Source organism: Streptosporangium sp. NPDC000095, assembly GCF_042899335.1.
In the GTDB taxonomy this organism is placed as follows: domain Bacteria; phylum Actinomycetota; class Actinomycetes; order Streptosporangiales; family Streptosporangiaceae; genus Streptosporangium.
The window spans coordinates 227,552-458,237 of the sequence record NZ_JBIAZS010000001.1 but is presented as its reverse complement, the minus strand read 5'-3'; the positions used below and the strand labels follow the sequence as shown (position 1 = coordinate 458,237).

Genomic DNA, 230,686 nt, shown 5'->3' with positions numbered 1-230,686 from the left:
GATCGCGCGGTCCCTCGCCTCGGCGCGGCTCGCGCCGGTGTGCTTGCGGTAGACCTCGGAGATCTGCCTGCCGATGGTGTGGTACGGGGAGAGCGAGGTCAGCGGGTCCTGGAAGATCATCGCGACCTTGTTGCCGCGCAGCTTCTCCATGGTGGAGTTGGAGGCGCCGATCAGCTCCTCGCCGTCCAGCCGGATCTCTCCACTGATCTTGGTGGTCTCCGGGTTGTGCAGGCCGAGCACGGTCAGGTTGGTCACCGACTTGCCGGACCCGGACTCGCCGACGACACCCAGGGTGGTGCCCTTCTCGACGTCGAACGAGAGCCCGTCCACCGCGTGGACGACGCCGTCCTCGGTGTGGAAGTCGACGGTCAGGTCACGGACCGAGAGGAAGGGAGTTGACACTTTTTTCAGAACTCCTAGCTCAGCCGGACGCGAGGGTCGATGAAGGCGTACAGGACGTCGACGACGATGTTGAAGAAGACGATCGCGGCGGCCGCCACGAGCACCGTCCCCATCAGCATGGGCAGGTCGGAGCTGTCGACGGCCTTGATGGAGAGCCGCCCGAGCCCCTGTAACCCGAAGGTGGTCTCGGTGATGATCGCGCCGCCGATCAGCGTGCCGAGGTCCACGCCGAAGATCGTGATGATGGGGGTGAGGGTGCCGCGCAGGGCGAATCTCAGCACCACGCTCCGCCCTGACATGCCCTTGGCCCGCGCGGTGCGGACGTAGTCCTCACTGAGCTGTTCCACCATCGTCGAGCGCGTCATACGGGTGTAGTTGGCGGTGAAGATGATCGCCAGCACCACCCAGGGCAGCGCGAGCCCGCTCGCCCAGGCGACGGGGTTCTCGGTGAACGACAGGTACTGGGGCCGCTGGAGGATCTGGTTCTTGTAGACGAGGAAGTAGAGCGCGAGCGTGCCGATGAAGTAGATCTGCACGGAGGCGCCGATGAGGGACGCCACGCTGGCGATCTTGTCCAGCGGCTTGCCCTGGCGCAGGGCCGCGACGATGCCGGTCGCCATGCCGAAGAGCAGGAAGACGATCGCCGCGCCGATGGTGAGGGAGACGGTGACCGGCAGCCGGTCCAGGATCGTCTCGAACACCGGCTCGCGGTTGACGAACGAGTAGCCGAGGCAGGGGGCCGGGCAGTGGCCCAGGCTTTCGTAGTCGCGGCCGACGAAGATGCCGGCCAGCCAGGCCACGAACTGGGCGAACAGGGGCTGGTCCAGTCCCAGGTTGTGCCGCGCCTGCTCCAGGAGCTCGGGCGGGCAGACCTTGCCGCAGGCGAGCCTCGCCGGGTCGGCGGGCACGGCGAAGAAGAGGAAGAACGTGACCGCGGAGATGATCAGAAGCGTGACCGCGGCGCCGAGCGTGCGGCGAGTGATGAATGGAAGCATTGCCTGTTTCCCGAGGTGGCTGGGACCGCTGCTGGGGCCGACGGCCCCTTGGCCGTGGCCTCGCGGGAGGAGGTGTCGCCCTCCCGCGAGGCCACGGCCGCCGGTGTCTCCTAAGGCTTCGTGGGTGTTACTGCTTCACGAAGATTCTGTTCGGCTGGACGACCCACGACTGCGGGTCGATCTCCGCGCCGCCGATCTTGGAGCCGTGCAGGGTGTTGGCGATCCGGTTCTCGGCGACCACGAGCGGGGTGATCGTCTCCTGGATCTTCTTGTCCAGGTCCATCCACGCCTTGTTCTGGGCGTCGATGTCGGTCATCGCGGTGATCTCGTCCATCTCCTTGGTGAGCGCCTCGTCCTTCAGGTGCGAGTAGTTCGGCGCACCGTCGGCGATCGGGCCGAAGATGACGGGCATGACCGTCGAGCCGGACGGCCAGTCGGCGCCCCAGCCACCCCAGTACATGTCGAACTCGTTCTTCACCAGGCCGATGGAGTCGTAGTAGGTCTTGCGGTCCAGCGGCTTGGCGACGACCTTGATACCGGTCTTCTCCAGGGCACTCTTGATCACGACCATGATCTGTTCCTGGAGCGGCGTCTGGTTGTGGGCGAAGACGATGGTCGGCGTCGGGTTGCTCGACTCGGCCAGCAGCTGCTTGGCCTTCTCGATGTCACCCTCGGGCTTGGCCTCCTTGCCGAACAGGTCGTAGGGCTGGTAGCCGACCGTGGTGTTCTCGTTGAGGATGGTGGTCGGCAGCGCGGCCGCCTGCGGGCCACCGTAGACCTGCTGGATCTGCTTGGACGGCCACGCGTAGTTGATGGCCTGGCGGATCTTCTGGTCCTTCACCCGGTCAAGGTTGAAGTAGTAGTAGTTCCCGTACGGGGAGGGGCTCTTCATCAGGCGCGGGGCCAGGCTGGCGTCGCCGAGCACCTGCTGCAGACGCTCCGGCGGGACCGTCGCGTAGAAGGTGAAGGCGGTCTGGTCCGGGCCCGCGTCCGCGATCAGGCGGTCGGTGATCTGCAGGTTCTCCTGGCCGAACTCCAGGCGCCACTTGTCGGGGTAGGCGCCGCGGATCGGGTCGGTGGCCGGGTCCCAGTTCGGGTTGCGCTCAAGGTCGATGGACTTGTCGACCACGTGGTTCTTGATGATGTACGGGCCGCTGGAGACGGGGGCCTTGTCGTACTTCTCCTTGGTGTCCTTCTCCTTGGGGACGATGCCGTAGCCGCCCATGGCGAAGGCGTAGTTGGCGTCGGCGTGCGGCGTCTTGAACTTGTAGACGATCGTCTTGTCGTCCGGCGTCTCGATGCTGTCGAGGCGCTTGCCGTCGTAGGGCCCCTGGTAGGCCTTCTTGTGGTCGACCTCGGTGAGCCACTGCTGGATGTAGGTCGGGCCCTGGGTGACGAAGGGGGCGAACGTCCGCTCCATGCTCCACTTCACGTCCTCGGACGTGATGGGCGTGCCGTCCTCCCACTTCACCCCGTCCTTGAGGGTGAAGGTCCAGGTCTTGCCGCCGTCGGAGGGGGTGCCGGTGTCGGTGGCGAGGTCGCCGACCAGCTTGTACTCGCTCTTGTCGGTGCGCTTGTAGCCGGTGAGGGTACGCGCGATCAGGAGGGAGAAGTTCGTCTCGGTGTTGACGTACAGCTGGGCAGGGTCCAGGTGGGAGAAGTCGTCCCGGTCGATCATCGTGACGGTGCCGCCCTTGACGACACCCTCCGGCTCGATGGCGGGACCCTTGGAGTCCTCCGCGGTGCCGACCGTGATCGTCGGCGGCTTGAAGGGCTCCGCGGCGGGGGCGGACGCGCCGGCGGAACCGCTGGGAGCGGCGGGGGCGCCCTGGTTGCCCTCGGCGCACGCGCTGGTGAGTGCGAGCGCGCCTATGGCGAGTACGGCCATCGCTGACCGCGTACGGACTTTCATCTCTCTCCTATCGGGTCTAACGCTTGAGCTTTGGATCGAAGGCGTCGCGGACCGAGTCACCGAGAAGGTTGAAGGCGATCACGAAGATGAGCAGAGCCGCGCCGGGGAAGATGAGGTAGGTGATGTCGTTCTGGTAGACCTCGGTGCCCCGCAGGAACATCCGGCCCCAGTCGGGGATGGGCTCGATCATGCCGACGCCCAGGAAGGACAGGGCCGCCTCGGCGGTCACCATCGCGGGCAGCAGCAGGGTCGACTGGATCAGGATCGGTGTCCACAGGTTGGGCAGCAGCTCCTTGAAGATGATCCGCGCGGGGGAGGCGCCGGTCACCTTGGCGGCCTCGACGAACTCCCGCTCGCGCATGGAGAGCACCTGGCCGCGCAGCAGTCGGGCGATGCCGGCCCAGCCGAAGGCCGTCAGCAGGGTGATGAGCGTCACCGCGCGCAGCCAGACCGGCGTCTCCTCCGAGGGGTCGACGAAGAGGTTCTCCACCACCGGCATGAACGCGATGATGAACAGGGTCGAGGGGAACGAGAGGACGATGTCGATCAGGCGGCCGATGAAGTAGTCGGTTCTGCCCCCGATGTACCCGGCGACGATGCCCATCACGATGCCGATCATCGAGATGAGCAGCGTCGCGGCCATCGCGATCATCAGTGAGGTCCTGATGCCGTAGACGAGCTGCATGAACACGTCACGGCCCAGGCCGGGCTCGACGCCGAACCAGAAGTCCGAGCTCATGCCGCCGTTGGGCAGCACCGGGTAGCCGAAGTCGTTCAGCAGCCCGGGGGTGTCCTGGCCGTAGAGGGTGTAGGGGTCCTTTCCGTAGAGCCAGGAGATGACCGGCGCGAGGATCGCGACGAGGAAGAAGAAGATCACCACGAGGGCCGAGGCGATTCCGGTGGGGTCGCGACGGAAGCGCAGCCACATCAACTGGCCGGGGGAACGGCCCACCGTCTCCGTTGCCTTCACCGAGAGGGGGTCCTCGGTGGTGGACGCGGCTGGTGCAGGGATGGTCATCGTGCGGGCGCTCCCAACGAGCATGGTTGAGCCTGATCCTTGGAACCATCGCAAAGCAGTGAAGGTCAAATCAATGGTCTGCTCCTTACTCATTTTATCGTTGTGTAATTTCCATCTGTTCGTAGCGTCAATTCCGTTGACGTGATGGGGGGGCGGAGTGAAAGAATCGGCGCACATAAATGGTGGTTTTCACGGATCTGTGACACTTTGATGACCTGGTCGTGACACCCCTGCCTGGATCTCGTCTCGCTTGTGTCGCAGATTCGGGACATATGGGTTTAGACCCCTCCTGTAACGTCGTCAGTACGTGTGAGGGAGGCGACGCATGGATCACGGCCTGTTCGGACCGGAGTCGGTGACCTGGAAGGTGATGGGCGAGCGGATCCTGCTCGTCGCCGGTTTCCGCGCGTTACTCATGCAAGGGCTGCACCCCCGGGCGATGCGCGGGGTCGCGCAGAACTCCGCGCTCATGGACCCGGCCGAGGCGTGGTCCCGCTTCGTGCGCACCACCGAGTTCGTCCGGGTCCGCGTTTACGGCACGACCGCCGAGGTCGCCCGGGCGGGAGCCAGGGTTCGGAAGATCCACGCCGGCCTCACCGCCCTCGACCTCGACACCGGCGAGCGGTTCCGCCTCGACGACCCCGACGCGCTGCTCTGGGTCCACGTCGGCGAGGTCGACTCCTACCTCTCGGTCGCCCGGCGCGCGGGAGTGCGCCTGACCGACGAGGAGGCCGACAGGTTCGTCGCCGAGTGGCGGCGGGTGGCCGAGGTGGTCGGACTTCGTCCCGAGGACGTGCCCGGCTCGGTCGGCGAGATGGACGACTACATCCGGGCCAGCCGCCCCGGCCTCTACTTCGTCCCCGAGGTGGCCCACCCGCTCCTGCGGTCGCTCAACGCGCCGCTCCCGGCGCGCCTGACCGCTCTCAAGCCGATGTTCCCCCTCATCACCGGGCTCGCCTTCGCGACCCTGCCGCGCTGGGCCCGCAGGCTGTACGGCCTGCCCGCCACCCCGCTGGGCGACCTGTGGGCGACGGCCTCCCTGCGGGCCCTGCACGCCGGTATCGGCCTGGTGCCCGAGCAGGTGCGCTACTCCCCGGACGCGCTGAAGGCGCGGAAGGCGGTCGCCGAGCGCGTGGCGTAACCCGACCAAGTGCTCGCTTGTTCCACATGATGGAAGAGCGTGTCGTCCGGTTTTCCGGACATGGCACACTGGTGGAGGAGGGTGAGCCGTCCGCGGCGTGCCCTTCGATCGAACAGGAAAAGCAGAGCAGCGTGCTCCGGGGTCGGTGAAATTCCGAGCCGGCGGTTACAGTCCGCGACCCGGTCGAAGCCATCGACCGGTTGACCTGGTGAAACTCCAGGACCGACGGTTAAAGTCCGGATGGGAGGAAGCGCGCGGGTGAAGGAGTGTCTTCGGGCACCCTTCACCGATCGGGTGTACGCATCCGTTGATCCCCCGGGGCCCGCCGTGGCGAAAAGCTACTGGCGAGTAGGAGACCTCGGGTGACTGATCCGGCGCGGACGCGCCAGGCGGTCGGACGTGCCCCTCACGGGCACGGCGCCGTCGGCCCCCACCATTCCCCGCATTCCCCGCATTTCCCGTATTCCCCGCCCGGCCGTTCACGGTCCGGGCACATCGGCATTTCCCCCTTCCTGAGCTTCCCGAGCGCGCCCCGCCTTCCTGGGACACGCTCTGTCGGTCTTCCGCCCCCCGGCCCGCGTCCTTGGGCGTCCCGGACGCCTCTCCCGAGCCCGGCCGTCCGGGCGGTCCCCCGCAAGGAGTTGTGAATGTTCACCGGAATCATCGAAGAACTGGGAGAGATCGCCGGAATCGAGCCGCTGACCGACGCGGCCAGGCTCTCGATCCGCGGTAAAACGGTCACCTCGGACGCCGGGCACGGTGACTCGATCGCCGTCAACGGCGTCTGCCTGACCGTGGTGGACGTGGAGGGCGAGGTGTTCACCGCCGACGTGATGAAGGAGACCCTCGACCGCAGCTCCCTCGGCGCGCTGAGACCCGGCTCCCCGGTCAACCTGGAGCGCGCCGTCCGCGCCGACCAGCGACTGGGCGGCCACATCGTCCAGGGCCACGTGGACGGGACGGGCGTCCTGCTGTCGCGGGAGCCCGCCGAGCACTGGGAGGTCGTCCACATCTCCCTGCCGCCCGAGCTCGACCGCTACGTGGTCGAGAAGGGCTCGATCGCCGTCGACGGCGTCAGCCTCACCGTGATGGGCGTCGGCTCCGGAGGCTTCGCCGTCAGCCTGATCCCCACCACCCTGAGCCTCACCACCCTGGGCGCGAAGCGGCCGGGAGACCCGGTGAACCTCGAGGTCGATGTGATCGCCAAGCACGTGGAGAAGCTCGTCGGGGCGTACGTCCCGGCCGGTGAATCCGTCCGGAGCGCCGTGCCCGCCCCCGAGGAGGCCCCGTGATCAAGCTGGATCCGATCGAGCGCGCGATCGCCGACATCCGCGAGGGCAAGGCCGTCGTGGTCGTCGACGACGAGAACCGCGAGAACGAGGGCGACATCATCTTCGCCGCCTCCAGGGCCACCCCGGCGCTGCTCGCCTTCACCATCCGGCACAGCAGCGGCGTGGTCTGCGTGCCGATGCGCGGCGAGGACCTCGACAGGCTCGGCCTGCCGCTGATGGTCTACGACAACAAGGAGCGCCTGCGCACCGCGTACACGATCAGCGTGGACGCCAGGGACGGGGTGAGCACCGGCATCTCCGCCGCCGACAGGGCTCGCACGATCCGCGCGCTGGCCGACTCGGCGACCGAGCCGGCCGAGCTGGTGCGGCCCGGACACGTCTTCCCGCTCCGCTACCGGGAGGGCGGCGTCCTGGCCAGGCGCGGCCACACCGAGGCGTCGGTGGACCTGGCCAGGCTCGCAGGGCTGAGCGAGGCGGGCGTGCTCGCCGAGGTCGTCAACGACGACGGCACCATGATGCGGCTGCCGCAGCTGCGCGACTTCTGCGACGAGCACGATCTGGCGCTCGTCTCGATCGAGCAGCTGGTGGAGTTCAGACGCCGCACCGAGCGGATGGTGACCAGGGTCGCCGAGACGCGGCTGCCGAACAGGTACGGCGAGTGGCGGGCCTACGGCTTCGCGAGCTCGCTGGACGGCGGAGAGCACCTCGCCCTCGTTCTCGGCGACATCGAGGACGGCGAGAACGTCATGGTCAGGGCGCACTCCGAATGCCTGACCGGCGACGTGCTCGGGTCGCTGCGGTGCGACTGCGGGGTGCAGCTCGACCACGCCATGTCGCGGATCGCCGCCGAGGGCAGAGGGGTGGTCGTCTACCTGCGCGGGCACGAGGGGCGCGGCATCGGACTGCTGGCCAAGCTCAGGGCGTACGGCCTCCAGGACGCCGGCAGCGACACCGTCGACGCCAACCTGGAGCTCGGTCTGCCCGTGGACGCGCGGGAGTTCTCCAACGCCGGGCAGATCCTCGCCGATCTCGGGGTGAAGTCGATCCGGCTGCTGACCAACAACCCGGCCAAGCTGCGCGGCATGGACGGCTACGGCATCAAGGTGCTCGGCCGCGAGCCCATGCCGGTGGCGATGAACCCGCACAACGAGAAATACCTGTCGGCCAAGCGCGACCGCCTCGGCCACGAGATTCCCAGGGAGGGCGCATGAGTGAGCGAGTGCACCGGGCGGAGCGGGGCAGCGGGCACGGAGTGATCGCGTGAGCGGGGTCGGACGGCCGGCGGCCGAGGCCGTGCGGGCGAAGGGGCTGACCGTCGGCGTCGTCGCCGCCCGGTGGCACGAGAAGATCACCGATCAGCTCGTGGCGCGGGCCGAGCAGGCGGGCAGGGACAGCGGCGCGGAGATGACCGTGGTGCGGGTGACCGGATCGCTGGAGATCCCGGTCGTGGCGCAGGTCCTGGCCAGGAAGTACGACGCGGTCGTCGCCCTCGGGGTCGTGATCCGCGGTGAGACCCCCCACTTCGACTACGTGTGCGACTCCGTCACCTCGGGCCTGACGCGGATCTCCCTGGACGAGGAGGTCCCGGTCGGCAACGGCGTGCTGACCTGCGAGTCCCTCGACCAGGCCCTCGACAGGTCGGGCCTGCCCGGCAGCCACGAGGACAAGGGCTACGAGGCCACTGTCGCCGCGCTGGAGACGGCGCTGCTGCTGCGGGAACTCCGTTCCTAGAGATCGCTCGCGGCCCCGCTCCACCGTGCCTCGTGGTCGGTGCGGCGGGGCCGTGCGGTAGGTTGCCAACGGCGTCGTGACCAGCTGTCACAGCCGTTCCGGCCGGTGGTTTTCCGAAGGATCGTGATCTGAGAGTGAGCCAGGAGAGCGTCTCCCCGCCCCCGCTGCCCGTCGTGTGGCGGCCCAAGAGGGGACGGATCGCCGCCTACGGCTTCGCCGGTCTGATCATGCTCGGCGCGGCGCTGATGGCGATCTTCCTGTCCGAGCAGTTCACCCTGGCCGACAGGATCGCGATGATCGCGCTGGGCGGGGTGGTCGCCGGGGTCCTGCACCTGCTGGGACGGGTCCGGGTGGAGGCCGACGAGCAGGGGATCACCGTCGTCAACCCGCTGCGGGTGCACCGCTACGAGTGGCCCGAGGTGCTCGGGGTCACCCTGATCGAGCACGAGCCCTGGGCGAAGATCGATTTCACCGACGGGGCCACGGTCGGCGCGATGGGCCTGCAGGGCTCGGAGAAGGACCGTGCCGTCCGCCAGGTCCGCGAGCTCGCCGCCCTCATCAGGGAGCGCGGAGAGGCGTCCGAGACCGGCTGAGCCGCCCTACGGGGGCTCAGGGGGCCCATTGCCCGCCGAGCCTGCCGGGCCTTCCCGGGGGTCCCGGAGCCGGTCGGCTTGGTGATGTGCGCGAGCGTGACCTCCCGGCGGGGACGCGGGGAGATGTGTGCGGGCCGTGGGAAAAGCGGTCACGTCGCGGTTCCGTGAATCGCTGGAACCCCATGAAAGTTACACGGTCATTCGCCGGAAACATCGCTGTGAGCTGCGTGAAGCGTTCTCTTCGATGGCGGTGACTGTCTTTTCCCGGTCTGAGGGTTCCAAGATGCGAAGCCCACGCAGTACAGGCCGAGAGGACTCCACGTGAACACGTCAGGCCGGATTCGGCTGTCGGCGGCGGCGCTGGCCGTAGCCCTGGCCGCGGCATCGATCACCGCGGCCGTCACCACAGGAACCGCCCATGCCGTCGTCCGACCGGCGCTCGGCCAGAACATCAAGGTCAACCAGGTCGCCTACGCGCCCGGCGCGGCCAAGCAGGCGACCGTGATCAGTAACTCGGGATCACCGCTGACCTGGAGCCTGCTGAACGGTTCCGACCAGGTGGTGTCCAGTGGCACCACGACCGTCTTCGGCGCCGACTCACCCTCCGGCGACTCCGTCCACAAGATCGACTTCTCGTCCTACACCGGGACCGGCACCAACTACGTGCTCACGGTGAACAACGAGTCCAGCCACCCCTTCGACATCGGCACCGCCGCCTGGAAGAAGCTGCCCTACGACGCGCTGGCGTTCTTCTACCACCAGCGCAGCGGCATCGCGATCACCTCCCAGTACGCCGGGGGAAGCCAGTACGCCCGCGCCGCCGGCCACCTGAACGTCTCTCCCAACCAGGGTGACAACAACGTGCCGTGCCGCAGCGACTGCGGCTACCGGCTGGACGTGCGCGGCGGCTGGTACGACGCCGGCGACCACGGCAAGTACGTGATCAACGGCGGCATGTCCGCCTGGCAGCTGGTCAACACCTACGAGCGGGCCAAGAACATCCCCGGCGCCGACACCGGCGCCTTCGCCGACGGCACCATGTCCATCCCCGAGCGCGGCAACGGCGTGCCCGACATCCTGGACGAGGCCCGCTGGGAGATCGACTTCCTGCTGAAGATGCAGGTCCCCGACGGCCGCCCGCTGGCGGGCATGGCCCACCACAAGATCCACGATGCCAACTGGACCGGGCTGCCGCTGCTGCCCGCCCAGGACCCCGAGGCCCGGGTGCTGTCGGCGCCCAGCACCGCCGCCACCCTGAACCTGGCCGCCGCGGCCGCCCAGTGCGCCCGGGTGTGGGCGTCCATCGACTCCGCCTTCTCCGCCCGCTGCCTGACCGCGGCGGAGAAGGCCTACGCCGCGGCCAAGGCCAACCCCTCGCGGTTCGCCCCGGCCTCCGACGGCACCGGCGGCGGCTCCTACGCCGACGGCAAGGTGACCGACGAGTTCTACTGGGCCGCCGCCGAGCTGTACACCACCACCGGCAAGCAGGCCTACCGCACCGACCTGACCTCCTCCTCGCTGTACTACGGACGCAGTTTCACGAACGAGGGCGCCCTGTGGGCGGAGGTCGGCAGCCTGGGCGACATCACCCTGGCGCTGGTGCCCAACGGCCTGACCTCCTCCATCGGCCAGCAGCTGCGGGCCTCCTTCGTCTCGGCCGCCGACGGCCTGCTGAACGTGATGCGCGGCCAGGGTTACCCGGTGCCCTTCCAGCCGTCCGGCGGCGGTTACATCTGGGGGTCCAACAACCTGATCCTCAACAACACCGTCGTGCTGGCCCTGGCCCACGACTTCTCCGGCGCCGAGCGGTTCCGCACCGGGGTGTTCGAGACGATGGCGTACCAGCTCGGCCGCAACCCGACGGGCTACTCCTACGTCACCGGCTACGGTGACAAGCCCTCCCGTAACGTCCACCACCGGTTCTGGGCCAACCAGATCAACTCCTCCCTGCCCATCGCGCCGCCCGGCGCCCTGGCCGGCGGTCCCAACAGCGGCCTGGAGGACCCGGTCGCCCAGCAGCGCCTCAGCGGCTGCCGGCCGCAGAAGTGCTACCTGGACGACATCGACGCCTGGTCGGTGAACGAGGTCGCCATCAACTGGAACGCGGTCCTGGCCTGGGTCGGCGCCTGGACGGCCGAAAAGGCCGGCACCAGCGGCCCGACGCCGACGCCGACACCGACGCCCACTCCGACCCCGACCCCGACCCCAACGCCCACCCCGACGCCCACCCCGACGCCCACCCCGACGCCCACCCCGACGCCCACTCCGACCCCGACGCCGACACCGGCCGGAAAGGCCTGTGCCGCGACCTACACCGTCACCAACCAGTGGAACGGCGGCTTCGGAGCCAACGTCGAGGTGAAGAACACCGGCACCGCCGCGCTCACCGGCTGGACCGTCGCGTGGACCTTCCCCAGCGGCCAGACCATCACCCAGCTGTGGAACGGCTCGCACACCGCGAGCGGCTCGGCCGTCACCGTGGTCAACCTGTCCTGGAACGGCGCGCTGTCTTCGGGCGGCACCACCTCCTTCGGGTTCAACGGCGCCTGGTCCGGGGCCAACACCGCCCCCACCGGGATGACCTGCACCGCCCGGTAGGCGGCGCGGTGGGAACCCGCCGGTGCGCGACGGGGCCGAGTTCCGGTCCGCACCGGCGCGTTCCCGCGCTCAGGTCTCCTCGGCGAACCGCTCGGCCTTGTCGGTGTCGCCCGCCACGAGCAGGGTGTCGCCGTTGTGGATCACCGTGTCGGAGGTGGCGTAGGTGAACTTGCCGCCGGGTTTCTTGATCCCGACCACGGTGACCCCGTACTCGCTGCGGATGCCCAGGCTGCTCAGACTCTTGCCGTCGGCCCACCGGGGCGCGAGGGTCTTGATCATGGCGTAGTCCTCGTCGACCTCGACGTAGTCGAGCATGCGCCCGGTGACGAGGTGCGCGACCCGCTCGCCCATGTCGTGCTCCGGCTGCACCACGTGGTGCGCGCCGACCCGCCGCAGGATCCGGCTGTGCTGCAGGCTGATCGACTTCGCCCAGATGTCGGACACTCCCAGGTCGGTGAGGATCGAGGTGGTCAGGATGCTCGCCTCGATGTCGGTGCCGATGCCGACCACGGCCCTGCCGAACTCCCTGATGCCCAGCTGTTCGAGGGCGTCGGGGTCGGTGGAGTCGGCGCACACCACGTGGGTGAGCCGCCCGGAGAAGTGCTGCACGTTCTTGGGGTCGCTGTCGACGCCGAGCACCTCGACGTCGCGGCTCACGAGTTCCGCCGCCAGCGCGCCGCCGAACCGGCCGAGGCCGATCACCACGACCGCGTCGCTGCGGCCCTTCCTGTCAACCAACGAGGGGACGCTCCTCCGGGTATCGGAACCGCCGGGTCTGTACGTGCAGTGCCAGTGCGGCGCCCAGGGTCACCGGACCGAGCCGCCCGACGAACATCAGGATGGTCAGGATGAGGTGTCCCACGGTGCCGACGTCGGCGGTGATCCCGGTCGAGAGCCCGACCGTGCCGAAGGCGGAGACCACCTCGAACAGTACGCGGTCGAGCTTGAACGGTGTCACCGTCATCAGGGCGAACGTGCCCATCGCGACCGACGCCACACTCAGCAGGGCGATCGTGAGCGCCTGCCGCTGCAACTGCTCGGGAACGCGGCGGCGGCCCGCCGACACGTCGGGCTCGCCGCGCAACTCGGCGAGGATCACGAATCCGAGCAGCGCGAACGTCGTCACCTTGATGCCGCCCCCGGTGCTCGCGCTGCCCGCCCCGATGAACATCAGCACGTCGCTGATGAGCCAGGAGCTCTCGCTCATCTGGGAGGTGTCCACGGAGTTCAGGCCGCCGCTGCGGGTCATCGTGCTGTGGAACAACCCGGCCATGATCCGCAGGCCGGGGGAGAGGGGACCCAGCGTTCCCGGGTTGTTCCACTCGGTGGCGGTGATGGCCACCGCCCCGCCGAACAGCAGGACGGCGGTCATCCCCAGTGTGATCTTGGCGTGCAGTGTCCAGCGCGCCGGGCGGCGCCAGTTCTGCCGCAGCACGGCGTAGACGGGGAAGCCGAGACCTCCGGCGACCACCGCGGTGATGAGCGGGAGGCAGATCCACGGGTCGGTGACGAACCTCATCATGCTGTCCGGCCAGAGCGCGAATCCGGCGTTGGTAAACGCTGAGATCGCATGAAAAATCCCGTAATAGGCGGCGCGGCCGAACGGCTCCCCGTACCCGATCATGAAGCGGGCGGCGAGCACCGCGGCGGTGAGCGCCTCGGCGACCAGGGTGACCTTGGCGACCCCCACGATCACCTTTCGCACGTCGCCGGGACCGAGGGTCTTGGTCTCGGCCTGGGTGTTGAGACGGGCGCGCAGACCGAGCTTTCCCGAGACGATCACCGCGAGGATCGAGGAGAGCGTCATGATCCCGAAGCCGCCGATCTGCATCAGCACCATGAGCACGATCTCGCCGAAGAACGACCAGTGCGTCGCGGTGTCGTGCACGGCGAGCCCGGTCACGCACACCGCGGAGGTGGCGGTGAACAGGGCCGACGTCCACGAGACGCTCTCACCCGCCGCGACCGCGACCGGTAGCGAGAGGAGCCCCGTACCGGTGAGGACCACCGCGAGGAACGCCAGCACGACGGCCCTGGACGGGGTGTTGATCCGGTCGAGCAGGTTCTTCACTCAACACCTGCAGCGTGAAGGCCCGGTCCTTCTGGGCCGGGAGGAAACGCGGAACGGTCCTGCACGATGCGATCCTTCCACGACTACCGGGCGATATCGCCAATGAGGCGTTGGTGACGGAAATGTTGAAGCTCGTCCCGAGCACCGAGCACCGAGCAGGCCGGGGGCCCGCCGGCGACGATGCGGGCCTGCGGCGCCGCCGCCGGGCGGGCAGACGCGGGAGCCGGGGCGCGGTGTGGTGCGGTGTGGTCACGCTGGGACCCCGCCGACGGGCGTAGCCTGAGGTGGTGGTGAGGCGGACAATCGAGACATCCAATGTGGAGTCGCCCGCGCAGTTGGCGGAGCTGCTCGACGAGCGGTCATACCTGGCAGACGAAGGGCTCGTCACGGCGACCTTCCTCGCGCTGCGGATGGGCCGCCCGCTGTTGCTCGAAGGCGAGGCGGGAGTCGGCAAGACCGAGCTGGCCAGGACCCTCGCCGAGGTGTTCGACGCGCCACTGATCCGCCTGCAGTGCTACGAAGGGCTCGACGCGTCCCAGGCGCTCTACGACTGGGACTTCGCCCGCCAGCTCCTGCACCTGAAGGCGGCCGAGGCGGCCAACGCAGGGGGCGTCACCGACGCAGCCCGGCTGGAGGGCGAGGTCTACGACCGAAGATTCCTGATCGCCAGGCCGCTGCTGAGGGCGATCGAGACCCAGCCCGCGGTGCTGCTCATCGACGAGGTCGACCGGGCCGACGTGGAGTTCGAGGCGATCCTGCTGGAGGTGCTCTCGGACTTCGCGATCTCCGTCCCCGAACTCGGTACGATCCGCGCCGCGCGGCCGCCGGTGGTCGTGCTCACCTCCAACCGCACCCGCGAGGTGCACGACGCGCTGAAACGACGCTGTCTCTACCACTGGCTGGACCACCCCTCCTTTGACAGGGAGGTGGCGATCCTGCGCAGGAGGCTTCCCGAGTGCTCGGAGATCCTGGCCGAGCAGGTGGCCACGGCGACGGGGCGGCTCCGCGAGGCCGATCTGATCAAGCCGCCGGGGATCGCCGAGACCCTGGACTGGACCGAGGCACTCCTCGCCCTCGGCGCCCGCGAGCTCGACCCCGACCTGGCGGCCGCCTCGCTGGGCGCCCTGCTCAAGCACAGGGAGGACCACGAGACGGTGCTCGGGAAGGGATTCCTCGGTGCGTCCCGGCGCTGACGGCGTTCCCCCGACCGGGTCTCCCACAACCGGGTCTCCCACAACCGGTGTTCCCCCGACCGGGTCTCCCGCAACCGGTGTTCCCCCGACCGGCTCCCCCTCGGTGGGAATCCCGCCGACCGGGGCTGCCTCGACCGGACTCCCCTCGACCGGCGTTCTTCCCGTCACCCGGGCCGCTCCGGACGGCGGGGCCCCTCTCGCGGCGCTCCCCTCCGGACTCGGCGCGGGGGAGGACCTGGTCGCGGTCATGACCGGTTTCGCCAGGACGCTGCGCGCCGCGGGGGTGTCCGCCGACCACGAGCGGACCCAGGGCCTGCTGCGTGCCCTGTCCCACCTGGACGCCTCCAGGCCCGGCGACGTCTACTGGGCGGGCAGGGTCACGCTGTGCGCCTCGGCCGAGGACCTGCCCCGTTACGACCGGGTCTTCCGCGCCTACTTCGCAGGGCTGCGGGCGGGCCGTGCGAGAGCGGAGGCGGTCACCGTCACCCGGCACACCGCGGCGAGGCCCGAGGTACGCCCCGAGCACCGCCAGGGCGGCGAGCCTCCCGCCCTGGCGTCGACCGCGAGCGCGACGGAGGTGTTGCGCACCCGGGACGTGGCCCGGATGACGGCGGCGGAGCTCGCCGAGGCGCACCGGCTGCTCGCCCTGCTGCGGGTCGGCAGGGAGCGGCGCGCGTCACGGCGTTTCCGGCCCTCGCGCCGAGGGCGGCTGGACGGCCCGGCGACCGTCCGGGAGACCCTGCGCAGAGGAGGGGAGATCGCCGGGCTCCGCTACCGTGCGCACCGGACCAGGCCGCGCAGGGTCGTGCTGCTGGTCGACGTGAGCGGCTCCATGACCCCGTACGCGGACACGCTGCTCCGCCTCGCCCACGCGCTGGTCAGGTCGGAGCCGGGTGCCACCGAGGTGTTCAGCGCGGGCACCCGGCTGACCAGGCTCACCGCCGAGCTTCGCCACCGCGACCCGGAGACCGCGATGAACGCCGTCTCCCGCGCCGTTCCCGACTGGAGCGGCGGAACCCGCCTGGGCGAGGAACTGCGGCGTCTCCTGGCGCTGAACGACGCGGCGGGGGCGGTGGTGGTGATCGCCTCCGACGGCTGGGAGCGCGGCGACGTCTCGCTGCTGGGAGCGGAGATGGCCAGGCTGTCCCGTACGGCCCACCGGGTGATCTGGGTGAACCCGCACAAGGGCAGGGAGGGCTACCGGCCGCTCACCGCCGGGATGCGGGCCGCGCTTCCCCACATCGACGACTTCGTGGCCGGGCACAGCCTGGCCGCGTTCGAGGAACTGGCGACGCTGCTTGGAGGTACGCATGCGTGACGTTCTGTCACAGATCCTGCGATGGTGGGAGGCGGGAGAGACGTTCGGCCTGGCCACCGTGGTCAACACCTTCCGCAGCGCGCCCCGGCCACCGGGGGCGTCCATGGCGGTGCTCGGCGACGAGGCCGAGGGCAGCGTCTCCGGCGGCTGTGTCGAGGGCGCCGTCTACGAGCTGTCCAGGGAGGTGGTCTCCTCGGGCGCGCCCGTCCTGCAGCGGTACGGAGTGAGCGACGACGACGCCTTCTCCGTCGGCCTGACCTGCGGCGGCATCCTGGACATCTTCGTCGAGCCCGTCTCCAGGGAGACCTTCCCCGAGCTGGGGGAGGTCGCCGCCTCGGTACTGCGGCGTGAGCCGGTGGCGGTGGCGACCGTTCTGTCGGGGCCGGGCGCGATCGGCACCCGCCGGGTCATCTGGCCTGACCGCTCCTCAGGCTCCCTGGGGGTGACCCGGCTGGACGACGCGGTGGACGACGACGTCAGGGGGATGCTCGCGCAGGGACTGACGGGCATCCGCAGGTACGGGGCGAAGGGAGAGCGACGGCTCGACGAGCTGTCGGTCTTCGTCCAGTCCTTCGCGCCGCCGCCCAGGATGCTGGTCTTCGGCGCGATCGACTTCGCCGCCGCGGTCGCGAGGGTCGGCAAGTTCCTCGGCTACCACGTGGTCGTGTGCGACGCCCGGCCGGTGTTCGCCACGGCCAAGCGCTTCCCCGAGGCGGACGAGGTGGTCGTGAAGTGGCCGCACGACTATCTCACCTCGACCGTCGTGGACGAGCGGACCGCGATTTGCGTGCTCACCCACGATCCCAAGTTCGACGTTCCCCTGCTCGAGGTCGCGCTGCGCACCCCGGCGGGCTACGTCGGCGCGATGGGGTCGCGCCGCACGCACGAGGACCGGCTGGCCCGGCTGGCGCAGGCGGGGATGGGAGAGGCCGAGCTGAAGAGGCTCCGCTCTCCGATCGGGCTGGACCTGGGCGCGCGCACGCCGGAGGAGACGGCGATCTCGATCGCCGCGGAGCTGATCCAGCTGCGCTGGGGCGGCTCTGGCCGGCCGCTGACCGACGGTTCCGGCAGGATCCACGGCGAGGGACCCGGCGGGTGAGCGCAGCGAAGATCGGTGGGCGTGCGGCGAGCGCGGGACTGCTGCTCGCCGCCGGATCCGGCTCGCGGCTCGGCACTCCCAAGGCGCTGGTGGACTTCCACGGGGAGCGGCTGGTGGATCGCGGGGTGAGGGCGCTCCACGACGGCGGCTGCCGTCCCGTGGTCGTGGTGCTCGGCGCGGCCACCGTGCGGATAGGGGGAGCGGTGACCGTCCACAACCCGGAGTGGAGCTCGGGGATGGGCTCATCGCTCAGGGCCGGACTGAACGCGATCCCGGACGTCGCCGAGCACGTGGTGATCGCCCTGGTGGACCAGCCGTTCGTCGGCCCGCGGGCGGTGGAGCGGCTCGTCGAGGCCGCGCGGCGGGGCGCCTCGGTCGCCGTCGCCACCTACGGCGGCGCGCGGAGGAACCCGGTGTTGATCGCGAGGGAGCACTTCGAGGAGGTCGCCAGGCTCGCGACCGGGGACGCGGGCGCCCGCCCGTTCCTGAGGGCCCATCCGGAACTGGTCGTCGCGGTCCCCTGCGACGACGTCGCCGACCCCGCCGACATCGACACCCCGGCCGACCTGTCCGCCCTCCGTGCCCGCCCGGGAGCGCCGGGTCTCTAGGGCGCCGGTTTCCCGGGGCCTTCCTAGGCGGCCAGGCGCAGGGAGGCGACGGCGGCGCGGTGGTCGCTGCCCGCGGCCCGCTCGACGCCGGCGCTGGTGGCGATCATGCCGCGGTACAGGATGTGGTCGGGGCGGGTGACGGGGAAGGACGCGGGCCAGGTGAAGCCGAATCCGGTACCGGCCTCCTGCTGGGCGTCCGACAGCGGCGGCACCAGGCCGGAACGCTTGCGGTCGGTGGTGGCGGTGTTGAGGTCGCCGAGCAGCAGCAGGTGCTCGCTGTCGTCCCTGTCGACCATCCTGCGGGCGTGGGCGAGGGTCTCGTCGCGCTGGGCGGTCTGTCCCGGGCGGGCGGAGGCGAGGTGCATGACGTACACGGTCACCCTGCCCTTGGGAGTGACGACCACCGCGCGCAGTGCCCGCGCCCAGTCGAGGCCGATGTCGGCCTTGCGTGCCTCGGCGATCGGGAACCGGCTCCACAGGCCGACCGTGGCGATCCGGTAGCGGTGGGGGAAGTGGTCGTTGAGGAACTTCGCCGCGGGGCCGCCGGCGGTCAGTTCCTGCACCGCGACCAGGTCGCGGCCCTTGGAGACGGACCGCATGGCCTCGGCGGAGGCGGCGTTGGTCGCGCCGACGTTGAGGGTGGCGACCGAGAGGTCGCTGGGTCCGCCGGGCGGGCTGCGCAGCAGCGCCGGGCCGAACATGAGGCCCCACACGGTCGCCGGGACCAGCGCGGCGACGATCACCTGCCACGAACGGGTGGCCAGCGCGCAGATCAGCAGGATCGGCACGGCCACCCCGAGCCATGGGAGCAGGCTCTCCAGCACGGGCGTGAAACCGCCCAGCTCCGGCAGGAGCCGGTGCCCTCCGAGCGTGAGGGCGAGCGCTGCCGCCGCCACGACGATCGACTGCCTCAGCACACCGCTCCTCGTCCGCCCTGTGGTGGTGACCCGCCCCTCCGGGGTCCCCTACCCCGGAATGCGTAGGCTACCGGCCCGATGGCGGCGGCGCGGGGCTTGGTGCTTCGGCGGTGAGTCGATAGCCTTTGCCGACGAGGCGACGGAATAACATTCGGTTTTGTCGGCACCGCGGAAGGACGATCTCACGATGCGCATCGGTATGGCCCTGAACTACTCGGGGGGCTTCAAGGAGACGGTGGCCGAGCTGGCCGACTACGAGAAGGCCGGGCTCGACATCGTCTTCGTCGCCGAGGCGTACAGCTTCGACGCGGTCAGTCAGCTGGGCTACATCGCGGCCAGGACCGAGAGGCTGCAGATCGCCTCCGGCATCCTGCCCGTCTACTCCCGCACCCCCGCCCTGCTGGCCATGACCGCCGCGGGCCTGGACTACGTCTCCGACGGACGCTTCACCCTCGGCCTGGGAGCCTCGGGCCCCCAGGTCGTCGAGGGTTTCCACGGCGTTCCCTACACCGCGCCGCTCGGCCGTACCCGCGAGGTCGTCGAGATCTGCCGTCAGGTCTGGCGGCGCGAGCGCCTGACCTACGAGGGCAGGCACTACACCGTCCCGCTCCCCGCGGACCAGGGAACGGGGCTGGGCAAGCCGCTGAAGCTCATCAACCACCCGGTCCGCGAGCGCATCCCCGTCGTGATCGCCGCCATCGGTCCCAAGAACGTCGAGCTCGCCGCCGAGCTCGCCGAGGGCTGGGAGCCGATCTTCTACGTGCCGGAGAAGGCCGCCGACGTGTGGGGTGCCTCCCTGGCGGCGGGCGGGGCGAGGCGGGATCCGGCGCTGGGCGAGCTGGACGTGATCGCCCAGGCCCCGCTCGCCATCGGCGACGACGTCTCCGGCTGGCTGGAGCTGGGCCGCCCGATGGCCGCGCTCTACATCGGCGGTATGGGCGCCAAGGGCAGGAACTTCTACAACGACCTCGCCCGCAGGTACGGCTACGAGAAGGAGGCCGAGCAGATCCAGAACCTCTACCTGGAGGGCAGGAAGGACGAGGCCGCCGCGCTCGTACCGCACGAGCTGCTGGAGAGGACGTCCCTGATCGGCTCGGAGGGGCACGTCCGCGAGCGCCTGCAGGCGATGCGCGAGTCGGGTGTCACGACCGTCAACGTCGCCCCGCTGGCGGGCACCCACGAGGAGCGCGTCCGGCTCATCGAGAGGGTGAGGGAGCTCGCCTCCTGACGCCGGCCCGGTGAGCGCAGGGTCGCAGGATTAAGGTGACGGCATCGGTTAAAATTGGTCAAATCGGTTAATAACATGCCTACTATGACCGCCACCCACGCCCGGCGCCGCGCGAGCCTCGCGGCCCTGCTGCCCGCTCACCGGGCGGACGCGATCCTGGTCACCAGCGTCGTGAACGTGCGCTACCTGACCGGCCTGGCCAGCTCCAACGCGGCCGTCCTGGTCGGGGCCGACGCCGGCGCCACCCTGGCCACCGACTCCCGCTACATCGAGGCCGCCCGGCGCGTCTGCGCCGACGTGGAGGTGATCGAGGCGCCCGACGTCGCCGGGGCCCTGCTGCCGGAGAACGGCCGGACCGGCATCGAGGCCGAGCACATGTCCGTCGCCGACTACTTCCGGCTGGGCGGAGGACTGCCGCGCCTGTCCGGGCTCGTGGAGTCGGTGCGCACGGTCAAGGACGACGCCGAGATCGACCTCATCCGCACCGCGTGTGAGCTCACCGGCCGGGCCTTCGACGAGGTCGTGCCCGGCTTGCGTCCCGGACTGACCGAGAAGGAGGTCGCCAGGGCACTGGAGCGCCGGATGGTGGAACTGGGCGCGGACGGGCTCGCCTTCGACTCGATCGTCGCGAGCGGGCCCAACGGCGCGATCCCGCACCACTCGCCCTCTGACCGGCCGCTGGAGCGCGGCGACCTGGTCACCATGGACTTCGGGGCGCTGTACCGGGGCTACCACGCGGACATGACCAGGACCGTGGCGATCGGCGAGCCCGCGGGATGGCAGCGCGAGCTGTACGACCTGGTCCGCGCCGCCCAGCGGGCCGGAAGCCTGGCCGCGCGGGTCGGCGCGGCGCTCCACGAGGTGGACGCCGCGGCCCGCGACCTGATCGGGGAGGCGGGCTACGGGGAGTTCTTCAAGCACGGCCTCGGCCACGGCGTCGGGCTGCAGATCCACGAGGCGCCGTTCCTGTCACCGGCGAGACCCGAGAACCCGCAGGACTCCCGGGGAGAGCGGGAAGGTTCTCCGAAGCCGGAACGATCTTCGAGAGAGCCGGAGCGCGACCATGAGCACGCTAGACTAGAGGATCGAGTTCCGGTGACCGTCGAGCCAGGGGTTTACCTTCCCGGCAGGGGTGGTGTCCGCATCGAGGACACGCTCGTGGTGCGCGATGGCGGACCGGAACTTCTCACACGGACGACCAAAGAGCTGCTCGTCCTTTAAGAGCGGCCGTACGCAGGAGAGACTAGTGGCGACGACGAACGACCTCAAGAACGGCCTGGTGCTCAAGCTCGACGGCGGTGAGCTCTGGGCCGTCGTGGAGTTCCAGCACGTCAAGCCCGGCAAGGGCGGCGCGTTCGTCCGCACCAAGCTCAAGAACGTGCTATCCGGCAAGGTCGTCGACAAGACCTTCAACGCGGGCGTGAAGGTCGAGGTGGCCAACGTCGACAAGCGCGAGATGCAGTTCTCCTACATGGACGGCGACGACTACGTCTTCATGGACACCGAGACCTACGACATGCTCAACGTCTCCAGGACGGCGGTCGGCGACTCGGCCAACTACCTGCTGGAGAACATGCTGGCCACCGTGGCGATCAACGAGGGCAACGTCCTCTACGTCGACCTGCCCGCGGCCGTCGAGCTGCTCGTCGCCGAGACCGAGCCCGGCCTCCAGGGCGACCGCTCCACCGGCGGCACCAAGCCCGCCACGCTGGAGACCGGCGCCGAGATCAAGGTGCCGCTCTTCATCACCACCGGTGAGAAGGTCAAGGTCGACACCCGCACCGGCGATTATCTCGGCCGCGCCTGATGTCGGCACGAGGTAAGGCGCGCAGGCGCGCGCTCGACATCCTCTTCGAGGCCGAGGCGCGTGGCCAGGACCCGCTGAGCGTCCTCGCCGAGCGCCTCGAGCGGGCCGAGCCGCCCGTGAACGAATACACCACGACGATCGTCGAGGGCGTGTGCAGGCACCGGTCGCGCATCGACGAGCTGATCACCACCTACTCCGAGGGCTGGACGCTCGACCGCATGCCCGCGGTCGACCGCAACCTCCTGCGCGGCGGCACCTACGAGCTGCTGTGGATGCCCGACGTCCCCGAGGGCGTCGTCATCAGCGAGTGGGTCAGCCTGGCCTCCGAGCTGTCGACCGACGAGTCGCCGCAGTTCGTCAACGGGCTGATGGCCCGTTTCAAGCAGCTCAAGCCGTCCCTGGCGCTCTAGCGGTCCTGCGCCGGACGTCGACCGGGAAAACCTCGGCGGGGAACGACCGTCCCGGCCGGGGGAAACCCGGTCAGGGGCAGGAGAGGCCTCGCCGGTCGCCCTGCGGGGGCCCGGATCTCCGGGTCTCCCCGCCCTGGCGTACCCCTGTCCGGGGTGTCCCCTTTTCTCCCGGCTTGCCCATGGGATCCGTCCGAGCCGGGAAAAAGACTCGATCAAGTACGAGTATGGATACTCCTTGGGCCGCACCGGGGGGCGCGCCGCGTAGGCTGGGCTCGTCACCGAACGAGGAGGCGATCTGAAGTTGCACGCCGTAGGCATCTCACGGCAGGCGGGCACCCCCGCGGTCCGCACAGCGGTCGTGTGGGACGTCCTGAGTGCCGTGCTGGCCGAGCGGGTGGCCGCGACAGGCCGTGAGCGGCTCGACATCGTCGACGCCGGGGGCGGAACGGGTGGTTTCGCCGTTCCCCTGGCCGACCTGGGGCACGCCGTGACGGTCGTCGATCCCAGCCCCGACTCGCTCGCCGCGCTGGAGCGCCGCGCGGCGGAGGCGGGGGTGGAGGTGCGCGCCCTGCAGGGTGACGCCGCGGACCTGGGGGAGTTGCTCCCGGGTGGCGGGGCCGACCTGGTGCTCTGCCACAGCGTGCTGGAGTACGTGGAGGACCCGAACGGCGCGGTGCGGGCGATGGCCGGCCTGCTGCGCGAGAGCGGCGTGATCAGCGTGCTCGCCGCCAACCCGCTCGCCGCCGCGCTCCACCGCTCCATCGCCGGCAGGTTCGACGAGGCACTCCAGGTCCTGGACGACCCCCAAGGTCGCTGGGGCGACCGCGACCCCACGCCCAGGCGCTTCACCCGAGAGGCGCTGGAGCGGCTTCTCGCCGCGGCGGGTTTCACGCCCGGCGAGGTGCACGGTGTGCGGGTCTTCGCCGACCTGGTGCCCAGCAGGCTGCTCGACGGCGAGCCCGGAGCCGCCCGCGCCCTGGTCGCCCTGGAGCAGGCGGCGGCGGCGCATCCGGTGCTCCGCGACATCGCCACCCAACTGCACATGCTTGGCCACCGGTGAACGCCACATCGAACGCGTGTTCCCGTAGGATGGCGGGGTGTCGAGAAAGCAGCAGATGCCGCGTCCGGGTGCCGATCTGGGGACGGACGACAGCGGCTGCCCGATCCTCCACGTCGACATGGACGCCTTCTACGCGGGCGTCGAGCTGCGTGACCGTCCCGAGCTCCGGGGTTCTCCCGTCATCATCGGCGCGCCCGGGGCGCGCGGGGTGGTGCTCAGCGCCACCTACGAGGCCCGGAGATTCGGGGTGCACTCGGCCATGCCCATGACCCGGGCCCGACGGCTCTGCCCCCAAGCGGTGATCATCCCGCCGAGCCGGGGCAAATACGCGGAGGTCTCCCGGCGCGTCATGGAGATCTTCCACACCTACACCCCCGAGGTCGAGCCGATCGCCTCCGACGAGGCGTTCCTCGACGTCGGCGGGGCCCGCAAGCGTCTCGGCCCACCGGCGGCGATCGCCAAGATGATCCGTGAGCAGGTCGTGCGAGAGCAGGGCGTCACCTGTTCCGTCGGGGTCGCCGGCAGCAAGTTCGTGGCGAAGCTCGCCTCGCGGCACTGCAAGCCCGACGGCCTGTTCGTGGTGCCCGCCGACAGGGTGGTCGACTTCCTGCACCCGCTGCCCGTGGCGGCGCTGTGGGGCGTCGGAGAGCGCACCGAGCGGTCACTGGCACGCCTCGGCATCAAGACCGTCGGCGACCTCGCCAGGGTCCCTGTGGAGACGCTCCAGCGGGATCTGGGCCAGGCGGCCGGCGCGCACCTGGCGGCGCTCGCCTGGGGGCGCGACGAACGCCCGGTGACCCCGTACGTCCCCGACAAGAGCATCGGCGCGGAAGAGACCTTCGCCACAGACATCGCCGATCCCGTGGAGATCCGCAGGGAGCTGCTCCGGCTCTCCGAGCGGGTCGCCGCGAGGCTCAGGGAGGGCGGCAGCGTCGGCCGCACGATCAGCGTCAAGCTCCGCCGCGCCGACTTCACCACCCTTTCCCGGTCCAGGAGCCTGCGAGAGCCCACCGACGTCGCCAAGGTCCTGTACGAGGTCGCCTGCGCCCTCTACGCCGCCTCAGGCCTGGAGAACACCAGGCTGAGACTGGTCGGCGTGCGGGTGGAGAACCTCGGCCCGGCCGCCGGGGCGACCCGGCAGCTCGGGCTCGGAGAGCGTGAGACGGGCTGGCGGGAGGCCGAGCGGGCGATGGACAGGGCGGCCCGCAGATTCGGTCGCGATGCCGTCCTCCCGGCCTCCCTTGTTCGCCCGCCGTTTGATGGAATAGACCCATGACGCGGCCTCCGGTTTGGACTACGTTGGACGTTTTCTTTCGTCTACGTCTACAGCCTCGTATTCTGGGGATAACCGACCGCGAGGTTCGGACACCCCGTGTCGTCCGTCACCGTCTTCCCCGTCCTGGGGCTGTCCTTGGGAGGCGCCGTGCCGCTCTCTGAGCACGAGCAGCGCTTGCTCGACCAGATCGAGCAGGCCCTCTACGCCGAGGACCCGAAGTGGGCCAATACCGTCAGGATCAGTGATCCCCGCAGCCATTACAGGCGCCGCCTGGTGAAGGCCTCCATCGGCTTCATCCTGGGTGTCGTCCTGCTGATGGTCGGCGTTGTGATCATCAACATCCCGCTCGGCGTCGGCGGTTTCGTGGTCATGCTCGCCGCGTGTCTGTGGGGTCTGTCCAGCTGGAAGCGGATGAACGGGTTCGGTGAGGCCAACGCGGCCACGTCGCCCGATCAGCCGCGAGGCAAGGGGGGGCGCCGTCCCGGCGGCTCCCGCCAGAGCTTCATGGAACGTATGGAGGAGCGCTGGCGCCGTCGCAACGACGAGCGCTAGCCCGGCGGGGGGCGTCACCTTCCCCGGAGGATCCCCCCGACGATCTCTCCACGCCGACGAGGGTCACTCCCGCATGGGAGCGGCCCGCGTCACCCCTTGTGTCGTTCAGCGCGTCGTCCATCGCCTCGTCCGCTGTGTCGCACGGTGTCGTCCCCCGGGTCCCTCTCGCGTGCCCCGGCGGCTCCTGCCTCGCCGTCAGCGACGAGGATCCCCGGGTAGCCCGGAGCGCCGATGATGAACGCCGGTCGGCCGACCGGCTCGACGATCACCGCGGCCGGGACCGTGAACAGCGCCTGCAGCGGCGGCCCGGTGATCGGGGCGCGATGTCGCGTCCCGATCACCGGAGGGCTCAGGCGCCCTTCCTGGCCGGTCGGCGCAGCCGGATGTTCTCCAGCCGGTCGAAACCGTCCAGCACCCGCCCGCCCATCGCCCGCGCCCGCAGCAGCGTGGAGGGCGGTAGCAGCACCGCCCTGATCCGTCTGCCACGGGTCACGGTGGCCGCCAGCGCCCGCCGCACGGTGCGCATGTCCTCGCGCAGGGTGCCGATCTCGCCCGGCGTTCTGGCGTAGAGCATCCGCTCCACCGCCGCGGCGATCCTCGCCAGCGCGGCGGCGGCCTCCGGCTCGAACACGTACTGCTCGGCCAGCCGCCTGGCCAGCGCGCGCGGACTCTCGCTCACCTGCCGCGACATCCCGTAGTCGCACAGGGCGTCGTCGAGTTCGGCCCACGCGGCCGTCACCGCAGGCTCCCAGCGGATCTCCCTGACCGCGGCGGGCGCGACGGCGGTGGGATCGGGGACGGCCGAACCCTCGCCCCCGGGACCCCTCACCGGCCGTGAGTAGGACCTGCCTCGGCGGGCCCGCAGCTGCCAGCGGATCAGCGCGGGGATCAGCGCGACCAGAAGCGCGATCGCGACCCCGATGCCGATCTTCGCAGCGGGCGGCATTCCCTCGTCCACCGGGATCAGCGCGCCACCGGAGTCCCGGTCGAGTTGCTCGCGGCGGCGGTCGTCCGCCGCGCCGGTGGGCGAGTCGGAGTCGTCGGGGGCCGACGACGGTGCCGCGCTCGGCTCGTCGGAGGTGGCCGGCGCCACCTCGGGGCGGGTGTAGGACGGCACCGTCGCGCTGCCCTGACCCGCTCCGCCAGCCGGGGTGGGCTCGAAGCGGAGCCACCCGACGCCCTCGAAGTACAGCTCGGGCCAGGCGTGCGAGTCATGGGTGCGCACCTGCCAGCCCTCGGAGGTGACGCTGCCCCCGGTGTAACCGATGGCGACCCTGGAGGGGATGCCCAGGACGCGCGCCAGCACCGCCATGGAGGCGGCGAACTGCTCGCAGTAGCCGGTCCTGTTGCGGATCAGGAAGTCCGTCAGCGCCGGGCCGTCGTGCCCCTGGGTGGCCAGACTGTAGGTGAACCCGCCGGTCTTGGTGAAGAACTCCTGCAGCTGGATCGCCTGCTCGTACGGGCCGGCATCCTGCTTGGTCTCCCTGAGGGCGAGCTGCCTGATCTCCTCGGGCAGGGTTTCCGGCAGCGTCAGGTATCGGTCCCTGATCGCCGTGGCGGGCGAGGGCGCCGCCTTGAGCCTGTCCGCCGTGGCCTCGGGCTCGGCGGTGAGGGCCTGGTAGGTGAGGCCCCCCGCGGTGTTCCGCGTGGAGAAGACCATGAGCGTGTCGCGATCGGGACGCCAGTCGCCCGCCACCGTGACCTTGGACACCGGGTAGGGCAGGGGGAGGAAGCTCAGTCTCCTGACCTGCGGGCTCACCGTGACGGTGACGGTCGCGGGCGTGACGGGCACGTTCGCGCCCTGGCCGGGAGGCGGCGGCATCGGCGCCTCGGAGGTCCGGTCCTCGGGACGGCCCCTGGGCTCCGACATCGTCCACTGCTCGCCGTCGAAGACGTCGAGCGAGTACATCCTCAGGTAGCGCGGCGTGCTGTCGCTGGCCTGGTAGGTCAGGACGGTGGAGTTCTCCGGAAGCGACAGCTGGCCGCGCAGGTTGACCATGGGGTTCGGGATGCTGATCGAGTTGCCGCCGCCGCCTCTGCCGTTGCCCACGCCGAAATTGAACAGCGGGTCGGGCTCAAGGGTGGGCAGCAGCGCTGGCAGCAGGACGGCGAGCGCGATCGCGGTGAAGCCGATGCGTCTGCCGGAGAGCCGCAGCGGCCCGGTGTCGGCGGGGTTCGGCCGGGTGGCGGTGAAGGACGACGTGCGGCGCACCAGCACCGCGCGGCCCCATTGACCGACCCGTTCCCGTCCGTCGGCGACGAGGATCCCCAGGTAGCCCAGGGCGCCGATGATGAACGCCGGCCAGCTGATCGGCTCGACGATCACCGCGGCCGGGACCGTGAACAGCGCCAGCAGCGGCAGCCCGGTGAGCGCCGCCCTGCGCAGCCGCGCGGCGAGCAGATCCACCAGGACGGCGATCAGGCCGACACCGCCGCAGGTGAGCAGGACGATGCCGGCGTTGTCGGGCACGGGGGCGGCGAACCGCTGGATGTCGGCGAAGCCCGTCGTCAGCAACTCGTCCAGCCTGTCGAGCGAGTCCCAGGTGGGAAACACCCTCGCCCACGCCTCGTCCCCGGCGAACACCGCCGTGAGATAGAGGAACACCGCGAGCACCTGCACGGGCGGCGCCAGCCAGCCGGGCAGCGTGTAGTGACCGGCCAGCATGCCGACCCCGGTCACGACCAGGATGGCGCCCAGGCTCGACCAGAACCAGGAACCGCCCTGGAAGAGCGGGTAGAGCCCGAGCGCGACCGCTCCCGTGGCCACGCCCGACGCGATGGAAAGTCTCATGAGCCACTCCTGCCGGCCGCGAATCGTCCGCGTTGCGCGACGTCCTGCCAGACGCTCGCGACGGAGGTGCCGGCGGGCAGCCCCACCACGCGCCAGCCCGTTCCCGTGAGCACCGAGCGCACCGCCCGGAACTCCTCGTCCTCGCCCAGTTCGGGATTCTCCCAGCCCTCGACGTCCAGCAGCACGGCCACGCCGGTCATGTTGCCGTGCCTGGCCCTGGCCAGCTCCTGGGCCTGGTCGAGGTCCATCTTGCCGAGCACGGCGACGATCAGGCCGTCGCCGCCCCCCTGCCGCAGCGCGCCGACGCCGTACTCCAGTGACCGTGCCGTGCTGGTCCGCACGACGGCCAGGGTGTCCAGCAGCGACAGGCTCAGCCCGCTGTCGGTGAGCTGCTCGGCCCCCTGGTCGGTGACCAGGCGCAGGCCGAGACCCTCGTGGGCGAGGTGCACGCCGATGGAGGCCGCGACCGAGACCGCCGCCTCGAACGACGAGCGCGGCCCCTCGCCCCGGTGGGCGTAGCGCCGGGTGTCCAGCAGCAGCGCCCCCCTGCTCTGCCACTGCTGCTCCTCGCGCCGCACCATCAGCTCGCCGTGCCTGGCGGTCGAGCGCCAGTGGACGCGACGCAGGTCGTCGCCCTGACGGTACTCACGTGGCGCGACATCGTCGTCTCCCGCGGCCGCGACGCTTCTCGTACGGCTGTCGCCCCCGCCCGTCCACTCACCGGACAGGCGCACATGGGGCAACGCCACCACCTGGGGCGTCACCATGAGCGTGTCGGTGATGGTGAACGACCTGGTCAGCTCGACCAGGCCGAAGGGGTCGCTGATCCGGATGGAGAGCGGCCCGATGGTGAAGCGTCCGCGCAGGTCGGAGCGGACCCGGTAGTCGATCTCCCGGATGCCCTGCGCCTCCACCCGGTCCAGCACGAACCTGGGCCGGGCGCCGAGGGCGTAGGGAACGGTGTCCTCGATCATCAGCAGCCCGGTCGGCAGCCGGGTGATGTTCTCCAGCCGCAGCGTCACGGTGGCCTCGCTGCCCACCTCGGTCCTGGGCGGGTCCAGGCGCCGGGCGCAGCTCAGCCGGTAACGGGTGCGGGCGACCACCAGGGCCGCGAGCAGCGGCAGCGAGACGATCAGCACGCCGATCCTGAGCAGGTCGTGCTCGCCGAGGATGAAGGCGCACAACAGCGCCGCGACGCCGGACGCGAGGAAGGACCGGCCGCGGGCGGTGAGTGCCTTGAGGCCAGAGGTCACCGGGCCTGGGCCTCGGGCACGGGCACCCGGCGGACCAGGTCGGCGATCACCTGCTCGGGCGGGCGGCGCTGCCCCTGGGCCTCGATGCTGGGCAGCAGCCGGTGCGCGAGCACGGGGGCGCACAAATCCTGAAGGTCGTCGGGGATGACGTAGTCGCGGCCCGCGAGTGCGGCGTGCGCCCGCGCCGCCCTGACCAGTTGCAGGGTCGAGCGGGGGGAGGCGCCCAGCCTCAGGTCGGGGGACTGACGGGTGGCGGTCACCAGGTCGATCGCGTATTTCTTGATCGGCTGGGAGACGTAGACCCCGCGCACCGCCTCGATCAGGGCCTTCACCTGCTCGGTGGTGGCCACCGGCTCCAGCTTGTCCAGCGGGGAGGCCGCGCCGTGCACGTCGAGCATCTCCAGCTCCGCGGAGGGGGCGGGGTAGCCCATCGCGATCCGGGCGGTGAACCGGTCGCGCTGTGCCTCGGGAAGGGGGTAGGTGCCCTCCATCTCGATCGGGTTCTGTGTCGCGATCACCATGAAGGGGGAGTCCAGGCGGTAGGTCGCGCCGTCGACGGTGACCTGGTGCTCCTCCATGCACTCCAGCAGCGCCGACTGGGTCTTCGGCGAGGCCCGGTTGATCTCGTCACCGACCACGATGTTGGCGAAGACCGGGCCGGGCTTGAACTCGAACTCCCTGGTCTGCTGGTTGTAGGCGCTCACCCCGGTGATGTCGCTCGGTAGCAGGTCGGGGGTGAACTGCACGCGGCGCACCGGGCAGTCGATGGACCGCGCCAGCGCCTTGGCGAGCATGGTCTTGCCGACTCCGGGCACGTCCTCGATGAGGAGGTGTCCCTCGGCGAGTAGTACGGTCAAGGTCAGGCGGACGACGTCGCTCTTGCCCTCGATCACCGATTCGATCGACTCACGAATCCGGTGCGCGGTGACCACAAGATCATCGAGCTGTGGTGAGACGTCATGTGTTACTGCCACCAGGCCTCCATGAGGGTGCGGCGGTTGTGCGCCGAGGGGTTACCGTTGCGGAATCTTTGCGATCCCGTAACTCATTCTGCCTTCCGACACTACGGCGCCATACGTTCCCACGGCGACTTTATGCGGTCATCAGGGCTGATTCCGGGTAAACGGTCATAGCGGGCGACGCGGTGGTCGCGACCACGTGCCGGGGTGCGCCGATTCCGGAACGGTGCGGGGATCCTCGCCTTCCATCATTCTTCACCGCGACCCGACTTATTTCATGATCCATAGCCTATTCGGCGGCCTTACCCGACACGCCCGTGGCGTACGAGGGGCCGCTTACCCCCTCCACTCCGCACCACCCCATTTGAACTGGGGAAATGTCGGCGAAACCCGTCGTGAAGAGGCGTGGAATCAGTTGACGGTGGAGAGAAGTGGAGTATGGTGGTGCGCAGTGGAGGGCAGGGCGGCGACGCCTGGCGCTCCGCTGGGCACGGGAGGTGAGGCCGGTGTTCCTCGGCACTCACCACCCACGTCTTGATGACAAGGGACGGCTGTTCCTGCCGGCGAAGTACCGCGAGGAGCTGGCGGAGGGTCTGGTGATCACCAAAGGCCAGGAGCGCTGCCTCTACGTCTTTCCCGTAGAGGAGTTTCAGCGCATAACCGAGGCTCTGCGCACCGCGCCGGTGACCGCCAAGGCGGTCCGCGACTACAGCCGCGTCCTCTTCGCCAGCGCATCCGACGAGGTCGCCGACAAGCAGGGCCGGATCACCGTTCCGCAACCTCTGCGCGAGTACGCCAGCCTGCGCCGCGACTGCGTGGTCATCGGAGCCAACACCCGGTTGGAGATCTGGGCCGCGGACGCCTGGAGCGCCTATCTGGCCGACCAAGAGCAGGCTTTCGCCGATCTGTCGGAGGAGGTGCTGCCAGGGATTCTGTGATTCCACGGTCGACTCATCGGTAAAACGTCGTTCGGCGAGGTCTCCACCCGCAACCACCTGTCCGTCAGCTGATGCACCTTCCCCGGTGTCAGGTGACGGGTGGACACGCGGGTGCGGATGGGGACCTGGCCGGACGGCCCCGGGGGTGGGGGCCTGTTTTCAAGACACCGGTGAGCGTCCGCCGCGCGTCCACGGGACGAGGCGGGAAAGAGGGGGGTTGCGCTTCATGCGCGCCGAGAACCACAACCATGATCTCCAGACGGCCGGGGGTCACGTCCCCGTCATGCTCGACCGGGTGCTGGAGTTGCTCGCTCCGGCGCTGGCCCGCCCCGCCCCCGTGCTCGTGGACGCCAACCTCGGCCTCGGCGGTCACGCCGAGGCCCTGCTGGCCGCGCATCCCTCGCTCCACCTGATCGGGATCGACCGCGACCCCACCGCCATCGAGCGCTCCACCACCAGGCTCGCCCCGTACGCCGAGCGGATCACGCTGGTCCGCGCGGTCTCCGACGAGCTTCCCGAGGTACTGGCCGAGCTGGGCCGTCCCCGCGTCGACGCCGCGCTGTTCGACCTGGGCGTCTCCTCCCCACAGCTGGACGAGGCCGAACGCGGTTTCGCCTACTCCTACGACGCGCCGCTGGACATGCGGATGGACCGCGACGAGGAGCTGACGGCCGAGGTCGTGGTCAACACCTACCCGGCCGCCGAGCTGATCCGGATCCTGCGGGATTACGGAGAAGAACGATTCGCCCCGCGTGTCGCGCACTTAATCATCAAGGAAAGGGCCAGAGAGGCCATAACGTCTACCAAGCGGCTTGCGGAGATCGTCAGAACGGCGATCCCGGCCGCTACCCGCAGGACCGGGGGCAACCCCGCCAAAAGGACTTTCCAGGCGTTGCGGATCGAGGTGAACGCGGAGTTGACAGCACTGGAACGCGCGCTCCCGGCCGCGCTCGACGCATTGACGCTGGGCGGGCGCGTCGTCGTGCTCGCGTACCACTCCCTTGAGGACCGGCTGACGAAGCAGGTCATCACCGCGCGGACCAGGGACACCGGCCCTGTCGGCCTCCCCGTCCCGCTGCCGGCTCACCAGCCGCGGTTCGCGCTCCTGACAAGGGGAGCCGAGCTTCCGAGCGAAGAGGAGGTGGCCCGCAACCCGCGGGCGGCCTCCGCCCGGTGTCGGGCGGCAGAGAGGATCCGTGAGGCAGTTGACGAGGAGTGAGACAGACGTCCGACGCGCCGCGCCCAGCCGCGGCGCACGCCCCGTGCGCGTCCCCCGCGCGGTGCCGCAGGGGTACGGGACCAAGCCGGCCAGGCCTGCGCCCGCCACCGCTCCGGCCGCGCAGGGTAAGCAGGTCAAGGCTGTGGCTCTCGGGGCTCCAGGTGCCTCAGGGCCCCCGGCGGCCCGTCGCGCCAGGCCGCCGAGAACTCCTTTCCTGCTGCTCGTGGTCGGCCTGCTCTGCGGCGGGCTGATCAGCCTGCTGCTGCTGAACGCCGTGCTCGCCCAGGACTCCTTCAGGGCCAACGGGCTGCGCAAGGAGATCAGTGACCTGCGCATCGCGAAGGAGAGCAAGCAGAGCGCGATCATGCGGCAGGAGATGCCGGAAGCGGTGGCGAGGAACAACGAACTCCAGGGTCTGGGTCCCGACTGGGACACCGCGCGCGTCATCGACCCCGACAAGCCCGCCGTCGGGGGCGCCGACGACGCCACCAAGCCCGCGGGGCAGGAGCGAGTGCCGGGCACGGGCCGGTGAGGGAGACCGGGGGGCCCGGTTCCGGGCAGGGCCGCGGGGGCTCCGGGGGAGGACCGGCGGGAGGGGCGGGCCGCCGTTCTCCCGGCGGTCCCGGCCGCGCGGCCAGACCGGGCGGTTCCCCGGACGCCTCCGGTAAGCCGCGCAGGCCCGGTTCCGGCGACGCCGGGCCGTCCGGCGCTCCCGGCGTTCCCGACAGCCCCCGGGAGCCGGCCCCCCCGCGCAGGCCTCCGGCCTCGGGTAGGCAGGGGGCAGGCGGTTCGGGCCGTACGGGTTCCTCCGGAAGTTCCGGCCGTGCGGGCTCCCCTTCGGGCCGTGCGGGTTCCTCCGGTGGCTCGGGGCGCGGGGGCTCCGCCGGGAGCTCCGGTCGTGCGGGCTCCTCCGGTGCCTCTGGCAGGGCAGGCTCGTCCGGCGGGTCACCGGCACCGGAAGGTTCCGGCAAATCAGGTAAACCGGCGAGGGGCGGCAGGCCGGGCTCCCCGGCGAGGCCGTCGGCCGCCGGCGCGTCCGGCAGGCCGGGAGCCCCGGGCAGGCCCGCTCCCACCGGCAGGACCGGTTCCGGCGCACGGCCGCCCGCTTCCGACGGCTCGGGTCGGCAAAGACGACCGGACGGCAAGGGCGGTGCCCCCGGTGCCCCCGGTGCCCCCGGCATCCGTGGTGTCCCCGGCGTTCCCGGTGTCTCCGGAGCCCCGAGGGCTTCCGGTGGATCCGGCCGGCCCGAGGCGCCGGGCAGGACCTCCGCCCCCCGCCCCGGCAGGCCGCCGGGGCCCGCCCCGCGTAGGTCCTCGGGGCCCGAGGCGCCGCGCAGGTCTCCGGGAGCCGAGGCCCCGCGTGGGCCGGTGCGGTCCTCACGGGCGGAAGGACCGCCGGACCCGCTGGGCTGGGTGCGGTCCGCGCCGAGGCGCGGAGGCGAGCGACCGGGGGATCACGAGCACACCCGCATGACCACACGCGGCGGCGGTGGCAGGCCGCCGCGGCCGCCGGCGCGCCCGTCGGCGGTGCTGCGCCTGGGCAACCCCCGCAGGCGCATCGGTATCGGCCTGATGGCGATGACCTTCGTGCTGTCCATCTTCGCGGGGCGGCTCATCCAGCTCCAGGGCCTCGACTCGAAGGTCTACACCGCGGAGGCGGCCAAGCAGCGCGTCCAGGGCGAGAAGCTGCCCGCGAGGCGAGGGTCGATCACCGACGTGAACGGTCACGAGCTCGCGCTCACCCTGGAGGCTCGCGAGATCTTCGTGGACCCCTCCCAGGTCTCCGCCGGCCAGCGTGACCGGGTGGCCACGATTCTGGCCAAGGAGCTGGGCACGCCCAAGGAGTCGATCGCCGCCAAGCTGGCCCAGAGCACCAGCCACTACCAGCAGCTCGCCGCAGCCGTCGACCCGCCGCTCGCCCAGCGGATCATGGCGCAAGACCTCAAGGGCGTCGGCAGCAAGCACCGCTACCGGCGTGACTACCCCGGCGGCGACCTGGCGGGCACCCTGCTGGGCTTCGTCGGCACCGACGGCACCGGGCTGGCCGGGCTGGAGAGCACCTACGACAAGCTGCTCGCGGGCCGCGACGGCGAGCAGATCATCGAGACGGGTGCCAGGGGGCAGCGCATCCCGATGACCCGCAGCACCGTCCGGGCGCCCGTCGAGGGCAGGGACGTGCGTCTGACCATCGACCGCGACGTCCAGTGGGCCGCGCAGAAGGCGATCGCCGAGCAGGTCAAGGCGACCGGGGCGCGCACCGGCAGCGCGATCGTGCTGGACACGCGGACCGGCAAGGTGATCGCCATGGCCAACGCGCCCGAGCTCGACCTGAAGAACTGGATGAACTCTCCCGGCGCCGACCGGGTCAACCGGTCGGTCACCGACGTGTTCGAGCCGGGCAGCACCAACAAGGTCATCACCGCGGCGGCGGCCCTGGAGTCGGGTGCCGTGCGGCCGGAGACCCTGTTCACGGTCGCCGACCGGATCAGGTGCGCCGACCAGGTGCTGAAGGATTCCCACCCGCACCCCACCGAGCGCCTGACCTTCTCGGGCATCGTGGCGACCTCCAGCAACGTGGGTACGATCCTCGCCACCCAGAAGATCGGCGACGAGAAGCTCCACTCGATGCTCCAGCGCTTCGGGTTCGGCACGAAGCCGGGCTCGGAGTTGCCGGGGGAGGAGGCCGGGCTCCTGCCCGACTGGAAGAGCTGGTCGGGTAGCCAGCGCTGCACGATCGCGTACGGCCAGGGGGTCTCGGTGACGGCGCTGCAGACGGCGAGCGTGTACCAGACCATCGCCAACGGCGGGGTGCGTGTCACCCCGCGGATCGTGGCCGGCACCACCGGGGAGAACGGCGTGTTCACGCCGTCGCCGCCGGGCAAGCAGACCCGGGTGGTCGGCGAGCGTACGGCGCGGGAGATCGCGACCATGCTGGAGGCCGCCGTGAGCGAGGAGGGCACCGGCAACCTCGCCGCGATCGACGGTTACCGGGTGGCGGGCAAGACGGGGACCGCGATGCGCTACGACACCAGATGTCAGGGTTATTGCGGTTATACCGCGACTTTTGTTGGTTTCGCTCCCGCGGACAAGCCCCGCCTCGTCGTCCTGGCGGTCCTCCAGGACCCCAAGGAGGGCCATTACGGCGGGGAGATCGCCGCGCCGGTCTTCAAGAAGGTGATGACGTTCGCGTTGAAGAGCGGGAAGATCCCGCCGACCGGAACCAAGCCGTCCCCGGTGCGGATACGCGCCGGAGAGTGACGAGTGAAGGTACGCTCTCGCCGTGCGTCCCCCGTCGTCAATGCGACCCTCAACCAGTTCACCCCGTCCGCTCTCGGGGCTGGCGAGCCTCATCGGCGCGCCCTCGGGCACGTCGCGAGCTCCGCTTGCCGCGGTGTCCGGGATCACCATCGACTCGCGCCAGGTGTGCCGGGGAGATCTCTACGTCGCGCTCCCGGGGGCCTCGGTCCACGGGGCCGACTTCTCCGCCCAGGCCCTCGCCGCGGGTGCCAGCGCGATCCTGACCGACGAGGCGGGAAGGGAGGCCGCGGTCGCGACCGGCCTCCCGGTCCTCGTCGTGCCCGATCCGCGGGCCCTGCTCGGGCAGGTCTCCGCCTGGGTGTACGGCAATCCCGTGGCGGACGTCATGGTCGTCGGGGTCACCGGCACCAGCGGCAAGTCCACGGTCACCTTCATGCTGGAGGCCGGGCTGCGGGCCGCCGGGCACAGCCCCGGGCTCATCGGGGGGGTGGAGATCCACGCCGGTGAGCTGCGCTTCGCGCCGAAGCTCACCACGCCCGAGGCGAGCGACCTGCAGAGCCTGTTCGCCCTGATGCGCGAGCGGGGCGTCACCGCCGCGGCGATGGAGGTCTCCAGCCACGCGCTGGCGCTCGGCCGGGTCGACGGGGTGTTCTACGACGTGGCGCTGTTCACCAACCTGTCCCAGGACCACCTCGACTTCCACCGTGACCTCGACGACTACTTCGCGGCGAAGGCCAGGTTGTTCACCCCCGAGATGAGCCGCGTGGGGGTCGTCAACCTCGACGATCCGCACGGGCGTGAGCTCGCGGGCTTCGCGAAGATCCCGATGACCACCTTCTCCGCCGAGGGCGCCCTGGAGGCCGACTGGCGGGCCACCGGTGTGCGGCTGGGCCCCGAGGGCAGCACCTTCACGGTCGTGGGGCCGGGAGGCGTCGAGGAGGCCGCCTCGGTCGCCCTGCCGGGGCCCTTCAACGTGTCCAACGCCCTGGGCGCGATCGTCGCGCTGGTGGAGGCGGGTGTGCCGCTGCGGGCCGCGGTGGCGGGTGTCGGTACGCTGACGGGGGTTCCCGGCCGGATGGAGCGGGTTCCCGGCGGCGAGGACTTCCAGGCCATCGTCGACTACTCGCACAAGCCCGGCGCGGTCGAGTCGGTCCTGCGCTCGCTGCGCGAGGTCACCGAGGGCGAACTCATCGTCGTGCTCGGCTGCGGGGGTGACCGTGACCGCAGTAAACGCCCAATGATGGGAGAAGCCGCCGCAAGGTTGGCAGATGTGGCTATTCTCACCAGCGACAACCCCCGCTCCGAGGATCCCCTGCGGATCCTCGCGGAGATGATGGACGGAGTTCTCGGTGTGCCCCAGGACGGGCGCGCGCATGTGATCATTGAGCCGGACCGCGCCGCGGCCATCGACCTGGCCATCGGCCGGGCGGGTCTCGGTGACGTCGTCGTCGTGGCCGGCAAGGGCCACGAGCAGGGCCAGTACGTCGGCGACCAGGTGCTTCCTTTCGACGACAGGCAGGTCGTGGCCGACGCGATCGTCAGGCGCAGGAACCGCACCGGGCGCCGAAGCACGTATGGAGAGTAGGGAAGACGCATCATGATCCCGTTGCCGCTGGCCAGGATCGCCGAGATCACCTCGGGGGCCCTCGCGGGCATGGCCGACCCACGCGCGGTGGTGCGCGGCCCGGTCGTCACCGACTCCCGCGCCGTCGAACCGGGGTCGCTGTTCGTCGCGATCAAGGGCGAACGGGTCGACGGGCACGACTTCGCGGCCCAGGCCGTCGCGGCCGGGGCGGTCGCCGTGCTCGCCGCCCGGCCGGTCGACGCCCCCGCCGTCATCGTCGGTGACACCGTGGCCGCCATGACGGGCCTGGCCACCGCCGTCTGCGCGGCACTGCCGGCGACCACGGTCATCGGCATCACCGGCTCCGCGGGCAAGACCACCACCAAGGACCTGCTCGCCAGGCTCACCGCGAGGATCGGCCCGACGGTCGCCACGGCCGGCTCGTTCAACAACGAGATCGGCCACCCGCTGACCGTGCTGAAGTCCAGCGAGGACACCCGCTACCTGGTGCTGGAACTCGGCGCGAGGAACGCGGGGCACATCGCCCACCTGACCCGCGTCGCCCCGCCGAGGATCGGCGTGGTCCTCAACGTCGGCACCGCCCACCTGGGCGTCTTCGGCGGCAAGGAGGAGATCGCGAGGGCGAAGGGCGAGCTGGTCGAGGCGCTGCCCGCCGACGGGGTGGCCGTGCTCAACGCCGACGACCCGCTGGTGGCCGCGATGGCCGGGCGCACCGGTGCCCGCGTCACCTGGTACGGCCGGGGCGAGGACGCGACCGTACGGGCCGAGAACGTGACCGTCGACGAGCGCGGCCGCGCCTCCTTCACGCTGCGCACCCCCTCGGGTGCCGCCCCCGTCGGCCTGCGCCTGTACGGCGAGCACGCGGTGGAGAACGCGCTCGCCGCCGCGGCGGCCGCCTACGAGCTGGGCCTGCCGGTCGCCACCATCGCCGAGGAGCTGTCCGAGGCCGAGCCCCGCAGCCGCTGGCGGATGGAGGTCACCGACCGCGCGGACGGCGTCACCGTGATCAACGACGCCTACAACGCCAACCCCGACTCCATGCGGGCCGCCTTCGGCACCCTGGACGTGCTCGCGGGCGGCCGCCGCCGCTTCGCGGTCATCGCCGCCCTGCGCGAACTCGGTGACGAGAGCGCCGCGCTCAACGAGGGGCTGGGACGCCTGGCCGGGGGCGCGGGCCTGGCGGGCCTGTTCGTCGTCGGCCCCGACGCGGATCCGGTCCTGGCAGGGGCGGAGGCCGCCGTACGGGCCGCGCGGGAGAGCGGCGTCGTCGCGCACGCGGGAGCGGCGCCGCACGGGGCGGGAGGACCACCGGGCGACGGCGCGCTCTCGCCTCTCTCCGCGTTCGGCGAGACCGCCGAGCCCGATGCCGCCGCCGGCGCCATCCGGATCTCGCACGCCGCCGACGCGGCCCAGGCGGGCGCGGAGCTGTCGGCACTGCTCGCCCCGGGCGACGTCGTACTGATCAAGGGACCGCGCGCCGCGGGCCTCGAACGCGTGGCCACGGCGCTGCTCGGGGGTGACCGCCGATGAGGGAGATCCTCGTCGCGGCGGCGGTCAGCCTGCTGCTGTCCATGCTGGGCACGCCGCTGGCGATCCGCCTGTTCTCCCGGCGCGGCTACGGGCAGAGCATCCGGGAGGAGGGACCCTCCGGCCACCACGACAAGCGCGGCACCCCCACCATGGGCGGCACCGTGATCGTGATCGCCGCGCTGGTCGGCTTCGCCTGCGCCCACCTGTACAGCTTCACACCCCCCACGGTCTCCGCCGTCCTCGTGCTGTTCCTGATGACGGGACTGGGCGCGGTCGGCTTCCTCGACGACTTCATCAAGATCTACAAGCAGCGCAGCCTCGGTCTGCGAAGCGGCGCCAAGGCGCTGGGCCAGCTCATCGTGGGCGCGGTCTTCGCGGTCCTGGTGACCCGTTTCCCCAACTCCTACCAGATCACCCCGGCCGAGACGCGCCTGTCGTTCCTGAGGGACTTCGGCCCCTCCATCGGCCTCATCGGCTTCACCATCTGGGTGCTGATCATGATCGTCGGCTTCTCCAACGCAGTGAACCTCACCGACGGTCTCGACGGCCTCGCCAGCGGCGCCACCGGCGTGGTGCTCGCCTCGTACGTGCTGATCGGCAACTGGCAGCTGCGCAACAGCTGCACCAGCCAGCTCGGACCCAACTGCTACTGGGTCCGCGACCCGCTGGACCTGGCGGTGGTCGCCGCCGCTGTGCTCGGCGCGCTGGTCGGGTTCCTGTGGTGGAACGCGCCGCCCGCGAAGATCTTCATGGGCGACACCGGTTCGCTCGCCCTGGGCGGCGTGATCGCCGGTCTGGCCATCACCACCAGGACCCAGCTGCTGCTGATCATCCTCGCCGGGATGTGCGTGCTCATCACCATGTCGGTGATCATCCAGGTCGGCTTCTTCAAGATGACCGGAAAACGGGTCTTCAGGATGGCGCCGCTCCAGCACCACTTCGAGTTGAAGGGCTGGGCCGAGACGACCATCGTGGTCCGCTTCTGGCTGATCGCCGCCCTGTGCTCCGCCGCCGGGCTGGGGATCTTCTACGTGGAATGGATGCCCAGGCTGTGAGCGTACGGACGAACGTGGCCGGGGAGGACGTGTGATCTGCGTCGCGGGGCTGGGGGTCTCCGGCACCGCCGTGGCCCGCGCGATGGCCGGTCGCGGCGAGAAGGTGGTCGTCCTGGAGGGCAGGGACGGCGAGCGGGCCAGGGCGGTCGCGGGGGAGCTGACCGCGCTCGGCGTCGAGGTGCGCTTCGGCGAACCCGCCGAGCCTCCCGAGGGCACCTCCCTCATCGTCACCACCGGCTGGCCGCCGCACCACCCGCTGCTCGCCGCCGCCGCGGCGGCCGGTATCGAGGTGATCGGCGAGGTCGAGCTGGCCTGGCGGCTCCGAGGCGAGGGCGCCGCCCCCTGGCTGGCGCTGACCGGCACCAACGGCAAGACCACCGCGGTGCGCATGCTCACCGCGATGCTCCTCGCCGCGGGCCACCGGGCGCTCGCCGTCGGCAACGTCGGCACCCCGGTGGTGGAGGCCGTCGCCGGTCCCGGCGACGTGCTGGCGGTGGAACTGTCCAGCTTCCAGCTGCACCGCTCGCCCAGCATCGCCCCGTACGCGGCCGCGGTGCTCAACGTGGCGCCCGACCACCTCGACTGGCACGGCTCCATGGAGGAGTACGCCCGCGTCAAGGGGGAGATCTTCGCCAGGGCCGGGACGGTCGTGTACAACGCCGACGACGAGTGGGCGGCCCGTCTCGCCGCGCCGTACGAGAGCGAGGCCGGGCACGGCGCCACGGCGCGGAGCGTGGGCTTCACCCTCAAGGTGCCCCGGCCCGGCCAGCTCGGCGTGGTCGAGGACCTGCTGGTGGACCGGGCGTTCGTGGCCGACCCGGCGAGCAGCGCCGAGGAGCTCGCCTCGTTCGCCGACATCCGCCCGTTCGCGCCGCACAACGTGGCGAACGCGCTCGCCGCCGCGGCCCTCGCCAGGGCCTACGGGGTGCCCGCCGCCGCCGTCCGCGAGGGACTGCTCGCCTTCGTTCCCGACCCCCACAGGATCGCGCACGTGGCCAGGGTCGCCGAGGTCGACTACGTGGACGACTCCAAGGCCACCAACCCACACGCCGCCGCCGCCTCGCTGGCCGCCTACCCGTCGATCGTCTGGGTCGCCGGAGGGCAGCTGAAGGGCGCCGACGTCGGCGAGCTGGTACGCCGGGCCGCGCCCAGGCTGCGCGGCGCGGTGCTCCTGGGCGCCGACCGCGAGCGAATTCGCGAGGCTCTGGCGCGACACGCCGGGAATGTTCCCGTGGTGGAGGTGGCGGGGCAAGACACTGGGGTCATGGACCGTGTCGTCACCGAAGCCGCCAGGCTCGCCGCCCCCGGAGACACCGTGCTGCTGGCCCCGGCCGGCGCGTCTCTGGACATGTTCGCCGGTTACCCCGCCCGAGGGGAGGCGTTCGCCCGGGCCGTGCACCGTCTCGCCGAGGGGCACGACGGGGGAGCGGCGTGAGCGCGACCACCCAGGAGGGCGCGCCCGCCCGCCAGGGCGCCCCAGGGCGCCCCGAGGGGTTCCGCGAGCACCTGACCGCCTTCCGTGAGTTGCTCAACCGGCCGCTGACCTCGTACTACCTGATCCTGGGGTGCAGCGGCCTGCTGCTCGTCCTCGGCCTGATGATGGTGCTCTCGGCCTCCAGCATCGAGGCGCTGCAGAAGACGGGCGATCCCTTCTACTGGTTCTTCAAGCAGTCGATCTCGGTCGGGCTCGGCCTCCCGCTGATGTGGATCTGCGCGCAGCTGCCGCCGAGGTTCTTCAGGCTCGCCGGATACCCGCTGATGGCGCTGGCGATCCTCGGGCTGGTGCTGGTGCTGTTCGTCGGCACCTCCCAGCTCGGCGCCCAGCGCTGGATCGACCTCGGCCCCGTCTACCTGCAGCCGTCCGAGCCCGCCAAGCTCGGGCTGATGCTCTGGGGGGCCGACCTGCTGGCCCGCAAGGCGCGCAACGGCATGATCGAGTGGCGCAGCCTGTTCATCCCGCTGATGCCGGGCACCGCCATCCTGGCCGTCCTGGTCATGCTGGGCAGTGACCTCGGCACCACGCTGGTGCTGATGCTCATCTTCCTGTCGCTGCTGTGGGTGGTGGGGGCGCCGCTGAAGCTGTTCGGCGGGATCCTCGGGGTGACGGCGCTCGCGACCATCGTCATGATCAGCACCGAGGGATACCGCTCGGCGCGGATCGCCGGGTGGCTCGACCCGTGGGGCAACGCCCAGGGGGCGGGCTTCCAGGCCGTACAGGGACAGATCGCGATCGGCAGCGGCGGCTGGTTCGGGCTGGGGCTGGGGTCCAGCAGGCAGAAGTGGAGCTGGATCCCGCACGCCGAGAGCGACTTCATCTTCTCCATCCTCGGCGAGGAGCTCGGCCTGATGGGCACGCTCGTCGCGGTGGCCCTGTTCGGGCTGCTGGGCTACGCGGGGCTGCGGGTCGCCACCCGGGTCAAGGACCCGTTCGTCAGGCTCGCCTCCTCCGCCGCGGTCGCCTGGATCGTGGGTCAGGCGCTCGTCAACATCGGCGCGGTCATCGGCGTGCTGCCCATCACCGGCATCCCGTTGCCGCTGGTCTCCTACGGTGGATCGGCCCTGCTGCCCACCCTCGCCGCCCTGGGCATGCTCCTGTCGTTCGCCAAGCAGGAACCCGGCGCCCGCGAGGCGCTGGCGGCCCATGGCCCCGGACCGGTGGCGCGGGGCCTAAGCTGGCTTGGCCTGGGTGGTCCGGCCAGGAAACGACGGCCGGGCCGCGGAAGACGATAAGCGAAAGGACCGAAATGAGGGTGGTCCTCGCCGGCGGCGGGACGGCCGGTCATATCGAACCGGCGCTCGCCCTGGCCGACGCGTTGCGCCGGCTCGACCCGAACATCGGGATCACCTGCCTCGGCACCGAGCGCGGCCTGGAGACCAGGCTGGTGCCCGCCCGGGGATACGAGCTGCAACTGGTGCCCGCGGTGCCGCTGCCCCGGTCCCTGACGCCCCAGCTGCTGAGCGTGCCGGGCCGCCTGGCGGGCGCCGTCAACGCGGCCGCCGGCATCATGGACCGCGTCCAGGCCGACGTCCTGGTCGGCTTCGGCGGTTACGTGGCGACCCCCGCCTACCTGGCGGCGCGGCGGCGCAACGTGCCGATCGTGGTCCACGAGGCCAACCCGCGCCCCGGCCTGGCCAACCGGCTGGGCGCGCGCCTCACCGAGCACGTGTTCACCGGCCATCCGGACACCCCTCTGGGCCGCGCCGAGCACATCGGGATCCCGCTCCGCCGCGAGATCGTCAACCTGGACCGGCTGTCCATGGGCGACAAGGCCCGGTCCTGGTTCGGCCTGGAGGCCGACCTGCCCACGCTGCTGGTCACCGGGGGTTCCCAGGGGGCACGCTCGCTCAACCGGGCGGCCCTGGCGGCCGCCCCGGCGCTGCGCAGGGCCGGGGTGCAGGTGCTGCACGTCATCGGCCCGAAGAACACGCTGGAGGAGGAGCCGCCGCCGGGCGACCCCCAGTACGTCGTGCTGCAGTACGTCGACCGGATGGACCTCGCCTACGCGGCGGCCGACTTCGCCCTGTGCCGCAGCGGCGCGATGACCTGCGCCGAACTGACGGCCGTGGGCCTGCCGGCCGCGTACATCCCGCTGCCGCACGGCAACGGCGAGCAGCGGCTCAACGCCACCCCGATCGTGCGGGGCGGCGGCGGTGTGATGATCGACGACGCCGAGCTGTCGGCGGAGTGGATCGTCCACAGCGTGCTGCCCATCCTGTCCGACCCCGAGCGCGTGGTCACCATGTCCGAGGCGGCCGCCAGGATGGGCAGGAAGGACGCCGACGTGACGCTGGCACGCAAGGTGCTGGGGATCGCGGCGCAGGGGAGAGGCTGAATGGGCGCGCAGGGGAGCCGGGGCGGCGGGCGCGGGACCGCCGGAGACGAACGACGGCCGGAGGGGCGCGGACGCGCCCGCGCGGCGAACGAGGAGGGGTGAGCGGCCGATGAGCCTGGTCAAGCTGGTGGATCCGGTCGCGGCCGGCGATCTGGGACGGGTCCACTTCATCGGGATCGGCGGTTCCGGGATGTCCGGGATCGCGCGCATCCTGCTCAAGCGGGGAGTGCCGGTCTCCGGCAGTGACGCGCGGGGCTCGGACCTGGTGACGGAGCTGCGCGATCTGGGGGCGAGGGTCCACATCGGCCACGCCGCCTCCCACATCAAGAACGTCGACACCGTCGTGGTCTCCACCGCGATCCGCGACTCCAACCCCGAGCTGGGCGAGGCGCTCCGCCAGGGCCTGCGGGTCATCCCCAGGGCCGCGGCGCTCGCCTCCGTGATGGCGGGCAAGACCGGTGTCGCGCTGGCCGGCACCCACGGCAAGACCACCACGACCTCGATGCTCACCGTGGCGCTGCAGAAGTGCGGCGCCGACCCCTCGTACTGCGTGGGCGGGCAGCTGGTGACGACGGGCCTGGGCGCCGACGAGGGTTCGGGCGGTACGTTCGTCGCCGAGGCCGACGAGAGCGACGGCTCCTTCCTGATGCTCGCCCCCGACATCGCCGTGGTGACCAACGTCGAGCCCGACCACCTGGACAACTACGGAGACCCGCGCGCGGTCCACGACAGCTTCGCCCGGTTCGTCGAGCGCGTCACCGCCACCATGGTCGTGTGCGCCGACGATCCCGGTTCCGCCGCGCTCATCCCGATCGCCCGCGCCCGCGGCCTGAAGGTGATCACCTACGGCGAGAGCGAGGACGCCGACCTGCGGGTGGACGGGATCGTCCCCGAAGGGCTGGGCATCACCTTCACGATCGTGGGGCACGGGGAGGTCAGGCTCGCGGTGCCGGGCCGCCACAACGCGCTCAACGCCGCCTCCGCGATCGCGGTGGCGAGGGAGCTGGGCGTCTCCTTCGACGAGATCCGTGACGGCCTGGCGGCCTTCACCGGCGCCAAGCGCCGTTTCGAGGCCAAGGGGGAGGCGGGCGGGGTGGCGGTCTTCGACAGCTACGCCCACCACCCGACCGAGCTCGCCGCCGACCTGCGCGCGGCGCGGGACGTGGTGGCGTCCTTCTCCGGCGACGGCAGGGTCATCGCGGTCTTCCAGCCGCACCTGTACTCGCGGACGAGATTCTTCGCCGACGATTTCGGTACCGCGCTCGGGCTGGCCGACGAGGCCATCGTCCTGGACGTCTACGGGGCCCGCGAGGACCCCGAGCCGGGCGTGTCGGGGGCGCTGGTGGCGGGGAAGGTGCCGCTGCCCGCCGAGCGGGTGGCCTACGCCCCCCGCCGCGACAGCGTGCCCGCCCTGGTGGCGGAGCGGGCCAGGCCCGGTGACATCGTCCTGACCATGGGAGCGGGCGACGTCACCGAGCTCGGTCCCAGGATCGTGGCGGAGCTGGCCGCGCGGTGACCCACGCCAGCGGGCGCGGGTCGCCGGAGGGGGAGTGGCGATGAACGGGGTGTGGAGGTCGGCCTTCCTGGCCCTGCTCACCGTGGGGGTGGTGGGCATCGCCGCCTGGCTGGTGTTCTTCTCCCCGGTGCTCGGGGTGAGGGAGATCCAGGTGGTGGGCAACGCGGGCCTGTCCGCCGAGCAGATCCGCCAGGCGGCGCAGGTGGCCGAGGACATGCCACTCGCCACCGTCGACGTGGCCGAGGTCGAGGGCAGGATCGGCAGGATCCCGCAGGTGGAGTCGGTGACGGTGAGTCGTGGCTGGCCGGGCACCCTGCGCGTCGAGGTCGTGGAGCGCGAGCCGGTGGCGGTGGTGCCGGTCGGTGACAGGTCCGCGCTGATGGACCGCCACGGGATCGTCACCGAGCTCAGGAACGTCGCGCCCCCGGCACTGCCCGTGCTGAGGGTGTCTCGGCCGGGCCCGGCGGATCCCGCGACCGCGGCGGCGCTCAAGGTCATCACCGCGCTGCCGCAGAATCTCGCCCGCCGGGTCGCGGAGGTTCTCGCGCCGTCGGCGGAGACGGTATCGCTGCGTCTCAAGGACGGCCGCGCGATCGTGTGGGGTGGCGGTGACCGCCCCGCAGACAAGGCGCGGATCCTTGTTACGCTGCTCAAGCGTCCCGCTGACACCTATGACGTCAGTTCGCCTGACGTGGTGACGGTTAAGTGATCTCATCGGATGGCGGGCGTTCCCGGAAAAGGACGGCCCGCGACACGCTGGACACGCTTGCGGCGCGGTTAGTTGACCCGCCAGGAGCGTAACTCCTACTGTCCGTATCACTCCTCAGGTTGACATAAAGCTAAATCTCAACTTGAGGGTGAGGGTTTTGGAAACGACGGCACGGGCCCCGTGCCGCATGAAATTGCAAGTCAACGAGCGGAAAGGCCCCTCGTCGTGGCAGCACCGCAGAACTACCTCGCGGTCATCAAGGTTGTAGGAATCGGCGGAGGCGGAGTCAACGCCGTCAACCGGATGATCGAGGAGGGACTCAAGGGCGTCGAGTTCATCGCCATCAATACCGACGCCCAGGCGCTGCTGATGAGTGACGCCGACGTCAAACTCGACGTCGGGCGCGAGCTCACCCGCGGCCTCGGCGCGGGGGCCAACCCCGAAGTCGGGCGCAAGGCGGCCGAGGACCACCGCGAGGAGATCGAGGAGGTCCTCAAGGGGGCCGACATGGTTTTCGTCACGGCGGGCGAGGGCGGTGGCACGGGCACCGGCGGCGCCCCGGTGGTGGCCAACATCGCCCGTACGCTGGGCGCGCTCACCATCGGTGTCGTGACCCGGCCGTTCAGCTTCGAGGGACGGCGCAGGGCGATGCAGGCCGACGCCGGCATCGAGACCCTCCGCGAGGAGGTCGACACCCTCATCGTGATCCCGAACGACAGGTTGCTGTCGATCTCCGACCGGCAGGTGAGCGTGCTCGACGCCTTCAAGGCGGCCGACCAGGTGCTGCTCTCCGGTGTCCAGGGCATCACCGACCTGATCACCACGCCCGGCCTGATCAACCTCGACTTCGCCGACGTGAAGTCGGTCATGTCCGGAGCCGGTTCGGCCCTGATGGGCATCGGCCACGCCCGCGGCGACGACCGCTCGGTCGCGGCGGCCGAGATGGCCGTCTCCAGTCCGCTGCTGGAGGCCAGCATCGACGGCGCGCACGGCGTGCTGCTCTCGATCGCCGGAGGCTCCGACCTCGGTCTTTTCGAGATCAACGAGGCGGCCCAGCTCGTCTCCACCGCCGCCGCGCCGGATGCCAACATCATCTTCGGTACGGTCATCGACGACGCCCTCGGCGACGAGGTGCGCGTCACGGTGATCGCGGCCGGTTTCGACGAGCCCGCTCCCGAGCCCAAGCAGGCCGCGCAGCCGGCCGCGCGCCCGCAGGCCGTCTCCCGCTCCGCCCCGCCCGCCGCGACGGCGCCGGTCCGCCCGCTGGCGCCCACGGTCAAGGCCGAGCCCCGCCCCGAGCCGAGGGTGGAGCACGCGCCGCCCCCTCCGGTGCGGCCGGTCGCCACCCCGCAGCCGGCGCCGGCGGAGCCCACGCCCCAGCAGCAGATCTACCCGGTCCAGCAGGCGCAGCCCTCGGCGGAGCACGCCGAGCCGCACCGCGCGGAGGAGCCGCACTCCCCGCCGTTGTCGATCCCCCGCCCGGCTCCCGAACCCTCGCAGCCGACGCCGATCTCCGCCAGGGCCACCGACCCGGCCCGGCGCCGACCGGTGATCTTCGAGGAGCAGGAAGAGGAGCTGGACGTCCCCGACTTCCTGAAGTGAGATCTCTCACTGTGGGGGTGGCGACGACCTGCCCGGCCGTGCCGGGAAGAATGGGCTCCGCCGGTTTGCCGACGTCCGAGCGGCGGAGATGTGACGGAAACAACACGACGTGATGAGATCGCGGCCGGGCTGGCCCGGGTGGAGGCGGAGATCGCCCAAGCCTGCCGGGCCGCCGGCCGTCACCGCGAGGAGCTGACGCTCATCGCGGTGAGCAAGACCTATCCCGCCTCCGACGTGCGGATCCTGGCCGAGCTCGGGATCACCGACGTGGGGGAGAACCGCGACCAGGAGGCGTCCGCCAAGGCGCGCGAATGCGCCGGCCTCGATCTCCGCTGGCACTTCGTCGGCCAGTTGCAGACCAACAAGGTCCGCTCGGTGGTCGGGTACGCGGACGTCGTCCACTCGGTCGACCGTCCGCGCCTGGTGGCCGCGCTCAGCCGGGAGGCGCTCGCGGCGGGACGCCCGGTCACCTGCCTGGTGCAGGTCGCGCTCGACGGCGACCCCGCGCGGGGCGGTGCGCGGCCCGAGGAGGTGGAGGCCCTGGCCGACGCCGTCGCCGGAGCCGAGGGGCTTGAGCTGGGCGGGGTGATGGCGGTCGCGCCACTGGGCGAGGAGCCGGGCAGGGCGTTCGCGAGGCTGAGGGAGATCGCGAGGTCCGTCCAGCGGGCTCACCCCGGCGCCGATGTCGTCTCGGCGGGGATGAGTGGGGACATATCCCAGGCTATCGCCAACGGCGCGACACACCTGCGTGTTGGTACGGCGTTGCTCGGTCGCAGGAAGCCCTTCGTCAGGTAATGTCCCTTCAAGTGGACCTTGGCGTCCACGTGTCCGGACAGCGGTCGAACGGTGGTGAGCTCAGGGCGGTCGGGCTGTCCCCCTGGGGCACATCTGAAGTAAGACGGAGGAAGAAGTAGCGATGGCCGGCGCGATGCGCAAGATGGCGGTCTACCTCGGTCTTGTTGAGGACGACCGCTACGAGAGATACGACAGCTACCCCGACGACGAGTACGAGGAGTTCGACGACGCGCGCCGCGAGGGCGACGAGCGGTCTGGCACGGTCCACGACCTCCAGGACGACACCGACTCCGGCGTCCCCGCCCCGAGGCCCGCGACGGCCCTTCTGGAGCGCCGTACGACCGATCTGGCGCGCATCACCACCCTGCATCCCCGCACGTACAACGAGGCGCGGACCATCGGCGAGCACTTCCGTGACGGCACCCCGGTCATCATGAATCTGACCGAGATGGTTGACAGTGACGCCAAGCGGCTCGTTGATTTCGCGGCAGGTCTCGTCTTTGGCCTACACGGCAGCATCGAACGTGTTACGAACAAGGTGTTCCTGTTGTCCCCAGCCAATGTCGAGGTGACCGCCGAGGACAAGGCTCGAATCGCGGAACGCGGATTCTTCAACCAGAGCTAGAGTTCCATCATGAACAGTGACCGGCCTAACAGGTCCCGACGGGCCAGAGGACGGCAGAGCGAAGTGGAGGCGGGCACGGACCGTGGGGATCGTTAGCGGGATCTTGGTCTTCGTCCTGTCCATCTACCTCGTCCTGCTGATCGGCAGAATGATCTTGGAGACGGTGCAGGCGTTCGCGCGCCAGTGGCGCCCCACCGGCATCGTCCTGGTGCTGGCGGAAGCCGTATACACGGTGACCGACCCACCTCTCAAGTTCCTCCGCCGTTTCATTCCACCACTCCGGTTGGGTACGGTGGCCTTTGACCTAAGCTTCACAGTGCTGTTCATTGTGGTCTTGGTCTTGATCCAACTCGTGTCCGCGCTTCGTTGATCGGGTACCGTCCCCCCGGACAGACTCCAAGCGCGCCAAGGAGACCGAAATGCCGCTGACACCCGCCGATGTGCGGAACAAGCAATTCAGTACGACCCGCCTTCGGCCGGGTTACGACGAGGAAGAGGTAGACGCCTTCCTCGATGAGGTCGAGTCCGAGTTGGACCGTCTCATTCAGGAGAACGAGGAGCTCCGCGCCAAGCTGGCGGAGTGCCTGCGGGGCAAGGTCCCCGGCGGTATGGGCATGGCCATGGCGCCGGCCCCCATCGCCGAGCCCAAGCCCGAGATGATGATGCAGCAGCAGCCGGAGCCCATGCGCGCTCCCGAGCCGGTGCAGCATCAGCAGCCTGTTCCCGTCGCGATGGGAATGCCTCCGGCCGAGGACAACATGGACACCGCGGCCCGCGTTCTCGCCCTCGCCCAGCAGACCGCCGACCAGGCCATCGCCGACGCCCGCCGTGAGGCGGACGAGACGGTGACCCGGGCGCGCCGCGAGGCCGACGACATCCTCGGCAAGGCACGTCGCCAGGCCGAGCAGGTCATCGGTGACGCGCGTGCCCGAGCCGAGACGCTGGAACGTGACGCGCAGGAGCGGCACCGCCAGGCCATGGGCTCCCTGGTGCAGACCCGCGACGAGCTTGAGCGCAAGGTCGAGGAGCTCCGCAGCTTCGAGCGCGAGTATCGCAGTCGCCTGAAGCTGTACCTGGAGAACCAGCTCGCAGAGCTTAACGTGGCTGCCGAGGGCAGCGGCGGGTTCCCGATCGTGAGCGGGCCTCCGGCGATGTCCCACGCGGTGGCTCAGGGCGGTCAGCCGACCCTCCAGAGCGCACCCAACCCGTTCGGCGGCGACCCCTCGCAGCACTCCGGTGCCTTCCAGGGCGTTGACGGTCCTCACAACGACCGCCGCTAAGGTGTCGGGTCATCCCCTTGACCCGCACCCGGGAGTCTCTCTGTGATCCTTATCAGCGCCGGTTTGGTACTCACGGCCATCGTCCTGCTCATCGCGGGGTTCGTGCTGGCCAAGCCATTTCTGGTCATGTGGTCGATCGCGGTCAGCGTGCTGTCGGCGGTCTTCCTGGTGATCGGGGCGTTGCTGCGCCGCCACGAGTTGTTCCCCGGCGGGGACGCCGGGGCATCTCAGCCCCTTCCCCAGAAGGGACCGATGCCGGCCGGGCCGCTGCCCGCGCCGCACGGGGTGCCGAACCACCCTTCGGCGCCACAGCAGATGATGGTGCGGCACGGGATGCAGCAGGCGCCCGTGGCCCCGGCCCAGCCGCGACGCGGCCCGGTGGCCGGACCCGCCACCGCCGCGGCGAGGCGGGGCGCCCTGGCCCCCGAGGCCATCGTGCTGGTCATCCCCGGCCGTAAGCGCTATCACGTCGCGGGGTGCCGCCAGCTGGCCGGCAGGGATCATGAGGAGCTCACCCACGAGGAGGCGCTGGAGGAGGGCTTCACGCCCTGCACCACGTGCCTGCCCGCAGACTCCGCCTCCGGGCCCCAGCCGCGGGAGACCTCGCCCGAGGCGCGGAAGCCCGACGAGCCTCTGACCGCCTCTCGGGAGTCCGGCCCCGTCGCCGGTGCTCGCGAGCCAGGTGTTCATGAGGCCACCGCCCGCTTCACCTCCCCGTACCGGCCCGTGCAGCCCACCGCTCCGTCCGGTGGGGTCTCGTCCGGCGGGCAGCAGACTCCCGGAGCGCGGCCCGAACCTCAGCGGCCCGAGTCCCAGCGGCCCGGCGAACAGCAGGGGTCCGAGACTCAGGGGTCCGAATCGCAGCGGCCCGAGACAGCGGCATCGCAGGGCCGTTTCGAGGCTTCGCAGACCAGGGCTGAATCTCCGGTGTCTCCGGCGTTTCCGGTCGCGAGCCGCGACGCCGCGCCCGCCAGGCCGGAGAGCTCCGCAGGCGGTCGCGAGAGCACCGCGTCCCGCCAGGAGACCAGGCGTCCGGAAGCCGAGCCCTCACAGCAGGACCCCGTCGTCCCGGTCGCCCGGCCCTACGTGCGGTCCTCCGAGCCCCAGCCTCGGGCCTCCGAGCCCCGGCCCCAGCCTCAGAAGCCCGCGAGCCCTCCGGCCCGCCCGGCGGAGCAGCCCACCCGACCGGCGATCCAGTTGCCGAAGATCCCCGAGATCCCGCACGCCGCGTCCGAGGCCACCAGCTGGTTCAGCCGTGATGTGGCCGCGCAGGCGGCAGGGGAGAGCCGGGAGGCCTCCGCCGGCTCCGTGGGCGCCTCGGCCAAGCCTGGTTCGCCGAAGCCGGAGCCTGACTCCGCGAAGGCCGGACCCGAGCCCGCCGCCTCCTCCGGTACGTCGGCCACGGACGCCTCGGCGAGCCGGGCCGGGGCGTCCGACCCCGATGAGCCGGACGTCGGCGAGGGCGCGCCCGCGAAGTCCGGGTCAGCCGGGCCCGAGCAGGCCGAGGTCGAGCCCACCAGGCTCGCTTGGACCAAGCCCGCGAAGGACGAGCAGACCAGGAGCCGACCGGCCGAGGCCACGTCCGCCGACTCCGCGAAGGGCGGGTCCGGCGGCGGGGAGGCCCGCGCCGAGGCCGTCTCCGGCGAGAACGCCTCCTCCGCGGAGGCGGAAACCACGACCGCCGGTCGGGAGACCTCTCCGGAGCCCTCGGGTTCCTCCGGGCGAGAAGACTCCGCCACGGTCGGCACCCCCGAGCCGGTGGAGCCGGCCGAGACCGCACCCGGGCGCGCCGGGCGGCAGGTAGCGGCCGACTCCACCTCAGCCGAACCCGACCCGGCACCCGAGAACGCCTCGGCCGATGTGAGGTCCGAAGCCGGCACGGGGACCTCCTCCCGCGACGGCCGCGACGACGGCGACGCCTCCGATGATCGAGACGACGACACCTCTCCCGGCGGTATTCCCGCCATCAAGGACCGGCCGCGCCCCGCGACCGAGGAGCGGGAGACGGACGGCGAGACGGTCACGGTCATCGCCGGTACCCGCCGTTTCCACGATTCCGACTGCCCTCTCGTCAAGGGGGCCAGCGTGGGCGGCAGCGGCGTCGAGACCACGACCCGAGCCGAGGCCGAGCGGGCCGGTCTGAGCAACTGCCCGATCTGCCGGATCGACCGCCGGACGTGAGCTGACCGGGCAGGCCGGACACCCGGCCCTTACCGGCCCCTCCGCACATCCGTATCGCTGTGAACCATGACGGCCGGGGTTTCCTGAAGGACATCCAGAAAACCCCGGCCGCGTCCGGTCTCGCCGACCTTCCCGGGCCGGTCCGACCGGTTGAGCCGATCGGACCGGCCGGACCGGTCAGACCGTCGTCGTCGTGCGGCGGAGCTGGAAGGTCAGGCCCAGCTCCGCGTCGCCGTGGACGGGGAGGTCGTCGGCGCCGCCCTCGGTGAGGGAGACGGCGAGGACCTCGTCGGCCACCGTCTGTCCCTGGGTTCGCAGTGCCTCGGCCAGGTCGGCGTCGCCGGTGGACCACCACACGTCGATCCGGTCGGCGATCGACAGGCCGGTGGACTTGCGGGTGTCCTGGAGCAGGCGGATGACGTCGCGGATCAGGCCCGCGCGGCGCAGCTCGTCGGTGATGGTCAGGTCGAGGGCGACCGTCTCACCGGCCCCGGCCTCCACCGCCCAGCCGGACCTCGGCTGCTCGGTGACGATCACGTCGTCGGCGCCGAGCTCCACGGTGCCCAGCTCTCCCGCCTCCACCGGGACCGGTGAGCCGGTACGGAGCGCGCGGGCGAGCTCGGCGGGATCGGCGGCGGTGACGGCCGAGGCGACCAGCTTGGTCCGCGAGCCGAACCGCTTGCCCAGCGCCCTGAAGTTGGGCTTGACCGTGAAGGACACCAGGTCCGCTCCGATCCCGGACAGGTCCTCCAGGTCATTCACGTTGAGCTCGTCGGTGATCAGCTCGCGCAGTTCCGGGGGGAGCGCGGCCCAGCCGGGGGCTCCGACCAGGGCCCGGCCGAGCGGCTGGCGGGTCTTGACCCCGCTGGAGGCGCGGGCCGAGCGGCCCAGCTCCACCAGGCGGCGGACCAGCGCCATCCGCTCGGACAGCTCCGGGTCCAGCAGTTCGCCGTTGACCTCGGGCCAGGAGGCGAGGTGGACCGAGGAGGGGGCGTCGGCGTCGCGGAGCACGTCCCACACGTAGTCGGTGGTGAACGGCACCACCGGCGCCATCAGTCGGGTGACCGTCTCCAGGCACTCGTACAGCGTGGCGAACGCCGCGGGGTCACCGCCCCAGAAGCGGCGCCGGGAACGCCGTACGTACCAGTTGGACAGGTCGTCGAGGAACTCGGCGAGGCGCCGCCCGACGCGGGCGGTGTCGAAGACGTCCATCGACGCGGTGACCTCGTCCACGGTCCTGTGCAGCTCGGCGAGGGCCCAGCGGTCGATCAGCGGGCGCTCGTGGTACGCGGGCGCCGCCGACAGCTGGGACGGCGACCAGGACTCCGCGTTCGCGTACAGGGTGAAGAACGACGTGGTGTTCCAGTAGGTGAGCAGGACCTTGCGGACGATCTCCTCAAGGGCGCCGTGCCCCACCCTGCGGGCCGCCCACGGCGAGCCGGAGCAGGCCATGTACCAGCGCAGCGCGTCGGCGCCGTGCTGGTCCATCAGCGGCATCGGCTGCAGGACGTTGCCCAGGTGCTTGCTCATCTTGCGGCCGTCCTCGGCGAGGATCAGGCCGAGGCAGAGCACGTTCTCGTACGAGGACCTGCCGAAGACGAGCGTGCCCACCGCCATCAGCGAGTAGAACCAGCCGCGGGTCTGGTCGGTGGCCTCGCAGATGAACTGCGCGGGATACGCCTTGGCGAGCATCTCCTCGTTCTGGTAAGGGGCGCCCCACTGGGCGAACGGCATCGAGCCCGAGTCGTACCAGGCGTCGATCACGTCGGGGACCCGGCGCGCCTCGTCGCCGCAGGTGGGGCAGGGCAGGGTGACGTCGTCCACGTAGGGGCGGTGCGGGTCGAGCGCGGAGACGTCCTGACCGGACAGGCGGCCCAGCTCGTCCAGCGAGCCGACGCAGGTGACGTGCGAGTCGTCGGTGGTGCAGACCCACAGGGGCAGCGGGGTGCCCCAGTAGCGTGAGCGCGACAGCGACCAGTCGACGTTGTTGCGCAGCCACTCGCCGAACCGGCCCCACTTGATCGTCTCGGGGTACCAGCTGGTCTTCTCGTTCTCGGCGAGGAGCTGGTCCTTGATCGAGGTGGTGCGGATGTACCAGGCGGGGAGGGCGTAGTAGAGCAGCGCGGTGTGGCAGCGCCAGCAGTGCGGGTAGCTGTGCTCGAAGTGGCTGCCCCGGTAGAGCAGGCCGCGCGTCCGCAGGTCGGCGGTGAGCCCTTCGTCGGCGTCCTTGAAGAACGTGCCGCCGACCTGGGGAACGTTGTCGAGGAAGCGGCCGTCGGGGCCGATCGGGTTGACCACGGGCAGCCCGTAGCGCTTGCAGGTCGTCATGTCGTCGGCGCCGAAGGCGGGCGCCTGGTGGACCAGGCCGGTGCCGTTGTCGGTGGTGACGTAGTAGCCGAGCACCACGTAGTGCGCACCGGGGATGTCGACCAGCTCGAAGGGGCGCGTGTAGGTGGTGTGCTCCAGGTCGGCCCCCTGGAAGGAGGCGAGGACCTCGGCGCCCTCGCCCAGCGCGGCGGCGAGCAGCGGCTCGGCCACGACGAGGACCTCGTCGGATCCGGCGGGACGGGCCGCGACGTAGGTCACGTCCGGGTGCACGGCCACGGCGGTGTTGGAGACCAGGGTCCACGGCGTGGTGGTCCAGATCAGCAGCGAGGCGCCGAGGTCGGCGAGCGGCCCCGAGGTCGCGGGCATGCGGACGTAGACCGACGGGCTGTTCACGGTCTCGTAGCCGCCCGGCTGGCCCAGCTCGTGGTCGGACAGGCCGGTGCCGCAGCGGGGGCAGTACGGGGTGATGCGGAAGTCGCGGGTGAGGAGGTCCTTGTCGAAGATGACCTTGAGCGACCACCAGACGGACTCCACGTAGGCGGGGTCCATCGTGCGGTACGCCTGGGACAGGTCGATCCAGTAGCCCATCCGCTCGGTCATTTCCTCGAAGGCGTCCACGTGCTTCAGCACGGACTCGCGGCACCTGTCGTTGAACTCGGCGATGCCGTACGCCTCGATCTCCTTCTTGCCGGAGAGGCCGAGGGACTTCTCGACGGCGACCTCGACGGGCAGTCCGTGGCAGTCCCAGCCCGCCTTGCGGGGGACGTTGTAGCCACGCATCGACTTGTAGCGGGGGAAGACGTCCTTGAAGACACGCGCCTCGACGTGGTGGACGCCGGGCATGCCGTTGGCGGTGGGCGGACCCTCGTAGAAGACCCAGTTGGGGCCGCCGGCGTTCTGCTCGACCGAGCGCTCGAAGATCTTGCCGTCCCGCCAGCGGTCGAGCACCTCGTGCTCAAGCGCGGGAAGATCGACCTGCGCGGGAAGAGAACGGAAATAGGCGGACATGATGGGCTGGACCTCCACGCTGGAACCGGCTGTGGCGTGGAGGGACGAGGCCGTCGGGCCCCGCGGTACCACCCTCCTTGACCTCGCGTGCGAGGCCCTCTTCCTTCGGTCTGCTGCCGGGTCTACTGGGCCGCCGCGGATCTTCTCCGGGACGTCGCGGCCGTTCTTCCGGCGGCTCCGGGGTGATCGTGCCTTCGCGCCTCGCCCCGGGCTCGCACCGTCCCCGGGTCGCTCGTGCGAGGGGATGCGGAGGTTGCTGTCCCCATCAACGCCTTGCAGGCTCACACGATAACGCACCCGCCCCCCTGGAAGCTTCCCGTTATCGAGGCAGGCTGAGCGGAATCAGGGGGAAGCGACCGGATGTTACGGGAGTGGTAAACAATGCGGCGGGTCGTTTGCCGTTCTGTTATAGAAGACCTAAGCTGCCCGCACCGCTTACCACATTGGAAACGGTCATCGAGCAAGGAGGCCGCCATGGCTGCGACCGTGCGCGCACACAACAGCGCGGTGGCGCCGTCCCAGGACGGCGCCGTCGTCACCTGGTCGGCCGAGGAACTCAAGGTGGTCCGTGAGCAACTGGCCACGGAGATCCGAGAGCTCACCGAGGAGATCGCCAGGGCCGAGACGGAGATCGCGTCGAGCGACGTCACCGACGGCGCGGGAGACGATCAGGCCGACGCCGGAGCCCGGACGTATGAACGCGAGCGCGAAATCGCCCTTACCCTGAACTCGCGCGACCTGGTCGCGCAGAACGAGCGAGCGATCGCCCGGATCGACGCGGGGACCTACGGAGTGTGCGAATCGTGCCATCAGCCGATCGGAAAGGAGCGCCTTCAGGCGTTTCCGAGGGCGACGCTGTGCGTGGCCTGCAAGCAGCGGGAGGAGCGCCGCTGACCGGTGACAGCGAGGACGGGGCGGTTTCCGCCGCCCCGCTCCCGAGGCGGCGGATCGCCGTACTCGCGACGATCGTCCCCGTCATCTACGCCCTCGACCTGGCCACGAAGACCCTCGTGCTTCGGACCCTGGAGGGCAGGGAACCGCTCGTGGTCGTCCCGGATCTCCTCCAGTTCCGGGTGATCTTCAACTCGGGGGCCGCCTTCAGCCTCGGCACCGGGATGACGATCATCTTCACCTGTGTCGCGACCGCCGTCGTGGTGGCGATCCTGCGCACCGCGCGCAACCTGCGCAGCCTGCCCTGGGCGATCACGCTGAGCCTGCTGCTCGGCGGGGCACTCGGCAACCTCACCGACCGTATCTTCCGCTGGCCCTCGGGCTTCGGGCCCGGCAGGCCCTCGCCCTTCCAGGGGCACGTGGTCGACTTCATCGAGACCTTCCCCGGCCACTTCCCGGTCTGGAACGTCGCCGACTCGGCGATCGTCTGCGGGGGCATCCTGGCGGTCGTTCTCGCCTGGCGGGGTTACCAGCTCGACGGCACGCGCGACATGGGGGCCGAGAAGACCACGAAGGAAACGAAGGAGAACAGCGATGGCTGACCGGCGAAGCCTGCCCGTCCCCGACGGGCTGGAGGGCGAGCGTCTCGACGCCGCCCTGTCACGCCTGTTCGGCCTCTCCCGCACCCGCGCGGCCGAGCTGATCGTCGCCGGTGACGTGCTGGTGGACGGCGCGACCGCGATCAAGTCCGACCGGGTCCACGGCGGCGCGTGGCTGGAGGTCACCCTCCCGCCGCCGCCCACCACGCCGATGCCGGTGGCCGAGCCCGTGCCCGGAATGCACATCGTGTACGAGGACGACGACATCGTCGTCGTCAACAAGCCCATCGGCGTGGCCGCCCACCCGACCACCGGGTGGACCGGTCCCACCGTGATCGGCGGTCTGCTGGGCACCGGCCACCGGGTGGCCACCAGTGGCGCGGCCGAACGCCAGGGCATCGTGCACCGGCTGGACGCCAACACCACCGGCGCGATGGTCGTCGCCAAGAGCGAGCACGCCTACTCCCACCTGAAGAGGGCTTTCAAGGAGCGTACGGTCGACAAGCGTTACCACGCGCTGGTCCAGGGCCACCCCGACCCGCACCGAGGCACGGTGGACGCGCCGATCGACCGCCATCCCGTCGGTGACGGTCGCTGGGCGGTGGTGGCCGGGGGCAAGGACTCGGTCACCCACTACGACACGATCGAGGCGTTCCGCGCGGCGTCGCTGCTGGACATCAAGCTGGAGACGGGCCGCACCCACCAGATCAGGGTCCACATGTCGGCGCTGCGCCACCCGTGCGTCGGCGACATGCTGTACGGGGCCGACCCCACCCTGGCCGCGCGCCTGGGGGTGAGCAGGCAGTGGCTGCACGCGGTCTCTCTCGCCTTCGAGCACCCTTCCACCGGCGAGTGGGTCTCCTTCAGCACCACCTACCCCGAAGATCTGGCCCAGGCTCTCAGGATCGTCGCCGCCGAGTCCTAGCGCCGCACACCGATCAGCCGTTCCTGATCTCGCCTCCGGTGTCCGTGTCCTGGCCCGGTCCGTTGATCACTCCGGCGTTCGCGACCTTGCCCTCGGGGGCCGTCCCGGCGTTGGGGTCGACCTGGTCGGGTGAGTCGCCCTGCTGCCCCTCGCCCGGCGCGGTGTCCTGCCCCGAGCCCTCGCCGGTCCCCTCACCCTGGTCCTGCTCCTCGTTCTGCCCCTGGTCGGCGGGGTCCTCCTCAGGCCTGTCGGGTTTGTTGGGTTTGTCGGGCTTGTTTTGAGGGTCCTGTGACGGCTTGGGCGACGGCTTCTCCGACGGTTCGCCCGACGGCCTGTCCCGTGGCGCGGGGTCGTCGTTCCTCGCCCTTTCCGGGGCGGGGCGACCCGAGGTCCCGCCACCGTTGTCTCGCGCGGGTACCTTCGCCTGCTCGGGCTTGTTCGAGGGCTTCTTCTCGTCGGGCCCCACGCTCGCCGACGTCGGCTGATCCCGGGGGATCGGGGGCGAGGAGTTGACGGCGACCCATGCCGCACCTCCCGCGGTCGCGGCGATGGCGAGCGTCGCCGCGACCAGGGCGGCCATCGCCGGACGTCGCCTCCTCCGGGGAACGAAGGCCGGACCCTGCTCCGGGCCGGATCCGGCGGGCACGGGAGGTAGCGGCGGTGTGGCCTCGGCCGGCGCGGTGGGTGCGCCGTCCGGACCCGGGACCGCGGCCACCAGGGGAACCGCCATGGAAGATCCGGCCGACGGTCCGGTGGCGGCCCCGGCGGGCGGTGCGGCGGGCAGTTCGATGGGCATGGTCGGTTCCGGTGCGGTGCCGTTCACCAGGGAGGTGAGGTGGACCTGCACATCGCGGGCCGACATGCGTCGCGCGGGATCCTTGTGGAGCAGGCCGAAGATCACCGGGGCGAGCGGCCCGGCGAACCGCATCGGCGACGGCTCCTGGTGCATGACGGCGCTGAGCGTCGCGAGCGGGTGGGCCCGCTCGAAGGGGGAACGTCCCTCGACCGCCACGTAAAGCGTCACGCCGAGCGACCACAGGTCGGAGGCGAACTCGGCCGGCCCGCCGCTCGCCCGCTCCGGCGCGATGAACGCCGGGGTGCCGATGAGCGAGCCGGTCCTGGTGATCGAGGAGTCGCCCTCCAGGACGGCGATGCCGAAGTCGGTGAGCACCGCCCGTCCGTCCCTGGCGATCAGCACGTTGTCCGGCTTCACGTCGCGGTGCAGGACACCGGCGTGGTGGGCGGCGAGCAGCGCGCCCAGCACCTCCAGCCCGATCCGCGCCACCCGCATCGGCGGCAGCGGCCCGTCCTCCCTGACCACCGCTCCGAGCGTGCGGGAGTCGATGAGCTGCATGATGATCCAGGGGCGCCCGTTCTCCTCGATCACGTCGTAGACCGTCGCCACTCCCGGGTGGCCGCCGATCCGCCCGGCGGTACGGGCCTCCCTGAGGGTCCGGACGGTGAAGACCTCACGCTCGGGACCGGTGAGGTCGGGGGAGGGGACGACCTCCTTGACCGCCACCTCCCGGCCCAGGACCTCGTCCCGCGCTCGCCAGACCGTTCCCATGCCTCCTCGGCCGATGCGTTCGAGCAGGCGGTAGCGGGCTCCGATGATCCCCTGAGAATCGGTCATGGGGTGGCGAGTACCCAGGATTTACGTCGGCATTCAGGAAAGTTTACGCAGACCAGAGCATGTGCCCTTCTTCGCGCATGAACGTGTCCACGAATCCGGTGCCGTGCTCACCCGCCGCGAACCGCGGTTGCGCGAGCAGGGCGCGCAGCAACGGGATGGTGGTGGCCACCCCCGGTCCTTCCACGGCGAACTCGGCGAGCGCGCGGTCTGCCCTGGCGATCGCCTCCTTTCTGGTGGGCGCCCAGACGACCAGTTTCGCGATCATCGAGTCGTAGTCGGGGGGAATCGTGTCGCCCTGGGCGAACCCGGAGTCGACCCGCACCCCGGGGCCGCCGGGCGGACGGAAGACCGTCAGGCGGCCAGGAGTGGGACGGAACCCCGCGCCCGGGTCCTCGGCGTTCACCCGGCACTCGACGGCCGTGCCGGTGAAGCGGATCTGCTCCTGGGTGAACGGCAGGAGCTCGCCCGCCGCCACCCGGATCTGCTCCCTGACCAGGTCGACGCCGGTGAGCATCTCGGTCACCGGATGCTCGACCTGGATACGGGCGTTGATCTCCATGAAGGTCGCCTCGCCGGTCGGGCCGACCAGGAACTCCATCGTCCCCGCCCCGGTGTAGCCCACGTGCCGCGCTCCGGCCACGGCGTACTCGCCAAGCCGCCCGCGCGCCTCCTCGGACAGGGCGAGGGAGGGCGCCTCCTCGACGAGCTTCTGGTTGCGCCGCTGCAACGAGCAGTCGCGCTCCCCCAGGTGCACGACGGTCCCGGCGGAATCTCCCAGCAGCTGCACCTCCACGTGGCGGGCCACGGGCACGAACCGCTCGATGTAGACGTCGCCGTCACCGAACATCCGCCGGGCGAGCGCGGTGGTGCGCCGGTAGACGTCACGCAGCTCCGCCCGGTCGCGCGCCACCTCGATGCCCCGCCCGCCGCCGCCCGCGACGGCCTTCACGATGACCGGATAGCCGATCTCGGAGCCGATCCGCTCGGCCTCGGCCGCGGAGGAGACGGCGCCGTCGCTGCCGGGCAGGACGGGCAGCCCGGCCTCGGCCATCAGGGAGCGCGCCCGCGCCTTGTCGCCGACGTGCTCCATGACCTCGGGACGGGGACCGATGAAGGTGATCCCGCTGTCCGCGCAGATCCTCGCGAAGTCGGCGTCCTCCGACAGAAAACCGTAGCCAGGGTGGATCGCCTCCGCCCCGGTCTGCAGGGCCGCCTCGATGACGGCGGGCACCGAGAGGTAGCTGCGCCGCGCCGGGGCCGGGCCGATGTGGACGGCTCTGTCGGCGTAGGCCACGAACCGGGCGTCCCGGTCGGCCGTGGAGTACACGGCGACGGTCTCGATGCCCATCTCGCGGCAGGTCCTGGCCACGCGCAGCGCGATCTCGCCCCGGTTGGCGATGAGTATCCTTCCGAAGCTCATGGCTCGTCCGTCCGTAGCCGCACCAGGACCTGCCCGTACTCCACCGGCTCGCCGTTTCCCACGACCACCTCGACGACCTCGCCCGCCTGGCCGGCGGCCACCGGGTTCATGAGCTTCATCGCCTCGACGAGGCCGACCGTCTGCCCCGTGTCCACCCGGTCGCCGGGTCGTACGAACGGCGGGGCTCCCGGCTCGGCGGCGACGTAGAAGGTGCCCACCAGGGGAGAGGTCACCGCGTACGAGGCGGGGTCCTCTCGCTCGGGCGACCCGGCCGCCTGCTCCGTGGTCACGGCCGCAGGCTGCTGGACCGGCGCGGCGGGCTGGGAGGCGGGCCGCAGGACCGGGGGAGGGGCCTGGGGAAAGGCCCAGGTCACCTCAAGGGCGCACTCGCCCAGGCGCAGGGAGATGCCGGCCACCGGTCCCGGGACGGCCTTGACGAGGTTGGCGACCTCCTCGCGCAGCAGCCGCATCGCCGCGTGGGTCTCCTCCCCCTCACTCCGCCTCTCGGTGTCTCGGACTACCGCGTGGGTGTCCTCTCCCCGGCCCTGCCTTCCGGTGGCCCGCTCACTCATCCTCGACCACCCCCAGCACGCGGAACCTCTCGTGGCGGTGCTTGCGCAGCTCGTCGCCGTCGAGCCCGGACAGCTCGCGCAGTGATTCCAGTACGGCCGACCTGAGCGCGTCCATCGCCGCTCGCGGATCCTCCTGGGCACCGCCCGCGGGCTCCGGCACGACCCCGTCCACGACACCGAGCCGCAGCAACTCGGGCGCGGTGATCCGCAGGGAACCGGCCAGCTCGGTGGCGTGTGAGGGATCGCCGTACAGGATCGCCGAGCAGCTCTCCGGGCTGATCACCGAGTAGACGGCGTGGCGCAGCATCAGGACCCGGTTGGCCAGCGCGAGGGCCAGCGCCCCGCCGCTGCCTCCCTCACCGACCACGGTGGCGACCACCGGCACGGACAGCTCCGACATGCCGGCGAGGCACTCGGCGATCGCCCAGGACTGCCCGCGATCCTCGGCTCCGACACCCGGGGCCGCGCCCTGGGTGTCGACGAGCGTCACCACCGGCAGGCCGAGCCGGTCGGCGAGCCGCATCAGCCGCAGTGCCTTGCGGTAGCCCTCGGGATGGGCGAGACCGAAGTTTCTGGCGACGAGTTCCCCGGTGTCGTGCCCCTTCTGATGACCAATGATCATCACGGGTGTCCCGTCGAGCAGGCCGGTGCCGCCGACGATCGCCGGGTCGTCGCGATGCGTGCGGTCTCCGTGAAGCTCCACGAAGTCCGAGCACAGATGCCAGATGTAGTCGAGAGTGGTCGGACGCCGGGTGTCGCGGGCCAGCCGCAGGGTCTCCCGGGCGGTCGGCTCGCCGGACAGCTCGCCCGGATCGCGGATCACCGCCGCGGACCGAGCGGGGAGCGGCGTCCCCTGCGCGGACCCGTTCCCGTTTCGCGCGTCTCGGTGTGGTGCGTTCCCGGTCTGTTCGTTTCCGGGGCGGCCGGTCGTGGACAGCAGCCGGGCGAGCAGGGGACGCAGCCCTTCGCGGGGCTCGACCCGGTCGAGCATGCCGCGTTCGGCGAGGTATTCGGCGCTCTGGAACCCGGGCGGGAGCTTCTCGCGGGTGGCGGAGGCGATGACGCGCGGCCCCGCGAAGCCGACGAGCGCACCGCGCTCGGCGATCAGCACGTCCCCGAGAGTGGCGAAGGAGGCGGTCACCCCGCCGAAGGTGGGATCGGTCAGCACGCAGACGCTGAGCACGCCCGCCCGCCGCAGTCGTCGCATCGCCTGGGCGGTCTTGCCCATCTGCATCAGTGACAGGCAGCCCTCCTGCATGCGGGCGCCTCCCGAGGCGACGGCCAGGACCAGCGGCACGCGCTCGCTCAGCGCCCGCTCGCAGGAGCGGGTGACGGCCTCGCCGACCGCCGAGCCCATGCTGCCGCCGAGGAAGGAGAAATCCATGACGGCGACGACCACGCGGTGGCCGCCGATCGTGGCGGTGCCGTGCAGGGCGGCGTCGTCCAGGCCGGTGCGCTCGCGTGCCCGCGCCAGACGCTCGCCGTAGGGCAGGGAGTCGGTGAATCCCAGCGGGTCGCCACCGCGGACCCGGGGGGCGGCGACGAAGGAACCGTCGTCCACCAGTGTGCGCAGCCGCTCATCGGCGCACAGCCGGTGGTGGTGGTCGCACTCGGGGCAGACGCCCCGCGTACGGGCCAGGCGGGGGACGTACACGATGGACGCGCAGCCGGGGCAGCGAGACCACAGGGCGGGGGCGGTGGCCGGTGCGGCGGGGGAGATCGTCACAGGGCACGCTCCTGGGGGGTCCAGTGGTAGAACCGCTGTGCCATCGCGTCGGCGGGGCCGCGCCAGGTGTCCGGGTCGTACGGTCTGACGTGCGGGGCGAGCTCCCGGCTCAGCCGCAGGAAGTCCTCGCGTCCGCCGGCCGTGGCCATCGCCTCGGCGGCGGATCCCTCGAACTCGACATGGTGGAAGTAGAGGTCTCGGTAGCGGAACAGGTCGCGGCGCGTCACCCCGAGCGCGCGGGGCAGCTCGCCGGCGTCGGACTCGCCGAAGAGGCGGGAGACCTCGCCGGAGCCGCCGGGGGTGAGGCGGGCGACGATCAGAATCCGGTCGGGCACGGGAACTCCTCGGTGTCCGGTCGATCGGGTCCGTCCCACCGTAGGAACCGGGCCGGGCCGCTGTCGCCCGCCGCCGGCGTGAACCCGGGACTCCTCCGGGGAGGGGACCCTCTCCTTCCCCGAGGGGAGCCGTGCCCTTTTCCGGGCCCCCTTCGGGACCTTCCTTCCGGTCCTCTTCCTGGCGCCTTTTCGGGTTGCCGGTGCTTTTGCGGGATCGGGCGGAAGGTGGTCTCGCGGTATGGGCGGACGCGAATGGGCCGCCCCCCGTGGGGGAGACGGCCGCCGTCGCGTGCCTGAGCCGTGTCAGCCCCGAGGGGTGGCCGCCACCAGGCCGTTCTCGTACGCGAAGATCACTATCTGGACCCGGTCGCGGACCCCGAGCTTCTGGTAGAGGTGCTGGACATGCGACTTGATCGTGCTGTCGCCGAGCACGAGCGCGCGTGCGATCTCGTCGTTGCCGTAGCCACGTACGAGCAGGCGGAACACCTCCCGCTCCCGCTCGGTGAGCTGGTCGAGCACGGCGGTCGGCGCGGCCGAGAGCACCGGGCGCCTGGCGAACTCGTCGATGAGCTTTCGCGTCACCGAGGGCGAGAGCAGGGCGTCGCCCTCGGCGACCTCGCGCACGGCCTCCACCAGCCGGTCGGTGGGCGTGTGCTTGAGGATGAAGCCGCTGGCCCCGCTGCGCAGCGCCTCGAAGACGTGCTCGTCCTGGTCGTAGATGGTGAGGATCACGACCTTCGCGGGGTAGGCGGCACCCAGCTTGCAGATCTCCCTGGTGGCGGTGATGCCGTCCATGCGCGGCATGTTGATGTCCATCAGCACCACGTCCGGGCGGAGTGACTTGACCGACTGCACCGCCTGTAGCCCGTGCGGTGCCTCTCCGACCACGACGATGTCGGGCACCCCGTCGAAGACGGCGTGCAGGCCGCTGCGGATCAGCGGCTGGTCGTCGGCGATCAGGACGCGGATCTTCCGCATGGCTCGTCCTCTCTGGAGATGGCGGAGGTGACGGGGATGACGGCCCGGGTGGCGAACCCGCCCCCGGGCAGTGGCCCCGACTCCAGGTGCCCCCCCTGCTCCGCGACCCGCTCGGACAGACCGGACAGTCCTGTGCCGCCCCGTTCGCCGGGAACCCGCCTGCCGGGAAAGGGCACGGGAGCGGCCACGGTCATCACACCGGGGCGCGTCTCGTTGACCACCGAGACGCTCAGCTCGTCACCGAAGCAGACATCCAGATGGACCGGGCCGGCGTTGTGCTTGAGCGCGTTCGTCAGTGCCTCCTGGGCGACACGGAACGCGGTCTTGGCGACCTCGGGTGGCACGTGGCGTTCGTCGGCGATGTTGCGCAGCCGTACGGCCAGGTCGGGGAGAGGAAAGCGCCCGGCGAGCTCGGTCAGCCTGGTCGAGAGCGGCACCCCGTCGTCGCCGCGTCGAGGCTCCTGCCGGATGAGCCCGCCTGAAGGCTCCTCCAGGGGGAGGCCACGCGCCGGTCGCCTCCGGGAGAGACGGCGTGGCGGCTCCCTTCGAGACGGACCACGCGGAGGCCGCTCCCATGCGGGGTCGCCCAACGGGTCCTTCCAGGGTGCCAGGTCGAGCCTCCCCCGTGGGAGAGACGGCTCGTGCCGCAGGGCGGCCAGTGTTTCCCGCAGGTCCTCCAGGGTCGCCTGGGCCGTCTCCTCGATGATCCGGGCCACCTGGTGTCCCGTCGTCGAGGAGCCGGACAGCCGTCTGGCCTGGAGCGCGATGACGGTCAGGCCGTGACCCACGCCGTCGTGCAGGTTGCGGGCGATCCAGCGCCGCTCGCGGAGCATCGCGCTGGTCTCGCTCCCGGTCGGGATGGTCTGGGCCGAGGTGGTCTGGGTCGGTGTGATCCGGGCCTGGCGGGGATCGGTCGTCGCCGACACGGTGGCCAGGATCACGGCCGCCGTGGAGCACAACAGGTCGGTCCAGCTCAGCTCGGAGAGGAGATAGCCGAAGAAGTCGCTCACCGGACCCACCCCGTTGGGGTCCGTTGAGATCTCCGCTGGGATCGGCTGATCAGTGGATGTGAGAGGTGCTTGCATTTCTGGGTTGTTTTGCCCCGTCGTTCCCCCATGAAAGGTGAGCGTAGTCAGAAAAGGGAGCTATATCAAGCAAATTATATGGGCCGTCACAGGCTTCGTTAAGATTCTGTTCTCCGGGTAAGTGAAACGCCGATCGCGCGTCTGTAAATGTTCTCTGGCGGGCCGTCGGGGAATTCGAGGCGATCCTGTCGGCGGATACCATCGACGGGCTCCGCATTCAAGTGATCTATGGGTTCTCACAGGGAGGTCTCGGAGGTTCTTAAGGTGCGCGGACCGAATCGCATTATGTGCGGTGACTTGATATGCGGGTAAAGTGGCGTGAATCGTGACAACGAGGCATTGTGGTGATGATGTTTTGAATTAAAAGGCGAGGCGGTTTAAGTGCTGGGCGCAATGGCACCATCGCCTCCGCGCCTCTCGCCTCCGCGCCCCTCACCCCTCGATCCCCACGCCCGTGTCCTGGACCTCGGTGTCTCCGTCTCCTCGCTCCGACCTCTGTCGATGCCCTGGCCCTCCCGGTCTCCCGCGCCTTCATACTCCCGTGCCCCGGCCCTGTGCCCTCGGCCCCGTGTCCCCGATTCCGTAGCCAGGGTGCCCGTCCCGTGCTCCCGGGCTCGCACCGGAGGCCGGGAGACACCGCGGTGAGGGGACGCCTGCTCCCACCCATGGCGGAGAGGACCCCACCGAGGGGGGACCGACGGGTTCGGTCACGTGGTGGAAGACAGTCGGGCCCGCCGCGAACAGGCTGGTTCCAGAAGGCGGCGGACGGCTGCCACCGGCCAAGGGAGACCGATGCGGCGCTACGCGATCACTTTCCAGATCAGGCCCGGCACGGAGGCGGCGGTGCGGAAACTCCTGTCGGAGTACGCTCCCCCGGATTGGGAGACCTCCGACGGGACGCGTCTGCTCAGTACGTCGATCTTCATGCACGGCACCACGGTCGTCCGTGTCATCGAGATCGACGGCGATCTGCCGAGTGTGATGGCCCACCTGTCCAGGCAGCCGGGCATTCAGCGACTGGAACGCGAGCTGGACGCCTACCTCGTGGTCCCGCGCGACATGAGCGACCCGCGGGGAGTGCGCGCCTTCTTCGCGTCGGCGCTCATGGACCACGTGACCACCCGCGTCGCCGGGCCGGCCAGGAGCGAGCCTGTCCAGGCAGAGCCCGTACAGGCAGAGGCCGTCCAGGTTGAGGCGGTACGAGGGGAAGCGGGCAGAGCTGAGCCGGCTGAGCCCTTCCGAGCTGATCCGGTTCGAGTGGAGCCGGTTCGATGAGCGCCCCGGCCTTCCTGATCACCGGGGCGACCGGGCAGCTCGCCGAGTCCGTGATCGAGCTGCTCGGCGGCCGGGGCGACCGGCTGCTGCTCACCGGCCGCGACAAGGACCGCCTCGACGGGCTGCGGCGACGGCACGGGGTCGTCGGACGGATCGAGACGCTGGCCACGGACGTCTCCGATCCCGAAGGCGCCCGTCTCGCCGCCGAGGAGGCGATCAGGCGTTTCGGCCGCCTCGACGGGCTGGTCCACCTGGTCGGCGGCTTCCGGGCGGGACCGCTCTTCCTGACGGACATCGGGGTCTACGAGCGGATGCTGCGCGACAACTTCCTGTCGGCGGTGATCGCCACTCAGGCGGTTCTGCCGTACTTGGGCGAGGGGGCGCGGCTGGTCTACTTCAGCACCCCGCTCGCCGGTGAGCCGCTGCCCGCGCTGTCGGCCTACACCGCCGCGAAGGCTGCCCTGGTCGCCTGGGTCCGTTCCATCGCGCACGAGGTGAAGCGGAGCGGCATCCATGCCAACACGGTCGTCATGACCGTGGCGGACACACCGGACAAGCGCCGGGAACGGCCCGGGATGAACTTCGACCACACCGTCACCCCCGAGCTGGTCGCCAGGGTCGTGGGGTTCCTCACCTGCGAGGAGTCGGACGGCCTGTACGGCAGCTGCGTCCCGGTGCTGGGCCGGTTCGAGTTCACCTCCGAGCTGGGCGGACCGCCGCCCGGTGCGGGAGGTCCCCGATGAGGGCCAGGATCGTCTTCCTGATCAGGGTGCCCGACGAGCGGCGAGAGGACTTCCTGGCCGCCTACGAGAAGATCCGCTACCAGGTGTCCGCAGGTGTCCCCGGCCACCTGAGGGACCAGGTCTGCCAGTCGGCCACCGACCCCGAGCAGTGGCTCATCACCAGTGAGTGGCGCGAACTGGCCGACTTCCTCACCTGGGAGGCGACCGAGGAACACCGCGAACTCGTCGGGCCCATGCGCGAGTGCATGACCGAGGCCCGTTCCCTGCGCTTTCTGATCCGCGAGGAGACGGGGGCGGCCTTACCGTCTCCCGAGGGGATGGCGGCCGTACCGCTTCCCGAGGGGACGGCGGCGGCCGTACCGCTCTCGGAGGGGACGGAGGACGGCCATGCCGTCCCCGGAGGGGCACCGCCTGCCGGGGGGACGGCGGCGGCCGTGTCACTCCCTGAGGAGGCGGCCGTGCCGTCCGCGGGGAAGGCGGGGGCCGTCGTGGCCGCCGCCGTCGCGCGGGAGCCGTCGTGAGGGTTGCCGTCGTCGGGGGCGGCATCGGCGGGCTGAGCGCGGCGCTGGCGCTGCGGGCCGCGGGAGCCGAGGTCACCGTGTACGAACGCGTCATCGAACCGTGTGCCGCGCGGGCGGGACACGGCCTGGTGCTCTGGCACAACGCCGTACTGGCACTGCGCGCGCTCGGTGTGGGGCCCGAGGTCGAAAAGATCGGTCACGAGCTTCACCGGCATCGCTTTCGGGACGCGCGTGGCAGAAGGATCGCGGAGTGGTCGATGGCGCGCATGGCGGGGCGCCTCGGCGCCCCCGTCTACGGCGTCGGCCGCCCCCACCTGCACGCGCTCCTCGCCGACCGGGTGGGGGACGACCTCGTGACCGGCTTCCGGTTCACCGGTTTCACCGCGACCGGGGACGGCGTCGTCGTCCGGTTCGGCGAGGGCCGCGAGGAGCGGGCGGACCTGCTCGTCGGCGCGGACGGGCTGCGCTCGGCCGTACGTGCCGCACTGCTCCCCGGCGACCCTCCGCCCCGATACGCCGGGTTCACCGCCTTCCAGGGGGTGATCAGGCTGCCCGGCTCCGGGATGCCCGAGCACACCTTCCTCAGCACGTGGGGCCGAGGCCGGTGGTTCGTCTGCTACCGGCTCTCCGACGACCACGTCTACTGGGACGGGGTGCTGGGCGACCGGGTCGCGCCGCGGCTCGGCGAGAGCCCTCTCGGCCTGCTGGCCGCGGAGTTCGACGGCTGGCCCGACCCGATTCCCGGCCTGATCGCCGCCACCGGGGCCGACGACGTCACCCCGGTGCACGTCTTCGACCGTCCTCCGCTGCGGCGCTGGAGCCACGGCCGGGTGACGCTGCTGGGGGACGCGGCTCATCCGATGACGTTCAACCTCGGCCAGGGGGCCGGACAGGCGATCGAGGACGCGCTCGTCCTGGGCGAGGAGCTCGCGGGCGGCGACGTTCCGGCGGCACTCGCCGCCTACGAGGCCCGCAGGGTGGAACGCACCACCCGGATGGTCCGGCGGTCGCGGGCCAACGGCGAGCTCACCCGCTGGCGACACCCGATCGCCTGCGCGGCACGCGACGCGTTCATGCGCCTGACGTTCGACCGGCTGGTGTACCGCGAGACGTACCGGCTCACCATGGCCGTCGACTTCACCGGAGACGCGGGCGCCATCGGAGCCGGGAGGTCCGCCGGCGACGGAGACCTCACGGCGGAGGGGAGTGAGACGTGACCAGACTCGCGGGGGAGCCCGGACTGCCCACGGGCGTGAGCCGCACCGCGGTGGTGATCACCCAGGCGCGGGAGGCGGAGAGCGCGCGGCCCGACCGGCTCTTCGACGATCCGCTCGCGGGCCCGCTCGCCGACGCGGCCGGGCGGATCACCGGGATCAGCGAGGCGGGCCGGCACGCGGCCGAGCACTTCGTCCTGCGCACCCGCTTCTTCGACGACCGGCTGCGCGAGGCCGCGGAGGCGGGCCTGCGGCAGGTGGCCCTGCTCGCCGCGGGCCTGGACACCCGCGCCTTCCGGCTGAAATGGCCAGAAGGCACCCGCCTGTTCGAGGTCGACCTGCCGGACCTGATCTCCTTCAAGGAGAAGGCGCTCGCCGACCAGGGGGCCCGGCCCGCCTGCGATCGCGCGGTCGTCCCCGCCGACCTGCGCGAGGACTGGCCGTCGGCGCTGCTGTCCGCGGGCCTCGATCCGGACGCGCCGACCGCCTGGCTGATCGAGGGCGTGCTGATGTACCTCACGCCTGACGAGGCGGGGCGTGTGCTCGGCCGGGTCTCCGAGCTGTCGCCCCCCGGGAGCAGGCTCGCCGTCGAGCACGTCAACAAGGCGTACGCCGAACTGCCGCAGATGCGGCCCGCGATGGGCAGGCTCGCCTCCACCCGGGCCGCCTGGCGGTCGGCCGTCGAAGACCCGTCCGCCTGGCTGGCCCGGTACGGGTGGCGTGCCACGGTGACCCACCAGGCCGACCTCGCCCGGGCGCTGGGCCGTCCCGTCCCGGTGATGGCGGATCCCCGGACGGTCGGCTCGGCCCGGATCTGGCTGGTGGACGCCCTGCGAGACGAAGTGCGAGACGAAGAAGGACACCGACCGACGACAGGAGCCGATGACGATGCCGTTCACCGATGAGAACGTACGCGAACTGCTGCTCTGTGTGGGCCTGGACCCCGCGGCCGGGGACGAGGCCCTGGAACTCACCTTCGACGCGCTGGACCTCGACTCCCTGGCCAGGGTGGAGATCGCCACCCGCATCCAGGACCGGTTCGGCGTGGACGTGGAGGAGGAGCTGACGGCCCAGACCACACCGTCCCTGATGAGAGAACTCGTGACCGAGCGGCTGGCGGCGACCGGCGCCTGACCGGTGTCTTCTGAGGAGGCGAACGCACATCATGATCGGACACACCGACAACACGATCGAGATCGACGCTCCCATCGGATTCGTCTGGGACCTGACGAACGACGTCCGGGCCTGGCCGGAGCTCTTCTCCGAGTACGCCAAGGTGGAGGTCCTCACCGAGTCGGACGACTCGGTGACCTTCCGGCTCACCATGCACCCCGACGAGCTGGACCGCGTCTGGTCCTGGGTGTCGGAGCGCTCCTGGGACCGCGACACCTGGACGGTGAGAGCGCGCCGGGTGGAGACCGGGCCGTTCGAGTTCATGAACATCACCTGGGTCTACGAGGAGCTCGGCCCCGACCGTACCCGCATGCGCTGGGTGCAGGACTTCCACATGAGGCCCGAGGCGCCGGTCGACACCCAGGAGATGACCGGCCGGATCAACGCCGGCTCCGCGGTCCAGATGTCGTTGATCAAGGAGAAGGTGGAGAGACGCCGCCGGCGCGTCGTGGGGTTTCACGACGTGCCGTCCAACACCAGGCGCGGCGGCGACCTGCGCACCCTGGTCTCCCCGGCGACCTGCGGTTCCTCGTCGGGCTTCTGCGGGGCCGTGCGCCTGGCGCCCGGCGAGGGCGTCAGCGAGCACTACCACCCCTACTCCGAGGAGTACGTGTTCGTCGCGACCGGGACGCTCAGGGTGGACCTCGACGGCGAGCCGCTCACCGTCGGCGCCGAGCAGGCGCTGCTCATCCCCCGCGAGGTAAGGCACCGCCTCACCAACGTCGGCGACGACGACGCGCTCGTGGTCTTCCAGCTCAGCCCGCTCGCCCCGAGGCCCGAACTCGGGCACGTGGACACCGAGCCCTGTCCGGAGGCGGTGGGAAGGTGAGACGGGTCGTCGTCACCGGCATCGGGGTGATCGCCCCGGGCGGGGTGGGCCGGGAGCGGTTCTGGAACCGGATCGTGCACGGCAGGCCGGCCGTCCGCCGGGTCACCGCCTTCGACCCGTCCCCGTTCCGCTCCCAGATCGCGGCCGAGGTCGACTTCGACCCGGCCGCCCACGGTCTCACCGCGCGTGAGGTCCGGCGCATGGACCGCTTCGTCCAGTTCGCCGTCGCCTGCGCCGACGAGGCGGTGGCCGACTCCGGCCTCGACCTCGGTGCGGCCGATCCCGAGCGGGCCGGGGTGAGCCTCGGCTCGGCGGTCGGGGCCACCATCACCCTGGAGGAGGAGTACGTGGTCGCGAGCGACCGCGGCAAGGACTGGGAGGTGGATCACCGCCACCTGAAGCCGTTCGTTCACCAGGCGCTGGTGCCCTCCAGCGCGGCGGCCGAGCTGGCGGTCCGGTTCGGCCTGAACGGCCCGGCCGCCGTCGTCTCGACCGGCTGCACCTCCGGCATCGACGCCGTCGGCCGGGCGTACCGGCTCGTCCAGGACGGTGAGGCGGACATGATGCTCGCGGGGGCGTCGGACGCGCCGATCTCCCCGATCACCGTGGCGTGCTTCGACGCCATCCGCGCGACCAGCCCGGACAACGCCGAACCGGAGACGGCCTCGCGGCCCTTCGACGCCGGGCGGAAGGGCTTCGTCCTCGGTGAGGGCGCGGCGGTGCTGGTGGTGGAGGAGCTGGAGCACGCCCGGCGGCGCGGTGCCCGGGTGTACTGCGAGATCACCGGCTACGCCGCGCGGGCCAACGGCTTCCACATGACCGGGCTGCGGCCCGACGGCCTGGAACTGGGCAGGGCGATCGGCCACGCGCTCGACCAGGCGAGGCTCAACCCCGAGGACATCGGCTACGTCAATGCCCACGGGTCGGGGACCAGGCAGAACGACCGGCACGAGACGGCCGCCTACAAACGGAGTCTCGGCGAGCACGCCCGGCGGGTGCCGATCAGCTCGATCAAGTCGGTGATCGGCCACTCGCTCGGTGCGATCGGCTCGATCGAGATGGCGGCCTGCGCCCTGGTCCTGCAGCGGGGCGTGATCCCGCCCACGGCCAACCTGACCGTCCCCGACCCCGAGTGCGACCTGGACTACACGCCCCTGGTCGCGCGGGAGGTGACCGCCGGGCACGCGCTCTCCGCGGGCAGCGGCTTCGGCGGGTTCCAGTCCGCGATGATCTTCTCTGAGCCGGGGGCGGTCCGATGAGCGACCGCAGGGCGGTGATCACCGGGCTCGGCGTGGTCGCCCCGACGGGTGTCGGCGCGGCCGGGCACTGGAAGGGGTCCCTGTCCGGGCGGAGCCGGATCGGCCCGGTGACGTCGTTCGACGCCTCGGGGTCGCCGGTCAGGCTGGCGGGGGAGGTCACCGGTTTCGACGAGCGCGAGTTCGTCGACAGCAAGCTGCTGGTGCAGACCGACCGGTGGACCTGGTTCGCCCTCGCCGCCACCCGGCTCGCCCTGGCCGACGCCGCCCTCGACCCCGCCAAAGAGGATCCGTTCGACCTGTCGGTGGTGACCGCCGCCGCCTCGGGAGGAAACGCCTTCGGTCAGCGGGAGATCCAGGCGCTGTGGCGGAAGGGGCCACGAGCGGTGAGCGCCTACCAGTCCATCGGCTGGTTCTACGCCGCGAGCACCGGCCAGCTGTCCATCGCTCACCGGCTCAAGGGCGCCTGCGGGGTGCTGGTCGCGGACGCGGCGGGGGCGATCGACGCGCTCGCCGAGGCGGCACGGCTGATCCGCGCGGGTACCGAGGTCGTCGTGACCGGGGGCACCGAGGCGCCGCTGTCGCCGTACGCGCTCTCCTGCCAGGCCGGTGAGGCGACGGTGAACCGCTCGGCCGACCCCGCCGCGGCCTACCGGCCCTTCGCGCCCGACGCGGCCGGGCATGTTCCCGGCGAGGGAGGCGCGATCCTCATCGTGGAGGACCGGCACAGCGCCTTGGGCAGGGGCGCCCCGACCGTCTACGCCGAGATCGCCGGGACCGCCTCCACCCACGACGCCCACCACGTGAGCGACCCGGCCCCCGGCCACCGTCAGTACGCCAGGGCGATGCGCGAGGCGATCGCCCGCGCCGGGCTCGGCGTGGACGACGTCGGCGTGGTCTTCGCGGACGGGGCGGGAGACGTGGTCAGGGACTCCCTTGAGGTGGCGGCGCTGCGGGAGGTGTTCGGGGATCGTCGCGTGCCGGTGACGGTGCCCAAGACGATGACCGGCCGCCTGTGCTCAGGCGGTGCGGCCCTCGACCTCGCCTGGGCGGCTATGACGCTGACCGAAGGGGTGATCCCGCCGACCGTCGGCACCGTCGCTCCCGAGGGCGTGGACCTGGTCACCGAGCCCAGGGGGGTGGAAGGGCTCTCGTCCGCGCTGGTCGTGGCCCGAGGCTCCGGCGGCTTCAACTCCGCGGCGGTGCTGACCGCTGTCTGACGGCTCGGGACGAACCCTCCCCGAGGCCCGTGAAAGGGAAGCGTGGACGGCCACTGGCTTCACAGCCGGTGGCCGTTTCGTTGTCCGGTGACCCCGGCCCTGACCCCGGCCTTGGCCCTGACCCCGGCCTTGGCCCTGACCCCGGCCTTGGCCCTGACCCCGGCCTTGGCCCCGGCCCCGGCCTTGGCCCCGGCCGACCCTCGTCCGGCGCGAGTCCGGAACGGCATGCCCGGCGGCCTCGATCCGCGGCTCTCGGGACGGTGGTCCGGTGCCCCCGGCCCCGGCCGACTCTCACTCTCCCCCGGTCGACCCGCTCCCGGGCCCTCACCCCGGACCTGCGGCCCCCGGACCATCGGTCCGGGGGCCGCAGGTCCGGAGGCGGGTCCTAGACAGGCTCCGGGATTCGGGTGGGCTCGGGGTTCTCCCACCTCAACGGCGAAGGCTCCACCCGCAGGATCCGAGCGGCCCAGACGGGCAGCCACCAGTTCCACCGGCCCATCATCGCGACCACGGCCGGGACCAGGACGCCGCGGATGAGGGTGGCGTCCAGGAAGACGCCGAGGGCCAGACCGCTCGCGAACACCTTCACGTCCAGCTCGGGGGTCATGGCGAGCGCCGCGAAGGAGACGAACAGGATCAGCGCCGCCGAGGTGACCAGCCGGCCGGTGCGACCCACCCCCTCGATCACCGCCTGCTCCGTGCTGCCGGACCTGTCGTACTCCTCGCGCATCCTGGCCAGGATGAACACCTCGTAGTCCATGCTCAGGCCGTACAGGAAGGCGAAGATGACGAGCGGCACGAACTCGCCGATCGAGCCGGTCGGCTGGATGTCCAGCAGCTCCCTGGTTCCCCAGCCGAACTGCCACAGCACCACCATCGCGCCGATCACCGCGCCCAGCGAGAGCAGGTTGAGCGCGATCGCCTTCAGCGGCAGCAGCAGCGAGCGGAACGCCCGCGCCAGCATGACGAAGGTGACCAGCGCGATCAGGCCGAGCATCCAGGGGAACGCCCCGTAGGCGTGCTCCTGGAAGTCCATGCTCTGCGCCGCGTTGCCGCCGACGCGCGCGGTGACCGGCACCGCCTCGCGCACCCGGGCGATGGTCGCCTCGCCGGCCTCGGTGCCGTTCTCCGAGATCGGAAGCACGGTGATGACGGCGGTGCCCTCGCGGCGCCAGGACGGGTCGTCGGGGGCGAGCACCGTGGACACGCCCTCCACGTTCCTGATCCGTTCGGCGGCCTGGGCGGGGTCGCCGCTCACCAGGACGTCGAACGGGGTGATCGAGCCCGCGGGGACGCCCGCCTGGCGCAGCGCGGAGAGTCCTTCGGCACCGGGGCCGGTGGTCAGCAGGTTCCCGCTCGCGGGCAGGCCGAGGTTGACGCTCAACGCGGTCACCGTCAGCGCCGTCAGCAACCCGCCGGTGAGCAGGGCGGCGAGCAGGCGCATCCGCACCACGCCGCGGGCCCACGCCGACCAGGCCCGTCCGGCTCGCGCCTCGCGCTGGAAGGGAGCCCCGTCCCGGCCCGCGCGGGTGCGCCTGCGGTCGAGTCGCCGGCCGGTCAGGGCGAGCAGTACCGGCAGCACGGTGAGTGTGGTGGCCACGCTCGTCGCCGCGATGATCATCCCGGCGAGGCCGAGGCTGCGCAGGAACGGCACCGGCAGCACCACCATGGTCACCAGGCCGACCGCGACCGCCGCGCCGCTGAACAGCACCGCCCGTCCCGCGCCCGCCATGGCCCGGTGCACGGCCTCGTCGCCGCGGTGCCCGTTCGCCCGCTCCTCGCGCCAGCGGGCCACCAGCAGCAGCGAGTAGTCGATCGCGATGCCCAGGCCGAGCAGGGGCATCGTGGTGAGGGCCACGTCGTGCACGGTCGTCACCAGCGTGAGCAGCAGGATCACGACGAACGACAGGAAGATGGACAGGACCGAGATGAGGAGCGGTACGAAGGCGAGTGCCGAGCGGAACACCAGCAGCAGGACCACCACCGCGGCGAGCACTCCGACACCGATCTTGGTGGGCACGTCCACCCCGCCCGCGTCCACGCTCGGCGCGAGGGCGTCCAGGCCCGTCACGTGCACGCTCGTGCCCGCCGGCAGCACCGGGGTCATCGCCTTGACGATGACCGGGCTCTCGTCCGGTGTCTCCCCGAGGCCCCCGCCCGGAGGGCTGCCGTCGGAGTAGGTGCCGGGGAAGACGAGTCCGAACGTGGTCCGGCCGTCGGTGCCGATCAGCCGGGGATCGCCGGTGCTCGCGTAGGAGACCACGCGGGCCTTGGGCAGTTCGGCGGAGACGGCGGCGAAGGCGCGGCCGAGGATCTCCCTGTTGTCTTCGGCCCGCATTCCCTCAGGAAGCACGACAACTGGAACAAATGGCCGCTGATAGCCACCATTCCCATAGATTCTGACTATTTCCTGGTTGGCCTCGAAGGCGGGCATTCCGGGATGCGAATATTCCTCGGAGAGCCGCTGGATCGCGATCGGCGTCGCGCCCAGGCCCACCAGGAATCCCAGCACGGTCAGCAGGGCGACCAGTCCCTTGCGCCGCAGTACGAAAACCGAGATTCTCTCCATGGCCTCCAGTGCAACAAAATGATCTTCAATGGTTGTGTGCCCGCCCTTAGAGCGGCATGTGAATCACTCTTCACAGAGTTTTCTATGGTCTTTTCAAGATCTTCCGAGTGAAACTTGTCGGGTGAACCGAATACTGGTCGTAGACGACGAGCCCTACCTCGCCGACCTCGTCGCAACCGCGCTTCGCTACGAGGGGTTCGAGACGGCGATCGCGGGGACGGGGGCCGCGGCGGTGTCGCTGGCCGAGACCTTCGGTCCCGACCTGATCGTCCTGGACGTGATGCTGCCCGACGTGCTCGGCACCGAGGTCTGCCACCGGATCAGGTCGAAGGGCTCCGAGGTGCCCGTGGTCTTCCTCACCGCCCTCGACGCCACAGAGGACAAGATCGGCGGGCTCACCGTGGGAGGTGACGACTACGTCACCAAACCGTTCAGCCTGGAGGAGCTGATCGCGAGGATCCGCGCCGTGCTGCGCAGGACCAGGCGGGCCGGCGCCGAGGAGGGCAGGGTGACCTTCGCCGACCTCGTCATCGAGGAGGACGCCCACGAGGTGTGGCGCGACGGCCGGCGCGTCGACCTCACCCCGACGGAGTTCAAGCTGCTGCGCTTCCTGGCGGCCAACGCCGGCAAGGTCGTCTCCAAACGGCAGATCCTCGACTACGTGTGGGAGTACGACTTCGGCGGGAACGACGGGGTCGTGCAGACCTACATCAGCTACCTGCGCCGCAAGGTCGACGCGTCGCATCCTCCGCTCATCCACACCGTGCCCAGGGTGGGATACGTCCTGCGCCTGCCGAGGGAGGACTGATGTCGCTGCGGACCCGCCTCGTGCTCACCGTCGTGGGCCTGGTCGCGCTCGCGCTCGGGATGGCGGCGGGGGCGACGTTCGGCGCGCTGCAGGACTGGCGTGGTCACGGCGGCGCCAGGCTGCTCGTCCTGCCCACCCCCGAGGCGCTCATGGCCGCCTCCGACGAGCTGGTCAAACGCGTCGCCCTCGTCATGATCGGCTCCTCGGCGTTCGCGCTCGTCTGCCTGACCCTGCTCGCCACCCACCTGATCCGCCGGGGGCTGCGCCCGCTGGACCGCATCGTCGAGACCGCGGCGGCGATCGGCGAAGGCAACCTGGATCGCCGCATCGAGGCGGCGCCCATCACCGGGGAGGTGGGCCGCCTCGGCCACGCGCTCAACCAGATGCTCGCCCAGATCGAGGAGGCGTTCCGCGAGAGGGAGGCGTCGGAGGACCGGCTGCGCCGCTTCGTCGCCGACGCCTCCCACGAGCTGCGCACCCCGATCGCCTCCATCCGCGGTTACGCCGAGCTGTTCCGGCGCGGCGCGGACACCCGGCCGGAGGACCTGGCCAAGGCGATGCGCAGGATCGAGGCCGAGGCGACCCGGATGGGCTCCCTGGTCGACGAGATGCTGCTGCTGGCCCGTCTCGACCAGGGCCGCCCTCTGGAGCGCGTCCCGGTGGAGCTCACCGAGCTCGCCGCCGACGCGGTCGCCGACACCCTCGCCATCGAACCGCTCAGGCCGCTCTCACTGGAGTGCGAGGGCCGTGTCGAGGTGCCGGGCGACGCCGCCAGGATCCGCCAGATCGTCGGCAACCTACTGGCCAACGTGCTCAACCACACCCCCGAGGGGACGGCGGCGGTCGTCAGGATCCGGACGGACGACGAGTACGCCGTGGTCGAGGTGGCCGACGAGGGACCCGGCCTCACCGAGGAGCAGGGCGCCCTGGTCTTCGAGCGTTTCCACCGGGCCGGTCATCCCCGCGACGGCGCCCGCCAGGGGGGCGCGGGCCTCGGGCTCTCCATCGTCGCCGCCGTCGCCGCCGCGCACGGTGGCGACGCCACGGTGACCTCCCGCCCCGGCGCCGGCGCCACCTTCCGGGTACGGTTCCCGCGCGGCACGGACGACCTCGACCTCAGCTCAGGACGTGGCGCAGCGCGGCGGTGACGAGGGCGGCCGCGGCGAGGACCACCAGGAACGGGGCGCGCAGCAGCAGCGCCACGACGGCGGCGCACATCCCCGCGGTGCGCGGCCAGTCGAGATGCAGCGCCTGCCCCTCGCCGAAGGTCTGCACCGCGATCAACGCCGCCAGCAGGGCCACCGGGACGAGCGTCGCGAAACGCTGCACCCCCGGGTGGTCGAGGACGCGGCGCGGTGCCGACAGCCCGGCGAGCTTGAGCGCGTAACAGGCGGCGCAGGTGATGACGACGGCCCACCAGATGGTCACTTGGGTCTCCTCAGGATCACCGCGAGCACGGCCACGGACGAGAGCAGCACGGGCACGCCCGGCGGGGTGAAAGGGGTCGCGGCCAGCGCGACCGCCGCGCCGCCGCACGCGATCAGGCGCAGCGCGCGGGCCTCGGCGCCGCTCCCGGTGAGCCGGGGCCACAAAATGGCGAGGAAGGCCGCGGGACCGACGACGTCCAGGCCGAACGCCGAGGGGTCGGCCACCCACGAGGTGCCCAGCGCGCCGAGGAGGGTGGTGGCGTTCCAGGTCAGGTAGAGACTGACGAAGGTGACGAAGAACGCCGTCCTGGCCGACTCCTCGTCCGGCTGGGCGAGGGCGACCGCCGTCGTCTCGTCGATCACTCCCTGGGCCGTCAGCGGCCTGCGCCATCCCCGGACGCCGAGCACCCCGGCCATGCGCAGGCCGTACAGGCTGTTGCGGGCGCCGAGCAGCATCGCACCGGCCGTGCCCGCGACCAGGTTGCCGCCGCCCGCGACGACGCCGACCAGGGCGAACTGCGAGGCGCCGGTGAAGGCGAACAGGCTCAGCACGCACGCCTGCGCGACGCTGAGCCCCGCGGTGACCGCCGCGGCGCCGAAGGCCACCCCTGACAGTCCGACGGCGATCCCCACGCCCAGTCCGTCCCTGATCGCGGAGGAACGAGTGGTTGTTTCCATGGGAGGCGAGCCTAGGTTCGGGTCACGTTCCGGTCTTGTACGTTCCTGCGCGCTGGTACGCGGCCGGTGGCACGCCCACCGTCCGCTTGAAATGCCTGCTCAGGTGGGCCTGGTCGGTGAATCCCACGTCCCCGGCGACCTGGGCGGGAGGTGTGCCCGCCTGGAGCAGCCGCCGGGCCCGGATGATCCTCAGCGTGTTCAGATAGGCGTGCGGAGGCAGTCCCGTCGCGGCCTTGAAAGCCCGGATCAGGGCGAAGGGCCCGGTGCCCACCGCCCGCGCCAGGTCCTCGATCGTGGGCGGATCGACGAGCCGCTCGTGCAGGATCTCCCGGGCCCGGCGCACCGCCGGGTCGTCGTTCCAGCGCGGCGCCTCCGGAGGGCGGCGGGAGGCGTGGTGGCTGAGCAGGGCGGCGAAGGCCGTGCGGGCCAGCGTCGAGGAGGCGAGGTCGTCACCACCCTCCGCGGCGTCGTGCGCGGCCCGCAGCAGCGCGACGGTGGGCCGGTGGTAGGTGACGGTCTCGGGGAAGCAGGGGGTGCCGTGCCCGGCCATCAGCTCTGCGGCGATCCCGGAGACGAACTCGACCGAGGGATACAGCACCCGGTAGGACCAGCCGTCGGGGACGCCCGCGTGGCCGTCATGCACCTCATCGGGGTTGAGCATGCTCAGGCTGCCCGGCCCCACGCGGTGGACGGTGCCCCGGTAGGCGAACTCCTCCACCCCGGACAGCACCAGCGCGATCGCGTAGCTCTCGTGCGCGTGCGGCGGGAAGCGGTGGGTCACGTACCTGGCCTTGAGGAGGTCCACCCCGGGCAGGGCCGGGGTGCGCCAGAAGCGCGCGCTCTCCGGGCCGCTCATGGCCGGAAGGTGTTGGTGAACGCGGCGAAGAGCGATCCGGACCGCCTGGCGTCCGGGCTCTCCCAGTAGATCGCGTACGGTTTGCCGTCGCGGGTGCGAAAACCCCGGTCCAGGACGCGGGTGCGGACCCCGTTCTTGAGGTAGGTGAACTCCCAGTCGGCGGCCGGCACCCCCTGGTACGTCAGTGCGGTGATACTGACCCGCCGGTAGCCCGGCCAGACGTTCTCGGCGACCCCGGCCCGCTCCACCTTCTCCCAGTGCCTCTCCGGGTCCTTCTCCGGGTCCTCGGTCGACTCGATCCACAGGAAGCTGTCGCTCGCGCCGGGGGCACGGAACTCCACCCGGTCACGGCCGGAGAACCGCTTGACCTGCCAGCTTCCGGGCACCGCGATGGAGAAGCCCATCGGGTCGCGGTGCAGCCGCCAGCCCGAGGGGATGATCCTGGACGGACGCGGCGTCGCCGTCGGGGTCGCCTCCCGGGTGGGGGTCGCCTCGGGCGACGCGGCGGGGGTGGGGTCGGTGATCGGGGCCGTGACGCCGGCCCGGCCGCCCGTGTCGACCGGGGTACCGGGATTCCTCAGGACCAGCCACGCGCCGACCCCGACCGTCACCGCGAGCGCGGGCACCCCGGCCAGGAGGGCCAGGCGTCGCGCCCCGGTCCGCCGCGCGGGCGCGGCCCCCGTGTCGGTGGGCTGCTCCCGCCTCGTCCAGGGCTCCGAGCCGTACGCCCGCTGCTCGGGACGCGCGTGCCGAGGCTGCTCGGGGTGTGTGTATGAGGACTGGTCGGGGTGTGTGTACGGCTCGGAGGGCACGGACGAGGAGTGGCCGGGATGTGTGTAGGGCTGCGCGTACGGCGGCTGCTCGGGCCGGGTGTGGGCCACCGGAGGGCGGGACTGTTCGGGGTGAGGGCTCCCCGCCGGGTACGGGGAATGCTCGGGGTGGGTGCGGGCCACCGGGGGGAAGTGCTCGGGTGGCGGGGGCGCGGACGGGTGGCGAGGCTGCCCGGAACCGCCAGGGGAATTCCCGTACGTCGGCCGCCACGCGTCCTGAAGCGGTGACGGGCCGGTGCGCGGCGGGTCGGTCTGGAAGCCGGGCGAGCCGTACGCCCGCTGCCCGGAGTGCGGCCCGGGGGAGGCCGGGGAGCCGGGGGAGGCGGCGCGGCCGAGCAGGGCCTCGGCCTGGTCGGGGACCATCCGGGCGGCGGGATCCCTGGCCAGGAGGCCGAGGATCGCCGCCGACAGGGGGCCGGAATGGCTCATGGGACTCGGTTCGCCGTGCAGGACCGCCATCATGGTGGCGGCGGCCGTGGCCCGCTCGAAGGGTGGGCGGCCCTCCAGCGCGGCGTACAGCGTCGCCCCCAGCGACCACAGGTCCGACTCGGGGGTGGCGGGCATCCCGTGCAGCCGCTCGGGAGGCAGGAAGGCGGGGGTGCCGACCATCGCGCCCGTACGGGTGATGCCGGTCTCCTGCGTCATGGAGGCGATGCCGAAATCGGTCAGCACCACCCGGCCGTCGTCGGCGAGCAGCACGTTCTCGGGCTTGACGTCGCGGTGCAGCACCCCCGCGGCGTGCGCGGCCCGCAGCGCGCCCAGCACGTGCAGCCCGACCGAGGCGACCCGCTCCGGAGGGAGCGGGCCGCCCGAACGGACGATCTCACCCAGCGACCGGGACCGGACCAGCTGCATGACGATCCAGGGCCGCCCGTCCTCCTCGACCACGTCGTGCACGATGATCACGGAGGGGTGGTCGAGGCGCCCCGCGGTCCTCGCCTCGCGGATGGTCCGCCGGTTCAGGTCGGTGCGCGCGGCCTCGTCGACCCCCCGGTAGCGGACCTCCTTGACGGCCACCACCCGGTCGAGGAGCTCGTCGTGGGCACGCCAGACGATGCCCATGCCGCCCTCGCCGATGTGTTCGAGCAGCCTGTAGCGGCCCGCCACCCTGCTTTCCGCCATCCCCCGCCCTCCCAGAATCACTCACCGCAGGCGGTGGGGCTCCCGCTCACTTTTTGGAGGAGAAGGTCGCGGTGAACCCCTCGAAGAGGTGCATGTTCTTCTTCCAGTCCTTGGCCAGGGTATGCCAGTAAATCGCGTACCCCCGGCCGCCCTTGGTGACGAACCCCCTGTTGATCACACGAGCCTTGCCCGAGTTGGTGTTCCAGGTGAACTCCCAGTCGGCGGCCTTCACCATGTACTTGACGTTCGCGATCCGGATCCGGTCGTAGCCGGGGAAGTTGCCCCGGACGGCCCCCTCCTGGCTCTCCCAGTCCTTCTTCGGATCGGGACCCGCCTTGTCGACGTACTCGACGAAGACGAAACTCGTCCGGTCGGGGCCGCGGAACCACACCTGCCGACCGGGCCGCTTCTCCACCGCCCATCCCTTGGGCAGGCCGATCGAGAAGCCGTTGCCGTCCTTGTGCATCCGCCAGCCGGAGGGAAGGGGGGACTTCTTCTCCTTCTTGGTGGGGCTCGGGCTGGAGGAGGGGGACGTCGAAGGATCTTCGGACGGCGACGTCTCAGGACTCGGCGAGCCCTCAGGGGTCGTCTCGGCGCCGCCGCTGGGGGCCTCCGACGCGCTGGACGCGCTCGGATCGACCGGCTTGGCCTGCGGGGTCTCGTCGCCGTCGCCACTGCGCAGACCGAGCCAGCCGGCGATCCCGCCGACGATCAGCAGCGCGGGCACGAGCACGAGCAGCCCTCGCTTCACCGGGGAGACGCCGGAACTGCGGGAGATGAGTGTGTCGCCCCCGTCGCCATGGCCCCCGTAGGCAGCGGGCTCCTCTCGCGGAGCGGGCTCGGCCTTGGAGGCGGAGGCGGGCATCTGTTCGGTGCCGGGCCCGCGCCCCACGGGCGGGAAGGGGTTGGGGCGCGAGACGGGTTTGCGGCCCTCGGCTCCCGGCTCCGCGACCGGCGGGGCGCCCTCGCGGCTCACCTCGGGGCCGGTGGACCTGCTCCCGGCGGGGAGGTCGGGCTCGGAGGGGGCCGTGCCCGGTTTCGTCTCGCGTACCCGCGTGACATCGGCCCCGGGCTTGGGGGTGGGTTCGGGTTTCTGGCCGATGGTGGGTCTCGGCTTGGGAGCGAACCTGGCCAGGATCGGAGGCGCGGCCTCGTCGGCCGCCGCGGACGCCGGGGCGGGTTCGGTCTTCTGCGTCGGTTCGGGCCCGGGAGTGGGTTCGGTCTTCGCGCCGACGGCGGGCTTCGGCTTGGGAGCGAACCTGGCCAGGATCGGGGGCGCGGCCTCGTCGGCGGGTGTGGCCCCGGTGACAGGCGCGGAGGGCGGGGCGGGTTCGGGCCCGGGGGTGGGTTCGGTCTTCGCGCCGACGGGGGGCTTCGGTTTCGGGGCGAACCTGGCCAGGATCGGGGGCGCACCCTCGGACGCGGCCTCGGCGGCGGAGGACACCGGGGGAGCGGGGATGGCCTTGCCGGTGGGACGCTTCGCCTTCGAGTCCGCTCCCGCCTCGGGAGCCCGCGCACCCGCTCCGGCGTCCGGGCCGGGGGAGTCCGCAGCGGCCTCGGCGGCCTGCCCGCCCCGCGCGGTCTTCTTCGGCGCCGCCTTCGCCTTCTCCGCGGAACCGGCCGCCGGAGCGGACGGGGGAACATCGGGGGCGGGGGTGGGCGTCGGCCGTACGGCTTCTGCGGGCGTCCCGGCGGGGGTCTCGGGGTTCTTGGCCGGGTTCTTGGACGGAGGCTTCCGCGGCTCCTCGCCGCGCGCGGGCGGGGCGGACGCCTCCTCCTTGGCACCCGAGGGCTCCGAGGGTACGGAGTCCAGCTTGGCGCCCGTCTCGGGGACGGCACCCGGCTGGAAGCGGGCCCCGGGATCGGTGTCGTCCCCCGCGTTCACGGCCGGCATGACGGCGGTCCTGGGAGGCCGGACCCGGTCGCCCTCGGCCACCCGGCGCAGCAGCCGCTCGGCCTCCTTGTAGGGCATGCGCAGCGCCGGATCCTTGCGGAGCAGCCCTTCCAGGACGGGGGCGAGCGGCCCGGCGTGCACCGGAGGCTCGGGCTCGTCGTTCAGGATCGCGTGCATGGTCGGCAGCGCCCCGCCCCTGTCGTGCGGCGGCTTGCCCTCGACGGCGGCGTACAGGGTCGCGCCGAGCGACCACAGGTCGGACTCGCGCTGCGCGGCGCCGCCCTTGATGCGCTCCGGCGGGATGAACGCGGGCGTGCCCGCGATGCCGGTCATGGTGAGGGCGGTCTCGGCCTCGAGCGTGGCGATGCCGAAGTCGGTCAGCACCACCCGGCCGTCGTCGGCGAGCAGCACGTTCTCCGGCTTGACGTCGCGGTGCAGCACTCCCTGGGCGTGGGCGGCGCGCAACGCCTCGAGCAGCTTGAGACCGATCTCCGCGACCCGTCGAGGCGGCAGCGGCCCGTCCTGGCGCATCACCTTGCCGAGGGAACGAGACTCCACCAGCTGCATGACGATCCAGGGACGCCCGTCCTCCTCGACGACGTCGTGGACGACGACCACGTTCGGGTGCGTCAGACGCCCTGCGGCGCGAGCCTCGCGCTTGGTGCGCCGGTTGAAGTCCTCCTGGTTGTCCTCGCCGAGCATGTCGGCGTAGCGGACCTCCTTGATCGCGACCTCACGGTCGAGGAGCTCGTCGTGGGCCCGCCACACGATGCCCATGCCACCTCGGCCGATGGCTTCGAGCAGCTGGTATCGGGAGGCGACTCGCCGTCCCGCGGGCTGTGCTTCGGCCATCAACCGGCTACCTCCTTCTGAACCCCCGAATACTCTCATAGCCCAGTAAAGTGATCGACTCACACGCCGCAGAAAAGTCCACGCCTTGAGATGCGCTGTCCAGTACGTGGCGGATGCCGGGAAGATGACCTAAGGTTGAGGCCATGACCTGCCACTTCGCGTTCATCGCGTCGGCTCAGGAGAGCCGGCCGTGACAGTCGGGAACTAGCGGCCGGCCGGAGCCGGCACGAGGCGGGGACATGAGGTCTCTGCCTCTTTCTCTTTCAGAAGTCCCTTCTCGAACGGCCGCCGGCTCGCGGGACGCGCGTCGGCCGAACCAGGGGAGCCTCATGTCGTCCACCGCACAGCGCGCCGCGCACACGGAACGCGCAACGGTACGGCTGGGCACGCTCACGGTGGGCGCGGGGCCGGCCGTGGTGATCGGCGGACCGGGCGCGGACGCCCGCTGGATCAGCCTGCGGGACCACCGCGGGGGAGTCTCCGCCCACGGGGCGGAGGAGTCCGTGGCCCGCGCCCAGGGGGCGGGGCCCGTCCTGGTGGAGCCCTCCTGCGAGGGAGATCTTCCGCTGATCGCCGAGAGGGCCGACGGCACGGTGGTCGGCGCGGCCTGGATGCGGGACTCCGGGCTGGTGCGCGCCACCGCCGGGCTCGGCCTGCCGATGCTTCTCCAGCGCGACCCCTCCGCGACGCTGGAGGAGTGGCTGGAGGTCGCCGGTCACTGCGCGGCCGAGGGCAACGAAGGGATCGTGCTCTGCGAGGGCGGCCGTGGCCCCCTGGGCGTCGCCGCTCCCGACCTGGCCCTGATGCGCACCGCGCGTGAGAGGTCGGGGCGTCCCGTCCTGGCCGGTCTCGGCACCGACCCCGTGCTGGCCGCCGCCGCGATCGCCGCGGGTGCCGACGGACTCCTTCTGGACCCCTCCGCGAGCGATCGGGACGCGCTGGCGGCGCACGAGGCCGTGAAGATCGTCGGAGCCCTCATCCGCAGGGAGAGCCCCGACTCGGTGCCCGCCGCCCGCGAGGCCATCGACCGTGTCGACGCCGCCCTCGCCGTCCTCCTGGAGCGCCGCGCCGAACTGGCCGGGACCATCCAGCGCCTCAAGCCCGTCGGAGGTTTCGCCGGTCGCGACCCCGACCGCGAGCGCCGCCTGGTCGCCGAGATGGCCCGCCGTGCCCCCGTACTGGGCGAGACCAGGCTCGCCCCCATCATGAACGCCGTGATCGAGGCGGGCCTCCACCTCGCCGAGGAGCGCCGGGCCGCGCCTCGCGACCGAAGGTGAGAAGAACGCCGACGACCCGGGTGCCTCGGCCGCTCCGAGGCGCGGTGAAAGACTGAGGCGCGGTGAAAGACTGAGGCGCGGTGAAGGACTGAGTCGCCGCGAAAGACCGGGGCGCCGCGAAGGATCGGGGTGCCCCGGGAGGGCCGGGGCGTCGGGAGGAGAGACGACTCAAAGCGCATGAGTCACTTCCGGAACTCGGATTTGGATACGCTTTCCCCGCCGACGGTGCGACTAGGGGGAGGACGGGGCCGCATGTCAGACTCGTTTGTGCATCTGCACGTTCACACGGAATACTCCATGCTGGATGGGGCCGCCCGTTTGAAGCAGATGTTCAAACAGGTCGGCGATCTGGGCATGCCCGCCATCGCGATCACCGACCACGGCAACATGCACGGGGCCTACGACTTCTACAAGCAGGCGACCGGGGCCGGGATCAAGCCGATCATCGGCATCGAGGCCTACGTCGCCCCCGCCTCCCGGCACCAGAAGAAGCCGGTGCTGTGGGGCGAGCCGCACCAGAAGCGCGACGACGTCTCCGCGGGTGGTTACTACACCCACATGACCATCTGGGCGAAGAACGCCAGGGGCCTGAGCAACCTGATGAAGCTCTCCTCGCGCGCCTACACCGAGGGATTCGTCCGTAAGTGGGCCCGGATGGACGCCGAGATCCTCGCCGAGCACGCCGAGGGCCTGATGGCCACCACCGGCTGCCCGTCGGGCGAGGTGCAGACCCGCCTGCGCCTGGGCCAGTACGACGAGGCGGTCGCGGCGGCGGCGAGGTTCCAGGACCTGTTCGGCAAGGACAACTACTACCTGGAGATCATGGACCACGGGCTCGACATCGAGCGCCGGGTCCGCGACGGCCTGACCCGCATCTCGCGTGAGCTGGACATCCCGCCGCTGGTCACCAACGACTCCCACTACACCTACGAGTCCGACGCGACCTCGCACGACGCGCTCCTGTGCATCCAGACCGGCAAGCAGCTGTCCGACCCCGACCGCTTCCGCTTCGACGGCAGCGGTTACTACATCAAGAACGCCGACGAGATGCGCGCCGTCGACTCCTCGGACCTGTGGGCCGAGGGCTGCCGCAACACCCTGCTGGTCGCCGAGAAGGTCGACCCGAGCGGCATGTTCGGTTTCAAGAACCTGATGCCCACCTTCCCGCTGCCCGAGGGGGAGACCGAGGAGAGCTGGTTCCGCAAGGAGATCTGGTCGGGCATGGAGCGGCGCTTCCCCGAGGGCGTCGACGAGGAGCACCGCGCGCAGATCGAGTTCGAGATGAACGTCATCCTGCAGATGGGGTTCCCCTCCTACTTCCTCGTGGTCGCCGACTTCATCATGTGGGCCAAGAACAACGGCATCCGCGTCGGCCCCGGGCGAGGCTCGGCCGCGGGTTCGCTGGCCGCGTACGCGCTGGGCATCACCGACCTCGACCCGCTGCCGCACGGGCTGATCTTCGAGCGGTTTCTCAACCCCGACCGTGTCTCCATGCCCGATGTCGACATCGACTTCGACGAGCGCAGGCGCGGCGACGTGATCCGCTACGTGACGGAGAAGTACGGTGCCGACAAGGTCGCCATGATCGCCACCTTCGGCACCATCAAGGCGAAGGCCGCCATCAAGGACGCGGCCCGCGTCCTCGGGCATCCGTACGCGCTGGGCGACAAGGTCTCCAAGGCGTTCCCGCCCGCGGTGATGGGCAAGGACATCCCGCTGTCTGGCATCTTCGACTCCAGCCACCCGCGCTACAACGAGGCCGGTGAGCTGCGCAGGCTGTACGAGGAGGACGTCGACGTCAAGTCGGCGATGGACCTGGGCAGGGGCCTGGAGGGCCTGATCCGGCAGACCGGCGTGCACGCCGCCGGGGTCATCATGTCGGCGGAGGTGCTGACCGACTACATCCCGATCATGCGCCGCGACTCCGACGGTGTGATCATCACGCAGTTCGACTACCCGACCTGCGAGACGCTCGGCCTGCTGAAGATGGACTTCCTGGGCCTGCGCAACCTCACGATCATCGACGACTGCCTGAAGATGATCGAGGCCAACACCGGCGAGGCCATCGACCTGCTCAAGCTGCCGCTGGACGACCGCAAGACGTACGAGCTGCTCGGCAGGGGCGACACCCTGGGGGTGTTCCAGCTGGACGGCGGCGGCATGCGGTCGCTGCTGCGGCTGATGAAGCCCGACAACTTCGAGGACATCTCCGCCGTCGGCGCCCTGTACCGGCCGGGTCCGATGGGCGCCAACTCCCACACCAACTACGCGCTGCGCAAGAACGGCCAGCAGGACATCGTCCCGATCCACCCGGAGTTCGAGGAGTCGCTGCAGGAGATCCTCGGCACGACGTACGGCCTGATCGTCTACCAGGAGCAGGTCATGGCCATCGCGCAGAAGGTCGCCGGGTTCTCACTCGGCAAGGCCGACCTGCTGCGCCGGGCGATGGGCAAGAAGAAGAAGGCCGAGCTGGACAAGCAGTTCGAGTCGTTCGAACAGGGCATGAAGGACAACGGCTACTCCGCGGCCGCGATCAAGACGCTCTGGGACATCCTGCTGCCCTTCTCCGACTACGCCTTCAACAAGGCGCACAGCGCCGCCTACGGCCTGGTCTCCTACTGGACCGCCTACCTCAAGGCCAACTACCCGGCCGAGTACATGGCGGGGCTGCTCACCTCGGTCAAGGACGACAAGGACAAGTCGGCCCTCTACCTCAACGAGTGCCGTCGCATGGGCATCAAGGTGCTGCCGCCGGACGTCAACGACTCCGACTTCGACTTCACCCCGCGTGGCACCGACGTCCGGTTCGGCCTGTCGGCGATCCGTAACGTCGGAGGCAACGTGGTCGACGGGATCATCGCCGCACGCCGGGAGAAGAGCCGTTTCGCCGACTTCAAGGACTTTCTGCGCAAGGTCCCCATGGTGGTCTGCAACAAGCGGGTCATCGAGTCGCTGATCAAGGCCGGCGCCTTCGACTCCTTCGGGCACGTGCGCAAGGGCCTGGTGATGGTCCACGAGCAGGCCGTCGACAGCATCATCGGGATCAAGAAGAACGAGGCCCAGGGGCAGGACTCCCTGTTCGGCGCCATCGAGGGCGCCGAGGACCAGACCTTCGACGTACAGATCCCGCTGGGGGAGTGGGACAAGAACACCCTGCTGCAGTTCGAACGGGAGATGCTCGGCCTGTACGTCTCCGACCACCCGCTCTTCGGCGTGGAGCACATCCTCGCCTCCGGGGCCGACTGCTCGATCGCCTCGCTGCAGGACGAGCACCGGCCGGACGGTCAGGTCGTCACCGTCGGCGGCATCCTGAGCGGCCTGCAGCGCAAGGTCACCAAGAAGGGCGACACCTGGGTCCTCACCCAGCTGGAGGACCTGGAGGGCGCCATCGAGGTGATGATCTTCCCCTCGGCGTACCAGCTCTGCGCGACGGTGCTCGCCGAGGACGCGATCGTGTTCGTCAAGGGGCGCCTGGACAAGCGTGAGGACGTCGGGAAGATCATCGCCATGGAGGTGACGGCTCCCGACCTGACCCGCGAGGCCGGTGGCCCGCTGGCCGTCAGTCTCGCCCTGGCCCGCTGCACCCCGCCGGTGGTCGGCCGCCTCAAGGAGGTGCTGACCGCGCACCCCGGCACCACCGAGGTGCATCTGCAGGTCCACAACGGCCCGAAGACCACCATCGTGCGCCTCGACGACCGCCTGCGGGTGTCGCCGTCCCCGGCCCTGATGGGCGACCTGAAGCAACTGCTCGGCCCCGCCTGCCTGGGGGCCTGAAAGGCGTCGGGCCGTTTGCGGGGGCGGTCACGGCGACCGGCGATGGGCAGGGTGCCGTCGATCAGGACGATGGTCCCGCTCGAGGAGGGCGTCCCGAACGACGAGCCGAGCGACGCATGTCCGGATCTGTGGGATAGCTGTCCTTGTGGACCTTTCGGCGAGGCCGCCAGAATCGACGCCGTGAAAGACCTGGTGGTTGCCCTCTACGACGGTGTGGTGTTGCTGGACGTGGCGGGGCCGGTGCAGATCTTGCACGGGTCCCGCGGTTACCGCATCCGGCACGCGTCCGTCGACGGGCGGCCGGTGCGCACGGATGTCGGTGTGCCGCTGGGGGCCGACCTGGCTCTGGGCGAGATCGACGGGCCGATCGACACGCTGCTGGTGCCGGGGTACGCGCCGCTGGACGGCGATCGCTCCGGCGAGGTGTTCCTGGACCTGCTGCGTGACATCGGCACTCGCGCGCGCCGGGTGGCGTCGGTGTGCACGGGTGCGCTCCTGCTGGCCGAGGCCGGCCTGCTTGACGGGCGGCGGGCCACCACGCACTGGGCCGTCTGCGCCGAGCTGGGGTCTCGGTTCCCGGGGGTGAGCGTGGAGCCGGACGCCATCTTCGTGCGTGACGGACCGGTCGTGACCTCGGCGGGCGTCACCGCCGGCATCGATCTGGCGCTGGCCCTCGTCGAAGAGGATCATGGACCGGATCTCGCGCGCGTGGTGGCCAAGTACATGGTCGTGTTTTTGCAGCGGCCGGGCGGCCAGTCGCAGTTCAGCGTGCGCGGGGCCCTCCCCACGACCCGTCACACGGCGCTGCGCCGCCTCCTGGACGCGATCGCCGCTGAACCGGCGGCAGAGCACACCCTTGCCTCGATGGCGGCCCAGGTCAGGGTCAGCGAGCGCCATCTGACCCGGTTGTTCCGCCGCGAAATCGGGCTCACCCCCGGCCAGTACGTCGAGCGGATCCGGGTGGAGGCCGCGCAGGCCCTGCTGGAGACCACGGCCGACGGTGTGGCGTCGATCGCCCGAAGGTGCGGTCTGGGATCCGACGAAACGATGCGCAGGACGTTCCTGAAGGTCCTGGGCACCACGCCGACCGCCTACCGCCGGGGCTTTCGCGCCACCCATACGCCGATAACCCCGAAGGAGACCACATGAGCCCATCCCCTGACCGCCGTACCGTGCTGGGAGCCGGCCTGGCCGGCGCGGCGGCCCTCGCGATCGGCACGCCTGCCGCGGCCGAAAGCGGGCACGCCGACCTGTCCTTTCCCGCCACCCGCGTCGCCAAGGCGGCCAGGCAGCTGGTGACGGACGCCCAGCAGCCGTACCTGCGCAACCACAGCCTGCGCAGCTTCCTGTTCGGCCGGGCGGCCGCTGCCCGGGCCGGCCGCCTGCCGGGCCGCGACTACGACGCCGAGGTGATGTTCCTCATCTGCGTGCTGCACGACATGGGCCTGACCACACACGCCGACACCGGCCGGCGCTTCGAAGTCGACGGCGCCGACTTCGCCGCCCGATTCCTGGAGCAGCACGGCATCACCGACGCCCGCGTCGACACCGTCTGGGACGGCATCGCCCTGCACACCTCCAAAGGTCTCCACGACTCGCCGGTGTTCGCCCGCCGCCGCCCGCCGGAGATCGCGATCGCGCAGAACGGCATCGGCATCGACCTGCTCCGCGGCCCCGGCGATCTGCCCGCCGGATACGCCGACCGCGTGCACGCCGTCTACCCTCGCCACGGCGGCGCCCGTGCCCTGACCGACGCCATCATCGCGCAGGGCCTCGCCGATCCGCGAAAGGCGCCGCCCATGACCCTGCCCGGCGAGATCCTGCACCAGCGGCATCCCGAGGTCCCCTACACCACCTGGCAGGACATCCTCGACGCCGGCGGCTGGCACGACTGACGGTGCCGCAACCGCTCGGCCCCGCCTGCCCGGGGGCCTGAGGGCGGGATCCAGCCGGTGTGACCGTGTGAACGTTTCATCACAGAGCCGATCTCGCGCGGTGCGATCGGATGCCCGTAAGGGCAGATGAAGGCCCACGGGGGCGGGAGTATCGGGGGAACGGGCGAGGGGCAGTGTCTTGACGCGGATCGGCCGCATCGTATTGGCTCCGCGCACCACCCCACTCTCACCGGAGAAACGAGCAGTCCGCCAGCGGACGTCTTGTTAACGCTAACAAAAACCGTGGCCCCGTATACGTCCGGGCCGAACCCCCCGGGTGCATCCACACCAGTCCCTGACAGCGGCTGGACGAGAAGATGAGGAGCACGCACATGCGCCTGCCCTGGCGAACGCGGACACCGCGCCGCTCCGCCGTCACACCGACGGCACCGTCCCGATCGGCCATGCGCCGAGGCCTGGCGATCGTCACGATCCCGATCCTGATGGCGGCCGCCGGTCTAATTGCCACGCAGCCCGCGCAGGCGGCCGTCGCCTGCCGGGTCGACTACACCGTCAGCTCGTCGTGGCCGGGGGGCTTCGGCGCCAACGTCACCATCAACAACCTGGGCGACCCGGTCAACGGGTGGCGGCTGACCTGGTCCTTCGGGGGCGGCCAGCAGGTCACCCAGATGTGGAACGCCACGTCCGCCCAGTCCGGTTCCGCGGTGACCGCGACCAACGCCGCCTACAACGCCGCCATCCCCACGGGAGGCAGCACCTCCTTCGGGTTCAACGGCTCGTACAGCGGCAGCAACCCGTCGCCCACCTCGTTCTCCCTGAACGGCGTGGCCTGCACCGGGAACCCCGGAAACCCCGATCCCACCCCCACGCCCACCCCCACGGTCACGCCGACTCCCACGCCGACGCCGACTCCGACGCCCGGTAACTGCACCCTTCCCTCGACGTACCGCTGGACCTCCTCGGGCGTGCTCGCCACCCCGAAGGCGGGCTGGGTCTCGCTGAAGGACTTCACCGTCGCCCCCTACAACGGCAAGCAGCTCGTCTACGCCACCACCCACAACACCGGCACCAGCTGGGGTTCGATGAACTTCAGCCTGTTCACCAACTACTCGGAGATGGCCTCGGCCAGCCAGAACACGATGAACAACGCCACCGTGGCGCCGTCGCTGTTCTACTTCGCGCCGAAGAACATCTGGGTGCTCGCCTACCAGTGGGGCGGCCCGGCGTTCTCCTACCGCACCTCGACCGACCCCACCAACCCCAACGGCTGGTCGGCGGCGCAGACGCTCTTCACCGGCAGCATCTCCAACTCCGGCACCGGCCCGATCGACCAGGCGCTCATCGGTGACGGCCAGAACATGTACCTGTTCTTCGCCGGCGACAACGGCAGGATCTACCGGGCCAGCATGCCCATCGGCAACTTCCCCGGCAGCTTCGGCTCGAACTACACGACCATCATGACCGACACCACGAACAACCTGTTCGAGGCCGTCCAGGTCTACAAGATCCAGAACGAGAACCGGTACCTCATGATCGTCGAGGCGATCGGCTCGCAGGGCCGCTACTTCCGGTCCTTCACCGCCACCAGCCTCGGCGGCAACTGGACCCCGCAGGCCGCGACCGAGAGCAACCCCTTCGCCGGCAAGGCCAACAGCGGCGCCACCTGGACCAACGACATCAGCCACGGTGAGCTGCTGCGCACCAACGCCGACCAGACCATGACCATCGACCCCTGCAACCTGCAGCTGCTGTACCAGGGCCGCAGCCCCAGCTCCGGCGGCGACTACGGCCTGCTGCCCTACCGCCCCGGCCTGCTCACCCTGCGGCGCTGACGGACATGACACCGATCCGGACCGGGTGTACCTGACACTCACGGGGAAGGCGCACACCCTCGTCGGGTGAGCGTGATCAGGACCGGCCGGCGACGGAGGGGCGGGCTCGGCGTTACGCCGAGCCCGCCCCGTGTCATGTGGAGAGGCCAGATCATCCCGCTGTCCGAGCGGGCGGTTCACCTCCGGGGGCGCCGATACGCCAAGCACTCGAAATGAGTCCGCACCGGTCGGCATGTCCGCGGCCCGAAGCCGAGGCGGTCGGCTTCGGGCACGCCATGACGTCCCGCCGGTCAGGAGCGGCCGATGTCGGCGGCCCAGGGATAGGTGAGCTGGACCGAAGAGGTGGGCGCCCCGGTAAGGCCCTTGCCCAGGTAGAGCGGGTTGAACGGCGCGTACAGCGGGATCCAGATCAGCTGTTCCGCGGCGATCTTCTGCGCTTCGGCCACGAGTCCGGCCCGCTCGGCCGGGTCGGCCGCCGAGGTGGCCTCGCCGATCAGCCGGTCGAACTCCGGGTCGGCCCACCCGGCGTAGTTGAACGTGTTGCCGCCCTGAAGGTACTGGTAGATCTGCGTCGGATCCGGGTAGTCCGTCTGCCAGAGCGAGAAGATCATGTCGATCCCCTCCCGAGCCTTGGCGTCGCTGTACAGCGCGTTGTAGTTGTCGGCGGGCAGCGTCCTGAGCTCCACCTTGAGGCCGACGGACTCGCCCGCCCGCTTGACCTCCGCGCCGATGACCGGCATCTCGGCCTGCGAGCCGGTGACCGCGATCGTGATCGGGGTCGCGGGCACGCCCGCCTCGGTCACCAGCCTCCGCGCCTCGTCGGCCGGGCCGCTGGGCTCGGGCAGCGCGTCGTACGCCGCCTTCAGCGTGTCCTGCCCATAGCCCCAGGTGCCCGGGGAGGCGGGGGCCTTGAGCGGCTCGGCCGCCCCCGACATCGCGGCCTTGATGATGCCCGGCCGGTCGATGGCGAGCGAGAGTGCCCTGCGGATCCGCACGTCGGCCAGCGGGCCCTTCAGGCTGGTCACCATGCCGACGTAGCTGCCGGAGGTACGACCGAAGTAGAGCTTCCCGGTGTCGGTGGCCTGGAGCCGGGTGAAGCCGGAGGAGGGCACGTACCAGGATCCGTCCAGCTCTCCCGCCAGCATGGCGGTGACCCGGGCCGCGGGGTCCCGGATGAAGTCGAAGCGGATACCGGGGGACTTGGCCCGGTGCGCGGTGTCCCAGTAGCCGTCGAAGCGGGCCAGCTCGATGGACTGTCCCGCCGTCCAGGTGGCCAGCCTGAACGGGCCTGTGCAGTCCACGCCCCCCTGAGGCGTGCCGAGCCTCTTGCCGGCCGCCTCGGACGCGGCTCTGCCCAGGACGCGGCCCGCCGGGGTCGCCATCGACTGGTTGAACAACGCGTCCGGCTTCTTCAGCCGGACGGTGACCTCACCGTCGCCGGTGGCTTTGATGTCCTTGACGTTCTGGTAGACGGCGTCGTTGTAGGAACCCAGGTCCTTGTCGAGGTTGCGGTTGAGGCTGTATGCGACGTCCTCGGCGGTCAGGTTGGCGCCGCTGTGCAACTTCACCCCGGGGCGTAACGTGTAGACCCAGGTCAGGGAGTCGGGTTGTTCCCACGACTCGGCCAGCGAGGGCTGGAACGAGAAGTCGGGTGCGACCTTCACCAGGCTCTCGCACACGTTGGCGAGGACCTCCATCGGCGGGAAGTCGTTGCTGTAGATCGGGTCCAGAGAGGACGGCTCGGCGTACAGCGCCCAGCGGAGCGTGTCCGCCTCGCCGGTGGCGGCGGGCAGTGACTCGGTGAGGACGGGGCCGCCCGATCCGCCGGGCGAGGAGGAGGCGCCGTCGGCTCCTCCGGCCCCGGTGGCGACGGTGCCTCCTGAGCATGAGGAGACGGTGAGGGCGGCGCAGACGGCCAGTGCGAGGAGCGGGCTGCGGCCAGGGGCGGGTCCGACGGTCATGGGATTCCTTCCGGGGTCTCTGTCACGAGGCCGGTGGTCGGTGGGGGGACGCGGAGAGAGGGGAGTGGTCGGCGGGGTCAGTACCGGGCGAGAAGATCGCGGCGGGCCTGTCCCACACGGGCCGGGTCCCAGCCGGGGCGCGGGACACTGGACAGCAGCAGCCGGGTGTAGGGGTGCTCCGGCCGCTGGAGCACCCGGGAGGTGGGACCGCGTTCGATCACGGCCCCGCGGAACATGACCACCACGTCGTCGGTGACCCAGCGCACGACCTCCAGGTCGTGGCTGACGAACACCAGCGCCACGCCCGTGTCACGGCGGATCTCCGAGAGGAGGTTGAGAATCTGCGCCTGGATGGACACGTCCAGCGCGGCCACCGCCTCGTCCAGCACCAGCATGCGCGGCCGGGCGGCCAGCGCCCTGGCGATGGCGACGCGTTGCCGCTGTCCGCCGGACAGCGCGCGGGGCAGCGCCGCCGCCTCGCGTGAGCCGAGCCCGACCTGGTCGAGCAGTTCCCGCCGGCGGCGGGCGCGGGTGGGCGGGTCCGACTCGGTGTGCAGCCGGAGTATCTCGTCGAGGGCGTCGGCGACGCTCTGCCGGGGATCCAGGCTCTGGTAGGGGTCCTGGAAGACGAGCTGTACGATCCGGGCACGCCGCATCCGGTCGCGGCGGTCGCGGCCGTGGCCGGATTCGAGGCCGTCGAAGCGGATCGTGCCGGAGTCGGGCCGCTCCAGCCCGACGATCAGCCGTGCCGTCGTGGTCTTGCCGGAGCCGGACTCGCCGACGACACCCAGCGAGCCGCCGGCCGCGACCTCGAAGGAGACGTCGTCGACCGCGACGACCCGCCCTCGGTCGTACGTCTTGCGCAACCCCTCGGCCCGCAGCAGGGGGTGCTCACCCGCTGCGGCGGTCCGGGGGGAGGTGGGACTCGCCTCTGGTGTCACGGTCGGCTCCTTTGTCGCGGCCGGGCCGGTCCGGCGGGTTCCCCGGTCTCCGCCCCGGACGTGACCGGGGCGGAGGTGTCGGTGAGGGTGAGGTCGTCGGCCCGGTGGCAGGCGACCAGGTGCCCGGCGATCGTCCGAGGGCGGGGAGCCGACTCGTGGCAGGCGTCGGCCGCGTACGCGCAGCGCGGCGCGAAGGCGCAGCCGAGCGGCGCCTCGAACAGCCCGAGCGGGCGTCCGGGCACCGCCCGCAGCGTCGTCCGGCCGGGGCCCGGCCGGGAGGCGAAGAGCGCCGCCGTGTAGGGGTGGCGCGGGCGGCGGTGCAACGCGTCCGCGTCGGCGACCTCGACGATCGAGCCCGCGTACATCACATGGATGCGGTCGCAGACGGCCGCCGCGAGGTCGAGGTCATGGGTGACCAGCACGATGGCGAGCCCGCGCTCGCGTCGAAGGCGCAGCAGGATCGCCATGATCTCCGCCTGGGTGGTGACGTCCAGCGCGGTGGTCGGCTCGTCGGCGAGCAGCAGCTCGGGCTCGCCGGCCAGTGCGGCGGCGATCATCACTCGCTGGAGCATCCCGCCGGACAGCTCGTGCGGGTACTGGCGCAGGTGGCGTCCGGGGTCGGGCAGGCCGACCTCGTCCAGCAGGCCGGCGGCCACGGCGAGCGCCTTGCCGCGCGGCAGCCCCCGGTGGACGCGTAGCCCTTCGGTGAGGAACGCGCCGATGCGCTGGAACGGGTTGATGTGCGCCCGGGGGTCCTGGAAGATCATCGCGGTGGTGCGGGACCGTATCTCGCGCAGCACCGGCGCCGGGGCGCCGAGGACGTCCCGCCCGGCCACCAGGACCCGGCCCTCCACCCGGGACCGTGGCGGGACGAGTCCGACGGCGGTGCGCAGCGTCATCGACTTGCCGGAGCCGGACTCTCCGACCAGGCCGACGATCTCACCTTTCCCGCAGGTCAGAAAGACCGTTTCGAGGATGGGGCGGCCGACGCCGCCGGTGGTCACCGCCAGGGACAGGCCCCGCACCTCAAGCATCGGATCGATCCGGGGCGCGCTCACCGGTCCGCCTTCCTGATGTGGTCGGCGATGCCCTCGCCGAGCAGGCTGAACGCGACGACGGCGATCACGATGACGGCGCCGGGGGCGAGCGCGGACAACGGCGCTCCCTGGAGCAGCGCCGACTGGCCCTCGGAGATCATGGCGCCCCAGTCCGCCTGCGGTGGCTGGACGCTGAAACCGAGGAAGGAGAGCCCGGCGAGGTCGATCATCGCGTAGCCGAAGCACAACGACGCCTGGGCCAGCACGAACGGCGCGATGTTGGGGATGAGGTGCCGCGTCGTGATGCCCCAAGCGGAGAAGCCCTGGATCTCCAGTGACCGGATGTAGGGGCGGTGCCGTTCGCTGAGCGCGACGCCGCGCGTCATCCGCGCCATGTACGGGGTGTAGGCGACGGCGAGGGCGAGCACTGTGGAGTCCAGACCCGCGCCGAGCACGGCGACCAGCAGGATCGCCAGCAGCACCCCGGGGAAGGAAAAGATCACCTCGATGACGCGGGACAGCGCCGCGTCGATCCAGCCGCCGTACCAGGCGGCCACCACGCCGACCGCGACGCCGAGGACGGTGGCTCCGGTGACGACGCCGAGCGGTCCGAGCAGCGAGGTGCGGGCGCCCCAGATCAGCCGGGACAGCACGTCGCGTCCGGCCTGGTCGGCGCCGAGCGGATGCGCGGCGGACGGCCCGGCCAGGCTGTCGGAGAGCGAGACCGCGTCCGGGTCCTGCGGGGACAGCCACGGGGCGAAAACCGCCACCACGACCAGGACCGTGAGGACCGCGACCGAGAACACGACCAGCGGGCCGCCTCCGACCGGACGGGGTATCCAGCGGCGCCGCACCAGGGGGGCGGCGTCGGCGAGGGGCCCGGCGGGATTTCCGGCGGGAATGCTCATCGGGCACCCGCCTTTCCGCGCACCCGCGGGTCGATCAGCGGGTACAGCAGGTCCACCAGCAGGTTGGACAGCGCGAACACCGCGACGATGATCAGGACGATGGCCTGGGTGACGGGGAAGTCCTTGGCGTTGACCGACTGCACGAGCAGCGACCCCATTCCGTTGAGCCCGAAGGCGGTCTCGACCAGGGTGGTGGTGACCAGCAGGCCGGAGACCACCAGTCCGGCGAGCGTGACGACCGGGGCCATCGCGTTGCGGAACACGTGCCGCCAGATGATCCGGCGCTCGGGCATGCCGCGGACCCGGGCGGTCTCGACGTACTCCTTGCCGAGTTCGGTGAGCATGGAGGACCGGGTCGCGCGGGCGACCAGCGCCACCGACGACAGCGCCAGCGCGATCGCGGGCAGGGTGAGGTGCCAGATCCGGTCCCAGAGCCCCTCACCCGCACCGAAGGCGGGAAACCAGCCGAGCGTCACGGCGAAGAGCGAGGTCAGCCCGATCGCGACCACGAAGGCGGGGGTGCCCATCGCGACCGTGGTCCCGATGATCGCGACCGCGTCCACCGTGCCGCGGCGGACCGCGGCGAGTACGCCGAGCAGGACGCCGGACAGCAGGATGAGCACCGAGGCGTACGCGACGAGCGCGAGCGTGGTGGGGATCCGGGAGGCGATCAGGCCGCCGACCGGCTGGCGGAACTGCAGGGACTGGCCGAAGTCGCCCGTCAGCAGCCCGCCGAGCCAGGAGACGAACCGCTGGGGGAAGGGATCGTCCAGGTTGTACTGGGCGCGGATGGCCCGCAGTGTGTCGGCGGTCACCGAGTTGCCGCGGGCCAGGAAGGACTCGGGGGATCCCGGCGCGAGGTACATCGCGCCGAAGATCACCACAGAGGTCGCCAGCATGACCAGGACCAGCGCGAGCAGCCGGCGACCCAGCACGGGCAGCACCGTCCCCGGCCATCCCGGTGGGCGGTCGCGTTCCGTCCCCGGTTTCCGTGCCTCCGGCGGTGGCACGACGGCCGCGCCCGGCGGGACTCCGGTCACGACGCCGCCCCGAGATCGGCCGCCCACGGGTAGTGCAGCTGGACGTAGGAGGCGGGAGTGCCGGTGAGCCTGTTGTTGAGGAAGAGGGTGTTGTACGGCGCGTACAGCGGGATCCACACCAACTCGTCGACCACGATCCGCTGCGCGTCGGCGACCAGCGCGGCACGGGCCTCCGGGTCTCCGGTCTTCCCGGCCTCGGCCACCAGCTTGTCGAACCCGGTGTCGGAGAACCCGGCGAAGTTGTAGAAGTGCCCTGTCTGGAAGTACTGGTACATCTGCAGCGGGTCGGCGAAGTCGGTGCCCCAGCCGGTCAGGTACAGGTCGATGCCCTCACGGGCCTTCTTGTCGGTGTACACGCCGCTGTACTGGTCGGCGGGGATGCTTCTGATCTCGACCTGGAGGCCGATCTGCTTGGCGGCGGCCTGGATCTCCGCGCCGATCACCGGCACCTCGGCCTCACCGTTCGTCGTTGCCAGCACGATCGGCGCGGTGGGCGCGCCCGCCTCGGCGACCAGCTTCCTCGCCTCGTCGAGACGGCGCTCGGTGACGGTGAGGGCGTCCCACGCCTTCTGGTACGTCTCGTCGGCGTAGCCCCAGGAGCCGGGCACGGCGGGAGCCTTCTGTGGTTCTCCCGCACCCTGGAGCACGGCCTTGATGATGCCGTCGCGGTCGATCGCCATCGACAGCGCGCGGCGGATGCGCACGTCGCCGAGCGGGCCACCGAAGTTCATCACGATGGCGTTGAAGCCCTGGGTGCTGCGGCCGTAGTAGACCTTCCCCTGCCCGCTGGAGGCCAGGCGCCGCAGCGAGGACGGCGGCAGGAACCAGCCGCCGTCGATCGACCCGGCCAGCATGCCGTTGACCGCGGCAGCCGGGTCGCGGACGAACTGGAACACCACCTCCTTGGCCTTGGCCCTGTGCGCCGGGTCGAAGTAGTCGTCGTCACGGGCGAGCGTCATGGATTGGCCCTTGTCCCAGGAGGCGAGCGAGAACGGGCCGACGCAGTTCACGCCGCCGTCCGGTGTCCCGTAGGACTTCCCCTTCGCCTGCACGGTCGCCTTGCTGTCGATGATCCCGGCGGGACTGCTCATGTAGGAGTTGAAGAGCGCGTCGGGCTGCTTGAGGGTGACCGTGACCTCCAGCGGGCCGGTCGCCTTGACCGTGGAGACGTTGGCGTACGCGCCGGACCAGAAGGACCCGGCGGCGGTGTCGAGGTTGCGGCTCAGGCTGAAGGCGGCGTCCTCGGCGGTCAGCGGGGTGCCGTCGTGGAAGGTGATCCCGGAGCGCAGCCGGTAGACCCAGGTCTTCGGGGACGGGTTGTCGAAGGACTCGGCCAGCGCGGGCTCCAGCGACATGTCGGGGGCGAGCCGCAGCAGACCCTCGCAGACATTGGCCATGATCTGGCCGGTCGCGAAGCTGGCGTTGTAGATCCAGTCGAAGGACGAAGGCTCGGCCGCCACGGACCAGGTGACCCGGTCGAGTTCCCCTGCTCCGGTGGGGGTCCGTTCGGTGACGGTGATCGTGTCCTTGCCCTCGGAGGCGGTGGGGGTGGTGGGAGAGGCGGATCCCGCGGGGGCGGCGCAGCCGGCCAGAGAGAGGACCCCGGCGGTGAGGGCCGCGGCGATCGACCGATGGCGGGCTGGTCTGGCAGGTCTGGCAGGTCTGGAGTCGGCGGTCAAGGGATACCTCCGGGACTGCGGATCAGGTGGCTCGGGCGGTGGGCGTACCGCGTCCGGCCACCGGTTCTGTGACTGCGGGAGCACCGGTTCCGGGGTGGGGGCCGGTGTCGAGTCGAGGTTGTGTGACTGGGTGGGGCGCCGGCTCGGATGACGGGATGAGCGTCCGGTCGCGGGTTCTGTGACTGTGGGCGGGGCGTCGGTTCCGGCGGCGAGGGCCGGTTCCGGGCCGAGGATTCGGCGAGGGGTGTTCGCCGTGGTTGGCGGCAGTTAACCCCAGCTGGTTCCGGGGGGTCAAGGGTCTAAAGAAACGTTCCTGTTAACAAAAGAAACGTTTCTTTTTTCTCTTGCATGGGTCATGATGCTGTCCGTCGGCGCTCTGGCCTCCCCGAGGGGAGGCGGGGCCGCCCCGCCCCCTGTCCTTCCATCCACCGGAAGGTGTGTGATGACCCAGCCCTGGATCCTGGTGACCGGGAACGGTGCCTTCGGCGCTTCGGCGAGCCGCGCCGAACTGCACTACCCCGAGAATCCGAGTAGCGCCGTCGCCCTCGCGCTCGACGGCGAGACGATCGCCGGGCACCGCGTGGCAGCCCGGAGCCTGGCCTGGCGCTCACACCCGGAGGAGGCGCTGGCCCCCCTGCTCGTCGGCCCGTCCGCCGGTGAGGGGCCTCCGGCGGCGGTGGTGTCGTGCGGGGTGTTCTCCGGGCGTGCCGTCGTCACCGCGGAACGGGTCGCCGTCAACGTGCAGGACTTCCAGTTCGCCGACGACCGGGGTCACCGGCCGGCCGGTGACCCCGTCTATCCGGGCGGTCCCGCCGCCTACCTGTCGACCCTGCCGATCAAGGCCATGACCATGGCGATGCGCGCGGCCGGCGTCCCCGCCCTGGTCTCCAACTCCGCCTCCACCCATGGCTGCAACTCCGTCATGTACACCGCGCTGCATCTGGCCGCCAGGCACGGGCTGCCCTCCAGGTGCGGCTTCCTGCATCTGCCGGATCCTCCGGGCCACGTGGCCAGGATCGGGCACAACGGACCGAGCATGGACCTGTCGCTACAGGTCACCGCGGTGCGTGCGGCTCTGCGCGCACTGGTCGAGAACCCGGCCGACATCAGCACGCCGGCCAACGAATGGGAGTGGTGACCGACATGCCACAGGAACTCGACCTGTTGATCCGCGCCGGGCGGGTCCACGGCCACGACGGCCTCGTGGACGTCCACATCAGGAACGGGCTGGTCGTCGCGGTGCAGCCGACCCCGCCCGTCCCCGCCGGGGACGGACACGCGGGAGACGGGCACGCGACGGCCGCCCCGGCCGAGGCGCGCGAGGTGCTGGACGCCGGTGGCGGGCTGGTCTCGCGTTCCTTCACCGAGCCGCACTATCACCCGGACAAGGCATACAGCCGCCGCCTGGCCCCCGAGGGGATGGCGGACGGGTTCGCCCGCGCCCGGGCGATCAAGGCGGGCTTCACCGTTCCCGATGTGACCGAGCGCGCCCTCCGGGCGCTGCGACTGGCGTCCGCGAACGGTGTCACGGCACTGCGCGCCAACGTGGACGTCGACTCGGTGTCCGGGCTGACCGGGCTGCACGGCGTGCTCGCCGCCCGCGAGCGGGTGGCGCACCTGCTCGACGTGCAGATCGTCGCGTTCCCGCAGGAAGGGCTGCTGCGGGACCCGCTGGCCAGGCCGCTGCTGGTCGAGGCGCTGCGCTCGGGCGCCGGGCTGGTCGGTGGCTGGCCCAACGTCGAGGAGGGGGCCGAGGCGCAGCGGGCTCACGTACGCGAGGTGTTCGACCTGGCCGAGCGGTTCGGCACAGATGTGGACATCCACCTGGACTGTGAGATCGACGCGACCCAGACCATGCTGGAGTTCACCGCCGCCGAGACCGTACGGCGCGGCTACCAGGGACGGGTCGTGGCGAGCCACTGCTGCGGCCTGGAGGTGTACGACGACGCGGACGCGGCCCGGGTGATCGCGGCGGTGGCCGAGGCCGACGTGCGAGTGGTGGTCGTCCCGCTGAACCTGGTGGACGGCGGCCCGCGCGGGCTGTCCCGGCCACGGCAACTGGCCGAGGCCGGGGTGGTCGTGGCCGCGGGCAGCGACAACCTGAACGACGGCTGGTACGCGCTGGGGACGCTGGACCCGATGGACCGGGCACGGACGGCGTTCCTCGGCGCCGGCTACCACGACGAGGGCGCGCTGGACACCGCGTGGGACCTGGTCTGCGGGCAGGCGGCGGCCGCGATCGGCGGGCGCCCCGGTGACATCGCCGTCGGGGAGGACGCGGACCTGGTGGTGTTCGACGTGCCGGACCGGGCCACCGCCCTGGCCGGGGTTCCGGGGCGCCGCGTCACGCTGCGGCGCGGCCGGGTGGTCGGTCGCAGGGACACCACCGGAACCACCGCGTACGGGCCGATCGGTCTCACCGCCGCCCTCTCCGGCACCGGGACACCCGGCGGCACGGGCCCCGGCCGTCCCGCACAGGAAAAGGCGAGCGCGTGATCGGGCGGGTGGACCTGGCGGTGGTCGGGGGCACCGTGCTGGCCCCCACCGGCGCGGCGCCCGCGACCCTGCTGGTCGACCGTGGGCGCGTGCGCGCGGTGGTCCCGCGGGAGACCCCGGTGGACGCCGCCGAGGTGCTCGACGCCACCGGCCTGCATGTGATGGCCGGGATCATCGACCTGCACGTCCACTTCGACGTCCCCGGCATCTCCTTCGAGGAGGACTTCCGCACCGGCACCCGGTGTGCCGCCGCCGGAGGTGTCACTTTCGTGATGGAACACCCCTTCTCCAACCCGCCGACCACGACCGCAGCCCGGTACGCCGCCAAGAGCGAGCGGGCCGCGGCCGGCGCGGTCGTCGACTTCGGCCTGTGGGGCGCGCTCACCCAGCCGTCGCTGGAGGAGATGGCGGGCCAGCGCGCACTGGGGGCTCCCGGCTTCAAGGCGTTCCTGCCGGAGAACACCATGGGCTTCCCGCCCGCCACCGAGACGGACCTGCTGACCGGGATGGCCACCGCGGCCCGGCTCGGCGCGCGAGTGCTGGTGCACGCCGAGGATCACGACACGCTGGTCTCCGCCGAGGCCAGGCTGCGCGCCGGCGGGCGTACCGACCTGACCGCGCTGCTGGAGGCACGCCCGCCGTCGGCCGAGATCGACGCGGTACGCCACGTGCTGCGGCTGGCCCGCAGGACCGGCTGCGCCGTTCACCTCGTGCACCTGTCCACTCCCGAGGCGGTCGACCTGGTCGCCGGAGCACGGGCGGAAGGGATGGACGCCACCTGCGAGGTCACCGCCCACCATCTGCTGCTGGACGACGGCGACCTGCGGCGGGTCGGCGGGTTCGGGGTGTGCGCCCCGCCGCTGCGCGACGCCGGGCGGGTGGAGCGGCTGTGGGATCGGGTCCGCGCCGGACTGGTACAGGCGATCGTGTCCGACCACTGTCCCTACGACCGCGCGGGCAAGCTCGTCGCCGAGACCGACGTGTTCAGCTGTCCGTTCGGGATCCAGGGCGTCCAGGAGTACGCGCCGCTGGTGCTCGGCGAGGCACTGAACCGGGGCCTCCCGCTGGACGAGGTCGCTCCGCTGCTCACCACGGGGCCGGCCGCGATCTGCGGGGTCTCCGGCTCCAAGGGCGTGCTGGCGCCGGGCATGGACGCCGATCTCGTCCTCCTCGACCTGAACTCTCCCTGGGTGGTCGACTCCGAGGCGCAGCAACTCGCGGCGGAGCGCTGGTCGCCCTACGACGGCCGCGGCTGCGACGTCCGGGTGGTGCGTACCCTGGTGCGCGGCCGGACGGTGGCCGTGGACGGCGAGGTCGTGGCCGTGCCCGGCTCGGGGCGCTTCGTCCCCCTTTCCGAGGGAGCCCCGTGTCCGATCTGACCCCCCACGCCCCCGGCCCCCCGACCCCCGGCCCCCCGGCCCCTGGGCCGTCGGACCAGCCCCTCTCAGATCAGACTCGGACTCCGACCCCCGGCGCCCCCGAACCCTCATCGCGGGCACTTCCCGGTCCGGCCTCCCCGAGGCCGGACCTCGGGAAGACCGCGCTCCCCGACGCGCGGCTACGCCGAGGGGCAGCGGAGCTGGTGGGGACCTGCCTGGCCGTGGCGAGGGAGGATCGGGTGCTGGTGCTGACCGACCGAGCCACCCGGCGGCTGGCCGGGATCGTGGCCGACGAGGCCCGAACCCTGGCACCGGACACCGTCGTCGAGGTGCTCCCGGATGTCGCGGCAGGCTACCCGGCGGCCCGGCGAGCGGTCGAGGCGGCGTTGGACGCCCACCGGCCCACCGTCACCGTGTTCGCCGCCGCCGACCCCGAGGACCTGCTCGCCTGGGACCCCTCGTTCTGGGCGCTGCTGGCTCGCGACGGCGTCCGCCACGCCCACATGCCCGCCCTGGACGACGCCTGCCTGGGCATCGGCATGGCCGTCGACTACACCGAGGTGGCCGGGTTCACCCTGGGCGTCCGCGACCTGCTCACCGGCTGCGCGTCGGTGCACGTCACCAGCGCCACCGGTACGGACCTGACGCTGACGTGCGACCCGGCCCGTCCGTGGACACCGTTCACCGGCCTGTACCGGTGCGGTGGCCAGGGCGGACGGCTGCCACAGGGTGAGGTGTTCTGCAGCCCGCGCTCGGCCGAGGGCGTCCTCGCCGCCTCGGTGCTCGGCTACCCCCTCAACTCCCGCCACGGCCTGCTCACCGAGCCGGTGCTGATCGAGGTGGCGGCCGGCGAGGCCGTGGAGGTGCGCCACCCCGACACCGCGCTGGCCTCGGAGGTGTACCGCCTCCTGGCGGAGGCACCGGGCGGCCTCCGGCTCGGCGAGCTGGCCCTGGGCACCAACCGGGCCCTGACCGGGCTCACCGGCAACCTGCTGTTCGACGAGAACGTGCCCGGCGTGCACATCGCGTTCGGGCACCCGTTCCCGCAGTACACCGGCGCCGACTGGGAGTCCCCTGTCCACCTGGACCTGGTGCTGGAGCGCCCCTCGGTCCGCGTCGACGGGCACACCGTCCTGGACTCCGGCCGGTACGCCTCCGCCGACCCACCCCTTTTCCTCTCGCCACGCCTCCACGGAAGGAAGCGACGTTGACACCCTCCCCACGGCCAAGCCGGGGCCTCCGCGCCGGAGGCATCCGATGAACGGCACCACCCGAGCCGATTACGTGAGCGCCAACCGCGGACGCGTCCGCGACTCCTACATCCTGATGTGCCCGGACAACCTCGTCGAGAACTCCCTTCCCCATCTGCGCGGCGTGGTCGCCAGGCCACTCGCCACGCCGAGGGTCCGTCCCGCGGCCTTCGGCGAGTACCTGCTGGAGTTCGAACCGGGCGGTGGAGGCACTCGCCCGCTCGGCGCCGGTTTCGAGAACTTCCTGTACGTCCTCGACGGCGACGGCCTGGACATACGAGCCGGAGGGGAGACCCACTCCCTGACACCCGGCGGATTCGCGTTCCTCCCGCAGGGCACCGAGTTCGAGATCCTGGCGCCCGGGAACGCGACCCGGGCCCTGTGGGTGAAACGCCGATACGAGGAAGTGGACGGCGTTCCCGCGCCCGAGCCGGTGACCGGGCACGTCGAGGAGGTCGAGCACATCCGCGACGAGAGCATCGGCGGCACGTACGCGCCGCTGCTGCCGCTGGACGAGCGCTACGACATGGCGATGAACGTGATGCGGTTCGACATCGGCGCCAGGTTCACCATGGTGGAGGTCCACCACCAGGAGCACGGCCTGTACATGCTCGAAGGCCAGGGGGTCTACTACCTCGGCGACGACCACCTGGAGGTCGCCGAGGGCGACTTCGTCTACATGGCGCCCTACTGCCCGCAGTACTTCTACGCCACCGGATCGACCCGCGCCGGCTACCTGCTCTACAAGGACATCAACCGTGACGGCTTCTGAACCGCCCGCCGACCTCGTCATCGAGAACGCCGTGTACGAGGACACGGCCGTGGACATCGTGATCCGCGGCGGCCTGATCGCCGCGCTCGGCGCCGGCGCCGGCGCCGGTCTGCCCGCCCGCGAACGGATCTCCGCCCGCGGCGGCCTGGTCACGCCGCCGTTCGTCGAGCCGCACAGCCACCCGGACAAGGCGTTGAGCCGCCACTCGATCCGCCGGCTCGGCCTGCCCGAGCGGCTCGTCCACCGCCCCGCGATGATGCGGCGGCAGCGCGACCTGAAGGCGTCCTTCACCGTCGAGGACGTGGCGGCTCGGGCCGGGGCGTTTCTGCGGCTGGCCGCGTCCCAGGGCACGGGGACCGTCGCCGGGCAGGTCGACATCGACACCGTCACCGGGCTGACCTCGTTCGAGGGTGTCATGCGGGCGCGCGAGGAGCACGCCGGCTTGGTGGACCTGCTGGTGACCGCCTTCCCACAGGAGGGGCTGGTACAGGATCCCGGCGCGTACGACCTGGTGGCCGAGGCGCTGGCCGCAGGCGCGCACCGGGTCGGTGGGTGGCCCAACAACGAGCGGACCGAGCAGGACCGGCTGTCCCACCTGGACCAGGTCTTCGCGCTGGCCGAACGGTTCGGCGTCGGGATCGACGTCAACATCGACTACTTCACCGACCCGAGTGAGCGGATGCTGGAACCGCTGGCCGAGCGGACCGTCGCGCACGGCATGCGAGGCCTGGTCAACGCCAACCACGTGGGCGCGCTGGAGACGTACGCCGACGACGACGCGCGGCGGGTGATCGAGAAGGTGGCCGCCGCCGGGATCACGGTGACGGTGTGCCCGTCCAACCTGGGGGGATCGCTGCCCTACCGGGGTGTCTCCCGGGCGAACGAGCTGCTCGCCGCAGGAGTGGTCGTCGCGGCCGGAACCGGCAACATGCAGGACAACTGGGAGCCGTTCGGCAACCTGGACCCGCTGGACCTGGCCAGACTGGCATGGCACGCCTTCCCGCTCGCGGACGAGTCCGACGTCGGGATCGCCGTCGCCTGGGACCTGGTCGGCGCGTACGCGGCACAGGCGGCCGGGGTCGCCTACGGGGAACTGCGGCAGGGAGCGCCGGCCGATCTCGTCGTGCTGGCGGCCGGAACGTTCACCGACGCGTTGCGCAACGAGCCGGGCCCGCGATGGCTGGTGCGCGGCGGCCAGGTGGTGGCGAGCCGGTCCGGTGAGCTGTGGACGGCGGACGAGCCTGACACCGACCCGGTGGGCCTACGGTGAGAAAACCTCAAGAAATCTCGATCCGAAACGTTTCTGCTTCGATCGCTCGCCTAGCGGGGCGGTGATATTTTGAAGGACGTGACCAGGGCCTCAGGCGGGCGGGTGACGATCCGCGACGTCGCGGCCGTCGCCGAGGTCTCGGTGACGACGGTCTCCGACGCGCTCAACAACAAGGGCAAGCTCCGTGAGGAGACGCGGGCCCGTATCCGCGAAATCGCCGAGTCTCTCGGCTACCGTCCCAGCCGGGTCGCGCAGGCGTTCCGGCTGGGACGCACCGGCACCATCGCCCTCGTCCTGCCCAACATGGGCGAGCACGCCGCCGAGCAGGAGATGATCAGCCTCGACTACTACATGTCGATCGCCTCCGGCTGCGCGCGGGCCGCGTTCAGGGAGAGATACTCGCTCACCCTCACCCCGCACATCAGCACGGCCGACGAGTGGCGGCTGATCGGCGCGGACGGGGTCGTGCTGTGCGATCCCGCCGGCCTGGACCCGCGTATCGACATGCTGGAGGGCATGGGCGTGCCGGTGGTGTCGATCGAGCGCGACCCGGCACGGCCCGAGCGCCCGTACTACACCTCGGGTGACAACGAGCGCAACATTCGCGACCTGCTGGAGCACCTGCACGAGGCGGGCGCGCGGCGCATCGCGCTGCTGTCGGCCCAGTCGTCCTGGGCGTGGTCGCTGGACGGCCTGCGCGCGTACGAGACGTGGTGCGCCGAGCGGGGCATGCGGCCGAGGGTCGCCCCCGTCTCACTGGACCGGTTGGAGGCCGACTCCTACCGGGCGACCCGCGCGTTGCTGGACGGTGACGACCCGCCCGACGCGCTGATCGCGTCGGCCGAGCAGTACAGCGAGGGAGCCACCCGGGCCTGCCGCGAGCGGGGCGTCCGCATCCCGGAGGACCTGATGCTCGCGGTCGGCATCGACAGCCGGTTCGCCCAGCAGTTCGACCCGCCGATCACCGCCATCGACCTGCGGCCGGTGGACCAGGCGTCGGCCGCGGTGGACATGCTGCTGAGGAGGCTGTCCGGCGAACGGGTGGACCGGCCAGAGGTGGTCGCCAGCAAACTGCACATCCGGGCCAGCACCCGGCGTCGGGCCTGAAGGGCCTCCTCGGGCGGGGCGGGGCGGGGCGGGGCCCGGGAGCGGGGTTCCGCGCTGCGGCGCGGGCCGCGGGCGGTTTCGCCGATGTGACCGCAGCCGTTCCGCTGGTGCCCTGTGAAGTTCCGGCGGTGCCCTGTGAAGGGGTCAGCGGTGGCGCGGGTGGTCGAGCCGGTGGGGGGCGCGGTACCGGCGGTGCGCGTCGTTCTCGCGGTACCGCCGCTCCTGACGATACCCGCGCTCCCGCCGGTAACGGCCCTCCTCGCGGAAGCGGCGTCCCCCCTCTCCCCGGGCGTCGCGGTCCCCTCTGGCGCTGCGACGGCCCTCGCCGTCAGTGCCGTCAACGCCCTCCTCCTCGCGCTCCCTGGCCATGGCCTCCTCCAGGCCAGGGGTGAACCCACCGCCGAAACGGCTCATGTCGGGACGGCGGAAGTGGGTCTCGCGCGTACCGTCGAGGGCCGCCGACATCGACGAGACCCAGATCGGCCCCGGCAGGGAGGCGCCCTGGACCGAGCCGAAGTACTCGCCGCCGATCTCGACGTCGGTGAGCGGGTAGCGGTAGGAACCCCGGATGTCGCCCACGCTGACCGCCGCGGCCAGGTCGGGGGTGTAGCCGGCGAACCAGGCCGATGTGTAGCCGTTGTTGGTGCCCGTCTTGCCCGCGGCGGGACGGCCGATGCTCTGACCGGTCATCGTCCCCTTGGTGAACACCCCGGACAGCAGATGGTTGACCGCGTCGGCCACGGCGGGCTCGATCGCCCGCGCGCAGCTGGGCGGGATCTTGAAACGCCTGCCGTCCCGCTCGGCGATCTCGACGATCGCCGTCGGGCGGCAGTAGCGGCCCCGAGCCCCGAACGCGGCGAACGCGGCGGCCACGGTCACCGGGTCCATCTCGTTCACGCCGAGGGTGAAGGTCGGCACCTCCCGCAGCGGGGCGCCGTCGGCGCGGACGATGCCCAGGGCCTTGGCCGTCGTGACGACCGGGCACAGGCCCACCCGCTGCTCCAGCATCATGTAGAAGATGTTCACCGACTTCCAGGTGCCGGTGGACAGGCTCTGCGGGCCTCCCTTGCCCTCGCCGCTCGCGTTGAAGATCTCCGCGCCGGGATCGTTGACCTCGCGTCCCCGGCAGTCGGTGAAACCGCTGTCGGGGACGAAACTGCCGGGCGTCATGAAACCCTGGTCGAACCGCCAGCCCTGGGTGAGCGCGGTCGCGAGGGTGAACACCTTGAACGTCGAGCCCGCCTGGAAGCCCTGGCCGCCGCCGTGCGCCGTGTCGGCGGGCAGGTTGTAGGTGGTGTTGGGGCCGTTCTTGGAGTTGGCGGCGTTGCCGGGGTTGCTGCCGTACCTCTTGCTCGCCGCCATGGCCCGGATCCGCCCGGTGCCCGGCTGGACCATCGCCTCGGCCGCGACCTCGGTGTCCTTCCTGTCGACCCGCGCGGTGATGGCGCGTTCCGCGGCCCGCTGCGCCTTCGGCGACAGGGTGGTGCGCAGCACGAGGCCACCCTTGGCCAGGCGGCGTTCCCGCTCGGCGCGGGTGTGGCCGAAGGCCGGGTTGGTGAGCAGTTCCCGGTGCACGTAGAGACAGAAGTAGGGATAGGCGCTCCCGTCACAGCCGCCGGGCTCGGGTTTGAGCCGGATGGCGAGCGGGCGCCTCTTGGCGGCCTCGGCCCGCGCCGGGGTGACGTACGACAGCTGGGCCATCCGGTCCAGGACGAGGTCCCTGCGCTCGCGCAGCCGCTGCCTGCGCCCGGCGTCCAGCGAGGGGTCGGTGGTGTACGGCGCGCGGACCGCCCCGGCCAGCGCCGCGGCCTGGGGCAGGGTGAGCCGGGCGGCCGGGACGGAGAAGAACCGCTGGGCGGCGGCCTCCACCCCGAAGGCGCCCGCGCCGAAGTAGGCGATGTTGAGGTAGCGCTCCAGGATCTCGGCCTTGCTGTACTTCTTCTCCATCGCCAGCGCGTACCGCAGCTCGGTGATCTTGCGCTGGATGCTGGGCGCGCGGGCACGGGCGCGTTCGGTGTCGCTCTCGGCGTTCTCGACCAGGATGTTCTTCACGAGCTGCTGGGTGAGCGAGGACCCGCCCTGCCGCACCCCGCCCGCCCTGGTGTTGGTGATCAGGGCGCGCAGGGTGCCCTTGACGTCCAGGCCCGCGTGCTCGTAGAAGCGCGCGTCCTCGATCGCCACGATCGCGTCACGCATCACGGGGGCGACCTGGGCGAGCGTCACCACCGTCCGGTTCTCCGTGTAGAACTGGGCGAACCGCTTGCCGTTCTTGTCCAGCAGCACGGTGCGCTGGGAGAGCGGGTTCTCCCGAGGGCTCGGAGGCAGGTCGGTGAGGGTCCTCGCGACGCCGTTGGCGGTGAGTCCGGCCGTGCCGACCAGTGGCAGCGCGGCCATGGCGGCGAGCAGCCCGCCGAACACCCCGCAGACCACCAGTCCGAGCAGGCACGCGCCGGGCCCGCGTCTCACCTCTGGGCGCGATGTCACGCATAGTAACGTGCGACCAGGTGATCACCTATAAACGCCCGATTGCCAATCCTTACCCGTCCTGCACCTTTTCTCGACTGATCTTCAGCCCGAGTGAGGCGAACTGCTCGAACGGCCGGTGGTAGCCCCGTTCGATATGGTGCACCCCGCGCAGGGTGGAGGTGCCCTCGGCGGCCGCGGCGGCGAGCACCGCCGAGAACCCGGCCCGGATGTCGGGCAGTGTCACGTCGGCGCCGCTCAGCCTGGAGACGCCGCGCACGACCGCCGAGTGCTTGGCGTTGGTGTCGTGGTAGCGGCAGGCGGGACCACCGAGGCAGACGTCGAACACCTCGATCTCGCAGCCCATCTTCTGCAGGGCGGGCACGTAGACCAGGCGGTTCTCGAACACCGTCTCGTGCAGCACCGACATGCCCTGGGCCTGGGTGAACAGCACCATCAGGGGCGTCTGCCAGTCGGTCATGAACCCCGGGTGCGTGTCGGTCTGCACCGCCGCGGCCCGCAGCCCGTTCGGCGCGGACGCCGACAGGTAGTCGTCGGTGATGTCGACCTCGGCGCCCATCCTGGCCAGGGTGGTGATCGCGGTGACCAGCCGGTCCTGCGGGCAGCCGTGCACCCGCACCTGCCCGCCCGTGATCAGACCGGCGGCCAGGTAGGAGAACGCCTCGATGCGGTCGCCGTTGAGCCAGGTGGAGGCGCCGTGCAGGCTCTCCACACCCTCGATCACGATGCGCCGGTCGGGACTGAGCTCGATGCGCGCGCCCATGCGCTGCAGGAACAGGGCGAGCTCCACCACCTCGGGCTCCATCGCCGCGCCCTTCAGCACGGTCTTGCCCTCGGCGAGCACCGCGGACATCAGGATCGTCTCGGTGGCTCCGACGCTGGGGTAGGGCAGTTCGATCCGGGTGCCGCGCAACCTCTTGGCCTTGGCGTAGACCCCGGTGTCGCTCACCTCGACCTCGGCGCCCATCGCCCGCAGCGCCTCGACGTGGAAGTCGACGGGCCGGCGGCCGATCGGGTCGCCGCCGACCAGCGGCACGAACGCCTCGCCCGCCAGGTGCAGCAGGGGGCCGAGCATCAGGATCGGGATCCTGTTGAGGCCGGTGAACGCCGCGGGAACGTGCGGGTTGATCTGCTTGCCGGGAGCGACGGAGATCTCGCCGGCGCTGATCTCCACGTCGATGCCGAGCGCCCTCAGCATCTGCGCGGTGATCCCCACCTCGCCCACGTCCGGGGCGTTCTGGATCGTGCTCTCACCGCTCCCCAGCATCGCGGCGACCATGTGCTTGGAGACGCCGTTCTTGGAACCGCGGACCTCGACGTCACCGCGCAGCGGCCCGGAGGGTTCGATCAGCCATACCTCTTCGTTCACTCCGCCAGAGTAACGGGATTCGGTCGAAGCCTCGGATGGCACCGGGCCGATAGGTATGTAACATCGGGCACATCTGCACAGAGGGTGAGGGAACCATGGTGCGAGGCGTGCGTGATTTCGCGATCACAGTGCTGGTGCTCGCGCTGATCGGGGTCGTCGCCGGGGTCCTGTGGTCGCTGGCCGCGCCGCGTCCTCCGTACGTCGTGACGGGCAGGGGGCCGCTGCTCGCCGATCCCTCCACGCAGGCGCTGATCGCCGCGGACGGCTGGTTCGCGGTGATCACCGGTGCGTTCGGCCTCGCCTGCGGGGCGATCGGCTACAGCGTGTCGCGCGGGGGCCGCCCGCTGCCGGTGGTGGTGGGCCTGGCGGCCGGCGGCCTGCTCGGCGCGCACCTGGCGCTGGTGGTGGGGGAGGCGGCCAACCTCGGTGCCGTGAGCGTGACCGCCTCGGGGGTGTCCGCGTCGCTGGTCGCGGGGCCGCTGAAGCTGACCGCCAGGGGGGTGCTGTTCGCGTGGCCGACGCTGGCCGCCGGTCTCTTCTTCGCGCTGGAGGGCATCGCGGGCTACCGCGACTCCCCGCTGCGCCGGCCTTTCGGCGGGGACGACCCCTACGGGCCGCTGTCGTCGTACGACATCAGCGGCCGGTAAGGCCCGGTGAGAGGCGTCAGAGCGGCGGCCGGTGCGAGCCGTGGCCGGTGGCGCGCTCGAACGCGTGGGCGAGCCGCAGCACCGCCATGTCGGCGAACGGGCGCCCGACGATCTGCACGCCCACCGGCAGCCCGCCGGAGGTGAACCCGCACGGCACCGATGCCGCGGGGGCGTGCAGCACGCTGATCCAGTAGGCCGAGCGCATCCACGCCAGATAGTCGGGCAGCGCCTCCCCGTTGATCTCCGAGACGTGGGGGGCGTCCACCGGGAACGGCGGCACCTGGCTCACCGGCGCGATCAGGAAGTCGTAGGTGTCGAAGAAGGAGTTCATCCGCCGGTAGAGCCCGCTGCGCAGCCGCTCGGCGCGGGCCAGGTCGGCGCCGGTCACCTCCCGGCCCCGCTCCACGTTCCAGCGCGTGTTCGTCCCCAGGCTCTCCTGCGGCAGGTTTCCGAAGGAGAGCGCGTAGTACCACGCCCGGTAGATCCGGAAGGCGTCCTCGGCGGCCGACAGGTTCAGATCCACCCGTTCCACCCGCGCGCCCAGCTCCGCGAGCGCGGCCGGGGCGTCCGCGGTGACCTTCGCCGTCTCCGCGTCGACCGGCAGCCCGCCCAGGTCGGGGCTCCAGGCGATGCGCACCCCTGTCAGGTCGAGGTCCAGCGGCCCGGCGAAGACGGAGCCGCTCTCGGTGATCGAGAAGGGGGAGGCGGCGTCGAACCCCGCCACCGCGCTCATCAGCAGCGCCAGGTCCTGCGCGGTGCGGGCCATCGGTCCCGGCACGCCGAGGGTGAACCAGGCCGCGACGGGTGACGGGGAGGGGACCCGCCCGGGGGTGGGCCGCAGCCCGGCCACGTTGCAGAAGGAGGCCGGGTTGCGCAGCGAACCGCCCATGTCGGAGCCGTCGGCGAGCGCCACCATGCCGGTCGCCAGCGCCGCCGCGGCCCCGCCGCTGCTGCCCCCGGCCGACCTCGACAGGTCGTACGGGTTGCGGGTGGCGCCGAAGATCTCGTTCACGGTGTGCGAGCCGGTGCCGAACTCCGGGGTGTTGGTCTTGCCGATCGTGATCGCCCCGGCCTCGCGCATCCGCCGCACGATCGGCGCGTCGGCGACGGGGACGTGGTCGGCGAAGATCGGTGAGCCGTAGGTGGTGCGGATCCCCGCGGTGTCGGCGAGGTCCTTGTGCGCGACCGGCAGGCCGTGCAGCGGCCCCCGCCACCGGCCGCGGGCCAGGTCTCTGTCGGCCTCCTCGGCCTCCCGCCTGGCACGCTCGGCCACCAGCGTGACGATCGCGTTGACCTTCGGGTTGACCTCCTCGATCCGCCGCAGGTGCGCGTCGAGCAGTTCGACCGCGCTGATCTGCCCGGTGCGCAGCAGTTCGATCATCTCGGTAGCGGTCAGGTAGTGCATCGTGCCCCCGATGTCCCCGGTCAGGTGTCTGTCTTCCCACCCGAGTCTGGCCGAACGTCGCCGCGTGTCGCGTCGGCAACCTTCGACAGGACCCGCCAGGGGGAGCGGGCCTGTCTTACGGGCTCGTCTTACAGGCCCGTCTTTTGGGCCCGTTCCGCGCGACCTCGGGAGAGCCACCAGGGCGACGGCGCCGAACCGTCTCCCGCACGCCTGTCCCGCGCGACCCCGGGAGAGCCTCAGTCGGCCTTGCCGATGGGGGCGGTGACCGCCTGGGTGAGCCGTACCAGCTCCGAGGGGTCGGTCTCGATCTGCAGTCCACGCCGCCCGGCGGAGAAGTAGATCGTCGCGAAGCCGAGCGCGGAGGCGTCGACTACCGTGGGCAGTCGTTTGCGCTGCCCGAGGGGGCTGATGCCGCCGACCACGTAGCCGGTGACCCGCTCGACCTTCGCCGCGTCGGCCATCGCGGCCCGCTTGCTTCTCATCGCCGCCGCGAACGCCTTGAGGTCGAGTTTGCCCGCCACCGGCACCACCGCGACGGCGAGCCCGCTCTCCACCTCGGCCACCAGGGTTTTGAAGATCCGCTCGTACGGCACCCCAAGGGCGTCGGCCGCCTCCTCGCCGTAGGTCTGCGCGCCGGCGTCGTGCTCGTAGGGGTGCAGGGTGAAATCGACCTTGGCCTGGGTGAGGGCCACCGTCGCGGGGGTCCCCTGGCCGCCCTTGTTCTTGCTCTTGCTCACGGGGGAAGCGTAGCGGCTGGTTAAAATCTACATAGTAAAGGCGCCGTCCGGATAATGGACAGGACGATATCGGGTGGCGGACCTCCGTAGACTGAACGGGTGATTTCGCGTACCGACCTGCGAGGCCCTCTGCCGGAGGACCTTCGCGACGTGCTGCCCCGCGCCGACCTCGACGTCGAAGCCGCCCTGGAGAAGGTGCGGCCCATCTGCGAGGACGTACGCCATCGCGGGGCGGTCGCCGTGCGCGAGCTGACCGCCAGGTTCGACGGCGTCGAGATGGAGTCCACCCGGGTGCCCGCCGAGGCGATCGCCGGGGCACTGGAAGGGCTCGACCCGAAGGTGCGGGCGGCGCTGGAGGAGTCGATCCGCCGCGCCCGCCTCGTCCACCGCGACCAGCGGCGCGCCGACGTCACCACCCAGGTCGTGCCCGGCGGCACCGTCACCGAGCGCTGGGTGCCCGTCGACCGGGTGGGGCTGTACGTCCCCGGCGGCCGGGCGGTCTATCCCTCCAGCGTGGTGATGAACGTCGTTCCCGCCCAGGAGGCGGGGGTGCCCTCCCTCGCGGTCTCCTCGCCCGCGCAGCGCGAGTTCGGCGGGCTGCCGCACCCGGCCATCCTGGCGGCGTGCGCGCTGCTCGGCGTGGACGAGGTCTACGCGGCCGGCGGCGCCTCGGCGGTGGCGATGTTCGCGTACGGCACCGAGGAGTGCCCGCCGGTCACCATGGTCACCGGCCCCGGCAACATCTGGGTGGCCGCCGCCAAACGCCTGCTCAAGGGGCGCATCGGCATCGACTCCGAGGCCGGTCCCACCGAGATCGCGATCCTCGCCGACTCCACGGCCGACCCGGTGCACGTCGCCGCCGACCTGATCAGCCAGGCCGAGCACGACACGATCGCCGCCGCCGTGCTCGTCACCGACTCGGTGGAGCTGGCCGAGGGGGTCGAGCGGGAGCTGCCCCGCCAGGTCGCCGCGACGAAGCACGCCGAGCGGATCACCGAGGCCCTGTCGGGACGTCAGTCGGGCATCCTGCTCGTCGACGACATGGAGGCCGGGCTGCGCGTCGTCGACGCCTACGCCGCCGAGCACCTGGAGATCCACGCCGCCGGGGCGCACGAGCTCGCCGCCCGGGTGCGCAACGCGGGGGCGATCTTCGTCGGCTCCTACGCGCCGGTCTCGCTCGGCGACTACATGGCCGGTTCCAACCACGTGCTGCCCACCGGGGGCTGTGCCTGCCACTCTTCGGGGTTGTCGGTGCAGACGTTCCTGCGCGGCATCCACGTCGTGGACTACAGCCGCGAGGCCCTCGCCGGTGCCGCCGCCCACGTGTGCGTGCTGGCCGACACCGAGGACCTCCCGGCGCATGGCGCGGCGATCCGCGCACGATTCGACTGGGAGATCCCGGCGTGAGGCTTGAAGACCTGCCGATCCGCGACGACCTTCGGGGGCGCACGCCGTACGGTGCCCCCCAGATCGACGTCCCGGTCAGGCTCAACACCAACGAGAACCCGTACGGGCCCTCCGCGTCCCTCGTCGCCGACCTGGCCGAGGCCGTACGCGTCCAGGCGGGCGAGCTCAACCGATACCCCGACCGCGACGCGCTCGCCCTGCGCGGGGATCTGGCCTCGTACCTGGGGCACGGCCTGGCCGTGGAGCAGGTCTGGGCGGCCAACGGCTCCAACGAGGTGCTCCAGCAGATCCTGCAGGCCTTCGGCGGTCACGGCCGGGTCGCGATGGGCTTCGAGCCCTCCTACTCGATGCACCCGATCATCACCACCGGGGCCTCCACCGAGTGGATCTCCGGGGCGCGTGAGGACGACTTCGGGATCGACCCGGGCAAGGCCGTGGCCGCGATCGAGGAGCACCGGCCGGACGTCGTCTTCCTGACCTCGCCCAACAACCCGACCGGAACCGCCCTGGACCCGGCGGTGATCGCCGCGATCGTGGCGGCGGCGCCGGGCATGGTGGTGGTGGACGAGGCCTACTTCGAGTTCGCTCGCGGCGGCACCCCGTCGGCGCTGACGCTGCTGCCGGACAATCCCCGGCTGATCGTCACGCGGACGATGTCCAAGGCGTTCGCCATGGCCGGGACCCGGCTCGGCTACCTGGCGGCCCACCCGGCGGTGATCGAGGCGTTGCTGCTGGTCCGGCTGCCGTACCACCTGTCCACGCTCACCCAGACGGCGGCGCGGGTCGCGCTCGCCCACCGCGCCGAGCTGCTCGGCGCGGTCGACGCGCTGCGGGCCGAGCGGGACGGCACGGTGGAGTGGTTGCGCGGCCGGGGGCTGACGGTCGCCGACTCGGACGCCAACTTCGTGCTGTTCGGGCTCTTCGAGGACCGGCACGCGGTGTGGCGGGGCATGCTGGAGCGCGGTGTGCTGATCCGCGAGGTGGGCCCGCCCGGATGGCTGAGAGTTTCGATCGGTACCCCTGAGGAGATGGCGGCGTTCCGCGCCGCCCTGGAGGAGATCCTGTGAGCAGCATCACTGACGGTGTCGTGGTCGCACCGCGTCGCGGTCGCGTCGAGCGCGTCACCAAGGAGACCTCGGTGCTGGTCGAGGTCGACCTCGACGGCACCGGGAATGTCGAGGTGTCCACCGGTGTCGGGTTCTTCGACCACATGCTGAACCAGCTCGGCAAGCACGGGCTGTTCGACCTGACCGTGAAGACCGAGGGCGACCTGCACATCGACGCCCACCACACGATCGAGGACACCTCGCTCGCGCTGGGGGCGGCGTTCCGCGAGGCGCTGGGCGACAAGTCGGGCCTGCGGAGGTTCGGCAACGCCTCCTGCCCGCTGGACGAGTCGCTCGCGGAGGTCACGGTCGACCTGTCGGGACGCCCCTACCTCGTGCACAGCGAGCCCGAGGGCATGGCGCCCATGATCGGTGCGGAGTACGACACGACGATGACCAGGCACATCCTGGAGTCGTTCGTCGCCCAGGCCGCGATCTGCCTGCACGTGCGCGTCCCGTACGGCCGCAACGCCCACCACATCGTGGAGGCGCAGTTCAAGGCGCTGGCCAGGGCGTTGCGGGCGGCCTCCGAGCGCGACCCGCGCGCCACCGGGGTGCCCAGTACGAAGGGTGTGCTGTGACCTTCTCTCGCGGAAGTTCTCGCGGGGTTTCTCGCGAGGGGAGGGGGAGGCGCCGGTGACCGGCAACTGGACGGCCGTCGCGATGGCCTTCGTGGCCCTCTTCCTCGTCGGCGGGATCGTCTCATTCCTCAAACAGGGTCTGAAGAAGGGCGCGGTGCTGCTCGCCGCCCTCGCGGCCCTGGCGACCACGGCGGCGGTGCTCTGGTGGTGAAGAAGAAGGTGACCGTTCTCGACTACGGCTCGGGCAACCTCCGTTCCGCGGAGCGCGCGCTGGCCAGGGTCGGGGCGGAGGTCACGGTGACGGCCGACTACGAGGCGGCGCTGGAGGCCGACGGCCTCGTCGTGCCGGGGGTGGGGGCGTTCGCCGCGTGCATGACGGGGCTGCGCGCCGTACGGGGTGAGCGGATCATCGGCCGGCGCCTGTCGGCGGGGCGGCCGGTCCTCGGCATCTGCGTCGGCATGCAGATCCTCTTCGAGACGGGCGTCGAGCACGGCGTCACCTCCGAGGGGTGCGGGGAGTGGCCGGGCACGGTGGAGCGTCTGGACGCTCCGGTCCTGCCGCACATGGGCTGGAACACGGTCAAGGCCCCCGCCGAGACCGCGCTGTTCGCCGGGCTCGACGCCCAGACGCGCTTCTACTTCGTGCACTCCTACGGCGTGCGCTCCTGGGAGCTGGAGGCGGGACCGGGTTTCCCCGATCCGCTGGTCACCTGGGCCGAGCACGGTGTGCCGTTCGTCGCGGCGGTGGAGAACGGCCCGCTCGCGGCCACCCAGTTCCACCCGGAGAAGTCGGGCGACGCCGGTGCTCAGCTGCTCACGAACTGGCTCGGGACCCTCGCGTGAGCGTCCGGTGAGTTCTCGATGAGCAAGGAGCGGGCCAGGCGCAGAGCCGAGCGGGAGGCCGAGCAGGCACGCCAGGCGGCTCTGCGCGCCGAGCGGGAGGCCCGCCTGGCGCGGCGGCGCGAGCGGGTCGGCAGGGTGGTCGCGCTGCTGCCGGGCAGGCCGGTGCGCATCGTGTCCCAGGGCGGCATCATGGCCCGCCGCCGCCGGACGCAGAACGGTGTCGCGGCGGTGCTGTTCCTGATCGTCCAGGTGATCGTCTGGTTGTTGTGGTCCTCGTGGGCGGCCCGGTTCGGGGCGCTTGTCCTCTCTTTGTTGTTGCTACCGCTTCTCATCACCCTTGTCTTCGACCGGAGGTCTTGAACAGATGACGCTTGAGCTGCTCCCCGCCGTGGACGTCGCCGACGGTCAGGCGGTCCGCCTGGTCCAGGGCGCGGCCGGCACCGAGACGTCGTACGGCGATCCCCTGTCCGCGGCGCTCGCCTGGCAGGAGGCCGGTGCCGAGTGGATCCATCTGGTCGACCTGGACGCGGCGTTCGGCCGGGGCAGCAACCGCGAGTTGCTCGCCACCGTGGTCGGCGCGCTCGACGTGAAGGTGGAGATGTCCGGCGGTATCCGCGACGACGCCTCGCTGGAGCTCGCGCTGGCCACCGGCTGCCGCCGGGTGAACATCGGCACCGCGGCGCTGGAGAACCCCGCCTGGTGTTCCAAGATCATTTCTGAGTACGGTGACCGGGTCGCGATCGGTCTTGACGTGCGGGGGACCACGCTGGCCGCCCGGGGCTGGACCCAGGAGGGCGGCGACCTGTGGGAGGTGCTGGCCCGGCTGGAGAAGGACGGCTGCTCCCGCTACGTCGTCACCGACGTCACCAAGGACGGCACGCTGCGCGGCCCCAACCTCGACCTGCTCCGTGAGGTCTGCTCCCGCACCGACGCGCCGGTGGTCGCGAGCGGCGGCGTCTCGTCCCTGGACGACCTGCGCGCGCTGGCCTCGCTCGTCCCGATCGGCGTCGAGGGGGTCATCGTGGGCAAGGCGCTGTACGCGCAGCAGTTCACCCTCGAAGACGCCCTCGCCGCCGTCGCCGCCGCGAGTTCGTGAGAGGTCCGAAGATGATTTTCTCTCCAGACCCAAAAGCGGGGGTTTCCACGCTGAAAGGAACGCGATGACTGTCGCGGTACGAGTGATCCCCTGCCTGGACGTGGACGCCGGGCGGGTGGTCAAGGGCGTCAACTTCGAGAACCTCCGCGACGCGGGCGACCCGGTGGAGCTGGCCCGCCGCTACGACGCGGAGGGGGCCGACGAGCTGACGTTCCTGGACATCACGGCCTCCAGTTCCGACCGGTCGACGATGTACGACGTGGTCAGCCGGACGGCCGAGCAGGTGTTCATCCCGCTCACCGTGGGCGGAGGGGTGCGCGCGGTCGAGGACGTCGACAGGCTGCTGCGGGCCGGCGCCGACAAGGTGAGCCTGAACACGGCGGCCCTCGCGAGGCCCGAGCTGCTGACCGAGGCGTCGCGGCGCTACGGGGCGCAGTGCATCGTGCTGTCGGTGGACGCCCGCAGGATCGTCGACGGCCCGCCGACGCCGTCCGGTTTCGAGGTGACCACGCACGGCGGACGCCGGGGCACCGGCATCGACGCGGTGGAGTGGGCCCGGCGGGGCGAGGAGCTCGGGGTGGGGGAGATCCTGCTCAACTCCATGGACGGTGACGGCACGCGTCACGGCTACGACCTGGAGCTGATCCGGGCCGTACGGGCCGAGGTGTCGGTTCCGATCATCGCGAGCGGCGGGGCCGGTGCCGTCGAGGACTTCCCGCCCGCGGTCGAGGCGGGGGCGGACGCGGTGCTGGCGGCGTCGGTGTTCCACTTCGGGCAGCTCAAGATCGGCGATGTCAAGGAGACGCTGAGGGTGGCGGGGCATCCGGTCCGCTGACGTCGTTCCGATTCGCCGTGGCTCGCGGAAGGGAGCCGGTAGCCGAGTTCTTTGGTGTACAAAATGCCGGTGTGCGTGAATTTGACGGCATAGGGTGACTCCGGTGAACATGATCGGCGGCTACGCGCTCAGACGTGAGCTGGGCAGGGGCGGCATGGGCGTGGTGCACCTCGCCGCGACCCCGGCGGGGAGCCTGGCCGCGGTGAAGGTGATCCATCCGCACCTGGCCCGCGACCCCGCCTTCCGGCGACGCTTCGATCGGGAGGTGGCGGCGGCGCGCAGGGTGGCGAGGTTCTGCACCGCCCCGGTGCTCGACGCCGGGGTCGAGGACGGCGTCGCCTACCTCGTCACCGAGTACGTCAGGGGACCCGACCTGGCGCAGGCCGTACGCGAGCAGGGGCCGCTCACCGGCGCCAACCTGGAGGCGCTCGCGGTCGGGATCGCCACCGCCCTCCACGCGATCCACGGGGCCGGGGTGATCCATCGCGACCTGAAACCGTCGAACGTGCTGCTCTCGCCCCTCGGCCCGCGCGTGATCGACTTCGGTATCGCGCAGCTCGTCGACACCGAGAGCCTGGCCAGCCAGGCGATCCTGGGCACCCCCGCGTTCATGGCGCCCGAGCAGGTGCGCGGCGAGCCGCTCACGCCGGCGGCCGACGTGTACGCGTGGGGCGGGGTGATCGCGTTCGCCGGTACGGGACGGTTGCCGTTCGGCGGCGGCTCGCCGTCCGAGGTCCTCTACCGGATCGTCAGCGACGGGCCGAACCTCGAAGGTCTCGACGAGAGCGTGCGCGCCGTCGTCGAGAGGGCGATGGCGAAGGACCCCGCGCGGCGGCCGAGCGCCCAGCGGCTGCTGGACGAGCTGGTCGGCGGCCGGCCGACCCCGGCGACGGCGAGTCAGGTCGTCGAGCGCGCCTGGGCGGGCGGGGGGCCGGTCGCGCCCGGGGGAGCGGGTCTGCGGGAGGGCTCGGCGGTGGCCGCAGGACCGGGCGTGGCCGGGAAGCCGGGTGCAACGGGAGGATCGGGCGCGCCCGGGGAACCGGGCGTGGTCAGGAGGCCGGGTGCGTCAGGGGAACCGCCTGCGGTTGGAGGGCCGGGTGCGCCCGGGGAACCGGCCGTGGTCGGGGGGCCGGGTGCGCCGGGGGGATCGGCGCTGTCCGGGGAAGCGGCTGTGGCCGGGGCGCCCGTACGGTCCGGTGTCACGGTCGCGAGAAGACGGCGGTGGCCCTGGGCGGCGGGTGTCGCCGTGCTCGTGGCGGTCCTGGTGAGCGGGGTGACGCTGTACGCCGGTTCAGGCGCGCCCACGTCGCCGTACCGTGCCGGTTTCGCCGAGTCGTGGGCCGTCGGCGCGTCCGACGGAGGCAGCACCGAGCTGGACGGCGGGGTCTACCTGCTGACCGCCAATCCCGGATGGCGGCTGTGGAAGTCCGCCCCCTTCTCCGAGGGTTCCGCCGGGGGTGTCGTGGTCAGCTCCAGGATGCGGCTACGGGAAGGCTCGGGGGAGTTCGGCGTGTGGTGTCGCGGCGACGCCGATACCGGAGACCGCTACGAGTTCACGGTCACCGCCTCGGGCGAGGCATCGATCACCAAGCGGCACGACGGGCGGGGCGTCGTCCTGCACGGACCCGTACGGATGAGGAAATCCGCTGACAATCGGGTCGTCGCCCGATGCGCGCAGCAGGGCGAGCGGGTCGTCCTCGGCATGTGGCTCAACGAGGAGCCGGTCGGGGAGACCGAGGACGCCCAGGACCCCTACGGACCCGGAGCCGTCGGCGTCCACGCGGCACCGGACACGGCCACACCCGTCCTGGTCGGGTTCCAGTCGTTCGAGGTACGCCCGGCGGAGGGGTGAGCGTGCGGTTCGGGGTGCTGGGAGCACTGCGGGTCGTCGAGGGCGAGCGTGACCTGACGCCCGGCCCCGCCAAGCACCGCGCGCTTCTGGCCGCCCTGCTGCTGAGGCCGGGACGGACGCTGACCGTCGGGCGGCTGGTCGCCGAGGTGTGGGGAGAGGAGCCGCCCGCCTCGGCGGAACCGGTGCTGCGGGTGTACGTGAGCGCGCTGCGCAAGCTCGTCGACGGGATCCGCACCGTGCCCGGTGGCTACCTCCTCGACGTCGCCCCCGAGCAGGTGGACGCGCACAGGTTCGAGCGCCTGGTGGCCGCGGGCCGGCGGGCCAGGGACGCGGGCATGAGCGCGGAGGCGGCCCGCGAGCTGCGTGCCGCCCTGGCCCTGTGGCGGGGACCCGCGCTGGCCGACGTCGACTCGGCCGAACTGCGGCGGGCGTACGCCCTACCGCTGGAGGAACTGCGGCTCACCGCGCTCGAAGAGCGCGTCGAGCTGGACGTGGCGCTCGGCCGTGGCGCGGAGGTGACGGGGGAACTGCGCGCGCTCGTGACCTCGCACCCCCTGCGGGAGCGGGCCTGGGCACAGCTCGTCCTCGCGCTCGGCCAGGCGGGGCGCCGGTCGGAGGCGCTGAGCGCCTACCGGGAGGCGCGGCGGCTGCTCGTCGAAGAGCTCGGCCTTGAGCCGGGTCCCGAGCTGAACCGGGCACACGAGCGCGTGCTGAGGGGGGACGCCCTCGCACGGATCGTGCCTGGTGAGTCGGCGGGGGGTGTTCCTGTGCGGGTCGTGCCGAACGAGATCGTGCCTGATGAGACGGCGGGGGGTGTTCCTGTGCGGGTCGTGCCGAACGAGATCGTGCCTGACAAGGCGGCGGGGGGTGTCCCTGCGCGGGTCGTGCCCAACGAGACGCCGCCGGACATCGCCGACTTCACCGGGCGCCAGCGCGTCCTGGACCGGATCCGCCGGTCCGTGCCCGCCGCGGGGAGCGCGCCCGTCCACCTGGTGCTGCACGGGCCCGCGGGGGCGGGCAAGTCCGCGGTGGCGGTCCGCGCGGCCGGCGGGCTCGACTTCCCCGGCGGACGGTTGTACGTCTCGCTCGGGGCCAGGACGCCGGGCGCGGTGCTGGAGGACCTGCTGCGCTCACTCGGCTGCCCCGAGGGTGCGGTTCCCGCTCACCTGGCCGAGCGGACGCGCCTGTACCGCAGCCTGGTGAGCGGGCGGCGGCTGCTGGTGGTGCTGGACGACGCGGCCGACGCCGCTCAGGTGCGCCCGCTGCTGCCCTCGGGGCCCGGTTGCCTGACGCTGGTGACCAGCCGCTCGCCGCTGTCCGGCCTGGAGGCGGCGCGCGCCTTCGAACTCGGCGTGTTCGACACCGACGAGTCCGTGGAGATGCTCGCGCGGGTGGTGGGGGAGCGGCGGGTGCGGGCCGAGCCACGGGCGGCCGCGCGGATCGCGGTGTTGTGCGGCGGACTGCCGCTGGCGCTCAGGATCGCCGGGGCCAGGCTCGCACGGCGGCCCAGCTGGACGCTGGAGCACCTGGCCGGACGCCTTGAGGACGAGCGTGGCCGCCTCGACGAACTCAGCGCGGGAGATCTGGCCGTACGCGGCAGTCTGGCGTTCGGCTACCGCGCGCTCTCGGATCGCGAACGCCTGCTGCTGCGCCGCCTCGGCGCACTGTCCGCGCCCCACGTCGCCCCGTGGGCGGCCACCGCCGTTCTCGGGGCGCCCGCCGAGCGGTTGCTGGAGGCACTGGCCGAGGCGGGCCTGCTGCGCTCGCGCGGGCTCGACGCGAGCGGTCAGGAGAGGTACGACTGCCACGACCTGACCAGGCTTTATGCCGCCGAGCGCCTGGAGGCAGAGGAGGGAGCGCCCGCCCGGGTCCTCGCCGCCGCCACCGGGGAGATACTCGACCGCGCCCGGCGGGCGAGGACGCTGCTGCTGCCCGCCGAGCCGGGGTCCGGCCAGACCGTCGCCCGTACGGCGGAGCAGGCCGCGGACCTGGACACCGCGCGGCTGCGGGAGTCGGCCCGCTGGCTGGCCGCCGAGCGCGGGTTCCTGGTCGCGGCCGTCGCCGACCTCCAGCGAGCCGGCCTGGACGAGGCGACCTGGCGGCTCGCCTTCTACCTGACCCCGTTCTTCGAGCTGGGCGCGTACCGCGAGGACTGGAACACGGTCGTGGAACTCGGCCTGCGGGCCGCCCGGCGCGCGGGCCACCGCCACGGTGAGGCACTGCTGCTGCGATCCCTGGCCGACCTTCGCCGTACGGAGGGCCGTCTGGAGGAGGCGGCCGACGCCCTCGGACGGGCGCTTCCGCTCACCGAGGCGCACGAGGTGGCCCGCACCCGCCACCGGCTCGGCCTGGTGCGCCTCGCCCAGGGGCGGCGTCCGGAGGCGGAGGCCTGCTTCGTCGCCTGCCTGGCCGCGTTCTCGGCGGCGGGGGATCGGCGCGGCAGGGCCGATGCGCTGCGTGCCCTCGGTGGGGCGCGGCAGGCAGGCGGCAGGGCGCGGCAGGTCCTCGGTGGGGCGCGGCAGGCCGAGGACCTGCTGCGCGAGAGTCTCGCCGTCTACCGGGAACTGGGCGATCCACGCGGCGAGGCGGCCGTCTCGCTCGACCTCGCGGGGCTTCACCTGGAGCGGCGGCGCCTGGCTGAGGCGCGCGAGCGGGCCGAACGCGGCCTCGGCCTGGTCAGGCGTCTGGGGGACCGGCTCCCCGAGGCCGCGGGGCTGGTGCTCCTGGCGAGGGTGGCCCTGGCGGAGGGGCGGCCCGACATCGCCCGCGGGGGTGTGGAGGAGGCGCTGGGGACGTTCCGCGAGTACGGGGACCGCCGGGGTGCCGGGCAGGCGCTGCTCACTCTGGCAGCGGCCCTTTTGGATCTTGATGAGGTGGATGGGGCGGTTGGTGCTGTATCGGATGCTGTGGGAGAGTTTGACGCTCTCGGCGACAAGGACGGCCTCGCCGAGGCCGAAGAGCTCGCCCGTGAGGTGTCGCGGCGCCGTGGCCTGCGCGTATAGCGCGCTATACGGTTTCTGAAGGCGGATCTCCTACGGTCGGGCTCGATGTGATCCACAACGGGCGGAGGCGGTACGGGATGCGAAGAGGGACCACGCCGGTGGCGGTCGTGGCGGTGGTGGCCGCGATGCTGAGCGGCTGCGGGATGCTTCCTGGGCAGCAGGGGGGCGGCGGCGAGGAGAGGCAGCCGGTCTCGCAGAAATCGCAGGAATCGCAGGGCTCACCGGAGGAGCGGGCGACGAGTACGGCGGATGTCACGGAGGCCACGGCGACCGGCGATCCCGGTGAGCCCGCACCTGCGGAGCAGGAGAGGGTGATCGCCCGCAGGGAGGTCAAGGCGAGCGGCGCGGACCTGACCGTGGAGATCACCGGTCTCAAGCGCCAGGGCCGGCTTTCCACGCTGACCTGGAAGGTCACCAACAACAGCGACGACCGGTGGCAGATGAACAGCGACATGGGCGACACCCCGGGCGGCCTCGGCCTGACCGTGGCCGGGATCAGCCTCGTCGACCCGGTCAACGGCAAGCGGTACGTCGTCGCGCGCACCGGGAAGTATCCCCGGGCCAAGTGCCTGTGCTCCGATTACGACGTGTTCACCGAGGCCGGCGAGGTGCTGCCCCTGCACGCCACGTTCGCCGCCCCGCCGCCGGACGTCACGAAGATCAATGTGGACCTCAAGGTGCTGGGTGTGTTCACCGATGTCCCGATCTCCTGAGCGCCTCACGATCCTGTTCCTCGGACTCGCCCTGGTCGTCACGGGGTTCGTGCCGGCCGCGTGGGCGGATCCGGGTGGCGACGCCGTGGCCGAGGTGGAGGATGTCATCGCGGTCGTCGAGGACATCGTGGCCGAGGTGGAGTCCCTCGACGGCGCCGAGAGCGAGTCGCGACAGGGCGAGAAGGTCACCGTGGCGCTCACCAGCGACGTGCTGTTCGCGCTCGACAAGGCCGTGCTGACTTCGAAGGCTCGGCAGCGGCTGGGACAGGTCGCCGCGAAGGTCCGGGCCGACTCCGCGGGCGGGACGGTCGGGATCGAGGGGCACACCGACGACCAGGGCGACGACGCCTACAACGCCGCGCTCTCGCTTCGGCGGGCGCAGGCCGTACGGCAGGCGCTTCAGGGGACGCTCACGGGCGTGACCTTCCAGGTCGAGGGCTTCGGCGAGAGGCGGCCCCGGGTGCCCAACGTCGTCCAGGGGCGGGCACTGGAGGAGAACCGGGCGAAGAACCGGAGAGTGGAGATCGTGTTCACCGCCAGGGAGTGAAGCTCGGAGGGCTTCTGCGGTGCTTCGCGGTTGGGCGTGTGTTGCCTGTTGCGGGGTTGAGTGTGCTTCCTGGTTGAGCGTGTCCTACGGTGTGGTTTCCGCACGTCGGGGCTTCCTGTGTTCGCCGCTGTGCTGGAGTTCGACTCCGTGATCGCCAGCGCCGGTGCGGCTGGGGAAGGACCGTTTACGTCCGACCTGTGTCGGTGTTCCGGAGCGGGGTTCGCGCTGCGGCGGGCCGGTGCTCCGGGCGGCCGTCGTGGTGAGGGTCTGGTTCTTCAGGCCTCCGGCCTGCTCGGGCGCGCGGGGTTGCGCTTTTTTATAAGCCGCCCGGAACACCGGCCCGCCTCCGCGCACGGCGGCTCCGTCGCATGAGGGTGCGGGCCGTAGTCGCTCCGTTTCCGGCCGCCCAGAGTGCTTTCCCGCGCTGAAGCCTTCGTGCGGGGAGGTTTCTTGGGTGGCCGCCGTAGCTGAAGCGCCGCTGCGGAAAGGAGCGCAGGGCTGGGCTCCTTGGCGTACGGGGGGTGGGTGCGCACGGGTCTGGCGGTACGTGATCCCGGTGAGGGTGATCGGTGGCTATGTGCTCATGCCTGAGCCGGGCCGGGGCGGCATGGGTGCGAGGGTTCCGGGGTCGATCGTCAGGGGGACGGGGCCGGGCAGGGTGGCGGCGGCGCCGGGGGCGAGGGCGGCCACCTGCCTGTAGAGGTCGCCGTCGAGCTGGTAGCGCGGCGAACGCCATCGCGCACACGAGCAGCGGGAGCCCCGAGGGGACGTTCATCGTCGAGTTGACCCGCAGGACGACAGGCGTTCGGATCACCGTCTATGACTGCGGCCGGGGCGCCACCCCCCGGTTCGGCCCGCGACGTGACGCCGATCCGCTCGCCGAGGGCGGCCGGGGTCTGGCCGTGGTCGCCGCCCTGGCCTCCAGGGTCGGCTTCCGTGGCACCCAGACGAAGGGCCACGCGGTCTGGGCAGAGATCATTACGGTCTGATGGCTTCAGGTTTAAGAGCCTTCGCGGTGATGTCTTTCGCACCCGTGTCCCCTGCCGAAGATGATCCGCGCGATGCGGCGCCGCATCTCGTTCGCTGGCATCATTGGATGCGGGCGAAGCGAGGAGGAGCCGAGATGTCGGATGATTCGAGGACGTTCAGCGAGCTCCTCGCACTGGCGGCGGAGCGTGACGGTTACAAGGTCGAGTGGTATGCCGGGAAGATCGTGATGCAGGCGTCCGCATCCGCCTTCCATAATCTGATCGTCAGCGAGACGATCCGTCAGATTCCTTCTGATGCGTGGTGGGCTCTGCCCGACATGGGGGTCGGGACTCCGGGTGATCATCGGGGGCCGCAGCCCGACATTGTGATCATTCCTGCCGGAAGTCTCAGCGACGACGAGAACCCGGTTCGTAAGGAGATCGTGGCGGCGGTCATCGAGGTGGTGTCGAAGAACACCCGTTCCGAGGACTACGGCGACAAGCCGGAGGCGTACGCCTCGATGGGGATTCCCGTCTACGTGATCATCGACCGGAAGTGCGAGACCATCAGGGTGTTCAGCGAGCCCGATGTCAACCGCTACACCCGCGAGAACGTGAGCTCCTTCGGCAAGCCGTTCACGCTGCCGGAGCCGGTGCTGCTGACGATCGGCACGGAGGGTTATCCGGCCGCCCTGTAGCGGCGGTGGTGCGGCGGGCCCGGTGACCTTCCCTACCAGTCACCGGTGCCGAAGGTGTTCTCGTCGCGGTCGCCGTCCGTCACCCACCACAGGGACGGCGCCGAGCCCCATTCCGGTAGGTGATTGACGGGGGGCCAGGTCAGCAGCAGTTCGTCCCGGCCGTCGCCGTCGTAGTCGGCCGACGTTCGGGGAAACGCCGGGCGTTCGTCGGGGCGCAGCTTCCGGCCCGTCGGGTCCGTGGCCGGTCCGAGCCGGTGGATCGTCCTCCCGCCGCGTCGCAGCCCGTTTCCCCTGCCGTGGAGGAGTTCGACGCCGTCGGGGCGGCGGGCGATCGCGAGGTCGTCGGTCCCGTCGCCGTCGTAATCTCCTGCCACCATCGTCCGCGCGGCTTTGACGTTCCTGAACACCTGTGGCACGCGCCGGGCCCCGCCGAAGTAGACGGTCATCACGCCGTCGACGTGGGGCGGCTCGGTCTCGTACCCCGGCTCGTTGTTGCGGCCGCCGCTGTCGGCGACCACGACGTCGCCCCTGCCGTCCCCGTCGAAGTCCCCCAACGCGACGGCGTTGCCCTCGTTCAGCCGCCGGCTTCGGTGGGGCAGCCCGCCGGGGCCGCCCCTGAGGAGCCACGACGCCGACTGCCCGCCGTCGTTCGACTCGCGCACGAGCAGGTCGGTGGCGCGCCTTCCGCCGATCCTGCCCGCGACCAGGCCGCCGGAGTCCAGGGTGACCTCCGACGGATGGACGACGCGACGGTGGGGGACGCCCTCCCGGGTGAACGGCCCGTACAGCACGGCCAGGCTCTTCATGGTCGAGTCGTTCCCGCTCGCTCCCTCCGTTGTCGGTGTCCACAGCGCCAGATCGGCCGCGCCGTCGCCGTCGAAGTCGCCCGGCACCGTTTCCGCGCGGAAGTTGTCGGGGGGTGCCGGGGTTCGGACGGCGGTCGGTGGCGCCTCCGGATCCACCCCCTCCGGGCCGCCCCACAGGATGTGCGGGATGTCCGGGGGGCTGCCCGCCCTCGCCACGTGGCCGTGGACGAGGACGTCGGCGAAGCCGTCGCCGTCGAGGTCGGCCGTGCTCGTGGACCCGCCGAACTCAAGATGGATGCCGGGCACCACCGTTCTGGTCCGGGGGTTCAGGCCGCCCTTCGAGCCGTACACGATCACGAGGTCGGGTGACCAGGAGTCGTGGGACATGACGAGGGTCAGGTCCGCGAAGCCGTCGCCGTTGACGTCGCCGGGCTCTCGGCCGCCCTTTCCCGCGGGGGGCGGTGATGCCTGCGACCGTGGCGACGCGGGCCGGGGGGACGGCGACGGTGGCGGCGGTGGCGGCGGCGGTGGCGGTTCGGGGAGCAGCGCCGACGGTGTCACGTACGGGGCCGGAGACGCGTCCCGCCCGTCTCCGAGGCTGCATCCGCCGAGCAGGAGGACGAGTGCCAGGGCCGTTCCGGTTCTGGTTTTTATCGCGCCCTCCCACATGTATGGGGATATTAGGACCTAGAAGACCCGGAAGTGGTGGAACATCTCGTAGGCGGCGTCCTGGGCGGCGAAGGACCTCGCCTCGGAGCGTTTGACGGCGAGGTAGGCGGAGGCGCGCAGGGGGCCGAGGGCGTTCATGAGGACGTCGTCGGACTCCAGGGCGTCCAGGGCCTCGTCCAGGGAGGCGGGGAGGCGGGGGACGCGTCCGGAGGGGAGGGTCGCGGGGTCGACGTTGACGGGGTCGCCGGGGTCGAGGCCGCGGCGGATGCCGTCCAGGCCGGCGTGGATGACGGCGCCCAGCGACAGGTAGGGGTTGGCCGAGGAGTCGGAGGGTTTGAGCTCCAGGTTGGCGGACGCTGAGGTGTCGCGGCCCGTGGGGGAGCAGATCCGTACCGCCGCCTCGCGGTTGTCCATGCCGTAGCAGGCGTACGCGCTCGACCACGATCTCGGTGTCAGGCGCCGGAAGCTGTTCACCGAGCCGCAGGTGAGGGCGGTGAGTGCGGGGAGGTGGGTGATCAGGCCGCCGATGAAGTGATAGGCGGTGGCCGACATGCCGTAGCGGTCGGAGGGGTCGGCGAAGGTGTTGGCGCGCAGTGCGGTGTCCCAGAGGGAGAGGTGGAGGTGGGCGCCGTTGCCGGGCTGGCCGGCGAGGGGTTTGGGGGCGAGGGAGGCCCACATCGACATGCGGGTGGCGACGCCTCTCACCGTCTCGCGGTAGATGACGTGGTTGTCGGCGGTCTGGAGGGCGGGGGCGTGACGGATCGACAGTTCGTGCTGGCCGTGGCCGAGTTCGGGATGGTAGTGCTCGGGCCGCAGCCCTTGTCTTTCCAGGGCGTGGAGCAGGGCCATCGTGTAGTCGTGGAGCTGGTTGAAGCCGACGGTGGAGTAACACAGGCTGTCGTCGGCGGGGATGAGGCGGTCCGGGCCGCCCTCGGGGTCGGGTACGCGGCGGCCGAGGGTGAACTCGGGTTCGTAGGCGGCGACGAGGGTGTGGCCTTCGGCGGCGAGGGTGGCGACGGCCTCGCGCAGGAAGGTGCGCGGGCAGGCGGGCCAGGGGGAGCCGTCGACCTCGCGCAGGTCGGCCAGCATGGCCGCGGCGCCGGGAGCGTAGGGCAGATGGACGAACGTGGCCGGGTCGGGGACGAGGCGGACCTCCCCGACGGGGCCGAGGCCCTCGACGTCCTGGAGTTCGTCGAGCATGTTCATCGCCATCATCCCCACGGTGTGCCCGATGCCGGTGTGGAGTCGCTCGGCGAGCCGGGGGTGGGAGGTGGCCTTGCCCCTGATCACGCCGCCGTGGTCGGCGTACAGGAAGCGGATGAGTTCGACGCCCTCGGTGTCGGCGCGTTCGATGGCGCGAAGGGCCGCGGCGTCGAGTGTGTGAGGAGCGGTCATCGCCTGGTGATCTCCTATGCCTCCTGCGCGATACGTCCTCTGGGGAGGGAGAGCCTCCGGGATGCTCCGGGGAGGTCGTGGGGTTACGGTCCGCGGTTATGTGGTGAGTACGTCGGCGGTGCCGTTGTCGGAGCAGGGGGAGCTCGACGGGGGGAGGGGTGCGGGGGGTGAGTCGGCGCAGCGGCAGGTGATGGTGATCGTCACCGTGCCGGTGGTGCACCCGCTGGAGGGGACGCAGGCCTCGACCGGGACCGTCCAGGTGCCCGGTACCCGGGAGGTGCCGCCGAGCAGGCCGTCGGCGTCGAGCGTGATCCCGGCGGGAAGCAGGGTGGGGCTGGTCACCTTGAAGGAGAGCCTCTCGCCGGTCGGGTTGGCCAGCGTGATCCTTCCCGTCAGCGGCCGGTCGACGGCGGTGCCGAAGTGGCCGAGGAGGGGGTGGGCCGCGAGGGAGGAAGGGTTTTTCGTGCCCCCTGAACTCTCCGACGCCTCTATGCCTGCCGGGCTTCCCTGCGCTTCCGTGCCTCTCAGGATTTCCGGGGCTTGTGTGCCGCTCGGAGCTTCGGTGGCGGGGGCCCGGACGGTGATCTGGGGGGAGGGGGGTGCCGGCATGGGGTCCGGTGTCGGGGTCGCGAAGGCGACTCCCGGGGTCGCCAGCACGCCGCACGTGACGGCTCCCGCGATGATCGCCCCGAGCCCGGGGAACCTCTGCCTGCCGTGCATGAAACGATCCCCCGTACGAGAAACGGATTTCCCACCCAGGGTGCAGGAAAGATCATCAAGGGAGTGCCGTGATGTCTTCCGTGGTCACCCATGATCGGGTCAGGACGTTCGTCGTACGGGCACCACCCTGGTTCCGTACCACTCTGTACGGTGGGGCCGCGCGGCTTCGGGCGGCGGGGTGCGAGGGGGACCTCGTGGGGGCGGGCGGTTTCCGGCGACCGTCGCGATACGTTTCCGGGATCGGCGGGGCCGACGGCATGACTTTCGAGGCGGGGGGTGTGCGCTCCCCTGTGGATCAGACGGGAACGCGGGTGGCGCGGTTAGGGGCGGGAGGGGACCCGCCGGGTGGTTAGGTGAGCACGCGGGTGAAGAACAGAGCCAATTGGTCTGCTCCCCTGATGATCCCGTCGAAGACTCCGTTGACCGCGCTCGCCGCCTCGGCGGGCTTGGTGAACAGATAGAAGACCACGAAAGCTACCGCGAGGTAGGTGAGGATCTTCTTTACCTGCATGGGGGCCTCCTGGCAGTTCCAATCCCAGCCGTATATACCCGAATTTTATCGATCATTGGCATCTGCGGCCCGGGTGGCTCCCGGATTTTCGATGATCATACCCGTCCCGCGGAAGCAAACCGTGGTCTGGTCGGGAGTTTGGCATAGGTCACACTCGCCATCGTGGGGTCGCGAGGCGCTCCTGTCCAATCTTCACTGCCAGGTATACCGGTAGGGCTAGATCGGCGCCGCTCGTACGCCGATCCCGGGGAGCGTCTTTGCCCGCCCGGTGATCGGCTCCACGTTTCCCTCAGACGCCCAGGGAGGCGTCCATCAGCCGGGCCACGGCCTCGTCGTCACCGTTCACGGTCACCTTGGCGTGGGACTGGCGCCCGAAGCAGAACAGCAGCAGCTCCCCGGCCGTGCCCGTCACCTCGACCTGGGGACCCTCCTTGGCGCCGCCGACGGCCGTGCCGCCGCCGACGCGGTGCAGGACGACCTGGACGGGGGCGCGGCGCAGGAACAGCCGGGCGCCCCGGTGGATCTGCTTCCAGAACCGCTCCTCCAGCTCGGCGGGCAGCTCCCGCGGCTCCCAGACCCGCTGTGCCCGCCGTACGTCCTCGTGGTGGACGAAGAACTCCGTGGTGTTGGCCGCCTCGTCCAGGCCGGGCAGGCGGTAGGGCCCCCCGGGGCCGGAGCGTACGAGCTCGACGAGGCCCGCGTACCCCTTCCTGGTCTTCATGGACTCCTGCACCCTGGCGGTGTGGCTGGCCAGCGGCTTGAGGAGGATGCCTGCGGCGGCGTCGGGGCGGCGTTCGCGGACGACGAGGTGGGCGGCGAGGTCGAAGGTGGTCCAGCCCTCACAGAGGGTGGGAGCGTCCGGGCCGAGCCGGGTGAACAGGTCGCTGAGCGCGGCTCGTTCGGTGCGGGCGTAGTGCATGTGTGGTCCTGACAACGTCGTTGGGCGGGCGATCAGAGGGGTGGGCGTGACATTGCCGAAGGTGGTTCGGGAATAACCGCTTGATCCACAGTGATAGGGACTTAGGTAGCAACGTTCCCCCGTCGAAAGGACATCCCCCGCGTGGCGAGCAAGATGACCGGCGCAGTCATGCGTAAGGGACTCGGGGTCCTGGGGGTGGCGGTTCGGGCGGAGAAGCCGATCTTCTCCGCCGCGGTGCTGTCCAGTGCCCTGTACGGCGTGATGACCGTCGCCTCGGCGTGGGCGCTGGGCTGGGCCACCGACCACGTCGTGCTCCCCGCCTTCAGGGACGGGCAGATCACGACGGGCACCCTCGCCGTCGGCGCGCTCCTCATCATGGGGGCGTCCCTGATCAAGGCGCTGGGTGTGGCGGGACGGCGGTATTTTGCCGGGGTCATGCAGTATCGGATGCAGGCACGCTCCCGCCGGGACGTCACCCGCCAGTATCTGAGGCTTCCCCTGGCCTGGCACCACAGGCACCCGACCGGGCAGCTGCTGTCCAACGCCGGGTCCGATGTGGAGGCCGCCTGGGCGCCGCTCGCCCCGCTGCCGATGGCGGTCGGCGTGGTCGTGATGCTGGTCACCGCCGCCGTCGCCATGGTGATCACCGATCCGATCCTCGCCCTCGTCGGTTTCCTGGTCTTTCCCGCGATCGCCGTGCTCAACCTGGTCTACCAGCGCAGACTGAACCCGCTCGCCACCCGCGCGCAGCAGTTGCGCGCCGAGGTCAGCGAGATCGCCCACGAGAGCTTCGACGGCGCCCTGGTCGTCAAGACCCTCGGCCGCGAGGACGAGGAGACCGCGAGGTTCCTGGCCAAGGCCGAGGAGCTGCGCGACGCCAACATCGCCGTGGGCCGGGTCCGCGGCCTGTTCGACCCGCTGCTTGAGGCGCTGCCCACCCTCGGCGTGCTCGCCGTGCTGCTGATCGGCGCGATGCGGCTGGAGAGCGGCGCGATCGGCTCCGGGGTGCTCGTCCAGGTCGCCTACCTGTTCACCCTGCTGGCCTTCCCGATCCGCGCGCTGGGCTGGGTGCTCGCCGAGCTGCCCCGCGCCGTCGTCGGCTACGAGCGGATCCAGGCCGTGCTCGAGGCCACCGGTTCCATGGAGCACGGCGCCGTCGAGCTGCCCGGCAAGGAACCGGCCAGGCTGGAGGTCCGCGGCCTCGGCTACGCCTACGGCGACGGGGAGTTCCCCGTCCTGCGCGACGTGAGCCTGGAGGTCGCCTCCGGCCGCACCGTCGCTCTGGTCGGCCCCACCGGGTCCGGCAAGTCGACACTCGCCCAGACCCTCGTCCGCCTGGTCGACCCGGCGGAGGGCGTGGTGCTCGTGGACGGCACGGATCTGCGCGACGTCGCCAGGAACGGGGTGAGCGACGCGGTGGCGCTGGTGCCGCAGCAGACGTTCCTGTTCGACGACACCGTACGCGGCAACGTCACCCTCGGCCTGGAGGTCGGCGACGAGGAGGTCTGGGCGGCGCTGCGCCTGGCGCAGGCCGAGGGGTTCGTCAGCGCGCTGCCCTCGGGGCTGGACACCCGGGTCGGCGAGCGCGGCACCAGCCTGTCGGGCGGCCAGCGCCAGCGGATCGCCCTGGCCCGCGCCCTGGTGCGCCGCCCGCGGCTGCTCGTGCTCGACGACGCCACCTCCAGCGTCGACCCGCAGGTCGAGGCGAGGATCCTGTACGGGCTGCGGGACGCGGCCCAGGTCTCCACCGTGGTCGTCATCGCCTACCGGATGGCGACCATCGCCCTGGCCGACGAGGTCGTCTATCTCGACCACGGCCGGGTCGTCGACCGGGGCGGCCACGCGGAGCTGCTCGCCCGCTGCGAGGGCTACCGCAACCTGGTCACCGCCTACGAACGCCAGGGCGCCGAGCGGGAGGCGCTCGACGCCGAGCGAGAGGAAGAGGTCAGCGCGTGAGGAAGCACTACCGGCTCAGGGGGCGTCCTGCCGAGCCGACGCGGGGCCTGCTGAAAGGACGGTGCCGGTGAGCTCGTTCCAGGGGGTCGAGCGCTCGGGGCTGGCCACCGTCAGGCACGGCCTGTCGCTCACGCCGGAGTTCCGCAAGGGGCTGGCCGGGACGCTCGCGCTCGCCGTGGTCGCCACGGCCGGCAAGATCATCGTGCCGATCGCCGTCCAGCAGACCATCGACAGGGGCCTCGGGGGAGGGGCCCCGGACGTGGCCTACATCCGCACCGCCGTGCTGCTGTGCGCCGCGGCCGTGGCGTTCACCGCGCTGTGCGCGTACCTGATGAACGTCCGCCTCTACAAGGCCACCGAGTCCTCTCTCGCCACGCTCAGGGTGCGCGGTTTCCGGCACGTGCACGACCTGTCGGTGCTCACCCAGAACACCGAGCGCCGCGGCGCCCTCGTCTCGCGGGTCACCGGCGACGTCGACCAGATCAGCGTGTTCATGCAGTGGGGCGGGCTGATGATCATCATCGCCCTGGGGCAGCTCCTGGTCGCCACCGGGCTGATGTTCGTCTACTCCTGGCAGCTCGCCCTGGTGGTGTGGGCGTGCTTCCTGCCGCTCATGGTCGTCCTGCCGCGCTTCCAGCGCTGGCTCTCCGGCGCCTACACGCGGGTCCGCGAGCGCACCGGCGACATGCTCTCGGCCGTGAGCGAGTCGGTCGTGGGCGCGGCCGTGATCAGGGCACACGGCTCGGAGGCCCGTACGGCGGAGCGGCTCGACGTCGCGATCGACGCCAACAAGGCGGCGCAGGCGCGCACCCAGCGGATCGTCGCGACCGTGTTCCCGCTGACCGAGATCGTCGCCGCCGTCGCGCTGGCCGCGGTGGTGCTGGTCGGGGTGCGGCTCGGGCTGGCGGGCGACATCACCGAGGGGCGCCTGGTCGCCTTCCTGTTCCTCATCACGCTGTTCGTCTCGCCGATGCAGGTCGCCACCGAGGTGCTCAACGAGGCGCAGAACGCCGTGGCCGGATGGCGGCGCGTCCTCGGCGTGCTCGACACCCCCGCCGACGTCGCGGACCCGGGCCCGGACGGTGTCGAGCTGCCGCGTGGTCCCATCTCGGTCTCCTTCGAGGACGTGGGGTTCTCCTATCCCGGAGGGGCGCCGGTGCTGCACGGGGTCTCGGCGCGGATCCCGCCGCGCTCGCGGATCGCGGTGGTGGGGGAGACCGGCTCCGGCAAGACGACCTTCGCCAAGCTGCTCACCCGCCTGATGGACCCGGTCTCGGGGCGGATCACGATCGACGGCCACGACCTGCGCGACGTGCGCTTCTCCTCGCTGCGCAGCCGCATCGTGATGGTGCCGCAGGACGGGTTCCTGTTCGACGGCACCCTGGGGGAGAACATCGGTTTCGGCCGCCCTTCGGCGACCGAGGAGGAGATCCGGCTCGCCATGACCGAGCTGGGGCTCGCCGATTGGCTGGAGGGGTTGCCCGCAGGCATGTCGACCAGGGTCGGCCAGCGCGGCGAGTCGCTGTCGGCGGGCGAACGCCAGCTCGTCGCGCTCGCCCGCGCCTACCTGGCCGACCCCGACCTGCTGCTGCTCGACGAGGCCACCTCCGCGGTGGACCCGGCGACGGAGGTGCGGCTGGCCCGCGCCCTGGAGGGCGCCACGCGGGGCCGCACCGCCGTCTCCATCGCCCACCGGCTCTCCACCGCCGAGGCGGCGGACGAGGTGTTCGTCTTCGACAAGGGGCGGATCGTGCAACGCGGCCCGCACGCCGAGCTGGTCCGCGAGCCCGGTGTCTACGCCGACCTGCACGCCTCCTGGGTCTCCTCGGCCCGCTCCTAGCCGTTTCCGCACGTGACGCCGATCGGCCCGCGCCGGGGCGGGCGTGGTCGCTCCGGCGGCCGACGTCTCACCCCGATCCTCCGATGATCTTCTCGAAGGGGTGGGGGCCGACCGTCTCGGGGTCGGCGGCCAGGTCGTAGAGCGGGCTGTATCCGGTCGAGAGATACAGCCCGGCCGCCTCGGGCTGCCGGGGCCCCGTGGTCAGGTAGATCCGGCGGTAGCCCTGCCGTGCGGCCTCCCGCTCCAGTTCCCGTACGACGGCGACCCCCAGGCCGCGTCTGCGGTGGCCGGGGTGGGTCCAGATCCGTTTGAACTCGGCGGTCTCCTCGTCGTGACGGAAGAACGCGCCTCCGGCGACGGTCCGCCCGCGCTCGACGAGGATGAGGAACGCGCCGCCGTGTTCCGGGGTGAACCGCTCGTCGGGATAGCGGTTGATCTCGTCGTTGGGACCGTATCGGCCGGTGTACTCGGCGTGCAGGTCCTCCAGGAGCGGTCTGACCGCCGGGTCGCGGACGGCGACGTGCCGTACTTCGAAGGGGGCGATCCTGAGGTGCCCGTCGGTGGCGTGCCCGCTCGGTGCCGGTGGGGCGTGTTTCGTGTACGGGGCGGAGGGCCTCGCGGAGTCGATCGTCACTTCGGCTGCCTCGGCAGGCCGGGCGGGTTGATCTTCGAGGCGGTGAGCGCCTCGTTGTCCAGGCCCCACCGCTTGAGCACCTCGGCGTACTTGCCGTTCTCGATGAGCGTGTCGATCGCCTCGCTGACCGGCTCGACCAGGCCGTTGCCCTTCAGGGTCATCACCGCGATCAGGCCCTCGACCGATCCGCCGCCGGAGAGCGTCCCGACGATCCTGCTGTCACCGCCCACCGCGACCTGGTAGGCGATGGAGGGGTTCGGGCCGAGGTAGGCCTGGACGCGGCCGGACTTCAGCGCGAGCAGGACGTCGCCGTACTTCTGGTAGTACTGGATGTTCGCGGCCTTGAGCCCGGCCTTCTGGTTCTGCGCGTCCCACTCCAGCAGGATCTTCTCCTGGTTGGTGCCGGATCCGACGGAGACGTTCAGTCCGGCGATGTCGGCGGCCTTCTCGATCTTGGTGATCGGGCTGTCCTTGCCCACCTGCCAGGCGAGCTGGTCGACCCGGTAGGTGGCGAAGTCGTAGATGTCCTTGCGCTCCTCCGTCACCGTGACGTTGTTGAGCACCAGGTCGTACTTGCCCGACTTGACCGCGAGGAACAGGTTCTCCCATGAGGTGTTCTCCTCCTTCAGCGGCAGGCCCAGCACATCGGAGATCAGGTGGGCGAGGTCGGTCTCCACGCCGATCAGGGTGGTGTCGTCGTCGGCCAGGAACACCAGGGGCGGCGAGCCCTCGCCGTTGAACCCGGCGGTGAGTGAGCCCTTGGCGCGGATCGCCTCGGGGACCTTGGCGGCGATCTCCTCGACCTTGTCGGCGCGGACGCGGTCCTGCTCGGGAGAGGTGTTGATCTTCGCGCCACCGGTCTCCGAGGGGGCGGCGGCCGGAGCTGCCGAGGACGCCGAGGACGCCGAGGACGCCGAGGACGCCGAGGACGCCGAGGACGCCGAGGACGCCGAGGACACGGCCCTGTCCGTCGTGCCGGCCGAGGTCTCGGCACCACCGCAGGCGGTGGCGAGCAGGAGAGGCAGGGCGGCGACGACTGGGGCGAGTCTCGATATGAGCGACATGTCGGTCCTTGCTGGGATCGGGTGGTGGGGACGGGGCTGCATGAGGGGGTCAGAGGACCTTGCTGAGGAAGAGGCGGGTGCGCTCGTGCCGGGGGGCCTCCAGCACCTCGGCGGGGGTGCCCCGCTCGACGATCCGGCCCTCGTCCATGAAGACGACGGTGTCGGCGATCTCGCGGGCGAAGCCGACCTCGTGGGTGACGACGATCATGGTGGTGCCGCTCCCGGCGAGGCCCTTCACCACGTCGAGCACCTCGCCGACGAGCTCGGGGTCGAGCGCGGACGTCGGCTCGTCGAAGAGGATGACCTTGGGCTCCAGGGCGAGGGCGCGGGCGATGGCCACCCGCTGCTGCTGGCCGCCGGAGAGTTTGCGGGGGTAGGAGTGCGCCTTGTCGGAGAGCCCGACCCGCTCGAGCAGCCGGGTCGCCAGCGCGTCCACCTCCGCCTTCGGCCTGCGCTGGGCCGACAGGGGCGCCTCGGTGACGTTCTGGTGCACGGTCAGGTGCGGGAAGAGGTTGAAGTTCTGGAAGACGAAGCCAATCCGGGTCCGTTGCCGGAAGATCTCGCGCTCGGGCAGCTCGTACAGCCTGTCCCCGGACCTGCGGTAGCCGACCAGCTCGCCGTCGACGCTCACCGAACCGCTGTCCACCTTCTCCAGGTGGTTGACGGTACGCAGAAGCGTGGACTTCCCCGACCCCGAGGGCCCCAGGATCACCGTGACCTCGCCCGGCGCGACCCGCAGGTCGACGCCGCGCAGCACCTCCAGCGACCCGAAGCTCTTGCGCACCCCCCGCAGTTCGACCATCGCGGCGCTCATGCGCGGCCCCTGCCGTAGTACCGCTCGATGTAGTGCTGCGCGAGGGACATCACGGAGGTCATGGCGAGATACCAGACGGTCGCCACCAGCAGCAGGGCGATCACCCTGCCGTTGCGGTTGTAGATCACCTGGACCTGGTAGAAGAGCTCGGGCAGGGCCATGATGTAGACGACCGAGGTGCCCTTGACCAGGCCGATGACCTCGTTGCCCGCGGTCGGCACGATCGACCGCATGGCCTGCGGCAGGATGATCCGGAACAGCTGCCTGCTTCTGGGGATGCCCAGCGCGGAGGCGGCCTCCCGTTGGCCGTGGTCCACCGAGAGCAGCCCCGCCCGGACGATCTCGGCGGCGTAGGCGGCCTGGTGCAGGGCGAGGCCGAGTGCGGCGGCGGTGACCGGGCCGATCAGGTCCATCGTCCCGATGTCGAAGAAGGCCGGGCCGAACGGCACGCCGAAGGAGATCCTCGGGTACAACAGGGCGAGGTTGTACCAGAACAGCAACTGCAGGATCAGCGGCACCGATCGGAACAGGGCGATGTAGCCCCAGGCGACCGAGTTGAGCAGCGGGTTTCCCGACAGCCGCATGAGCGCCAGGACCGTGCCGAGCAGGAAACCGAAGACGATTCCCAGCGCGGTCAGCTCCAGCGTGAACACGACCGCGCGCAGCACGGAGGGCGCGAACAGGTACTCCCCGACCACCTCCCACTCCCAGGCGGGATTGGTGAGCAGCGCGCTGACGGCCATGGCGAGCAGCACCGCGACGCCCAGGGCCGCCACCCATCGCCCGGGGTGGCGGGTGGTGACCACCTTCAGGGAGGGCTCGCCGGCCTCGGCGTCCGCCCGGCCGCCCGGGGATTCGTCGGCAGGGGGAGCGGCGGATCGGATCGCGACGGACCCGCCGGGGGCGGACGCGGGGACGAGACGCGCCCGGCTCCACGCGTACCCGAGATGCATGCGCCCCCGGCCGCCCGCCGACGGTGGGGCCTTCGCGACGGCCGCGGGGGAGTCGTGCGTCTCACCGCCGTCGGCGTCTGGAAGTTCGACGGGCATGGCTGAGGCCTTTCTGGCTGGTCGTACCGGGTGGGGCGGGGGCGTGCTCCGCGCGAGGCGGGCGGTGATGTGGGCATGGGCGGGTGCGGCGGAGGCGACGCGCTCGCCTGTCGCCGACCGGAGCCATGGGCTCACGGCATCACTTCAACACACGTTCACAATCCCGTCAAGACCTACTTGTTTAGTGGGTTTTTTGTCGAAGTGGATCTCCTAGGAGAAAAAGGGGCGTTCGGGAAGGACTATCCAGCTCAGGGCGCGGTAGAAGCAGGGCGGAGGCGGGCCCCACGTCCGCCCGAGGGAAGGGACCGATGGCGGAGTTGGTTGGCGGGGAGCTGCCGGACGGCCGGTTCCCCGTGGTGAACATTCACGCGGCCCTGGAGCGCAGCGACCTGCTCGACGAGCTGGCGGACCTGCGGGTCGACGACGATGACGACGACGACCCCGTCCTGGTCCGCCAGGACGGCAGTCCGGTCGACACCTGGCGGGAGAAGTATCCCTACGACAGGCGGATGGAGCGGGCGGAGTACGACCGGATCAAGCGGCTGCTCCAGATCGAGCTGCTCAAGCTCCAGTACTGGATCAAGGACACCGGAGGGCGTCTGGTCGTCCTCTTCGAGGGGCGTGACGCCGCGGGCAAGGGCGGCACGATCAAGCGGTTCATGGAGCACCTCAACCCGCGGGGCGCGAACGTGGTGGCGCTGGAGAAGCCGAGTGAGCGCGAGAGCACCCAGTGGTACTTCCAGCGCTACATCTCCCACCTGCCCGCCGCCGGAGAGATGGTCTTCTTCGACCGTTCCTGGTACAACCGCGCCGGGGTCGAGCGGGTGATGCGCTTCTGCACCCCCGAGGAGTATCTGGAGTTCCTGGAACAGGCCCCGGAGTTCGAGCGGATGCTCGTCCGTGACGGCATCCACCTGGTGAAGTTCTGGTTCTCGGTCTCGCGCTCCGAGCAGCGCACCCGGTTCGTGATCCGCCAGGTCGACCCGGTACGGCAGTGGAAGCTGTCGCCGATGGACCTGGAGTCGCTCGACAAGTGGGAGGACTACACCGCCGCCAAGGAGGACATGTTCGTCAACACCGACACGGAGGAGGCCCCGTGGACGGTGATCAAGAGCAATGACAAGAAGCGGGCCAGGGTCGAGGCGATGCGCCACCTGCTGAGCCTGTTCGAGTACGAGAACAAGGACCACGAGGTCGTCGGCGTCCCCGACCCCAAGATCGTCGTCCATGCCGCCGACGTCCTCGACGACGACCGCGGCCACTGAGACGAGGACCGCCCCCGTTCCCATGTCGGTGCCGGCCGAGCCGCCCGGACGTCTTCGCCCACGGCTCGGCCCTCCGGCGCCGGCGGTGCCCTGCTCGGCCTGCCCGCTCACGCGGCCAGGCCGGAGGCCACCCCTCTCCCCTGTTGCGGCACAATTGCCGCATGTCCCTTGACCCCGCCATCGCGGCCCGGCTGAAGCGCACCGCCGACGGGCTGGTTCCCGCCGTCGTCCAGCAGTACGACACCGGCGAGGTGCTCATGCTCGCCTGGATGGACGACGAGGCGCTGCATCGCACGCTCACCACGGGCAGGGCCACCTACTGGTCGCGCAGCCGGGGAGCCTACTGGGTGAAGGGCGACACCTCCGGCCACGTCCAGCACGTCAAGTCCGCCGCGCTCGACTGCGACGGCGACACCGTCCTGCTCAAGGTCGACCAGGTGGGCGCCGCCTGCCACACCGGCGACCGGACCTGCTTCGACGCCGACGAGCTGACGGTGACCCGGGCGTGACGGCGAGGCGGGAGCTGTGGACCTGGCTCGCGGTGTGCGTGGCCGGTGCCGCGCTCGTGCTCCTCGCCGCGGGACGCGACTGGTTCACCGTGACGTACGGCACCCGCGAGGTCGCGGTCTCCGCCTCCGAACTGGTCCCCGCCCTCGGCCCCGGCGCCTGGGCGGCGCTCGCCGCGGTGGTCGCCGTCCTCGCGACGAAAGGCGTGTGGCGCGGGCTCGTCGGAGCGGTGATGGCGCTCGGCGGGGCCGGGATGATCGCCGGTTCCTGGTGGGGAGGCGGCGCGAGCGCCGCGCTGCGGATCTCCGCCGAGCAGGCGCCGCTCTCCGTCGGCTCCACCCCGCAGGTCGCCTCGGCCGTCGTCTGGCCGATCCTCGCCTCCGTGGGAGGGTTTCTGCTGGTCGCCGGGGGAGTGGCGGCGATCGTGCGCGGCGGGCGCTGGCCGGGCATGTCCGGCCGGTACGACCGGCAGGGGGCCGGTCCCGCGGGCGGTACTGCCGCCGCACGCGGTGGTGCCCCCAGCGAGCGGGAGTTGTGGGACGCCCTCGACGAGGGCGTCGATCCGACGACCGGTCCCGACCCCCGCGAACACTGACCTTCGCGAGCCCTTGGGCGGACGGCGGGTTCCGCGCGTTCGCACGACGTCCGCGGTTCCCGCCGTGTTCCCGGTGTTCCCGGCGCGGGGATCTTCTCATGTCGTTTCGGTGCCCTCCCACCGTCCGGGGCGGGTGTGCCCCCGGCCACGACTTGCTCACAACGCGCTCGCGAGCGTGAACGGATCGTCTCCTCCTGGGAGTGTTTTCGCTAGGATTTCGCCTGTAACTCGGATAATGGGGAGTCATTCATGAGCTACGGCGATCAGGGTGGCTATGGCCCGCCCCCGAAGAGCGGCGGCTACGGCTCCTCGGGTGGTTATGGCTCTTCGGGCGGTTACGGTTCCGGAGGGTACGGTGCGCCCGGTGGCGGTTACGGGGGGTACGGCGCGCCGCCGCCGCGGGGCAACAACGGCATGGCCATCGCCGCGCTGATCATGGGCATCGCCGGGCTGTTCATCTGCGGACTCCCCTCGATCGTGGGCGCGGTGCTGGGGCACATCTCGCTGGGGCAGATCAGGCGGACGGGCGAGGAAGGGCGGGGCATGGCCGTCGCGGGCCTGGTCCTGTCCTATTTCGGCATCCTGTCCTGGCTGGCGGCGCTGGTGTTCATCTGGGTGATCGGAGCCGGTGCCCTGATCCTCGGTGGCGCCACGGGCTACTGACGCCGACGCTCGCGCCGCCGGTGAGGGGCGCGTGAGTGGGTAAGTAGGGTGGCCGGTGGGGGTGACCAGCGGTGAAGGGTGCTGAAGGACCGTGGTGACGGGGAGGATCGCGGGTTCGCGTGCCGTGGCCGTGCTGGCGCCGCTCGGCACCGCGCTGGCCGCCGGCGCGGCGGTCGCGTTCGTGGGCGCGGTGGACCCCAACGAGCCGGGCCACTACCCGCCCTGCCCGTTCCTGCTGCTCACCGGCCTCTACTGCCCCGGTTGCGGAGGCCTGCGAACGGTGTACGCGCTCGCCCACGGGGACCCCGTGGCGGCCCTGGGGCTCAACCCGCTCGTCGTGCTCATGGTCCCGGTGCTGGTCCTGCTCTGGGGTCGGTGGGCGCTGCGTGCCTGGTCGGTGGGCGGATCGGCCGGAAAATCGGGTGGCGGGCCCGGATGGAAATCCATACGACCGGTCTACGTGTGGTTATTGCTCGCTTTGATGGTCGTGTTTTGGATAGTGCGAAATCTTCCTTTTGGGGAATTCCTGGCCCCATAGTCACCGATAGGTCTCACCCCGTGGCGGGGCGACCCCGGCCGGGCCGATAGCATCGGCGGAACAAGGGCAGTCGACCGGGAGGGGCCTTACTCGTGAGCGAGCGGAGCGAACGAACCACGGATACGGCGGCGTTCGCGAACCCGGCCCCTGAGCTTCGCGAGGAGGGCAAGTGAGCGTGCTTGAGGAAATCCTCGAAGGAGTCCGCGCCGATCTGGCCGAGCGCCAGGAAAGGGTGACGCTGGCCGAGCTCAAGGAGCGGGCCGGGCGGGCACCGGCCCCCCGTGACGCGTACGCGGCACTGGGCGGCGACCAGGTGGCGGTGATCGCCGAGGTCAAGCGTTCCAGCCCTTCCAAGGGCGCGCTGGCCGCGATCGCCGACCCCGCCGCGCTGGCCGGTGACTACGAGTCGGGTGGCGCCCACGTCATCAGCGTGCTCACCGAGCGGCACCGCTTCGGCGGCAGCCTCGACGACCTGGCCGCCGTGCGCGCCGTCGTCGACATCCCGGTGCTGCGCAAGGACTTCATCGTCACCTCGTACCAGCTCTGGGAGGCCCGCGCCTACGGCGCCGACCTGGCGCTGCTGATCGTCGCGGCGCTCGACCAGAACGCGCTGGTCTCGCTCATCGAGCGGGCCGAGTCGATCGGGCTCGCCCCGCTGGTCGAGGTGCACACCGAGGAGGAGCTCGACCGGGCGCTCGTCGCCGGAGCCAAGATCATCGGTATCAACGCGCGGAACCTCAAGACCCTTGAGGTCGACCGAGAGGTGTTCACCAAGCTGGCTCCCAAGATCCCCGAGGGCGTCATCAAGATCGCCGAGTCGGGTGTGCGCGGCCCCCACGACCTGCTCGCCTACGCCAGGGCGGGCGCCGACGCCGTCCTGGTCGGCGAGAGCCTGGTGACCGGCAAGGACCCGCGCGCCGCCGTGGTCGACCTGGTCACCGCCGGTGCCCATCCCGCATCCCGACCCGAGGGGCAGTAAGCCAGTGACAACGCACGAGGGAACCGTCATCACCACCGCCGACCTCGCCGGTAACGCCGCCCACGGGAACGACCCGGACATCCACGGCAAGTTCGGGATCTTCGGCGGGCGCTACGTGCCCGAGGCGCTCATCCCCGCGCTGGACGAGGTCGCGGCGGAGTACGACAAGGCGAAGAACGACGTGGCGTTCCTGCGGGAGTTCGACCACCTGCTGCGCACCTACGCCGGGCGGCCGACCACGCTGACCGAGGTCCCCCGCTTCGCGGAGCAGGCGGGTGGCGCCCGGATCATCCTCAAGCGCGAGGACCTGACCCACACCGGCGCCCACAAGATCAACAATGTGCTCGGCCAGGCCCTGCTGACCAAGCGCCTGGGCAAGACGCGGGTGATCGCCGAGACCGGTGCCGGACAGCACGGCGTCGCCACCGCGACCGCCGCCGCCCTGATGGGCCTGGAGTGCGTGATCTACATGGGGGCCGTCGACTGCGAGCGCCAGGCGCTCAACGTCGCCCGCATGAAGCTGCTCGGCGCCACCGTCGTCCCGGTCACCAACGGCAGCCAGACCCTCAAGGACGCCATCAACGAGGCGTTCCGCGACTGGGTCGCCAACGTCGACCGCACCCACTACCTCTTCGGCACCATCGCGGGCCCGCACCCGTTCCCGGAGATCGTCCGCGACTTCGCGCGCATCATCGGCGTCGAGGCCCGCCGCCAGATGCTGGAGCTCACCGGCAGGCTGCCCGACGCGGTCGCCGCGGCCGTCGGCGGGGGATCGAACGCCATCGGCATCTTCCACGCCTTCCTCGACGACCAGGACGTCCGGCTGCACGGTTACGAGGCGGGCGGCCGGGGCCTGGAGAGCGGCGAGCACGCCCTCACCCTCACCGCGGGCTCGGTCGGCGTGCTGCACGGCTCGCGCACCTACGTGCTGCAGGACGAGGAGGGCCAGACGGTCGAGTCGCACTCGATCTCGGCCGGGCTCGACTATCCGGGCGTCGGCCCCGAGCACGCCTGGCTCAAGGACAGCGGTCGCGCCACCTACCACGGCATCACCGACGCCGAGGCGATGGACGCCTTCTCCCTGCTCGCCCGCACCGAGGGCATCATCCCCGCCATCGAGTCCTCGCACGCGCTCGCCGGAGCGCTCAAGCTGGGGCGCGAGATGGGACCCGGGGCGACGATCCTGGTCAACCTCTCCGGCAGGGGCGACAAGGACATGAGCACCGCGATGAAGTACTTCAACCTCTGACACCCCTCTCACGGCCGACTTGCCTCCCCTCTGGCGGGCCGAAGGGGACGAACCGCAACGGAAGCAACGATGACGACTCTTCAGACGGTGTTCGCCAAGGCTAAGGCGGACGACCGCGCCGCCCTCATCGGATACCTGCCCGCCGGGTTCCCCAGCAAGGACGGTGCGATCGCCGTCGCCACCGCCATGGTGGAGGCGGGCTGCGACGTGATCGAGATCGGCCTGCCCTACTCGGACCCCCTGATGGACGGTCCGACGATCCAGGACGCCGTCCACCGGGCGCTGACCAACGGCACCCGTATCGCCGACGTGCTCCGCACGGTCGAGGGTGTGGCCGCCACCGGTGCCGCCACCCTGGTCATGACGTACTGGAACCCGATCGACCGCTACGGTGCCGACCGCTTCGCCAGGGACCTGGCGAACGCGGGCGGGGTGGGCACCATCACGCCCGACCTCACCCCCGAGGAGGCCGGCCCCTGGCGCGAGGCCAGCGCGGGGGCCGGGATCGACACGGTCTTCCTGGTCGCGCCCAGCTCCACCGAGGCCCGCATCAAGGCCGTCGTCGACAGCTGCACCGGTTTCGTCTACGCGGCGTCGCTGATGGGCGTCACCGGCGCCCGTGACTCGGTCGGTGAGGCCGCGCAGGGCCTGGTCGAGCGCACCCGCCCGCACACCTCCCTGCCGGTCTGCGTCGGCCTGGGCGTCGGCACCGGACGGCAGGCCGCGGAGGTCGCGGGCTACGCCGACGGCGTCATCGTGGGCTCGGCGTTCATCCGCCGCGTCCTGGACGCCCCCGACGAGAACTCGGCGCTCGCGTCCGTCCGCGAGCTGGGCGCCGAGCTGGCGGCGGGCGTCCGGGGCTGAGGTCTCTCCCGCAGGGTGCGGTCCCCCTTCCACCGGGACCGCGCCCTGAAGCATGCCTTTCGAACACGCTTATTCGACACTTATCCAGCTCGTGGTGAGCTTTCCTTCGGATACCTTGCGTTCGCCGGAGACATCCGTGCCTAGGGCGTGGGAGTAGGAGAATGATGCTCGTGACCTCTGAGAAGCCCGCGCCCAATAGGTCGCGTATCGTGATTTCGGCGCTACCCTGGGTAACGACCGTCTCGCGGCTGGTGCTCGCGGGTGTGCTGATCGTCGCGGGTTGGGGCAAGATCGGCACCCCGGTGCTCTCGGTTCAGGCGGTCGAGGCATACGAACTGCTCCCAAAATCGCTCGCCACGGTGGTCGGCTACGGCTTGCCGATCCTGGAGATCGTCGTGGGGGTGTTGCTGGTCGTCGGGCTGCTCACCCGGGCGGCGGGTGTCATCTCGGCACTGCTCATGTTGGCGTTCGTCATCGGGATCGCCTCGGCGTGGGCGCGCGGGCTGCGCATCGACTGCGGCTGCTTCGGCGGCGGCGGTCAGCTGGCGGCCGGGGTGGAGCCCGACTACCTCATCGACATCCTGCGCGACTTCGGTCTCTTCGGACTCGGTGTGATCGTCGCCTGGTTCCCTCCGGGCCGCTTCGCGCTGGACTCCGCCCTGGGGCTCACCCCCGGGCGGGAGCCGTACGACGACCTTGAAAGCGACGACGAGGAGGAGCACCAGGAAAAGGAGACTGACTGATGGGCAAGGCCGCGCGGGACCAGTCGGCGCGTGATCGGATCAAGGCACAGCGCCAGGAGCAGATGCTGAAGGAGAGGCGCAAGCGCATAACGACCATCACGACGGCCGCCGTGCTCGCGGTCGCCGCCGTCGGGGCGGGCTGGTGGTTCGCCGCGCAGAGCAGCAGGTCCGAGCAGGTCGGCGCCGAGCTCGCGCCGATCACCGTCGCCTCCGACGGCTCGGTGGTCATGGCCAAGGCGGGGGTGGAGTCGCCGGTCCTGGACGTCTTCGAGGACTTCCAGTGCCCCGCCTGCAGGGCGCTGGAGGAGACCAGCGGTCCCACGATCAAGAACCTGGCGGCCGAGGGCAAGGCGAAGGTGGTCTACCACCCGATCACGATCTTCCAGGAGCAGACCAACAAGGGCATCACCCGGGGTAACTCCGTGCGGGCCGGGGCGGCCTCCCGCTGCATTCCCGGAGGCGTCGCCTGGAGCAGGTTCCACGACAAGCTGTTCGACGCGCAGCCCTCGGAGACCGTGGAAGGCTTCAAGATCCCTGATCTGATCGACTGGGGCAAGGACGCCGGGGTGACCGATCCCGGCTTCGACAAGTGCGTGACCAGCCAGGAGAAGGCTCCCGAGCACCTCGCCTACAGCACCAAGGTCCTGGAGACCCAGAAGCTCACGGGCACCCCGACGCTGAAACTCAACGGCACCGAGATGGACACCGGCGTGGCTTTCAAACCGGCCGAGCTACGTCAGGCCGTTCTTGATGCCGCCAAGTAGGCCGGGACACGGTAACGTCACCTGACATGCCCCTCGCCTCGATTCCCAGCCCCTCCCAGGGGGTCTGGCATCTCTTCGGCGTGGTCCCCATCCGGGCCTACGCACTGTGCATCGTGCTCGGCGTCATCGTCGCGGTCGTCATCGGCGAGCGCCGCTGGCGCGCCCGCGGCGGTGTCCCTGGAACCATCGTGGATCTCGCCGTCTGGGCCGTGCCGTTCGGCCTGGTCGGTGGACGCCTCTACCACGTCATCACCGACTGGCAGCTCTATTTCGGGCCGGACGCGCCCAATGAGCCGATCGAGGCGCTGTACATCTGGAACGGCGGCCTGGGCATCTGGGGCGCCGTCGCGCTCGGTGGCGTGGGCGTCTGGCTGGGCTGCCGCGGCAGGGGCATCTCCCTGACCGCGGTGGCCGACACCGTCGCCCCCGGCATCGCGGTGGCCCAGGCCATCGGCCGCTGGGGCAACTACTTCAACCAGGAGCTGTTCGGCGGCCCCACCGACCTGCCGTGGGGTCTGGAGATCGACCCCGACCGGCCGGGCACGGTGCCGGGCGTGGACACCTACCACCCCGCGTTCCTGTACGAGTCGATCTGGGACCTGGGTCTCGCGCTGGTCCTCATCTGGATCGGCCGCAAGTACGTGATCCGCCACGGCCGCCTGTTCGCTCTCTACGTCGCCGGCTACACCGTGGGCCGCTTCTGGATCGAGGGCCTGCGGGTCGACGCCGCCCACCACATCCTCGGCCTGCGGCTCAACCAGTGGACCTCGATCATCCTGTTCATCGGGGCGATGGCCTACTTCTGGTACACCAGGAACAAGACCGACGAGGAGCGGGTGAGGTCGGCGACCGACCCCGACACCGACCTTGAGGGCGGCGTCGCCACGCCTGGTGAGGGCGAGAGCACCGACGGCACGGACTCGGCGAAGGCCGAGGCCGTCACCCTGGTCGCGTCGGACGCGGGGGGCGGCGCGGCGGATCCCGTCGATCCGGCTCACCCCTCCGACCAGGCCGACGAGGCCGAGAACGACCGTGCGGCCCGGCGGGACGACGAGGCGCGTCCGTCCTCGGCGACGTTGGTGGCCGAGGGCTTGAGCGAGGACGGGGGGGCGGTCGATCCGGCTCATCCGTCGGACCAGGCCGATCCCGAGGAGAGCGGCCGGGGCGGAGACGCCGAGGTCGAGGCAGAGCCGGCTTCGGCGGTTTCTGAGGTTTCCTCTGAGGCCTCGGACGCCGCCGAGGGCGTGCCCGCCTCTGACGGCACCGCTTCGGAGAGCGCGGACTCGGAGAGCGCCGTCGGCACGGCCTCGGGCGCGAGCGTTCCCGAGGAGCTCGTTTCCGGTGCGAAGAAAGGCGAGCTCCAGGAGGAGGCCGTGACGAAGGCCGCTCCCGAGGGCGAGAAAGAACGACGTTGACGCCTCTCCCACGGTCGAGGTCCCGGGATCTCGGACGCGCCGCCGGATCGTCCGGCGCACCGGCGCGTTCTGATTCCGGGACCGAGACCGGTGGCCCGCGCCCTCCCTTCGGTGCCGGGCCCTGGGGATCGCGATGAGTCCGGACGCCTCGGGGAGGCGTGCCGAGATGCACCACCGGCATCGCGACGTCAACGGCGGCTGGCTGAGGCCGTCGGTGTTCGGCGCGATGGACGGCCTTGTCTCCAACTTCGCGCTGATCGCCGGTGTCGCCGGTGGCGCCGCGGGAACCAAGGTCATCCTGCTGGCGGGCATCGCGGGGCTGGCCGCCGGCGCGTTCTCCATGGCCGGTGGCGAGTACGTCTCGGTGGCGAGCCAGCGGGAGCTCGCCCTGGCCGAGATCGCCGTCGAGCGCCGAGAGCTCGAACGCAACCCCGAGGCCGAGCTGGAGGAGCTCGCCAAGCTCTACGAGGAGCGGGGCGTCGATCCCGCCGTGGCCGCAGAGGTGGCGCGGCAGATCTCGGCGGACCCGGAAAGGGCGCTCGAGGTGCACACCGAGGCCGAACTGGGCGTCACCGTCCACGACCTTCCCTCGCCCAGGATCGCCGCGCTCTCCTCGTTCCTGTCGTTCGCGGTGGGGGCGCTCCTGCCCCTTCTGCCGTACCTGCTCGGCGTCACCAGCCTGGTGACGTCGGCGGTGGTCTCCTGCCTGGCACTGTTCGGCGCGGGCGCGCTGGTCTCCCGGGTCACCGCGCGCAGCTGGTGGTACAGCGGGCTGCGCCAGCTCTTCGTCGGCGCGGTCGCCGCCGGCCTGACCTTCGCCCTGGGCACCCTCCTGGGAGGAACCGGACTGTGACCGCCCCGACCTCGCCCCCGCCCCCCGCCCCGGGAGGGCGCAAGCGCCGCCGCACTCCCAGCAAGGCGCAGACCTGGAGCATCCCCCAGCTGGAGGAGTGGGGGCTGACCCCGACCCAGCAGCGGTTGCTGGTGGTGTTCGGATCCATCGCGGGCGTGCTGGTCGCCGCGGTCGTCCTCACCCTCGCGATCTCCGCGATCGGCAACGACTTCGAGCCCGAACGGGCCACCGCCTCGGTCATCGGGACCGAACCCCGCCCCGACGTCTACAGGGGATGGCCCTCCTCCAAAGTGTTCGCGCCGATCGCGGAGAGCAAGGCGGACCCCAAACCGCTCACGGCCAAGGACCTCTTCCCCAAGACCCTCAGCGAGGGCAGGACCACGCTGAGGCTGGCGGGCAGCCCTCGGCTGGAGAGCGCCTGCGCGGCGGCGGTCTGGGGCCAGGAGCTCACCGACCTGCTCGCCCAGGGCGGATGCACCCAGGTGGCCAGGGGCCTGTACACCAGCGCCGACAACCGCTACGTCGCCCAGTACACCCTGTTCAACCTCCGCGACACCGCCTCCTCCGACACCTTGGTGAACACGCTGACCACCCTGCACCGGGGCGGCTGGGTCCGGCCGGTCCAGGCGCCCAGGGCCGCCTTTCCCGCCGACGGCCACACCGAGGCGAGCGGCCACGCGATGGGGCACTACGCGGGCCTGGTCTGGATCGGCAGGGCCGACGGAGCGGAGCCCGGCGCGAGGGACGACTTCGTCTCGCTCTCCCTCGCGGTCCGCGCCACGGAAAAGGCGATCTTCCGCCGCATCGTCGCCGTCTCCCCGGCGCCCGCCCCGAGCAAGTAGTTTCCGGGTTCGTTTTTCGGGCGGGAATCCGGGTTCTTCGAGGGCGGGGAGGATGTCGAAGTAAGCTTTTTCCTCATGCGCAAGTGGATCATCATCGTCGTGCTGGCCGGGGTCGCCGGGGTGGGGGCCTTCCTGTGGCTGGGCGACGAGCCCGCCCCGCGCGCCGCCGTCCTGCGCGCGGAGCCGGGTACGGCCCACTACGCGCCCATCGCGACCCGCGACCTCGACCCCCAGCCGCTCACCGTCGCCGAGATGTTCCCCGCCCCCTCGGTGTCGGCGGGCACGACCAAGCTCGCCCTCAAGGCCACCGAGACCCTCGCCGACTGCGCGGAGGCGGTCTGGGGGAGCGCGCAGGACGCGCTCGGCGGGTGCACGCAGGTGCTGCGCGCCCGCTACGAGACCGAGGACGGCGCGGTCTCCGGCCAGTTCCTGATTTTCAACCTCGCCGACTCCGCCGCCGCCGACAGGCTCGTGGCGGCGCTCAAGGGCGACGGCGGCGACGGCTTCGTCAGGCCCGCTCCCGACACGCCCGACGGTTTCGACGGCTCGCGCAGCTGGGCCCAGGTCCGCGGCCTCGGGCACTACGTCACGGTGAGCTGGGTCGCCCCCGTCGCCGGCGGGAGCACCGCCCGGGCAGGCACGGGGGAGAGCGGCGAGGGCGGCGAGGGCGGCGAGGGCAGGGTGGATCTCACCTATCCGCAGGTCGCGATGGACGGCCTCGGCCTGGTCATCCAGCGTCGGCTGGTGCGCTGAGGGAGCTCTCCACCGCGGCCCTGAGCTCCAGCAGCCGGTGGGCGGGCAGTTCGAGGACGGTGACGTCGCCCGCCCACGGGGCCACGGCGGCGACGATCGCCCTCGCCTGCCTCTTCGTCAGGTCGCCCCTGACCTTGATCAGGGCCTCGCGCCAGGTGTTGGCGAGCCTGCCGTGCGCGTTGTCCAGGACGCGGCGCAGGATCCGGGCCGTGTCGTTCGCGTGCGCGTCGTTCGCGTTTGTGGCGCTCTTGCTGTCTCCGGCGGGCGGTGCCACCCGTACGGCGCGCACGGACGCTCCCTCGGCGGTGAGGTCGTAGACGGGGGCGAGAAGGTCGTGGGGGAGATCCTTCGGGGCCGTCGCCAGGGTGACCCGGACCTCCCTGGCGCGGGTGGCCAGCAGCAGCCGGGGCAGCGCGGCCTCCAGACCGGCGGGTACGGAGATCGCCACCCTGGCCGGGTCGCTGGCGTAGGGCTTGGCCAGCCAGGTCGTCAGGCGCGCCCTGGGGGCCTTGGGCAGCACGTCGCGGGGCCACTCGCCCACCAGCACCTCCGGGACGAACCCCTCACCGAAACCGGCGGCCGAGGCGGCGGGGGAGCTCGCCGACTCCACCGACTGGGGCCCCTGCGTGTAGATGGCGGTGCCGGACGTCTCGGTGCGGGCGGCCGCGGCGGGCCAGGTCTTCGTGGTGGGGCGCAGGACGTACAGGTCGGCGGCCGAACCGATGGCCTCGGCGCCGAAGTAGCGGTTGAAGTCGGGGTAGATCGCTTCGTTGACGAGGTTGAGCTGCGACAGGGCCTGCTGAACCTTGAGGGCGAGCGCGGGGGTGCGCTCGCTGGCGCCGTACGCCAGCATGATCCGGCCCTGCTCGCGGTCGCGCAGCCCTTCCGCGCAACGGGCGACGAACAGCCCGACGCCCTCGGGGGTGTAGGGAGGGTCGGTGATCGCCAGGTCGGCCCAGGACCGCGCGGAGGCGGGCAGCCCCAGGCGCAGGTCGGCCCAGCGGGTCCGTACGGCCAGACCAAGCCGGTCGGCCTCACCGGCGATGTAGGCGAGGATGCGCTCGTCGACGTCGACGACGGTCACCTCGACGCCCGGGTGCAGCATCGCCGTGGCCAGCGAGGTCAGATCGTGGTCGCCCACGCACAGCAGCCGGGCGCCGTCCAGCCAGAAGCGGGCGTCCAGCAGCAGCGCCCGCCTGACCACGGTCTCGCCGGTCGCGGCGACGTGGTCCAGCGTGTGGCGGCCCCGGGGAGCCTTGGCGATCAACTCGTCCATGCGCGCGACCAGGTCGGCGCGGTCGGGGAGCAGGTGGGCGACCGGGTCCGCCGGTGCGAGGGTGCTCGCTCGCGGCCCGGCCGGTGCGGTACCGACCGCTCGTGGTGCGGCCGGTGTGACGTTGCTTACGCGCGATCCGGTCGGTGCGGGGCCGTCCGCTCCTGATCCGGCCCGGGTGGGGCCGCTCGCCCGCGGTCCGTCCGGTGAGGGGGCGCCCTCCTCCCGTGCCGGGGCCGACCAGGCGGGAGGGGCCGGGAGCCTGAAGCGGTCGCCCGATCGCTCCAGTTCGCCGTCCACCTCGCGCAGCAGCGCCTCGATGGTCCGCCGCGACGTCGCGGTCTCCCTGACCAGATCGGCGAGTGTCCACCAGCGACCGCCGCCCAGGGCGGTCAGCGCGTTCCTCAGCCGCCTGCCGTCGACACCCGCCCGTGCGACGAAAGCCTCGACTCCACCGCCGTTCTCGTCCTCGGCCTCTCCTTCGGTGCCGGCTCCACGCCCGGCCCCGGCCCCGGTTCCGGCCCCGGCTCCCGTCCGGGACCCACGCCCGGCCCCGCTCTCGGTTCCGGCTCCCGTCCCGGCCACCGTTCGGTCGCCGGTCCCGGCGGAGGCGCCGGGGGGGCCGGAAACGCCGGAGACATCTGAAGTGCCGCTGCCTGTCAGACCGGTGGAGGCGCCCAGGCCGGTGGGATCGGTCGGTTCCATTGGGCCACCCTAGGGCCAGGACCTGGAATGTTGTGCCATCGCGGTGTGTTTAATGAACCGGGCGAACCTGCACTAATTCGGCGGGATCTCACCGGGTAGGCAGGTATCCGGCAGGGTACGGTAATCTCTACCCACCACGCAGCAGGGCCAACGTCGTCCCTTGCTTGTTCGAGAGAAGCAAGACGACGGGAGGGATTCAATGCCTGCTGCCCACCTCGGCTTTCCCGAGCCTCAGGGCCTGTACCACCCCTCGCACGAGCACGACGCCTGTGGTGTCGCCATGGTCGCGGACGTTGCCGGTCGCCGTAGCCACGGCATCGTCGCGAAGGCCTTGACCGCGCTGTGCAACCTTGATCACCGGGGGGCCCAGGGTAGCGAACCGGACACCGGCGACGGGGCCGGGATCCTGACGCAGATCCCCGACGTCTTCTTCCGCGTGGTGGCGGACTTCCCCCTGCCCACGGCCGGCTCCTACGCCGCCGGTATGGCCTTCCTGCCCGCCGAGGAGCGGGCCCGTGAGGCCGCCGTGCGACTGATCGAGGAGATCGCCGCGGAGGAGGGCCTCACGGTCCTCGGCTGGCGCGACGTTCCCACCACCCCCGACCTTCCCGGGCCGAGCGCCCGCGCGGTGATGCCGTTCTTCGGCCAGCTGTTCGTGGCGTCCCCCAATGGTGAGAGCGGTCTTGAGCTGGACCGGCTCGCCTTCTGCCTGCGCAAGCGGGCCGAGCACGAGGCGAAGGTCTACTTCCCCTCGCTGAGCTCCCGGACGATCGTCTACAAGGGCATGCTCACCCCGCTGCAGGTCGAGCAGTTCTTCCCCGACCTGAGCGACGAGCGCTACGAGACCGCGATCGCGCTGGTCCACTCGCGTTTCTCCACCAACACCTTCCCCTCCTGGCCGCTCGCGCACCCGTACCGCTACGTCGCCCACAACGGTGAGATCAACACGGTCAAGGGCAACCGCAACTGGATGCGCGCCCGCGAGGCCATGCTGGAGACGGCGAACCTGCCGGGCGACCTGTCGCGGCTCTTCCCGATCTGCGACCCGGCCGGTTCCGACACCGCCTCCTTCGACGAGACGCTGGAGCTCATCCACCTCGCGGGACGCAGCCTGCCGCACGCGGTGCTGATGATGATCCCCGAGGCGTGGGAGAGCCACACCGAGATGGACCCCGCGCGGCGGGCGTTCTACGAGTTCCACTCCACGATGATGGAGGCCTGGGACGGCCCGGCCTCGATCACCTTCTCCGACGGAACCCTGGTCGGCGCGGTACTCGACCGCAACGGCCTGCGCCCCGGACGGTTCTGGGTCACCGCGGACGGCCTGGTCGTGCTCGCCTCCGAGGCGGGCGTGCTGGACATCGCCCCCGAGGACGTGGTCCGCAAGGGCCGCCTGCAGCCCGGCAAGATGTTCCTGGTCGACACCGCGCTCGGCAAGATCATCGAAGACGACGAGATCAAGGCCGAGCTGGCGGCGGAGCTGCCTTACGCCGACTGGCTGCACGCCGGTCTGGTCCGCTTCGAGGAGCTGCCCGCCCGCTCGCCCGAGGGTCTGTCGCACGAGACGCTGATCAAGCGGCAGCAGACCTTCGGCTACACCGAGGAGGAGCTGCGGATCATCCTGGGGCCGATGGCGAGGACGGGCATCGAGCCGATCGGCTCGATGGGCACCGACACCCCGGTCGCCGTGCTCAGCGAGAAGCCCCGGCTGCTGTTCGACTACTTCAGCCAGCTGTTCGCGCAGGTCACCAACCCGCCGCTGGACGCGATCCGCGAGGAGCTCGTCACCTCCCTGGCCAGCACCATCGGCCCCGAGGGCAACCTGCTCGCCCCGGGTCCCGCCTCCTGTCGCCAGCTCGTGCTGCCGTACCCGGTGCTCGACAACGACGAGCTCGCGAAGATCATCCACATCAACGACGAGGGCGCGCTGCCGGGCTTCCACCCGCACGTGGTCTCGGGCCTGTACGAGGTCGCGGGTGGCGGCGAGGCGCTGCTGCACCGCATCGAGGAGATCCGCGCCGAGGTCTCCTCGGTAATCGAGGGCGGGGCGCGGATCATCGTGCTGTCCGACCGCGGCTCCTCCGACGTCCTGGCGCCGATCCCCTCGCTGCTGCTCACCGGTGCCGTCCACCACCACCTGATCGCCGAGAAGACCCGCACCAAGATCGGTCTGGTCATCGAGACCGGCGAGGCGCGCGAGGCGCACCACATGGCGCTGCTCGTCGGCTACGGGGCGGGCGCGGTCAACCCGTACCTCGCCATCGAGACCGTCGAGGACATGGTCGACTCCGGCGTCCTGAAGATCGACAAGCACAAGGCCGTGCGCAACCTCATCAAGGCGTACGGCAAGGGCGTGCTGAAGGTCATGTCCAAGATGGGGGTCTCCACGGTCGCCTCCTACACCGGGGCGCAGATCTTCGAGGCGCTCGGGCTGAGCCAGGAGGTCGTGGACGTCTGCTTCACCGGGACCACGTCCCGGCTGGGCGGCGTCGGCTTCGACGTCCTGGCCGAGGAGGCCGCGCAGCGTCACCTGCGCGCCTACCCCAGGGCCGAGAACGCCCACCGCCGCCTCGAGGTCGGCGGTGAGTACCAGTGGCGTCGCGAGGGCGAGCCGCACCTGTTCAACCCCGAGACCGTCTTCAAGCTGCAGCACGCCACCCGCTCGCGCCGCTACGAGATCTTCAAGGAGTACACCGGCCTGGTGGACTCCCAGGCGGAGAAGCTGATGACGCTGCGCGGCATGTTCAAGCTGCGGGAGGGCGTCCGCGAGCCGGTGCCGATCGACGAGGTCGAGCCGGTCAGCGAGATCGTCAAGCGGTTCTCCACCGGCGCGATGTCGTACGGCTCCATCTCGATGGAGGCGCACGAGACGCTCGCCATCGCGATGAACCGGCTGGGCGGCAAGTCCAACACCGGTGAGGGCGGCGAGGACCCCGAGCGGCTGCACGACCCGGTGCGCCGTTCGGCCATCAAGCAGGTGGCCTCCGGCCGGTTCGGTGTGACCTCCGAGTATCTGGTCAACGCCGACGACGTGCAGATCAAGATGGCCCAGGGCGCCAAGCCCGGTGAGGGCGGTCAGCTGCCCGGCCACAAGGTCTACCCGTGGGTCGCCAAGACCCGGCACTCCACCCCGGGCGTCGGTCTCATCTCGCCGCCTCCGCACCACGACATCTACTCGATCGAGGACCTCGCCCAGCTCATCCACGACCTGAAGAACGCGAACCCGGCCGCCCGCGTGCACGTCAAGCTCGTGGCCGAGGTCGGGGTCGGAACGGTCGCTGCGGGCGTGTCCAAGGCCCACGCGGACGTCGTGCTCATCTCCGGTCACGACGGCGGCACCGGCGCCTCCCCGCTCACCTCGCTCAAGCACGCGGGCTCCCCCTGGGAGCTGGGCCTGGCCGAGACCCAGCAGACGCTGCTGCTCAACGGCCTGCGCGACCGCATCGTCGTGCAGGTGGACGGCCAGCTCAAGACCGGCCGCGACGTGATCATCGCCATGCTGCTCGGCGCCGAGGAGTTCGGCTTCGCGACCGCGCCGCTGGTCGTCTCCGGCTGCGTGATGATGCGCGTCTGCCACCTGGACACCTGCCCGGTCGGCGTGGCCACCCAGAACCCCGAGCTGCGCAAGCGGTTCACCGGCAAGCCCGAGTTCGTGGTCAACTTCTTCGAGTTCGTCGCCGAGGAGATCCGCGAGTATCTCGCCGCGCTGGGTTTCCGCAGCATCGACGAGGCCGTCGGCCACGCCGAGCTGCTGGACACCACCCCGGCCGAGAACCACTGGAAGGCCTCGGGACTGGACCTGGCGCCGATCCTGCACCAGCCGGAGCTGCCCGAGGGCGCCTCGCTGCGCCGTACCGTGGAGCAGGACCACGGGCTCGCCAAGGCGCTGGACAACACGCTGATCCAGCTAGCCGAGGGCGCGCTCAAGGGTGGTTCCAGGGTCACGCTCGACCTGCCCATCCGCAACGTCAACCGTACGGTCGGCACCATGCTCGGCCACGAGGTGACCAAGCGGTACGGCGGAGCGGGCCTGCCCGACAACACCATCGACGTGCGTTTCACCGGCTCCGCGGGCAACTCCTTCGGCGCCTTCCTGCCCAGGGGCATCACGCTGAGGCTGACCGGCGACGCCAACGACTACGTGGGCAAGGGCCTGTCCGGCGGCCGGATCTCGGTCCAGCCGTACGACGCGGCCCCGCTCGACGGGCACATCATCGCCGGAAACGTCGGCCTGTACGGCGCGACCTCCGGCGAGGCCTTCATCCGCGGCGTCGTGGGGGAGCGGTTCTGTGTCCGCAACTCCGGTGCCACCGCGGTGGTCGAGGGTGTCGGCGACCACGGCTGCGAGTACATGACCGGCGGCAAGGTGGTCGTCCTCGGCCCGACCGGCCGCAACTTCGCGGCGGGCATGTCGGGCGGCGTCGCCTACCTGCTCGACCTCGACGCCGAACGGGTCAACCGGGAGATGGTCGAGATCGAGGAGCTGGAGGAGGCCGAGTCTGAGGCGCTGCGCGAGATCGTCGAGGCGCACCTCGCCGAGACGGGCTCCACGGTGGCGAAGGCACTCCTCGCCGACTGGGACCCGTCCCGCTTCAGCAAGATCATGCCGACGGACTACAAGCGGGTCCTGCTGGCCGCCGAGTCCGCCCGGCTGGAGGGCCGCGACATCGACGAGGCCGTCATGACCGCCGCGGTCCAGGGGTGACGCCGATGTTCGCGATCACTCATTCCGTCCGGTTTTTCCAGTCATTTCAGGCTTTTCAGGGATAAGGGAGGTACGACCGATGGCTGACCCCAAGGGTTTCCTCGCTCACGGACGCGAGCTGCCGGCGCGCCGCCCGGTGGACGTGCGCATCCGCGACTGGCGCGAGGTCTACGAGGACTTCCCCAAGCCCGCGCTGACCAGGCAGGCCGCGCGCTGCATGGACTGCGGCATCCCGTTCTGCCACAACGGCTGCCCGCTGGGCAACCTGATCCCCGAGTGGAACGACCTGGTCTACCGGGACGACTGGCAGGAGGCGATCGAGCGCCTGCACGCCACGAACAACTTCCCCGAGTTCACCGGACGCCTGTGCCCGGCTCCGTGTGAGGCGGCGTGCGTGCTCGGCATCAACTCCGACCCGGTCGCGATCAAGCGGGTCGAGGTCGAGATCATCGACCGTGCCTTCGACGAGGGCTGGGTCACCCCCCAGCCCGCCGCCACCAAGACCGGCAAGCGCGTCGCGGTCGTCGGCTCGGGCCCCGCGGGCCTGGCCGCAGCCCAGCAGCTCACCAGGGCCGGGCACGACGTGGTCGTGTTCGAGCGGGCCGACCGGATCGGGGGCCTGCTCCGCTACGGCATCCCCGAGTTCAAGATGGAGAAGCGGCACATCGACCGCCGTCTCGCCCAGATGCGGGCCGAGGGGACCGAGTTCCGTACCGGCGTCAACGTCGGCGTGGACATCACGGCGGCACAGCTGCGCGAGGAGTTCGACGCGATCGTCCTGGCCGGTGGCGCGACCCAGTGGCGGGACCTGCCCGTCGCCGGGCGCGACCTGAAGGGCGTCTACCAGGCGATGGAGTACCTGCCGCCCTCCAACAAGGTCCAGGAGGGCGACTTCCCGGTCTCGCCGATCAGCGCCGAGGGCAAGCACGTCGTCGTGATCGGCGGCGGCGACACCGGTGCCGACTGCATCGGCACCGCGATCCGGCAGGGGGCCGCCTCGGTCACCCAGCTGGAGATCATGCCCCAGCCTCCGGCGAGCCGTCCGGGCAGCCAGCCGTGGCCCACGTTCCCCATCCTGTTCAAGATGGAGAGCGCCCACGAGGAGCTGGCCGACGGTGACGGCGCCCGGGTCTACGCGGTCTCCACCACCGAGTTCGTCGGCGACGCCGAGGGCAACGTCAGGGCGCTGCGCCTGGTCGAGGTGGAGGGGCCCGCGGCCGGGTTCAAGCCGGTGCCCGGCTCCGAGCGGGAGATCCCGGCCGAGCTGGTCACGCTGTCGATGGGCTTCGTCGGCCCGGAGAAGAAGGGCCTGCTCACCGAGCTCGCCGAGGTCGCAGGCGGCGAGTTCTACGACGCCAGGGGCAACGTCGCGAGGGACAAGGGCTACATGTCCTCGGTCGACGGCGTCTTCGTCGCCGGGGACATGGGCCGCGGACAGTCGCTGATCGTGTGGGCGATCGCCGAGGGCCGCTCCGCGGCCTCGGCCGCCGACCGCTACCTCACGGGCCAGACGGCCCTTCCGGTGGCGATCCCGCCGACGGCGCGGCCGCTGGTCTGAGTGGAAGCTGGCCTGACATGTCATGACCGGTCTGGGTATGTCATGGTTGATCCATGCGTACCCGGGCCGGTTCATGCATGTCAGGGCCGGTTCATGTGCTCCATCGCTGGTTTGGTCAGGCCACGGTTGGTCTTCGGCACCCCCCGACAGTTCGGCATTCCGGATGTCTTACCGACTGCTTCAGGGAAAAATGCGCAGAGCGGGGTTTCGAATTGCTTTGGCGTACATATGCCTGAAAGATAAATTTCTTGATCGGGTCAGGTGCGGAGGATCGATGAATCGCGGGACCAGAAGCCTGACGGGCGCGGCGACGGCGCTCGCCCTGGCGGCGACCCTCACGGCGGGAGCCCTGGGCGGCGAGGCCACGACCGGCGCGGGCCAGACCCGCGAGTACCTGGCCTTCTACGCGGACGGCGCCCGCGACCGGGCGATCGACGCGATCGACGCGAGCGGCGGCACCGTCCTGTCGACCGACACCAGGATCGGCTACGTCCTCGTGGACGGTCCCGGCACGGGCTTCGTGGAAAGCCTGGCCGGCAGTGACGCCGTCGAGGGAGTCTCCTCCGACCGCAGGATCGGCTTCGCCAGTGCGATCCGCGCCGCCGCACCCGCGGCCGGGGCCTCCGCGGGCGGGTCCGCCTCAGAAGCCGGGATCTCCGGCACCGGGGCCACCTCCGGGACCTCCAGCGCCGGGACCGCTCCCGGGACGGTCTCCGGCGTGGGAACCCCGCTCGCATTCCCCTCCGCAGAAGCCCTCGGGCAGGCGGGCACCCGCCGCTCCGCCGACACACCGGAGCCGCTCGCCGGGCGGCAGTGGGACATGAAGATGATCGGCGCCACCGTGGAGGGCTCCTACGCCACCGAACCCGGTGACAAGCGGGTGCTGGTCGGCGTCATCGACACCGGCATCGACGGCAAGCACCCCGACATCGCCCCCAACTTCAACCGCGCCCTGAGCCGCAACTTCGTGACCGACCGGCCCAAGGACCCCAACGGCAACGTCCTCGACGGCCCCTGCGAGTTCAAGGACTGCAAGGACCCGGTGGACTGGGACGACGACGGCCACGGCACCCACGTGGCCAGCACCATCGCCTCACCGATCAACGGCCTGGGCATCGCCGGGGTGGCACCCCAGGTGTCCCTGGTGAACCTGCGCGCCGGTCGCGACTCGGGCCTGTTCTTCCTCAAGCCCAGCGTCGAGGCGCTCACCTACGCCGCCGACGCCGGGATCGACGTGGTCAACATGAGCTTCTACGTCGACCCGTGGCTGTTCAACTGCAAGGCCAACCCGGCCGACTCCAAGGCGGAGCAGCTGGAGCAGCGCGGCATCATCACCGGCATGCAGCGCGCCCTCGACTACGCGCGCAAGCGCGGGGTCACCCTCATCAGCGCCATCGGCAACGGCGCCACCGACCTCGGCAAGCCGAGCAAGGACGAGAGCAGCCCCAACTATCCCAAGGGCAGCGAGCACACCCGCAAGGTCGACAACTCCTGCCTCAACGTTCCCGCCGAGTCCAAGGGTGTGATCTCGGTCACCTCGGTGGGGCCGACCGGGCGCAAGGCGTACTACTCCGACTACGGCGTCGAGCAGGCCGACCTCGCGGCCCCCGGCGGGGACGAGTTCGACGGCAGCAGCACGTACGACCCCACCAAGGGCATTCTGGCCGCCGCGCCGGAGAACGCGCTCAAGGCCAAGGGACAACTCACCGCCGACGGCACGCCGAAGTCCGACTCGATCATCCGGGAGTGCGAGGGCGGCACCTGCGCCTACTACCAGTACCTCGTCGGCACCTCCATGGCCGCACCGCACGCCACCGGTGTCGCCGCCATCCTGATCAGCCGGTTCGGCAAACCCGGCAAGGGCGGCCTCACGATGCCCCCCGCGGACGTCCAGCGCCAGCTGTACTCCACGGCCACCAAGAAGGCCTGCCCCTCACCGCGCGGGTACGCCTACAAGATCGACCTCGCGTTCGTGGACGAGGTCCACAAGTGCGAGGGTCCCAAGAAGCGCAACGGCTTCTACGGCCGCGGCCTCATCAGCGCCGAGAACGCCGCCAAGGCCGAGCCGCTCGCTCCCTGACGGCCTCCCTGACGGCGCGGGGGCGCCCAAGGCGCCCTCACCTCGTCTCGGCCCCTGGGTGAGGGGCCGAGACGGGGTGAGGGCGGTCGCCTCGCGGTTCGGCCTCGGCGGAAGCGTCATCCCGGGCACAGGCCGGATCTCCCCAAGAGACGATCAACAGACGGGTGAAGGGGACGAAAGGGGGAAGAAGAACGACTCCGGTTCCATCCCGTCGCTCTTGTCACCGTGAGGATCATCGGCTTCCTCCTCGCGCCTGAAGGCGGGTTCTCCACGCAGAAAGGACTCATATGAGGTTCCTGTCGCGTCCGCACCAGCTTCCGCCCCGGATCGCCGCCGGTTTGATCATTCTGAATTCGGGACTGACCAAGAGAACCGCGGGGGAGGAGAGCGCGAAGGGATTACACGGGATGGCCTCCGGGACCTACCCGTTCCTCAAGGACATGGACTCGGTGAAGTTCACGAGGCTGCTCTCCACGGCGGAGATCACCCTCGGTACCGCCCTGCTGGTCCCCGTGGTGCCGCCGCTGCTGGCGGGCGCCGCGCTGACCGCCTTCGCCGGAGGGCTGCTCGGCCTCTACCTCAAGACGCCGGGACTGCGGGAGGAGGGCAGCCTGCGTCCCTCACAGCAGGGCATCGCCGTCGCCAAGGACGTCTGGCTGCTGGGCATCGGCGCCGGGCTGGTCGCGGAGGAGATCGTCCGCGACTGACCCGGGAATCCACCGGCCGGTCCGGGGTTCCGGCGCTCGGCCCGAAGCCGCCGTTGCCGAGGCGGAGGCGCGGTGACCGTCTCGAAACTCCGGGCGGCCGACGCGGAGGCGCGGTGACCGCTCGGAAGTCGTGATCGGTCCGGTGCCCCGATGACCGACCAGGCTCGGGGCACGCTCGCGGGTGCCCCGTACTCCTGGGACGGCTGACCTCAGGAGTGAGCGCGAGGGACGATTCGTAACCTGCCGTTCATGCTAGGTGGCTTTGTGTCACCGAATTTTTCATCGGCGCTACGGCTAACGTCGCGACCAAGTGGTCTGTACCAATTAGGGTGGGATCCGTGACTCGTCGCGCGAAAATCGTCTGCACTCTCGGCCCCGCCACCTCATCTCCCGAACGCCTCCGCGAACTCATCGCGGCCGGGATGGACGTGGCCCGTTTCAACCTCAGCCACGGCAGCCACGAGCTGCACAGGGAGGTTTACGACAGGTTGAGGGAGGCGGCCGCCGAGCTCGGGCGTGGCGTAGGTCTGCTGGCCGACCTCCAAGGCCCCAAGATCCGGGTCGGTAAGTTCGAGGAAGGTCCCGTCCGTCTCGGCTTCGGTGACGTCTTCACGATCACCACCGAGGAGGTCCCCGGCGACCGTGACCAGGTCTCCACGTCCTATCTGGGGCTTCCCAAGGACGTCAGCCCCGGCGACAGCATCCTGGTCGACGACGGCCGCGTCCGGCTGGAGGTGACCCGGGTCGACGGCCAGCGCGTCACGACCCGCGTGGTCGTCGGTGGCATGATCTCCGACAACAAGGGCCTCAACCTCCCCGGCGTGAACGTCAGCGCCCCCGTCCTGACCGACAAGGACGAGACCGACCTGCGCTGGGCGCTGCGCGCCGGCTTCGACCTGGTCGCCCTCTCCTTCGTCAGGCGTCCCTCCGACGCCGACGTGGTGCGAAACATCATGGAGCAGGAGGGCATCCGCCTCCCGCTGCTCGCCAAGATCGAGAAGCCGCAGGCCGTGGAGCGGCTCCCGGAGATCATCGAGGCCTTCGACGGCATCATGGTCGCCCGCGGTGACCTCGGTGTCGAGCTGCCGCTGGAGGAGGTGCCCATCGTCCAGAGGCGTGCCATCGAGCTCTGCCGCGAGAAGGCCCGCCCGGTCATCGTCGCCACCCAGATGCTGGACTCGATGATCACCTCTCCGCGTCCCACCCGCGCCGAGGCCTCCGACGTCGCCTACGCCGTCATGGACGGCGCCGACGCGGTCATGCTCTCCGGGGAGACCTCGGTCGGCAACTACCCCATCGAGGTCGTCGAGACGATGAGCCGCATCGCCACGACCGCGGAGAAGAGCTCCCTGCAGGCCACGCACAGCCTCGACCGGCTGCCCGAGACCACCGGTGGCGCGATCGCCCGTGCCGCGGCGGAGGTCGGGGCGATCGTCGGCGCCAAGGCGCTGGTGGCGTTCACCATGTCCGGTGAGACGGCCCGCCGTCTGGCCCGCTACCGCTCGCCGATCCCGCTGCTCGCGTTCACCTCCGCCCGCCACGTCCGCAACCAGCTCGCGCTGACCTGGGGTGTGGAGACCTTCGAGGTGCCGTTCGTCCACCACACCGACGACATGGTCCGTCAGGTGGAGGCCTCGCTGCTCGCCAACTCCCGCCTGGAGAAGGGTGACAAGGTCGTCATCGTCGCCGGTTCGCCTCCCGGCACCGCCGGCTCCACCAACGCCCTGCGCGTGCACACCATCGGGGCGGCGGTCTCCAACCCCGCCTGATCCTCACCCGATCCGCGAAAACGCGTACGGCCACCGCTTCGGCGGTGGCCGTACGCGTTTCCGGGGTCTTCCACGCGTTCGGCGATCCAAAAAAGCCGAAAAATACGCTCTTGTCGTGTCCGAATAGGTGTCAGAAGATCGGTGCACGGCATGCCCGAAAAGGGGCTGCCCGGTGAACCAGACAAATTTCACGAAAGGCGCCGGATGATCCAGGGCAGTCGGCCGGTGGGAGCGGAGCGGCAACACGAGGAGGACGAGGGGCGGCCTCCAGGCCAACCGGGTCGCCCGGGGCAGCGGGTGTCGGCCGCCGACACGGTCGCGGGAATGATCGAGGCCCGCCTGGGCCGGACGGTCGACCCCGACGAGAACTTCTTCGAAGCCGGGCTCAACTCGATGGCGCTGGTCGAGCTGCACGCGGACATCACCGGGGCGCTCGGTATCGACATCCCGGTCACCGCGATGTTCGCCCGGCCGAACGTACGGGCGCTCAGCCGCCTCGTCGCGGGCGCGCAGGAACCCGTCAGGAGCGAACCCGCGCGCCCGCGCCCCACGGGAGGCAGCCGCAGGGATGTGCGCGCCCGTATCCGCAGGGACGGCGGGTCGTCTCGGTGACGAGGACCGCGCCGATCGCGGTGATCGGTATGGGCCCGCGTGCCCCGCTCTCTCCCGGTCCCGTCCCGATCGAGGTCGTCGAGGCCACGATGGAGAACGCCGGACACGACCCCGCGCGCCCACCGGGCGTGCTCGCCGTCCACGACACGGCCGAGGCCGCCTGCCTCGCCCTCGCCCTGGGGATCTGCGACCTCGCGATCACCGTCTCGGGGCCGAGCCTCGGCGCCGTCGCGGAACGGGGAACCGCGATCGCGCTCAGGCGCCTGGACGACGCCCTCCTCGACGGCGACCTCGTACGCGCCGTGATCGAGACGACGACCGACCCGGGTGCCGATCCGGCTCTCGACGTGGTCGCCGACATGGCGACCACCCCGGTGACCGACCGGGTCGCCGACACAGCGACCGTCTCGGTGACCGACCGGGGCGTTGGCACAGCGACCGGCCCGATGACCGCTTCCCGGCCCGGCACCGGTCCCGCCCGCAGCGGGCCCGGCGGCCGATCGCCGACAGGCGGACCGACCGCGCGTCCGCGTGATCCGTTGACGGTGAAGGACGGCTTCCCGCCGGTCCACCTCCCCGCGGACCACCGGCCCCGCGTCGTCGCCTGGTCGGGACGGCACCGACAGGAGGCCGACGCCGTACGGGAAGGCCTGGCGGGATTCTTCGCCACCCTCGCCCCCGACCGGTTCGCCGACGCCGTGGCCGTCCTCCAGCGGGGCCGCACCCCGCATCCCGTACGGGGCGCGATCGTCGCGACCACCCCCGCCGAGGCGTCCGCCGCCCTCGCCGCCGCGCGGACGGCCTCTGCCGAGGAAACGGCCGGGCATGAGCCGCCTTCCCGCGACGCGGCCTGGACGGGTGTGCGGTTCGTCTTCCCCGCCGGCGGCGCCGGTCGGCTGGGGGCCTCGCTGTACGGGGTCGAGCGGCTGTTCAGCGAGACGATGGACATCTGCCTGGAGGCTTTCGAGCGGCACGGCGTCGACTTCTGCGACGCCTGGCTCGCCGGGGAGCGCGACGACGACCCGGTGACGTTCGCGGTCACCTACTCCCTGGCGGCCACCCTGACCGGCTGGGGTGTCACCCCCGGAGGGTGCACGGGGGAGGGGGTCGGAGAACTCACCGCCGCCGCCTTCTCGGGAACGCTCGAACTGGACGAGGCGATCGCCCGGGTGGCCGCCGCCGACGCGGCGCCGGAGCGGGTGCCGGGACACGCCTTCCACGAGGTGGAGGCCCGTCGCGGGACGGTCGCGGGGCAGGACCCCTCGTCCGAGGCGGGAGCGGGACCGAAGGCCGGTGGCGCACGAGGCGCGCCGTCCCTCCTGCTCGGTGCGGCGGGGACGGGGACGGCAGGGACGGCGGGAATATCGCCGGGCGAGGAGACGATCCGTTGCGGGGACGACCGCCGGGGTCTGCTCACGGCGCTCGCGCGGCTGTGGACGCTCGGCTGTCCGGTGGACTGGGTCGCGCTCGACCCCGACCACCCTCTGCAGCGACTGCCCGTCCCCGGCGGGCACCGCCCCGCCGAGGTGACGCCCGTTCCCGTACCGGCTCCCGAAGTGCGGGAACGCGGGAATGCGTCGCCGGCTCCCGAGGCGCGGGAACGCGAGAGCGCGTCACGGCTCCCCGAGGGCCTGCCGGAGCCCGCGGAGCCACTGCGCAGGCCCGAGGCGGTCCCGTACTCGTTCTGGGTGCTGGAGCAGCTCGCCGGGTCGAGCGGGGTGTCCAACCTGGCGGTGGCGTTCAGGACCCGGCAGCCGCTGCGCAGGCTCCCGCTGCAGATCGCGGTGAACCGCCTGCTCAAGCGGCACCCGGCGCTGCGCCTGCGGTTTCCCGAGGTGGACGGCGCGCCCGTACGGCACCTCACCGCCCCGAAGGACGCGCAGATCAAGCTGGTGAACGGCGAGACCACGCCGGAGACGCTCGTCGCCGACCTGCAGAGGTTCCTGGACGAACCCTTCGACCTGGGCCGTGACCTGCTCTTTCGGGCCGGGCACTTCGCGCTGCCCGACGGCGGCGGGAGCGTGGTCTGCCTGGTCGCGCACCACATCGTGATCGACGCCACCTCGATGCAGTTCCTCGTCGAGGAACTGGGCGGTTTCTACGACGCGCAGACGAGCCAGGAGCCGCTCCCCGCCGCGCTCGCGGGCACCGCGCCCATGCTGGAGCCCAAAGCGGCCTCCCGGGAGTCGCTGGACTACTGGCTCGACAGGCTCGGGGACGTCGACCCGGCCGCGATGGTGCTCCCCGGCAGCAGGCCGTCGCCCGCCCGGCCCACCTTCGCCGGGCACACCTGCTCCTGGGAGGTGGACGCGGACACGCGCCGGGCGCTCGACACGCTGCGAACCGGCCTGCGCACCACCGACAACATCGTGCTCGCCGCCGCGTTCATGCTCACCCTGCGCGCGCACGGCGCCGGTCCCGAGCTGGTGGCCGCGATGCCGGTCACCACCAGGACGGCCGCGATGCGCGGACATGTCGGCTACGGCGTCAGCACCCTGCCGATCCGGGTGCGCGCCGATCCGGAGGAGGGGTTCGCGGCCCTGGTCAGACGGGTCGAGGACGTCTTCTTCGAGGGCGTAGAGCACGCGGACGCCTCGGTGGAGGCGGTGCTGGTCGAGCGCGGGCACGGCACCGGCGACTGGAGGGTGCCGCTGTTCCGGCACATGTTCAACTACCGGCCGTGGACCGACGACCAGGTGAGCATCCTGGGCTCCGTCCCCGAGTACGTCGAGGACCTGTTCGACCGCAGCCGCCTGGACCTGCAGTGCATCGCGGTGCAGGAGCCCGGCAGGCTCACGCTCAGGGTCTGGCACAGCACGGAGGTCCACGACGAGGCAGAGATCGCCGCGTTCGTCGCGCGGATGACCGCGCTGCTGCGGCGGGCCGCGAAGGACGCGCACCGGCCCCAGCGGGAGCTGGACTCCCTCTCGGCGGACGACCGGCGACTGCTCGACCGGCTCAACGACACCGCGCGGACCTGGGAAGGACCGGCCACGCTGCTGGAGCGGATCGTCACCCGCACCGGGAGCCTCGAAATCGGCGACGGGCAGGTCGGCCGCGAGCGCGGTGCCGGGGCGGTGATCCGTGACGGTCTGCCCGGGGTCGTTCGCGAGAGCGGTGCCGGGGCGGTGACCCGTGACGGTCTCCCGGAGGTCGTGCGCGGGAGCGATGCCCAGGCGGTCATCGGTGACGGCGATCCGGAGGCCACCCGCGAGCCTCGCACCGTGACGGCGATCCGTGACGGCGACCGAGAGGTCACCTACGGCGAGCTGCTCGACTGGGCGGCCTCCGTGCGGGACACCCTCGTCGCGCACGGCGCGGGCCCCGGCGACATCGTGGCGCTCGGCCTGAGCCGTTCGGCGGAGATGGTCGCCGCCGTGCTCGGCGTCTGGGCGGCCGGAGCCGCCTACCTGCCGCTGGACCCGCACCAGCCCGAGCTGCGCCTGGCCTACCAGGTGGAGGACTGCGGTGCCCGCCTGGTCGTCGCCGACTCCGAGGCTCCCTGGGCGGGGGAGACGCCCGTGCTCCCCATGCCGCAGGCCCTCGCGTCCGGCGCCGAGGCGGATCAGGGGTCGCGAAGACCGCTGGACGCGGCCGAGGTCTCCGCGACGATCTCCGGGGAGTCGATCGCCTACGTGATCTACACCTCGGGGTCCACCGGCAGGCCCAAGGGAGTGGCCGTCACCCACGGCAACCTGGCCAACCTCGTCCTCGACTTCGCCGACCGGCTGGGAGCGGGCGCGGCCGACGCGGTGCTGTGGTCCACCACGACCTCCTTCGACATCTCGGCCCTGGAGCTGATGCTCCCGCTCACCGTCGGCGGCACCCTGGTCGTCGCCTCCGACGACGACCAGCTGCAGCCGCGCAGGTTCCTGGAACTCATCGCGGCACGGGACGTACGCGTCGTGCAGGCCACCCCGACGGCGTGGCGGCTCATCGCCCCCGAGGCGCGCGACGAGCTGGCCGGGCGCGTCGTGCTCTGTGGCGGAGAGCCCATGCCGGCCGCGCTCGCCACGGACCTGCTGGGCCTGGGCTGCCGGTTGTTCAACGTCTACGGGCCGACCGAGACGACCATCTGGTCCACCGCCGCCGAGATCCTCGGCCCCCCGGCCGATCCGGTGCCGATCGGGGTGCCGCTCGCCAACACCCGGATCTTCGTCAGGGACGCCGACGGACGCGAGGCCCCGCCGGGCGTGCCCGGCGAACTGTGCGTGGCGGGCGACGGGGTGAGCGCAGGGTACGTCAACCGTCCTGAGCTGACCGCGGAGCGGTTCGGCGAACATCCCCGCCACGGGCGCTTCTACCGGACAGGGGACATGGCCAGGCTCAGGCACGACGCGACCCTGGAACTCCTCGGCCGCGACGACCGCCAGATCAAGCTGCGCGGACACCGCATCGAGCTGGGCGAGATCGAGGCGGTGCTGCACCACCACGACGCCGTCAAGGTCGCGGCCGTCATCGTCCACGACGAGCGGCTGGTGGCGTTCGTGCAGCCCACGGACCCGCCCGACGGGGAGACCGAGGCCGCGCTGCGGGAGGAGCTGTGGAGGTACGCGGGGACGCGGCTGCCGGACTACGCGGTCCCCTCGGGGATCGTCCTGGCCGGCGAGTTCCCGACGACCGCGAACGGCAAGATCGACTATCGGGGGCTCACCGTCCCCGAGGACGCCTCCCCGTCCGCCCCCCGTGCCCCGGCGAGCTCGGAACTCGCCGAGGGGGTGCTGCGGCTCTGGCGGGAGGCACTGCGCCGCCCGGGACTCGGTGAGCACGACAACTTCTTCCTCAACGGGGGGCACTCGGTGCTCGCCGTACGGCTGATCGCCCCACTGGAGGAGCTCGCGGGCCGGGCGATCAACGTCCGCGCGGTCTTCGACCATCCCACCCCGGCCGAGCTGGCCGCGTTCATCCAGGAAGGGGCGGGTTCGTGACCTCCATCCCCGTCGTACGGCTCCCGGCCTCCTGCGCGGGGCCGGGCTCCCCGGAGTCCGGCGTCTCGGCACCGGAAGGAACGCGATGACCGCGCCGTGGTTCGTACCGGTGGGGGAGCGGCAGGGGGGCCGGATCCGCCTGTACACCTTCCCCAACGCGGGCAGCGGTCCCGCCTCGCTCACCGACCTGGCCGGACGTTTCCCCGACGAGGTCGACGTGTGGTCGGTGAACCTCCCCGGCCGCCAGGCCAGACTGGCGGAACCGCCCGTCGAGGACCTGGACGCGCTGGTCGACGTCCTGGCCCGCGACCTGCTGACGAACGCCCGCGAGCCGTACGCGCTGTTCGGCTACTGCAGCGGCGCGCTGCTGGCCTACCTGGTCTGCCGTCGCCTCACCGAACTCACCCCGGCCTCCGAGCCGTCCGGAACCGTACCCCCAGGGTCATCCGAGACCGTGAGCCCGAAGTCGTCCGGACCCGTACCTCCGGAGTCGTCCGGGCCCGCCGTACGCGCAGAAGGCCCGCCACCGGAGTCCGCCGGACCGGATCCAGCGGCCGAGCCGGGAGGGCGGTGGCCCCAGCGGCTGCTCGTGGGGTCCTTCGCCGCGCCGGACGTCACGCTCCTGCTGCGCAGGCTGCCTGCCCTGCCGTCGTGGCTGTTCTGGGACCAACTGATCGAGCTGGGCGGGGTTCCGGCGGAGGTGGCCGAGCGCGAGGTGCTCAGGCCGATCCTCGAACCCGCACTCCGCGCCGACTTCGGGATGCTCGCCCGATACCGGCACCGGCAGGGGCCGCCGCTGCCCGTACCCGTCACCGTCCTGTACGGCAGCCGCGACGGCTCCATGTCGCGCGGCGGGCTGCTCGGCTGGCGCAGGCAGAGCGTCTTTCGGCCGTCGATGCGCGAGCTCGACGCCTCACACTGGCTGGCGGAGGAGACCCCCGACCTGCTCGCCACCGTCATCGCAGAGGAGATCGGATGCGTCTCGGTTACAGCATGAGCTACTGGGGCGGTGCCGGGCTCGGCCCCGCCGACCACCTCACCCTGGTCCGCGAGGCCGAGAGGCTGGGCTACGAGTCGGTGTGGGCCGCCGAGACCTACGGCACCGACCCCGCGAGCCTGATGGCGTGGATCGCGGGCCGGACCGAACGGATCGCGCTGGGCACGGGCGTGCTGCAGATGTCGGGCCGCAAGCCCACGGTGGCGGCGATGACGGCCGCGACCATCGACCAGATCTCCGGCGGCCGGGCCCGGCTGGGCGTGGGCGTGTCGGGACCGCAGGTCGTGGAGGGCTGGCACGGTGAGCGTTTCGACCGGCCGGTGGCCCGCGCCCGCGACTACCTGTCGGTGCTGCGTCTCGCCCTGGCCGGACGCCCGGTGAGCTACTCGGGCGAGACCGTGACGCTGCCGCTCCCCGGCGGGCAGGGCAAGGAGCTGTCCCTGGGCGTCTCCCCGGTCCAGAAACACCTTCCCGTCTATCTCGGCGCGATGGGCCCGCAGACGACCGCGCTCGCCGGGGAACTGGCCGACGGCTGGCTCGCGATCCACTTCCCGCCCGAGCACCTCGCCGAGCGCACGGCCCAGCTGCGCGCCGGCGCGGCACGGGCGGGCCGCACCCTGGACGGCTTCGACGTCGCCCCGATGATCCTCACCCTCGTCGACGACGACGAGGAACTCGCCTTCGACATGATGCGGCCGATGCTCGCCCTCTATCTGGGCGGCATGGGCTCGCGCCGTACCAACTTCTACAACCGTCTGGCCCGCTCCCTCGGCTTCGAGAAGGAGGCTGAGGCGGTCCAGGAGGCTTTCCTGGGCGGGCGTCAGGGCGAGGCGATGTCGCTGCTCCCCGACGGCCTGGTCGACGCGATGACGATGTGCGGGCCGCCCGGCAAGCTCCGCGAACGGGTCGCCGCCTACCGCGAGGCGGGCGCCACCTCCCTCGTCGTCGGCCTGGTCACCCCGACCCTCCGCCTCCGCCTGGAACAACTGGAACTCGTCGCCGACCTGGTCACCTGACGGTCCCGTCGGATCCGTTGGGATCTTGTGACCTATGGCAAAGGATGCGCCTGCCTCGGCCTGCTTTCCCAGCGGGATGCCGTCATCGATGTAATCGGCTGTTTTGCTGTTTGTGTTGCTTGCCCGAATCGGTGAAATTCTCGACCTGACTTGTCGAAGCCGTTAAAAATGCTGATTTGCCGTGATGTGACTCGCTCTTTTCTGGGGTGAATTCAAAAAGTCGAGGTCATAGGTTTTGGTATGGCAAAATCGGGTGGCGGCCCACCGCTGCTGTCTTATGGGAAGGTGGGGGCGAGTCAAGATGAGCCGTTACCTATATTCGATCATCAGATGTCTTCCCGATCCACGCACAGGCGAGTTTGTCAACTACGGGGCGATAGCCGGAGATCCCGTCACAGGTGACTGGGAGATCCGTCAACTCAGCAAGACTGACCGGATACGCAAGTTCGCGCCCGTCGCCGTGCTGGAGATCGCCGGTAGCTTCATGCTGCAACTTGGTGCGGACATCGACGCGCATCGTGCGCTCATGGAAGAGGGGGGCGAGCCTCTGGGCGAGGAGTGGTTGCAAAGGCTGCACCACGACCATCGCAACGTTGTTCAGCTCAGCCCGCCGACGCCGATCCTGGCTGACAACGCCCGCGAGGCGCTGGAACGCGTGTTCCAACACGTGATCATTGATCCTGTCACCCAACCCCGCCTGGGAGTGACAAAGGACGTCCTCACTCGTCGGTTGCGTGATGTCTACCATCGTGCGGACATCGACGAGTCGTTGATACACCACCGTCCCCATGTGTTCGTCGGCGCTCATGTCAACTACATGGTGGACTTTGCGATCGGGAACGGTCGCGCGGTGCAGTTGACGCAGGCATGGTCGTTCAGGCGATCGAGCTTGGATGGGGTGTCCATGCAGGTCAAGGCGTGGGGATACGCCATAAACAGACTCCGTCAGGGTGATGAGGCCCGGATGATCGACTCGAACAATCAGCGAGTCGGCACAATCGACAGGAACGTGGACCTGCAGGTGGTCATCGCTCCCCCTGAGACATCGGCGCAGGAACATGTCTTTGAGGAAGCTCAGGAAATTTTCGCCAGCTTGTCTGCCCAGGTTCATTCCTTCGATGACACCGAAGCCGTAGGTGCTTGCGCGGAGAGGCTCATGAAACGCCTGTAGACAACCGCTGCTCTGAGATAGTTGAATACCGAGGCATACCGCCGGACGTCTGCGGCATTCTCTGGGGCAGGCGAGTGGCGATCGAACGAGTACGCGATAAGCCGGTGGGCTTCGTTGACGAGTGGATCGCTCTCGCGGGAAACTCGGCAGACCGTAGCCGGGTAAGCTCGCGCTTGACCTGTCCGGACGTGAGCAGGAGAAGATCCTCTCGCAATTCCATAATGATGGCGGCTGCGCGACAACCCGCTCAGAGGCACGCCTGGTTCCGGAGGTAGTCGGCGACGCCAAATGCCGCGTCGCTGCTCAGAACGACTCCGTAGTCGACGATCTCCTCGTCGGCCAGGACCAGGCGCAGGCCGTTGGCTGAGGGCAGCACGCGCGTGGGGAGGTTACTTCGGTCGAGTTGCCTTTGCAGTAACACCGCTTGGGCGATGCGGTAGTCGGTGGCGGAGTAGGCGATGTCGTAGTGCTGAATGAGCACGTGACGAGGGCGCAGGGTCGCGGCGATGACGGGCACATCCCGCGTTTCCAGATGGCATGCTTCGGCTCGGCCCGGCACCTGGTCGATGTTGGAGGCGTCCGCGTGGGCGATCACCATGATCGGCGCTGGGCAGATCGCGGCCACGTGCCCTAGTAACGCCTCGGTGAGGTTGGTGTCGGAGGTGTACCAGATGTGCCCGACGATGCTCTCGTAGATCAGGCCGATCGCGCTGCGGCTGCGTCCGGCCTCCTCGGTGTGCACCGCCGGTACCGCGTGGAGCGTCACATCCCCGACCGTGATCGACCTCTGGCCGGGGCCGTCTGTCTCGGGGTGCGCGAGCGTGACCAACTCGGCCAGTCCACCATCACCCGCGTGATACGGGGAGAACGCGGCGAACCTTGCTGCGGCTGTCGGGTTGGCCAGCAGCAGTTTGCGGCCGCCGGTGGAGTAGCTGACCATCCCTTCCAAACAGGGGATCACGTCAGCGTAATGGTCGGGATGCAGGTGAGTGACGGCGACGGCGTCCAGCTCCGACCAGCGAAACAGCCCTTGTTCGATCAGCTGCAGTAGCATGCTCAGCGCGGCCGGGCCGGGGTCGACGAGCACAGTGGTGGTCGCGGTACGGATCAGGTGGCCGCCGGCGCCACCGGCGAGCATCCCATACCGGCACCCCAGCGCTCCCAGCAACAGCACCTCGCAGGTGCCGGACGTCGTCGACTGGGCCGGTGGCTGTGGTCTGGCGCTCGCGGGGTGGTGCAGGGCGATGTCCGCTGCGTCGGCCGCCGCCAGGATCGCGATCAGGTCCTCGTCCCGAGCCGCATACAGGCGCGCGAAGTCGGATGTGCTGCTCATGGGTCTCCTGGCGTCTTGGGGTCATTCAGGCCCTGACGGTGGTGATACCCGCCGCAGGCCTCAGGTGACTCATCACGGCCGGGGGCGGATGTTCAGACGATCGGGGGGCGGCCGGCGCGGGCCAGGCGCAGCACGGTGGTCCAGGACATCGGCTGGCGCCGCCCGTGCCCGCCCTTGAGTCCTTCCCACAGGCCGGTGCCCCAGATGGCGAGGTTTGTACACGACCGGATCCGGACGAGGCTGAGCAATGTCCAGACCGTCAGGTAGACGGGGATGAGGAGGGCGGGCAGGCGCCGGTAAGCGAGCCAGACGCGGTTGCGGGCGACGAGGCGGTAGTAGCCGGCGTGGCGGGCGGGGTTGGTGGCGGGGTGGTGGATGACGATGTCGGGCGCGTACCAGCCGGTGCGGCCCAGGTCCCACAGTCGCCACGACAGGTCGATGCCTTCGTGGAAGAGGAAGAAATGGCCGGGCCAGCCGCCGGCCTGTTCGTAGTCGGCGCGGCGTACGAGGACGACACCTTCGGCCATGACAGTGATGACGCCGGGCCGGGTGGCGTCGCCGGCGCGTAGTCGGGGCACCCAGCGGCGCAGGGTGACGCCGGTGTCGGGGTCGGCGATGCGCGGCTGGATGTAGGCGGCGTCGGGGTGGGATCGGGCTTCGGCGACGAGCCGAGCCAGGATGTCGGGGGTGGGAAGGACGGCGTCGTTGTCGAGGAAGAACACGAACTCGCCGCCCGGATCGGCCAGGGCGTCGGCGCCGACGTTGCGGCCCTCGGGGATGCCCACGTTGACGGGCAGGGTGACGGAGTGAGCGTCGGCGGGCACGTGGTCGGGTTCGACGCCGTTGCCCACGATGACCACCCGCAGTTCGACGTCCTGCTGGGTGAGGAGGGACGCCAGCGCCCGTCGGCACTCGGCGGGACGATCGTTCATCGTGAGGACCACCACATCGACGGTGGTCTGCAGGCTGGTCATCACGTCTCCCGGCCGGTGAGCGCTCTGCGCGACCTGTTGAGGGATGGGCGAGGTAGCGGTTCTTCTGCGGTTCACCCTAGCGTCGCCGTGTTTTAACGTCAGTCACATGAACATCGGGTGTGGCGCCCGCCCGCGAACTGCGCAGGCGGACGCCTGCCGGGCTAGCGATGCCAGAGAGCGTGAAGGGCGGCGATGACCCGGTTTACGTCCTGGGACGTCATGCTGGGGTAACAGGGCAGGGAGAGCTGCCGCGCTGCGACGATTTCGGTGACGATCAGCGGGTGTGTGGCGGTGCCGCGGTAGAACTGCAGGGAGTGGACAGGTGTGAAGTGCTTGCTGGTCGCGATCCTGTGGTCGGCCAGCAGGCGCTGGGCGGCTTCGTCGCGGGTGAGCGGCGAGTTGCTCGTGTCAATGAAGATCGAGTAGAGGAACCAGCCGGGCTGTACCCCGGGTAGGACAGTCGGCGTCGCCAGACCCGGCAGGCCGGTCAGGGCCCGGGTGTAGGCGTCGGCGATGTCGGCGCGGCGAGCAGTGAAGGCGGGCAGCTTACGGAACTGCTGAACGCCGATGGCTGCGGTGACGTCGGACATCACGTACTTCAGGCCGGGGGCGACCACCTCGTAGTCGGCTGTGCTGCGGGTGCCGTGTCGCTGCCACACCGACGAGTCGATGCCGTGCCGACCCAGCAGACGGGCCTTCTGGACGAGTTCGCCCAAGCCGACCAGCATGCCGCCCTCCCCGGTGGTCATCACCTTGTTGGCGTAGAAGCTGAAGACTGCCAGGTCACCGACACTGCCAGCGCGCTGCCCGTCGCGGCTGGCGTGCAGGGCGTGGGCGGCGTCTTCGATCAGCAGGAGTCCGTGATCGTCGGCCAGCTTGCGGAACGCGCGCAGATCGCAGGGATGCCCGCCGTAGTGCATGACCACGATCGCTTTCGTGCGGTCGGTGATGGCGGCTTCGGCGGCCTGCGGGTCGATGTTGAACGTGGCCCGTTCAACATCGACGAACACGGGGCGAGCCCTGACCTGCCGGAGTGCGTTCGGAGCGGAGCAGAAGGTGAGGCTCGGGGTGATCACTTCGTCGCCGTCGCCGATGCCGGCGGCGAGGAAGGCGAGGTGGAGGGCTGCGGTGCATGACGACACCGCAAAGGCGTCCTCAACGCCGAGCGCGTCCCGTACCTCCCGCTCGAACCTGGTCGCTTTGGGGCCGTGGGTCAGCCACCCCGAACGGAGGGTGTCGATGACTTCGGCGATCTCCTCCTCGCCGATCGATGGACGGTTCCACGGCAGCAGCAACGGCGCTTCAACGGGGTGGATCATCGTGAGCTCCAACCGGCGGTCGCGTACTCGCCATACAGGCGTTCACATTCGGCCGACCGCAGCACGCCGATGTGCCCGGCCTCGCGGGAGGCCACCAGGCCCTTGAAGTTGTCGTACTCGGGCAGGTCAGGGTCGCCCACCTCCTTGGTAGCCACCGCTGCGGCGACTTCGTTCACGCCCTCACGCAGCCGGATACCGCACACGCCGGGAAACGCGGCCGCGAGCCGGGCGAAGGACGTCCGGTAGTCGCGGGCGTCTGCCTCGTCCCGCTCGGGGCCGCGGTCGATCCGTGAGCCGGGCATCGCCTCTTCGACGGTTTCGGCGATCTCGGCAATGGTGAAGTTCTCGCGGTCGGAGCCGACGTTGAAGGTTCGCTGCCCGGCGGGGGTGTCGAGCGTGGCGGCGAGCACCTGGGCGACGTCGGCGACATGCACCAGGGGGCGCCGCTGCGAGCCGCCGTTGAGCGGGATACGGCCGGTTGCGACAGCTTGGGCGGTCATGCGATTGACGACCGAGTCCAGGCGCTGACGCGGGGAGCGTCCAAACGCGGTCGCCAGCCGCAGCACCGTCAGGTCGGCGCGGCCCTCCAGCAGGGAGGCCAGCCGCTGTTCGGCCAGGACTTTGGTGCGGGCGTAGATCCCCAACGGGTTCGGGGCAGTGTCTTCGTCGACGGTGCCCTCACGGCTGCCGTAGGCGCTGCAGGAGGAGAAGAACACGTAATGGGGGACACCGACAGCAACAGCGATCTTCGCGGCGATGACGGGGGAGGCGTAGTTGAGTTCGACGGCCAGCCGTTCGTCGACGGCGCAGGCCGGTTCGCCGACCAGGCCACCGAGATGCACGACCGCATCGGCGTCGGTCATCGCGTGGCGCAACGCCGAAGGGTCGCGCAGGTCGGCGTGAACGAAGGATGTGACGGTGGGCATCAGTCGCTGCGGGTCGTCGTCGCGGTGGTAGATCAGGCCGTCGACCGCGGTGACGTGGTGGCCGAGTCCTGTCAGATAGGGGGTGGCGACGGTACCGAGGTAGCCGGCGCCACCGAGCAGGACGATACGCAAAGGAGAATCCTTCCCGATAAGGGGTGGGTGAAGGTGTGCAGGTACGGGCGGCTGCCGGTGTGGCGGCGGCCCGGCGCAGAGAGGCGGCGATGCTGGTCAGTGGCCGCGAGGGAAAGCAGCTCTGCCGAGGGCGGTGATGCGCAGGTCGGTGAGACGAGGCACGAAGATCACGTCGAGTTGTTCCACCGGGTGGAGCAGGCCCCGCTCGCACGTTTCGGCTTCCCACACCGTGCAGCCGGCCACCGCCGGCGACGCCGGATTGACACCGATCTCTCCTTTCGGCAGCGTTCCGTTGAACGGGGTGGGGATCTTGTGGGTGTTCCAGTAGTCGTACACCTCCAGGGCTTTGGCCTGCTCGAAGACGGGAAACAGCTGCGGGTAGCGCGGGAGGCGTCTCGTCTCACGGAAGACGAGCTGGCCGAGCAGGCCAGGTGCGATCGCGACGAGCCTGTCGAAGTCGCAGTCTCGAAAGGTGACCGACGCCGCGTCCTGGGAGGGGGCGAGGGCCAGGCAGGCGAACAGGTGCGGCAGGCGACGCCGGACGTAGTCGGCCGAGCCCGGCGCTAAGCCGGGTTCGACCTGCCCGACGAGACGCATCAGCTGGTGGTGGTCCGGAGCGAAGAGCGCCAAGTCGAACAGACGGCCCATGCTGGCGACAGCGGAGAACGCCAGCCGTTTACCCAGGCGGTTGTTCATCTCCCCGGACGCCTCGGCGTACTCCTTGGTCTGGGAGGTCGTCGAATGGAGCATCAGATACTCCGACAGCACCTCGAAGTACAGATAGCCCAGAAACGGCAGGTCCTGCACGGCGGCGGCGAGACGGTCGATGAACTCGACGTGCAGGGTGCGACTGCCGCAGGCGTTGGCCAACAGCACGTCGAGGAACCCGGCCACCGCGTGGACCCGTTCCACCACTGTCCGGCGAAGCTGGGCGTTTTCGGCGTCGGTGAGGAAAGCACGGCGGTTGAGGTAGGTGCGCAGGTGGATACCGCCCAGCCGCAGATAGTCGAGCCCTTTGGCGGGCACCGGCCCATCGGGGGTGACCTCGATGATCATGGATCGGGTGTTGTGTTTCGTTTCCAGCAGGTAGGAGCCCAGATTGTGGGGGCGGAAGCCGTTGGGTTCTTGGGTGAGTGGGGCGCAGTACAACGCCCCCACTAGGCAGCCGGCCGACGCGTGCAGCTGCCCGCTGGAGCGGATCGCGTCCAGCGCCGTGGTGATGTGCATCAGGTGGATCGGCTGCCCACTGGTCAGCGTCTGCAGCATCGCGTTTCTGCGCAGCAGCCAGCCATTGGGGGTGTCGAGGTGGAGACGACGCCAGTCGGCTTCGCTGTCGGTGAGCCCAGTCGGGCTGGGCCGCGTGGCTGGGTTGGTGTAGTCGGTATGGGCGTTATCCCATTCAGCGTTGTGCATGGCGGTTCTACCGTCCGTTGCTGAGGGTGTGCAGGGCGTGGGTGAGTGCTTCGTGGTGGGTGGCGCCGTCGAGCCGGGCCTGTTCACTTCGGGCCATCAGGTCGCAGGCGATTGGAGGCAGCCAGCTAGGGATGACGATCCGCAGGTGCGAGGGGTCGGGCCACCAGCGTTGGAGCGGCAGCCGGTAGCGGTCCAGGCAGTCGGCGACCTTCAGCAGGTCGACGAGCAGCCGCGCCTGCTGGTAGGCGCGGACCTCCACTGGAGTGAACGCGCTGTAGGGGATGTTGTGCAGACCGATAGCTGTGCCCGCCCGCGCTGCGGTGTGGGCGGGCACAGGGAGGCCGAATACGGTCGTTACGGTACTGCTGTTGCGGGTGAACCAGTCGGCGGCCCGCTTGCCGTGCTCGGGGTCGTCGCGGTCGTCGCGGCGTCGGCAGTCGTGCACTGCGGCGGCTGTGCACAACGCTGCGGTGTCGTCGCGGTTCAGGCCGTGCTCATGGGCGAGCAGTGACGCGAGGACGCAGACGCGGGCGCCATGTCGGATGCCGTGGATGGAGTCGGTGAGCAGCGGGTTCGCGAACCAGACGGCCTCCGGCATCAGCAGAAGCGGCTGGTGCGGCAGGGCGGGGGCAGCTCCTACGGTGGGCCGGTTGCGGATGATCCAGTTGAGGGTGTCCTGGTCCATGATCTGGTGGGCTGGCAAGAGGCGCTGTTCGGCGAGTTCCCTGAGCGATGCGCTGTTCGGCGCTTGCGAGGTCATGGTCCTCTCCCGAAAATCGGTGATGGTCAAGCAGCAGGTGCTGCAGCTGGTGGTATTCGGCGACGCCGTGGCGGCCGAGGACGCTCAGACCTGATGCGTGGTCGAGGCCAGTGGGCCCGCGCGGACTGCTGCTCGGCGGGGCCCGATGGTGGCGAAGTGCCGTCAAGCGGCGGCCGTGACCGCACTGGTCTTCAGCCATGGCGGGATCGCTTCCGGGGTGGCCCGCAGCCACTGCACGTACCGGTCGATGCCGTCGTTGACGGTGATGCGCGGCTGCCAGCCGAGGAGGGCCCGGCTACGGGCGGTCGAGGCGTAGGCGCCCAGCGGGTCGCCCAACGGGCGGGGCGCGTCGACCAGTCGCGCCGACGGGTAGTGGGCGGCGATGCGTTCGGCGATCTGACGTACCGATGTCGCGATGCCAGTGCCGACGTTGATGGTTTGGCCGGCGGCCCCGTCGGTGAGCAGTGCCAACACGGTGGCGCGGGCGATGTCCTCCACATGCACCATGTCCCGCACCTGGTGCCCGCCACCGTTCAACCGCAGCGGCAGGCCCAGGTGGGCGGACATGGCCAGCCAGGCGACCATCCAGGAGTGCGAGCCGGGCTTGGGCACCTGCGGGTCGCCGTAGACACTGAAGTAGCGCAGCACGGTGTACTCGGTGTAGCTGCCGCTGAGCATCAGCTGAACCTGATGCTCAGCCCACAGCTTGGAGTTGGCGTACACCGAGATCGGCCATGCGGGCCGCTCCTCGGTGAACTCGGTGGCGCTCTCGGTTCCGGCGGAGCCGTCGCCGTAAACCGAGGCCGAAGAGATGAACACCAGCCTCCTCACCGAGGGGGCGTTCAGGACCTCTTGCAGGACGGTCTGCGTGCCGTGAACGTTCGCGGCGAAAGCGGTGGCCGGCTCTCTTGTGCAGGCGGCCACATCGGCGTAGGCGGCGGCGTGGATCACGTAATCGGCGCTGCTGACCAGCGCTCGGACGGTGGCGGCTTCGCGGACGTCACCCAGGACGATTTTCGTCCCCTCATTCAGGCCGAAAAGGTCACGGACCGGATGGGGATAGGCATCCATGTTGTCCAGCACCACCGGGTCGGCGCCGACGGCGGCGAGCAGTCGCACGATGCGGCTGCCGACGAGCCCCGCGCCGCCGGTGACGAGCACACGAGCACCGTTGAGGTAGTCCAGGTAAGGGTGAAGGTCAGCGAACACGTCTTGATCAGGCAGGGGAGTATCCACGGCATGGAACCCTTCGGACGAGGGATTGAGCACCGCGCAGATGAAGGACGCCGGTTTGTTTTGGGCGTCCCACAACTTCGGTGCGGCTAAAGAATCCGCTGCGGACCAGGTCCCAGGCCAGTACTTTGGGGGTCGCGGAAGGTAGCGAAAACCTCATCCTGAGTCACGAAGACTGTGGGGAAGCGATGGCCGGAAACACCGTGAACTCTCAACTGCAGGCGTGGGTCGACGCCAGCGGCTTGTCCCTCGGAGAGATCAGCCGCAGGGTTGGTGCCCTGGCCAGGGACCGCGGACACCGCCAGATCGCCCCGGACACCACGCGGGTGCGGCGGTGGCTGAACGGGGAGCAGCCCCGCCCGCCTGTGCCCGAGTTACTGGCGCAGGTGCTCTCCGAGGAACTGCGCAGGTCCTTGACACCCAGTGACCTGGGTCTTAGGGCCACCGCTTTGCCACTGGATACCATCGAATTGCCGCTGCTGCGAGAATCCGCTGCGGAGACCTTGGTCGGATGGACTCGGATGGACCTGCTGATGCCCGATCGCCGCGAAGTCCTCAACCTCATCGTCGGTACCCCGCTGGTCGCCGGCACCGCGCACCTGCTTGAGACGGTCGGCCGTCCGCTCAGCCGCCGCCAGGCTGGTTTCAGCACCGACACCGTCGCCGCTCTGGAGGAAGTCACCGCTGCCTTCGCGCGGCTGGAATCGGCGCACGGCGGCGCCCTGTGTCGCTCTGCGATCGTCGGCCAGCTCGCGGAGGTCATGCGCCGTATCCAAGACGGCGTCCCGGACAGTCTTCGCATCCGTGTCTTCGCCACCACAGCCGACCTGGCCGCGCTTGCCGGATGGACCAGCCACGACGCCGGCCGCTATGGCGCCGCGCAGCGGTACTGGTCATATGCCCTCTACGCCGCCGGCGAGGCCGGGGTACCCGGTCGCGGAGCGGAGATCGTCACCCGCATGTCACACCAGATGATCTATCTGGGGCGGTTGCATGACGCGCTCGCGCTGCTTGACCTCGCAGCGGTCCGCGCGCGACGCGACGGCCAGGTGGCGGTGCAGGCGCTCGTGCAATCCCAGACCGGTCGCGTCCACGCGGGCCTCGGCCGGCCCGGCGAAGCCGCCCGTCATCTCGGTTACGCTGACGAACTTCTCACTCAGATCACGGACAGTCCCGAATGGGTCGCCTACTTCGATGACGCCGAGCATGCAGGTGCCCGAGCCGTCAGCGCCCGCGATCTCACTCATCTCGGCCACCGTGGGCACCCGGCCAGCCCTCACTTCGAAGCCGCGCTGCGGCTCCGCAAACCAGGGTTCGACCGGGTACAGACGATGGACCTGATCGGCTTGGCAGCCGCACTCCTCGACGAGAGTGACCTTGACCGGGCCGCAGCCGCCGGCCGCCAGGCCCTGGAGAGCGCCGGCCTGCAGTCGGCCCTTGTAGCGGCCAGGCTCAACACCCTGTTGTCCGCTGCGGACGGGCACCACGCGGCCGAGATCGTTGAACTCCGCGCTCAGGCTGCGGACTTCGCGGCCCGCGCGTCGGTCACTTCGCAGGTCGCTGCCTGACCGGAGGCTTCCTGCTCGTCGAATCGGTGCGGTCACCGAGGTCTGGATGACGGCGGGGATCCCGGTGGAACGAGTGACATTCAAAAACATGGGCCCGTCCCTGATGGTGATCGGCTGCGTCGGCTCCGTGCCGACGCTTACCGGATCTCTCGGTCCGCCCCACATTCGCGAAGAGGCGATGCCGAACCGTGGATGCTCCGCCCGGTTTCCTTGTCGGTCGACGGGCTCCCTGACGCCCGAATGCACGTCGAGGAGGGCCGCGCGTGGCCGGGGGAGATCGGCGGTGATGTGGATGTAACAGGCGGACGCGGACAGATGTGACATCTACGTAACGCCTGTTTCTTATGTTTCCGTCGTTGGATCCGCCCGATGCGACTTTGGTGTCCCCGCTGTTCGGCGGAGGGCGTCACGGGCCCCTGCTCAGGGAGAAGGGACCTATGGCGGCGTCAGAGAAAGTGAAGACGGTCTGCTCGTACTGCGGTGTCGGCTGCGGGATCGTCCTGGAGGTGGACGGGCGGCGCCGGGTCGTCAAGGCCTCCGGTGACAAGAGCCACCCGGCCAACGCCGGTCGGCTGTGCACCAAGGGGGCGACCACCGCGGACATGCTGGCCGCCCCCGGCCGCCTGGAAAGCGGGCTGATCAGGCCGGATCGGGGCGCCGAGCCCAGGCCGACGAGTGTGGACGCGGCGATCGGCGAGACCGCTCGCGGGCTGCGGCGGATCCTGGACGAGCACGGGCCGGACGCCCTGTCGTTCTACGTGTCCGGTCAGATGACGCTGGAGGCGCAGTATCTGGTCAACAAGCTCGCCAAGGGCTTCGTCGGCACCAACCAGATCGAGTCGAACTCCCGGCTGTGCATGGCCAGCGCGGGCAGCGGCTACAAGCTGTCGCTGGGGTCGGACGGCCCGCCGGGCTCCTATGAGGACTTCGACCGCGCCGACCTGTTCTTCGTGATCGGCGCGAACATGGCCGACTGCCATCCGATCCTGTTCCTGCGGATGATGGAGCGGGTCAAGGCCGGTGCCAAGCTCATCGTGGTCGATCCCCGCCGTACCGCCACCGCCGACAAGGCCGACCTGTTCCTGCGGATCAGGCCGGGCACCGACCTCGCCCTGCTCAACGGGCTGCTCCATCTGCTGGTCGAGGGCGGCCACGTCGACCACGAGTTCGTCGAGCGGCACACCGAGGGATGGGAGGCGATGCCGGACTTCCTGCGGGACTATCCCCCCGAGACGGTCGCCGACCTCACCGGTATCCCCGAGGACGACCTGCGCCGGGCGGCCGAGTGGATCGGCGCGGCGGGGGAGTGGATGAGCTGCTGGACGATGGGGCTCAACCAGAGCACGCACGGCACCTGGAACACCAACGCGCTGTGCAACCTGCACCTCGCCACCGGCGCGATCTGCCGCCCCGGCAGCGGCCCGTTCTCCCTGACCGGTCAGCCCAACGCGATGGGCGGACGCGAGATGGGCTACATGGGGCCGGGCCTGCCGGGCCAGCGCTCGGTGCTGGTGGAGGAGGACCGCCGTTTCACCGAGGAGCTGTGGAATCTGCCGTCCGGCACCCTGCGCACCGAGGTCGGCCAGGGGACCGTGGAGATGTTCTCCCGTATGGCCGAGGGCGAGATCAAGGCGTGCTGGATCATCTGCACCAACCCGGTCGCCAGCGTCGCCAACCGCAGGACCGTCATCGCGGGCCTGGAGGCCGCCGAGTTCGTCGTCACCCAGGACGTCTTCGCCGCCACCGAGACCAACGCCTACGCCGACGTGGTCCTGCCCGCGGCCATGTGGGCCGAGACAGAAGGCGTGATGGTCAACTCCGAGCGGAACCTCACCCTGCTGCGGCAGGCCGTGGAACCTCCGGGACAGGCGCTGCCCGACTGGCAGATCATCGCCCGCGTCGCCTGCGAGATGGGCTTCGAGGACGCCTTCTCCTACACCTGCGCGGAGGAGGTGTTCGAGGAGATCAAGCGGGCGTGGAATCCCAAGACCGGCTACGACCTGCGAGGCGTCACCTACGAGCGGCTGCGCGGGACCCCAGTCCAGTGGCCGAGCGCGCCCGACGGCGGTGAACGCAACCCCGTCCGCTACCTCAACGACGGCACCAGCCAGGCGACGCTGACCCGGCCCGACGGCAGCCGTCCGCGTCTCGCCTTCGCCACCCCGAGCGGCAGGGCCGCCTTCCTGCCCCGACCGCACCTGCCCGCCGCCGAGCTGCCCGACGACGCCTACCCGTTCCTCCTCAACACCGGCAGGCTGCAGCACCAGTGGCACACCCTGACCAAGACGGGAAGGGTCGCCAAGCTCAACAAGCTCAACCCCGGGCCCTTCGTCGAGATCAACCCGCGCGACGCCGCCGAGCAGGGCATCGGCGAGGGCGACCTGGTGGAGATCGCCTCCCGGCGCGGCAGGGCCGTGCTGCCCGCCCGCCTGACCGACCGGGTCATGCCGGGCAACTGCTTCGCGCCGTTCCACTGGAACGACCTGTTCGGCGAGTATCTCAGCGTCAACGCGGTCACCAGCGACGCCGTCGATCCCATCTCGTTCCAGCCCGAGCTCAAGGTGTGCGCGGTCTCCCTCACCAGGATCGCCTCCGAGGCGTCCCCCGTGGCTCCCGAGCACGGGGCCTCCTCGGTTTCCGGGCACGCGGGGAGGGTGGGATCCCCCGCCGTCCCCGAGCACGCCGGGACTGCCGCATTCCCTGGGTTCCCTGCGGTTCCGGGGTACGCGGGGGCGTCAGCGTTCTCAGCGGTCCAGGGACACCCCGGAACCGCGCCGGAGAGTTCCCGGCCCGCCCGGATCGCCGCGCTGGCCGGTCTGCTCGGGGTGGCCGACCTGACGCCGCCGGTGCTCGCCGACCACGAGCGCCGCTACATGGCCGGTTTCCTGTCGGCGCTCGACGGCGCGGCGTTCGCCATGGAGGGAGCGGGGTCCGCTCACGACGGTTCGGCGTCCGCGGGTACGCTCGTGCCGGTCCTGCCGGACCACGCCCCCGTCGATCCCGCCCACGCCCTGTGGATCAACGGGGTGCTGGCCGGGATGTTCTCCCGGACCCTCGCGCCGCCACCCGGGCGAGCGAGCGGCGATCCGGTGCCGCCGACGCGCGACATCGTCGTCCTGTGGGCCTCCCAGACCGGAAACGCCGAGGAGTTCGCCGTCGCCAGCGCCGACAGGCTGACCGGCGCGGGGCGCGCCCCCCGGCTGATCAGCATGGCCGACTGCGCTCCGGACAGCATCCCCCGTGGCGCGGACCTGCTCGTCATCTCCAGCACCTTCGGTGACGGCGAGGCCCCCGACAACGGCGTCGGGTTCTGGGAGGCCCTCATCGGGTCCGGCGCGCCCCGGCTCGACGGCGTGCGCTACGCCGTACTCGCCTTCGGCGACTCCAGCTACGACGACTTCTGCGGTCACGGCCGGCGGCTCGACCAGCGCCTTGAGGAGCTGGGCGCCCAGCGCCTGGCACCCCGGGTGGACTGCGAGCCCGACGACCACTCGCGGGCCCTCGGCTGGCTTGAGCGGTTGCTCACCGCCCTCGCCGAACCTTCAGTCCCCTCCCCGACGACACCTTCCGCCTCCTCCCCGGCGAGTTCGGCGCCCGAGCCCACGCGCGCGGGGCCGGGAACGACGCTCTCACCTTCCGATCCGGCCCTCTCGGGCCACGGATCGACACTTCCGGGACTCGATCCGTCTCCCTCGGATTCCGGTCCGATGCCGGGCTCCGGTCCGATGTCAGGTCCCGGACGCACGTCAGGTCCGGGTCCGATGTCAGCCGCCGGCTCGACGTCGTCCGGGCCTGAGCCGACGTCCCCGGGTCTCGGGGTGACGCCAGCGGAGCCAGGGGCGGTGCCCTCGGGCACCGAGTCGTCGACGGGGTCCGGCAGGGCCGCGCCGTTCGGCGCGCCCCTGGCCGGTAACCGGCTGCTCAGCCTGCCGGGGTCGGCCAAGGAGGTGCGGCGGTTCACCTTCGACACCGGGGGCGAGCTGACCTACCAGGCCGGCGACGCGCTCGGGGTGCTGCCGGTCAACGGCGCCGACCTGGTCGCGGAATGGCTCGCCGTGACCGGCCTCGATCCCACGGACATCGTCGAGATCCCCGACGTCGGCCCCCTCCCGTTCGGTGAGGCCCTGCGGAGCCGACTGGAGATCACCAGGATCACCCCCGGCCTGCTCAGGTTCGTCGCCGACCGTACCCGCGACCGCGATCTCACCCGGTTCCTGCGTCCGGGCAACGGGGGCGAGCTGGCGAAGTGGACGTGGGGCCGCCAGGCCGTCGACGTGGTCGGTGAGCTTCCCGTCCAGGCCACCGCCCAGGAGTGGGCGGACGTACTCAAACGCCTGAAGCCGCGCCTGTACTCCATCTCCTCCAGCCCGCTCGTCGACCCAGACCGGGTGAGCCTGACGGTCTCGGTCGTCCGGTTCGAGAACCCACGGGGTACGGAGCGCAGAGGGGTGTGCTCGTCCTTCCTCGCGGACAGCCCTGAGCACACCCCGGTGCCCGTCTTCGTCCAGCGCAACAGGCACTTCCGTCCTCCCGCGGATCCGGCCGCGTCGATGATAATGATCGGCCCGGGTACGGGCGTCGCGCCCTTTCTCGGTTTCCTGGACGAGCGCCGGGCACTGGGGCACTCCGGCCGCAACTGGCTCTTCTTCGGAGAGCAGCGCCGTTCCACCGACTTCTACTACCGCGACGAACTCGACGCGTCGTACCGCGCCGGGCTGCTCACCCGGCTGGACCTCGCCTTCTCCCGCGACCAGCGCGCCAAGGTCTACGTCCAGGACCGCATGCGCGAGCACGGCGGCCGGCTCTGGTCCTGGCTTCAGGACGGCGCCCACCTGTACGTCTGCGGCGACGCCAGCCGGATGGCCAAGGACGTCGACCGGACCCTGCGCGAGATCGCCGTCACCCACGGCGGCCTCGGCGACGACGAGGCCACCCTCTACGTCAAACAGCTCGCCGCGAGCAGACGCTACGTGCGCGACGTGTACTGAGCCCTCGCCGCCCTCGCCGCCCTCGCCGCCCTCGCCGCCCTCGCCGCCCTCGTTTTCGCGAGGGCCGATGCCCGGACCACCGGGGGAAGCGGGACATCCGAGATGCGCCGACCGGTGCGGATCGACCGGTCGGCGCGCTCGTCGGTATGAGCACGCCGATGTCGTGGACGGCGGACTCGGGTTCGAAGCGGGCGGGAACCACGTTCGTTCCCGCCCGGAACCCGGAGGAGAACGGGAAGACGTCCGCCCCCTATTCGGTCATCCCGCCCCTCCCGCGTTCATCGCCTCGCGCAGGCTGCGCGGACGCATGTCGGTCCAGACCTGCTCGATGTGGGCCAGGCACTCGTCCTTGGTGCCGGTGAAGCCCGCGTCGTGCCAGCCGTCCGGATTGTCGCGGCCCGAGGGCCAGATGGAGTACTGCTCCTCGTCGTTGAGGACGACCTTGGTGTCGGGAAGGGATTCGGTCACTGCTGCTCACTCCTGCGGGGGAGACGGGGGATCGTGGACTGGGTGGACTGGTTCGCGGCCGGGGCGGTCTCCGCCGCCGGCGTGGTGGCACGGGCCTGCTCGATCAGCGAGGTGACCCCGGCCACCGTGGGCTCCTCGAAGAGGCTGCGCATCGGCAGCCGCACGCCGAGCTCCTTGCGGATGAGGGCGATGAGCTGCACGGCGATGAGCGAGTTGCCGCCGAGCTCGAAGAAGTCGTCGTCGACGCCGATGCGCTCGCCGCCGAGCACCTCGCTCCACAGCCGGGCGATGGCGGCCTCGACCTCACCGCGCGGCGCCACGTAGTCGTCGGTCGCCGGGCCGGTACGGGGACGGTCCGACACGGCGGCCGGGTCCAGCTCCGTCTCGACCGTCTCCTGGGTGACCGACCCGACACCGGCCAGGTAGGCGGCGATCGGGGTCGCGGCGATCACCACCTGCGCGCCGAGCGGGGTGGCGAGCAGCCGGTGGAACGCCTCGGCGCCCTCGGCGGGGCGGATGCCGACCGCGTCGGGTCCTCCGGCGGCCGTCGTGACCTGGCCGCCGGAGTCGGGGGCGGCGACGGTGCCGGTGCCGGCCCGCTGGGCTCCGGCGTCGGCCGTCACCCCGGCCACCACGGCGTCGGTGTTGATGCGGCGCAGCACGTAGTCGGAGATCTCGGTGACGATCGTGCCTTCGGAGTCGATGAGCGTCACGTCGACCGCGAGCACCTCGTCGGTGCCGCTGTCGCGGAAGCGCATGTGGCTCCAGAACCTGCCGGGCAGCCGGTCCCTGACGGTGATGCGGCCGTAGCCGAGCGGCAGGTAGTGGCCGACGACGTCGACCCAGGTGAAGGAGGTGGCGCTGTCGAGCAGTGCCGGGTGCAGGCCCCAGCCGTCCAGGTCCTCGGACAGCTCCTCGGGCAGATCGAACAGTCCCAGGGCCTCGTTCTGGCCGATGTACCACTTCTGCATGTGACCCCAGTGGGGGCCGAGCGTGAGCAGCCCGGACAGCGGCACCCCGCCCTGCTCGTCGGACGCGAGGGTGCAGCGGTCGATGATCGCCGCCACGTCGGCGTGCCCGGCGGATCCGGCGTCGACCTTGGCCGCGGTGCCGCGCGCGTGGGTGCGCTGCTCGCCGCCGATGACGCTGCGCACCTGGAAGTCGGCGCCGTCCGTCTCGGTGCTGAACGTCACGCGTATCTCGGCGGAGGCGCCGTCGGCCACCGAGAGCGGTTCGACGAACACCACGTCGCGCAGCTCGATGGCGCCGGTGCCGGGCAGCACCACCTCTCCGGCACAGCGGGCCAGCTCCAGGTGACCGGTGCCGGGCAGCACCGGCACCCCGGAGATGCGGTGCCCGTCGAGCGCCCAGTGGGTGTCGGGGGAGAGGTTGCCCCCGGCCCAGCCGAGCCCTTCGCCGTCGGCCTCGTGCCAGGCGGACAGCACGGGGTGGTCCACGGCCCTGATCCGGTCGCCGCGCTGCAGCGCCACGAACCCGGCGGGCGCGGCGACCTCGGCCGCCATGCCGACCTCGAGCCACTTGCCCCAGTTGGCGGAGACGACCGTGGCCGCGCCCCAGCCGTGCTCGCCCCTGGCGTGCGCGTCGAGGAAGTTGTTGGCCGCGCAGTAGTCGACCTGGCCGAATCCGCCCGCGACCGCGGTGATCGACGAGCAGAGCACGACGGCCTCCAGGTCGAGGTCGCCGAAGGCCTCGTGCAGCGCGAGCGTGCCGACCACCTTGGGTGCGAGCACCTCTTCGGCGGCGGCCCGCTCCTTGATCTCGGCCATGCCGCCGCCGGGCAGTCCCGCGGCGTGCACGATCACGTCCACCCGGCCGAACCCGGCGATCGTCTCCTCCCGCACCCTGCGCATGTCGGCGGGGGAGGTGACGTCGGCGGCGAGCACCAGGACCTCGGCCCCGGCCTCCTCCATCCTGCGGATCGCGGCGATCGCCCGGCCCGCGCGGCCGGTCTCGTGCGCGTCCCACTCCGCCCGGTCGGGCAGCCCGGTCCTGGACAGCAGGACCAGCCGTACCCGGGCCCGCGCGGCGAGGTCCTCGGCGAGCGAGACACCGATGCCACCCAGGCCGCCGGTGATCAGGTAGACCTGTCCGTCCCGGGGGCCCGCCTGCCCGCCGACCTCCGGTGAGGATGTCCCGGCCGCGGACACCTCCAGCTGCTCGTAGTGCTGCAGCCAGCGGCGGCCACCCCTGATGCTCACGGTGGGCAGCAGTCCCGCCTCGTCCGGTTCCGGCCTCCTGCCCAGCTCCGCGGCGGCGTGCCTGACCCAGTCGCGTCCCTCGACGTCGACGTGGCGCACCCGCAGCCACGGCGTCTCCAGCGGCACCACCCGGGGGAACCCGGCGAGGGTCGCGTGCTCGGGGCGGAGCAGGTCGCCGCCGGTGACGTCCTGTGCCCCCGAGGTGAGCAGGGTCAGCTCCACCCCGCCGGTGGAGTCGGCGGGCTGCGCCGAGGTCAGCGCCTGCACCAGCGCGAGCACGCTGAAGAAGCCGCGGTCCTGCGCCCGCCAGGTCCCCTCGGCACCGGCGGCCGGCTCATCGCCGACGGTCCACGCGTGGACCACCCGCCCCGGCACCTCGCCCACGGCCGCCAGCAGCGCGTCGTAGTCGGCGCGCTCGGCGGGACGGACGGTGTAGACGCCGTCGGAGCGCTCCGCGGAGAACCCGTCGCCCGGCCTCACCTCGACCACCTCGGCCCCCGTCGCGCGCAGCGCGTCCACCAGGGCGGCCGAGCCGTCGTCGGCGAAGACCAGGGCGCGGGTGACCGGCGACAGGGGCGCCGGCCCCGGCGGGACCTGCCGCCACACCGGCACGCTGAACCAGCGGTCCAGCGGCAGGTCCTCCTCGACCGGCGCGTGGTTGGCCACGCCGCCGACGAACGCCCCGTGCGGGTCGGGGTCGATCCAGGCGCGCCGGCGCTCCCACGGGTAGGTCGGCAGCGAGACCCGGTGCCCCTCCTCGCTGAACGCCTCCAGCGCGACACCGTTCACCCACAGGGTGCCGTACGCGGCCGACAGCACGCCCACGTCGCCGGCGGCGTCCTTGGGGCCGGGCAGGGAGGGCAGCGGCGCGACCGCGCCCGGCGGGGTCTGCGCCCTGGCGAGCCCCGCCAGCTGCTTGCCGGGGCCGCACTCGATCATGATCCAGTCGCCCTCGGCGAGCAGGGCCGTCACGCAGTCGCCGAACAGCACCGGCTCGCGCATGTGCCGCGCCCAGTACGACGGGTCCGTCGCCTCGGCCGCGGTGATCCAGGTGCCGGTCACGTTCGACAGGAACGGCAGGCTCGGTGCCGACCGCTCGACACCGGCGACCAGCGCGCGGAACTCACCCAGGATCGGGTCCATCATCGAGGAGTGGAAGGCGTGCGAGGTACGCAGCTCCATCCGGCCGATCCCCTCCTCCTCCAGCATGTCCGCCAGCTCGGCGATCGAGGCACCAGGACCGGCCACCACACACGTCCCGGGGCCGTTGACGGTCGCCACCGACACGTCGTCGGGCAGCAGCGGCCCGATCTCGTCCGGTGCGAGCTGCACGGCGAGCATCGCTCCGGCGGGCATGCTCTGCACCAGGCGTCCCCTCGCGGCCACCAGCCGCAACGCGTCCGGCAGGCTGAAGACCCCGGCCACGGTCGCCGCGACGTACTCGCCGATGCTGTGGCCGATCATCCCGGCGGGCTCGACGCCCAGCGAGCGCCAGAGCGCGGCCAGGGCGTACTCCACGGTGAACAGGGCGGGCTGGGTCAGCGCCGTCTGCCGCAGCCGCTCGCCGGCCTCCTCGCCGGTGGCGAAGATCAGCTCACGCAGGTCCTCGCCCAGCACGGATCGCAGGATCTCGGCGCACTCGTCGACCGCGTCCCTGAAGACCTCCTCGGCGCGGTACAGCTCGGCGCCCATGCCCGCGTACTGCGACCCCTGCCCCGAGAACAGGAACGCGATGCTCGGGGTGCGCCGGGAGGCGGCACCGGAGATCGTCCGCTTGGGGTCGCGGAGCGCGGCGATCGCGTCGGCGACGTCGGAGGCGACCACCGCGCTCCTGCGCGACAGTTCCCTGCGCCCCACCCGCAGGGTGTGGGCGACATCGGCCAGGTCGACGCCGGGGTGGGCCTCCAGGTGCGCGGCGAGGCGCTCGGAGGCGGCGGCGAGCGCGGTGTCGGTCCTGCCCGACAGCCGCAGCAGGTGCGCCGGGCGGGGGTCACGCTCCTCGCGGACCGGTGCCGGAGCCTCCTCCAGCACGATGTGCGCGTTGGTGCCGCCGATGCCGAACGAGCTGACGCCCGCGCGCCGGGGGAAGCCGTTGCGCTCCCACTTGGTGGGCGTCCCCGTCACGTAGAACGGGCTCCTGGGGAAGTCGATCTTCGGGTTGGGGCTCTCGTAGTGCAGCGTGGGCGGGATCAGACCGTTCTCCAGGGCGAGCACCGCCTTGATGATGCTCGCGATGCCCGCCGACTGGCCCAGGTGTCCGATGTTGCTCTTGACCGAGCCGATGCCGCACCACTGGGTGTCGTCGGTGTCCTGGCCGAACACGCTGCTCAGCGCCGCGACCTCGATCGGGTCGCCCAGCGCGGTGCCCGTGCCGTGCGCCTCGACGTAGGTGACCGTGCGCGGGTCGACCCCGCCCACCCCGAGCGCCTGGGCGATCACCGCGGCCTGGCCGTCCATGCTGGGCGCGGAGAACCCGACCTTGCCCGCGCCGTCGTTGTTGATCGCGTTGCCCAGGATGACGGCCCGGACGTTGTCGCCGTCCTCGATCGCCTCCGACAGCCGCTTCAGCACGATCACACCGCCGCCGCTGCCCCAGATCGTCCCGGCCGCCTTGGCGTCGAAGGCCCTGCAGTGGCCGTCGGGGGAGACGATGCCGTCCTCGTCGTACACATATCCCTGGCCCTGCGGCAGGTCGAGCATCGCGCTGCCCGCCAGGGCCATGTCGCACTCGCCGTTGCGCAGGGCCTCGGCGGCGACGTGGATCGCGACCAGCGAGGTCGAGCACGCGGTGTGCAGGGTGTAGCTCGGGCCGCGCAGGTCCAGTTTGTACGACGACAGCGTGGCGCAGTAGTCGACGTGGTTGCCGACCATGACGGCGAGCCAGCCCGCGTTCGCGTGGGCCTGCGCGTTGCTCCTGATGTTGATCCACTGGTAGAAGTCCGAGCCGGAACCGGCGTAGACGCCGATCTCGCCCGGATACCTGAACGGGTCGTAGCCCGCGTCCTCCAGGGCGGTGTGCGACAGTTCGAGGAAGAGCCGGTGCTGCGGGTCCCGGATCTCCGCCTCCCTGATCGACATGCCGAAGAACGCGGCGTCGAACCCCTGGTGGTCGTCGAGCATCATCGCGGCCGGTACGAAGTCGGGGTCGTCGAGAACGTGGTCGGGCACGCCGAGCGCGCGCTGTTCCTCACGGGTGAAGTGCGTCAGCGACTCGACGCCGTCGGCGAGGTTGCGCCAGAACTGCCTGGCGTCCCCGGCTCCGGGCACCCGGCACGAAAGGCCGATGATCGCGATCGGTTCGACGGTGGGCTCCTCGGCCATGCGGGGGTCCCTTTCTTCCTTGCCGGTCGCGGTCGGCTCCGGCGCGGGGGGTTGGACGGGCATCAACTCGGTCTCCGGCGGGGTCGCCGGTTCGGTCACCGGCTCGACGGTCTGCCGGGGCGCCGGTCGGGTCAGCGGGTCGGTTCGTGGCTCGGGTCGCGGTGCGGGACGTCGTGCGGTCGCCGGTCGGGGCGCCGCCCCGGTCGCGGGAGAGGGCGGGGGGGACGGGGTCCGGTCCGGCCGCGAGGGCCGGAGGGGGCGGACGTCGGTTCGAGGTCGGATACGGGGGATCGTGCGGTTGTCAGCTCGGCTTCCTTGAGCGGTCCTTGAGGCGGTCTCGCCGCACGGCGAGCCGCCGTGCGGCGCGGTCGAGGCCGGCGGTGGGGCCTGCGCCGTCGAGGTGCGCGGCGAGGGCGCGGATGGTCGGGTGGCGGAACAGGTCCACGATCGGGATCTCCCTGCCGAGGGCCTTGCCCAGGCGGGCCTGGACGGCGGCGATCGCGAGCGAGTGGCCGCCGATCTCGAAGAAGTTGTCGGCCGCCCCCACCCGAGGCACGCCGAGCACGGCCCGCCACACCTCGGCCACGGCCCGCTCGGTCGGGCCGGACACCTCCCCGCCCGCCTCGCCTCCCGGCCGGGACACGGGCCGGCGCAGCGCGGCGCGGTCGACCTTGCCGTTGGGGGTGAGCGGGAGCGCGGGAACCACGAACACCTCGGCGGGCACCGCGTGCTCGGGCAGTACCGCGCGCAGGTGGTCGAGCAGCCCCGGCGGGGCCGGACCCGGCCTGCGCGGCACCGCGTAGGCGTGCAGCACCGTCTCGCGCCGCTCGTCCCGGTCGGCCACCGCGACGGCGGCGCGGACCTCGGGGTGGGCCGACAGGGCCGCCTCCACCTCGCCCAGCTCCACCCGGAAGCCGCGGATCTTCACCTGGTCGTCGCGCCGTCCGGCGATCGTCACGGTCCCGTCGGGGTTGAGGCGGCCGAGGTCGCCGGTGGCGAAGGCGTCACCGGTGAAGCGGAGCCGGGTGAGTTCGGCGTCGAGATAGCCGTTCGCCAGGTTGGCGCTGCGGACGACCACCTCGCCCAGCTCACCCACCCCGGCCCGGCCACCGTGCTCGGCGGTCACGACCAGCTCGCTGCCCTCGATGCCGCGTCCGGCGGGGACGGGTTCGGCGCTCTCACGCACCCCGGTGGGGATCTCGTACCAGGCGTGGGCCTGCGGGGTCTCGGTGGTGCCGTAGAAGGCCACCAGCCGGGCGGCGGGGACGAGGCGGCGCAGCCGCGCGGCGTCGGCGTGGGTGAGCCGGTCGCCGCCGGTCGCCACCAGCCGCACCTCGGGCAGCACCGCGCCGGTCCCGCAGAGCATCCTGGCCAGCTGCGGGGTGAGGTGCGCCACGGTGACGCGGTGCTCGCGCAGCCACGCGACCAGTCGGACGGGGTCGCGGAGCAGTTCGCCCTCCGGCACGCACAGCCGGGCGCCGGTGGCGAGCGGTACGAACACGTCGCGCAGCGCGGGGTCGTGCGCCAGGCCCGACAGCAGGGCGAAGCGATCGGCGGGGGTCACCGCGAAGGTCGCCGCGTACCAGGCGACGAAGTGGGCGAGCGGCCCCTCACCGGTCACCACCGGCTTGGGGTCGCCGGTGGTCCCCGAGGTGAGCGAGAGGTAGCCCCGCTCGGGGTGCGGCGTGGTTCCCGGGGGCGAGGTCTCCGGGAGCGCGATCTCCGGAAGACCCGACAGAGGGGGCGCGCCCGGACAGCGCAGTGCCGCCACGGCGCCGGCGGCGGCGGCCTGGCGGGCCAGCACCGGAGCCGGGTGCGCCGGGTCGAGGATCACCCAGCGGGCCCCGGCGGCCAGCACTCCCAGCAGCAGCCCGGGAAGCTCGGGGACCCGCGCGGCGAGCACCGCGACCGCCTGGCCGGGTTGCACCCCGGCCGCGCGCAGTGCCGAGGTCGTACGGTGGCGCAGCATGGTGAGCTCCGCGTGTCCCAGGGTCCGCCCCGCTCCCTCCACCACGACGTCGCCGTGCAGGGTGTCCAGCGGCCCGGGACCGTCCCAGACGGGCAGCGCGGCGGCCGGTTCCCCCGGGGTGAGCCGGGCCTCGCGCGCCGCCTGTCCCGGGTCGGCGAGCAGGTCGCCCAGCAGGTGCGCGTAACCGGCCAGCAGGGCGTCCATCCTGGCGGCGGAGAACAGGTCGGGATTGTAGACGAGCTGCAGGGCGTATCCGTCGCCGCGCTCGCTGACGTACATCGTCAGGTCGAACAGCGCGCCAGGCAGCCCGGCGGGCAGCGGTTCGGTCACGCACCCGGGCAGGTCCAGCTTGGCTTCGGCGAAGTTGTACATGTTGAACAGCACCTGCGTCACCGGGTTGCGTCCCAGGTCGCGCGGGACGCGCAGCGCCTCCACGACGCGCTCCAGCGGTACGTCGCCGTGGGAGACGACCTCGGCGAGCTCGTCGCGGCAGCGCCTCACGTGCTCCTCGAACGAGACCCCGGGGTCCTGACGCAGCCGTAGCGGCAGCATTCGCACGCACATGCCGATCAGCGACTCGAACGCGACGTGCCCCCGGTCGGCGTACGGGGTGCCGACGAGCAGGTCCCGCTGCCCGGACAGCCTGGAGAGCAGCTGCGCGAAGGCGGCGAGCAGCACCGGGTACGGGGTGACCCCCAGCCGGACCGCGAGCCTCCTGACACGATCTGCGGTCTCGGTGTCAATCTCCGCTGTTCGGAGCGCTCCAAAAAAAGTCTGGACGGGAGGGCGCGGGGTGTCTCTGGGCAGGTCGAGCACCATCGGGGCGTCCCTCAGGTGCTCACGCCACCAGTCGACCCCGTCGCCGTCCGACCGCTCCCTCGCCCAGCGCGCGTAGTCGGCGAAGGACGCACCCGTCGGCCCCTGGAGGTCGCCGCGGTAGGCGGCACTCAGGTCCCGGTAGAAGACGTCCTGGGACCAGCCGTCGAAGACGATGTGATGCGCGGTCACCGCGAGCACGTGGTCGTCGTCGGCCAGCCGGATCAGCCTGGCCCGCAGCAGCGGATCGCGCGCCAGGTCGAACCGGGTCCGCGCCTCCGTCTCCAGAATCGTTTCAAGAGCTTTCTGCAGTGCGGTCTCCAGAGCCGCCTCCGGTGTGCTCTCCGGAGCGGTCTTCAGCGTGGTCTCAGGAACCGCTTCCGGCTCGCGCTCCGAAGCCGGTTTCGACGTGCTCCCCGGAGTCGTCTCCGGAGCGGCCTCGGGATGGGCGAGCGCCGAGAGGTCGTCGAGCGGGAGCGGCACCTCGCCCGGCGGGACGACCGACACGTGGGGCACGCCGTCGCGGGAGGTGATCCGCCAGCGCAGCGTCTCGTGCCTCGCCACCACCGACTCCAGGGCGCTGCGCAGCGCGCCGTGGTCCAGCGGGCCGCGTAGGCGCTCGGCCATCGCGATGTTGTGGGCGGGGGTGTCGGGGGCGAGCCGCTCCACGAACCACATGCGTCGTTGCGCGGGCGACAGCGTGGGGGGCGCCGAGCCCGCCGAGCTCGCCGAAGTCCTCGCCGACGGGGTCTCTCCCGCCGGCGCGGCGTCCCGCGCGCCGGCGTTCTCGACGCCGGACGAGAGGATGTTCTCGACGTCGGAGAAGGGGGCGTTCTCGACACCGGACGAGAGGGCGCCGTAGGTGCGGGCCGTGTAGACGTCCTCGACCGAGACGTCCCTGCCGAGTTCCGCCCTGATGGCCGACACCAGGCGCATCGCCCGCAACGAGTGCCCGCCGCGCTCGAAGAAGTCGTCGTCGGGGCCGGGGGGAGGCGCGTCGAGCACCCGTGCCCAGATCCCCGCCAGCCCCGAGAGCCCGGTCGCGCCGCCGGTCGTACCCCCGGCCGTGTTCCCGGCCGTGTCCCCGTCCCGGCCGCCGGTCGTGTTCCGGGAGGTGCCTGAGGATTGCCCGGCGAGGTCGCGCAGGGCGGCGAGGTCGACCTTGCCCGAGGAGTTCAGCGGCAGGGCGGGCACGTGCACCACGCGGGTGGGCAACATGTAGATCGGCAGCCGTCCCGCGCAGTGCACCCGCAGGGCCGCGAGCCCGGGAGCGTCCAGCGGCGCGACGTAGGCGACCAGCTCGCCTGGGGCGTCGACCACCGCCTGCGTCACCTCTGGGTGCGCCCGCACCACCGACTCGACCTCGCCGATCTCGACCCGCTGTCCCTGGATCTTCACCTGCCGGTCCAGCCGCCCCATGAAGGCGATCCGGCCGTCCGCCTGCCAGGCGACGTGGTCGCCGGTGCGGTAGAGCCGCGCGCCGGGCGCGGACTCGAAGGGGTCGGGTACGAACCTCTCGGCCGTCATGCCGGGCAGGCCCAGGTAGCCGCGGCTCACCTGAGGCCCGCCGATGTACAGCTCGCCGGGGACGCCGACGGGACACTCGCGCATGTCCTCGTCCAGGACGTGCGCCCGGCAGCCGCGCAGGGGGTGCCCGATCGGCAGCGAACGCTCCCAGGTCCCCGACAGCTCGGTGCCGACCACGCAGACGGTCGTCTCCGTGGGGCCGTACCAGTTGTGGAAACGGGTGTGCGCCGACCAGCGGGCCACCTGCTCGGGACCCGGCGGCTCCCCGGCCGTGATCAGGTCACGCAGGTGCGGCAGCCGTGCCGGGTCGACCAGCGGCAGCAGCGCGGGCGGGATGAACCCCCAGGTGACGTCGTGCGCCTCCAGGAACCGCTGCAGCCGCGCCGGGTCGGTCCTGTCCTCGTCCGGCACCAGCTGCACGCAGCCGCCCACGGTGAGCGGCGCGAGCATGTCGAGCACCGAGACGTCGAAGCCGAGCGCGGAGAACGCGATCGACCGGCATGTGCCGTCCAGGCCGAAGTGGGCCGTCGCGGCGGAGGCGAACGCGACCGCGGAGGCGTGGCTCACCACCACGCCCTTGGGCCGCCCGGTCGATCCGGACGTGTACAGAACATAGGCGGCGTTCCCCGGCAGCGCAGGACCGCCGCCGACGTTCTCGCCGCTTCCCGTCCCCGTTACGGCAGAGGGCCCGGAGGCGGTTCCGGAAGTAATTTCGGACACGGCCGCGACGCCCGTCTCCGGCTCGACCAGGGGGCGCCCGCATCCGTCCAGCATCGCGCGGCCGTGGCCGTCGGCCACGACGACCGCGATGCCCGCGTCGTCGAGGACCTCGTCGAGTCGCCGGCGTGGATGCGCGGGGTCGAGTGGGACGTACGCGCCGCCCGCCATCATGATGCCGAGGGCGGCGACGGTCATCAGCGGTGTGCGCCTGGCGCAGAGCCCGACCCGATCCTCAGGGCCCACCCCGAGGGCACGTAATCGCAGCGCGAGCGTGGTGGCGGCGTCGACCAGTTCGCGGTAGGTGAGGCCGGCGTTCCACTGGCGGATCGCCGGCGCGGAGGGCGTACGCGCCGCCTGGGCGACGATCAGGTCGCACAGCAGCGCGTCCGGGGCGATGTGGGGTGGCCCGGTCGTCCAGGCGACGGGCGCGGGAGCCGGTGAGGTGAATGACGGACCGGGCAAAGAGGCGGACGACGAGTCCCCCCGCATCGCTTCGAGCATCCACCCCCCATAGCCCCAAACAGGGTTTTTGCCCTGCCAAGTATTCACAAGCTATAAGCCAGGTCATTCCTATTATTTGCGTCATCGGACAGTCAAGGATTGAAAGTTAAACGTGTGGCGTAATGCCGGTTTCGGCCGTAGGGGAAGATCTTCGAGCGTCGTGACGCTCCGGGATCGCCGCAGTTGGTGGCGATCCGGTGAACGGAAGGTGACCTACCGCTTCCGTGCGTCGTGAAGCGTCTCACTCCGTGGACACCGGCCGTGGCCGGAGGCTACCAAGAGCAAGTGTCCTAAATACCTATTTCGGTCCTAGTTCACCCCGCCGTCATTGTGGTCGTACTCCTCGGCGATCCGCTCGGCCTCCTCGTCCGTGAGCCGGTCGATCTCGGCGGCCAGGCACTCCTCGACCACCAGCGCGAGCCCGCGGACCGAGCGCGTGGTGAACAGGGCGTTGAGCGGCAGGTCGACGCCCACCGTCGAGCAGATCCTGGCGACGACCTTGGTACCGAGCAGCGAGTGCCCGCCGACGTCGAAGAAGTCGTCGTCGATCCCGATGCCGCTCCTGCCCAGCACCTCGCACCAGATCTCGTGCACCAGCTCCTCGCTCGCCGTGCCCGGTCTCGTGGGTGCCGCCGGGACCTCCTCGGAGACGGGGGAGGGCAGCGAGGCGCGGTCGAGCTTGCCGTTGGGCAGCTTCGGGAAATCCCGTACCGGCACGAAGAGGCTCGGCACCATCGTGGCGGGCAGCCGCGTCGCCAGGAACGCCCTGAGCTCCCCGGCCGTCGCCTCCGCGCCCCTCCCGGCGCCCGCGGCCGGGCTCACCCCGGTGCCCGCGCCCGTCTCGGCGTCCGTGTCCATGTCCAGGTACGCGACCAGCGCCCGGCCGCCGGGGGCGTCGTCCCTGACCGCGGCGACCGCCCGGCGCACCCCCGGGTAGGCCGCCAGCGCCGCCTCCACCTCGCCCAGCTCGATCCGCACCCCCCGTACCTTCACCTGGTCGTCCGCGCGTCCGAGGAACTCCAGGGTGCCGTCGGGCAGCCGCCGCACGAGGTCACCCGTCCGGTAGAGACGCCCACCCCGGCCGAACGGGTCGGGGACGAACCGCTCGGCGGTCAGCCCCGGCCGCCCCCGGTAGCCGCGGGCGACCCCGTCGCCGCCCAGGAACAGCTCCCCCACCACACCGGAGGGCACCGGCTCCATCGCCTCGTCCAGCACGTACGCGGTGGTGCCCGCGACCGGCATGCCGATCGACATCGACTCCGTGCCCTTCGGCACCCGGTGCGCGAACGACCAGATCGTCGTCTCCGTCGGCCCGTAGAGGTTCCACAGCTCGTCGGTGACCCGGTGGATCCGCCCGGCGAGCGACACCGGGAGGGGCTCCCCGCCGCTGAACACGCGCGGCAGCCCCGCGGGCAGCCGTTCCAGGATCTCCTCCAGCACCGACGGCGGCGCCTGCACCGTCGTCACCCCCGCCTCCGCCACCAGCTCGCCCAGCCGGCCCGTGCCGTACGGGGGAGCGAGCACCACCGCGCCGCCCGCCGTGAGCGGGCCGAAGATCTCCAGCGCCGCGATGTCGAACGACAGCGAGGTGAGCAGCAGCATCCGCTCCCGCTCGGTGAACCCCAGGGCGGTGACCAGGTTCACCACCCCGCGGTGCGGCACCACCACCCCCTTGGGCACCCCCGTCGACCCCGAGGTGTAGATCACGTAGGCGGGCGAGTCCGGGGAGACGGGGTCGGGGACGAACTCGGACGTTCCGCCCGAGGGCATCGCGTCGAGCAGGATCGCCGGGGGATGGTTGGACGGCAGCCGCTCCACCAGCGTCGCGCGGGTCAGCAGCAGACGGGTCCCCGAGTCGGCCAGCATGAGCCCCAGCCGCTCCTTCGGATACTCCGGGTCGAGCGGCACGTAGCAGCCACCGGTCTTCAGCACCGCGAGCAGCGCCACGATCAGCTCGGCGCTCCTCGGCAGGCACACGGCGACCGGGCTCTCCGCCCCCACCCCGCGCTCGCGCAGCCGCCGGGCCAGCGCGTTCGCCCGCTCCTCAAGCCGCCCGTAGGTGAGCGTCCCCTCCGAGGAGACGACCGCGGGGGCGTCCGGCGTCCGCCGCGCACGCTCGGCGATCAGCTCGTGCAGGCAGCGCTGCGGGTAGGCGGCCTCGGGGCCGTGCCAGGAGGACAGCAGACGGGCACGCTCGGCCCCGTCCAGCAGCGGCAGCCGGGAGATCGGCAGCCCCGGGTCGTCGACGGCCGCGCCGAGCAGCGTCAGGTACGCCGACACCAGGCGGCGGATCGTGTCCTCGTCGAACAGGTCCGTGCTGTACTCGACCCAGCCCTCCAGCCTGCCGTCCGGATTGTGGAGCTCCATGGTGAGATCGGCCTTGGAGGTGCCGTTGCCGTACCGGCCGCGCGCGTCCACCGCGATCTGGTTGAACCCCACCTGGAACAGCGGCGTCCTGCCGGGGTCGCGGGGCGGGCTCACCGCCTCCACGAGCTTCGCGAACGGCACGTTCTGGTGGTCGAACGCCTCGAGCACGGTCGTGCGGACCCGGTCCAGCGCCTCGTCGAACGCGGGGTCGCCGCCCAGGTCGGTGCGGAGCGGCAGCGTGTTGACGAACATGCCGATCAGCGCGTCCAGCTCCGGCAGCTCCCGCCCGGCGACGGGGGAGCCCACCACGACGTCATCGCGCCCGCTCCAGCGCGCCAGCAGCACCGAGAACGCGGTGAGCAGCACCGTGAACGGCGTGGTGTTCCGCCCTCTCGCCAGCGCGCCCACCCGCTCGGTGAGCTCCTCCGGCACCGCGAAGTCCAGCACCGAGCCGGTGTATCTCATCTCCGCGGGGCGCGGCCGGTCGGACGGCAGCTCCAGCGGTACGCTGCCGCGCAACCGCTCCCGCCAGTAGGCCAGGTCGCCGTCCAGTTCGCCGCCGCCCAGCCGGTCGCGCTGCCAGACCGCGTAGTCGGCGTACTGGATCGCCGGCTCGGGCAGCTTGGGGTCGCGGTCCTCGCGCAGCGCCTGGTAGACCTCCACCAGCTCCCGCCACAGGATGGTCGACGACCAGGCGTCGAAGATCGTGTGGTGCAGGACGAGCAGCAGCCGGCACTCCTCGCCGCCCATCGTCACCAGCCGCACCCGCCAGAGCGGGGCCTCGTCCAGCCGGAACGGCGCGCGCGCCTCCCGCGCCGCGACCCGCTCGAACTCCTCGGCCGCCTCCCGTGGGGGCAGCCCGGAAAGGTCGGTCCTGGCCACCGAGACCGGCACCCGGTCCGCGATCGTCTGCACGACCTGCTCGTCACGCAGCTCGAACGACGTCCGCATCGACTCGTGCCTGTTCGCGAGCACCGCCAGAGCCCGCTCCAGGAGATCGGGGTCCACCGGCCGCAGGTCGGTCGCCTCCAGGCGGACGGGGATGTTGTACACGGCCAGGTCCGGCAGGAGCTCGTGCAGGAACCAGATCCGCTCCTGGGCGAACGAGGCGGGAAAGACGTCTGTCACACCTTCTCCTTGAGACACTCACGAAGCTGTTCCGCGATCACGGGCAGGGCGGCGGTCTCGCCCAGGGTGGCCAGCCAGTGCCACTGCTCCAGGGCGTGGCAGAGCCGGTAGAACGCGAGGCGCTCCGGCCAGTCGCCGGGCAGGTCGCCGTACCCCTCAAGCAGGTACCGTCGACGTTCCGCGTCACCCCTGACCGCGAAGTAGTCGGTCCGCGCCAGGTCCATCAGCGGGTCGCCGCCCAGCGCGTTCTCCATGTCGATGACCCCCGTCATCCGCAGCGGGCTACCGGGGCCTTCGCTCCCGGCGACCATGACGTTGCGCTCGTGGAAGTCGTTGTGGCACAGCACGGGCGCGTCGCAGCGCGTCAGGAGGTGGCGGTCGCGCCGCACGTGGGCGCTCAGCTCCGCGTGCAGCTCGGGATCCCCGCCGAACTCGACGAACTGCGCGAGCCTCAGGTCCAGCTGCCCGCCCACGTACGCCTCGTTGGAGCTCTCCTGCGGCCCGTCGATCGGCCCGAACCTCTCCACCCGAACCCCGTGTATCGCCCGCAGCGTGCGGCCCATCTCCCGGTACAGACCCGCGATCTCCACAGCCGAGAGCCCGCCGGAGACCTCCGACAGCGGGCGGCCGGGCACCTTCGTCATCACCGCGTACGCGTGCGGCAGGTCGCGTCGCGAGACGTCCCAGTGCACCATCTCGGGACAGGAGGCGCCGCTGCCGCGCAGCAGCTCGTAGACGCGCACCTCCTTGTGCAGCCGCGCCGTCAGCACATCGGGGTAGATCTTCACGATGAGGTCGCGGTCGGCGCACCTCACCTCGTACACCGCGCTGATCTCCCCGCCGGTGCGCAGCACGACCTCCCGCACCTCCGCGTCCGGGTACGGGGTGCGCAGCAGCACCTGTGCGCGTTCCGGCGACAGCGGCATGGTGATCGCCTTGGCGAACGCGGGGGCGGTCCAGGCCACGCTCACCCGGTTGCCCGCCCGCTCCCGCAGGATCTGGGCGCCGACCAGGTCGTCCGCCGGGGCGTCCGGCATCTCGTCGTCGAACGTCGACAGCACCCGCGTGCGCATCGAGATCAGCACGTGCACCGCGATGCCCAGGCCCAGCACGATGTACATGAGCGCCACGCCACGGCCGGGCCCGACGCCGATCACCGAGCCGACCGTCGGTGCGAGCGCGCCGCCGGGCACCAGCAGCGGGTTGAGCAGTCGCTCGCCCAGTGGCGCGACCACCGCCATGCCGATCGGCAGCGTCGACCACGACACCATCTGGTTGAGGGACTGCACGCGGCCGTGGAAACGCTGGGGCACCTTCGTGTGGATGATCGTCAGGAAGGTGCCGTTCACGATCGACAGGCAGCCCCACAGGCCGAACGCCCCGATGCCCACCACCCACGCCGAGGGCCGCAACCCGGTGATCACCGCGAAGACCGAGAGTCCCAGCGTCGCCAGCATCACCCCGCGCATCCGCCGCCGCTTCGGCCCGCCCCACAGCGCGATCACCATGCCGCCCAGCGCCCCACCCAGGCCGCCGACGAAGGAGATCTGCCCGGCGACGGTCAGCGTGGAGAACGACAGCACCAGCGGGGTTATCGAGAGCAGCAGCGCCGCGAGCATCACGTTGAGCGAGGCGAAGTAGATCATCGCCGCCCGCAGGTGGCGGTTGCCGATCGACATCCGCAATCCCTGCGCGATCTCCTTCGAGAGCGGTTCCCTGGGCGAGTGCGCCATCGTGTCGGGGAAGCGGATGAGCAGCAGGGCGCCCAGCACCAGGAGGAAACTCGCCACGTCGACGACGAGGATGCCGCCCAGGCCGATGCCGGACAGCAGCGCGACGGCCAGCAGCGGTGCGGCGAACTGCGCGGTGCCGATCACCATCTGCACCACCCCGGCCGCGTGCCCCATGTACTCCTTGGGGACGAGCTGGGGGAGCGCGGTGGTGAAGCCGAGCCGCTGGAAGATCAGCGCGATCGACAGGCACGCGGTGAGCGGATAGATGTGCCAGATCTCCAGCGTGCCCGTCCAGAACAGGGCGCCCAGGACGAGCTGGGTGCCCCCGGCCATGCAGTTGCCGAGGATCATCATCGAGCGACGGCTCGACCGGTCGACGATCGCCCCCGCGAGCGGCGCGATCACCACTCCCGGCATGATCGACAACGCGACGAACAGGGCGAAGTCCACCAGTGACCCGGTGGTCAGGTAGATCCACACCGGGATCGCGAAGTCGGTGACCGCGGTGCCCACCATCGACACCAGCTGGAACCCCGCCACCACCAGGAACCGCCGCAGGCTCGGCGGCGGCGCCTTCATCCGTGTCCCGCCCTGTGTCCCGCCCGGTGTCCCGGTCCGCGCCGTGGCTCCGGCCGGTTTCTCCCGAGCGGCCGGTCTCTCCCGTGCGATGGGTCGCTCGGGAGCGGATGCCTCCCTGGGAGCGGTGGTCTCCTCCTTCGTGGCGGACGGTTCCCCGGGCGCGGCGGCGTCCTTCTCCGCATCCGGGGCGGGGGGCAGGACGGAGACCTCCTCGACCCACCAGCCGGCCCCGGGACCCCGCGAGGGCCGGTCGAGCGTGCCGGCCGCGCCGTACCCCATCGCGATGTGGGTGTTGGTCAGGATCTCCGACAGCTCCGCAGCACGATATTTCAGGAAATAGTGGCCCGCCTCGTCCAGGATCACCAGCGCCGTGGTGTCACTCAGGAAGTGCCACTCCCGGTAACGCTCCTGGTAGTAGTCGGTCGTCGGGTCCTGCTCGCCCACCACCGAGATCACCGGTGCCCGCAGCCGCTCCACCCGTTCGGCCAGCACCCGCGTGAAGATCTCCTCCGCGATGAGGGTGTCACGCCGCTGGTTGCGCACCATGAACCGGATCTGCTCGTCGTCGAGCCCGGAGATGTCGGTGCCCATCGACCTCATCCGGTTCTCGTACACCCGGTCGCCGCGCAACCGGTCGTAGCGCGTCAGCCGCGCCAGCGGCCCGGCGATCCTGCCCCTGGGCTTGGCGAACGGGAAGATCGCCCCGATGTACACCGCCTCCAGCGCGCGGCCCCGCTCCTCCAGCCGCCGCGCCACCTCCACCACGAGCGCGCCGCCGATGCCGCAGTGCCCGTACAGGGCGAGGGGGCCCTCGACGTTCTGCAGGATCTCGGTCACGCACAGGTCCGCGACCTCGTCGATCGGCCTGGTCTCCTCGTCGGGCAACCCGGGGTCGTGCCCGGGGAAGGCGAGCGCGTGCAGCGAGCACCCGTCGGGAAGCGCGTCGGCGAGCGGCTGGAAGATCAGCGGACTGCCGCCGCCGTACGGTATGCACACGTACGTCATCAGCGCGGGTCCCGGCCTGGTCAGCTCGTACAGCAGGCTGCGCGGCCCCGCGGGACCCGCGGGCCGCTCCACCAGGGCCGCCAGTTCGCGCACCGTCGGATGCTTGAACAGGTCCATCACCCCGACCGCGCGCCCGCCGACCACCGGCAGCGCCTTGCGCATCCGCGCCACCGCCTGGATCGCGACGAGCGAGTGACCGCCCAACTCGAAGAAGTCACCGTCGGCGCCGACCGACTCCACGTCGAGCAGTTCACGCCAGATGTCGGCGATCGCCCGTTCCACCGGCGTCCGCGGCTCGGCACCTGCTCCCGCCGCCTCGGCAACCCGCCGCTCCGGCGCGGGCAGCGCTCCGCGATCCAGCTTGCCGTTCGGGCTCAGCGGCAGCGCGTCCAGCACCACGAAGGCCGAGGGCACCATGTGCTCGGGCAGCGTCACCTTCAACGCCCGCCGCAACTCCGCCCCGTCCAGCACCGTCCCGCCTGGCGCCGTCCCGCTCGCTCCTGTCTCGCCCGGCGCCGTCCCGTCCGGCGCCCTCCTGTTGGCTGCGGTCCCGCTCGGTTCCGCCCTCGCCGGATCGTCCCCTGTCGTGCCGGCCGTCGCGACGGTGGGCACCACGTACGCGACCAGCCGCCTGTCGCCCGGCGCGCCGTCCTCCCGCACCGTCACCACCGCCTCGCGCACCCCTGCGAGCCCGCGCAGCACCGTCTCGATCTCGCCCAGCTCGATCCGCTGCCCGCGGATCTTCACCTGGTGGTCGATCCGCCCCAGGAACTCGATCGCGCCGTCGCGGCGGAGCCGCACGAGGTCGCCCGTCCGGTACAGGCGTGCCCCCGCCGTCCCGAACGGGTCGGGTACGAACCGCTCCGCCGTCAGGCCGGGCCGGGCGTGATAGCCCACCGCCACCTGCGTCCCGCCGATGTGCAGCTCACCGGGAACCCCGAAGGGCACCGGCCGCAGGTGGCGGTCCAGCACGTACAGCGAGGTGTTCCGCACCGGGTGCCCGATCGGCACCGTCGCGTCACCCGGGCGGCACCGCCACAGGCTCACGTCGATCGCCGCCTCCGTCGGCCCGTACAGGTTGTACAGCCCCGTCCCCGGCAGCCGCGCGAAGAAGCGTTCGGCCACGTGCGCCGTGAGCTCCTCGCCGCTGCACACCACCCGGCGCAGCGACCCGCACGCCTCGACGCCCTCCTCCTCCAGGAACGCCGCGAGCATCGAGGGGACGAAATGCGCCGTCGTCACCCCGCGGTCCACGATCAGGTCCCGCAGGTACGCCGCGTCCCTGTGCCCGCCGGGACGGGCCAGCACCAGCCGCGCGCCCGTCACCAGCGGCCAGAAGAACTCCCACACCGACACGTCGAAACCCGCCGGGGTCTTCTGCACCACCGCGTCGTCGCCGGTCAGCCCGTAGACGTCCTGCATCCAGCCCAGCCGGTTGCGGATGCCCCCGTGCGTGTTGGGCACCCCCTTGGGCCGTCCCGTCGACCCCGAGGTGTAGATCATGTACGCCGCGTCGGCCGAGGTCGCCGACGGCTCCACGGGCGTGTCCGGCCCGTCCAGCGGATCGTCCAGGACGACCGTCGTCATCCCGCCGTCCCGGGGCATCCTCGCGGCCTCCGCATCCGCGAGGGTGTCCACCGAGCCGGCGGGAGGCGCGCCCCCCGGATCCTCGGGGATTACGTCGAGCACCGCCCGCTGCGCGAGCAGCACCGGCACCGCCGCGTCGGCCAGCATGAACGCCAGCCGCTCGGGCGGATACTCCGGATCCAGCGGCACGTACGCACCCCCGGCCTTCACCACCCCCAGCAGCGCCACCACCAGCTCGACCGACCGCTCCGCGCACACCGCCACCAGCGAGCCCGGCCCCACCCCCAGCCCGCGCAGCCGGTGCGCGAGCCGGTTGGCCCGCGCCTCCAGCTGCGCGTACGTCAGGTGTTCGTCCTCGAACTCCAGCGCCACCGCCCCCGGCGTCCTGGCCACCTGCGCCTCGAACATCCCGCCCAGCGTCGCCCCGTCCGGGTACGGCTCCCCGGGACCCGCCGCGCACGCCAGCACCCGGTCCCGCTCCTCGGCGGGAAGGACGTCCAGCTCCGAGATCCGCGCCGCCGGAGTGGCCGTCACCGCTCCCAGCAGCGTCTCCAGCTGCGCGGCCATCCCCTCGATCGTGGCCGCGTCGAACAGGTCGCGGTTGTAGACGAAGAGCCCGCCCATCCCGTCCGGCTGCTCGCTCAGGAACAGCTCCAGGTCGAAACGCGTCGCCCTCGCCTCGAAGTCGAAGGGCTCCACCGACAACCCCGGCCAGCGCGTCCCCTCCCTGCGCCCGTAGCTCTGCAGCGCGAACACCGCCTGGAACACCGGAGACCTGCTCACGTCCCGCTCGATGCCCAGCTCCCCGACCAGCTGCTCGAACGGCAGCTCCTGGTGCTCGTACGCCTCCGTCGTGGTCCGCCTGACCCTCTCCAGCAGCTCCAGGAACCCCGGGTCGCCCGACAGGTCCGCGCGCATCGCGAGCACGTTCACGAACATGCCGATCACGCTCTCCAGCTCCCGCCGGGGGCGCCCGCCCACCGGGGAGCCGATCGCGAAGTCGTCCTGGCGCGCGTACCGGCCGAGCAGCACCTGGTAGGCCGCGAGCAGAACCATGTACAGGGTCGCGCCGGACTCCCGTGCCAGCCGCGTCAGCCCTTCCACCAGTTCCGGTCCCAGCGTGAAACCGTGCGAGGCTCCCGCGAACGTCTGCTCGCCCCGCCGTCGCCCGTCCAGCGGAAGCTCCAGCGGCACCACCCCGGCGAGCCGCGACCGCCAGTAGGCCAGGGCGGCCTCGGAGACCGGCCGTTCCCGCTGCCACAGCGCGTAGTCGCCGTACTGCAACGGCGGCCCGGGAAGCTCCGTCCCCGCGTAGCAGGCCCCCAGCTCGTCGGCGAGGATGTCGGTGGACCAGCCGTCACCACAGATGTGGTGCAGCGCCACCAGCAGCACGTGATCCTCGGCGCCCGCGGTGTCCTCCGCGGTCCCGCCTTCTCTCGGCTTCCCGGCTTTCGCCGCGTCCGGAGCGCCAGGGGGGTCGGCGTTCCCGCCGCCCACCCGTACCAGCAGCGTCCGCAGCAGCGGCCCCCGCGCCAGGTCGAACGGCAGCGCGGCCGCGTCGCTCACCAGCCGTATCGCGGACCGTTCGCCGTCCGCCTCGGCCCTCTCCAGCGGTACCTCGACCCGCTCCTCCACCACCGCGGTCGGGCGCCCGTCCTCGTCGGGGGGGAAACGCGTCCGCAGGCTCTCGTGCCTGGCGACCACCGCCGCGATCGCCCGCTCCAGCGCCGCGACGTCCAGCGGCCCCGTCAACCGCAACGTCATCGGGATCGTGTACGCGGCGGTGCCGGGAGCGAACTGGTCCATGAACCACAGCCGCTCCTGCCCGAAGGACAGCGGCGCCCCCCGCCCCGGGGGGCGACGGGGGATCGTGAACACCGGGTCCGGCGCGCGGCGGCGCAGCCGTTTCTCCAGTAGTGCTCGCTTGGCGTCGGAAAGCTGGGTGCTGCTCAGGGATTGGCCAGGCGAGGACGTCAACGTGGCTCACTTTCGGGGGGGTGGGGCTGAGACGGGCTCCGCGGCCGGGGAGCGCGTCGGATCTCTCCAGACCGCTTACCTTTCCTCGTGATTAATGACATTCATACATATCTGTCGGACCGAGTCGAGATCAACAACACACACGACTTATCCGCGAGTCTGGGGCTCCTCGTACTCCCATGTCCGCAACATGATTGATCGTCCCTTTTCCTCCGTGGGGACCGGTGGCGCGTCGGTGAGGTGGTACCCCGCCGCACGGGCCACCGCCACGCTCGCCGCGTTGGCGTCCTCGATCTCCAGCAGCAGCCGTGAGACACGCACCGTCCTCCTGGCGAACTCCGTCATCACCCGTACCGCCTCCGAGGCGAGCCCTCGCCCTCGGTAGGCGGCTCCCAGGCTGTAGCCGATCTCCGCGACGTCCAGACCGAGCCCGCTCATCATCAGCAGCACCTCGCCGGCCGGCTCGCCTCCGTCCACGGTGATCGCCAGTTGTATCCGCTCCCCGGACGCCCGCCGCTGCCTGGCACGCTCCAGATAGGCGCGCGCCGCCTCGAAGTCGAACGGAGAGACGAGCGGCGTCCAGTACGCCACCTGCGGGTCGTCGAACAGCTTCACCATCGCCGTCAGGTCGCCGTCCTCCCACTCCCGCAGCACCACCCCGTGCCCGCTGAGCCTCACCCGCTCCGGAAGACGCACCCGCCCGGCACCGAACCCGACGCCGAGTTCACCCCGCCCGGCCTGGCCGTTCCCCGCAGCTTCCATGCCGCCACCTCCCGTTACGCCGTCTGACACGACTTGCGAGCAACCTACTCCGCCCGCGGAGCCCGCATTCGTGCCTGGGAAGCCGAAGTCGGTGGTACGCCGTCTCCCGCCGGTCCCTCCAGGACGCCTCGGGCCTCGGAGTGCCGGTCCGCGAAGGTGGACGGAGGGCGGGGCCGACGGTTTTCGCGGGGGCGGGCGGGAGCGCCGGCTCGCCCACTCGCCCGGAGGAGGGCTCCGGGGTTTTCACAGGAGACGGGCGGGGTCACCGCCCCAGGTGGTTTTCCGGCGTCTCGACGCCGCGCGGGAGAAGTCCGCATCGGCCGACCTCGGACGGCCGAGTCGAACATGGTGCCCCGAGTGGGATTCGAACCCACACTGAATGGATTTTGAGTCCATCGACTCTGCCGATTGGTCTATCGGGGCATTTTTCCGTTTTTGTCCGGATCTTACGTACCAGTGAAGAGCTTACCTAGAAGTAGATCACTCTCGGGCACCGGCGTGGTCTCAATCTAGCGGACGTCGGTACTCTCTTGCTCGTGAGTACGCAGCGGCGAGTGGTGATCGCGGAAGACGAGGCGTTGATCCGCCTCGACCTCAAGGAGATGCTGGAGGAGGAGGGGTATGCGGTCGTCGCGGAGGCCGGAGACGGGGAGTCCGCGGTCAAGCTGGCGATGGAGCAGCGGCCGGATCTGGTGATCCTGGATGTGAAGATGCCCATCCTGGACGGGATCTCGGCGGCCGAGCAGATCGTGTCGCAGCGGATCGCGCCGTGTCTCATCCTCACCGCCTTCTCCCAGCGGGACCTGGTCGAGCGGGCGAGGGACGCCGGAGCGATGGCGTACCTCGTGAAGCCGTTCACCAAGTCGGACCTGGTTCCGGCGATCGAGATGGCGGTGAGCAGGCATCAGGAGATCGCCGCGCTGGAGCGGGAGGTCGGGACGCTCTCGGAGCGGCTGGAGACGCGCAAGCTGGTGGAGCGGGCCAAGGGGCTGCTGATGGAGCGCCACGGGTGGAGCGAGCCGCAGGCGTTCCGATGGATCCAGAAGGCGTCGATGGATCGCAGGCTGAGCATGCGACAGGTGGCGCAGATCGTGGTGACCGACGGAACGGAGCCCGAGACGCAGGCCCCTGAGGCCTGATCGGGCGTTTTGACCCTTTTTGGGGTAGAGGGTCGTCGGGTGGCCGCAGGACGCGCCTCAGGGGCGCCGGAGGGCCTCCGGACGGCCGGGGTGACCCCCCGCGGAAGCCGTGAGGTCGCCAGTGACCACGGCTTTTGTGTCTGATAGCCGAAAAGGATCGGTGTAATAACGAAGCGGTAACGGTGGGCCGTCCTGTATCGACCCGTGACATCCGCTAGTTGTACTAACCGACACAACCCCTGGCCACCCGCCAGGGAAGGGTATCTGTGAACTCGGTCCTGACGAGGGACCGGGCGAAAGGAAGGCAACCTTGCGGCTTAAGACTGCACGCCTCGGTGGAGTGCTTGCCGCCGGTGTGGCGCTCACCCTCGGTCTCGCTGCCTGTGGCAGCGGTGGTACGGAGGCCACGCCGGCTGAGGGTGGCTCCAGTGCTGCCGCCCCCGGTACCGTCAAGATTGGCTTCATGGGAGACCTGACCGGCGCAAACGCCGGCATCGTCATTCCCCCCAGGAACGGTGCGAAGCTCGCCATTGACGAGTACAACAAGACCAACCCGGCTGTGAAGATCGAGCTGGTTGAATATGACAGCCAGGCGGACCCGTCGAAGGCCGTCGCCCTGGCTCAGCAGGCCATCAAGACCGACAAGATCGTCGCGATGATCGGCCCCGCGTTCTCCGGTGAGTCCGCCCAGGTGGCTCCGGTGCTGGAGGAGGCGAAGCTGCCGAGCGTCTCGGCCTCCGCCACCAACGCCGCGCTGTCGACGAACGGCTGGAAGTTCTGGCACCGCGTGCTGCCGAGCGACAGCGTCCAGGGCCCCGGCATCGGCGCCTTCATCGCGGAAGGCGTCGCCGCGAAGAAGGTCTTCGTGATCGACGACAAGTCCGAGTACGGCAAGCCGCTCGCCGACGCCGTCAAGGCGGAGCTCGAGGCCAAGGGCGTGAAGCCCGAGACCGACTCGCTCGACCCGGCCGAGAGCGACTTCTCCTCCGTGGTGAACAAGGTCGCGGCGTCCAAGCCCGAAGCGATCTTCTTCGGTGGTTACTACGCCGCGGGCGGCAACCTGCTCAAGCAGCTCCGCGACAAGGGCGTGACCGCGAAGTTCCTCTCCGGCGACGGTTCGCTGGACAAGGGCCTGATCGACGGCGCCGGTGCCGACAACGCCGAGGGCGCCCTGGTGGGCTGCCCCTGCTACATCGCCACCCCGGACGTCACCGACGAGAAGGTGAAGGGCTTCGCCGACGCCTACAAGGCCGCCTACAGCGCCGACCCGGCCATCTACGCGGCCGAGGGCTACGACGCCGCGACGGTCTTCGTCGAGGCGATCAAGGCGGGCAACGTCACTTCCGACAAGATCAACGAGTTCATCGCCACGGTGGACTTCGCGGGTGTCTCGAAGCAGGTCAAGTTCGAGGCCAACGGTGAGGTCTCGGCGAAGGACATCTACATCTACCAGGTCAAGGACGGTGCCATCGGCCTGCTGGGCAAGGCCAACGAGGCCAAGCTGGGCTAGTCGAGCGCTGAAGGAGATTTAGGTAGCCGACGCGCGGGGAGCGGGAACGCCGCGAATGCGTTCCCGCTCCTCTCGCGCCTCCAGAGAATCCGCGGGATTCCGCTGAATCCACGAGATTCCGCAGAGTCCACGGGATTCCGCCGAATCCACGAGATTCCGCTGGAGGCGGTGTGCTACCCGGACGTGCAGGCGACCCCCGCTAGAAGTGGTAAACCCTAGTGCTCAATGACTTCATCAATCTGTTCTGGCCGGCGACGATCGACGGCCTCTCCTTCGGATCGATCTATGCCCTGATCGCGCTCGGCTACACGATGGTGTACGGCGTGCTGCGGCTGATCAACTTTGCGCATTCCGAAGTCTTCATGATCGGGACCTTCGGTGCGATGCTCGTACCGTTCGTGTTCGGCATCAACTCCCCCCTCACGGGCATCGCGCTGGTCGGCCTCGTCGTCGCGATGATCCTGGCCGGCATGATCGCCTCGGCGACCGTCGCGGTGGGGCTGGAGCGCATCGCCTACCGGCCGCTGCGCAAGCGCGGCGCCTCCCGGCTGGCGGCGCTGATCTCGGCGATCGGCGCCTCGATCTTCCTGCAGGAGCTGTTCGCGCTCCTGGTGATCCCGAACGTCTTCAACCGTCCCGAGCAGGGCAGGATCCAGATGGCCCTGCCCCGCATCATGGAGCGGACCGAGCTTTTCTCGATCTTCGGCCACACGGTCCGGGTCGACCAGGTCTTCGTCATCGTCGCCGCCATCGGCATGATGATCGCGCTGGACGCCCTGGTGAACCGGACGAAGATCGGCCGGGGTATCCGCGCCACCGCGCAGAACCCCGAGGCGGCCGTCCTGATGGGTGTCGACATCAACAGGGTCGTGCGGATGACCTTCCTCGTCGGTGGCAGCATGGCCGGCGTGGCGGGAGCGCTCTACCTGATCTCATATGAGAACACGCACTACTACGTCGGATTCCTCTTCGGTATCAAGGCGTTCACCGCGGCGGTCCTGGGCGGTATCGGTAACCTGCGAGGCGCTCTGGTCGGCGGAATCACGCTCGGGCTGGTGGAGAACTACGGAGCCATCTTCTTCGGCTCCGACTGGAAACACGTGATCTCCTTCACCATCCTCATCTTGGTCCTGATGTTCCGCCCCACCGGCATCCTCGGTGAATCACTCCAGCAGGCGCGCGCATGAACCAGAAGAATCCCCTGGCAAGTTTCCGTACGGGTCTCGGCCGCTTCGGTGACGTCATGCACGATCGCTGGCAGACCACACCTGGCTGGCAGCGCTGGATCCTCTATGTGCTCCTGATCGTCGCGGCGCTGCTGCTGCCCTCGGAGAGCCTCGCCCCCTTCATGTCGCCCTACACCGACTGGGCGAGCATCCTGTTCTTCCCGATCGGGACGTACGTGGTCCTGGCGATCGGCCTGAACGTGGTGGTCGGCCAGGCGGGCCTGCTCGACCTGGGCTTCGTCGCGTTCTACGCGGTCGGCGGCTACGCGATGGCGCTGCTCGGCACCAGACTGGGCTGGAACTTCTGGCTCATCATGCTGGTCGGCATCGGGATCTGCGCCCTGTCGGGCCTCACCCTGGGCGCTCCGACACTGCGGTTGCGCGGTGACTATCTGGCGATCGTCACGCTGGGCTTCGGTGAGATCATTCGCATCACCGCCCGCAACACCGACGAGATCGGCGGCCCGAACGGCATCCGCGGCATCCCGCACCCGCCGAGCGTCGAGGACTTCCACTTCCTGGGCTTCAACTTCTCCGAGGTGTTCGGGGTCGATCCATTCAAATACGGCGTGCTGGACCCGCGGCCCTACTACTACCTGCTGGTCGCGCTCGCCGTCGTTGTGATCATCCTGGTGAAGCGCTGGGAGAAGAGCCGGGTCGGGCGTGCCTGGGCGGCGATCCGTGAGGACGAGGACGCGGCCGAGGTCATGGGCGTGCCGACGTTCCGCTTCAAGATGCTCGCCTTCGCCATCGGTGCCTCCATCGGTGGCCTGATGGGCGTGCTGTGGGCGGCGAAGGCCATCTCGATCAACCCGAACGACTTCCAGTTCCTGCTGTCGGCGACGATCCTGGCCGCGGTGGTCATGGGCGGCGCGGGCAACCTGCCGGGTGTCATGCTGGGAGCCTTCGTGGTGGCGTGGCTGCCCGAGCGGTTCCGCGGCCTGCAGGAATACCGCATGCTGATCTTCGGTGCGGTGCTCGTGGCGCTGATGATCTTCCGTCCGGAGGGTCTGCTGCCATCGCGCCAACGCAAGGCGGAGCTGAAAGAGGGGTCAGGCGGGATGGGTACGCTCGGAGCCGAGGTTCCCGGGCCCGAGTCGCACGGTGAGGAGGTGGCTTCCAAGTGAGCACCGAGGTGAATCCGGCCGAGGTGAATCCGGAAGGTAAGAACCCCGAGGCGGTCCAGGCGGAACGCGCTGGTCGCGCCATGCTGGAGTTGAGGGGCCTCGTCATGCGGTTCGGCGGTGTCACGGCACTGCGCGAGGTGAACCTCACCGTCAACGAGGGAGAGATCTTCGCCCTCATCGGCCCGAACGGCGCGGGAAAGACCACGGTCTTCAACGTGGTGACCGGCGTCTACCAGCCGACCGAGGGCGAGGTTCGCTTCCTGGACGAGAAGATCAGCGGCATCAAGCGGTTCAAGATCACCAAGCGGGGCATCGCCCGCACGTTCCAGAACATCCGGCTGTTCCACAACATGACGGCGATCGAGAACGTGATGGTGGGCGCGGACGCGCACCACAAGTCGGGCATGGTCAGCGTGGCGCTGGGGCTTCCCTGGCACCGCAGGGCCGAGAAGGACGGGCGCAGGCTCGCGATGGAGCTGCTCGACTTCGTCGGCATCTCGCACCGCGCCAACGAGCACGCCAAGAACCTGCCCTACGGTGACCAGCGCCGCCTGGAGATCGCCCGCGCGCTCGCGACCAACCCGAAGCTGCTGCTGCTCGACGAGCCCGCCGCCGGTATGAACCCGGCGGAGAAGGTGGCGCTGCAGCAGCTGATCCGGGACATCCGCGACGCGGGCCGGACGATTCTGATCATCGAGCACGACATGAGCCTCATCATGGGCATCAGCGACCGCATCGCGGTGCTGGACTTCGGCCAGAAGATCGCCGATGGCCTGCCGGACGAGGTGCGGACCGACCCCCGGGTCGTCGAGGCGTATTTGGGAGCTCCCGCCGATGCTTCTTGAGGTCAAGGACATCCGTGTCCACTACGGCAAGATCGAGGCGCTCAAGGGCATCTCGGTCGAGGTGAACGAGGGCGAGATCGTCACGCTCATCGGGGCGAACGGGGCGGGCAAGACCACGACCCTGAAGACGATCTCGGGCCTGCGCGGCCTGACGTCGGGGAGCATCGTCTTCGACGGCAAGGACATCAGCAAGATGCCCGGCCATCAGCGGGTCATCGCGGGTCTGGGGCAGTCGCCCGAGGGCCGGGGAGTGTTCCCCGGCATGACGGTGCACGACAACCTGCTCATGGGCGCCTACACCCGCTCCGGAGACTTCAGCGCCGACCTGGCCGAGGTCTACGAGCTGTTCCCCCGCCTGGCCGAGCGCAGAAACCAGATGGGCGGCACGATGTCCGGCGGCGAGCAGCAGATGCTCGCCATCGGCCGCGCGCTGATGGCCAAGCCCAAGGTGCTGCTGCTCGACGAGCCGTCGATGGGCCTGGCGCCACTGCTGGTGCAGCAGATCTTCGAGATCATCGAGGAGATCAACCGCCGGGGCACCACGGTGCTGCTGGTGGAGCAGAACGCCCAGCAGGCGCTGAAGCTGGCCCACCGCGCCTACGTCCTGGAGACCGGGAAGGTGGTCAAGAGCGCGCCCGCGGACGAGCTGCTCAACGACCCCGCCGTGCAGGCCGCCTACCTGGGCGGCGGCGCGGAGATCGACCTGGAGGCGGAGGCGCAGGCACAGGCCGCTCCGGCGGCCTCGGCTCCGGCTCCCGCTCCGAAGGGGAGCCCCGCTCCCAAGGAGAGCAAGGAAGAGCTGACCTGAGGCCGTGATTCCACGGCCCACCCGGGCCTGAGGGCACCTGACGGGCCCGTCGCGCACTCCGCGCGGCGGGCCCGTTCGTGTGAGCACGGCGAGGAGCAGCCGGGGAGCCTCCCCTGCCTGCGGGAAGCCCGCGGGAAGTCCACGGCTCCCCGCGGGAAGCCCGTCGGGGAGCCGCGGGGAGAACGTCAGGGCGTCTCGGGCTTGAAGGCCCCTTCGCACGGGCCCCTGGGCCACACAGGCCCCTGGGCCGCTCCGCGCGGCGCCGGGGTGGGGGCGGGGCCGGCTCAGGGCAGCGGCACCTGCACACCGTCGGTGCTGCCGCCCACGCCGAGAGGCGGGTCGCCGAACAACCGGATCGCGGAGACCTTCGCCTCCTTGGGGATGTCGTACCAGAGGTCCAGCTCGATCCTGACCTGGGCGCCGAGCGGGAGCTCGTCGGGCTGCCGCTTGATGGCCTGCGCGAACTTGTCGACCGTGTAGGTGGCGCCGTCGGCGGCGACGAGCTTCTGCCGCTTGGCGTCGAAGCGGGAGTTGGTGCGGCCGGGGTTCTCCACGAGGATCCGCACGACCACGTACTGCCCCTTCGCCTGCCACTCGGCGTGGCTGCCGAAGAAGCCGCTCAGGCCCTTCTGCAGGCCGATCACCTGGAACCGGGTGTCACCGTCGGTGACCGGCGCGGCCTTGACGGCACTCTCACCCGGCCGCACCGGGCGCGGCGGGAGCTCGTATGTCGGGGTGGGCGTGGCCTGGGGGGAGGCGGGGTTCGCCTGGGGTGCTCCCGAGCAGCCGGACAGGCCGGACAGGAGGAGGGCGGCGAGGGCGGCACCGGCGATCGGTTTCAGGGGATCACGCACATCCGGCAAGGTAGTCGAGGTAGATCCTCTGGTTCAACGGCTCCCCGGATCACGGTTGCCGATCGGGCAAGTACCGGCGCCCGGATCCGCGCGGGGGCAGGGTATCGACCAGGAACCCTTGACCGCGGTTGTTGTCCGAATTGTGTCGTAGTGGTGATCTGCATGATTATGCAGGTGATGAAGCATGACCTGCACTGAGGTATCCATACAAGAAGCGACATTGACCGTAAGGAGGCCTTCGTGGGCCTGAGTTTTGTTTCCCGTCGTGCGATGGCGGTGGGTGCCATGGTCGTCGCCGGTGCGCTCGGCCTTTCGGCCTGCGGCGGTGGCACGTCCACCACCGCCAGCCCAAGCGATGGTGCCTCGGCAAGTGCTCCCGCGGCCGCGGAGGGCCCCAAGCTCGTCACCCCCGGCAAGCTGACCACCTGCACCAACCTTCCGTACGAGCCCTTCCAGTTCAAGGAGGGCGACAAGGTCGTCGGCTTCGACGTCGACATCGTCGACCTCGCCGCCAAGAAGCTCGGCCTGACGCAGGAGATCGTCGACATCGACTTCGCCGTCATCAAGAGCGGTGCGGCGATGGCCACCAACAAGTGTGACGTCGCCGCCGCCGGTATGACGATCACCGAGGAGCGCAAGGCCAACATCGACTTCTCCGTGCCCTACTTCGACGCCACGCAGGCTCTGCTGGCCAAGAAGGGGACCGGCGTCACCACCCTCGACGACGTGAAGGCGAAGAACCTCAAGCTCGGCGCCCAGGCCTCGACCACGGGCCTCGACTACGTCAAGGGGAAGGGCTTCGACCCCAAGGAGTTCGCCGACTCTCCCAAGGAGCTGCTCGGCCTGCAGTCCGGCCAGGTCGACGTGATCGTCCAGGACCTCCCGGTCGTCCTGACCTGGCTGAAGAAGCCCGAGATCGCCGACAAGTTCGAGCTGGTCGCCAGCCTCGACACCGGCGAGCAGTACGGCGTCGGCCTGAAGAAGAACGCCGACCCGATCCTGCTCAAGGCGATCAACGACTCGATCACCGAGGCCAAGGCCGACGGCACCTACGAGCAGATCTTCGTCAAGTGGTTCGGTAAGAAGCCCGGCGAGCTCGGTTAATCGATGACCGACCAGCCAAAGACGACAGAGCCCGCTCCTGCCGGGGGCGCCCCCGGCAGGAGCGGGCTCAGCCCCCGCAAGAGGCAGCAGATCAGCAGGGCCGTCCAGTACGTCGTACTGGCGGCCGTGGCGGTCTTCCTCGCCCTGCGCATCGAGTGGGGCAAGCTCGGTGAGAACTTCACCAAGCTCGACGTCGCCGAGCAGACGCTTCCCGACCTGTTCACGGTCGCGCTGAAGAACACGATCATCTACTCGGTCGGCGGTTTCGTCTTCGCCTTCCTCCTCGGCTTGGTGCTCGCGCTGATGCGGCTGTCGTCGGTGCGTCCCTACCGGTGGATCGCGGTCGCCTACATCGAGATCTTCCGCGGCCTGCCCGCGCTGCTGATCTTCCTGCTCATCCTGTTCCTGCCGCTCGCCATCACCGGCTTCGAGGTGCCCGGCGGCACGTACGGCCAGGGCATCCTGGGCCTGACGATCGTCGGCTCGGCCTACATGGCCGAGACGCTCCGCGCCGGACTCCAGGCGGTGCCCAAGGGGCAGATGGAGGCGGCGCGCTCGCTGGGCATGTCGTACACGCGGGCCATGGTCTCCATCGTCATCCCGCAGGCCGTTCGCATCGTCATCCCGCCGACGACCAACCAGTTCGTGTCCCTGCTCAAGGACTCCTCGCTGGTGTTGTTCCTCGGCGTCTCCGGCGACTACGTCGAGCTCACCAAGTTCGGCAACGACACGGCCTCGACCTATGCCAACGCCACGCCCATCCTGGTCGTAGGCGTGACGTATCTACTGGTCACCATCCCGCTGGGCTACCTCGCGTCCCGGCTGGAGAGGCGACAGGCGAGGGGACGGTGACAGTGAGCTCAGCGAATCCGGAAACCTCGGAGGCCCCGGCGAACCACGCGGTCGAGATCCGTGACCTGCACAAGTACTTCGGCAAGAACGAAGTCCTGCGGGGCATCGACTTCGCCGTCGAACCCGGCCAGGTGGTCTGCGTGATCGGCCCCTCGGGGTCGGGCAAGTCCACGCTGCTGCGCTGCGTGAACCTCCTGGAACAACCCACGTCGGGCAAGGTCGTCGTTCACGGCGTGGAGCTGACCGACCGCGACGTCGACATCGACGCCGCCCGCCGGGGCGTCGGCATGGTCTTCCAGCAGTTCAACCTGTTCCCGCACATGACCGTCCTGCAGAACGTGATGATCTCGCAGCGCCGGGTGCTGAAGCGGGGCAAGGCGGAGGCCGAGCGGATCGCGAGGGAGAACCTGGAGAAGGTCGGCATCGGCGAGAAGTGCGACGCCTTCCCCGCCCAGCTCTCCGGCGGGCAGCAGCAGCGCGTGGCCATCGCGAGGGCACTCGCGATGAGCCCGGCGCTGATGCTCTTCGACGAGCCCACCTCGGCGCTCGACCCCGAGCTCGTCGGAGACGTGCTCACGGTCATGCGCAAACTCGCCGAGGAGGGGATGACCATGCTCGTGGTCACCCACGAGATGGCGTTCGCGCGCGACGTGGCCGACCGGGTCGTGTTCATGGACGGCGGCGTGATCGTGGAGGACGGCAGCCCCGAGCAGGTGATCGGCGCCCCCCAGCACGAGCGTACGAAGACCTTCCTGCGCCGCGTGCTCGACCCGACGCACACCGACATCTGACGCGCGTCGGCGGCCGGCACCGCCCCCGTACGGCCCGCGCCCGCCCGGCGCGGGCCGCACGGCAGGCCCGCGAACCCCAGGGCGTGTGGACCCGGTGAGCCCGGGGGAGACCTTTGGCGCCATACGGAGCTTCCCCGACCCCGTACGTTTTCTACTCGGCATCCCCACGGACATCACCGTCACCCACCGTAGCGGACCGGTTGCGCGAGGAAGGCAAAAAGGCGGTCGGAATATGATCGAGGACGAGATGTGATCAGGTGATCGGCGGACGTGATCGGGTCCGATTCGGACGCCTCAGGCGTCGCGGAGCATGCACGTGAGGCGCGAGGTGCACACCCTGCGGCCCTGCTCGTCAAGGATCTCGACGTCGTAGGTGGCGAGCGTACGGCCGCCGTGGATCCGGGTGGCGACCCCGGTGACCAGCCCCGACGTGGCCGCGCGGTGGTGGGTGGCGTTGATCTCGATACCCATCGCGACCCGCCCGGGACCCGCGTGGAGGGTCGCTCCCGTCGACCCCAGGGTCTCCGCCAGCACGCACGAGGCACCGCCGTGCAGCAGACCGAAGGGCTGGATGTTGCCCTTGACCGGCATCGTGCCCACCACCCGCTCGGCATCGGCCTCGGTGATGACGATGCCCATCAGCTCCACCAGCGTGTTCTTGTACGAGGCGCCGAGCGCCTCCTCGATCCGCCGAGCGGCTTCCTCGGGGTCTGTCACGGTCAAAGGGAAGTCTCCTGTCGTGCGAGGCCAGGTTTTCTGTCGCACCAGGAGACTAGGCTTTCTTTGTGCCGAAGAGCGAAGCGACCCCCACTCGACCGTGTCTCCTGCTGCTGGATGGGCATTCACTGGCCTATCGGGCGTTCTATGCCCTGCCGGAGGAGAACTTCTCCACCAGCACGGGCCAGACGACCAACGCGGTCTACGGTTTCACCTCGATGCTGGTCAACGTGCTCCGCGACGAGCGGCCGACCCACGTGGCGGTCTGCTTCGACCGCTCCGAGCCGACGTTCCGCCACGAGGAATACGCCGACTACAAGGCGAACCGGAGCGCGAGCCCCGACAGTTTCCGCAGCCAGATGAGCCTGATCCACGAGGTGCTCGACGCGATGGGCGTGCCGCACCTGTCGCTCGCCGGATACGAGGCCGACGACCTGATCGCCACCCTCGCCACCCGCGCCGCCGAGCAGGGCATGAACGTGCTCGTCGTCACCGGCGACCGCGACGCGCTGCAGCTCGTCGACGAGCGGATCACCGTGCTGATGACCCGCGTCGGCATCAGCAACATGACCCGCTTCACCCCCGAGGCGGTGCTGGAGAAGTACGAGCTCACCCCGGCCCAATATCCGGACTTCGCGGCCATCCGCGGCGACTCCAGCGACAACCTGAAGAACATCCCCGGCGTGGGCGAGAAGACCGCGGCGAAGTGGATCCGCGAGTTCGGCTCGCTGGAGGAGCTGGTCAACCGCGTCGACGAGGTCAAGGGCAAGGTCGGCGACAAGCTCCGCGACCACCTCGACCAGGTGCTGATGAACCGGCGCCTCACCCAGCTGATCCGCGACGTGCCGCTGGAGCGCGAGGTCACCAGCCTGGAGATCGGCACGGCCGACCGCGACGAGATCAACAAGATCCTCGACACGCTGGAGTTCCGCGGCGAGATCCGCGACCGGGTGTTCAAGACGATCGGCTCGCCCGAGGCCGAGGCCGAGGAGGGCTTCGAGGTCGAGGTCGTCACCCTGGGCCCCGACGAGGTGGCCCCGTGGCTGCGCGCGCTGCCCGAGGGCCGCGCCGGCCTCGCCTTCAAGGGCACGTACGGCAGCGGCACCGGTCGCGTCGACAGCATCGCCGTCGCGGCGGCCGGAGCGGGAGCCGGCGCGGGGGAGGGGAAGGCGGCCCCGGGCGGTCCCGGCGCCGCGTTCATCGACCCGACCACGCTGACCGAGGCCGACGAGGCGGCCCTGCGCGAGTGGCTCGCCGACCCGTCGAAGCCCAAGGCCGTGCACGACGCCAAGGGCCCGATGCTCGCGCTGTGGGCACAGGGCATGGAGCTGCGCGGCCTCACCTGCGACACCGCGCTCGCGGCCTACCTCGCGATGCCGGGGCAGCGCTCGTTCCCGCTGGAAGACCTCGTGCGGGTCTACCTACGCCGCGAGCTGCGCGGTGAGACCGACAACGGCGGCCAGGCGAGCCTCTTCGACGACCAGGACGACGACGGCTCCCACGACCTCGCCCTGCGGGCGCTCGCGGTCGGCGAGCTCGCCGACGCGCTGGAGACGTTCCTGGAGCCGTTGGGCGGCACCCACCTCATGCGCGACGTGGAGCTGCCGCTCGTCACCGTGCTGGCCGAGCTGGAGCGGGCCGGCATCGCCGCCGACAGGGAGTATCTCAGCGGGCTGGAGGCCGAGTTCGGCGCCGCGGTCAAGCAGGCGATCGAGGCGGCGCACGCGTCCGTGGGCGGCGAGCAGTTCAACCTGGGCTCGCCCAAGCAGCTCCAGGAGATCCTGTTCGTCAAGCTCAACCTGCCCAAGACGAAGAAGACCAAGACGGGTTACACCACCGACGCCTCCGCGCTGGCCTGGCTCGCCGCCCAGACCGAGCACGAGCTGCCGACGATCATGCTGCGCCACCGCGACCAGGCCAAGCTGAAGGTCACGGTCGAGGGCCTGATCAAGGAGATCGCCGACGACGGACGCATCCACACCACGTTCAACCAGATCGTCGCCGTCACCGGCCGGCTCAGCTCGGAGAAGCCCAACCTGCAGAACATCCCGATCCGCACCGCGGAGGGCCGCCGCATCCGGCAGGGCTTCGTGGTCGGCAAGGGCTTCGAGACCCTGCTCACCGCCGACTACAGCCAGATCGAGCTGCGCGTCATGGCCCACCTGTCCGGTGACGAGGCGCTCATCGCCTCCTTCGAGTCCGGGCACGACTTCCACATGGCCACCGCGGCGAGGGTCTTCGACGTCGAGCCGGAGAAGGTCACCGGGGAGATGCGGGCCAAGATCAAGGCGATGAACTACGGCCTCGCCTACGGCCTGTCCGACTTCGGGCTCTCCGAGCAGCTCAACATCCCGGTCTCCGAGGCACGGGCGCTCAAGGAGGAATACTTCGAGGAGTTCGGCGGCGTCCGCGACTTCCTCAACGCGATCGTCGCGCAGGCCAGGAACGACGGCTACACCGAGACCATCCTCGGCCGCCGCCGCTACCTGCCCGACCTCAACAGCGACAACCGCCAGCGCCGCGAGATCGCCGAGCGGATGGCGCTCAACGCGCCCATCCAGGGGTCGGCCGCCGACATCATCAAGGTCGCGATGCTCAACGTGCAGAGTGCGCTGAAGGAGGCGGCCCTCGGCTCCCGGATGCTGCTGCAGGTCCACGACGAACTCGTGTTCGAGGTGGCCCCCGGCGAGCTGGAGACCCTGCGGGAGCTGGTCACCGACCGGATGAACGCCGCATACTCCCTGCGCGTCCCGCTCGCCGTCTCGGTGGGCGTCGGCCGCACCTGGGAGGACGCCGGCCACTGACGGGCCACTGACGGGGCCCTGGGCGGCTCCTGGGATGGCCGGCGGGCACTGACGGCCTCCGGAGTCGCCCGGTGCCCGCCGCGTGCCCGCCGCGTGCCCGCCGACCGCTCTCGATCGCACCTGGGAGGACTCCGGACGCCGACGGTCCCGGGACCCCCATCCGGTGGGCGCCGTCCGGATCGGCTCTCGGCCGCCCCTGCGGGGACTCCGGGCGCCGACGGCCCCGGCCCGTTCGGCGGCCACCGTCCCACAGGCTCTCTCACGAACTTGTGAGGACGCCGACCGTCGAGAGCCTCACCGGTCCCACCTGGGAGGACGCCGGGTCCTGGCGATCACCTTCCGGGTGGGGAGAGACCGTTTCCGCCCCGTCGGGCCCATCGATCGGCCAGGCCTGTCCGAAGCCTGTTCTAAGGTGGTGATCCAAGCCGAAAAGCTCGACGGGCACGGGAGTTCAGTGCGGAGTACGACCCCCCTGACGAAGATCATCATGATGGCCAACGTGCTGGTCGTCGCGGTGGCGCTGATAGGGCTCCTGGTCCTCCCGTCCGCCTCGGCGCCGCCCGGCGCTCCCCGGCAGGGAGTGGCGGTGAGTGGCCCGTCCCCGACCTCCTCCGCGTCCCCCTCGCCGACACCCGACCTGCCCTCGGCCGAGCTGCCGCCGCCGATCACCGCCTCGGCGGAGTTCGCGCGGCAGGTGAAGGCGAACGAGGCCGGAGCGGTCCCGATCCTGATGTACCACCGGATCACCCGCAAGCGGCTGGCGTCGATCGACCGCACCCCCGCCCAGGTACGCAAGGAGTTGGAGAGGCTCGCCAGGGACGGCTATGTGCCGGTCACCGCCCGGGAGTTCGCCACCGGCAGGATGGACATCCCGGCGGGCAAGTATCCGGTCGTGCTCACCTTCGACGACGGCCATCCCAGCCACTTCGCCCTCGAGGCGGACGGCACCCCGGTCAAGGACACCGCGGTCGGCATCATCTACCAGGTCGCCGTGAAGTATCCCGGCTTCCGGCCCGTCGCCACCTTCTGGGTCAACCAGCACCCGTTCGGCCTGCGGGAGGAGAAGGACCAGGAGCGGGCCGTGCAGTGGCTGGTCTCGCGGGGCTTCGAGGTGGCCAACCACACCTGGAGCCACCCCCACCTGCCGAGCCTGCCCAAGAAGAAGATCGCCGAGCAGCTCGCCAGGGTCGAGCGGCTGCTGAAGAGGCTCGGCGTGCCCCCCTCGGAGACGATGGCGCTGCCGTTCGGTGCGATGCCCCGCAAAAGATCTACCGTGCAGTCGGGAAAATGGCGTGACGTTTCCTATCGGTTCAAGGGCGTCTTCCTGGCCGGCGCCGAACCGTCGGTCTCGCCGTTCGTCAAGGGCCACGACTGGCGCGCGATCCAGCGGATCCAGAGCAACGGCAAAAAGGGGGAGTGCCGCAAGTGGTGTTCGGACTACTGGCTCGGGTGGTTGGACAAGCATCCCGGCGAGCGTTACACGGCCGACGGCGACCCCGAACGCATCTCCATCCCGGACAGGCTTCGGGGTAGTATCAGGGCGGACCAGAGGAAGAAGATCAACGCTTATTGAGCGAGATCGTTATCCTTCTGGCACGTGGGCGCGTAGAGTCGTTGGATTGACCATACCCGTCTGGTCTCATATGCTGATCGCTGCGTTGTGGGCTCGCGCGTGTCTCGGACGGAGTGGGCTCGCGCTCGATCACGCCGATACTTTTTTCTTCGGCTGACGGTAAGAAGCCTGCCGCGCGTTCGCCACATCGACATCTGTCCGCGTTCGGAGCAACTCCACACATGACGAGCAGCACTGAGGCCACCTCGAGCACCCCGCAGGTAGCGGTCAACGACATCGGCTCCGAGGAAGAGTTCCTCGCAGCGATCGACCTGACCATCAAGTACTTCAACGACGGCGACATCGTCGAGGGCACCGTCGTCAAGGTCGATCGAGACGAAGTTTTGCTCGACATCGGCTACAAGACCGAGGGTGTCATCCCCTCGCGAGAGCTCTCGATCAAGCACGATGTCGACCCGGCGGATGTCGTCGAGGTTGGCGAGCACGTCGAGGCCCTTGTTCTCCAGAAGGAAGACAAGGAAGGCCGCCTGATCCTGTCCAAGAAGCGCGCTCAGTACGAGCGGGCCTGGGGCACGATCGAGAAGATCAAGGACGAGGACGGCATCGTCACCGGCACGGTCATCGAGGTCGTCAAGGGTGGTCTCATCCTCGACATCGGCCTGCGCGGCTTCCTGCCGGCGTCCCTGGTCGAGATGCGGCGCGTCCGCGACCTCCAGCCGTACGTGGGCCGCGAGCTCGAAGCGAAGATCATCGAGCTCGACAAGAACCGCAACAACGTGGTTCTCTCCCGCCGAGCCTGGCTTGAGCAGACCCAGTCCGAGGTTCGCCAGACGTTCCTCAACACCCTGCAGAAGGGTCAGGTCCGCAAGGGCGTCGTCTCCTCGATCGTCAACTTCGGTGCGTTCGTCGATCTCGGCGGCGTCGACGGTCTGGTCCACGTCTCCGAGCTCTCCTGGAAGCACATCGACCACCCCTCCGAGGTCGTCGAGGTCGGCCAGGAGGTCACCGTCGAGGTGCTCGACGTCGACATGGAGCGCGAGCGCGTCTCCCTGTCGCTCAAGGCGACGCAGGAAGACCCCTGGCAGCAGTTCGCCCGCACCCACCAGATCGGTCAGGTCGTTCCGGGCCGCGTCACCAAGCTGGTGCCGTTCGGTGCGTTCGTCCGCGTCGAGGAGGGCATCGAGGGCCTGGTCCACATCTCCGAGCTGGCCGAGCGCCACGTCGAGATCCCCGAGCAGGTCGTCCAGGTCGGCGACGAGATCTTCGTGAAGATCATCGACATCGACCTTGAGCGCCGCCGGATCTCGCTCTCGCTCAAGCAGGCGAACGAGGGTGCGATCGGCGCCGACGTCGAGTTCGACCCCACGCTGTACGGCATGGCGGCGACCTACGACGACTCGGGCAACTACATCTACCCCGAGGGTTTCGACTCCGAGACCGGCGAGTGGCTCGAAGGCTTCGACAAGCAGCGCGAGGAGTGGGAGCGGCAGTACGCCGAGGCTCAGACCCGCTTCGAGGCTCACAAGAAGCAGGTCGAGGAGGCCCGCAAGGCCGAGGCCGAGGCGGGCGAGGCGGCCCCCACGTCCTACTCCGGCGAGACCCCGTCCTCGGGTTCCACCGGTGCCTCCACCAGCGGCAGCAGCGGCTCCTCCGCTCCGGCGGCGGGTGCCCTCGCCTCCGACGAGGCTCTCGCGGCCCTGCGCGAGAAGCTCGCGGGCGGCCAGAGCTGACCCGGTGCCGACGGCGCTGACAACGCGGTAGAAGATCGAAGGAAGGGCCCCGCTCCGGCGGGGCCCTTTCCGCGTTCCCGGAGTGCTTCCCCTGCCGGGGGCTCTCGCCCGGCCGCTAGGGTGGCGCCGTGACCATGATCGAGTGGGCGGAGCCCGAGGACGCGGGCGAGATCCTGACCGTGCAGCGCGCCGCCTACGTGAGCGAGGCCCAGCTCTACGGCGACCCGTTCATCGCGCCGCTCGTGGAGTCGATCGCCCAGGTCCGTCAGGCCGTCGAGACGGCCACCGTGCTCGTCGCCCGCGACGGAGCGCGGATCGTGGGCGCGGT

Annotated in this window: 178 protein-coding genes, 1 tRNA gene and 1 riboswitch (2 of these 180 cut by a window edge); of the genes, 118 read left to right on the top strand and 61 right to left on the bottom strand. The window is 70.9% G+C overall.

Translation table 11 applies throughout. The annotated features are described in order from the left end of the window. From ACFY3V_RS01775 to ACFY3V_RS01760, 4 genes are all read right to left on the bottom strand, one after another. A protein-coding gene (locus ACFY3V_RS01775; RefSeq protein ID WP_350948068.1) for an ABC transporter ATP-binding protein crosses the window boundary here: on the bottom strand, window positions 1-402 show its 5' end (the start). 600 nt of this gene lie to the left of the window's left edge; the window shows 402 of its 1,002 coding nt (coding positions 1-402); the start codon lies at window positions 400-402; its stop codon lies off the left edge, out of view. Window positions 403-416: 14 nt separating this feature from the next. Further along, a complete protein-coding gene (locus ACFY3V_RS01770) occupies window positions 417-1,397 on the bottom strand; it encodes an ABC transporter permease (protein WP_362895525.1) in 981 nt (326 codons plus the stop codon). A gap of 127 nt (window positions 1,398-1,524) precedes the next feature. After that, window positions 1,525-3,309 (bottom strand): ABC transporter substrate-binding protein, encoded by a 1,785-nt coding sequence (locus ACFY3V_RS01765; protein WP_362895523.1) that lies wholly within the window; start codon window positions 3,307-3,309, stop codon window positions 1,525-1,527. Between the two features lie 16 nt (window positions 3,310-3,325). Further along, on the bottom strand, window positions 3,326-4,279 hold the full coding sequence (locus ACFY3V_RS01760; protein WP_389768976.1) for an ABC transporter permease: 954 nt from the start codon (window positions 4,277-4,279) through the stop codon (window positions 3,326-3,328). A gap of 373 nt (window positions 4,280-4,652) precedes the next feature. On the opposite strand from ACFY3V_RS01760, the gene ACFY3V_RS01755 reads away from it, so the two are divergent. The 6 genes from ACFY3V_RS01755 to ACFY3V_RS01730 all read left to right on the top strand — a co-directional run bounded on the left by ACFY3V_RS01755 (window position 4,653) and on the right by ACFY3V_RS01730 (window position 11,682). Continuing rightward, window positions 4,653-5,468 (top strand): oxygenase MpaB family protein, encoded by an 816-nt coding sequence (locus ACFY3V_RS01755; RefSeq protein ID WP_362895519.1) that lies wholly within the window; start codon window positions 4,653-4,655, stop codon window positions 5,466-5,468. 127 nt (window positions 5,469-5,595) lie between these two features. After that, window positions 5,596-5,726, top strand: a riboswitch (FMN riboswitch). A gap of 389 nt (window positions 5,727-6,115) precedes the next feature. Further along, window positions 6,116-6,760, top strand: coding sequence for a riboflavin synthase (locus ACFY3V_RS01750; RefSeq protein ID WP_389768971.1), 645 nt, complete (start codon window positions 6,116-6,118; stop codon window positions 6,758-6,760). Next, a complete protein-coding gene (locus ACFY3V_RS01745) occupies window positions 6,757-7,971 on the top strand; it encodes a bifunctional 3,4-dihydroxy-2-butanone-4-phosphate synthase/GTP cyclohydrolase II (RefSeq protein WP_350948074.1) in 1,215 nt (404 codons plus the stop codon). Before ACFY3V_RS01750 ends, ACFY3V_RS01745 begins: the two co-directional genes overlap by 4 nt. A 49-nt stretch (window positions 7,972-8,020) precedes the next feature. Beyond that, window positions 8,021-8,491: a 6,7-dimethyl-8-ribityllumazine synthase gene (gene ribH / locus ACFY3V_RS01740; RefSeq protein ID WP_350948075.1), complete on the top strand. Its 471-nt coding sequence runs from the start codon at window positions 8,021-8,023 to the stop codon at window positions 8,489-8,491. Window positions 8,492-8,625: 134 nt separating this feature from the next. Beyond that, complete coding sequence (locus ACFY3V_RS01735) at window positions 8,626-9,084, top strand: PH domain-containing protein (RefSeq protein ID WP_389768967.1); 459 nt, start codon at window positions 8,626-8,628, stop codon at window positions 9,082-9,084. 321 nt (window positions 9,085-9,405) lie between these two features. Continuing rightward, window positions 9,406-11,682, top strand: coding sequence for a glycoside hydrolase family 9 protein (locus ACFY3V_RS01730; RefSeq protein WP_389768964.1), 2,277 nt, complete (start codon window positions 9,406-9,408; stop codon window positions 11,680-11,682). A 69-nt stretch (window positions 11,683-11,751) separates the two neighbouring features. On the opposite strand, the gene ACFY3V_RS01725 is transcribed toward ACFY3V_RS01730, so the two are convergent. Both ACFY3V_RS01725 and ACFY3V_RS01720 read right to left on the bottom strand, forming a co-directional pair. Beyond that, the gene (locus tag ACFY3V_RS01725; protein ID WP_362895510.1) at window positions 11,752-12,420 is read right to left on the bottom strand and encodes a TrkA family potassium uptake protein; all 669 of its coding nucleotides are present in this window, start codon (window positions 12,418-12,420) and stop codon (window positions 11,752-11,754) included. Continuing rightward, window positions 12,413-13,753 carry a potassium transporter TrkG gene (locus ACFY3V_RS01720; protein ID WP_362895508.1) on the bottom strand — a complete coding sequence of 447 codons (1,341 nt, stop codon included), beginning with the start codon at window positions 13,751-13,753 and terminating at the stop codon, window positions 12,413-12,415. The genes ACFY3V_RS01725 and ACFY3V_RS01720 overlap by 8 nt, the downstream gene beginning before the upstream one ends. Before the next feature lie 287 nt (window positions 13,754-14,040). On the opposite strand from ACFY3V_RS01720, the gene ACFY3V_RS01715 reads away from it, so the two are divergent. The 4 genes from ACFY3V_RS01715 to ACFY3V_RS01700 all read left to right on the top strand — a co-directional run bounded on the left by ACFY3V_RS01715 (window position 14,041) and on the right by ACFY3V_RS01700 (window position 17,971). Beyond that, the gene (locus ACFY3V_RS01715) at window positions 14,041-14,946 is read left to right on the top strand and encodes a MoxR family ATPase (protein WP_350948080.1); all 906 of its coding nucleotides are present in this window, start codon (window positions 14,041-14,043) and stop codon (window positions 14,944-14,946) included. Window positions 14,947-15,049: 103 nt separating this feature from the next. Continuing rightward, window positions 15,050-16,264: a VWA domain-containing protein gene (locus ACFY3V_RS01710; RefSeq protein WP_362895505.1), complete on the top strand. Its 1,215-nt coding sequence runs from the start codon at window positions 15,050-15,052 to the stop codon at window positions 16,262-16,264. After that, window positions 16,257-17,363: an XdhC/CoxI family protein gene (locus ACFY3V_RS01705; protein WP_362895503.1), complete on the top strand. Its 1,107-nt coding sequence runs from the start codon at window positions 16,257-16,259 to the stop codon at window positions 17,361-17,363. Before ACFY3V_RS01710 ends, ACFY3V_RS01705 begins: the two co-directional genes overlap by 8 nt. Further along, window positions 17,360-17,971, top strand: a complete 612-nt coding sequence (locus tag ACFY3V_RS01700) for a nucleotidyltransferase family protein (protein ID WP_362895501.1) — start codon at window positions 17,360-17,362, stop codon at window positions 17,969-17,971. Before ACFY3V_RS01705 ends, ACFY3V_RS01700 begins: the two co-directional genes overlap by 4 nt. A gap of 23 nt (window positions 17,972-17,994) precedes the next feature. Here the strand turns inward: ACFY3V_RS01700 and ACFY3V_RS01695 are convergent, their stop codons facing one another. Then, on the bottom strand, window positions 17,995-18,888 hold the full coding sequence (locus tag ACFY3V_RS01695; protein ID WP_362895499.1) for an endonuclease/exonuclease/phosphatase family protein: 894 nt from the start codon (window positions 18,886-18,888) through the stop codon (window positions 17,995-17,997). Between the two features lie 187 nt (window positions 18,889-19,075). On the opposite strand from ACFY3V_RS01695, the gene ACFY3V_RS01690 reads away from it, so the two are divergent. From ACFY3V_RS01690 to ACFY3V_RS01660, 7 genes are all read left to right on the top strand, one after another. After that, entirely contained in the window at window positions 19,076-20,116 is a 1,041-nt protein-coding gene (locus tag ACFY3V_RS01690; RefSeq protein WP_350948085.1) for an LLM class F420-dependent oxidoreductase, read from the top strand. Window positions 20,117-20,200: 84 nt separating this feature from the next. After that, window positions 20,201-21,337 (top strand): aminopeptidase P family protein, encoded by a 1,137-nt coding sequence (locus ACFY3V_RS01685; RefSeq protein WP_362895496.1) that lies wholly within the window; start codon window positions 20,201-20,203, stop codon window positions 21,335-21,337. A gap of 25 nt (window positions 21,338-21,362) precedes the next feature. After that, entirely contained in the window at window positions 21,363-21,923 is a 561-nt protein-coding gene (gene efp, locus ACFY3V_RS01680) for an elongation factor P (protein ID WP_362507015.1), read from the top strand. Then, window positions 21,923-22,333, top strand: a complete 411-nt coding sequence (nusB, locus tag ACFY3V_RS01675) for a transcription antitermination factor NusB (RefSeq protein WP_350948088.1) — start codon at window positions 21,923-21,925, stop codon at window positions 22,331-22,333. The genes efp and nusB overlap by 1 nt, the downstream gene beginning before the upstream one ends. Window positions 22,334-22,634: 301 nt before the next feature. Continuing rightward, window positions 22,635-23,393, top strand: a complete 759-nt coding sequence (locus ACFY3V_RS01670) for a methyltransferase domain-containing protein (protein WP_362895494.1) — start codon at window positions 22,635-22,637, stop codon at window positions 23,391-23,393. 55 nt (window positions 23,394-23,448) lie between these two features. Then, on the top strand, window positions 23,449-24,669 hold the full coding sequence (dinB, locus tag ACFY3V_RS01665) for a DNA polymerase IV (RefSeq protein ID WP_362895833.1): 1,221 nt from the start codon (window positions 23,449-23,451) through the stop codon (window positions 24,667-24,669). 147 nt (window positions 24,670-24,816) lie between these two features. Then, window positions 24,817-25,221: a DUF3040 domain-containing protein gene (locus ACFY3V_RS01660; RefSeq protein ID WP_350948148.1), complete on the top strand. Its 405-nt coding sequence runs from the start codon at window positions 24,817-24,819 to the stop codon at window positions 25,219-25,221. A 349-nt stretch (window positions 25,222-25,570) separates the two neighbouring features. Here the strand turns inward: ACFY3V_RS01660 and ACFY3V_RS01655 are convergent, their stop codons facing one another. Genes ACFY3V_RS01655 through ACFY3V_RS01645 form a run of 3 tightly spaced genes read right to left on the bottom strand, consistent with a single transcriptional unit; the run spans window position 25,571 to window position 30,239 of the window. After that, window positions 25,571-28,012, bottom strand: coding sequence for a DUF3488 and transglutaminase-like domain-containing protein (locus ACFY3V_RS01655; protein WP_362895492.1), 2,442 nt, complete (start codon window positions 28,010-28,012; stop codon window positions 25,571-25,573). Next, a complete protein-coding gene (locus ACFY3V_RS01650; protein ID WP_362895490.1) occupies window positions 28,009-29,265 on the bottom strand; it encodes a DUF58 domain-containing protein in 1,257 nt (418 codons plus the stop codon). Before ACFY3V_RS01650 ends, ACFY3V_RS01655 begins: the two co-directional genes overlap by 4 nt. Then, window positions 29,262-30,239, bottom strand: a complete 978-nt coding sequence (locus ACFY3V_RS01645; protein ID WP_350948092.1) for a MoxR family ATPase — start codon at window positions 30,237-30,239, stop codon at window positions 29,262-29,264. The genes ACFY3V_RS01650 and ACFY3V_RS01645 overlap by 4 nt, the downstream gene beginning before the upstream one ends. A 491-nt stretch (window positions 30,240-30,730) precedes the next feature. Here ACFY3V_RS01645 and mraZ point away from each other — a divergent pair, with 491 nt between their 5' ends. The 18 genes from mraZ (at window position 30,731) to ACFY3V_RS01555 (ending at window position 52,350) form a co-directional block, all read left to right on the top strand. After that, a complete protein-coding gene (gene mraZ / locus ACFY3V_RS01640; protein WP_350948149.1) occupies window positions 30,731-31,162 on the top strand; it encodes a division/cell wall cluster transcriptional repressor MraZ in 432 nt (143 codons plus the stop codon). Window positions 31,163-31,388: 226 nt separating this feature from the next. Continuing rightward, a complete protein-coding gene (rsmH, locus tag ACFY3V_RS01635; RefSeq protein ID WP_350948093.1) occupies window positions 31,389-32,381 on the top strand; it encodes a 16S rRNA (cytosine(1402)-N(4))-methyltransferase RsmH in 993 nt (330 codons plus the stop codon). A gap of 43 nt (window positions 32,382-32,424) precedes the next feature. Beyond that, window positions 32,425-32,913, top strand: a complete 489-nt coding sequence (locus tag ACFY3V_RS01630) for a hypothetical protein (RefSeq protein ID WP_362895487.1) — start codon at window positions 32,425-32,427, stop codon at window positions 32,911-32,913. A 938-nt stretch (window positions 32,914-33,851) separates the two neighbouring features. Then, window positions 33,852-35,639 carry a penicillin-binding protein 2 gene (locus ACFY3V_RS01625; RefSeq protein WP_362895485.1) on the top strand — a complete coding sequence of 596 codons (1,788 nt, stop codon included), beginning with the start codon at window positions 33,852-33,854 and terminating at the stop codon, window positions 35,637-35,639. A gap of 40 nt (window positions 35,640-35,679) precedes the next feature. Continuing rightward, the gene (locus ACFY3V_RS01620) at window positions 35,680-37,224 is read left to right on the top strand and encodes a UDP-N-acetylmuramoyl-L-alanyl-D-glutamate--2,6-diaminopimelate ligase (protein WP_350948096.1); all 1,545 of its coding nucleotides are present in this window, start codon (window positions 35,680-35,682) and stop codon (window positions 37,222-37,224) included. Between the two features lie 12 nt (window positions 37,225-37,236). Continuing rightward, complete coding sequence (gene murF / locus ACFY3V_RS01615) at window positions 37,237-38,754, top strand: UDP-N-acetylmuramoyl-tripeptide--D-alanyl-D-alanine ligase (RefSeq protein ID WP_362895482.1); 1,518 nt, start codon at window positions 37,237-37,239, stop codon at window positions 38,752-38,754. Then, the gene (gene mraY / locus ACFY3V_RS01610; RefSeq protein ID WP_350948098.1) at window positions 38,751-39,809 is read left to right on the top strand and encodes a phospho-N-acetylmuramoyl-pentapeptide-transferase; all 1,059 of its coding nucleotides are present in this window, start codon (window positions 38,751-38,753) and stop codon (window positions 39,807-39,809) included. Before murF ends, mraY begins: the two co-directional genes overlap by 4 nt. Window positions 39,810-39,840: 31 nt before the next feature. Continuing rightward, window positions 39,841-41,244 carry a UDP-N-acetylmuramoyl-L-alanine--D-glutamate ligase gene (gene murD / locus ACFY3V_RS01605; protein WP_362895480.1) on the top strand — a complete coding sequence of 468 codons (1,404 nt, stop codon included), beginning with the start codon at window positions 39,841-39,843 and terminating at the stop codon, window positions 41,242-41,244. Then, complete coding sequence (gene ftsW, locus ACFY3V_RS01600; RefSeq protein ID WP_362895478.1) at window positions 41,241-42,539, top strand: putative lipid II flippase FtsW; 1,299 nt, start codon at window positions 41,241-41,243, stop codon at window positions 42,537-42,539. The genes murD and ftsW overlap by 4 nt, the downstream gene beginning before the upstream one ends. Window positions 42,540-42,553: 14 nt before the next feature. Continuing rightward, on the top strand, window positions 42,554-43,642 hold the full coding sequence (gene murG, locus ACFY3V_RS01595) for an undecaprenyldiphospho-muramoylpentapeptide beta-N-acetylglucosaminyltransferase (RefSeq protein ID WP_362895476.1): 1,089 nt from the start codon (window positions 42,554-42,556) through the stop codon (window positions 43,640-43,642). Between the two features lie 109 nt (window positions 43,643-43,751). Further along, window positions 43,752-45,158, top strand: a complete 1,407-nt coding sequence (murC, locus tag ACFY3V_RS01590; RefSeq protein WP_350948102.1) for a UDP-N-acetylmuramate--L-alanine ligase — start codon at window positions 43,752-43,754, stop codon at window positions 45,156-45,158. A 40-nt stretch (window positions 45,159-45,198) separates the two neighbouring features. Then, window positions 45,199-45,867, top strand: coding sequence for an FtsQ-type POTRA domain-containing protein (locus ACFY3V_RS01585; protein ID WP_350948103.1), 669 nt, complete (start codon window positions 45,199-45,201; stop codon window positions 45,865-45,867). A 225-nt stretch (window positions 45,868-46,092) separates the two neighbouring features. Further along, window positions 46,093-47,469, top strand: coding sequence for a cell division protein FtsZ (gene ftsZ / locus ACFY3V_RS01580; RefSeq protein ID WP_389768943.1), 1,377 nt, complete (start codon window positions 46,093-46,095; stop codon window positions 47,467-47,469). A gap of 90 nt (window positions 47,470-47,559) precedes the next feature. Further along, window positions 47,560-48,264 (top strand): YggS family pyridoxal phosphate-dependent enzyme, encoded by a 705-nt coding sequence (locus ACFY3V_RS01575; protein ID WP_362895471.1) that lies wholly within the window; start codon window positions 47,560-47,562, stop codon window positions 48,262-48,264. Between the two features lie 121 nt (window positions 48,265-48,385). Further along, a complete protein-coding gene (locus tag ACFY3V_RS01570; RefSeq protein ID WP_350948106.1) occupies window positions 48,386-48,889 on the top strand; it encodes a cell division protein SepF in 504 nt (167 codons plus the stop codon). Window positions 48,890-48,971: 82 nt separating this feature from the next. Next, window positions 48,972-49,259: a YggT family protein gene (locus tag ACFY3V_RS01565; protein ID WP_350948107.1), complete on the top strand. Its 288-nt coding sequence runs from the start codon at window positions 48,972-48,974 to the stop codon at window positions 49,257-49,259. Window positions 49,260-49,308: 49 nt separating this feature from the next. Beyond that, window positions 49,309-50,169: a DivIVA domain-containing protein gene (locus ACFY3V_RS01560; protein WP_350948108.1), complete on the top strand. Its 861-nt coding sequence runs from the start codon at window positions 49,309-49,311 to the stop codon at window positions 50,167-50,169. 42 nt (window positions 50,170-50,211) lie between these two features. Continuing rightward, a complete protein-coding gene (locus tag ACFY3V_RS01555; RefSeq protein ID WP_389768937.1) occupies window positions 50,212-52,350 on the top strand; it encodes a hypothetical protein in 2,139 nt (712 codons plus the stop codon). 177 nt (window positions 52,351-52,527) lie between these two features. Here ACFY3V_RS01555 and ileS read toward each other — a convergent pair whose 3' ends face one another. Then, window positions 52,528-55,686, bottom strand: a complete 3,159-nt coding sequence (gene ileS, locus ACFY3V_RS01550) for an isoleucine--tRNA ligase (RefSeq protein ID WP_362895464.1) — start codon at window positions 55,684-55,686, stop codon at window positions 52,528-52,530. Between the two features lie 474 nt (window positions 55,687-56,160). Between ileS and ACFY3V_RS01545 the strand changes: the two genes are divergently transcribed. From ACFY3V_RS01545 to ACFY3V_RS01535, 3 genes are read left to right on the top strand one after another with little or no spacing between them, the layout of a single operon-like run. Continuing rightward, the gene (locus ACFY3V_RS01545; protein WP_362895462.1) at window positions 56,161-56,580 is read left to right on the top strand and encodes a TraR/DksA C4-type zinc finger protein; all 420 of its coding nucleotides are present in this window, start codon (window positions 56,161-56,163) and stop codon (window positions 56,578-56,580) included. Continuing rightward, the gene (locus ACFY3V_RS01540; protein ID WP_350948112.1) at window positions 56,544-57,179 is read left to right on the top strand and encodes a signal peptidase II; all 636 of its coding nucleotides are present in this window, start codon (window positions 56,544-56,546) and stop codon (window positions 57,177-57,179) included. The genes ACFY3V_RS01545 and ACFY3V_RS01540 overlap by 37 nt, the downstream gene beginning before the upstream one ends. Continuing rightward, window positions 57,172-58,101, top strand: coding sequence for an RluA family pseudouridine synthase (locus ACFY3V_RS01535; RefSeq protein WP_362895459.1), 930 nt, complete (start codon window positions 57,172-57,174; stop codon window positions 58,099-58,101). The genes ACFY3V_RS01540 and ACFY3V_RS01535 overlap by 8 nt, the downstream gene beginning before the upstream one ends. 13 nt (window positions 58,102-58,114) lie before the next feature. On the opposite strand, the gene ACFY3V_RS01530 is transcribed toward ACFY3V_RS01535, so the two are convergent. The 7 genes from ACFY3V_RS01530 to ACFY3V_RS01500 all read right to left on the bottom strand — a co-directional run bounded on the left by ACFY3V_RS01530 (window position 58,115) and on the right by ACFY3V_RS01500 (window position 65,775). Further along, the gene (locus ACFY3V_RS01530) at window positions 58,115-59,734 is read right to left on the bottom strand and encodes a protein kinase (RefSeq protein ID WP_389768931.1); all 1,620 of its coding nucleotides are present in this window, start codon (window positions 59,732-59,734) and stop codon (window positions 58,115-58,117) included. 43 nt (window positions 59,735-59,777) lie between these two features. After that, the gene (locus ACFY3V_RS01525) at window positions 59,778-61,154 is read right to left on the bottom strand and encodes an acetyl/propionyl/methylcrotonyl-CoA carboxylase subunit alpha (protein ID WP_389768928.1); all 1,377 of its coding nucleotides are present in this window, start codon (window positions 61,152-61,154) and stop codon (window positions 59,778-59,780) included. Further along, complete coding sequence (gene accB, locus ACFY3V_RS01520) at window positions 61,151-61,726, bottom strand: acetyl-CoA carboxylase biotin carboxyl carrier protein (RefSeq protein ID WP_389768925.1); 576 nt, start codon at window positions 61,724-61,726, stop codon at window positions 61,151-61,153. The genes ACFY3V_RS01525 and accB overlap by 4 nt, the downstream gene beginning before the upstream one ends. Then, entirely contained in the window at window positions 61,719-63,452 is a 1,734-nt protein-coding gene (locus ACFY3V_RS01515) for an acetyl-CoA carboxylase carboxyltransferase subunit alpha (RefSeq protein WP_389768922.1), read from the bottom strand. The genes accB and ACFY3V_RS01515 overlap by 8 nt, the downstream gene beginning before the upstream one ends. Next, window positions 63,449-63,787 carry a TcmI family type II polyketide cyclase gene (locus tag ACFY3V_RS01510; RefSeq protein WP_389768919.1) on the bottom strand — a complete coding sequence of 113 codons (339 nt, stop codon included), beginning with the start codon at window positions 63,785-63,787 and terminating at the stop codon, window positions 63,449-63,451. Before ACFY3V_RS01510 ends, ACFY3V_RS01515 begins: the two co-directional genes overlap by 4 nt. 303 nt (window positions 63,788-64,090) lie before the next feature. Continuing rightward, entirely contained in the window at window positions 64,091-64,765 is a 675-nt protein-coding gene (locus ACFY3V_RS01505; RefSeq protein WP_350948119.1) for a response regulator transcription factor, read from the bottom strand. Continuing rightward, window positions 64,744-65,775, bottom strand: a complete 1,032-nt coding sequence (locus tag ACFY3V_RS01500) for a histidine kinase (protein WP_362895446.1) — start codon at window positions 65,773-65,775, stop codon at window positions 64,744-64,746. Before ACFY3V_RS01500 ends, ACFY3V_RS01505 begins: the two co-directional genes overlap by 22 nt. A gap of 867 nt (window positions 65,776-66,642) precedes the next feature. Between ACFY3V_RS01500 and ACFY3V_RS01495 the strand changes: the two genes are divergently transcribed. The 9 genes from ACFY3V_RS01495 to ACFY3V_RS01455 are packed head-to-tail and all read left to right on the top strand — an operon-like array spanning window position 66,643 to window position 74,081. Further along, window positions 66,643-67,125: a SchA/CurD-like domain-containing protein gene (locus tag ACFY3V_RS01495; RefSeq protein ID WP_362895444.1), complete on the top strand. Its 483-nt coding sequence runs from the start codon at window positions 66,643-66,645 to the stop codon at window positions 67,123-67,125. Beyond that, window positions 67,122-67,868: an SDR family oxidoreductase gene (locus ACFY3V_RS01490; protein WP_350948122.1), complete on the top strand. Its 747-nt coding sequence runs from the start codon at window positions 67,122-67,124 to the stop codon at window positions 67,866-67,868. The genes ACFY3V_RS01495 and ACFY3V_RS01490 overlap by 4 nt, the downstream gene beginning before the upstream one ends. Then, window positions 67,865-68,389: an antibiotic biosynthesis monooxygenase family protein gene (locus ACFY3V_RS01485; RefSeq protein ID WP_389768912.1), complete on the top strand. Its 525-nt coding sequence runs from the start codon at window positions 67,865-67,867 to the stop codon at window positions 68,387-68,389. Before ACFY3V_RS01490 ends, ACFY3V_RS01485 begins: the two co-directional genes overlap by 4 nt. Continuing rightward, a complete protein-coding gene (locus ACFY3V_RS01480) occupies window positions 68,386-69,606 on the top strand; it encodes an FAD-dependent monooxygenase (protein ID WP_362895440.1) in 1,221 nt (406 codons plus the stop codon). The genes ACFY3V_RS01485 and ACFY3V_RS01480 overlap by 4 nt, the downstream gene beginning before the upstream one ends. Further along, on the top strand, window positions 69,603-70,508 hold the full coding sequence (locus ACFY3V_RS01475; protein WP_389768909.1) for an SAM-dependent methyltransferase: 906 nt from the start codon (window positions 69,603-69,605) through the stop codon (window positions 70,506-70,508). Before ACFY3V_RS01480 ends, ACFY3V_RS01475 begins: the two co-directional genes overlap by 4 nt. Next, on the top strand, window positions 70,492-70,737 hold the full coding sequence (locus ACFY3V_RS01470) for an acyl carrier protein (protein WP_350948126.1): 246 nt from the start codon (window positions 70,492-70,494) through the stop codon (window positions 70,735-70,737). Before ACFY3V_RS01475 ends, ACFY3V_RS01470 begins: the two co-directional genes overlap by 17 nt. Before the next feature lie 31 nt (window positions 70,738-70,768). Further along, window positions 70,769-71,605 (top strand): cupin domain-containing protein, encoded by an 837-nt coding sequence (locus ACFY3V_RS01465; protein ID WP_362895435.1) that lies wholly within the window; start codon window positions 70,769-70,771, stop codon window positions 71,603-71,605. Next, window positions 71,602-72,864 carry a beta-ketoacyl-[acyl-carrier-protein] synthase family protein gene (locus tag ACFY3V_RS01460; protein ID WP_389768905.1) on the top strand — a complete coding sequence of 421 codons (1,263 nt, stop codon included), beginning with the start codon at window positions 71,602-71,604 and terminating at the stop codon, window positions 72,862-72,864. The genes ACFY3V_RS01465 and ACFY3V_RS01460 overlap by 4 nt, the downstream gene beginning before the upstream one ends. Beyond that, the gene (locus ACFY3V_RS01455) at window positions 72,861-74,081 is read left to right on the top strand and encodes a beta-ketoacyl synthase N-terminal-like domain-containing protein (RefSeq protein WP_389768902.1); all 1,221 of its coding nucleotides are present in this window, start codon (window positions 72,861-72,863) and stop codon (window positions 74,079-74,081) included. The genes ACFY3V_RS01460 and ACFY3V_RS01455 overlap by 4 nt, the downstream gene beginning before the upstream one ends. Window positions 74,082-74,140: 59 nt before the next feature. Here the strand turns inward: ACFY3V_RS01455 and ACFY3V_RS01450 are convergent, their stop codons facing one another. Further along, window positions 74,141-74,308, bottom strand: a complete 168-nt coding sequence (locus ACFY3V_RS01450) for a hypothetical protein (protein WP_389768899.1) — start codon at window positions 74,306-74,308, stop codon at window positions 74,141-74,143. Window positions 74,309-74,466: 158 nt separating this feature from the next. Next, the gene (locus ACFY3V_RS01445; protein ID WP_362895427.1) at window positions 74,467-76,650 is read right to left on the bottom strand and encodes an MMPL family transporter; all 2,184 of its coding nucleotides are present in this window, start codon (window positions 76,648-76,650) and stop codon (window positions 74,467-74,469) included. 121 nt (window positions 76,651-76,771) lie between these two features. Here ACFY3V_RS01445 and ACFY3V_RS01440 point away from each other — a divergent pair, with 121 nt between their 5' ends. Together ACFY3V_RS01440 and ACFY3V_RS01435 are read left to right on the top strand one after the other, a co-directional pair. Then, window positions 76,772-77,458: a response regulator transcription factor gene (locus ACFY3V_RS01440; protein ID WP_362895425.1), complete on the top strand. Its 687-nt coding sequence runs from the start codon at window positions 76,772-76,774 to the stop codon at window positions 77,456-77,458. Beyond that, window positions 77,458-78,606: a sensor histidine kinase gene (locus tag ACFY3V_RS01435; RefSeq protein WP_389768895.1), complete on the top strand. Its 1,149-nt coding sequence runs from the start codon at window positions 77,458-77,460 to the stop codon at window positions 78,604-78,606. Before ACFY3V_RS01440 ends, ACFY3V_RS01435 begins: the two co-directional genes overlap by 1 nt. Here the strand turns inward: ACFY3V_RS01435 and ACFY3V_RS01430 are convergent. The 5 genes from ACFY3V_RS01430 to ACFY3V_RS01410 are packed head-to-tail and all read right to left on the bottom strand — an operon-like array spanning window position 78,575 to window position 85,117. Continuing rightward, the gene (locus ACFY3V_RS01430; protein ID WP_362895421.1) at window positions 78,575-78,886 is read right to left on the bottom strand and encodes an AzlD domain-containing protein; all 312 of its coding nucleotides are present in this window, start codon (window positions 78,884-78,886) and stop codon (window positions 78,575-78,577) included. The two genes, ACFY3V_RS01435 and ACFY3V_RS01430, sit on opposite strands and share 32 nt — an antisense overlap. Beyond that, a complete protein-coding gene (locus tag ACFY3V_RS01425) occupies window positions 78,883-79,563 on the bottom strand; it encodes an AzlC family ABC transporter permease (RefSeq protein ID WP_362895419.1) in 681 nt (226 codons plus the stop codon). The genes ACFY3V_RS01430 and ACFY3V_RS01425 overlap by 4 nt, the downstream gene beginning before the upstream one ends. A gap of 22 nt (window positions 79,564-79,585) precedes the next feature. Beyond that, window positions 79,586-80,419 (bottom strand): AraC family transcriptional regulator, encoded by an 834-nt coding sequence (locus ACFY3V_RS01420; protein WP_362895417.1) that lies wholly within the window; start codon window positions 80,417-80,419, stop codon window positions 79,586-79,588. Beyond that, window positions 80,416-82,371: a protein kinase gene (locus tag ACFY3V_RS01415; RefSeq protein WP_389768890.1), complete on the bottom strand. Its 1,956-nt coding sequence runs from the start codon at window positions 82,369-82,371 to the stop codon at window positions 80,416-80,418. The genes ACFY3V_RS01420 and ACFY3V_RS01415 overlap by 4 nt, the downstream gene beginning before the upstream one ends. A gap of 46 nt (window positions 82,372-82,417) precedes the next feature. After that, window positions 82,418-85,117 (bottom strand): protein kinase, encoded by a 2,700-nt coding sequence (locus ACFY3V_RS01410; RefSeq protein WP_389768887.1) that lies wholly within the window; start codon window positions 85,115-85,117, stop codon window positions 82,418-82,420. A 329-nt stretch (window positions 85,118-85,446) separates the two neighbouring features. On the opposite strand from ACFY3V_RS01410, the gene ACFY3V_RS01405 reads away from it, so the two are divergent. The 5 genes from ACFY3V_RS01405 (at window position 85,447) to ACFY3V_RS01385 (ending at window position 93,895) form a co-directional block, all read left to right on the top strand. Further along, the gene (locus ACFY3V_RS01405; protein WP_362895406.1) at window positions 85,447-86,394 is read left to right on the top strand and encodes a chorismate mutase; all 948 of its coding nucleotides are present in this window, start codon (window positions 85,447-85,449) and stop codon (window positions 86,392-86,394) included. Window positions 86,395-86,646: 252 nt separating this feature from the next. Beyond that, window positions 86,647-90,168 carry a DNA polymerase III subunit alpha gene (gene dnaE, locus ACFY3V_RS01400; protein WP_350948139.1) on the top strand — a complete coding sequence of 1,174 codons (3,522 nt, stop codon included), beginning with the start codon at window positions 86,647-86,649 and terminating at the stop codon, window positions 90,166-90,168. Window positions 90,169-90,348: 180 nt separating this feature from the next. Further along, entirely contained in the window at window positions 90,349-91,317 is a 969-nt protein-coding gene (locus ACFY3V_RS01395; RefSeq protein WP_389768883.1) for a GlxA family transcriptional regulator, read from the top strand. After that, complete coding sequence (locus ACFY3V_RS01390) at window positions 91,314-92,063, top strand: HD domain-containing protein (RefSeq protein WP_362895397.1); 750 nt, start codon at window positions 91,314-91,316, stop codon at window positions 92,061-92,063. Before ACFY3V_RS01395 ends, ACFY3V_RS01390 begins: the two co-directional genes overlap by 4 nt. A gap of 443 nt (window positions 92,064-92,506) precedes the next feature. Beyond that, a complete protein-coding gene (locus ACFY3V_RS01385; protein WP_389768880.1) occupies window positions 92,507-93,895 on the top strand; it encodes a non-reducing end alpha-L-arabinofuranosidase family hydrolase in 1,389 nt (462 codons plus the stop codon). A gap of 290 nt (window positions 93,896-94,185) precedes the next feature. Here ACFY3V_RS01385 and ACFY3V_RS01380 read toward each other — a convergent pair whose 3' ends face one another. The 6 genes from ACFY3V_RS01380 to ACFY3V_RS01355 form a co-directional block, all read right to left on the bottom strand. After that, window positions 94,186-95,856, bottom strand: coding sequence for an ABC transporter substrate-binding protein (locus ACFY3V_RS01380; protein ID WP_389768877.1), 1,671 nt, complete (start codon window positions 95,854-95,856; stop codon window positions 94,186-94,188). 77 nt (window positions 95,857-95,933) lie between these two features. Next, complete coding sequence (locus tag ACFY3V_RS01375; RefSeq protein WP_362895383.1) at window positions 95,934-96,797, bottom strand: ATP-binding cassette domain-containing protein; 864 nt, start codon at window positions 96,795-96,797, stop codon at window positions 95,934-95,936. Beyond that, window positions 96,794-97,855 carry an ABC transporter ATP-binding protein gene (locus ACFY3V_RS01370; RefSeq protein WP_362895381.1) on the bottom strand — a complete coding sequence of 354 codons (1,062 nt, stop codon included), beginning with the start codon at window positions 97,853-97,855 and terminating at the stop codon, window positions 96,794-96,796. The genes ACFY3V_RS01375 and ACFY3V_RS01370 overlap by 4 nt, the downstream gene beginning before the upstream one ends. Continuing rightward, entirely contained in the window at window positions 97,852-98,742 is an 891-nt protein-coding gene (locus ACFY3V_RS01365) for an ABC transporter permease (RefSeq protein ID WP_389768873.1), read from the bottom strand. The genes ACFY3V_RS01370 and ACFY3V_RS01365 overlap by 4 nt, the downstream gene beginning before the upstream one ends. Beyond that, window positions 98,739-99,782 (bottom strand): ABC transporter permease, encoded by a 1,044-nt coding sequence (locus tag ACFY3V_RS01360; RefSeq protein ID WP_389768870.1) that lies wholly within the window; start codon window positions 99,780-99,782, stop codon window positions 98,739-98,741. The genes ACFY3V_RS01365 and ACFY3V_RS01360 overlap by 4 nt, the downstream gene beginning before the upstream one ends. Then, window positions 99,779-101,461, bottom strand: coding sequence for an ABC transporter substrate-binding protein (locus ACFY3V_RS01355; protein ID WP_362895375.1), 1,683 nt, complete (start codon window positions 101,459-101,461; stop codon window positions 99,779-99,781). The genes ACFY3V_RS01360 and ACFY3V_RS01355 overlap by 4 nt, the downstream gene beginning before the upstream one ends. A gap of 442 nt (window positions 101,462-101,903) precedes the next feature. On the opposite strand from ACFY3V_RS01355, the gene ACFY3V_RS01350 reads away from it, so the two are divergent. The 7 genes from ACFY3V_RS01350 (at window position 101,904) to ACFY3V_RS01320 (ending at window position 109,735) form a co-directional block, all read left to right on the top strand. Further along, complete coding sequence (locus tag ACFY3V_RS01350) at window positions 101,904-102,599, top strand: hypothetical protein (RefSeq protein ID WP_362895373.1); 696 nt, start codon at window positions 101,904-101,906, stop codon at window positions 102,597-102,599. A gap of 5 nt (window positions 102,600-102,604) precedes the next feature. After that, window positions 102,605-103,957, top strand: a complete 1,353-nt coding sequence (locus ACFY3V_RS01345; RefSeq protein WP_389768865.1) for an amidohydrolase family protein — start codon at window positions 102,605-102,607, stop codon at window positions 103,955-103,957. Continuing rightward, complete coding sequence (locus ACFY3V_RS01340) at window positions 103,954-105,336, top strand: amidohydrolase family protein (protein WP_362895369.1); 1,383 nt, start codon at window positions 103,954-103,956, stop codon at window positions 105,334-105,336. The genes ACFY3V_RS01345 and ACFY3V_RS01340 overlap by 4 nt, the downstream gene beginning before the upstream one ends. A 203-nt stretch (window positions 105,337-105,539) precedes the next feature. Continuing rightward, the gene (locus ACFY3V_RS01335) at window positions 105,540-106,547 is read left to right on the top strand and encodes an aminopeptidase (protein WP_389768862.1); all 1,008 of its coding nucleotides are present in this window, start codon (window positions 105,540-105,542) and stop codon (window positions 106,545-106,547) included. 46 nt (window positions 106,548-106,593) lie between these two features. Beyond that, a complete protein-coding gene (gene allE, locus ACFY3V_RS01330; protein ID WP_389768859.1) occupies window positions 106,594-107,358 on the top strand; it encodes a (S)-ureidoglycine aminohydrolase in 765 nt (254 codons plus the stop codon). After that, window positions 107,345-108,628, top strand: coding sequence for an amidohydrolase family protein (locus ACFY3V_RS01325; protein WP_362895363.1), 1,284 nt, complete (start codon window positions 107,345-107,347; stop codon window positions 108,626-108,628). The genes allE and ACFY3V_RS01325 overlap by 14 nt, the downstream gene beginning before the upstream one ends. 78 nt (window positions 108,629-108,706) lie before the next feature. After that, window positions 108,707-109,735: a LacI family DNA-binding transcriptional regulator gene (locus tag ACFY3V_RS01320; RefSeq protein ID WP_362895361.1), complete on the top strand. Its 1,029-nt coding sequence runs from the start codon at window positions 108,707-108,709 to the stop codon at window positions 109,733-109,735. Window positions 109,736-109,879: 144 nt separating this feature from the next. On the opposite strand, the gene ACFY3V_RS01315 is transcribed toward ACFY3V_RS01320, so the two are convergent. Further along, a complete protein-coding gene (locus ACFY3V_RS01315; RefSeq protein WP_389768855.1) occupies window positions 109,880-112,219 on the bottom strand; it encodes a transglycosylase domain-containing protein in 2,340 nt (779 codons plus the stop codon). A gap of 52 nt (window positions 112,220-112,271) precedes the next feature. Beyond that, complete coding sequence (gene murA, locus ACFY3V_RS01310) at window positions 112,272-113,588, bottom strand: UDP-N-acetylglucosamine 1-carboxyvinyltransferase (protein WP_350950346.1); 1,317 nt, start codon at window positions 113,586-113,588, stop codon at window positions 112,272-112,274. A gap of 107 nt (window positions 113,589-113,695) precedes the next feature. On the opposite strand from murA, the gene ACFY3V_RS01305 reads away from it, so the two are divergent. Next, a complete protein-coding gene (locus tag ACFY3V_RS01305) occupies window positions 113,696-114,235 on the top strand; it encodes a hypothetical protein (protein WP_350950345.1) in 540 nt (179 codons plus the stop codon). 16 nt (window positions 114,236-114,251) lie between these two features. Here ACFY3V_RS01305 and ACFY3V_RS01300 read toward each other — a convergent pair whose 3' ends face one another. Both ACFY3V_RS01300 and ybaK read right to left on the bottom strand, forming a co-directional pair. Then, a complete protein-coding gene (locus tag ACFY3V_RS01300) occupies window positions 114,252-115,640 on the bottom strand; it encodes an amidase (RefSeq protein WP_362895356.1) in 1,389 nt (462 codons plus the stop codon). Between the two features lie 236 nt (window positions 115,641-115,876). Then, the gene (ybaK, locus tag ACFY3V_RS01295; RefSeq protein ID WP_389768849.1) at window positions 115,877-116,377 is read right to left on the bottom strand and encodes a Cys-tRNA(Pro) deacylase; all 501 of its coding nucleotides are present in this window, start codon (window positions 116,375-116,377) and stop codon (window positions 115,877-115,879) included. 99 nt (window positions 116,378-116,476) lie between these two features. Here ybaK and hisD point away from each other — a divergent pair, with 99 nt between their 5' ends. The 14 genes from hisD (at window position 116,477) to ACFY3V_RS01225 (ending at window position 130,025) form a co-directional block, all read left to right on the top strand. After that, window positions 116,477-117,784, top strand: a complete 1,308-nt coding sequence (hisD, locus tag ACFY3V_RS01290) for a histidinol dehydrogenase (RefSeq protein WP_362895352.1) — start codon at window positions 116,477-116,479, stop codon at window positions 117,782-117,784. Next, the gene (locus ACFY3V_RS01285; protein WP_389768845.1) at window positions 117,781-118,851 is read left to right on the top strand and encodes a histidinol-phosphate transaminase; all 1,071 of its coding nucleotides are present in this window, start codon (window positions 117,781-117,783) and stop codon (window positions 118,849-118,851) included. Before hisD ends, ACFY3V_RS01285 begins: the two co-directional genes overlap by 4 nt. A 5-nt stretch (window positions 118,852-118,856) precedes the next feature. After that, a complete protein-coding gene (hisB, locus tag ACFY3V_RS01280) occupies window positions 118,857-119,471 on the top strand; it encodes an imidazoleglycerol-phosphate dehydratase HisB (RefSeq protein WP_350950353.1) in 615 nt (204 codons plus the stop codon). 55 nt (window positions 119,472-119,526) lie between these two features. Further along, window positions 119,527-119,682, top strand: a complete 156-nt coding sequence (locus ACFY3V_RS01275; protein WP_362895348.1) for a hypothetical protein — start codon at window positions 119,527-119,529, stop codon at window positions 119,680-119,682. Then, window positions 119,679-120,314 (top strand): imidazole glycerol phosphate synthase subunit HisH, encoded by a 636-nt coding sequence (gene hisH / locus ACFY3V_RS01270; protein ID WP_362895830.1) that lies wholly within the window; start codon window positions 119,679-119,681, stop codon window positions 120,312-120,314. The genes ACFY3V_RS01275 and hisH overlap by 4 nt, the downstream gene beginning before the upstream one ends. 18 nt (window positions 120,315-120,332) lie before the next feature. Then, on the top strand, window positions 120,333-120,674 hold the full coding sequence (locus tag ACFY3V_RS01265; protein WP_350950339.1) for a hypothetical protein: 342 nt from the start codon (window positions 120,333-120,335) through the stop codon (window positions 120,672-120,674). Window positions 120,675-120,678: 4 nt separating this feature from the next. Next, on the top strand, window positions 120,679-121,410 hold the full coding sequence (priA, locus tag ACFY3V_RS01260) for a bifunctional 1-(5-phosphoribosyl)-5-((5-phosphoribosylamino)methylideneamino)imidazole-4-carboxamide isomerase/phosphoribosylanthranilate isomerase PriA (RefSeq protein WP_362895346.1): 732 nt from the start codon (window positions 120,679-120,681) through the stop codon (window positions 121,408-121,410). A gap of 64 nt (window positions 121,411-121,474) precedes the next feature. Continuing rightward, window positions 121,475-122,245: an imidazole glycerol phosphate synthase subunit HisF gene (hisF, locus tag ACFY3V_RS01255; protein ID WP_350950337.1), complete on the top strand. Its 771-nt coding sequence runs from the start codon at window positions 121,475-121,477 to the stop codon at window positions 122,243-122,245. A 109-nt stretch (window positions 122,246-122,354) separates the two neighbouring features. Beyond that, window positions 122,355-124,097 (top strand): protein kinase, encoded by a 1,743-nt coding sequence (locus tag ACFY3V_RS01250; protein ID WP_389770193.1) that lies wholly within the window; start codon window positions 122,355-122,357, stop codon window positions 124,095-124,097. After that, complete coding sequence (locus tag ACFY3V_RS01245; RefSeq protein ID WP_389768839.1) at window positions 124,094-127,099, top strand: BTAD domain-containing putative transcriptional regulator; 3,006 nt, start codon at window positions 124,094-124,096, stop codon at window positions 127,097-127,099. Before ACFY3V_RS01250 ends, ACFY3V_RS01245 begins: the two co-directional genes overlap by 4 nt. A gap of 77 nt (window positions 127,100-127,176) precedes the next feature. After that, window positions 127,177-127,812, top strand: a complete 636-nt coding sequence (locus tag ACFY3V_RS01240; RefSeq protein WP_362895341.1) for a hypothetical protein — start codon at window positions 127,177-127,179, stop codon at window positions 127,810-127,812. Continuing rightward, window positions 127,796-128,359 carry an OmpA family protein gene (locus tag ACFY3V_RS01235; protein WP_362895339.1) on the top strand — a complete coding sequence of 188 codons (564 nt, stop codon included), beginning with the start codon at window positions 127,796-127,798 and terminating at the stop codon, window positions 128,357-128,359. Before ACFY3V_RS01240 ends, ACFY3V_RS01235 begins: the two co-directional genes overlap by 17 nt. A 575-nt stretch (window positions 128,360-128,934) precedes the next feature. Then, window positions 128,935-129,348 (top strand): ATP-binding protein, encoded by a 414-nt coding sequence (locus ACFY3V_RS01230; RefSeq protein WP_389770190.1) that lies wholly within the window; start codon window positions 128,935-128,937, stop codon window positions 129,346-129,348. A gap of 29 nt (window positions 129,349-129,377) precedes the next feature. Further along, window positions 129,378-130,025, top strand: coding sequence for a Uma2 family endonuclease (locus ACFY3V_RS01225; protein ID WP_389768834.1), 648 nt, complete (start codon window positions 129,378-129,380; stop codon window positions 130,023-130,025). A 32-nt stretch (window positions 130,026-130,057) separates the two neighbouring features. Here ACFY3V_RS01225 and ACFY3V_RS01220 read toward each other — a convergent pair whose 3' ends face one another. The 5 genes from ACFY3V_RS01220 to ACFY3V_RS01200 form a co-directional block, all read right to left on the bottom strand. Beyond that, window positions 130,058-131,500, bottom strand: coding sequence for an FG-GAP repeat domain-containing protein (locus tag ACFY3V_RS01220; protein WP_389768831.1), 1,443 nt, complete (start codon window positions 131,498-131,500; stop codon window positions 130,058-130,060). Window positions 131,501-131,518: 18 nt separating this feature from the next. Next, on the bottom strand, window positions 131,519-132,895 hold the full coding sequence (locus tag ACFY3V_RS01215) for a glutamine synthetase family protein (RefSeq protein WP_389768829.1): 1,377 nt from the start codon (window positions 132,893-132,895) through the stop codon (window positions 131,519-131,521). A 96-nt stretch (window positions 132,896-132,991) separates the two neighbouring features. Further along, window positions 132,992-133,615: a putative Ig domain-containing protein gene (locus ACFY3V_RS01210; protein ID WP_389768826.1), complete on the bottom strand. Its 624-nt coding sequence runs from the start codon at window positions 133,613-133,615 to the stop codon at window positions 132,992-132,994. A 349-nt stretch (window positions 133,616-133,964) separates the two neighbouring features. Beyond that, the gene (locus tag ACFY3V_RS01205; RefSeq protein ID WP_344744406.1) at window positions 133,965-134,126 is read right to left on the bottom strand and encodes a hypothetical protein; all 162 of its coding nucleotides are present in this window, start codon (window positions 134,124-134,126) and stop codon (window positions 133,965-133,967) included. A gap of 289 nt (window positions 134,127-134,415) precedes the next feature. Continuing rightward, entirely contained in the window at window positions 134,416-135,045 is a 630-nt protein-coding gene (locus ACFY3V_RS01200; protein ID WP_389768822.1) for a TIGR03085 family metal-binding protein, read from the bottom strand. Window positions 135,046-135,198: 153 nt separating this feature from the next. Here ACFY3V_RS01200 and ACFY3V_RS01195 point away from each other — a divergent pair, with 153 nt between their 5' ends. Then, entirely contained in the window at window positions 135,199-137,001 is a 1,803-nt protein-coding gene (locus ACFY3V_RS01195; protein ID WP_389770187.1) for an ABC transporter ATP-binding protein, read from the top strand. Between the two features lie 67 nt (window positions 137,002-137,068). Continuing rightward, window positions 137,069-138,841: an ABC transporter ATP-binding protein gene (locus ACFY3V_RS01190; RefSeq protein WP_389768819.1), complete on the top strand. Its 1,773-nt coding sequence runs from the start codon at window positions 137,069-137,071 to the stop codon at window positions 138,839-138,841. A gap of 67 nt (window positions 138,842-138,908) precedes the next feature. On the opposite strand, the gene ACFY3V_RS01185 is transcribed toward ACFY3V_RS01190, so the two are convergent. From ACFY3V_RS01185 to ACFY3V_RS01170, 4 genes are read right to left on the bottom strand one after another with little or no spacing between them, the layout of a single operon-like run. Then, window positions 138,909-139,475 (bottom strand): GNAT family N-acetyltransferase, encoded by a 567-nt coding sequence (locus ACFY3V_RS01185; protein WP_362895325.1) that lies wholly within the window; start codon window positions 139,473-139,475, stop codon window positions 138,909-138,911. Next, window positions 139,472-140,539, bottom strand: coding sequence for an ABC transporter substrate-binding protein (locus tag ACFY3V_RS01180; RefSeq protein ID WP_389768814.1), 1,068 nt, complete (start codon window positions 140,537-140,539; stop codon window positions 139,472-139,474). Before ACFY3V_RS01180 ends, ACFY3V_RS01185 begins: the two co-directional genes overlap by 4 nt. A 49-nt stretch (window positions 140,540-140,588) precedes the next feature. After that, entirely contained in the window at window positions 140,589-141,353 is a 765-nt protein-coding gene (locus tag ACFY3V_RS01175; protein ID WP_362895321.1) for an amino acid ABC transporter ATP-binding protein, read from the bottom strand. Continuing rightward, on the bottom strand, window positions 141,350-142,402 hold the full coding sequence (locus ACFY3V_RS01170) for an amino acid ABC transporter permease (RefSeq protein WP_362895319.1): 1,053 nt from the start codon (window positions 142,400-142,402) through the stop codon (window positions 141,350-141,352). Before ACFY3V_RS01170 ends, ACFY3V_RS01175 begins: the two co-directional genes overlap by 4 nt. Window positions 142,403-142,710: 308 nt before the next feature. On the opposite strand from ACFY3V_RS01170, the gene ppk2 reads away from it, so the two are divergent. The 14 genes from ppk2 (at window position 142,711) to ACFY3V_RS01100 (ending at window position 154,432) form a co-directional block, all read left to right on the top strand. Next, entirely contained in the window at window positions 142,711-143,667 is a 957-nt protein-coding gene (gene ppk2, locus ACFY3V_RS01165; protein ID WP_362895316.1) for a polyphosphate kinase 2, read from the top strand. Between the two features lie 161 nt (window positions 143,668-143,828). Beyond that, window positions 143,829-144,176, top strand: a complete 348-nt coding sequence (hisI, locus tag ACFY3V_RS01160) for a phosphoribosyl-AMP cyclohydrolase (protein ID WP_362895313.1) — start codon at window positions 143,829-143,831, stop codon at window positions 144,174-144,176. After that, window positions 144,173-144,769: a Trp biosynthesis-associated membrane protein gene (locus ACFY3V_RS01155; RefSeq protein ID WP_389768808.1), complete on the top strand. Its 597-nt coding sequence runs from the start codon at window positions 144,173-144,175 to the stop codon at window positions 144,767-144,769. The genes hisI and ACFY3V_RS01155 overlap by 4 nt, the downstream gene beginning before the upstream one ends. Window positions 144,770-145,018: 249 nt before the next feature. After that, the gene (locus ACFY3V_RS01150) at window positions 145,019-145,432 is read left to right on the top strand and encodes a DUF4190 domain-containing protein (RefSeq protein ID WP_389768805.1); all 414 of its coding nucleotides are present in this window, start codon (window positions 145,019-145,021) and stop codon (window positions 145,430-145,432) included. A 94-nt stretch (window positions 145,433-145,526) separates the two neighbouring features. Continuing rightward, window positions 145,527-145,970 (top strand): DUF2752 domain-containing protein, encoded by a 444-nt coding sequence (locus tag ACFY3V_RS01145; protein ID WP_362895307.1) that lies wholly within the window; start codon window positions 145,527-145,529, stop codon window positions 145,968-145,970. Window positions 145,971-146,139: 169 nt separating this feature from the next. Then, window positions 146,140-146,949 (top strand): indole-3-glycerol phosphate synthase TrpC, encoded by an 810-nt coding sequence (gene trpC / locus ACFY3V_RS01140; RefSeq protein WP_389768802.1) that lies wholly within the window; start codon window positions 146,140-146,142, stop codon window positions 146,947-146,949. 28 nt (window positions 146,950-146,977) lie between these two features. Continuing rightward, window positions 146,978-148,198: a tryptophan synthase subunit beta gene (gene trpB, locus ACFY3V_RS01135; protein ID WP_389770183.1), complete on the top strand. Its 1,221-nt coding sequence runs from the start codon at window positions 146,978-146,980 to the stop codon at window positions 148,196-148,198. 69 nt (window positions 148,199-148,267) lie between these two features. Continuing rightward, complete coding sequence (gene trpA, locus ACFY3V_RS01130) at window positions 148,268-149,062, top strand: tryptophan synthase subunit alpha (protein WP_350948164.1); 795 nt, start codon at window positions 148,268-148,270, stop codon at window positions 149,060-149,062. Between the two features lie 209 nt (window positions 149,063-149,271). Beyond that, window positions 149,272-149,805 (top strand): MauE/DoxX family redox-associated membrane protein, encoded by a 534-nt coding sequence (locus ACFY3V_RS01125; protein ID WP_350948165.1) that lies wholly within the window; start codon window positions 149,272-149,274, stop codon window positions 149,803-149,805. Then, window positions 149,805-150,569, top strand: a complete 765-nt coding sequence (locus ACFY3V_RS01120; protein WP_389768797.1) for a DsbA family protein — start codon at window positions 149,805-149,807, stop codon at window positions 150,567-150,569. The genes ACFY3V_RS01125 and ACFY3V_RS01120 overlap by 1 nt, the downstream gene beginning before the upstream one ends. A gap of 26 nt (window positions 150,570-150,595) precedes the next feature. Then, complete coding sequence (lgt, locus tag ACFY3V_RS01115) at window positions 150,596-151,984, top strand: prolipoprotein diacylglyceryl transferase (protein WP_389768794.1); 1,389 nt, start codon at window positions 150,596-150,598, stop codon at window positions 151,982-151,984. 133 nt (window positions 151,985-152,117) lie between these two features. Continuing rightward, window positions 152,118-152,837 (top strand): VIT1/CCC1 transporter family protein, encoded by a 720-nt coding sequence (locus ACFY3V_RS01110; protein ID WP_350948168.1) that lies wholly within the window; start codon window positions 152,118-152,120, stop codon window positions 152,835-152,837. After that, window positions 152,834-153,679, top strand: a complete 846-nt coding sequence (locus tag ACFY3V_RS01105; protein ID WP_362895298.1) for a hypothetical protein — start codon at window positions 152,834-152,836, stop codon at window positions 153,677-153,679. The genes ACFY3V_RS01110 and ACFY3V_RS01105 overlap by 4 nt, the downstream gene beginning before the upstream one ends. A 75-nt stretch (window positions 153,680-153,754) precedes the next feature. Beyond that, on the top strand, window positions 153,755-154,432 hold the full coding sequence (locus ACFY3V_RS01100) for a hypothetical protein (protein ID WP_389768789.1): 678 nt from the start codon (window positions 153,755-153,757) through the stop codon (window positions 154,430-154,432). On the opposite strand, the gene ACFY3V_RS01095 is transcribed toward ACFY3V_RS01100, so the two are convergent. Next, window positions 154,407-156,410 carry a bis-aminopropyl spermidine synthase family protein gene (locus tag ACFY3V_RS01095; RefSeq protein WP_389768786.1) on the bottom strand — a complete coding sequence of 668 codons (2,004 nt, stop codon included), beginning with the start codon at window positions 156,408-156,410 and terminating at the stop codon, window positions 154,407-154,409. The genes ACFY3V_RS01100 and ACFY3V_RS01095 overlap by 26 nt on opposite strands. A 199-nt stretch (window positions 156,411-156,609) precedes the next feature. Between ACFY3V_RS01095 and gltB the strand changes: the two genes are divergently transcribed. The 10 genes from gltB to ACFY3V_RS01045 all read left to right on the top strand — a co-directional run bounded on the left by gltB (window position 156,610) and on the right by ACFY3V_RS01045 (window position 175,953). After that, window positions 156,610-161,115 carry a glutamate synthase large subunit gene (gene gltB / locus ACFY3V_RS01090; protein WP_389768783.1) on the top strand — a complete coding sequence of 1,502 codons (4,506 nt, stop codon included), beginning with the start codon at window positions 156,610-156,612 and terminating at the stop codon, window positions 161,113-161,115. 79 nt (window positions 161,116-161,194) lie between these two features. Next, on the top strand, window positions 161,195-162,673 hold the full coding sequence (locus tag ACFY3V_RS01085; protein WP_389768780.1) for a glutamate synthase subunit beta: 1,479 nt from the start codon (window positions 161,195-161,197) through the stop codon (window positions 162,671-162,673). Window positions 162,674-162,947: 274 nt separating this feature from the next. Then, window positions 162,948-164,753 carry a S8 family serine peptidase gene (locus ACFY3V_RS01080; protein WP_389768777.1) on the top strand — a complete coding sequence of 602 codons (1,806 nt, stop codon included), beginning with the start codon at window positions 162,948-162,950 and terminating at the stop codon, window positions 164,751-164,753. Between the two features lie 287 nt (window positions 164,754-165,040). Then, complete coding sequence (locus ACFY3V_RS01075) at window positions 165,041-165,460, top strand: hypothetical protein (RefSeq protein WP_350948175.1); 420 nt, start codon at window positions 165,041-165,043, stop codon at window positions 165,458-165,460. A 338-nt stretch (window positions 165,461-165,798) separates the two neighbouring features. Next, complete coding sequence (gene pyk / locus ACFY3V_RS01070; RefSeq protein ID WP_350948176.1) at window positions 165,799-167,229, top strand: pyruvate kinase; 1,431 nt, start codon at window positions 165,799-165,801, stop codon at window positions 167,227-167,229. A gap of 204 nt (window positions 167,230-167,433) precedes the next feature. Then, window positions 167,434-167,841, top strand: coding sequence for an acyl carrier protein (locus tag ACFY3V_RS01065; protein WP_362895285.1), 408 nt, complete (start codon window positions 167,434-167,436; stop codon window positions 167,839-167,841). After that, window positions 167,838-172,769, top strand: coding sequence for an amino acid adenylation domain-containing protein (locus ACFY3V_RS01060; RefSeq protein ID WP_389768772.1), 4,932 nt, complete (start codon window positions 167,838-167,840; stop codon window positions 172,767-172,769). The genes ACFY3V_RS01065 and ACFY3V_RS01060 overlap by 4 nt, the downstream gene beginning before the upstream one ends. 85 nt (window positions 172,770-172,854) lie before the next feature. Then, window positions 172,855-173,766 carry a thioesterase II family protein gene (locus tag ACFY3V_RS01055; RefSeq protein ID WP_389768769.1) on the top strand — a complete coding sequence of 304 codons (912 nt, stop codon included), beginning with the start codon at window positions 172,855-172,857 and terminating at the stop codon, window positions 173,764-173,766. Next, window positions 173,745-174,782, top strand: a complete 1,038-nt coding sequence (locus tag ACFY3V_RS01050; protein WP_362895279.1) for an LLM class F420-dependent oxidoreductase — start codon at window positions 173,745-173,747, stop codon at window positions 174,780-174,782. The genes ACFY3V_RS01055 and ACFY3V_RS01050 overlap by 22 nt, the downstream gene beginning before the upstream one ends. A gap of 301 nt (window positions 174,783-175,083) precedes the next feature. Then, the gene (locus ACFY3V_RS01045; RefSeq protein ID WP_389768766.1) at window positions 175,084-175,953 is read left to right on the top strand and encodes a DUF3037 domain-containing protein; all 870 of its coding nucleotides are present in this window, start codon (window positions 175,084-175,086) and stop codon (window positions 175,951-175,953) included. A gap of 247 nt (window positions 175,954-176,200) precedes the next feature. On the opposite strand, the gene ACFY3V_RS01040 is transcribed toward ACFY3V_RS01045, so the two are convergent. From ACFY3V_RS01040 to ACFY3V_RS01015, 6 genes are all read right to left on the bottom strand, one after another. Further along, window positions 176,201-177,286 carry an MBL fold metallo-hydrolase gene (locus tag ACFY3V_RS01040; RefSeq protein ID WP_389768763.1) on the bottom strand — a complete coding sequence of 362 codons (1,086 nt, stop codon included), beginning with the start codon at window positions 177,284-177,286 and terminating at the stop codon, window positions 176,201-176,203. 92 nt (window positions 177,287-177,378) lie between these two features. Then, a complete protein-coding gene (locus ACFY3V_RS01035) occupies window positions 177,379-178,260 on the bottom strand; it encodes a glycosyltransferase family 2 protein (protein ID WP_389768760.1) in 882 nt (293 codons plus the stop codon). A 161-nt stretch (window positions 178,261-178,421) separates the two neighbouring features. Further along, window positions 178,422-179,579 carry a DegT/DnrJ/EryC1/StrS family aminotransferase gene (locus ACFY3V_RS01030; RefSeq protein WP_389768757.1) on the bottom strand — a complete coding sequence of 386 codons (1,158 nt, stop codon included), beginning with the start codon at window positions 179,577-179,579 and terminating at the stop codon, window positions 178,422-178,424. After that, on the bottom strand, window positions 179,576-180,637 hold the full coding sequence (locus tag ACFY3V_RS01025) for an NAD-dependent epimerase/dehydratase family protein (RefSeq protein ID WP_389768754.1): 1,062 nt from the start codon (window positions 180,635-180,637) through the stop codon (window positions 179,576-179,578). Before ACFY3V_RS01025 ends, ACFY3V_RS01030 begins: the two co-directional genes overlap by 4 nt. Before the next feature lie 96 nt (window positions 180,638-180,733). Beyond that, window positions 180,734-182,050 (bottom strand): hypothetical protein, encoded by a 1,317-nt coding sequence (locus ACFY3V_RS01020; protein WP_389768751.1) that lies wholly within the window; start codon window positions 182,048-182,050, stop codon window positions 180,734-180,736. 7 nt (window positions 182,051-182,057) lie between these two features. Further along, window positions 182,058-182,735, bottom strand: a complete 678-nt coding sequence (locus ACFY3V_RS01015; protein ID WP_389768748.1) for a hypothetical protein — start codon at window positions 182,733-182,735, stop codon at window positions 182,058-182,060. Here ACFY3V_RS01015 and ACFY3V_RS01010 point away from each other — a divergent pair. Further along, on the top strand, window positions 182,734-182,904 hold the full coding sequence (locus ACFY3V_RS01010) for a hypothetical protein (RefSeq protein ID WP_389768745.1): 171 nt from the start codon (window positions 182,734-182,736) through the stop codon (window positions 182,902-182,904). The two genes, ACFY3V_RS01015 and ACFY3V_RS01010, sit on opposite strands and share 2 nt — an antisense overlap. A 68-nt stretch (window positions 182,905-182,972) precedes the next feature. Here ACFY3V_RS01010 and ACFY3V_RS01005 read toward each other — a convergent pair whose 3' ends face one another. After that, window positions 182,973-184,019 (bottom strand): NAD-dependent epimerase/dehydratase family protein, encoded by a 1,047-nt coding sequence (locus ACFY3V_RS01005; protein WP_389768742.1) that lies wholly within the window; start codon window positions 184,017-184,019, stop codon window positions 182,973-182,975. A gap of 212 nt (window positions 184,020-184,231) precedes the next feature. Between ACFY3V_RS01005 and ACFY3V_RS01000 the strand changes: the two genes are divergently transcribed. Together ACFY3V_RS01000 and ACFY3V_RS00995 are read left to right on the top strand one after the other, a co-directional pair. After that, window positions 184,232-185,611 carry a hypothetical protein gene (locus ACFY3V_RS01000; RefSeq protein ID WP_389768739.1) on the top strand — a complete coding sequence of 460 codons (1,380 nt, stop codon included), beginning with the start codon at window positions 184,232-184,234 and terminating at the stop codon, window positions 185,609-185,611. Between the two features lie 437 nt (window positions 185,612-186,048). Next, window positions 186,049-190,599: a molybdopterin-dependent oxidoreductase gene (locus ACFY3V_RS00995; protein WP_389768736.1), complete on the top strand. Its 4,551-nt coding sequence runs from the start codon at window positions 186,049-186,051 to the stop codon at window positions 190,597-190,599. A 258-nt stretch (window positions 190,600-190,857) separates the two neighbouring features. Here the strand turns inward: ACFY3V_RS00995 and ACFY3V_RS00990 are convergent, their stop codons facing one another. The 7 genes from ACFY3V_RS00990 to ACFY3V_RS00960 form a co-directional block, all read right to left on the bottom strand. After that, entirely contained in the window at window positions 190,858-191,067 is a 210-nt protein-coding gene (locus ACFY3V_RS00990; RefSeq protein ID WP_350948187.1) for an MbtH family NRPS accessory protein, read from the bottom strand. After that, window positions 191,064-196,706 carry an SDR family NAD(P)-dependent oxidoreductase gene (locus tag ACFY3V_RS00985; RefSeq protein WP_389768733.1) on the bottom strand — a complete coding sequence of 1,881 codons (5,643 nt, stop codon included), beginning with the start codon at window positions 196,704-196,706 and terminating at the stop codon, window positions 191,064-191,066. Before ACFY3V_RS00985 ends, ACFY3V_RS00990 begins: the two co-directional genes overlap by 4 nt. A gap of 202 nt (window positions 196,707-196,908) precedes the next feature. Further along, window positions 196,909-202,140 carry an amino acid adenylation domain-containing protein gene (locus ACFY3V_RS00980; RefSeq protein WP_389768730.1) on the bottom strand — a complete coding sequence of 1,744 codons (5,232 nt, stop codon included), beginning with the start codon at window positions 202,138-202,140 and terminating at the stop codon, window positions 196,909-196,911. A 309-nt stretch (window positions 202,141-202,449) separates the two neighbouring features. Then, window positions 202,450-205,635, bottom strand: coding sequence for an amino acid adenylation domain-containing protein (locus tag ACFY3V_RS00975; protein ID WP_389768727.1), 3,186 nt, complete (start codon window positions 205,633-205,635; stop codon window positions 202,450-202,452). Continuing rightward, window positions 205,632-212,516 (bottom strand): amino acid adenylation domain-containing protein, encoded by a 6,885-nt coding sequence (locus ACFY3V_RS00970; RefSeq protein ID WP_389768724.1) that lies wholly within the window; start codon window positions 212,514-212,516, stop codon window positions 205,632-205,634. The genes ACFY3V_RS00975 and ACFY3V_RS00970 overlap by 4 nt, the downstream gene beginning before the upstream one ends. 147 nt (window positions 212,517-212,663) lie before the next feature. Next, window positions 212,664-213,278 carry a GNAT family N-acetyltransferase gene (locus ACFY3V_RS00965; protein ID WP_362895263.1) on the bottom strand — a complete coding sequence of 205 codons (615 nt, stop codon included), beginning with the start codon at window positions 213,276-213,278 and terminating at the stop codon, window positions 212,664-212,666. A gap of 346 nt (window positions 213,279-213,624) precedes the next feature. Beyond that, a tRNA-Leu gene (locus ACFY3V_RS00960) sits at window positions 213,625-213,701 on the bottom strand. 113 nt (window positions 213,702-213,814) lie between these two features. Between ACFY3V_RS00960 and ACFY3V_RS00955 the strand changes: the two genes are divergently transcribed. The 6 genes from ACFY3V_RS00955 to ACFY3V_RS00930 all read left to right on the top strand — a co-directional run bounded on the left by ACFY3V_RS00955 (window position 213,815) and on the right by ACFY3V_RS00930 (window position 219,933). Further along, the gene (locus tag ACFY3V_RS00955; protein WP_362895261.1) at window positions 213,815-214,417 is read left to right on the top strand and encodes a response regulator; all 603 of its coding nucleotides are present in this window, start codon (window positions 213,815-213,817) and stop codon (window positions 214,415-214,417) included. Window positions 214,418-214,757: 340 nt separating this feature from the next. Then, window positions 214,758-215,927 (top strand): branched-chain amino acid ABC transporter substrate-binding protein, encoded by a 1,170-nt coding sequence (locus ACFY3V_RS00950; RefSeq protein WP_362895820.1) that lies wholly within the window; start codon window positions 214,758-214,760, stop codon window positions 215,925-215,927. Between the two features lie 218 nt (window positions 215,928-216,145). Further along, the gene (locus tag ACFY3V_RS00945) at window positions 216,146-217,114 is read left to right on the top strand and encodes a branched-chain amino acid ABC transporter permease (RefSeq protein ID WP_350948194.1); all 969 of its coding nucleotides are present in this window, start codon (window positions 216,146-216,148) and stop codon (window positions 217,112-217,114) included. Then, entirely contained in the window at window positions 217,111-218,280 is a 1,170-nt protein-coding gene (locus ACFY3V_RS00940) for a branched-chain amino acid ABC transporter permease (protein WP_350948195.1), read from the top strand. Before ACFY3V_RS00945 ends, ACFY3V_RS00940 begins: the two co-directional genes overlap by 4 nt. 80 nt (window positions 218,281-218,360) lie before the next feature. Continuing rightward, a complete protein-coding gene (locus ACFY3V_RS00935; RefSeq protein ID WP_350948283.1) occupies window positions 218,361-219,125 on the top strand; it encodes an ABC transporter ATP-binding protein in 765 nt (254 codons plus the stop codon). After that, on the top strand, window positions 219,115-219,933 hold the full coding sequence (locus ACFY3V_RS00930) for an ABC transporter ATP-binding protein (RefSeq protein WP_362895258.1): 819 nt from the start codon (window positions 219,115-219,117) through the stop codon (window positions 219,931-219,933). The genes ACFY3V_RS00935 and ACFY3V_RS00930 overlap by 11 nt, the downstream gene beginning before the upstream one ends. Before the next feature lie 284 nt (window positions 219,934-220,217). Here the strand turns inward: ACFY3V_RS00930 and ACFY3V_RS00925 are convergent, their stop codons facing one another. Next, window positions 220,218-220,787, bottom strand: a complete 570-nt coding sequence (locus tag ACFY3V_RS00925) for a DUF4352 domain-containing protein (protein WP_362895256.1) — start codon at window positions 220,785-220,787, stop codon at window positions 220,218-220,220. A gap of 270 nt (window positions 220,788-221,057) precedes the next feature. Between ACFY3V_RS00925 and ACFY3V_RS00920 the strand changes: the two genes are divergently transcribed. From ACFY3V_RS00920 to ACFY3V_RS00910, 3 genes are read left to right on the top strand one after another with little or no spacing between them, the layout of a single operon-like run. Next, complete coding sequence (locus ACFY3V_RS00920; RefSeq protein ID WP_362895254.1) at window positions 221,058-221,891, top strand: ABC transporter substrate-binding protein; 834 nt, start codon at window positions 221,058-221,060, stop codon at window positions 221,889-221,891. Window positions 221,892-221,894: 3 nt separating this feature from the next. Beyond that, entirely contained in the window at window positions 221,895-222,743 is an 849-nt protein-coding gene (locus ACFY3V_RS00915) for an amino acid ABC transporter permease (RefSeq protein ID WP_389768717.1), read from the top strand. A gap of 2 nt (window positions 222,744-222,745) precedes the next feature. After that, on the top strand, window positions 222,746-223,534 hold the full coding sequence (locus ACFY3V_RS00910; protein ID WP_350948200.1) for an amino acid ABC transporter ATP-binding protein: 789 nt from the start codon (window positions 222,746-222,748) through the stop codon (window positions 223,532-223,534). 294 nt (window positions 223,535-223,828) lie between these two features. Here the strand turns inward: ACFY3V_RS00910 and ACFY3V_RS00905 are convergent, their stop codons facing one another. Then, window positions 223,829-224,251: a hotdog fold thioesterase gene (locus tag ACFY3V_RS00905; protein ID WP_389770179.1), complete on the bottom strand. Its 423-nt coding sequence runs from the start codon at window positions 224,249-224,251 to the stop codon at window positions 223,829-223,831. Window positions 224,252-224,319: 68 nt separating this feature from the next. Between ACFY3V_RS00905 and polA the strand changes: the two genes are divergently transcribed. The 4 genes from polA to ACFY3V_RS00885 all read left to right on the top strand — a co-directional run. Next, on the top strand, window positions 224,320-227,055 hold the full coding sequence (gene polA / locus ACFY3V_RS00900) for a DNA polymerase I (protein WP_362895249.1): 2,736 nt from the start codon (window positions 224,320-224,322) through the stop codon (window positions 227,053-227,055). A gap of 454 nt (window positions 227,056-227,509) precedes the next feature. Beyond that, on the top strand, window positions 227,510-228,628 hold the full coding sequence (locus ACFY3V_RS00895) for a polysaccharide deacetylase family protein (protein ID WP_389768712.1): 1,119 nt from the start codon (window positions 227,510-227,512) through the stop codon (window positions 228,626-228,628). A gap of 221 nt (window positions 228,629-228,849) precedes the next feature. Next, on the top strand, window positions 228,850-230,358 hold the full coding sequence (gene rpsA, locus ACFY3V_RS00890; protein WP_350948203.1) for a 30S ribosomal protein S1: 1,509 nt from the start codon (window positions 228,850-228,852) through the stop codon (window positions 230,356-230,358). Between the two features lie 134 nt (window positions 230,359-230,492). Continuing rightward, a protein-coding gene (locus tag ACFY3V_RS00885) for a GNAT family N-acetyltransferase (RefSeq protein ID WP_362895816.1) crosses the window boundary here: on the top strand, window positions 230,493-230,686 show its beginning. The gene runs 256 nt beyond the window's last position; only the first 194 of its 450 coding nucleotides appear in the window; it begins with the start codon at window positions 230,493-230,495; the stop codon falls past the right edge of the window.

Coding starts and splice junctions, on each gene's coding strand:
- ACFY3V_RS01770 (WP_362895525.1), bottom strand. CDS start 1,397: ATGCTTCCATTCATCACTCGCCGCACGCTCGGCGCCGCGGTCACGCTT.
- ACFY3V_RS01765 (WP_362895523.1), bottom strand. CDS start 3,309: ATGAAAGTCCGTACGCGGTCAGCGATGGCCGTACTCGCCATAGGCGCG.
- ACFY3V_RS01755 (WP_362895519.1), top strand. CDS start 4,653: ATGGATCACGGCCTGTTCGGACCGGAGTCGGTGACCTGGAAGGTGATG.
- ACFY3V_RS01750 (WP_389768971.1), top strand. CDS start 6,116: ATGTTCACCGGAATCATCGAAGAACTGGGAGAGATCGCCGGAATCGAG.
- ACFY3V_RS01705 (WP_362895503.1), top strand. CDS start 16,257: ATGCGTGACGTTCTGTCACAGATCCTGCGATGGTGGGAGGCGGGAGAG.
- ACFY3V_RS01690 (WP_350948085.1), top strand. CDS start 19,076: ATGCGCATCGGTATGGCCCTGAACTACTCGGGGGGCTTCAAGGAGACG.
- ACFY3V_RS01685 (WP_362895496.1), top strand. CDS start 20,201: ATGACCGCCACCCACGCCCGGCGCCGCGCGAGCCTCGCGGCCCTGCTG.
- nusB (WP_350948088.1), top strand. CDS start 21,923: ATGTCGGCACGAGGTAAGGCGCGCAGGCGCGCGCTCGACATCCTCTTC.
- dinB (WP_362895833.1), top strand. CDS start 23,449: ATGCCGCGTCCGGGTGCCGATCTGGGGACGGACGACAGCGGCTGCCCG.
- ACFY3V_RS01655 (WP_362895492.1), bottom strand. CDS start 28,012: ATGAGACTTTCCATCGCGTCGGGCGTGGCCACGGGAGCGGTCGCGCTC.
- rsmH (WP_350948093.1), top strand. CDS start 31,389: ATGCGCGCCGAGAACCACAACCATGATCTCCAGACGGCCGGGGGTCAC.
- ACFY3V_RS01625 (WP_362895485.1), top strand. CDS start 33,852: ATGACCACACGCGGCGGCGGTGGCAGGCCGCCGCGGCCGCCGGCGCGC.
- ACFY3V_RS01620 (WP_350948096.1), top strand. CDS start 35,680: ATGCGACCCTCAACCAGTTCACCCCGTCCGCTCTCGGGGCTGGCGAGC.
- murF (WP_362895482.1), top strand. CDS start 37,237: ATGATCCCGTTGCCGCTGGCCAGGATCGCCGAGATCACCTCGGGGGCC.
- mraY (WP_350948098.1), top strand. CDS start 38,751: ATGAGGGAGATCCTCGTCGCGGCGGCGGTCAGCCTGCTGCTGTCCATG.
- murG (WP_362895476.1), top strand. CDS start 42,554: ATGAGGGTGGTCCTCGCCGGCGGCGGGACGGCCGGTCATATCGAACCG.
- murC (WP_350948102.1), top strand. CDS start 43,752: ATGAGCCTGGTCAAGCTGGTGGATCCGGTCGCGGCCGGCGATCTGGGA.
- ACFY3V_RS01585 (WP_350948103.1), top strand. CDS start 45,199: ATGAACGGGGTGTGGAGGTCGGCCTTCCTGGCCCTGCTCACCGTGGGG.
- ACFY3V_RS01570 (WP_350948106.1), top strand. CDS start 48,386: ATGGCCGGCGCGATGCGCAAGATGGCGGTCTACCTCGGTCTTGTTGAG.
- ACFY3V_RS01560 (WP_350948108.1), top strand. CDS start 49,309: ATGCCGCTGACACCCGCCGATGTGCGGAACAAGCAATTCAGTACGACC.
- ileS (WP_362895464.1), bottom strand. CDS start 55,686: ATGTCCGCCTATTTCCGTTCTCTTCCCGCGCAGGTCGATCTTCCCGCG.
- ACFY3V_RS01545 (WP_362895462.1), top strand. CDS start 56,161: ATGGCTGCGACCGTGCGCGCACACAACAGCGCGGTGGCGCCGTCCCAG.
- ACFY3V_RS01535 (WP_362895459.1), top strand. CDS start 57,172: ATGGCTGACCGGCGAAGCCTGCCCGTCCCCGACGGGCTGGAGGGCGAG.
- ACFY3V_RS01530 (WP_389768931.1), bottom strand. CDS start 59,734: ATGACCGATTCTCAGGGGATCATCGGAGCCCGCTACCGCCTGCTCGAA.
- ACFY3V_RS01525 (WP_389768928.1), bottom strand. CDS start 61,154: ATGAGCTTCGGAAGGATACTCATCGCCAACCGGGGCGAGATCGCGCTG.
- accB (WP_389768925.1), bottom strand. CDS start 61,726: ATGAGTGAGCGGGCCACCGGAAGGCAGGGCCGGGGAGAGGACACCCAC.
- ACFY3V_RS01505 (WP_350948119.1), bottom strand. CDS start 64,765: ATGCGGAAGATCCGCGTCCTGATCGCCGACGACCAGCCGCTGATCCGC.
- ACFY3V_RS01495 (WP_362895444.1), top strand. CDS start 66,643: ATGCGGCGCTACGCGATCACTTTCCAGATCAGGCCCGGCACGGAGGCG.
- ACFY3V_RS01490 (WP_350948122.1), top strand. CDS start 67,122: ATGAGCGCCCCGGCCTTCCTGATCACCGGGGCGACCGGGCAGCTCGCC.
- ACFY3V_RS01485 (WP_389768912.1), top strand. CDS start 67,865: ATGAGGGCCAGGATCGTCTTCCTGATCAGGGTGCCCGACGAGCGGCGA.
- ACFY3V_RS01470 (WP_350948126.1), top strand. CDS start 70,492: ATGCCGTTCACCGATGAGAACGTACGCGAACTGCTGCTCTGTGTGGGC.
- ACFY3V_RS01465 (WP_362895435.1), top strand. CDS start 70,769: ATGATCGGACACACCGACAACACGATCGAGATCGACGCTCCCATCGGA.
- ACFY3V_RS01455 (WP_389768902.1), top strand. CDS start 72,861: ATGAGCGACCGCAGGGCGGTGATCACCGGGCTCGGCGTGGTCGCCCCG.
- ACFY3V_RS01450 (WP_389768899.1), bottom strand. CDS start 74,308: ATGCCGTTCCGGACTCGCGCCGGACGAGGGTCGGCCGGGGCCAAGGCC.
- ACFY3V_RS01445 (WP_362895427.1), bottom strand. CDS start 76,650: ATGGAGAGAATCTCGGTTTTCGTACTGCGGCGCAAGGGACTGGTCGCC.
- ACFY3V_RS01435 (WP_389768895.1), top strand. CDS start 77,458: ATGTCGCTGCGGACCCGCCTCGTGCTCACCGTCGTGGGCCTGGTCGCG.
- ACFY3V_RS01425 (WP_362895419.1), bottom strand. CDS start 79,563: ATGGAAACAACCACTCGTTCCTCCGCGATCAGGGACGGACTGGGCGTG.
- ACFY3V_RS01420 (WP_362895417.1), bottom strand. CDS start 80,419: ATGAGCGGCCCGGAGAGCGCGCGCTTCTGGCGCACCCCGGCCCTGCCC.
- ACFY3V_RS01415 (WP_389768890.1), bottom strand. CDS start 82,371: ATGGCGGAAAGCAGGGTGGCGGGCCGCTACAGGCTGCTCGAACACATC.
- ACFY3V_RS01410 (WP_389768887.1), bottom strand. CDS start 85,117: ATGGCCGAAGCACAGCCCGCGGGACGGCGAGTCGCCTCCCGATACCAG.
- ACFY3V_RS01405 (WP_362895406.1), top strand. CDS start 85,447: ATGTCGTCCACCGCACAGCGCGCCGCGCACACGGAACGCGCAACGGTA.
- dnaE (WP_350948139.1), top strand. CDS start 86,647: ATGTCAGACTCGTTTGTGCATCTGCACGTTCACACGGAATACTCCATG.
- ACFY3V_RS01390 (WP_362895397.1), top strand. CDS start 91,314: ATGAGCCCATCCCCTGACCGCCGTACCGTGCTGGGAGCCGGCCTGGCC.
- ACFY3V_RS01385 (WP_389768880.1), top strand. CDS start 92,507: ATGCGCCGAGGCCTGGCGATCGTCACGATCCCGATCCTGATGGCGGCC.
- ACFY3V_RS01380 (WP_389768877.1), bottom strand. CDS start 95,856: ATGACCGTCGGACCCGCCCCTGGCCGCAGCCCGCTCCTCGCACTGGCC.
- ACFY3V_RS01365 (WP_389768873.1), bottom strand. CDS start 98,742: ATGAGCATTCCCGCCGGAAATCCCGCCGGGCCCCTCGCCGACGCCGCC.
- ACFY3V_RS01350 (WP_362895373.1), top strand. CDS start 101,904: ATGACCCAGCCCTGGATCCTGGTGACCGGGAACGGTGCCTTCGGCGCT.
- ACFY3V_RS01345 (WP_389768865.1), top strand. CDS start 102,605: ATGCCACAGGAACTCGACCTGTTGATCCGCGCCGGGCGGGTCCACGGC.
- allE (WP_389768859.1), top strand. CDS start 106,594: ATGAACGGCACCACCCGAGCCGATTACGTGAGCGCCAACCGCGGACGC.
- ACFY3V_RS01300 (WP_362895356.1), bottom strand. CDS start 115,640: ATGCACTACCTGACCGCTACCGAGATGATCGAACTGCTGCGCACCGGG.
- ACFY3V_RS01265 (WP_350950339.1), top strand. CDS start 120,333: ATGAGCAAGGAGCGGGCCAGGCGCAGAGCCGAGCGGGAGGCCGAGCAG.
- priA (WP_362895346.1), top strand. CDS start 120,679: ATGACGCTTGAGCTGCTCCCCGCCGTGGACGTCGCCGACGGTCAGGCG.
- hisF (WP_350950337.1), top strand. CDS start 121,475: ATGACTGTCGCGGTACGAGTGATCCCCTGCCTGGACGTGGACGCCGGG.
- ACFY3V_RS01250 (WP_389770193.1), top strand. CDS start 122,355: ATGATCGGCGGCTACGCGCTCAGACGTGAGCTGGGCAGGGGCGGCATG.
- ACFY3V_RS01240 (WP_362895341.1), top strand. CDS start 127,177: ATGCGAAGAGGGACCACGCCGGTGGCGGTCGTGGCGGTGGTGGCCGCG.
- ACFY3V_RS01235 (WP_362895339.1), top strand. CDS start 127,796: ATGTCCCGATCTCCTGAGCGCCTCACGATCCTGTTCCTCGGACTCGCC.
- ACFY3V_RS01230 (WP_389770190.1), top strand. CDS start 128,935: ATGTGCTCATGCCTGAGCCGGGCCGGGGCGGCATGGGTGCGAGGGTTC.
- ACFY3V_RS01225 (WP_389768834.1), top strand. CDS start 129,378: ATGTCTTTCGCACCCGTGTCCCCTGCCGAAGATGATCCGCGCGATGCG.
- ACFY3V_RS01220 (WP_389768831.1), bottom strand. CDS start 131,500: ATGTGGGAGGGCGCGATAAAAACCAGAACCGGAACGGCCCTGGCACTC.
- ACFY3V_RS01215 (WP_389768829.1), bottom strand. CDS start 132,895: ATGACCGCTCCTCACACACTCGACGCCGCGGCCCTTCGCGCCATCGAA.
- ACFY3V_RS01210 (WP_389768826.1), bottom strand. CDS start 133,615: ATGCACGGCAGGCAGAGGTTCCCCGGGCTCGGGGCGATCATCGCGGGA.
- ACFY3V_RS01205 (WP_344744406.1), bottom strand. CDS start 134,126: ATGCAGGTAAAGAAGATCCTCACCTACCTCGCGGTAGCTTTCGTGGTC.
- ACFY3V_RS01200 (WP_389768822.1), bottom strand. CDS start 135,045: ATGCACTACGCCCGCACCGAACGAGCCGCGCTCAGCGACCTGTTCACC.
- ACFY3V_RS01195 (WP_389770187.1), top strand. CDS start 135,199: ATGACCGGCGCAGTCATGCGTAAGGGACTCGGGGTCCTGGGGGTGGCG.
- ACFY3V_RS01180 (WP_389768814.1), bottom strand. CDS start 140,539: ATGTCGCTCATATCGAGACTCGCCCCAGTCGTCGCCGCCCTGCCTCTC.
- ACFY3V_RS01175 (WP_362895321.1), bottom strand. CDS start 141,353: ATGAGCGCCGCGATGGTCGAACTGCGGGGGGTGCGCAAGAGCTTCGGG.
- ACFY3V_RS01170 (WP_362895319.1), bottom strand. CDS start 142,402: ATGCCCGTCGAACTTCCAGACGCCGACGGCGGTGAGACGCACGACTCC.
- ppk2 (WP_362895316.1), top strand. CDS start 142,711: ATGGCGGAGTTGGTTGGCGGGGAGCTGCCGGACGGCCGGTTCCCCGTG.
- hisI (WP_362895313.1), top strand. CDS start 143,829: ATGTCCCTTGACCCCGCCATCGCGGCCCGGCTGAAGCGCACCGCCGAC.
- ACFY3V_RS01150 (WP_389768805.1), top strand. CDS start 145,019: ATGAGCTACGGCGATCAGGGTGGCTATGGCCCGCCCCCGAAGAGCGGC.
- trpA (WP_350948164.1), top strand. CDS start 148,268: ATGACGACTCTTCAGACGGTGTTCGCCAAGGCTAAGGCGGACGACCGC.
- ACFY3V_RS01120 (WP_389768797.1), top strand. CDS start 149,805: ATGGGCAAGGCCGCGCGGGACCAGTCGGCGCGTGATCGGATCAAGGCA.
- lgt (WP_389768794.1), top strand. CDS start 150,596: ATGCCCCTCGCCTCGATTCCCAGCCCCTCCCAGGGGGTCTGGCATCTC.
- ACFY3V_RS01110 (WP_350948168.1), top strand. CDS start 152,118: ATGAGTCCGGACGCCTCGGGGAGGCGTGCCGAGATGCACCACCGGCAT.
- ACFY3V_RS01100 (WP_389768789.1), top strand. CDS start 153,755: ATGCGCAAGTGGATCATCATCGTCGTGCTGGCCGGGGTCGCCGGGGTG.
- ACFY3V_RS01095 (WP_389768786.1), bottom strand. CDS start 156,410: ATGGAACCGACCGATCCCACCGGCCTGGGCGCCTCCACCGGTCTGACA.
- gltB (WP_389768783.1), top strand. CDS start 156,610: ATGCCTGCTGCCCACCTCGGCTTTCCCGAGCCTCAGGGCCTGTACCAC.
- ACFY3V_RS01085 (WP_389768780.1), top strand. CDS start 161,195: ATGGCTGACCCCAAGGGTTTCCTCGCTCACGGACGCGAGCTGCCGGCG.
- ACFY3V_RS01080 (WP_389768777.1), top strand. CDS start 162,948: ATGAATCGCGGGACCAGAAGCCTGACGGGCGCGGCGACGGCGCTCGCC.
- ACFY3V_RS01075 (WP_350948175.1), top strand. CDS start 165,041: ATGAGGTTCCTGTCGCGTCCGCACCAGCTTCCGCCCCGGATCGCCGCC.
- ACFY3V_RS01065 (WP_362895285.1), top strand. CDS start 167,434: ATGATCCAGGGCAGTCGGCCGGTGGGAGCGGAGCGGCAACACGAGGAG.
- ACFY3V_RS01055 (WP_389768769.1), top strand. CDS start 172,855: ATGACCGCGCCGTGGTTCGTACCGGTGGGGGAGCGGCAGGGGGGCCGG.
- ACFY3V_RS01050 (WP_362895279.1), top strand. CDS start 173,745: ATGCGTCTCGGTTACAGCATGAGCTACTGGGGCGGTGCCGGGCTCGGC.
- ACFY3V_RS01045 (WP_389768766.1), top strand. CDS start 175,084: ATGAGCCGTTACCTATATTCGATCATCAGATGTCTTCCCGATCCACGC.
- ACFY3V_RS01040 (WP_389768763.1), bottom strand. CDS start 177,286: ATGAGCAGCACATCCGACTTCGCGCGCCTGTATGCGGCTCGGGACGAG.
- ACFY3V_RS01035 (WP_389768760.1), bottom strand. CDS start 178,260: ATGACCAGCCTGCAGACCACCGTCGATGTGGTGGTCCTCACGATGAAC.
- ACFY3V_RS01030 (WP_389768757.1), bottom strand. CDS start 179,579: ATGATCCACCCCGTTGAAGCGCCGTTGCTGCTGCCGTGGAACCGTCCA.
- ACFY3V_RS01020 (WP_389768751.1), bottom strand. CDS start 182,050: ATGCACAACGCTGAATGGGATAACGCCCATACCGACTACACCAACCCA.
- ACFY3V_RS01010 (WP_389768745.1), top strand. CDS start 182,734: ATGATCTGGTGGGCTGGCAAGAGGCGCTGTTCGGCGAGTTCCCTGAGC.
- ACFY3V_RS01015 (WP_389768748.1), bottom strand. CDS start 182,735: ATGGACCAGGACACCCTCAACTGGATCATCCGCAACCGGCCCACCGTA.
- ACFY3V_RS01000 (WP_389768739.1), top strand. CDS start 184,232: ATGGCCGGAAACACCGTGAACTCTCAACTGCAGGCGTGGGTCGACGCC.
- ACFY3V_RS00995 (WP_389768736.1), top strand. CDS start 186,049: ATGGCGGCGTCAGAGAAAGTGAAGACGGTCTGCTCGTACTGCGGTGTC.
- ACFY3V_RS00980 (WP_389768730.1), bottom strand. CDS start 202,140: ATGCTCGAAGCGATGCGGGGGGACTCGTCGTCCGCCTCTTTGCCCGGT.
- ACFY3V_RS00965 (WP_362895263.1), bottom strand. CDS start 213,278: ATGGAAGCTGCGGGGAACGGCCAGGCCGGGCGGGGTGAACTCGGCGTC.
- ACFY3V_RS00940 (WP_350948195.1), top strand. CDS start 217,111: ATGAACCAGAAGAATCCCCTGGCAAGTTTCCGTACGGGTCTCGGCCGC.
- ACFY3V_RS00935 (WP_350948283.1), top strand. CDS start 218,361: ATGCTGGAGTTGAGGGGCCTCGTCATGCGGTTCGGCGGTGTCACGGCA.
- ACFY3V_RS00930 (WP_362895258.1), top strand. CDS start 219,115: ATGCTTCTTGAGGTCAAGGACATCCGTGTCCACTACGGCAAGATCGAG.
- ACFY3V_RS00920 (WP_362895254.1), top strand. CDS start 221,058: ATGGCGGTGGGTGCCATGGTCGTCGCCGGTGCGCTCGGCCTTTCGGCC.
- ACFY3V_RS00915 (WP_389768717.1), top strand. CDS start 221,895: ATGACCGACCAGCCAAAGACGACAGAGCCCGCTCCTGCCGGGGGCGCC.
- rpsA (WP_350948203.1), top strand. CDS start 228,850: ATGACGAGCAGCACTGAGGCCACCTCGAGCACCCCGCAGGTAGCGGTC.